We start from the raw sequence: 230,686 nt of genomic DNA on the forward strand, positions 1-230,686 counted from the left end.
TTTATCTATATCGTTACAATACATACAAAATCAAAGGCCTCCTGAGGAAGCCTTCGAAACACCAAATCACAAAATATTAATATGAAAAATTTATTTATAAAGCTGTTGCAGTATATGTTACTGTCTGCGTATAAGTTCCGGCTGGTTTTCCTAAAATATCAGAAGATGATGATTTCGCAGCTGGAATAGTGTAGTCCAGGTTCAGTGTTAATGCGCTTCCAAGAGGAGCATTGGTAACTAAATTCTGATCCGTTGCAGATAAAACGACAGTATTTTTTGTTCCGCCCATGGTTCCGGCAGCTGTAGCCGCTTTGATCGTCAGAACATTGACAGGGATTAAGTTCGTTCCATTCATAAAATTAGCACCTCCTGCTTTTACTTTAACATTAAAGTTCTTTGTGGAAGTAACTTTTAAGGAGTTGGCTTTGGTAATTGTCTGATCAGAGTTGTAGTCTGCTGCAGTAACATAGTTAAAATCTACCGTATTACCAATGGCTGTACTTCCTGCGTCGATAGAGATCACATCGTTCAGGGTGATGTTTACCGTTGTGGTTGCGGTTGTATTCTGAGCTTGAACATTATTAGTTCCTAGTATCATTGCTCCAAAAGTTAAGGCTGTGATTGTAATTAGTTTTGTCATGGCAGTAATATTTTATTGTTATTTTTTACTTAATTGTTATCTTTTGTATACTGCAAATTTATAGTGGTGGTAAAAGTTTCATTGTAGTGGAAAAAGGAAGTTCATGTAGTAAAATCACTACACAGTTTATTCACATAATAAATGAAAAAGCCCTCGATACTTTTGTAGTATCGAGGGCTTTTCTATTTAAAATTGGTATTGACTTACAATGCAGTGGCAGTATAAGTTATTTTTTGTGTATAAGTTCCCTGTGGTTTTCCTAAAAGTACCTTGGATGCATTTTCCGCAGAAATAGAGTAAGCAATATTTAAAGACTGCCTGGTACCTAAACTTGCATTACTTACCAGCACCTGATCATTTGGAGATAAAGTGACCTCATTCAGGGTTCCCACCAAACTTCCGCCTGGTATTGCTTTTACCTGTAATATATCTACAGGAATGACATTTGCGCCACTTACAAAGTGTGCACCTTCAGATTTTACTTTTACATCAAAATTTTTAGAGGAAATAATAACTAAACTATTGGGAACGGTCACATTTTTTGATGAATTATAATCTTTTGTGTTCCCATAATTAAAATCTACAGCGCCTTCTGAAGCAGCAGAGCCAATATCCATTGCAATAACATCTGATAAAATAATATTGACTGATGTACTCACCTGCTCTGAATGTTGTGCCATAACCCGGTGGGTTCCTAAAGCGGTTGCTCCCAGAGATAGCGCAACGATAAAGATTTGCTTTTTCATGATTAATAAATTTAGTGAGGTGTAATAATATTGTCATTCGGAATTCATTATAAAGCTAATAACATTATATGACATTACCAAGACTTTTTTCATTGTTGAGTGTATTATATAAAGAATTTTCCATCTTAAACTGGTATAAATAGTTGATTATAAACTGCAAGCAAACAAGAAAACCATCAATCAAGTAGTTTAATTTACAATCAGTGATTTTAAATTCGATTAAACACATCAAAAAATAGAAAAGCCGGAAGATTTTTCTTCCGACCATCATTACCATAAAAGGACTTCTTATTTAATCTTTAATACCTATTTGTTAACCAATCTGTTTGTTATAAAACATTTTATATTAAAAAACTCTTTTTCCATTTGGTTACTGTGTTTGGGCTTAATTTAAAATGAATGGCGAATTGAGTGTTATTAAGTTTATTTCTTTTCTGATAATCAAGCATTTTAAGTATATCCTTTTTCATAAATGAACGATGCTTCTGACTGGCTGCAAAAGTTTCCTTATCCGGAATTCCAAAAATTTTTTCATTAAGTTTCATAATATCCATAACGGATAAGCTTTCTTTCTGTAATAATCGTTGACAGGAATCTCTTTTTTCCGGAAACTCTTTTACGATGATGTCATTATAAATTCTTTTATAATCGGGAACTATTTTTTCCATAAAATGTTTTATTTAATTTATTTCGCTTTTATACTTATATATCCATTTATACAAAGTTGTTTTAGGAATTTTATAATGCTCTATTACTGCAGCCTTTGACATTTCTCCTGATTCTATCTGTCTCAGAATAAAATCAATGATTTCCTTTGTGTAAATATTTTTACGAAACTGAGGTAAACCTGGCTTTTTATTCTGTCTATTTTCTATGCTTTTACCTGCTATTGATGGGGCGTACAATATCAAATGCTGAGAATACAGCCTGAAAAAATCATATTCTAATAATTTACTCCATTTCAACAGATTTTCTGTCTCTATACTTGAAGATTTGTACATTTCTTTTATTTCCTGTTCCGTACATTTCATAAAGCTACAGATACGGGATAGTTCTATCCCGCTTTCTGCAACTTCTTTTTCAATCAATATTCCTATTGGAATCTCTTTAAAATTCATTAGTCTGTGTTTTTAGAATCTTGTAATTGAAGGGTATTTATAAACCGACAGACGGAATTCATCTGCCGGATACAATGAATTTAAGATGCGCTCATCTGTTCTATTTTATCATTTCATATCAATAGGATGACATTCTTTGTGCTGTCATAAAGACACGTCGGATGTTATTGGTGGGATCAGTATCATTTAAATTATCTACAGAAACAAACACGATTATTCTATACCAGATTCCGTCAACAATTACATCTACCGTTTCTATCTCCTGAGAATCATCACTGGAACTGGTAGCTGTTACAGGAGTAGAACTGCTATTCATATTGTCTCCCCAGTTAAGATAAATTCCGTTATCCGTTTCCATATAACCTCCGGGCGCTAATAAAACGTTCGAGCGGCGGAAACGGTCTACACTCGATAATGCCGAATACCACACCTTAATATTAGAACTGGAGGCATTTACCAAACGTGGATTGTAGGTAACGGCTCCTGAACCCTGATTGGAACTTGCATTAAAATTCAGGTCCAATTTTAACTTTCCTCCTAAAATAGCATCATAAGTACCGCCAACCTGTGTGCTCAGCAATCCTATATATGTCGCCGGTAATGTATAAGTAAAGAACTGATACTCTCCAGGTGCAAGCACTTTCCCAACACCTACTGTTGCACTACAGCTCTGCCCTCCGATCGAAATGGGAAATGTTGTTGTATTGGGGCTGGATACTGTTGGTGTTCCGGAAACAGTATAGTTTAAAGTACCGGATCCTTGTGCAAAATTACCCTGTGGAAGTGTTGCGGTAAGACCATTTACAGGTCCTATCGTTTGTGGAGCATATACTCCTGCATTGCCTCCTGAATAAGGAATCGACATGGTACCCTGATAAGGAGTTCCGGCAGTATAGGTAAGCGGACTTAGTGTTGCGTCAGTACATCTCAAACCACTTATCGTTCCCGGCTGTAACGAGCGCCCGTCCAAAGGTCTCCATTGGGTTCCGTCCCAATAAACATATCCCTTAAAGGTAAAGGTAGCCTGAGTTCCCAGGTTGTAAACCAATAAGCCAACTGCAGGATTAGGTATTGTAGACGCATCATTATATACCGTTAAAGCTACTCGTGGACCTAAAAACCCTTTTTGGCTGCCCGATGCAAGCTGACTTACATTAAGCTCCAGAATAGCAGATGCATCGGGAATTGCACCAATACCTGTAGATCCTGAATTGGTTACAATAAAATCGTTGGCCAATTGTGCTGCCGTCGGAGTTCCTGTTACAGCATTGTTTTTACCACCATCGATATTGAATATCCCTTGTGGATTTTGCGTATTGATGCCTACTTGAGCGAAAGCTAATGCGCCAACTGTTAAGGCAAGGATTGTATAAAATTTATTTTTCATTTTGTTTGATAATTTGGAAAATGGAAAAGAGTCTTATGAGTACTCTTTCCATAATTACTATATTTTAAATTTGTGTTCCTGTTATTTTGCTATAAAATGAATTTGAAAGAAGGAGGAGGCCGAATTTGTAGTCCTGCCAGAAAAGCCCTTTCGTACATATCAGTTTTAAGAGATTGCTGTGGACAAAACTGTTTTTCGTATAGGATAAATATCTTATGCTTTCTATGTAATATTCCTTGTTTTTCTTTAAACGTGTTGGTTATAATAATAGCAATGTCTTCTGATTTTCCATAAAAAATGATAGTAGACTGACCATTTTCAGCTCTGGAGATTTTCTGTTCAGAAATCAATTTTAAAACTCTTTTTTCTTCTTTTTTATCTTTAGCTTTTTTTATAGTATCACTACAAGAACTCTGCAATGGTTTTGATAAATAAGAAGAAAGTACAACAATCTTGATATTGGACATTTGCTGCAGGTTATGCACTTTAGTGTCGGCTTTAATATATAATGAAACCAGACTATCTTTTCTCTCTATCAGAGAAATAATAATATTATCTTTAATATTGAGATCACAACTTTTTCCAATATATAATTGAGCATACATCTTACAAAAAGAGCAAAGCAAAAGAAGCATCCCTGATGCCTTTGTCATATAGTAACTCTTATTCTTAAAATACATTTTCACCTCATTGGAATTGAGTTGTAAAATTGATCTTATTTTAAGCTTAGATAAAGAAATACCATACGCTACAGATACCTTTTCAACATGGTAAAATATACGGCATAGATACCACCAAAAGAACAAAACACACTTAACTTTCTGATTTTCAAAACATTACAATAAACAATGATAGATCATTTAATTAATAGTATTAAAAAACCAGAAATTCCTGTGCTACGCAAATGGAAATCTGATAATATTACAATTACCATTAACCTTGTATGAAGTTCTGAGAACCAAAAAAACAACACAATGACAAACAATAATCAAAACCTGATGCAGATAAAAAAACAGAAAACCAATAGTCTAAAAAAATCCGTTGAGGATAAAGTATAAATGAAATTGCATGGGGTGTCTACAAAAGCATGACTATGACTTTTATTATGATATTAAAAATGGCAGATGATATAGTTTACCTTTTTTTAGTAAAAAACATTCAAAGCATTTAAAACTACAATTTCTGACCAACTAATTTCAGTATTTTGTACAAGCAGCTATAAAGATTTAACATTACTAATCACTTGGTATATTTTAGCTTACATTTTTATGGAAAATTAATTTTACAGAAATAATTTTCAACTACAAATAAATAGTATCTTTTAACAAATATTTATAAACAATGTTACGTAAAATTTGGAATTATATAGAGAATCTGCATATTGATCCCAATGCTGACAGATTTGAACGTCTAGATGCCCAAATATTAAATTTATTCGCATTTTCTATAGGAATAGTTTTGCTTGTAAGCGGATTCAGGGATTTGATGTTTGGGTTTGAGGGCTATTTTTTGTTGTTGTTCGTGTTAGGAGGCATTTTCCTTATTCTTTTCTTTTTTACTAAGGCCCGGCAAAACATCATGATATGCTTTATTGTTATAGAACTTGCTATGCTGTTGGTTTTCTTCTTTTCATCCACTTCAGGTTTTGAAAATGGCTTGTCATTATATTATTTTTTGCTGCTCATGACTTCGTTATTTATTTTTAACACAAAGAAAAAATTAAAGTATATTATAGCTGTTTTTGCTACCGCGTTTGTTTTATTTCTCATAAGTCATTATTATGATTTTAGAATATTCAGGATTAAAAATGCCGGAAATTTAGAATTTTCAAGAAATCAGAGACTTTTTACTTTTTTACAAGTATTTATATGGTTTGCAATTTTCGGATATTTTATTCTGCTAAAACATTTTACTGTTTTGGAGCTGTACAGAAAAGTCCTTCGTAGCCAGAATATAATCGCTAATATACGTACGAGGCTGGATAAGAAAGACGATATAGATTTAGAAAATCTTGTAAAAATGGCTATGAATGATGACATCGCTTTCATACCAAAAATAAAACAATCATTTCCCGGATTATATGAAAACCTCATGCAAATAAATCCGGAAATTACATCAGAAGAGTTTAAACTATGTGCTCTTCTCAAGCTGAATTTTACTACAAAAGATATAGCGGAATACAATCATATTTCAATACGCACAGTTCAGTCAAGGAAAAGCAGGCTGAGGAAATCATTTGGAATCTCTTCTGATACAGATCTTTACAAATGGATAGATACTTTCTAATTTCCCTTATTTTAGCAGTAGTTATTTATTAGAAATCAATAAAAGCTTAAAAAGAATTTTTTGACACATTTGAACAACTTGGAATATGGTGGCTTTCTCATCTTTAGGATGAGTTTACCCAAAGATTGATGGAGCTTGATAGCTTAGAAATGAAATTGCAAAATCAGAAGATGATAAGAAAAGACCTGGATATAAAACATAGGTTGAAAAAGTTTTAGCAGTGATACCGAATCTATCAAAGCTATACTCAGAAGGAAATACAGAAACAAAACAGTCGATTTTGGCCGAAAAACCTGAATTTGAAGAAAATGCGTTTCGAACACCAAATTAAATTCCGCACTTGCTCAAACAACCCTGATTCACAATCAGTTACAAGGTAAAAAAAAGGAAAGAGCACTTTTAGAAGTGCTCTTTCCCGAAGAGTGACCGCAGAGTTGCATTTTCCGAACACTTTTATAGAAGATTTGAACAAAATAGCTGAGCTTGAGTCGTTAAATTTCAAAATTCATATTTGATTATTTTAATCTACCACTTTGGAACTATCAATTTTAGCTATGAACCTTCCATTGCCTTCTATCTCATGAAAGTTCAATCCCCTTGTTACAGCTTTAAAATCTGCTTGAGAGTTTTGAAACGAGGCAAAGACAATACTTTGTGCTTCTTGCTGCAAAGACAGCTCTCTTAAGAACTCATGAAAATCTTTTTAACAAAAGCGGGTGACTCCTATCTTTAGCATAGGAAGTCTCTAAAAGTGCGATATAATAAGCCCACATGGCGCGAATATGATCACTTCCGGAAGAATCAAACCGTAAGTCTTAATATTTCAGTCTTCCATTTGGAAGGGCTACTTCTATTATTGGCATTTACTTATCACCGGATATGCGAATAGCGCTTTTATCTTTACTTTAATAGTTGAAATGTGTTAATAAAGTAACGAAACAATTTTCCAGCAATTGAATCTTTTCATCATCCTGTTTCGTAAATAAATCTTCTCCTAAATTTGATTCTAAGCCTTTTAAATTTTCCCACTGATCTGATAGCATTTTGAGGCGATTTTTTAAACCCACTGTAGTTTCTTCAAGCGCTTCATAAACTATAATTAATTTTTTCAGATTGATCTTTAAATATCAGGCTTTTCAACAAAACATAACTGTTATTTAATGGTTACAGCCATGTTAGGAACTACAATATCGCCTGTTAAACCTGTATAACGTTGTGCAAATATTTCAACGTAATCATTCGTGGATAGTTCAGTTGTGCCATTAATTGGCAATACCACAATATCATTTAAAGCAGCTCCACGTCCATATACTTTATACTGACTGATGGCTGTTCCGTTTTTTGCAATATAGATGATATAAGTACCGGCTGCAGGTACCTGAAATGATACAGAACCCGTGACCTGAAAAATTCTTTTCTTTTTACCCACATACTTCAACCTGTTAGGAACCCCATCCGTAGTAAATCTGAACAGGTTTGATGAGGTGGAAACAGATGTTGAAGTGCCAATTTTTACAATATTACTTGGATTGGAGCTGTTAAAACTTACCCCAATACCGGTTCCTACTGGATAATCAACTGAAAAGTCACCAACAGCATTGGTGTCTGCTTCAGTTGGAAGACCTGCTGCCCTGACGGTCCAACTGTTATTAAAATTGTATCCTGAATACGTCCCAGTAGTATAAGGCTTGACATATCCAGCTGTATTGGTTCCTGTAAATACAACGGATTCCATCACCGCATCTCCTGTAATGGTAAGCCCGCTTGTTGAAACATCAAAACCGATTGCCGAACCGTTGACCTGACTAAACCCGCCCTGTTTTTCAACCGATGTAAAGGTTCCCGTAAGCTTTTCGTAGGTGCCGGAATTATTAGCTGCCCAACCCATATTGCTGAGCAGAAGCTGCCCGATATTATTATAGGTTATACCATTGGTATTTCCGGTAAACTGGATGATACTGAGAAACACCAGTCCAAGCCCGGAAATGGTTCCCACACTACTCGAGTTGGCTACAACACTATCTCTGAAGATAAGATTCTGGGTAGCGGCACCTGATATATTAAAAACATTTCCTGATGGTGCACTGAGGGTAACACTCTTAATACTTCCCCCTGTTGCTCCCTCAAAAATATTTCCTGTCGTTCGGACAATAATATCGTTATTGGTATCAAGTCCGTGTATATAAGCATTATTAATTTCTATAGGTCTGTCAAAAACTATCTGTCCGTTGATTTCATACAATGTATCTGCATTCAGAAGGTACCTTGTTCCACCTCCTGCACTTAGTTCCGTTGCCAGCACTGTAGCTAAAACATCTGTAGACTTTATTCGCTTAAAATTAAGTCTTTCAGAGACATTACTTCCTACAGGGAACCATGCTGCCGTATTGGAAGCATAATAGTAAAGCTGTTTGAAATTAGTATCGTACACGATGAGTCCATCAGCAGGTGAAGCAATAGCGATCCGCTGGGCTGTTGTCAGACGTGGAGCTAGCAGCCCTCTTGTTGTGGAGTTGAGATCTAAAATAGAGCTGGGATGAGGAGTTGTTGTATTTATCCCTACCTGGGCTCTCATTGAAAATGAAATAAGAAAAGCCATCAACAACATAAAAAGCTTTCCTGTAAAAGAATTTTTTTTTGTTTTCATATTAAAAGATTTAGGTGGTTTGATAAGGTAATTTTATGTCTCGGGTAAGCAGTAAGTCAGAAAAACACTAATCAGCGTTTTCCGGTGGTCTCAGAGTAAAAATGATTCAGTAATAAAAAAATCTACAGTACTGTATATTTTTCGTAAAAAGGAGTAATTCTTGTTCTGACAATAATTAAAGAAACCAGGTTATCGGATATCAGACAGGATATGGTCATTGTTTTATACCATTTATAGATCATAACGGTAATCCACCTGCCTTTATCAATGAGCCTGTACATCTTTTTTTTAAAGTACATAATAACAATGTCCTTCCTCTTGCCTTTTAGTGAAAATAAGTCTATCATAATATTTTGTAATTTTTAGTTTAACAATTTTTATGGTTTCCTTATTTCATGGATAGTTTTATTATTCCAAATGTCGTGAAATAAATTAATCTCTATTATGACGGTGATCATAAAAAGAACTAGTTAGTCTTTTTTTATTAATCTATGTAGGATTGTGGTTATTAATTACGTCAGCATAAAGGCAAAAATCATGGAGTTCCCAACCAAGATTCGACATGAGTTAGCCACATACTTGTTGTATTAACCTGGATTAATGCTATTTTTAATATGGTAGGTCAAAAAGTACATATCTCAAAATGCTGCTTTTTGCCTTCAAACTCACCAATCATTTATGCTTAGGAGGATGGATTTCTTACCAGACAATTCCTCCTAATTCATTCCTTTCACTGACGTGGATATATTGATTATTTAGAACATATCCACATCAATTTTAGTTCAACAAAGCAAAACCCTTTATACTACGGAACTTTACGTATTAAAAAGTAAACCACCAAAAGTAATAAAATAAAAAAATCTTCCGGGACATTAGGAGGTTGAATATATCTTCATCCGAATATTGAAGTAATCGAACACTTAAATATATACCTCTAAAAATGAGAGTCAACTACAGATTTATTAGTTCATAAATAATCCACAATACTCACAAAAATAAAAAAACTCCATTAAAAAATGAAGTTTAAAGTGTGTGATTAAGTATAGATAAATGATGTGGTGTCCTATGTCTTTTGTTTCAAAATCTGCATTAACACTAACAAGGCACATACCAAAATCTTCACTATTTAATGAAAATAACGTTTTTGTGGTGTGAAATAAAAAATTAGCTTACAAATAGCCTAAATTGCAAGAAGTTTCATATCAACAAAAAATCCCCGGATCTCTCCGAGGATAAAACTAATAACCATGAAAACTCAACTAATGAGTTGTATTTTAATATACGATCAAATTTACGGTATGGATTTATTAAATAAATAAAAACCTCCCGGATAGCAGGAGGTATAAAAACTTATGTTAAAATTTATTTATTAACAATACAAATGTAATAACTCTCTTCCAATTGATTTATGACTTGGCTCATAAAAAGCTCCCAGGCTAAGAGAGGTGGGTTTATTTTTTTAGCAAAAACCTTCTAAAGGGGCGGAAATATCTATATATTTCTTTCCACTAATAAATTAAATACAATAATTTATTCACTATTAAATGATATAAAATCTTTTTTGTGTTTTTGCAAGAAATTTTATTATATTTGATTAAAGTCTGTTATGAAAGCCGACTACTTAATCATGCGACCTCTCCTATTGAGAGGTTTTGTTTTTATTTGGTTCATTAATTTGCATCCTAGTCTTAATGTTACCAAGCCTAAGAATGAGGATCTTCTTATTATAAATTATGAACATGAGGATAACATACGCCTGCAATCCGATTCTGTTACCATCGATTTTTATTTGCTTGCTATAAATTGAGGGTAAAATTGTTTCTTTTTAGACATCCTAATGAAACACTCTGTTAGACATATAAGAATTATCTACTACTTCCCCTGCACTTGGGCGCAAAAAGAAAAATTCAAAAGAAATATCACTTACCTTTGCAGTTGTTTAATGTTTATTATTATGGAAAGCACTTCGATATACAGAAAAAAAGTAGTTCGATATAGTTATCTAAAATTGATTGCTTGTTCAATTTTGGTCAGTATAATTTGTTGTGTACTGGCTTATAGCTTAAAGCATAGTACTGCTTATGTACAGGAAAAATTATCTGAAAAAATTTCCGGCTTTGATCCGAGATTTTATATTATCGCACCAAGTATTGGTATTACGTTGATATATTTCCTGAGAAAATATGCTTTTCAAAGCAGAAAGAATAAGGGAATAAAAGAAATCTATACGACATTGGAAACAAGGAAAGATCACCTGCCCTTTTTTAAAATTCCTTCACACTACATTAATGGCTTCTTAACTGTTGCTTTTGGCGGATCAACGGGAGTTGAAGTCTCAACCGTTGTTGCAACCGCTACAGTAGGTAACCAAGCTTATAAGAGATTACAACCTGCAGGAGCTTACAAAACCGAATTGATATGTGCAGGGGCTATTGCTGGCGTAACTCTGCTATTTGGAAGTTCGTTGGGTGGTTTGTTTTTCGCATTTGAGGTCATTGCACGAAGATACAGCAGGACTTTACTACTTAGTGCATTAACTTCGATGTTCATTGCATCAATTATTGTTTATTATTTTGATTCCACTCCCCTCTTTACTTTTGCAGTAAAAGAATGGCGGTGGCAGGCAATTCCTTTTGTGATTATTTTAGGATTGATAGGAGGAGTTTTGGCACTTTATTTTACTAAGATTGTTATCTATGCAAAATCTTATTTTGCAGAGATAAAAAACAACTTTATCCGAGTTAATATTGGAGCAATAACGGTAGGAGTTTTTATATTTTTCTTGCCAGCACTCTATGGTGACAGTTATCATGGTCTTGAAGAAATTTTAAGAAATAGTTTAGATAAATCTATTGATCTATTATACTTCTTTCCGCTGATCCTGCTCGTTCTGTTAAAACCCCTTGCAGCCTCACTTACATTAGGAGCTGGTGGTGACGGTGGTGTCTTTGCGCCTAGTATCGTAACAGGTGCAATATTAGGTGTTTTGTTTGCTCAGCTTTGTAACCATTATCTCGGAACTCAACTTGTGACTATTAATTTTGCACTTTTTGGTGCGGCGGCAATGCTTTCTGCTGCAATCCATGCACCTTTTACAGCAATATTTATTATTTCAAGTCTTGTTCCCAGTGGATATGTTTTGCTGCTACCATTACTAATTAGCAGTTTAGTTTCAAAAGTACTAGCGAAAAATCTCTTTCCCTATAACGTATATACTTATAAAGAAGAGGCTGTCACTAAATAAATAATACATATGCAGAAATCTAAGTACTTTAATTTTAATAAACATCTTCTACTTTATAACAAATTTCAAACACAAAATCAATGCTTTCCTAGCGCAATAATTTGTAAACATCATACTTAATTAAGGATACATATACGATTTAACAGCTACAGGTAGTGTAATTTAAGTAATTCTAAGTTCATTAGCATCTCCATATCTTCAAACCTTTCATCTTACTCTGAAAAGTTTGAAGTTGTTATGTCTCCACGCTTGGTCTGGCTTCTTCACTGTCTCCGTAAACCGCACGACACCCATGGCCATCAACATAAAAACCTGTTCAATTCCGGCTTGGGCCCCTTTTATATTTTTTACGTTATTTAATAATGTAATGAGCCAATGATATTGTCCATTATATCAGCCGTAATTTATTCAGCACACTATTTGATGAAGTCGCTACCACTTCCTTAATTGAATGAATTCCTGAACTCTAACGGTGAAATATTAGTTTTCGCTTTAAACAGTTTATTGAATGACTGTGGGTGTTCAAAGCCCAGTTCATAGGCGATCTCGCTTATGGTAAGTTCAGTTGTGGAAAGTCTCTCTTTGGCTTTTTCGATTAACTTTTCATGGATGATTTGCTGCGTGGTTTGTCCGGTCAACGATTTGAGCATTGCACGCATGTATTGGGGTGATATATTTAGCTTTTCGGAAAGCAGCTGCACCGTAGGCAAGCCATGCTCTATTATATTTTTTCCTTCAAAATAATCCGAAAGAAAATTTTCCAACCTCTCCAAAAACTGATGAATGACTTTCTTACGTGTTATAAACTGGCGCTGATAAAAACGTTGGGAATAATTAAATAGAGTTTCCAATTGAGAAATAATAATGTGTTGGCTGAACTGGTCTATATTGCTCTGATATTCCTGTTTGATATTTTCAATGATCTGCTTCATTTTCAGTTCCTCATCTTCTGATAGGAACAGCGCTTCATTAACAGAATAATCAAAAAATTCATATCTTTTGATGGAAGTGGAAAGTGCCGTATTCCAGAGAAAGTCCGGATGGATCATTAGCATCCATCCGGAAGGATTTCTTCCTTGTTCTTCACGTATCACACTTAAAATCTGATGTGGGGCCATGAAAAACATCACTCCTTCATCAAAATCATAATCATTCTGCCCATACCTGTACTTGTGCTCCATATCACGTTTTAGCGAGATCATATAAAAATCAAACAGAAGGCTCTGTTTTCCGACTTTTGTATGCTCGGTCATATCTTCAAAATTGATCACACTAATAAGCGGGTGCTTCGGCCCCGGCAGACCACGTAGTTTGTGGAAGTCTGAAATGGTCTTAATTCGAACAGGCTTATCGGACATGGAATTATGTGCTTTTATATTAAAATAGATAAAACAAAAATACAGATTATCGGAGTTCCGAAAAATAATACGAACCTTTTAAATCTTCCAATAAAGTTGGATGTACAGGATTCCATCCCAGCGCATTCCTTGTCCATTCACTTGAAGTGGGGTTATCCAGCTCTGCAAAATGCGTAAACCAGGAAAAATGCTGCTCAGCTTCCTGAGAATTCAGCGAGGTAAAAGGAATATTTAAACGATCCGCAATTTCAGCGGCTACTGTCTTGAGCTCAATTCCTTCTTCGGATACTGCATGATATCTGGTTCCATTTTCAAATGGTTTTTCCAGCGCCAATCGGTAGAGCCCTGCCGCATCCAGTCGATGCACAGCTGGCCAATGGTTATTTCCGCCCTCAATAACCGCAGAGACACCTTTTTCTTTGGCTATTTTGATAAATAGCGGAACAAAGCCGATCTGATCTCCTTCACCATGCACCGATGGCGATAATCTAATCACGGCGACACGCACACCTTTTGCAACCTGATCGTCCGCGGCATTTTCAGTTGCAATCCTAGGATGTGGGTGATTGACGTTGCGGTCTTTCTCAGTTGTGATGCCATCTTTTGAAAAAAGTGCAGTGCCGGAAGTGATGAGAAAGGGCTTGTCCGTACCGACCAGAGCATCTCCCATGGCGCCGATTACATCCCTATCCAATTCACACATTTCCTCAAACCGCCCAAAATCATGTACAAATCCTAAGTGTATAACTGCATCAGCTGCATTAGCCCCAGATTTCAGACGTTCAAAATCAGTAAGGTCACCTTGGTGGACCTCTGCTCCTGCTTCAATTAACTTCTTTGCAGATTCTTCCGACCTTGCAAGCCCAAGAGCCTTGTGACCAGCTCCTAATAATTCTTGTACTACAGCTGTTCCTATGAAACCTGTAGCGCCTGTAACAAATACTTTCATTTCTAATATTATTTATGAAGCAAAGTTCGGGGTTCTTATATCGCAAAATGTAGCCAAAAATAGCTTTGTTGTAGCCAAAACTTACAATTTAACTAAGAGTGATTTAGATGTTTGATTTTAAAGGGTCTCTTAATTGGCAGATATCTCTGTATAGTCCCCGGCGAAACGCAATCCACATCATCAATTCCGGCAATCCTGCTACTGTGTGCATCCTGAATTATCTATTTATCATCAAATCCAAGTAAGAAAAACTTCGAGGATAAGGAAATGTTATATCCATATACCATTACAGGTATTTGGAAAATCATGGAAGATCATCTTAAAAATAGAGAAATCAGAAATAAGACTGTGCTAATACAGACTGGCTGGGATATAGATGACAAGGCTAACAGAACAAGACCAGTTCACACAGAGCTACTGGGTACAGGGATTTTGATTGTCTAACATCTTTGTAATTTACATAAATTGCCGGCTAAGAGTTTTTTCCTTCACCGCCGCTCCACCAAAATTTAAAGGTGTCGGGACATTTCCGGTAAGAACTTTTGCTTCAATTGAAAAAAATCATTAAGTTCGAATACGAACTTTATTACACTAAGAAAATTAAACATGGCAAAAAACATTGGACTAACGAAAGATGCCGGCTGGCAGTTTGGAATCAGAAAAACTATGCCAACGAACGTGGAAACACTTTGGGAAACCTTTTTTTCAGACAGGGGCTTAGGCTACTGGGCTGAGGGGGTTGATCAGAACTTTTCGACTTTTAAAGAATATTCACACATCCGAACTACATGGAAGCATAAAGATTTTGAAGAAAGGGCCCATTTGCAGGTCAGGTTTATTCCAACTAAAGATAAGGATAAGACTACAATTTCGATTCATGTTGATAATTTAAAAAATGAAAGTCAACGTGAAGTAACTAAAAAATACTGGTTGGTCGTGATTGAAAGTCTATACTTGCTAACAGCACCCTAGATCTCGGGCCAAGGGGCTAAATCTAATTTTTACTTTCCCTAACAGCTTCGAATAATCCAGGATAACTTTTGATTATACTTCTTGATCTACAAGAATCGTAGTTGAGAATCAGAATCAATGTTTTCATATAGAGATTGCTTTATTGGATTGAATATCATTGCCTTATCGGTTTGATTTCATTGCTCAGGATGTAAATGTATAAGACATCAATTTAAATTATAGCATGAATAATTTTGTGTTCATATCCTCGTTTCTTTTTTCCCCGACAATATAACTCTATATCAACATCATTTTTGGCAGTCACACGGGTATATGCACCATCCCAATTATCTTTCAAACCCGGACTTAACACCTCTCCATCTAAACCAATAAAGTTAATTGGCTTATTTATTTCATAACTGTAAGATGCCTATCTGCGATATTCTTCATTCAATCCGGCGAAAACTATCTCTTATCAGCTGATGAACATCAGAAAGTTTATAATACAACTTTCCGCTTATTGTATAATATGGCAGCCTTTTATCTGAGCGGTAACGTTGCAATGATCTGGCACTGATCTTAAGTAATTGCAAAACATCCTGATTGTCCAGTAACTGTTCTCCGTCAATACTGTTTAAATCATTTTGCTTTCGACTTAATTTTTCGCCAAGAATATCAAATCGGGTCATAATACGCTCCATCCATGCCATAAATTCTGTTCTGTCAATGTTCATGATATTTATTTTAAGAGTAAAGCAAAGTTTACACTTTACTGGGAAATTCTTTCGGTAGACTGTCATAACTACCGAAAGATTATCCGCAAAAAAAACATAAGTTCACTTCATTGATCACAATCTGCAAAAAACTGATTAAGATTGTCGTTTAAAAGCTGAAGAAACTTAGTCCTGTTAATTTTTCTGCTTTTAATTTCATGGAGGGTCTTATAAAAGTTCCCTAAATTAACATTCAGTGATTTTTCGGTAAAACGTATTACCTCACTGAATTCAATATTTCCGCCGTTGAAACAGCAGGTTTGATGAAGTGCGTAGAGAAGTTCAACCAATCCTGACTTTGAAGCCGACCAGTTCAGGGGAGACCTGTCAGTGACTTTTTCAAAAATGTATCCTTCTGTTTGGCTGATCGATTGTAAAAGATATTTCTCTAAAAGATCGTTGGCAAGAATCTGGGCAACTAGGTGATCGTGAGATGTGGCAAACTTTTCATCATAATTATACAGCCCAGATTGAAGTTTTGTTTTGAGATCAAATTGATTCCTGACAAAATATTTCTGGTCCAGAAATGCTGCTTTCCTTCTGTAATATTCATAAAAGTCAATATGCTGCTGATAAAAATCTTTAATTAATTGCAATTCACAATTATAATATTCTTTAAGACTCACTTGTCCTGCATTCGGTTTGGCCGCCTCAATAGCTAATAAATTTGAATAATAAATAAAGCGCGAAATAAAAAGCGGCTTGAGTTCTTTAAAAAAGTAAATTTCATCTGCTACGGATGAAAATTCAAGTCTGGCTACCATTGATTTGATGAGTCTTATGGCTGTATCAATTTCCATCAAAGATTTTTCGCAGGCTCCTATCCTATCTTCACTATGAGTAGAATCAATCATCTCTAATTTTTTGTCCAGTTCTCTTTGTAATTCTTTGCACTTTTTAAAAAACAGCTGTATTTCCATATTTTTATTTAAAAAGTACAAAAATTAATCAAATCATCTTTTCATCAATCCTAAACAGTACCATCATTATTTTTGCTATTCTCAATATTCTGGATAAACTCAACAGGGCTCATTGAAGTCATTTCATGAAACAATTTAGAAAATTTTGATCTGTTGGAAAAACCACATTCTTTAGACAGGTCATCGACCGCATATTTTCGCCATAGAGAATCGTTAATAAGCCTTTCTTTTGCATATATAATTCTTAAGCGGTTAATATAAGCATTAAAATTGCAGCCTTTATGCTCATTGATAATGGCAGATAAATATGCTGTATTGGTCTTCAGTTTCTTGGCCAGCTGGTTTTGTGTCAGTCCCTTTTCAAGATAAAAATTTTTCTCTTCCATTTGCTGCAGCTTACTTAGAATGTCTTCCACCAAATGTTCAGGCAGTCTGGAAGTCTTGACACTACTGCTCTGCTTAGGATCATCCTCATCTGGTTGAACATACTCCTTTTCCTTTTTATTTTTTTTCCTTGTTCTGTAATAACCTGCTACAGAAAACACTAAAACACTGATGAACGAAAGCAGTGCTATGGTATAAACGTAGTACGAGGTATTTTCCAATTTTTTCTTTGACTCCATCAGATCTTGTGTATCATATTCTTTATGAATCCTGGTTGAGAGATACTTAAAATCTGCAGATAATATTTTATCAAACTTTAATAATTGTCTAGTATAGTAAAGTTCTTGTTTATGATCTTTCTTATTTCTGTAATAATCAATAAGCAGCTCATATGTTTCTCTGGTCGCTGGTAAAACAAAATTATTTTGCTGAAATACAGAATCCACTTTTTTAAGGAAACCTATTCCTTCATCGTCTTTTTTATTTCTTAACAGAATTTTACCTTTCAAAAAGTAAATAACTGAGGCATTCGTAAAGTCATTTATCTTTTCAATAGCTCCTATAGCAGTATCAAAATCCGACAACGCCTCTTTATCCTTATTATTAAGATAACCCAGCACTGCTTTAAGTTTATAAAAATAGCTCCTTTCCAGATCAAAATCTTTATCATTTGATGATTGCTCCAGACCCTGTTCTGTAAGCACTGCTGCTTCCTGATACCTGCCAAGCAGGACAAGACAAATGCCCATCTGATTAAGGCTGTTCAGGTAGCCCTTCTTTCTGTTATATCGAAGATTGGGAAGTGTTTCCGAAGTATGGGGTTTATTATAATATCTGCTGCATTGTAAGAAGATATTAAGGGCTTCCTCGTAATATCCCAGATAGCTTTTAACCACTCCTATATGATAGAGATTTTTGTAGTAGAGATAAGAATTATCAGAATTTTTTAGATATTTCCAGGCCTTTAGATATTCATCTAAGGCTTTCTGATATTTACGTAACGTGAAATAATATATACTGCCCTTAGTGAGATAGGCATTTCCGATTGTTTGAGAATCCTTTGACAATAATGCAGCCCATATCGTACTATCGGCGTAAACAAGTTTTCTGTCTTTGCTAAAGTAGACTGCATCCCTGTAAGCCTGTGATAATTCTTTGTAGTTATTTGTTTTTCCAGCTTCTTTAATATAGGGATTAACAAATTCCAGTGCACGGGCATCATTTTCATCAAAGTTATCATAACGTGCCCTGTAGTCTGAAAACTTCTGACCATCCGTTAAAATGCTAATAAATACAAAAAAAAATATTGCTTTTTTCAAAACAGAAAAAGTTTTCATCACAAATTTTTGAAATACAATGATTATTATTCAAAAGTACACAAATTGAAACAGGAATAAAATTATTTCAACAGAAAGGGAATTTAACAATCATCAAAATAAAACACAACAAATTGATTTCCAAAACATTAAATCAATATTATATTTTGATTTAATTTACAAAACATACCTCAATAATTTATAAATCAAGTCCAAACATCATTTTTTTCAGTCCGTCGATGTTCTAAATTCGTTCTCAGAATTCTAATAAAAACCGGCCGGGATCACTAATTTTTAAATCCCAGATTATGAAAACCTTAATTTACATTTCATCAGGAATTATCATCACTATAATCCTGCATGCCTGTCATCCGGATCAATCTGTATCAGCCGAAGGTCCTCAGGAGAATAATCTCAATATTAATAGTCTTTCTGCAAAATCAGACAGCACACAATATATGGAAAGCGATCCTCCTAAAGATCGCGACCATTGGAAACCTACAAACCAATAACCATTGAAATGAATGATACATCAATTCCAATCCTGACAATAAGATCAGGACAAAAGTGTCCGGTCAGCGGGCTATGGAAAAACAAGGGGACTTTCACCACAACAATCATTATTGCTGAGAAATCAACAATGCCGGAATATTGCGGACAAAAAGTTGTATGGATTCTTTTATACCAATGCTAATAAAATACCATGAGAAAGCTCGTTGAACAACTACCGACATTAACTGCTTACTTTTTTGTACTGCTGTTTATGTACGCATCGGTAAGCAAGATTCTTGATTTTGAAAATTTTCAGGTTCAGATTGCCCAGTCTCCTATTCTGACAGCTTATGCCGGAGTGCTATCTTACGCTGTAATAAGTATTGAATTACTGATCGTTATTCTGCTGCTGATTCCACGTTTAAGACCTGCAGGTTTATTCTTTTCTCTGGGGATAATGACCAGTTTCACCGCTTATATCTATATGATCCTGCATTATAGTGAGTCTGTTCCGTGTTCATGCGGGGGTATTCTGGAAAAAATGGACTGGGATGAGCATCTTTTTTTCAATCTTGTATGTGTACTCCTGGCAGTTATTGCGTTGATCTGTATCTATCATAACCAGCAAAAAAACAGATATAAAGCTTATATAATACTATGCGCGACTATCCTGACAAGCTCTTTTGTAGTCATTCTGCTTTATATCAGTTCAGAATACACCATAAAAAAGGAAAATAATTTTACCCGTCGTTTTCTTATCCATCCGCTGATTGAAGATAAAGTATTACAGCTTGACAATGAACATTATTACTTTGCCGGAAATAACACACTCAATGTATTTCTGGGAAACAAATCAACCCCTTTGGCTCTGACATCCACGGATAATCTTTTTAACGCATTACAAACCATGCATATCTATCCCGATCAGACAGATCACACCTACACTAACCTGCAATTAAGGGTAAAAGATTCAGATTATTATCTCTATGACGGAAGTGTTCCTGTTATTTATAAAGGAAAACTAACAGGACCGGCAGCCCGGACCATCAGCTATAACGAAGTGTACTTTAATCAGCTTGTCGTTATTGATTCTTCAACCTTCGCAGTAAGAATACGCAGCAGTAAGACTGGAGAATATGAATTAGGATTGCTTTCTCTCAATAGTCATCCGAAATTTACCTTACATGACCAGTTGCTGGAAAAGCAGATTGATGGAATATTTGATGCGGACGGCCAATTGGTTACTGACTTAAAAAGCCAACGTATCACCTACATGTATGCCTACAGAAATCAATTCCTGGTAATGAATGACCAGCTTCAGCTCAAGAAATTCAAAACCATTGATACCATTTCAAGGGCGCAGGTTGAGCCCGTTACTCTGGCGGATGGCAGTACAAAATTAAAATCCCGCCCTCAAAAGGTTAACGCTGCCTTAGCGGCTAATGGTCCTTTCCTTTTTAATCAATCCCATCTCATGGGAAAACACGAAAGCAAAGACCGTTGGAAAAGCTCTACGATTGTTGACATCTACAGGACGGACAAACAGGAATATACCGGAAGCTTTTATTTAGATCGTATTGATAACAAACCCGTTTCTCAGATTATGGTCACCGATCAGTACCTCTATGCTATAGCCGGCAGAAAACTGATCCGCTACCGATACCGAACATCTAATGTAAAATATTTTACAGCAGGGGAAGCTGAAAACCTGAACAAAGAGTAAGCAATCATTAACCAAAAACTTCAATTATTATGAAAAAGTTTCTTATTCCTGCCGCCCTGGTGATTATGGGCACAGGAGGTGCATTAGCATCAACCATCGAAAGTTCATCCAAAGTGATTACTATTGGATACAGAGTAGGCAATTTCGGAGAACCTACCTGTGTAGCCGTTAAAAACTGTGAAACAGTTAACACAGGAGTACTCTGCACGTACACAGATGCCACAGGCCCTCACAACTTAAAAAGAATGAGCGGCTCACAGTGCTTCGGAGATTTGTTTGAAATTTTACCGTAAACCCTATCAATTAACAAAAGAGGATGCCACAGGCATCCTTTTTATTATTTAGGATTACTTTGAGAAGCCTGAATCACAATATAATTCAGCCACATTTCATTTAACAGCGGTTTTATTTCTGAATTGTATGGTAATTTTTTTAGTGAATAGCTGCTAATCCCAACCGATGATCTACGCTATGTTCTTTCTCCACTTTCCACTTTACGGTACTGCCGTGTTGATAGTTTTTTTAAAAAAAGATGAAATTTTCTTCATTTAATTTTTAACACGACGAGTTCTGTCGCTACACGAAACTATCTTTGTATCAGTAAGAAAAAGGATAAGAGCTCTTCCAAACTTTACTTAAATTATTAACCAATTAACCTAACCAAATCATTATGAACAAATTCCCATTTACTCCTGAAGGAGTACAAGCAAAACAAGAAGAACTGAGTACATTAACTCTTGAAGAGAGATTAAAAATTGCTGAATATGTAGCAAGCAATCCTATTGAATTCATTTCTGAAAACTTTGAGATGTCTGACGAGCAGCAGGTATATTTAAAAGAACTTGAACTGGTCGATATCAGAGTAACAGGATTCAGCCTTGCTATTGGATTCTTAGGACAGATTCCTGTTGAAATGCAGGATACAACACCTCCTTCAGCTTTCGCTGCAAGAGGAAAGAAAAAGAAGGAACTTTCAGCTAACGTAAGTACAACAACCAATCCGCAGACTGGTACTACTACTGTTACAGGTTCTGTAGGTATCAAGTGGTCTTGGTAATCTATGACTGTTATTGTAATAAAGGCTGTCTGCATGACAGCCTTTATCAAAAAAAAACTAATTTTTTTCATTTAATTTTTAACACGACGAGTTCTGTCGCTATGCGAAACTATCTTTGTTTCAGTAAGAAAAAGGATAAGAGCTCTTCCAGTCTTTACTAAGTATTAACCAATTAACCTAACCAAATCATTATGAACAAATTCCCATTTACTCCTGAAGGAGTGCAAGCAAAACAAAAAGAACTGAGTACATTAACTCTTGAAGAGAGATTAAAAATTGCTGAATATGTATCAAGCAATCCGGTTGAATTCATTTCAGAAAGCTTTGAAATGTCTGATGAACAGCTGTTGTATTTAAAAGAAGTAGAATTAGTCGATATCAGAGTAACAGGATTCAGCCTGGCAATCGGATTCTTAGGACAAATACCTGTTGAGATGCAGGATACAACGCCTCCTTCAGCTTTTGCTGCAAGAGGAAAGAAAAAGAAAGAACTTTCAACCAATGTAAGTACAACAACGAATCCACAAACCGGTTCGACTACTGTTACAGGTTCAGTAGGTATCAAGTGGACCTGGTAATTTACCAAGGCTTATGAACAATAAGGCTGCCCCCATATGGCAGCCTTTATTTATTTTTTTAATTATATTTGCCTGACACCCCGATAAATAAGAAAATGAAAAATATTAAATCACATTTATTTATATTACTATTAACACTAACCCCTTTCTTTTTTAACGCTACGACCATACCTTTTGAGCTTATCGATGGAAAAATTGTTGTTGATGTGAGTATTAAAAATAATAGACATAGCTTTATTTTTGATTCGGGAGCTTTTACCATCATTTCAGCAGAGCTAAAAAACCAGCTGAATGAAAAAAAAAGTACAACTGTTTTCGAAGGCGTAGATGCAAATAACGCAAAGTCTAAGATGGAGGTTTTCTCAACAGATTATATCCAAATAGCAGATCTGAAAATGAAAAACATCAATTTTTCATTTGCTGACATCAGCTGGATGAGCGGCAGGGCATGCAAAAAGATCAGTGGAATTTTTGGTGCCAATATGATGAAGGATAAGGTTTGGCGAATAGACTTTAAGGCAAAGACTATTACAGTCTTTGATAAACCTCAGGAACAATCTGGTACTGTTGCAGCAATCTCTTTTTCTGAAGAAAGTTTCACGGGTGTTCCCAAACTTAATGCTAAAATAAGAAATCAAAATATAGAATTCATTTTTGATACCGGCTCAGGAATGGGCTTTACAGTGAATCAAAAGGTGTATGATAAAATAAAAGATAAAGACTTTCTAACTTTTGAAGGACTCTTATCACAATCCTTAAATAGTATTGTAAAAGGGCAAAGACAGGTTGATCTAATGGAAGTCCAGCTTAATAATACCCAACTTGGTCCTCAAATTATTGACAGCAGTTCAGATTCTCCTAATCTCATTGGTACAAAATTTATTGAAAACTACTTGGTAGACCTTGATTTTATCAGCAAAAAAATTCTTCTTGCCAATGAAGGAAAAAAGCCGCAATATCAAAGTTTCGGAATCGCATTAGCTCCTGTTGACAACAGCATTGTTATTGTTAACAAACTGGAAGTTCCTCAATTATCAGAGATAAAACTAACGGATAAAATTATTAAAATCAACAACACTGATGTTACAAAGGCCTCAGGCGACACCTTTTGTAAAATAAAGGAACTCCTTGACCAAAATCAGTCTATTACCATAGAGAATGGATCTCATCAAACATTCACTTTAGAAAAAAAAGATGTTTTACAGTATCTGCATTAGAATTATATAATCACGTAACAGCACTTATCATGTTAAAAGCTTCAGAATATTCTGAAGCTTTTAGTTTTATTTACCAATTAGTAATTCTTAAAACTGTATACCTTTTTCATTTGTTTCTCTATCCATGGAATCTCCTTCTTCCCTTTCAGAAAATAATCCCACCACTCCCGTATCCTAATTTCCAAATCTTTCTCTGCCAAGGAACCAGTTGTAAAAACATGTCCTTCTCCCGGATAAAGCAATGCCACGACATCCTTTTTATTTCTTTTCAATCCTATATACAATTCAATCGTCTGATCCCATACAATCCTTTTATCCTCCATCCCGGTCCATAAAAGCATCGGGGCACTCACAAGATGTACATTATCAATCGGATTATTATCCATATACAGCTTCTTATTTTCTGCAAAAGAAGCATGCATATTATACTGTCCCTCTTCAAACTGCCAGTAAAAAGGAGTCGATGATGTTTCATTATAGGAAAAATACATTCTGGTCAGATCACTGGCTCCAGCTCCGGAAATATAGGTCTTAAAACGGTGGGAATGTCCTGCTATAAAGTTCGTCCGGTAGCCTCCAAAAGAATGCCCTATCAATCCTACATTCCCAAGATCAACACCCGGATAATTCTCTAAAGCATCAAGAGAACTTTCCACACAGTCGAGTGCTGAGAGTCCTACCCCGGATGCTCCGTTTACAATATCCGGCAGATACACAAAATATCCATCTTCCAGAAGCTTCTTAATAGAAAACCCTACCGGAAAATTATTGAGTGGTGACAAATACTGGTTAGGATTTCTGCTTTGCACTTCATAAATATGTACCACCATCGGATATTTTTTCCCTTCTGTGTATCCAATCGGATAATACAGAATCCCTTTTAAAGATATCTCCTCTTTATTTTTAAAACTAATGGTCTCCATCCTAATCAAAGCAGATGTTTTATCCTGTGGATTACTCTGAAAGATAACATCCCCTTTTGGATGTCCGATCTCTTTATAAACAATCCCGGGCGGCTTATGAAGGCTTTCTTCCAAATATATGGCTTTATTTAACATTTCATCCGTCTTATACCACGTGATATTAGAGCCTGAAGAAACCATGAGTGTTCCTACACGACCCTTATACCATTTCAAAAAAGTCTTCTCTATGGTTCCTTTCCGGGTTACTGACAAAAGCACCGGAGCATTTACATCCAGTATGCTTCTTCTGAAACTATAACCTGTTTCAGGATATAAATCCGTTTCATCTTTAGTGACCACCCTTACTTCATTTTCCTTATCGATAGTAAGTGCCGTAAACTTCCCTTTATTGATTTCATATCTCCAAAGATCACTGCTGCTTTCAAAATAAATTGTTTTGCCATCCGGACTGAAATACGCTTTTGTCAGGTCCTCTTTTTCAAGAACCACTCTATTTAAGGTATCTGTATCCAACAAGATCCATATTCCTTGCTTATTTTTATACACAAAATGATTTCCTTGATCTGATACTGAAACCTCCGCCTGCATGATGCCCAGATCTTCATACGTATTCCTTTTCATATTAAAAAGCCAGCCATGAATCAGAGGAAACAGGGTGGAATAATTCTGAAGTTCATCCCTGTTAAACATCAGAAAGTAATCCGGGTTATTCAGGCTTGCTACCGTTGAAAAACGGTCAGAGGGAACCCTGATCACCTCCGTTTCTTCTTTTTTCCATATCCAATATCTTTTTACAAAAGAACCTTCCTGCTTAGCCTCCAGATTCCCGTCATTTCCATACCAGATATCCACCGTTCCTTTTTCTGCCGCAATATGCGTCATTCCCGTAATCATAACCGCTTTTCCTTTCTGTATTTCCGTAAACCGCAGGTATTCCTCCTGCTTTATTTCTCCGATATCCGGATACAGCAGCTCTAAGTTCGCTGTATCCACAAAAACAATTTTCTGAGACTTACTTTCTGTACCAGCATTACCGCCACTTGACACTTCTTCCTTAAGAATCATCAATTTTCCTGAAGGTGTTTCCTCCATGCTCCGTATCATACCGGATGCAGAATATACTCTTTCCACTTTATCACCGGAAAACCTTACGAGCTGGTTTTCCCGGCCTTCTTTTTTCACAATATACAATGCAGATACTGAACCACTCAATCTGAAATACTGCACCCGCTCTACTCTTTCCAGCAGTTCAGATTTTGCATTGTAGATATGGAGAATACTGTCACTGGTCTGCACAAAATATTTCTGTCCTTTCTCCATGATCCCGCTCTGTATAATACTTCCTGAATCACTGCCCTCCCGGCCTGTTTTCACTTCTTTCTGCATTCCTGTAGCAAGATTCCATAACAGGGCTTTTCCCTGCCCCAATGCCAGCAGCTGATTGCCTTTTACAAAAGAGTACTGGTATTTGTTGGTCAGCGTTCCAACCAGTGATTTTACTCCTGATCTTCCTGCAGCCAGTACCACTGCGGTATCATAATTATTCCTGTACACTTTTGTGGCTACGATCCATTTGCTGTCATCCGACACTTTATTAACGGCAATGTTGTAATACTGAGAACCTTCATCTTTCAATGAATCCCTAAGGGCCTGTCCATAACAGACCATTCCCAGCAGAATAAGTAAGAGAATAATCAGTTTATTGATGTTAATAGCCATTATTCTGCGGATTAAGGTTAGGATTAAGGAGGATATCTTTCTGAGGAATGGGCCATACACTATGAAAAGTTTTCCAGTTGGGCTTTACCGCCTGTACATCAGAGAGCCTGTTATTGCGTTTTAAGTCCAGAAAGCGGTGCCCCATTTCGGTAAAGAACTCCCTTCTGTTTTCCAAGAGGATTTCACTCAGCAAAACCTCTTTTGGAACTGATGTTAAAGCACTCATTCCTGCCCGCTGTCTCACCGGATTGATATACTGCAATGCTTCCCCAATCTTATTCTGCTGAGCAAGCGCTTCTGCCAGCAGTAAATATACTTCTTCCAGACGGAAGACGATAGAATCTTCAGTATCATTGATGGTGATATTTTTATACTTATCCGCTCTGTACCACGTATTCCCTCCCACGGTTACCGCAGCCATCCACAGCTGTTTTCTAAGGTCTCCTGCTTCAAATGAATTCACGAGGCTTTCAGATAACGCATACCCTGTAGGCGCTGCCCCTGAAAAGTAGTACACCATCGCTTCTTTCACAGGATCACCGGGATTCGCGGGCTTTAGCTGCCATATAATATGCTTTGAATCCTTTTGAAACACCTTCGACAGGTCATTCTGAAAACTGTACAGCGGACTTCCCGAAATGGTCTTAAGCACCTGCTCTGCCTCTGCCCACTTCTGCCTTACCATATACACTTTGGCCAGCATCAGCTCTGCTGCCTTCCGGTTGGGATATACCCTTTCCGCATCCCTATACTGATCCGGGAGCAACCCTGCACAGTAAGAAAGATCCGTTTCCAGCCTTGACAGCACCTCCCCGGATTCTACCCTTGACAAAGACTGGTTAACCTTATAATCTGTCGTTACCGGGTAAGGAACGGGTCCAAAGACCTGCTGAAGATAAAACAGAAGCATGCTTCGGGCCAGAAGAGCTTCCCCTTCTATCCTGTTCTTTTCATTACCCGGCAAGGCTGATGCTCTGATTCCTTCTATGATGGCATTGGCAGCATAGATATGCTGGTATGCGGTTGACCAGACCGAATACACCGTAGAATTGGTATCGGTCTGCTGGTTGTGATACAGCGCCAATACTCCATTGGTATCGGTTATGGCATAAAAGTCCAGATCATCGGTATAGACTCCCAGAAAAGGTCCCAGTGACTCCCCTGACAATGGAGAATTATCCCTTAAGCCTGCATACAACCCAGCCAGCGCTGCATTAGCGGTCTGAACATCTGTAAAGACCTTATCTTTTCCGATCTGATTGGAAGGCGTTTCCACTTCCAGCATCTTTTCACAGGAGAAAGCAAGGATACAAAACAGCAGAATCATTCCCATGTTCCTCCAGAACACTATCGCCTTACGATATTGATTTATATTGATTTTAGAATTTTTCATTATTATTTTTTTTTAGCATTTAGATTTACAGGGTGATCAGCACCCCCATGGAATAAGTTTTTAAAGGCGGCAGGAACCCGATATTCCTGAACTCAGGATCAGGCCCGAAGTATTTGGTAAAGGTCAGCAGGTTCTGTCCCTGAAAATAAACTTTCACACTTTTAAAGGTTCCTTTCACCGGAACCTGATAGCCCAGCTCCAGGTTCTTAAGGCGGATAAATGACGCATCGGACACCGCTGCCGTACTGTTCATAAAAAACACATGGAGCTGATTCTTGATCCCATTACTGCCTGAAGAATAAGGCATATAGCTTCCCCCGGGATTCTCAGCAGACCATACATCCAGTACCTCCTGAGGCTGGCTATTCATGGTTCCCGGTATAGGCATGATATTGTTATAATTCCAGTTTCTCTGTTTCACGAACTGAAAAAGAAACGACAGGTTCCAGTTCTTAAAGCGAAGGGTATTGTTCCAGCCTCCAAAATACCTAACTCCGATATTCTCCACAGCCTGCCTGTCGTCAGGAGCCGTGATCTTGCCATCGCCATTAAAGTCTTTGAACCGGTATAATCCCGTAGCCGGATCAATTCCTTCATACTGATATACCTTTACCGATGTGATGGGCTGTCCTATAACATAGGTATTGGCATAGGTAGACCCTGCAAGACCCGGAAAAGAAACCAGCTTGTTCTTTGGAAAACTTATATTAACGTTTGATTCCCACTGAAAAGCTCCACCTGAAACAGGTCTCCCGGAGAGTTCCAGCTCCCATCCTGAGTTCTCCACGACGGCATCCAGATTGGCCAGTACACTTGGAAAGCCTGTTATGGAAGGAAGCTGATATCCCACCAGCTGACTCGAAGAACGGTTCCTGTACCACGCTGTAGTCAGGTTAATCCTGTTTTTCAGAAATCCCAGCTCCAAAGCCGCTTCCAATTTGGTGGTCTTCTCCCAGCTGTAATCCGGGTTATACAGTCTTGAAGGATTGAGCCCTGCTGTATTGTTATAGAGGTATTCCGAGAGATCATAGGTATCCAGATACCCATAGTCTCCAATATTATCACTTCCGGTAGTTCCGTAGCTGCTACGAAGTTTTCCAAAGCTCAGCCATTTCTTATTTTTCAAAAATCCTTCCTGAGAGAATATCCATGCCGCTCCCACGGCCCCGAAATTCGCAAACTTATTGCTGGGACCAAAGCGGCTGCTTCCATCCCTTCTTCCCGTCACATTCAGGATATACCTTCCGGCATATTGGTAATTCACCCTTCCAAAGAAAGCAGCATAGCGGTACTCCGTTTTAATCTGATCGGTAATAATCCTGGTCCTTGCCGCTCCTATGTTCTCTATGAAGGCATTACTTTCAAATCCAATCCCGATCATAGAACCCTGATTGCCTGTATCCCCCTGAAAGGTCGCCCCTGCCAATACATCAAGAACATGCTTTCCTTTCTTCATCTGCCAACTGAGCTGAGGTTCCAATATAAAAGAAAAACGGTCCTGATTACTTCTATATGACTGCGAACTCGCACTGGACTGTCCCTGATAGGATGAAGGATTATACATGATATTAGGCTTTAATGACCTTTCATCAAAAGACTGGTAATTAAGACCCCCACTGAACTTCAGAAACCAATGTTCCAGCAGTTCATACTGCACATTCATATTGGTTAAAAACTGCTTGTTCTCATAAGAATAGGAGCTGTTATACAGTCCTGCTGGATTGTTAAAGGTATTGTTCTCCCAGTTGAGGCTCCCATCCGGCAGATACAAAGCCGGAGCATTGGGGACCATCAGGTAAGCCTGTCTGGTAATATCCTCACTCAGTACGTTATTTTTCTGAAGGGAAAACCTGCTGGAAACACTGAGCTGAAAACGTTTGTCTTCAGAGGTGTGGCTGATATTCGCAGAGAGATTATCCGCTTTGTACTTAAACCCTTTTGAAAACACAGTAGACTGCTCATTGTGCCCATAGCCTACCAGAAAACCTGTTCTTTCATTCCCTCCGTTTAAGGAAACATTCGCAGTAAAAGCATCAGCGGTATTTCCGATCAATTCTTTCCTCCAATCGGTATACCTACCCTGATCCCACACCCCGTTAATATCATAGGCATTAGCCGGATAGGCAGAAATCCCATCATTCTGATAAGCCTGCCTTCGCATCCTGAGATAATCCCCAGTCTTCATCATGGTAAGGTTATTAATCACAGAACTCACCGCGTACGAAGTCCCTGCATTTAATCCCAGATTTCCCATTGCGGATTCTGATCCAGCACCTGCACCGGATTTCCCGCTCTTTCCTTTCTTCGTAGTGACCAGCACTACACCATTAGCTCCCCTTGATCCATAAATCGAGGTTGCATCCGCATCTTTCAGGATCTCAATACTCTCAATATCCGCAGGATTAATACTATTAAGGGGATTAATACTGCTGGCTGGCAGTACCGCTCCTGAAAACTGGGAAGCCATTTCTCCTCCTACCGGAACCCCGTCTACTACATACAACGGATTATTCCCCAAAGCCCGAAGACTGTTCTTTCCTCTTATCTGAATATCATAGCCTCCTCCCGGCATTCCCGAATTCTGCACAATATTCACTCCCGCTACCCTTCCCTGAGCCGCAGAGAGCACATTCAAAACAGGCTGATTTCCGATATCTTTTGCTGAGACTTTGGCAATACTACCGGTTCTTTCTTTGTCTTTAACCTTGTAGTAGCCAGCATTGAGAATAACTTCTTCGATTCCCTTTACTTTTTGTTCTAAGCTGATATTAACGACTTTCTGATTAGTAAGTGTGAATTTTTCTTCTGCATAATCAGGGTGTCTGAACAATAGGACGGTATTTTCTGCTGAAACCTCTATTTGATAGGTTCCGTTGCTTCCGGTTCTGGTAACCTGGTCACTGCCCTCCCGGGAGATTATGACTCCTGAAAGAGGTTTGCCGGATGAGGTTACGGTACCGGAAATGGTGCGTGTCTGGGCTTTTGTATGAATGCTTACAGCGGTAAACATAAGCCCAAAGAAAATGCCTCCTATATTGTAATAGGAATTTTTCATAGATTTGTAAAGGTTTTTAATTTAATTAATGACTTAATTGTGCTCTTTTCTATAGGTCTGCAAACTGTATGGAAAAGGGCTTTTTTATGAATTTCTGTTACTTGTTTTTATTTTTTTATTACTTTTTTGTACTCCTCTTTGCATCATAAGATAAGCTGCATCCAGCATTTTGAAAGATGGATATAAGGTCTTACCAGATTGCTTTCCGGTCCATGCCTGTACATTTCCTGTGAGAAACAGACAATGCCGGATATAAAATAATCATACTTTTTAATGCTGTATTCCTTAAAGGCTCTGTTGAAAACCAACAGTGGGTTTTCGTATTCTTTATCAGACAGAGCACCTTTCATCATGGGTGAGCTGATTTCTGGCGCTGCAATTACCTGCCATTTATTTATTTTTTTACCGATCATATAACCTTCATGAATGAAAATGCGCAATGATTGATGAAATTGTAAAATGACAGAAGGATCTTTCTTTAGCCAGTCTTTTCCGTTGACTGCATACTGCATGATGGAACTGAGCATCTGTTTGGCTGTAACAAGGTCATGGGTCTGAAAGAAAGTTTCAATACACTGTAGTTTTTTACGTTTCTTTCTGAGTGATCTAACAGCTGTCTTTTTGTTTTTCAATGGTTGTTTTACTGTAAATAATAGTTTTCAAAGACCATGTAGGAGAAACCTAAGGCAAAGCATACTGCTCCTCCCTACAAGGTCAAATGTGAATATGAATGAATTTGTGTTCCCGTGAAAGCTTTAAAGCCGCAATAGGTTGTAAGCCTATTGTATCGTGCAATCTATTATTTACAAAAAGCAGCTTAGGATGTAGAGAAAATATCGGACAGCATTGGAAATAAAACGGCGTGGAACTCTACAATATCGGCCCAGAGGTACTGCCATACCCATAACAACAGATAGAGAGAGCTCACGCCTAGGTCGTGAGCTTTCTGCTTATCCTCTCGTTGTTATTTGAAAATTGGCAGTTTTCTTAGGCGAGATTCTAAGCGAATAGCTTCTAATATTTTTGAAGGTTCGCAAAATTACAATTAAGTAACTTGTTTTACAAAGATAAAAAAAACATTTCGGTATACAAAACTATACCAAAATATTTTTCATTATGTGCTTAATTGCGTCTATGATTAAGGAGAGTGAAAAAATCATCATTATAAAAACAGCGATTGCTTTGCGTAAAATGCTCAGTAAAAATAAGAGCTCTTTATCGAAAACTAGCGATAATTCTGATTTAGTTAATAGTTATGATAAGATAGCTGCAAACTCTAATTCAGAACTGACCAAAGCCACAGTAAATAGTGCTTTTAGTGGAAAGAAAAGGTCAACAATGGCAACTATTGTTCTTATTACAGAATCAATGGGTTATACGATGGTAGACTTTTCTGAAATTTATGATAATCTTTCAGAAGAAGATGTTATTAAATTCAGAGAAGAAGTGATGAAGAAGTAATATTCTATAATTAAATAAAGAACAAATCCCAACATACAAGTTAGGATTTTGTTTTACTTGCCAATCTCTTGGTAATAAAAGGCTGAAGATTGCGGCAATTTTTTTTTCAGTTTTCTAATAATTTTATTATTAAGCATATTTTTGCCTATAACCCCAATCTTTCTCAAACGCTGAATAGGGTAGAAATTCTGTTATTTTTATTTATACCTTTTTTATCATACATAAGCATTAGCCTCAATTTGTGCTCTTGCTAAAACAGAACCTCTTAAAAAACCGTCTAAAACAGGTTTTCTAATAAATGATAGATTTAATTTTTCATCTAATTCTAAAGCTTTTAGACATGCAATTTTTCTATCTTCTTCGGGCATATGAGCCATATCAGAATCATTAATATATTCCCAATAAAAGCGATACCATTTTTCTACTCTCCCCTTTGCAAAATCAGAATATCTAATATCAATATCATAAATATTCCGCCAGGATTGTATTTCGTCCACCTTACCATCAGGACTGAAATAATTTATGTCCCAAACTATCTGTTCAGGTTTTGCGTTATCAGTAATTATGTCAAATGATACAGATATTTTTTGATGCTTTAAATCAAAAGGATAAAATAAATGGCCCGTTGATATTGCTATAGTATCTTTATCACCCTTAACATCAAATGAGTTACATTCTTTACAACAGAGAATTAAATTTTCAAAATTTACTGAGGAAAATGGATATAACGATTTTGGTAAAAAATGGTCATATTGGTCACGCGTTTTGCTTTCTTCCATTTTTAATTCTCCAATTCCACAGGTTGGGCAAAGAGTTGTATTTTTATTAATCCTTCTAAATTTATTGAAATGTTCTAAAAGTGTTGTATTAAATTTTTCACGAAAAGCATTTCCATCTAACACTTGATCATATAAATTCAAGAAAAAATCTCTTAATAATTTCTTTAAACCTTTAACATTGCTGTCTAATAAAACTGGTGAATAGCCACCAGAGCATATTAACTCTATGTTATTACTGTTTTTTATTTGATTACAAATAGTAGTTCTTGTAACTTGATTGAGTCTTCTTAAAATATTATAAATATCAATTAGTGGTTGCTTCACTATTTTTGGGTGTCTTCTTACAATATCATAAAAGTCAGGATCAAAAAAAACATTATCAAATGGACCTGTTTCATGTTCAATTCTTTCAAAAAACTGAATAACAAAGTCATGTAACATAATATGACAACTAATTAAGTATTTATAGCTATTTATCATCTTGCTTATTAAGTTCATTTTCTCTGATAATCAGCTCTCTAAATAACAATACTTTTTCTACAGATTCACCCAATATTCTTGCTTCTTCTTTAGCAGCTAATATATCTTCAGGACTATTTAAAGGCATGTTTTTAATCTTTTCAATAATTTCTAATGAAAGTTTAGATATAGACTCTTTTTTACCAAAAATCTCTTCCGTTAAAATATTAGCTGAAGTTCCAAAAGTTCTTATCCCTTTGTCTTTAGCAGTTTGATGTTCTACTTTACTATTTTTTTTTCTAAAAATAATAACATTTTCTGGTTGGCAATCTGATATGATAAACGGTGAGTGAGATGTTATAAGTAGATCTCTCCTATTATCTAATGAGCTTGTTTGATCTTGTTTGAGACAATCTCTTAACGTTGAAACAAAATTGGAGCGCCAATCAGGATTAAAATGGGTTTCTGGTTCATCTAATAAAAACAAAGAGTTAGTATCCCTAAACAACAAACATAAACCTATGCAATGGATAAATTGATATTCACCATCTGATAAAGATTTTGTGTAAATTACTTCATCAACATTATCTTTCTTTAGAACAACATCCTTAAATCTAAAGATTCTTTCCTCATCATACGGCAAAGGAATTACATCTTGATTGATATAAATATTTTTAGAATGATAAACTTTTTGTTTTATTTTTTTTGTAGTTTTATAGTTATTCAAGTTAAGTAAAACTTGGAAAGTTCTAAACAACTCGAAAGCATCATCTGCAAAGTGAAATTTGAATGCTTGTCTACATTCTTTATCCACAAAATAATCCAAAATCAACTCTTTTGTATCATGGTTGTAATACGAGGTTGTACTGCAAGCTTTTAATCGTTCGATCGATTTACTTATCAAAGATGTCAGTTCACGGGTAATTTTGTTTTTATTTTTCCTTTCTTCTAGCGGAATTGTTTGGAAAACATCTTTATGAACTTTTTCAAATTCATCATTTTTTATTATCAATCTAAAAGATTTAATATCATCAAGCCCTAATTCATTCTTAAAGGGAAGCAGTGATTCTTTTTCACGTAATAAATAAATAGATAATAGGACAGCTTGATTGTAGTAGTCATCCAAATATACAAATCTACTCTCAGGTTTAATATAGTCTAAATCTTTGATTAGCCTGTACAAATATTCATCATATTGTACAAATCGCATTTTAAAAAAAGGAAGATTTATTAATTGATTTTCACCTGATGAATAAGCAACAATAAAGTCTGGTAAAAAATCTTTGACTTCTTTTCTTTCCAATAATGTATTTCCGCTTTTAACACATTCTGCTCTATTTAACCAATATACTTTTGGAGATTCATTTCTTTTCTTGTCAATTTTTATATGTGCATCATAGCCAATATTAAAAGAAGAGCTAAAATGCTTTCTAGAAAAATCTCCTTTGATGTAATAATAATATTCCAACTCAAAAGCGTCTGGATTACAACTTTCAGCAAAAAAACCTTCAGTATGTATATTTTTAAATTTTCCTTCTCCACTAAAACCCTCGGGTTTAAAATCCAAATAGATACATTCAATGTGATAAAAAATTTCTGCTAAGACTTCAAGTATATTTGATTTTCCGGAACCATTTCTACCTACCAAACAGTAGGGTAAAAAATCCCATAACTTATCTAAATTATAATCATTTAGAAAGTCTATTTCAAAGCCTGCCTGTAGGCTTCTAAATTGGGAATTTAATTTAAGCCTTTTTAATTTCATTAATTACTATTTCTAGTTGATTTGTTTCTGAATTATATTTTTGTTTTAAAAATGGTTTAGGTTTTGAAATCTCTTCGAAAATAAATTTTTTCCAATCTTCAAATTCAAAATATTTACCATGATGAGAATAGATTTTATTATAAATTTCTTCAAGTCTCGATAAGTCTACTGGTCTGTTATAAAAAATCTTTTTAAGTAAAAGTTCCTGGTCTTGATTGTGGTCGTCTATGCTTCCATATTTTGCTATGATTTCTTTAGGAATTCCATAATACTCATCAAGTGACATATCCTTTATATGTTTCACTTTTTCTGGAAAAACCGGAATGTTTTCAGTTTCAATATGTGGTTCTAAAGAACCTCCGACAGGTGTTTTTAATTCGGTCTTAGATAATTCTAAATTTATTTTATTTAAATTAATTTCACCTTTAAAGGCTTTTTGACTCAAAGCTCCATACATATTTTCTAATTCTAGTAAACTAGACTCATAACTATTTTTTAAACTCTCAACTTTTTCAACTATTGTAGCAAATAGATTTTGGAGTTGAATAGGAGGAATAGGTATGTTTATTTTTTTTAATGCATTAACATTAAAGTGTTTTTGAATTCCCCCCACTTCATTGGATAAAACTATTCGTTTACCAATATCAGAATTGAAAAAGAAAACTAAATATTTAGAATTAATTAAATCTTCTTTTGGTCTTGCTATAATTAAATCAATGCAATTGCAACCATCTAATTCTTTAGGAATAATCGCTGCTGTTCCTGTCATACCAGTTCTCACAAAAACTACATCACCTTCATTTAAAATTGATTTTGATAATAAAGTTTCATTTGCTATTTTAGAAAAATAAACAAGGTTAGATAAATCAATTCTATTTGGTTTAACATTTAATGATCGCAATGCTATCACTCCTTCCTCTACATAATGAGATGCAGGTTTTGTAACCACCCCAACAGTAAGTTTACTTAAATATTTTTCTCCAGTTAAATATTTCCACTTCTTTTCATTCTTTAGGGGATCTCCAAACATCTCCAAAAAAGTACTCTTCAAAAACTCATCTAAAAGCTTTATACTTTCTTTCCGCATTTGGATTAGCTTGTCTGCCTGTGTTAAAATTTTCGCAATTTGGGTTTGGTCACTCAACGAAGGTAAAAAAATCTCTATTCCTTCAATTGAAGTAGAAGAAATATTGGTTTGTGCACCACCATTTGCTATTGTTTTAATAATTGGCTTAATGGTATTTAAAACATGAAATAGATAATCTTGATCTAACCTATTTCTATCCAATATCTTAAAACATCCTACTCGCTGATTTTGATATGCAATTTCTTCAGATTTATATATTCCATATTTACCAGTTGTTGCTCCTGACATTGCAATCAGAATATCCCCATTATTGATTTTAAAATTATCAAATTGTTTTTCATAAATGGTTCTCACTGAATTTTGCGGTGTCACTACATTATCACTAATATTTGAAATACGAATAATCGGGACACCGCTTTCAGTAAAATTTTTACTTTTAAAAGCATAACCATTTCTCAATTTACAAACAGAACCTAATTTTACAAATTCCATTAAAATAGCTCTTTTAATTCATTAATTCCTTTAATAATATCTTCTTCAATAGTTTCTAATTTTTTAAATATTAATTTTGGTTCTTCAAATTCAACATCTTCATAAACTTGTACTTGATATTTATTAAAACTTAGATCATAGTTATTATCAATAAGTTCTTGTTTTGAAATGTTGAAACAATTTACCGTTCTTTGATTATCTGTGCTTGGTAAAGAATTACGTTTATGATATTTCTGAACAATGTCAAGTAAATCACTCTTTTCAATTTTATTACGTTTATCATCAAGAGTATACCCATCATTTTTCATGTTGTAAAACCACACATTACTAGTTTCGCCTCCCTTGGTAAAAATTAAAATAGCAGTACTTACTCCTGCATAAGGTTTAAACACCCCACTTGGCATACTTATTACAGCTTTCAATTCGCTTTTTTCCACCATTATTTTTCGACATTCCACAAAAGCTTTTCCGCTACCAAATAATACACCTTGAGGAATGACAATTGCTGCACTACCTCCCATTTTTAGCATGGTATAGATACGTTCGATAAAAAGTAATTCGGTTTTGGTAGTTCCAAGTTTTAAACTTTCATTGATATCACCTTTGTCAATATTACCTGTAAAAGGTGGATTAGCAAGTACTAAATCGTATAGCGAATCCTCATTATAGGATTTACTTAATGTATCTTTGTAATCAATATTAGGTTGGTTAATACCGTGCATCATAAGGTTCATCAATCCTAATCGCACCATAGTAGTATCAATATCATAGCCATATAAGGATTCTTCAACAATATGCTTTAAATTTTCATTTAAAGTAGCTGAAACCGTGGCACGCATAAAACCATCTTCATCTGGTTGCAAGGCTTCTGGATTATCTTTTTTAACTAAATCAGTCAAGATATACTGATATGCTCCCAATAAGAAACCAGCAGTTCCACAAGCAGGGTCAACAATTCGCTGCTCCAATTGTGGCTGCACTAAGTCGATCATCAATTTAATAATATGACGTGGAGTCCTAAATTGTCCATTTTTACCTGCACTGGCAATTTCACCCAATAACATCTCATACACATCACCTTGTATATCTTGAAAGGCGTGACCACCTTCAATAGCATCTTTTTCAATTTCAACAAAGATCTTTTCAATTATTTTGATGGCTTCTTCTAATAAAGATGGCTTCGGCATAATAAAAACAGCAGTTGCCATAGCTTTGGTAAACTTAGACCCTCCTTCAAATTCTTTAAGAAAAGGAAATACTTTAGTTTGTACATGGTATAAAAGTGCTTCGCCTGACATACTGCTTGAAAACGTAGACCAACGCAAGTCTTGTTTGTTAATTTCTTCGTCACTTCCTGGTACTTTATAAGTACCATCAAATTTTGAGGTATAAGCCTCTCCTTTAGACCTTGCATTCCGTTCACGTTTCTCTTCCAAATCATCCATTTGTTTCATAAAAATCAAATATGTAATTTGTTCAATGGCGGTAAGGGGGTTACTGATACCGCCACTCCAGAAGTTATTCCAAAGACGGTCAATTAAAGCTTTTAATATTGGATTATTTTGTAGCATAAAATCAAGTTAAAATTTCAAAATTTCTTTGTTTGAAGAAATTCCGACAATCTACAAATATACCGATTATCTATATTTACATGAATTTATGATGACTTAATTTTTATGATTATTAAAGCTAAATATTCTATACTAAATATTAAACCTCTTAAAAACCTCTTAAAAACCTTTTAAAAACCTTTTAAAAACCTTTTACTCATCTCAATTTTATTTTAGTGTTAAAGCTTCATCAACAATTTTTATTTCTACTCAAAGTATTCTAAAATATGCGCGAAATATGTGCGAATCAATTTATTAAGATATTTTTCAGACATTTTTATCGAACCTTCTTTATGATGAAAGAGGCAGCATTCTCAAAAGTGGGATTCATGTTCTTTCATTGAAGTTTTTGCCTATATTTGCGTGGTTTAATTCTGCTGAATTTCAGGATAAAACCGTTGACTCCATCGTCAAATATCAGAAATTAGCTAAATAAATAATCATGAAATATCAAGCGATCTTTATTGTTTTGTTATCATCTGTACGCCTCTTTTTTGCTCAGGTACTTGATAATAATTTTGGAACCAATGGAAAAATGGTTTATGACATCAATGCAAACTCAAATATTGAGAAAATAGGGTCGATGATTGCTGTGAGCAACAGTAAAATACTGGTTGGAGGTACTGACAATACCAGCGCTTATCTTGTGAGACACAATTCTGACGGTTCTTTTGACACTTCTTTTCAGAGCAACGGAATCAAACAGCTTCCGTTTAAATCAATTGAAAAAATATTAAAGACAAGCAACAACGAGGTGATCATTCTCGGAACTAAGCTTGCCGCCGACGGATATTTTAACATCATCGTCTGTAAAGTTGATGAAAATGGAAATTATGTTACAAATTTCGGTACAAACGGTATTCTGGAAATCAATTTTGGTGTTCAGTCAGATGACAATGTCTTTAACGGTGAACTGCAATCTGACGGAAAAATAATTGTGGTCGGTAACAAAAGAGGCACGAATGCATTGACAGAAGGTTACGTTTTGCGTTTATTACAGAACGGCCAATTTGATACTACGTTTAATAATACCGGACTATTCACTATTGCACCTGTTAATCACCGCCATTATTTGAATGCCGTAAATATTGCTCCCAATGGAACAATCGTTTGCTCAGGCTATCTTTTGCTGACGACAGGCTCCAACCAAGGTAGAATGTTTATATTAAGATTGTTACCAAACGGAACTTTGGATACTTCATTTGCCACCGTAGGATACAGATATTTTAATGTTACGAATATAGGTAGCTCACTGTCAAATACCAATATTGTTTTAAGCGACGGAAGTATTTTATTGGGCGGAGAATCATTCTCATCAAGCAATAACAATGTTTCATCTAACTTTACGATAATAAAATTCAATGTGGATGGTTCTTTTGAAAATGCTTTCGGAACGAACGGTGTTGTACAGACACTTCTTCCAAGTATCGGAGGTCAGCTGAGAAATATGAAATTAGATTCTTCAAATAATATTATCGCAGTTGGATCTACGTACTCGGCGACCAACGGTAATGAAAATTTTGCGATGATGAAATTTAATCTATCTGGGATTTTAGATACACAATTCGGAAATTCCGGTGTTGTAATTACAGATTTTTCAGGATTTCAGGATATTCCGTATTCATCATTGGTTTTTGATTCAAAAATAATTCTTGCAGGATTTGCTTCTTCTTCAGATTTTCCAAGCAAAAGCAAATTTGCACTTGCACAATATACATACAATAACTTAGGAATTGTTGAGTCTAAAAAAGCAGATAACTTCAAAATCTTCCCGACAGTTTTTTCAGACCATATTAATATAAAATGTGAAAAAGAGACCAAAGTAAGCGTTCGTATTTTTGATTATTCGGGTAGACTTATTTATGGAAAAGAAAATTTCAGATGCTCTCAGGCTCCGGAACAGCTGCAACTGCCGATATCAAAGCAAGGAGTATATTGGTCACAAATCAATTCAGGAAATAAAATTTCTGTTCAGAAATTGATAAAGAAGTAATATTGGAGTTGCTAACTTTGTCAGGACATAATTCTTATACTCTTTAACTTTAAGAGTAGGAAAAAGATCAGAAAAAAGTACCCTTATTTAAAATTAACAGCTCCCTAAAAGACAGTGAAATATAAAGGATGAAACTGTAATCCCCCAAACACTTGCTTTCACCCCAAAAGCAAAAGCCTTCCCACAGAAGGCTTTCAAATCCCCCTCCCTCTCTTCCTATTCTTCCCGTCCTCTTGTTTCTTGTCTTTCTTCCACACATTCCTAAACGAAAACTCAAACTTCCCTATCCTTCTGTCGAACCTCAAATATCCCTGATATCCCTTCCCATTCCTATCCACCAGCCCATCCATATACGCTACCTCCCCAGCCATTAATTTCTCTACCTGCCATTTCTTTAATTCTTTTCCCCTAAACACTCTGGGAACTTCCCTTAAATCCGTAACTCCCATCCTCCTAACATTCTTATCCAGCAAAAACTCCACATATCTTTTATCCGCATTATACTGAACTGCTGCATTGAACAGGGTCCCCCGAGCTGAAAGCATATTTTCAATAAACAGCGCTTTTCCTTCCCTTAATATTTTTCTCTGCCCTTCATCCAAGGTCACACCTTTGATCACGAGTGGAACTCTCACCCTGTCTGCCCTTACCTGCACCAGCTCATTGGTCAGCCTGTCCCTGCTGATAAGAGAAGGCACGATCTCTCCTGTAATCCCATGCACCAGATCCACTACCCTTCCCATATTCCCGCTTACTATCAGATTCCTTTTATCCTCTTCTGAAAATACATGCCCAAAGAAAGGCTGGGAAAAATCAGGCATTCTTCTTACCGGATGAAACCTGAGTTCCACTTCTCCAAAATCATTAGCCTGAAGGGAAAGCCTCGCTTCAATCGTACCCGATACTGTTCCCAGTTCAATATGTACCGGAACCAGCATCGGGGTTTTATATCCTTTCAGCATCGGTTCCAATACCTCCAATTCTTCCAGCTTCTCTCTGCTTAAACCGATCTTCTCTACCACCTTCCAATCCACCTGTTCAGCTTTAAATAAATAACTATTCCCAACATCTTCTCCTTTGAGAACTTTTCTCGCTTCTGCCTTTCTATATGCCTCCACCACATCAATAGATATCTCATACTTCTTCAGCTCTTTTTTCTCTTCATCCGTAGCCTTATCCATATACTTCTGAAGGTTTACAGCTGTCTGCTTCGCTTCATATTCTGTCACTTTAAAGAAAGAAAACTCCGAAAGTTCCTTCAGCTGGTGATAAAACGCCGAATAAAACTCAGTAAAAGAGTTCTCATTGCGCTCAATACTCAGCATTTCATCACCGTTCAGATCCTGAGGACCTGCTCTATTTACTTCCCCATTATCACCCAATCCCTTAACAATTCCAACAGTACCTGTTTCATGATGGAGTACCAGTAAGGTATCGCCTGTTTTTTCAACGGTTTTCAGTTCTTTGTTTATATTGTTATCCATGACTTAAATATTGAGTAAGGATTTAAGATACAAAGAGAAAAAAGTTTTTTACATCAATGGCGGCTGATTATCTATATTTGGCACTCGGTGACATTACAAAGTGAAATTAATGATTATTCTGTCATTAGATTTACTTTCAAAATATTCCTAGCTTTAAAACTATCTATAATGATGATTCAAGAGTAATTAAAGTTATCTGTTATGAACATCATCATAAAAAAAGCCTCCCAGGGCTAAAGGAGGCTAAAATATCGTTGCAATATTTTCACTAAGAAGTACAAATATACAATTTTTATTCACTAACCAATGAATAAAACCATTTTTTTTTACCGACCAATGTATTGATAGGTATTTACCAACAAATTGGCCTTCTTTTTGATATGGGAATTAATACCAATTTTTACTAAAAGAAGAATTATAAAATTTAAAATTTGTAATATGATAATTAGTAAAGATCTCTTATTCTCTTATGGTGCGGCATGTCAAAATTACAATTCTAAAGAGGTAATTTTCTCAGAGGGCGCCGTGCCTTTATTCTATTATCAAATAGTGCACGGAGCGGTTGAACTAAATAATTACCTCGATGATGGTAAAGAGTTTACGCACAATATTGTTACTGATGGTCAAAGTTTTGGTGAATCTCTTCTTTTCATCGATCAGCCCTACCCTATGAACGCAATTGCCAGGGATTCTTGCGAAATAATAAAACTATCAAAACAGGATTTTAAAAAACTGTTAAATGAAAATAATGATGTAATGTTGGAAATTTTTCATTTACTTTCAAGCAGATTATTTTACAAGTATATGATGCTGCCAACAATGTCTGGTTCTGATCCTCAGAATAAAATTAAAATTATTTTGGACTACTTAAAGTCAACACAATCTAACTTAAAAGGTAGCAAGTGCATTATACCATACACAAGACAACAAATTGCTAATTTAACCGGATTAAGAGTTGAAACGGTAATCAGATCAATCAAGAAAATGGCAGAACAAGGGCTGCTGCAATTAGATGAACGAAAGATCGTTTTTTAAGATTTTAAAAGTAATTATTAACGTTTTGGCAATACCTTGTTATCTGTAGTCCTTACTTATTTTACTACAGTCCAAATTTTATCATTGATTTTTTTGAATCTTACAAGTTTAAATTCTTTAAAATTTTTTGTTTTGTATTCAAGTTCTATAGTTATAATATCATTATTTGGTATCATTGATTGTCTATGATAGGAACGAGCTTTATTAGCTATTAAAAAATTTCCATCAGATAAAATTTTTATAATAGTACCATTTCCCCAATCACTGTATGTAAATTGAGATTCTTTTGGAAAATAATTATTTAGGTTAGTTAAAAATTCTTTATCATTTGGATTTGTTTTAATTTCCTCTAAATCATTTTTGCTAACTAAAAAATTTTTAATAATTGAATATTGTCCAATATTACTGTCCCAACGAATAACTTTTCCTGGAATGCTTTCAGATACTAAAGGGTTATGATCAATATCTTTCATAGAAGCAATAAATTTCGAAAGAATATCTTTTTTGTATTTATATTCAAATTTTTCTTGAATATCTTTAGTTGTCAGAGTCATATAATTCTGAGAAAAATAAAGATTGGAAATAAATAAAAAGTAAAAAAAAATTAGTTTTTTCATATAGTGAGATGTTAGAATTGGAGATAACTCTCAAATATACTTAGTTATCAAAATACAATCAAAATTTATTTTTTTTCAAAGGATTGATTTTTAAATTTATATTCGATGATAAGTAATTGTAATTACCTACAAATCTTGCGCATAATTCATATTTAAAGATAGTATAATTGAAATTTTATTATTTAGTAAAGATTGTTTTTTCATCGTTTTTTGAGACTTATAGAATTCATTTATTAAGTTTATGATAAATCTATTTTGGAAGATTTTTAATTCCTCATACTTTTATTCTGTCCATATGCAAGAAATCAATCGTTTTTTGAGACTTATAGAATTCATTTATTAAGTTTATGATAAATCTATTTTGGAAGATTTTTAATTCCTCATACTTTTATTCTGTCCATATGCAAGAAATCAATCGTTTTTTGAGACTTATAGAATTCATTTATTAAGTTTATGATAAATCTATTTTGGAAGATTTTTAATTCCTCATACTTTTATTCTGTCCATATGCAAGAAATCAATCGTTTTTTGAGATTTTCATTTTTAATATTCGGGTCACTTATAAATAAATTCTTAATTTCCAAATAAGGAATTTCTATTTTTTATTTTTTTGGTTATATACATCAAGAAATAAAACCAATGATTTAAAACTTCAATTCTGTATTTTGCCATTACAATGATAGCAGAAGTGTTATTTGAGTATTTTAGAAAAGAAATTCATTACACTGAAAGAGTGCTTTGGTTTAATTAATCTTCTATTTGTCTCTATTTCAGTAAGTATATTTTCAATTTTTTTTGGGTCATATTTTTTATAATAATCTATTTGTTTCTCTAAAAATTGGTTATACCAATCTAAAAAAGATAATTTTTCATTTTTTATATTTGTTAGCGGCATCATTCCATTACATGATACTCGATAATCACCCCAAACATTCCCATATTCTTCTCCATTAACAATCAATATTTCAAAATCTCCGCATCCGCAATCAGAAATCAATATAACTCCATTTAACAAAGAATCATATTCAAAATGGTAGAGTTCATCATCTTCTTTTTTTTCTGTAAATGGAAATTCTTTTTGTAAATCATTTTCTAAAATACGGTGACGTAAATCATTATATTGATTTAAAGGAAGAAGTCCTTCATTAGGCCCAAAACCAAAACAACCTACATTTGTTACAAAATCAATATATTCTTCTGGTAACTTAATTTTATGGTTGAATTCGAAAAGTTCTATTTCTTTTAAAGTTAAACATCTTCCAATTTTGAAATTACCCTTAGGGTTTATTTCAATTAATTTTTTAAGATTTTCTTTAACTTTTTCTAATTTTGATTTCATGAAGAGTTTGCGTTTAATATTTCTGTTTACGTTTTGGGCTTTGCGTTAGGGAAGAAATCGAAGCAAAAAGCCTATCTTATTATTAAAGTTCAATTGATTCAGTTTTCGCAAATATTAGTAAATCGGCCCAAATAACAACTGTCTATGTTTCTTTGTGGATATATACCGGTTTCTTGATCCTGTTACTAATTCTTTAATGAATTCAGCTTAATTCAGCACGCAGCGAGTTCCCAATTCAGAATATGAAGAAAAAGTTTGCACATTATTAACGCTTCTCTCATTAAATCGTTTTTTGAAATTTTATAATAATTTAAAATTCATCTAAAGTACTACGATCTTCAGCAACTGGCTCTCCGGTTATTTCGATTTCACAAGATTCAAAATTTATTTTATAATTGACAATAATGTGATCATTGTCTTCTTCATCTAAATCTTTACAGCCACTAAAAAAATTTATAGTATAGCGAATATGTAATTGATCAGGGTTTTGAAATATCTAGATTTAATGACTGAATGATTGTATTTTGGAATTTTTCTGGCTCATCCTGATGAATTTGATGACCAGAATCTTCAAACAAAAAAATATTTTTATGAGGTGCTTTTAGACTTTTGTAATATTCTGTAGTTATTTTTGTTAATGTCTGAATATCATTTTTACCTACAAAAAAATATATAGGGCAATTGATTTCTTTTAATGTTTTTGATAAATTAATAGTCATGACTTCATTCCAGACAGGAGACCATCGCTTTGACCATTGTAAAAATCCATTTTTGAAATTATTTTCAGTTACAAATGTTTTACCTTCTTTAAAAAAAAGCCATTTTCTTAAATAAAATAAATCTTCTTCTTTCAGAAAAGGAATATTGACCTTCTCCAACTCCGTTCTTGCATCCGGATTGTCTTTGAAGTATATTTTCAAAGTTTTGAGTAATTCTTTTTCGCTGGATAATTGATTTACAACAGGATTGACTGCAAAATATGAGTAAAGTAATTCAGGATGTTTTTGGACGATATCAAAGCCTAAAACATTGCCCCATGAACTGCCTAATAAATATAATTTTTCTTGCTTTAACTCTTTTAAAACAAATCTTATAACCTCATAAGTATCTTTTGTCATTAGGTCCAATGAAACTTGGATCTGTGAGGGATTTAATGCAAGGGTTTTACCAGCGTCTCTTTGATCCCACTGAATAAGAGTGAAATGATCTTTTAATACATTTGTGAACTTATCCGAATTATTCATCATGGAACTTCCGGGACCGCCTGATAGAAAAAAGAGTATCGGTCTCTTAACATCAGAAGTTGTAATCCTTATCACTTGTTTAATTCCTCCAATATCATTAGAAAAAACAGAGTCTATTGAATATAGTTTTTTTTCAGAATCACTTTTAATCACGCTTTGCGCTTGAAAGGTGTGGTAAAAAAGTAATGTTATGATGGAAAGTAGTTTTATTTTAATCATCTTATTCAAATTAAATTGCATAAATATATTTATTTAAGTATAAGAAGTATCGTTTTTTGAGATTATTATGATTTTGCCTTAAAAATATCTGCAAATTTCTGAAACAATTCAAGCATTTTGTTAGGATCTACTTCATCATTTGAGGAGTTTATCGAATCAATTTTCGATCTTTTCCTTAACGGATCTTGGTGAATTTCTGCTAGCGCGGTTTTCATGTAAGTGACATATTCATCAGTATTTTCATTCTCATTTTTCTTTATTTGTTCAGAAAACCCGACAATTGCCTTAGCAATTACAGTTTTATAAGCATAATCTTCTATAATCGTTTTTTGTTTGTTGTATTGACTAATACAAAAATATAATCCAATTGATAGAATAGGTATCATTAAAATTCTTCCAATCAATACATTAGTTTCAATACTTTGGCCAGATAGAATCCAATAACTAATCCAAATTATAAGAAGCATAAAAATAAGCGCTGTAACAAGCCATATTCCAACCTTATAAAATCCCTTAGAATTTTCATGTTGAGTTTCAAAAGCTGCACTTATTCCTCGTGCTGTAGAATAATTAAGAGCTTGACGTGCGGAGTCTAACATCTTTTCAGCATCAATAAGTAAGTTTTCCCTTTCTTGAGTATATTTTCTTATATGTTCTTCATTATCATCCATTTTTACATGAAGATTAGTTAATTTGTCCTCTGATCTTTGAACGTTTGTAGCAAAATTTTTAATAATTTTTTCGTTCGAAGTCACTTCATTTAGAGAGGTTTTTATTGTTTCATGAAAATCAATAGAAGAGTTTTTTAATTTTTCTATTTTTTCATTTTTAGCTTCTAATAAGTTAATTTCCTCCTCTAATTCTTCTTTTTTCTCTTGTAGTTTTTCAATTTCTCCATCTAGAATTGTTAACTTCTCCTTACTTTCCTCCTGTCTCTTTGCAATTTCTTCTGATTTTGTTTTTATTTCTTCTATTTCTTTCTGTATCTCAAATTTATCCTCTTGAATATTTATCTTAATTCTACTTATTTCTTCGATTCCTTTATCAAATTCAACGAATCTATCTTCAAAATATCTGATATTAAAAGGGCGTAAGTTTAGTTTTAGTTGATCTACTTGAGCATAAAGATTTCCAGGTGTGTGAATATATGTTTTGATATTTTGTAGTGTACCTAACAAGGAGCTACGCTCCCCGTAGGTAGAAAACTTTATAAATCGATTTTCGCTTTTAGTTAGTACGGACAAGTCAATTAATAATGCTTCAATCCCAGCAATTAATCCTTTGTAAGTATATTCACTTTCTGACCCAAAAGTTTGGTCTTTAAATGATTTTAAGTCTATATTTTTTATTTCTTCTCTGATTTCATCACGAAGCTGCCTGATTTTAATAATAGAAGTTATTGCCATTTTGGAATTAGTTTTTTATTGCCATTTTCTTTATTTCCTCATTTGTATGATTATCAAGAATTTTAGCATAACGATAAAACATTGCTCTAGTCAAACCAAGTGGCTTGTAAATCTCCTCCGGAGTCTTAGTTGGATCTTTATACACAGACCGCATAATTATTAACTTAGAAATTGTTTCTTTTGAATACCCCTTTGGTCTTCCGCCAGTTCTACCCCTTGCTCTTGCAGACTGTAATCCTTTCATATTCAGCTAATGAAGCCATGAGATTCAAAAATAGTCGTCCGTTAATTGTAGAGGTATCTACACCATCTGCAAGCCCTTTTATTATAATTCCTTTTTCACTTAAACTTAAGACAAGATCAATAATATTTTTTAAGCTTCTACCCAATCTGTCCAGTCTCCAAACATAAAGCTCATCACCTTTTCTAAACTGTTCGATCATCTTATCTAGTTCCGGACGATTCTTTGTTGCACCCGAAATTTTTCTCTTGATAAATTTCTCACAACCAACTTTTTCTAAGGCTTCAATTTGTAAATCCAAATTTTGGTCTTTGGTTGAAACCCATGCATACCCAATTTTCATATTTTGTTACATTAAACTCATACTCTATAAATTTATGAAACTTTGTTTAATGATACAGGTTTTTGAGAAAATAAATTTAAAGTGAAAAAGGTAAAATGTTATCATTTACCAAAATCTCACAAAACCACCGAATAATCCATGCAGGACAAATGGTCTAAAATATAAGATTAATAATTGTGGTAAGAATTAATAGTATTAAGAATTTAGCTTTACCAATATTTCCAAATCATCAACTTATTAATTCGATAATTGTTCATCTTGGCTTACAAAAGCGTTGATTTTTAATGTTTTTTATTTAACAACTTCAAAATTATTAAAAATACTCAAAGTATTTTAGAATATGCACGAAATATATACGAATCAATTTATTCAGATATTTTATCGAACCTTCTTTATGAAAGTTGCAGCATTCTCAAAAGTGGGATTCATGTTCTTTCATTGAAGTTTTTGCCTATATTTGCGTGGTTAAATTCTGCTGAATTTCAGGATAAAACCGCTGACTCCATCGTCAAATATCAGAAATTAGCTAAATAAATAATCATGAAATATCAAGCGATCTTTATTCTTTTGTTATCATCTGTACACCTGTTTTTTGCTCAGGTACTTGATAATAATTTTGGAACCAATGGAAAAATGGTTTATGACATCAATGCAAACGCAAATATTGAGAAAATTGGGTCGATGATTGCTGTGAGCAACAGTAAAATATTGGTTGGAGGTACTGACAATACCAGCGCTTATCTTGTGAGACACAATTCTGACGGTTCTTTTGACACTTCTTTTCAGAGCAACGGAATCAAACAGCTTCCGTTTAAATCAATTGAAAAAATATTAAAGACAAGCAACAACGAGATGATCATTCTCGGAACTAAGCTTGCCACCGACGGCTATTTTAACATCATCGTCTGTAAAGTTGATGAAAATGGAAATTATGTTACAAATTTCGGTACAAACGGTATTCTGGAAATCAATTTTGGCGTTCAGTCAGATGACAATGTCTTTAACGGTCAACTGCAATCTGACGGAAAAATAATTGTGGTCGGTAACAAAAGAGGCACGAATGCATTGACAGAAGGTTACGTTTTGCGTTTATTACAGAACGGTCAATTTGATACTACATTTAATAATACCGGACTATTCACTATTGCACCTGTTAATCACCGCCATTATTTGAATGCCGTAAATATTGCTCCAAATGGAACAATCGTTTGTTCAGGCTATCTTTTGCTGACGACAGGCTCCAACCAAGGTAGAATGTTTATATTAAGATTGTTACCAAATGGAACTTTGGATACTTCATTTGCCACCGTAGGATACAGATATTTTAATGTTACGAATATAGGCAGCTCACTGTCAAATACCAATATTGTTTTAAGTGACGGAAGTATTTTACTAGGCGGAGAATCATTCTCATCAAGCAATAACAATGTTTCATCTAACTTTACGATAATAAAATTTAATGTGGATGGTTCTTTTGAAAATTCTTTCGGAACGAACGGTGTTGTACAGACACTTCTACCAAGTATCGGAGGTCAGCTGAGAAATATGAAATTAGATTCTTCAAATAATATTATCGCAGTTGGTTCTACGTACTCGGCGACCAACGGTAATGAAAATTTTGCGATGATGAAATTTAATCTATCTGGGATTTTAGATACACAATTCGGAAATTCCGGTGTTGTAATTACAGATTTTTCAGGATTTCAGGATATTCCGTATTCATCTTTGGTTTTTGAATCAAAAATAATTCTTGCAGGATTTGCTTCTTCTTCAGATTTTCCCAGCAACAGCAAATTTGCACTTGCACAATACACATACAGTAACTTAGGAATTGTTGAGTCTAAAAAAGCAGATAGCTTCAAGATTTTCCCGACAGTTTTTTCAGACAATATTAATATAAAATGTGAAAAAGAGAGCAAAGTAAGCGTTCGTATTTTTGATTATTCGGGTAGACTTATTTATAGAAAAGAAAATTTCAGATGCTCTCAGACTCCGGAACAGCTGCAACTGCCGATCTCAAAGCAAGGAGTATATTGGTCACAAATCAATTCAGGAAATAAAATTTATGTTCAGAAATTGATAAAGAAGTAATATTGGAGCTGCTAACTTTGTTAGGACATAATTCTTATACTCTTTAACTTAAGAGTAGGAAAAAGATCAGAAAAAAGTACCCTTATTTAAAATTAACAGCTTCCGAAAAGGCAGTGAAATATAAAGGTTGAAACTGTAATCCCCTACACACTTGTTTTCTCCCCAAAAGCAAAAGCCTTCCCACAGAAGGCTTTCAAATCCCCCTCCTTCTTTTCCTATTCTTCCCCTCCTCTTCTTTCTTCTCCTCCTTCCACACATTCTTAAACGAAAACTCAAACTTCCCAATTCCCTTATCAAACCTCAAATATCCCTGATACTTCTTCCTGTTCCTATCCACCAGCCCAAAAACATAGATTCTACCTCACAGCTGACAGATACCTATTCCCGGATTTTGAATTTTGTCTATATCGTTACAATACATACAAAATCAAAGGCCCCCTGAGGAAGCCTTCGAAACACCAAATCACAAAATATTAATATGAAAATTTTATTTATAAAGCTGTTGCAGTATATGTTACTGTCTGCGTATAAGTTCCGGCTGGCTTACCTAAAATATCAGAAGATGAAGATTTTGCAGCTGGAATAGTATAGTCTAAATTCAATGTGAATGCACTTCCAAGTGGAGCATTGGATACTAAAGTTTGATCTGTTGCAGATAATACTACAGCGGTCTTTGTTCCTCCCATACTTCCGGCAGCGGTAGAAGGTTTGATTGTTAAAACATTCACAGGAATCAGGTTGGTTCCATTCATAAAATTAGCACCCCCTGCCTTTACTTTAACATTAAAGTTCTTTGTAGAAGTAACTTTTAAAGAGTTGGCTTTAGTAATCGTCTGATCAGAGTTGTAATCTGCTGCAGTAGCATAGTTAAAATCTACCGTATTACCAATGGCTGTACTTCCTGCATCGATAGAGATCACATCGTTCAGGGTAATGTTTACCGTTGTAGTTGCGGTTGTATTTTGAGCTTGAACATTGTTTGTTCCCAATAGGATTGCTCCAAAAGTTAAGGCTGAGATTACGATTAGTTTTTTCATGATGGGTATATTTTATTGTTATTTTTTACTCAATTATTATCTTTTGTATACTGCAAATTTATAGTGGTGCTAAAAGTTTCCTTGTAGTGGAAAAAGGAAGTTCATGTAGTAAAATCACTACACGGTTTATCATTTTGACATAAATAGCAAAGCCCTCAGTACTTTCACAGTACTGAGGGCGTAAATAAATTGCTGTTATTTCTAGTATAAACATACCCACGCTCCGTTCGATTTGAAAAGCAAGGTTACGGATCCTATTCAGACACTTATATCAATTCAATTGATAAAGACGAAGTTGATGGGCTTATTATTTCCATTAAAAACTTACTTGACAATGTATTAAAAACAACACCAACAACGTATACGGAAGTTACCTATTCATTGAGAGGCGGATTCAGCCTGGGAAGTTACTTCGAAGTTAAAAAATCAAGATGGACAAGCTTCTTGAAAATTGAAAAAGATAGCAGTAAAAGCATGGGAACTTTGAGTGAGACTGACTCCAGAACTTATTAAGTTTATTGGAGCAAGCAAAATCTAAAATGTAATTAACAGATACAATAAAAATACTCCCGGAAATTCACCAAAGTATACCCTAAAATTTAAATCTAAACTACCTCTTAATCCTTTCAGACAACAGCATTAAGAGGGTAATGTTTTGTATTCAGTGTTCCTCTAAACTATTTTATGTAATGGAAATTTGTGCTAATAACCTTTCTTAACGGCTATACATTCAATCTCAATACTCGCATTTCGGGGCAAAGAGGAAACTTCGATTGTACTTCTTGCAGGAAAACGATCACGAAAATAAGTACCATATATTTTATTAAAAACATCAAACTGTTTCATATCTGTAATAAAAACGGTTGTCTTTGTGATATGATCAAAATCGGAATGATTGTCCCTGAGAATAGTTTTTAAGTTTTCAAAAATCTGTACTATTTGTTCTTCAAAACCTTCTTTTAAGCGGTTTGTTTTTGGATCTATTCCTATCTGGCCCGATACAAACACTAAATCTTCATAGCCGGTTGAATGGCTGTAGGGACCTATGGCTTTTGGTAAATCCGTATGTTTTACTGCTACAATCTGTTTTTTTGTACTGCATGACAACAATGTCAGGGCTAAGAAAAGCAATATAAATCTGTGCATTTTGGTTCATTTGATATTAAAAAAAGAGGTTAGCTTTTTAGACTAACCTCATACTGTACTTATCCTATTTTTTGATGAAGTTCAATAATTCGGTATTAAATTTATCCAACTCTTCGATGAACAAGGCATGACCGCTTTTTTCAAAAGGAACTAACGTTGAGTTTTTAAGCAAAATATTCATTTGTTCCGCAAGATCATAAGAACAGATTTTATCCAGCTTACCGTGTAAGATCAAAGTAGGAATTGTTATTTTCTTCAAATCATTACGCAAATCGCTATCCCTCAGAGTTTTTAATCCCTCAGCCATTGCATAAGGTGATGCCTGAGCCTGAATGCCTCCCAACCAAGCACCATGACCTTGGGAAACGCTGGTCTCATTAGCTGGAAATATCTTACCGAATGTGGCGAATAATTCCGGACGGTTAGTGTTGTTTAGGTGTATCAAACCATTGACATCTTCTTTAGTCCACAGGCCATAATTAAAGTCTGCCCTTTTTGTCCAGATCGGTGCTGCTGCCCCAAATAAAGCCATTTTTGAAACGTGGGCCGCATTGTATTTGGCTACATAGTGAATCACTGTAGCACCACCCATTGAAAATCCGCCGATTGTAGCATTTTTAACATCCAATTTGTCCAAAACAACCTTGATATCATCTGCAAATACATCATAATTATATTTGCCTCCCGGTTTGTCAGACAGTCCGAATCCTCTTAAAGTGATACCAATCACACGATATCCTTTTTGGATAAAATCGGCATACTGGTATTCATACATGGCATCACTCAATGGCCATCCGTGAATTAAAACAATAGGCTCTCCCTCACCAAGGTCCGTTACATGAAGTTTCACATTTTTCTCTACTTCAATATATTCTTCTCTTCCAAAGGCTGCTGGTGTTCTTTTTGTTTGTGATAAAACTGTGTTTGAAATTAATGTTGTAAATAATACGACTGCTAAAATTAAATTTTTCATGTTTCTTTAAATATTTATTATTGTTGTTATTTTGACACTACAAAGTTGCTCTTATTCCTCAGGCCTTCCAATGGACGGCTTTCGCTTTGAATTGTACTTTTTGTCTCTCTTGATTTATATTCTTTTATAAATGATAGGATATCCTTGTTGATTACATCAGCATTGATGGTAGGCATGCCGTGAGAATAGCCCGGATAAATGATCAGTTGGCTATTTTTAAGAAGTTCTGCAGCCTTTACTGCCGTAGTCTGATAAGGCACAATCTGATCATCATCACCATGGAGTACTAAAACAGGTATTTCCAGACTTTTTAGGTCCTTTGTAAAATCGGTCTCAGAAAAGACTTTGATACAGTCATATTGTGCCTTGATACCACCCATCATTCCCTGTCTCCACCAGTTGTCCTGTATACCTTTTTTAATAACCGCATCTTCTCTGTTGTAACCGTAGAAAGGCACTGTAAGATCCTGATAGAATTGCTGTCTGTTATGAAGTGTATTATGGCGGATATCGTCAAATACAGCAAGTGGCACCCCTTCAGGATTATTGACATCAGCAATCATATAAGGTGTAATTGCACTTATTAAAACCACTTTAGATACGCGGTTTTTTCCATATTGGGCAGCATATCTTATTGCTTCGCCACCACCTGTTGAATGACCTACGTGGATCACATCTTTTAAATTCAGGTACTCTACCAATTCTGCAACATCCGCTGCATACGTGTCCATGTCATTACCCTTATAGGTTTGAGTCGATCTTCCGTGCCCTCTTCTGTCATGGGAAACAACTCTATATCCTTTTTCCAGAAAGAACATCATCTGTGCATCCCAGTCGTCGGATGACAATGGCCATCCATGGTGAAAAAATATCGGTTGCCCTTCACCTAAATCTTTGAAATAAATTTCTGTTCCGTCTTTTACTGTAAACTTGTTCATGTCTTTACTATTTAATTGTTGTTATTGTTCCTTTTTGTTATTGCAAAGTTGGGGTAATTCCGAAGGCGTATCAATGGATGGTTTTCGCTTTGAATTGTACTTTTTGCCCCAACAGGAACCAGTAGTATTATGAACAATCTGTTTTTAGGATTAGAAAGGTGTAAATATGAAAAAGCACAACCGATCAGGGCTGTGCTTGTACTGGATATTGGAGAAATATCTGGTTAAAACTGCTTTCTAAAACTGGTTGGGGATATTCCCGTGTGTTTGGTGAAAAAGCGGACAAAATAGGCGTCGTCTTCGTAATTCAATGTGTAGGCAATCTCTTTGACACTCATTGTAGTATGTACTAAAAGACGCTTACTTTCAAGTATAATACGGTTTTTTATAATTTCATTTGGTGTGTCTTTACTAACCAGGCTTACTTTTTTACTTAGATTTTTTGGCGTAATACAAAGCAAATCAGCATAATCAGCTACAGTATGGAGAGTCTTGAAATGCTGTTCTACCAATTTGCTGAATTTCCGCAGAAATTGGACATCGGCCTGCTGTATATTGTCTGCCAGCTGATGTTGCTGCTTCCAGATGCGTGTAGATTTAAGAATGATCAGTTTTAACAATGTCCTCAGCATTTCTTCTGTACCGGAATCTTCATTTTTCAATTCGGACTGAATATCACTGATGATCTTTTGTATATCAGCAGACTGTTCTTCATTTAAATTGATGAATGGAATTTCAAACACATTGTTATACAGAATACCATCACAGGCAACTTCATGATCATGAATTTCCACACAGTAAAAATCCTTGTTAAAATGCATCAGTTGCCCGCCGATAGTTTCACAGGGCTTTACGATGACATGGGGATTAATAAATAATAAGGTATCTGTTTTCATTTCAATCTCCTGAAAATCCACTTGTATAATAGCTTTCTGTGGAATGAACAGGACTTTGATATGTTCGTTTATTTTGTTGAGGGTATCATTTTGAACGGAGGATTTGCTAAATTCTAAATTCCCAAATTTTTTAAATGAAAATTCCTTTATCATTATAATGATTTAAAAATTGCTATGTACATCAACTTAATTAGAAGTCTACTGTAAAAATAAGGAATAATATAACAGTAATGTCAACAGTATTTCTTTATTATCCAAGAGTTCATTATACTTTAGTTCCAATTACTTTCATGTATCTAAAGTAATCTGGTTCCTTGATTAATCAATAGTAACAGAATCAAATCCCGAAACTTGTAATTCATTAGGTACAGGAATGTAGGACCAGCAAATTACATCCATTTGAAAACCTTCCATGCCCTGCCATTTCTGAAGCTCAAAGTCATAATAGCCCAGATCAAAATTATCTAAATCTTTATCGTACAATAAAACAGTTCTCGAAAATTGCTCTCCTTCTACCTGGGTAGGAAATTGATCCACTGGATTAAATTTTAGTTCTTCATTCATAATTATAGTTTTTCAAATAGTAAAGATCTGTTCAAATCAAATTTAACACTATTTTCTGATTCTTTTTATTATATGGTGGAACGAATGATTGTCATCATTTAAAAACCTATGCACAGGATTATGATGATTATGATCATAGATCGTTGAAGATCTGGTAGATACTTTGGATTTACCTAACCTGGGTTACTATAAAAATACATTAATAGAAAATTGTTCGTCCATCAAGCTTCAGGATCTTTTCTTGTGCCATCTTTTTAATCGTCCGTATTACTGTTTCGACCCGCAAACCTGTCAAATTGGCAATTTGCTGCCTGGTAAGTGGAACAGGATAAGAGTAAGGATTTTGTTTTAAGGAACTATCCTTATAATAATCCATTAATGATTTTATTTTCGACATCGGGTCAGTGGATGAATTGTTGAACAGCATCACATACTTATCGAAAAGACGGTCTGACAGATGACGGAAAATTGTAAACATCAATTCTCTATTGGTACTCAACATATTCAGAAAGTTGGATTTTGGTAATTTCAGAATTATGCAGTCAGTTTTAGCGATGGCATTCATCGGATAATTCTTATTGGCAAAAAGTAAAGATTCTCCAAAACTCTGACCTTCTGAGGATATTCAGGGTAAATTCTTTTCCATCCTCGTGATAATTATTCAGTTCTACTGTACCCTTAACAATCTGGAAATAATAGTGGGGAACACTTCCCATTTCATAAATAATTTCCTTTGCGGGATAATCCTCGTAAACGGCTCCATTTTCGAGCAAAAGATTTTCATCGATGATCATATTATCTATATTTTGTTATGGTTCCAAATGAATATCTTAGCAAAAATTGGCAGTAACTTTACATACAAATTTTGGGCCATTCATATGCAAAAAAGCCCTTCAATAAATGTCTCAATGACCATCTGCCCAACTCCTAAAAATCAGATATCGATCTATTGGCTGCCCAAATAATTACTAAAGACGCTCCAATATCCGCACCTGTAGCTTTTTAATTTTTCAGACTGCTTCTCAATCTTCTTTAAAAATAACGTATTTATGCCTCGTCTTTAGTATTTTTGACAAGACCAATCCCCGAAAAAAAGAATATCAGTCCAAGAACTCCGATCACTCCTAAAGTCGTATAGGCTGAGCTTTTATTAATCAATTCATAACCTGTATAAATCAAACCTGCGATTCCTAAAACAGTCAGTATTGTTCCAAATGTGCGTTTAACGTTCATAACAGTATTTTTTTAAAATAATAGTACTCTACAATTTTTTTCCAGTTACTTGCGCTGATATTTTTGAGATTATCAGCACAGCCTTAAAAACAGTTTTCCCCTATTCAGTTAACTGAGATGCGAGGTTAAAAACTATGCTCCGAACTTTAAGGAAGGCTGATTACTTTTCCCTCTCTTTTTTGTTTGTTAACTACCATCATATGATTAATATCCGGCAGTTAAAAAAATTGCAAAAATTAAGCCGTTTGGATAAAAATATTCTTTAACAAGTGGTAAATGCCATAGTAACAATCCTATTGAATTCTATTTTGTTTTTTATATATGTAAAAATCGAGTTAAAGTTCCGCTTGGAATTATAGTTGTAGACCAGAAGCATTAATAGTTAATCCCCATTTATTTTTCATATAATTATGTAATGGGCTATCCCAGAAGTAAGGAGGTGGGCAATACTCACTTATTTCCGGAAGTATCCTCTGAATCCTTTCTTCATAGATAGGATTTTCTTCAAATTTTTCTGAAATCTCTGAATACTTCTCACTTATAAAACGTATAAGCTCATTATCTATGAGTATTCCTTTCTTCTTTAATTGATCCAGCTTTTTAAAAAATTCAATTACAATCTTTTTATATTGCTCATCATCAATAGTTGAAAGAGATTCAAAATTCAAATAAGTATCTATAATATTATTAATTTCTGTTATTTTAGTAGTTTCCATAATGTTATGCAGCTTTAAAATAACTTTGCCAATAAAAACCCTGTTACTAAAGCTATAACAGCTGCGATGACAATCTTTAGATAATCTGTTTTACTATTTTTAACCTCCGTATTCAGTCTTACATTTTCCTGCTGTAAAGATTCTACTGCAGCCTTTAGAGAAGCTGTCTTCTCATTAATAACTGACTGTAAGTTTTTCTCATGTAAAACATTGAGTTCCTTTTTATAGCTTTCCATTTCCTGCTGTCTTTGTTTCTGCTGTTCTGAAAAACTCTTTTGTGTTTCCTGAAGCTGTTTAGCCGAAGACTCCTGAAATTTCTGGAACTCTTCATTTCTTTTTGAAAGCTGATCTGTTAAAGTTTTTACCTGCTGACCATGTTTTTCAGTAAGATCCTTCTTTAACTTCTCTACCTCTTCATTACGAACCTTAAGCTGCTCCGTAAAAATCTTTATCTGGTTTTCAGCCTGCTCCTTAAAGTTTTTCTGTGCTTCGGTAAATTCGTCATTTTTCGTTTTAAGCTGCTTTTCCAGTGTTAACACTTGCTCTGCAAACTGTTTGCCTACATCCTTTTTAACTTCATCAATCAGTAATGCCCGGGAATTTGATTTCTCATGAGACAACTTTTCAACGATGGAGTGAAGCCCTGCTCCATAATCATGAGGAAGATGAAATCTTTTATCTGCCAGCTTATCGAGCAAAGTTTCATCTACCGTATGCCCTATTGCTGTGACAGTCACTGCTTCTATTGTAATAAACAATTCTGAAAGCTGTAAATCATTAAAAGTTTCCATACTTTGTTTGTCTCCCCCACCTCTTACCAATGCTATGATATCGTAGCCTAATGCTGAAACTTCTTCAAGTTTGGAAACAATAGAGGTCGATGAAGTAATACTGCAGGTATATTCCGAGACCTGGAAATACTTCTGGAAACATCCAATCCTTCTGCGAAGTCTCTTTGTACAATCGCATTATTTCCATAAATGTTAGCAATTCTGATCGGCTCATCTTTCAGAATCTTCTCTCTGATCACAGTTTCCAGGTCCTTGGAGCCCTTCCCAAGCTTCTTCTGGATAAGCTCATATCTCTGTAATTCTTCCTCCGAAATTGCGCGTTCTTCCTGCTGAATAATCTCATCGACTACAAAGCGAAGTTCCACAGAAGAGTTCTTAATACTTTTCTCAATATATCCTCTGAGGGTATAAATCTCATTATTTTCAATCTTACTTCTCAGTAACGCAGAAACCCGTACCCCAATAGAAATTGTATCAGATTCTGAAAATAAATTATCATAGTAATAATTTCCATAGGCTTTCCCACCACCAAAAGAGTATCTTCCCTTAAGATAAATAAGATTAACCGTTGCATTAAGTTTTAATGCATTACTAAAAAGGCCAAGTACCGATCCCGGAGAATAAACCTGATATGCCAACTCATTTCCCTGCATGTTTTTCAAACTCAAAATTAAATGACTTCAAAGGTATTGTTATTTTATTAATTTAACTTTTCAAACCTAGAATTGCTAGAATTCCCAATAATATGCATCCACATTATCAACCATTTTATTTTACAAAAATACACTCCGTAAACGACAAAACATGTCGTATTTTATCCCTAGAAAAATGGAACCCTGCCGGTTGAAGTTTTTTGATAAATTATAACAACTATTGTACTACCAGATCTGATAGAACAGAGAAAAAGCATGGGGTCAACGAATATAGTATTATTGTTAAAAAACGATCATTTCTTAGAACATCAATTTTGGAATGCAAAGTAACAAACAAGGTTTGAACGTTAAAATTCGTTAATTTAAACTATTATATAATAATTATTCTTGAGATTTGTTGTGAACATAAAATATATTAATATGAAAAATTTAAAAAAGCTTAACAAAGCAGAATTAAAAACAATTGTTGGCGGAGCAGATTGTACCAGACTATGTTTTATAAATGATAAATTAACATGCGTTCCGTATAATTCATGTGGCGGCCCTGGGCTTGAGCCATAAAAAAAGAATAACCTGTTTTTCAGATACGTATTTTCAAAATACTTTCAATAACAGTAAACCATGAAAAACAGGTTATTACCTTAAAAACATCTATACACACCTAAGAATCAAGAACTAACCTGAACGTCAGATTAATCCGCTCTTTCATGGGTATTATAGATTTAGCTATCCGATGCTCCCAGTTTTCCTGCAAATCGCCTTTCATGATAAGCAGAGAACCATGCGGAAGCGGTAAACTGTACTTACTGGCATGGTGGTCTTTTTTCCTGAAATCAAAGTTCCTGGTTTGCCCAAGGCTGATAGAGGCAATCACAGGCCGTTTACCATACCGGCTTTCTTTATCTCTATGCCAGGCCACAGAATCATTATGGTCTCTGTAGAGATTTAATAAAACTCCATTAAACTTACAGTTAAACTCTTTTTCTATCCTTTCCTTGAGCAAGAACAGTTCAGGAGTCCATGGATTTCTTGCCCTTTCTTTTTCTTGAGCACCATAATCTTTTGAATCCCCATACCATGCTGTCAGCCGTGGAGTCAATATCATTTTATCATACATTTTCTGTGTACGCTGTTCCCATGACGCGGTATTGAGCAGCTTATCTTTTAACTGATCAGCTTGCTCTTTACTTAGAAAATGTTCCCTGTATTCCAAAAGATCCTTTGGAAATTCATAGAACGCTTCTGTATCGAATAAACTTAACTGATTCATAATTCTTCTTATCAAAAATTTTACTATTACTACTGTATCTTATGTCTTGGCAATCCAATCTCATGGGCCTGCGGATAAGGTTCTCTATAGGTCATGCTTACATCTTCCCTGATCTGCCTGTGGATATCATATTGTTTTTCTTTATCATAAGCATACCTTGGATCAGGAATCATGGGCATCTTTGCCATTTTATGAATGGTAACGGTAGGAAAATGAAAATCGACTTCCACGGTTCCAAGGAGCAGATAACATCCGCCGCCCTGAAAATCATACTGCTTTAGACTGTCAGGAAAATGAGCGGTATCAAAATAATCTCCGTTCACATCGATCCACGTACCAAAATACATGGTGCCTTTCTTCGTGGGTACATGTTTTCTTGAAATCAGATACGCCAGCATTTTAACCTGCTGCTTATGAAACTTCAATAAATCCTTCACCAAAACAGAACCCCGGTACCGGGTCTGTAACAGATCAAAAGGGCTGCATGAAACAGGAAACCCAATGAGTTCAATTTCATCAAAGGCATCCTCAAAATGTTCCCGCTTTAATTCAGGAAGCTTAAATTCCTGAACCGGTTCTTCAATCAGCATAAGCCCTCTGTTTTCAGGCTTAAAGTTAACAAGCAGAACTCTCGCCTCAACAAGCAGTTCATTTTTAGGTTTTCCAGTAAACCGGAAGGCGCCGATAAAAATCAGGATCTGTATGGTTTCAATACCAATGGGAATACGTCTTATAAAATTCTCCAATGAGGTATATACTCCGTTGGTTTTTCTTTCCTCGACAATACCGTGGGCAATTCTTGTTTCCAGCCCTTCCAAAAGCATTAATCCCAGATAGATATCCGTCCCTTTCAGTGTTGTCTGATACTCACTGTTATTAATACAGGGAACCTGGATATTTCCGCCCGACATTTTTGCTTCATGAATATAGACTTCAGTTCTGTAAAATCCTCCCTGGTTATTAATCACTGACACCATAAATTCCAATGGGTAATATACCTTTAAATACAAACTCTGATAACTCTCCACCGCGTAGGATGCCGAGTGTGCTTTACAGAAAGAATACCCGGCAAAAGATTCAATCTGTCTGTATGCCTCAGCTGTCAACAGTTCCGAATGGCCCTTCTCCTTACAGGATGCAAAGAAATTATCCTTTATCTGCTGAAGCTTTTTAATCGATCTTCCTTTTCCGCTCATGGCTCTTCGTAAGATATCCCCGTCCGCTAATGATAATCCTCCAAAGTACTGGGCAATCTTAATCACATCTTCCTGATATACCATAATGCCATAGGTTTCTTTCAGATGCTCTTCAAATACCGGATGAAAATATTCAAACTGATCCGGATGGTTATGCCTGAAAATATATTCCCGCATCATTCCGCTCTGAGCCACTCCCGGCCGGATAATGGAGGAAGCGGCGACCAGTGTTCTGTAATTATCACACTTAAGTCTTCTTAAAAGACCGCGCATGGCGGGAGATTCTATATAAAAACAGCCGATGGTTCTTCCTATCGCCAGATATTCATTGGTTTTTTCTTCATCTTTTGACAGTGATGTATCGCGGATATCCACAGCGATTCCTTTTGTTTTCTTAATAAGAGCTACCGTATCATTGATGGTACCCAATCCTCTCTGGGAAAGAATATCAAATTTTTCCAGCCCGATATCTTCTGCCACATTCATATCAAACTGAACAATCGGAAAACCTTTGGGAGGCATTTCAAGTGCCGTATAACTTGTAATAGGTTCTTCAGAAATCAGAATTCCACAGGAATGCATGCTTCTCTGATTGGGAAATTTCTCCAGCAGCTTACCATACTTTTGTACCATCTGAACCACTGTGTTATGGTCATGGTCTTCCATAGGCTTTGTCGCCAGATCATCCAATTCTTCTTTAGGAAGTCCAAACACTTTTCCCACTTCTCTGAAAATAGACCGGTATTTAAACTCCACATTGGTTCCGCAAAAGGCTACATGATCCTTTCCATACCGGTCAAAAACATACTCCAATATCGTATCCCTGTTCTGCCAGCTCCAGTCGATATCAAAATCAGGCGGAGACTTCCGGTTAAGATTTAAGAAACGTTCAAAATACAGGTCCAATTCCAAAGGACAGATGTCGGTTATTCCCAGACAATAGCTTACAATAGAATTAGCACCACTTCCCCTTCCCACATGCATAAGCCCCAAGCTGTTGCTGTAACGGATAATATCCCAGGTTATTAAAAAATAAGAACAGAAATTAAGTTCATCGATCACTTTCAGTTCTTTTTCCACTCTTAATCTGGCCATTTCATGATGAGTTCCGTATCTTTTTTCCAGTCCTGAATATGCCAGCCTGCGAAGTAATTTTACATCATCTGCTTTTGATTTTGTATAAAATTGTTTATTCTTTACCTTTTTAAAATCAAATTCAAAGCTGCATTGTGCCAGCATTGCTTTTGTTCTTGTAACAATCTCCGGATATCTTTCAAATGCCTTTGCAATCTCCTTTTCAGTCATAAAATATTCTGATTCCCTGCATATATCCCGTTTAGTGAGCTTTGACAATAAGGTATTATGATCAATGGCCCTGAGAATTTTATGCAGTTTATACTCCTCACCGGTTCTGAATGTAACAGGATGCAGAACTACCATTCTGGAAATCAGTTTCTGGTACTCAGGTCTTATCAAAAAATTCAGTTCCTCTATTCTCACCCCAACCCGTTCATTTTCCTTTAAGACTTCCGGGATATTACTCATAGGATAAACCACAAAGATATTTTCAAATTCCGGCGCTGTCTCTGAAAGTTCCTTATCGTCACAGTTATGCTGAGTAATAATGGTATTGACTTCTCTTATTCCTGAAAACTCTTTTGCAACAGCAATATACAACAGTTTGCCTTCCTTGCGTACCTCAACGCCTGCGATAGGTTTAATACCAACCCGTTCACATTCTTTCTTAAAATCATAAATAGCGGTAACGGTATTTATATCCGTCAGTACTAGCTCTGTACTCCCTGATGCATAAGCCTGCTTCACCAATTCCTCTATGGATAGGGTCCCATATCGGAGGCTGTGAAAAGAATGACAATTCAAAAACATTATTAAAAATTTAAAATTATTTTTCAAAATCAAAACCTGAAGCTCTCCCAACTGCTCCCATACCGTAGCGGTTTTTCAGATAATCCATGGTCTGATATAAATTCATCTGCTCCTCAGTATCTTCAAACAGATTCATCTGGTGATTCCCATGCACGAGGCCGGTAAAGCGCAGCCCTACCAGACGAAGTCTCATTCTTCTGGTATATACTTTATTGAATAATTCCAGAGCCACTCTTGAAAGGGTGTGATCTGCAGAAGTATAAGAAACTCTGCATTGTTTGGTTTCGGTATCAAAATTGGCATACCGTATTTTTACAACCACTGTGGATGTCAGCCATTTTTCCTTTCTGAGCTGATACGCTAACTGTTCCGCCATTCCCGATATCAGCCTTTTCAATTCTGAAACATCCATAGTATCATTGGTAAAGGTTCTTTCCGTAGAAATGGATTTTCTTTCAGAATAAGGAACTACAGGATTTTCATCAATTCCATTAGCTTTTTTCCAAAGCTCTTTTCCGTTCACGCCGATCATCTGCTGTAAAACCAGAACGGGCATTTCAGACAGCGTATGAATGGTACGGATTCCAATTCTTGATAATAACTGAAAAGTCTTGTCTCCCATCATCGGAATCTTTTTAATAGATAGAGGGTTTAAAAAAGATCTGATCTCTAAATCTTTAATTTCCAGTCGGCCCACCGGTTTCGCTTCTCCCGTTCCTATCTTTGAAACAGTTTTATTAGCAGATAAAGCAAAGCTTATAGGAAGTCCTGTTTCTTTGGTAACAGCTGCCGCAATTTCCTGGGTCCACTGATAGCAACCGAAAAATTTATCCATACCTGAAAGATCAAGATAAAACTCATCAATACTCGCCTTTTCCATTACCGGAACTCTTTCCTGGATAATTTCAGTCACGGTATGAGATAAATTGGAATACAGCTCATGGTCTCCCCGGATGACTTTCGCATCAGGGCACAACCGGACTGCCATTCGGATCGGCATGGCAGAACGGACTCCAAATTTCCTTGCTTCATAGGAGCATGATGCTACCACTCCACGGTCACCTCCGCCAATAATCAGGGGAATTCCGTCAAGCTGAGAATTATTACGTCTCTCGCAGGATACAAAGAATGTATCCAGATCCATATGTACAATCGCCCGGTTCACGTCACAAAATTAGATACTATATGTATCATTTTTCATATATTTGCAGATACAATTTGTATCAATGTCAATTTTTTCAGATAACATCAGGTTTTTAAGAACTCAGAAAAAATTATCCCAGCAGGAACTGGCGGATAAAATTTTGCTGAGCAGGGTCCGGTATTCAAAATATGAGGACGGGCGTTCGGAAGCCCCCTACGAAATACTGATCAGAATTTCAAAGTATTTCAATTTAAGTATTGATCTTCTTTTGACAGTGGATATCAGGAAATATCCTTTAGAAGATGTATTGAGACTTCCGGATAATAGAATTGTTCTACCAGTTATCGTTGATCAATTAGGTAACAACAGTATTGAAATTGTTCCCCAAAAAGCCTCCATGGGATATTTATCAGGATACAGTGATCCTGAATATATTGAAAGCTTACAGAGAATTTCACTACCCTTTCTGACCAACGGAAAATACAGAGCGTTTCCGGCAAAAGGCGATTCCATGCCGCCCTTTAAAGACGGTTCTTACATTGTCGGGAAATATATAGAAAATATCAAGGATTTAAAGTCCGGCAAAAGTTATGTTTTCGTCACCCTGAATGATGGTATCTCTTATAAAAGACTTATCTCTTTGAATGAAAAATCAATAACCGTAGCAGCTGACAATTCATTTTATACACCTTATGATATTCCTTTCGGAGAAATCGTTGAAGTATGGCAGTATGCTTCTGGAATATTTCCTGAAGATTTTGAACCTGAGCTTTTTGAAAACTATAATGTGAAGGAAATACTGCTTGGGATTCAAAAAGATATCCGGATACTTGATGAAAAGTTTTCAAAAAAATTAGATTAAAATAATTTACACTATCCCATTATTATAACTATGAATATCTCCTATTACGATTTTCAGAATTTAACCGATCGCCAGACACAATATGAACTTGTACTAACTCATGGACGCATCATCAGTGAAAGAATGGTTTCCCAATCAAGATATGTTTTGTATGAAATTTCAAATTTTTCGGTAGAACTGATCTATGACAACATGCATAATAAAATTATTGGTATGAATCTTTTTGAAAAGCACTCCAGTTATAGATAAAAATCCTGTTTTATCAATAATAAAACAGGACAAAAAACACAAATGATGAAAAAAAAACGTCTCGATCGAGACGGCGTAAAATTAATTATTTTTACCATAGTAGCAACAAAAAGCTGTTAAAAAATTAATGTCTTATTGGTATTTTCCAGACAATCCCAGCCAAATATCCCCATCTACTTCCACTTTTAACTTTTCCTATCCAATAGGTCTAACTTCGATGTTAAATCAATACTTAACATCATGGAAGATATAGCAAATACCCAAAATCCTGATCCTGCATTAATTAATACTCTGCTGGTTTTAAACCCTAAGACCAACAAAATAGAAGTGGTAAAAACTGTTGATGAAAAAGGTGATCTGAAAACAGTATCCAATACCCGGAAAAACCAGAATCAGTTTTTAAAAATTGATAAGCAGGGCGATTTATTTTCCAACTTTTTTTCCAATTTCCTCAGCCAGCTCAAAAACCCTACTTCATTTAATTTTTTTACCTCTCCTCTCAAAGAATCTGAAAAAATTGGAAAACAGATTGAGCATTACCTCAAGCATTCAAGCAGTAAAGGTGAAGAATTTCTGAAGACCTATAAAATAGTAACCCCAAACACCATTACAATGAGTACAAATCCATCATCAGAAAAAGAATATCAGTACTCCCAGGATCAGATCGACTGGGATATGATGTCAAAATTTGGGCTGACGCAGGAAAAATTAGAAAAAGCCAATGCCCTGGAACCCATGCTAAGAGGATTCAAAACCAATGGTCTCGTTCCCATCAGTCTTAATCTCGGAACAGCGCTTATCCGGATAGACGCCCGTCTTTCACTCAGCACTAATGATGCCGGCAATGTCATGATCAATCTCCACGGCATCAGAAAAGAACCTAATTTCAATTTTAAGTTTCTAGGTCATGAATTTACTGCTGAAGACCGTAAAAATCTAATGGAAACCGGAAATATGGGACGTGTTGTAGATCTTGTCAATCCAAAGACTGATGAAATCATTCCTTCCCTTATCAGCAGAGACCGGCTGACTAATGAACTTGTTGCCTACAAAGTAGAAAACATCAGAATTCCTGATGAAATCAAGGGTGTTAGATTAGATGAAGCCCAAAAGCAGACGCTTATAGAGGGCAAAGCATTATATCTGGAAGGGATGATCTCTACTAAAGGGGAACCTTTCAATGCCCATGTCCAGTTTAATGCTGATAAAAAGTATGTTGAATTTCTTTTTGATCAAAAGCAGATTCAGCAACAATCTCAAACCCATACACAGACAGAGATACCAAGATCATTCAGAGGCAAAGAATTAAGTGACGAGCAGTATAGTCAGTTTAAAGCAGGCCAAACGATTTATCTCGACGGATTGCTGGATAAAAAGAATCAGCCCTATCAGGGATATATCACTCTTAATAAGGAGAACGGAAAAATCGATTTCTCATTTCAGAATCCTGATAAAATCCAACATAAGACAAAGCCTACTGAGGAGCATACAACCCAGACAGCAGTGAATTCAGAAGGCAAGACCAACGAAGCCACCAAGCATTTAAAGGAGCCTCTACAAAAGGGTCAGCAGGCACCTAAAGACAAAAGCCAGCAGTTAAAACAGGACAAAGCCCAGTTCCGCGCTAGAAAACGCCTATAATACCCACTTCAATTAATAATCATTATGAAAGCAGTATTAGCAGAAAAGCCAAGTGTTGCCAGAGAAATAGCAATGGTTTTGGGAGCAACAGAAAAGAAAGATGGATATCTGACCGGTAATGGCTATGCCGTTACCTGGGCTTTTGGCCATTTGATTACACTCGGGATGCCAGAAGATTATGGCATTTCAGCTTGTAAAAAGCAGACTTTACCTATTTTACCTGACCCTTTTAAATTAACCATCAGAAAAGTAAGAAAAGATAAACAACTGATAACTGATCCTGGCGTATCCAAACAGCTAAAAATCATAGAAAAATTGTTTACATCATGCAGCAGTATTATTGTTGCTACAGACTCAGGAAGAGAAGGGGAACTGATCTTCCGGTACATCTATGAGTATTTGAACTGTACCCTGCCATTTGAAAGATTATGGATCAGTTCACTCACTGAAAAAGCCATTAGGCACGGTTTTCAAAATCTGAAGCCGGGTCACCTATATGATGGATTATTCCATGCTGCTCAGTGCAGAAACAGAGCCGACTGGTTATTAGATATTAACACGACCCAGGCACTAACTATAGCAGCAGATGACGGGTTATATTCACTTGGAAGGGTCCAGACTCCCACTTTAGCTTTACTCTGCAAACGTTATAGAGAATATAAAGAGTTCACAAGCCAGCAATACTGGCAGATTGAGCTTATGCATCAAAAAGATTTTGTGGAGTTCAAAAGTCTTGGAGTACTCAAATTCAGCGATAAAAAACAAGCTGAGGACTTTGTAAAATCACTGGAAAGAAACAGGACTACAGCAACAGTCACTGCGATTACTTCACACCCCATAACAGAACATGCTCCTCTTCTGTTTGACTTAACCGGCCTTCAGAAGGAAGCTAATAAAAGATTCAGCTTCAGTGCTGAGCGAACACTCGATATTGCCCAAAGCCTTTACGAAAAAAGGTTCATTACCTATCCACGTACGGGCAGCCAATATATTTCAGAAGATCTATGGCCGGACATTCCAGATCTCATAAGAGTACTGCAGGAATGGGAGCCTTATAAAACCGCAGCAAGCATAATCCCATGGGGAAACTTCAATAAAAGCATTGTCAAGAATGCTAAAGTTACCGATCATCACGGGCTGCTTACTACAGAAAAAATACCTTCAGCACTTACTTCAGAAGAAAAGGTGATATATGATCTGATTGCTTTTCGACTATTTGAGGCCGTCTCACCGCCATGTGTCAAAGAAATCACAGAAATCAGTTTACAGGTACTTCACTATGATTTTACAGCTAAGGGACAAAAGATATTACAAACAGGCTGGCACCATATCAACGGCAATTTTTCTGAAGGTATCGATGAAATCCGGCAATTTCCTGAGTTAAAAGAAGGAATGGATCTAAAGATTAAAATGTTTGCTGTTCTGGAAAAGAAAACGCAGCCTCCCAGCCTTTATACCGAAGAAACCCTGCTTTCTGCAATGGAAAATGCAGGCAGAAATATTGAAGAAACATGGCAGCGAAAATATGTAAAGAATATCGGAATCGGCACTCCTGCCACGCGTGCCTCTACTATTGAGACACTGCTTGACAGGGGGTATATCAGAAGGCAAAAGAAACTGCTTATTCCTACTGATAAAGGCTTACAGGTATATGATTTAGTTAAGGATAAAAAAATTGCGGACGTTTCTATGACTGCAGAATGGGAACAGTCCATGGAGGATATTGAGAATAATGAATTGGGTGCTGCTGAATTTCAAAAGAACATTGAAAACTACACGATGACGATTACGGAAGAATTACTGCAGATAAAAATTGAAAGAACTCATCTTCCCGGTATTGTATGTCCCAAATGTAAAACCCAGTCATTGATGATTGATGATCGTGTTATAAAATGTCCTGATACGTATTGTAACTGGTATCAATTCCGAAATATCTGCGGAACCCGGATCGAAACAGCCGACATTGAAAGACTTGTCAAAAACGGGAGAACCGCATTAATCAAGGGTATGAAAAGCAGATCAGGTAAAACTTTTAATGCCCATATCATCCTTAACGAAAAAGCTGAAAGTTCATTTGAATTTGAACAAAAAAGACGATAAAGCAGCTCAATACTATTGATTTCCTAATCTCACAACGACTCTTATAAAAGCAAACTTAATTAACAATATAACGCATAGACACAGTAAATCGGAAAAGAGAATCATTTGTTTTAAATTTGCACCCGATTCTCATGTTTAATTTGAGTTTTCATGGTTATTAGTTTTTTATCCCCGGTCTCCGGGGATTTTTACTTTATTTTTTGGGTATTAAATGCTGTAACTCAGGATCGGCTTTAATACGCTTCATTTCATTTTCAATGATCTCTACCATATCAAGCTTCACTTTTTTATAGTTCTCTTCAATAATTGATGTGAACCGGTCTTCTCCACTATCATTTACAAATGATAAAATCTCTGGTATCCGCTGATAAAATTTAGTTTCTTCAGCTACTTTCTCATTATCCACTACGATTTCTGCATGAAACATTTTCTGTTCAATTCTTTCATCAAAATTATCAGATACAGCTCCTACAAACATTCCCTGGCTTAATGTTGAGATTTTGGAAGCCGGTATCAAGCTGTCTAGCTGGGTAGATATGGAAGTAGATTTATCATTTCTGTTGATGGTTATGCTTTGCCTTTTCTGCAAAATCTTTCCAAAACGCTCTGAAAGATTTTTTGCGGTATCTCCGACTACCTGTCCGCTGAATATATTGCCTACTGTATTCTGAATCACTTTACTTTCTTTGTCTCCGTAATCTCTGGTCAGCTGAGAAAAATCCTGAAATCCTAAGCAGACAGCTACTTTATTACTTCTTGCGGTTGCAATCAGATTATCCAATCCCCGGAAATAAATCGTAGGCAATTCATCAATAATCACTGAACTCTTTAGTTGTCCTTTTTTATTGATGAGTTTTACGATTCTGGAATTGTACAAACCCAGTGCTGCTGAATAGATATTCTGCCGATCCGGGTTATTCCCTACACATAATATTTTCGGTTCTTTCGGATTGTTGATATCTAATGAAAAATCATCTCCGGTCATGACCCAATATAACTGAGGAGATATCATTCGTGATAAAGGAATCTTAGCAGAGGCAATCTGCCCCTGAAGCTGGTCCTGTGCGCCACCTTGCCACGCGTCCATGAAAGGGGAAAGATAATTCTCAAGATCAGTATAAGAAGTTAATATTGTGAAAACATCAGAGTATTTTTTATTGAGTAGTTCAATGGCATGCGGAAAAGTGCAGTATTTACCATTTTCATATATTTTCAGGAACCAGATAATAGCAGCTAAAAGAATAATGGGAGATTCCACGAAGAAGTCTCCTTGCTTTTGAATCCAGGTTCTGTTTAAATTGAGCATGATGGTGTAAGCTGCTTCATAGGCATCTGAAATATCCGTCATAAAGTCAGGATTTAAAGGATTGCACCGATGGCTTCTTCGGGGATCATCAAAATTAATGACATAAAATTTCGGTTTTACTTTGTATTTATCCTGATGTTTCAATACATGATTATAAGCAATTGTTGAAAGATCATCAAACTTAAAATCATAGATGTACATGGAGAACCCCTTCTCAATCTGCTGTTTGATATAATTATTAACAATGGCGTATGATTTCCCTGAACCTGGTGTCCCCAGGACAATGGTTGCCCTGAATGGGTTAACAATATTAATCCAGCCTTGATTCCATTTTCCTTTATAATAGAATTTAGTGGGAAGGTTAACAGAATATTCATTTTCCATCAGTTGGGTTTCCTGCATAAAACTTTCATTCTCATTATTGAATACATCATCCATCAGGTTATGTTTTAACAAACGGCTCATCCATACCCCTGATACCATTAGGAGGATATATCCTACTGACATTGAAAGCATATATAAAAGAATGCCTGCCCCGCCCCATCTCAGCAAAATAGTATTCAAGAAAAACAACACCGTTCCTACTGCCATGAAGCCGATAATCCGAGGCCAGGTTATCTTCTCGTCTTTTACTCCTTTTGTTCCCAGGCAGCTTAGAGAGAGTAATACAATGCTAAAAACTTTTGTATAGAGACAGTGAGAGAACAACCCTGCCGTTCTTTGGAAATTCAGCAGTATTCTGTTGATAACTTCCAATGTCCATCCTTTTTCATGAAAAAATGGATAACAATACCAGTAATAATGCATCAGTACCATTAAAATACTGACGGTACGCATAAAAGCCATAATTTTAGCTAAGCCCCGTAGATCATCTTCACCCTGCATATCATTTATTTTTAGAGTTAGGATGATGAATTTATCGGGTAACAGAAGTCTGCTTTCTACACTGGCAGTGTCAGGCATTATAAGGAAGCATTTGGCACAGTACCGAAATTTATTTTCTCATGAATCATAGCAGTTGTTGACCAGGGAATTTTTTACATTTGTCTTATAACAAAATATCAATGAAACCTGTACAATCAAAATACACTGAATTACTGGACAGTATCGGATCCGCTATTGAGGTTGCAAGACAAAATGCGGTCAAGGCAGTTAATACTGAACTGGTGAAAGCCAACTGGGAAATTGGCAGGCATATCGTGGAATACGAGCAGCATGGTGAGGAACGTGCAGAATACGGAAGTAACTTACTGGCAACACTTTCCAAAGATCTGAGGCAGCGTTACGGCAAAGGATTTGGCAGGCGTAATATTTTAGATATGCGCAGATTTTATCTGACCTATCAAAAATGGCAGGCAGTGCCTGCCAAATTAAGCTGGACTCATCTGGTTACTTTGCTGGGCATCTCTGATGATACGGCAAGGAAGTTCTATGAAAAACAGGCAGTACTGGAAAATTGGGGCTACCGTGAACTGGAAAGGCAGATCAACTCTTCCCTTTTTGAAAGACTGGCATTGAGCAAAGATAAAAAGGGCGTACTGCAACTGGCGGAAAAAGGTCATATCGTAACCGATTCCACAGAGGCTATAAAAGATCCGTATGTCTTGGACTTTCTCAAATTACCTCAAAGTCATCGTGTTACCGAAAAAGCATTGGAACAGAAGATTATTGACAATCTGCAGATGTTTCTTTTAGAACTGGGAAAGGGTTTTACATTTGTCGGAAGACAGTATAAGATATCACTTCGTAACAGGCATTTTTATATTGATCTTGTATTCTACCACCGTATCTTAAAATGTTTTGTGCTGATTGATTTAAAAATAAAACAGGTTGAGCACAATGATATAGGACAAATGAATTTATATCTGAACTACTTTAAATCTGAAGAAAATGTTGTGGATGATAATGAGCCTATAGGCATTATCCTTTCTGCGGAAAAAGATGAAGTATTGGTGGAATATGCAACAGGTGGTATTTCTAATAAAATATTTGTTTCCAAATACCAGTTGTATTTACCTGATAAAAAGGAATTACAGCAAAAAGTACAGGCAATTATGCAAAAAGAAGGCTAAGGGTAAGAAATCATTAGACTATCTTTTTCTTTTCTTTTTCCACTTTCGCATTTGCTGTGAAAAAAACTGTTCTTCATCGTCTTCTCCCTGCACTGTTGGCAACAATCCGGGAAATGAGTCCATTGATTCAAAGTCATGTAAATCGTGATTGTCATCATTTAAGAATCCAAATAGGGGATGAAGTTGAAGGGGTAAAAATTGATTTGTTGGGAGTGATTCAGCTTCTGTCTGCTTTGCATCAGAGGATTTATTTAAATGCTCCTGATTCTTCCATAAATCATTAAAAACAGCAGCGGAGTATCCTTTTCCCAAATTTGAACCATTCCATACTGTTTGGGTGTTATGATCGATAAACGTGATTCCATACATACGTCCGGCTTCATTTCTGCGGATTACCGTATTAACACCCACAGACTTTAATTTCTCCACAAAATCTTTTTCATGATGACTCACTTTGAGGGCATTATCAATCCAGCCCTTTATTTCAGTTTTATTCGATTGAAGAATAGATTCTTTACTTTTTAAAAAATGAGATTCCAGTGCAGGTAAGAGTGCAGCTTTTCCAATGCTTGAAGCTTTCAATGGGTTTCCAATTTTATGTTTGTTTGTATCCAATGCAAAATACACCAACCCCCGCTGTGGTTTTCCATGCAATTCGCCATCAATTTTTTCAACTGCTATATTGAAAAGTGAAAGCAGCGCATTGTACTCTCCAAGTGTTTTAAAGGAATACACATCAGCTATATTCCTGATCACGGAGGCGATCTGATGTTTAATATTTCCAGTCTGATAATCAACCGGTTTGAAAACCATGTTATTTTTCACCTTCTGCCCTTCTGCAGCTGGCCATAAATTATAGGTATTTTCGAGTTGTCTGCACATATTCATCGACCGTCTTTTCTCAAATCGATCTGATATTTTCCTGCCATTTTCATCAACACATACAGACACAATATGAATATGGGTACGGTCGATATCAGTGTGTTTAAAAACCATGTAAGGCTGTTCACCGTACCCCATTCCATTCATATACTCTTCTGCCATCTTCACAAAATTCTTATCGCTGACCTTATCATTCGGATCGGGATTGAGCGATATATGTAAAGTATGTTTTTCCGTCTTTTGATTGGCAGCCAGATAAGGATCGAAAGATCTCATGAGTTGGGGTATAGTATATTTCCCATCTGTGGATTCCACCATTTTATTCATCAACAAAATTTGTCCATGTCCCTTTTCCACCTTATGATGATTATAGGCTAAGGCACCATATAAATTACTGCTTCTGCCAATTTTTGCAATCATTGAACCATCATTTTTCTATATTCCGGTTAGTAAATTCATTAGCCAATTCGATAATTTTCCGGCACAAAGCTGAAAGTTCAGCAGTGTGTCTCTCCAATTGATATAGAAATGCCGCAGCTTTTTTTTCGGTAAAATGAGTATATAATAACTTAACTACCTGATTGTAATTCACGCCCACTGCTCTGAACTGGGAATAAAAGGAAGTCAGCCTCATGTAAAAATCAACAGTACCTTTATCAATTTTTACTGTTTTTATTTCTTTTGAAAACAATACAGAAGTTATAAATTTAGCTTTATTATCTATTCCAGAGGCTTCAAATAAAGACAGAAATTTGCTATTATCTTCATCATCCAGCCGAAAAACATAACGGTGATTACAAGGGTTTATCTTTGGTTTTCGCCCACCTTTACTTCTCTTATTATTTTTCTGATCATTCATAGATATCCATTTAAAGTTTATAAACCTCGACTTCGGAGAGTGTTTCAAAGCTCCCGGCAGGGCAAGTTGTTTTGAGGCACAAAAAACAGTTATGAGGCACTCAAAACACAACTTGCCGTGTTCAGGCGAACACCCTATTTACCATATCACAAAAAATATTGTAACAAGCGATCAACATCTTTCAGATGTTGTAATAAACACCAACTCTTCTTAAAATTGTATACAATAAGGTAAACAGAAACAACCGGATATCTACAATAATCCCCCCTTCCAATAACTGCCAAATAACACCAGGTATCACCTGAAGATCAGCACTGGTTTTGAAAACTCTTTCCTTTACAGCAACACATAAAGTTGATGATGAAACGGGCAAATCATAAAAATGTAAAGTTTTAAAACTATAAAAGCGCAAAAGCAAAAAAGCAGTTACAGATATTCAAAAAAAGGTATTCTCTCAACAAAGCAGTTGCAGATATGCCCTGTAAAAAAGATGTAAATGTATACATCTTTAGATTTTTAAGATAATACAGGAGTACCCCTACATATAAATCAACTTATACAGATTCTTACCATTCAACATTATAAAACAACATTAAATACATGCATCATGAAAGCAACAAAAAAAACTTTAAAAGTAAGTTTCTCCACTCAAAAAGGAGGTGTTGGAAAATCGACGATTACCATATTACTTGCCGGCGTATTACATTACCGATTGGGATACAATGTTTTAGTCATGGATTGTGATTTTCCACAATACAGCCTAAGCAATATGAGGGAACGTGATAAAAAAGCAATTATGGTGAACGAGTACCATAAGAAAGCTGTTATGAAACAATTCCAACTGATCAATAAGAAAGCATATCCGATTACACGCTGTAAGGCAGAAAATGCAATAGAAGAAGCTACCCGATATATTAAACAAACTACCATAGTTCCGGATATTATCTTTTATGATCTGCCTGGTACCGCCAATACCAAAGGGGTGCTGACGACCTTGAAATCAATGGATTTTATTTTTGCTCCCATGACTGCTGACCGTTTGGTTGTAGAAAGTACGTTAGGATTTACCAAAGCTTTTATGGCGCTTCCTTCCGGTGAGCATGATTTTTCGCAACAAGCGTTATGGCTATTCTGGAATCAGATTGATGGTCGGGAAAAGACCGGGTTATACGAAATCTACGAAAAAGCGATTGCGACTCTTCAGATGAATATAATGGATACGCGAATCATGGACAGTAAACGATTTCGTAAGGAATCCGACCATATCGGAAACAGTATTTTCAGATCAACACTGTTACCAGCAGACTATCCGCTTTTAAAAGTGACAAGAATGGATCTGTTTATTGAAGAGTTTCTAAGAATCACAAATCTATAAAACCCAAAAGATGGCTACAAACAATGAGAACAACGATTTAGAAAAGGCTACTGTTGATGAAGAGTATTTAATGCAGGTCATCAGTGGTGAACAAACGGCTCTTGACGAACAAAATCATACAACCAAACCAGCTGTTCAAAAGTCCAAAGAAAAAGCAAAAACCAATTCTTTTAAAAAACTGAACTATGAAAAGACCTTTTTAACCAATCGCTTTCCTTCAGGAAGGAATGGTAAAGTGGTCTACATACGCCCCGAGTATCATGAAATATTATTGCGGATTGTACAGCTTTCCAGAGAAGAAAGGACAACTCTCTATTCCTATATTGACAATATTCTTGAACAGCATTTTCTGGAATATGGAAACGAGATTACGGAGTATTTTAACAATCACTTTAAACCCATTTTATAACTATGGAGACTCTCATCATTATTTGTCTTCTGATCATAATTCTGCTATTACTCCATGACAAAATTATCCGAAAACAATCCCATTGTCACAAAACTGAAGACCAAGCAAATAATAAAAAGCAACTCAATATTATGGGTGAAGCAAAAACTTCACTCCATTCTATGACAATGACTTCCTCTGAAAGACAAGAAAATGAACTTGGTTTTGATCCCTCTAATTTAGACATAGAATATGATATCAGCGAAAATATCAGTCTATTAAATCCGCAGGAAGAGCCGGAATATGGTTTTAATAATGAACCTGATTTTATTGAAGAGGAAGAAGAATGGAAAAAGTATAGAATAATCGGTGAGGATAACAGTTTAGCCCAAGGGATTACCTTTGAAGAACTGAGCTCTGTGGAGATGTTTGTGAAACAAAATAGTTTTACCTTATCTCAAAAGGAAACAGCAGCAGCGATCGTTCAAAAAACTTATGGAACCGAATTATATACCTTACTTGAGAATTCTATGGAAAATGATTCCCATAAAATAGCATTACTATTAGATAATTCTTTTAACAATGAAGGAATATCCGGTTCTTCCGATATGCGGAAAAGCGATCTCAATGATTTTGAAATAGGGAAATTCATTTGAAGTTCCCTATTTTCTTTATAAAGCACTAAACTATTTGATCAAAAACAGCTTTTTGTAAAAAATGAAGATCACCTTTTTCTGCCATTATTTTCTGATCTGGGTCAGTTGGACGTATCGCTAACCCAATTGTTCTATAGGAATATCTTTAACAAGATTTTTAGCAATATCATCAACTTTTGGAACTCTCCACTTTGTTAAATTAGCCAAATAAATCATCCATGTAAGTTCTCTACCGCTCATCTGCTGACTTTTTAAAATTTTTGTTAAAGTTTTAGACAGTAAAGTATCTACTTCTTCATACATCCTTTCGATATTATCCCCATATTCCCATTTATATCAAAAAGATTCCTGCCATCTTCAAAGAAAATAGCTTTAGGACTTTGCATCTTACTGATAATTCTTTTGGATTCTTTGTTATATACCCACAACATATTGTTTTCATCACTAAAATTCTTATTCAGGAATTTGGGTATGTAGTGATGTCTCTTTGATTGTTCTTTCATGGTTAAGTACTATTTTTTGAAAGTAATCAAAATATTCTTTATAAAGCATTATAGAGCCAAACAATTCCTGAAAACACCAAATTCCCAGGTGGCAACCCCATACCAAACACCTTTGTCTCAGAACCCGTAAAGCACGGGTTTTCATCATCATAAAATCTATTCATTATGAAAAGACAAAGAAAAAAAATCGTCTTAACAGCATTGCTTCTGTTAATCGGATTGAGTATGAATGCCCAGGGAAATGGTTCTGCAGGAATCACTGAAGCAACTCAAATGGTTACTTCCTATTTTGACCCTGCAACGAAACTGATTTATGCCATTGGTGCGGTAGTAGGCTTAATTGGAGGGGTCAAGGTTTACAACAAATTCAGCAGTGGTGACCCTGATACCAGTAAAACTGCTGCCAGCTGGTTTGGAGCGTGTATCTTCTTAATTGTTGCAGCTACCATCCTACGTTCATTCTTCCTTTAAAATCATTGATGATGAATACCTATCATATCAACAAAGGAATCGGAAGAACGGTAGAGTTCAAAGGATTGAAAGCACAGTACCTGTTCATTTTTGCAGGAGGATTATTGGGAATACTTGTATTTATCATGATCATGTATATGGCTGGTGTCAATACCTATATCTGCTTACTTCTTGGAGGAACTATTTCTGGTCTTCTCATTTGGAAGACCTTTTCTCTCAACAGAAAGTATGGAGAACATGGATTAATGAAATTGGGAGCAAAAAAGAAGCATCCAAGGTACATCATCAGCCGAAAATCCATTTTCAGGTATATCAAGATACACTCTAAAAAAGCTGTAGCATGAGAAATCAATCCAAAGCGACAACGCTGGAAAGCAGATTTCCACTGCTAGGTGTAGAAGAGAACTGCATTATTTCAAAAGATGCTGATGTTACGGTTTGTTTCAAGGTAAGTCTTCCGGAACTGTTTACGGTAGCGTCAGCTGAGTATGAAGCTATCCATTCGGCTTGGTTTAAAGCCATAAAGACATTACCTGATTACAGCATCGTTCACAAACAGGATTGGTTTATCAAGGAAAATTACCGTCCTGATTTATCTAATGACGATCAAAATTTTCTGTCCAAGTCTTTTGAAAGGCACTTTAACGAAAGACCTTTCCTGAATCATTATTGCTATCTGTTTCTTAACAAAACTACAAAGGAAAGGATGAGAACACAGAGTAATTTCTCGTCACTTTGTAAAGGAGTTTTGATTCCAAAAGAGATCAGGGATAAAGAAGTGATCAGCAGATTCATGGAAGCGGTTGATCAGTTTGAAAGGATTATGAATGACAGTGGATATGTTTTCCTTGAAAAAATGACCGCTGATGAAATTACGGGAACAGCAAAACAATCGGGATTGTTAGAACAGTATCTGACTCTGTCCAGAGAAATTAATCCATCTCTCCAAGACCTCAACTTAGGAGCAGAAGAATTGCGTATCGGTAACAACCGCATCAGCATGCACACTCTTTCGGATACGGATGATCTTCCGGGTACAGTTTCTTCGCACAGCAGATACGAAAAGTTAAGCACCGACAGAAGTGACTGCTTGCTCTCATTTGCATCTCCGGTTGGACTGCTACTCAGCTGTAATCACATCTACAATCAATATCTGTTTATTGATAACAGTGATGAAAACCTAAACAAATTTGAAAAGTCTGCGAGAAATATGCATTCGTTGGCAAGATACAGCAGAGCCAATCAGATTAACAAGGAATGGATTGAAAAGTATCTCAATGAAGCGCATTCTTTCGGACTACAGTCTATACGTGCCCATTTCAATATTATGTGTTGGTCTGATAATCCTGCTGAGCTTAAACAGCTAAAAAATGATACCGGAAGTGCCTTGGCACTGATGGAATGTAAACCCCGTCATAACACAACAGATACTGCAACATTGTACTGGGCAGGAATTCCCGGGAATGCAGGAGATTTTCCGAGTGAAGAAAGTTTCTACACGTTTATAGAACCTGCCTTATGTTTTTTCACTGAAGAAACCAATTATCAGGATTCCCCTTCACCTTTTGGGATAAAGATGGCAGACCGATTGACGGGAAAACCTATCCATCTGGATATTTCAGATCTTCCGATGAAACAGGGAATCATTACCAATCGAAACAAGTTCATTTTGGGACCTTCGGGGAGTGGGAAGTCTTTTTTTACCAACCATATGGTGAGGCAGTATTATGAGCAGGGAGCCCATGTTCTGTTGGTCGACACCGGAAATTCCTATCAGGGGTTATGCGAACTGATCAAAGGTAAAACAAAGGGTGAAGATGGAGTTTACTTTACTTATACAGAAGACAATCCGATTGCTTTCAATCCATTCTATACTGATGATGGAGTTTTTGATATAGAAAAACGGGAAAGCATCAAAACACTTATTCTCACACTATGGAAAAGAGATGATGAACCGCCAACCCGCTCCGAAGAAGTTGCTTTATCCAATGCATTCAGCGGCTATATTGATCGAATCAAAAATAATGAGCAGTTCCCTTCATTTAATGGCTTTTACGAGTATGTAAAAAATGATTATCAAAAAGTATTAGAGCAAAAAAAAGTCAGGGAAAAAGACTTTGATATTGCCAACTTTCTGAATGTTTTAGAGCCTTATTATAAAGGCGGAGAATATGATTACTTATTGAATTCAGAAAAGCAATTAGATCTTCTTTCTAAGCGATTTATCGTTTTTGAAATTGATGCGATCAAGGATCATAAAATCCTTTTTCCCATTGTAACCATTATCATCATGGAAGTTTTCATTAACAAAATGCGAAGACTGAAAGGAATCAGAAAACTGATCCTGATTGAAGAAGCCTGGAAGGCAATTGCTAAAGAAGGAATGGCTGAGTACATCAAATACCTCTTCAAAACTGTAAGAAAATTCTTTGGAGAAGCCATTGTCGTTACACAAGAGGTGGATGACATCATTCATTCTCCCATTGTTAAGGAAAGCATCATCAACAATTCAGACTGTAAGATCCTTTTGGATCAGCGGAAATACATGAACAAGTTTGATGATATTCAGTCTATGCTGGGTCTGACAGACAAAGAAAAAGCACAGGTTCTTTCCATCAATATGAATAATGATCCGAAAAGACTGTATAAAGAAGTCTGGATCGGATTAGGAGGAACGCACTCTGCTGTATATGCCACGGAAGTTTCCACAGAAGAATATCTGGCCTATACCACAGAAGAAACGGAGAAAATGGAAGTCATGCAATTGGCTTCTGAACTTGATGGCAATTTAGAGCATGCCATCAAGAGGATTTCTCTTAAGAGAATCAAATCGAATACAAAAGAAACTTAAATCATTTAAAATTTTACAACAATGAAAAATTCAATCATTACAACAGTTATGGTTATTGTATTAGCTATAACATCATTTGCAAAAGCACAATTTGTGGTTACGGATCCGGCTAATCTGGCTTCAGGAATACTCAACTCCGCCAATGAAATTGTACAGACCTCATCGACTGTTTCGAATGTAGTTAAGAACTTCAATGAAGTTAAAAAGGTTTATGAGCAGGGTAAGGAATATTATGACAAACTGAAAGCAGTAAACAATTTAGTAAAAGATGCCCGTAAAGTTCAGCAGACTGTTTTATTGGTGGGTGATGTTTCCGAAATGTATGTCAATAATTTCGGAAAGATGCTGAATGATCCCAATTTCAATGCTCAGGAGTTAACCGCTATCGCTAACGGTTACTCAACACTATTGAACGAAAGCACTGAACTGCTTAAAGAACTAAAACAGATTGTCACCTCTACCAATCTATCATTGAATGATAAGGAAAGAATGGAAATTATTGACAGAGTATATAAAGAGGTGAAAGATTATCACAATCTGGTAAGATATTACACCAATAAGAATATCTCTGTCAGTTATCTGAGAGCTAAAAAGCAGAACAATACGCAGAGAGTTCTAAACCTGTATGGTACCGTTAATCAAAAATACTGGTAAGATGGAACCTACTAATTTACATGAGGTGCTTCGTTCCGTGTATGAAGAGATGATGCCGATGTGTGCTGACATGGCAGCAGTTGCAAAAGGAGTTGCAGGGCTGGGAGCATTATTCTATGTGGCCGTAAAGGTTTGGCAGGCATTAAGTCGTGCCGAACCGATTGATCTGTTTCCTATGCTCAGACCATTTGCCATCGGAATCTGCATTATGTTCTTTTCAACAATTGTCTTAGGCAGCATCAACGGAGTATTAAGTCCGGTCGTTCAGGGCAGCCACTCCATGCTGGAGGGTCAGGTATTAGATCTTAATGAACTCCAGCAGAAAAAAGATCTGCTGGAAAGGGAGGCTATGCTTCGAAATCCTGAAATGGCTTATCTCATTTCTGATGAAGAATTTGACAAAAAATTGGAAGAACTGGGATGGTCACCTTCTGATTTGGTGACAATGTCGGGAATGTATATTGAAAGAGAAATGTTTGCCATTAAAAAAGATATCAGAGACGGTTTCAGAGAATTTCTGGAAATACTCTTTCAGGCAGCGGCCTTGGTGATTGATACAATCAGAACTTTCTTTCTCATAGTACTTTCGATTCTTGGTCCTATTGCATTTGCCATATCGGTTTGGGATGGTTTTCAATCTACGCTTACCCAATGGCTGACCAGATACATCAGTGTATACCTATGGTTACCGGTGGCTGATATGTTCAGTGCTATCCTGGCAAAGATTCAATCCCTTATTATAGAAAGGGATATTGAAATGCTGGCAGATCCCAACTTTATTCCAGATACTTCCAATACGGTGTACATTATCTATATGATCATTGGAATCATTGGCTATTTCACTGTACCTACCGTTACAGGCTGGATCATTCAAGCGGGCGGAGCGGGAAACTTTATGCGGAATGTTACCCAGATGGCACAAAAGTCAGGAAATATTGCCGGTGCGGCGGCGGGTTCTGCAGCTGGTAATATATCAGGAAGGCTTCTTAAATAACAAAATCATCAAATCATGGAATTTAAAACCTTAAGAAATATAGAAAACAGCTTTAAGCAGATCAGGTTATTCACCTTCATTTTCGCTCTGCTATGCTTTGGGGTGGTTGGTATTGTTGTCTATCAGTCATATAGCTTTGCCGAAGAACAGAGGCAAAAAATATATGTCCTGGATAATGGCAAATCACTTATGGTTGCACTGTCCCAGGATATGTCCATTAACAGACCCGTAGAAGCAAGGGAGCACGTAAGGCGGTTTCATGAACTGTTTTTTACGATTGCCCCCGATAAAAATGCGATTGAAAGCAATGTGAAAAGGGCATTTAATCTGGCTGATCAGTCCGCATTCAACTACTACAAAGATCTTTCTGAAAAAGGATATTATAACCGGATAATCAGTGGAAATATACAGCAGAGAATTGAAATTGACAGTATCGCTGCGAATTTCAGCAGCTATCCATATTCAGTAAAAACTTATGGCAGGCAGTTTATCATCCGATCCAGTAACCTTACGATCCGAAACCTGATCACCAACTGCTTCCTTGTTAATTCAGTACGATCTGACAGTAATCCACAGGGATTTACAATTGAAAAATTCAATGTACTTGAAAATAAAGATCTCGAAACCGTTAACCGATAAATGAACAAACATGAAGAAATTAACCCTACGAATTGACCGGTGGATAGAAAAAACGGAAAGCCAGTGGAAAGCAATTCCTATAAAAAAGCAGCGCGTACTGACAAAACTATTTTTTACAGGATATACACTTTTGACCATACTTGTTATCATTCGGATATGGGCAAAAGGAACTGGCAGTACTGATATACCGCTCATCAGGCATATCACTACTGCACCAGCAGATCTCAAAATCAAACAGCAGGCAGGCAATTCAATCTATAATTCCCCACAAAACAATCATGATGAAAGCCCAAAATAACAGCAGTATCAGAGTCAGGGAAGGCAACCAAAGCAATAGTTCCGAATACGGATTTGAAAACCGAAAGCTCATGATTGAGCAGTTGAAAAAACCATTCATTTATCTACTAATGGTTATTGCATGTGCGAGTTTCCTGTTCTTAGTCTTTAAACCGGAAAAAGAGAATGATAACGCAGAAAAGGCAGGTTTCAATTCAGTTATTCCGCAGGCATCTGACGGCCAGTTGCAGTCTGATAAGCAAAAAGCGTATGAACAGCAGTTGCTTGAACAGCAAAATGAAGAGAAAAAAAATGCCCTCACAACCTTATCAGACTATTGGACGGATTCTTCTTCAGAAACATTACCCTCGGATCCGATGTCTTTACAAGATAAATCTGAATCTGTCTTATCCGCCCGGAATTCGATGGGCAGTTATCAGAATACCCGGCAAGTCTTAGGCTCATTTTACAGCAGGGATGATCAGGAAGTGGAGCACCTTAAAAAAGAAATCCATCGGTTACGAACAGAGGTTACAGAGCGGGAATCAATACCGGCCAGCACAAGTATCAATAACCAGCTGGAGCTCATGGAAAAATCTTACCAGATGGCGGCCAAATATTTTCCAACTTCTAAACAGGAGGTTTCAGAAAATAAAGGCGAAATAAAAGAAGGATCAGCTTCTGCTAAAACCATGATCACCATTGCAAAGCCTGTCATTCATCCTATTGTTTCAAGTTTATACCGCAGTACATCAGACAGCATCACCCTTAGCAGTATTTATGCTCAAAGATTTACAGGAATTCAGGATCAACAGTTCCAGGAATCACAACCCAGAAACAGTATCCGCGCTGTCATTCCAGAAACAAAAACAGTCACCTCTGAAAGTGTTATTTCAGTAAGGATCCTGGAGTCTATTTTGCTTGGACACATAAAAATCCCTTCTGGAACTTTTCTGAAAGCCAAGTGCAGATTTCAGGGCGAAAGATTGCAGCTTCATATCTCTGCCATAGAGTATGGAGGCATGATTGAGCCTGTTGACATTGATATCCACGATAATGACGGACTGCCAGGACTACATATTCCCTACTCTTCCGAACAAAGTGCCCTCAGTGAAATGGCCGCCAACATGGGCCAGAATTCAGGAACAAGCATTATGATGACGCAGTCTGCAGGACAACAGGTTGTTGCCGATATGTCCAAAGGGGTTATTCAGGGAATAGCGGGATATTTTCAGAAAAAGGTCAGGAATCAAAAAGTAACTGTAAAGACAGGACATCATGTTTTCTTAGTTCCAAAAAGTAAATAACATATAATTATACCATCATGAGAATAATACATCATATAAAGCTCTTAATAATTTTTTCGTTTATTCTGATAAATACTGTTAAGGCGCAGAGCCGTGCAGGAGATAGCCCGCTCCATAAGGCACGGCTGAATCCATACAAAATGCAGGTCACTTATGATAAAACAACCCATCTCATATTTCCTTCGCCAATACGATATGTTGATTTGGGTAGTGATTATCTTACAGCAGGCAAAACAGAAGATCTAGGAAATATTTTAAGGATTAAAGCAGCAATAAAAGATTTCGAGACAGAAACCAATTTTTCAGTGGTCACAAAAGATGGCAGGTTTTACAGTTTTGATGTTGTATATGATCCTTATCCTGATATACTCAGCTATGATCTTTCTAAATTACTTATGGAGACTGAAAAAGAGAGCGATCCTGAGGTTCTGTTTGAGGAACTCCAAGGGGATTCATCCGCTCTTACAGATCATATAATGAAAACACTGCAAAAAAGTACGAAACGCGGCACCAGACATATTCATGCAAAGAATGATGGTGTGTATTTCTCATTGAAATCGTTGAATACATTCAGGGGCAAGTTCTATTTTGTTCTTCAGATCAAGAACAGCCGAAATATCAATTATGATATCGATTTTATCCATTTTAAAATAACGGATAAAAAAAACCTCAAACGGACTGCTGTTCAGGAAAAAGTGATGTGTCCTGTACGGATATATTCTCCAGTAACAAATGTAGAAAGCCACTCCACTGCTATAAGTGTTTATCTTTTCGACCAATTTACATTGCTGAAAGATCAGGCACTCAGCATTGAAATATTTGAAAAAAACGGTGGCCGTCATCAGCAGTTAAAGGTAAAAAACAGAGATCTGGTCAGGGCAAAAATTATCAAATATGCTCCCAATCGTACAATATAAATTTACAGCGAAAAGACATCTTCGACCAAAGGAAAATCTGTCTTTTCGCCAAAAAATTTAAAAAACGGCAATCTTTAATTGCTGTTTTTTTATGATTATATTTACAAATCACTTACAGTAAACCTTCATCAGCAAATGACAAGTATTCTGCTGACGTTAAAATACAATGATCCTGCAGTTGAATATTTAAAAATTCAGAGGCATTCTTGATTGTACCGGTCATTTTCCGATCCTCAGATGACGGCTTTAAACTTCCCGAAGGATGGTTGGTGCTACAATGACATTAACCTCTTTAACTTCTTGGAAAAAATCATCTGTCACCACTCTTGGTCTACAGTTTAAATAAGAAGAAATGGAAAATCTACGTAAACATCTTCACCAACGTACTTTTAAGAAAGGTTTCGTCAAAAGTAATTAACAAAATGTCCTCGATTTCCTTCCAGCTGAATGTCCGATAATTACTTGGATTGGTAAAATAGATTGAATGTGGTTCAGCTTCAAAGCTTTGCTCATCGATTGTATATCTTCCACTGCCATTCTTGAAGAACAAAAAAAGAGAAAAATTGGGTCGGTAAGACGCAGATTGATAAGGAAGTTTGAACGGGATATCTCTTAAATTGAAAATAGTGAATCCCTCCATAAGATCAAACAGGTCTACAGGAAAGTTCAGTGCTTTGTATAGCTGAAATAGAGATGAGATTCGAAATTGTCTGTTGATTCCACTTTTACTGCATTTCAAATTTGACTTCCAAATTTAATAATTTGAAAACTTAAACTGATAAAATCAGGAATTGGTCTGTAGTCTTGATGCAAATATTAATATTTAAAAATGCTTGATCCCGATATGCTTCTTTACCTAATTTCATCCGAAAACTGATCTACGATCTTTTTCAGATTAATTCCTTTGCCTAATACCGGTTTAAAAATATCTCCTTCGCTCTGCATTCTTTCTATAGCATTGAAAATATGAAAATCAGCAATCTTCAAGCCCTTTTTAACTTCGTCCCAGTAAAGCGGCATGGAAACTGTAGCACCGGGTTTCGGACGGACAGAATAAGCTGCTGCGATGGTAGCATGAGGTCTGTTCTGTAAAAAATCCAGATACATCTTCCCTTTTCTATCCTTTATGGTCCGTTCGATACTTGTAAATTCAGGCAATTCCTTATGTACAAGAGTAACAATTACTCTTGCAAATTCTTTTGACTGTTCGTAGGTGTATTTATTTCCGAGAGGAATATAAATATGCAGCCCGGTAGATCCGCTTGTTTTACAATAGCTTGGAACCCCCATATCATCCAGAATACCTTTTGTTACCTGCGCTGCTTCGATCACCTGCTCAAATGAATTTTTATCCGGATCAAGATCAATAATACAAAAAGTAGGATGCTCAGGTTTTTTAATGGTACTGTTCCATGGATTCATTTCAATACATCCCAGATTATCCATATACAGCAATGTAGCCTCATCTTTTCCTACAAGATAATGCCGGTCTTTATTATCGGTATCGCTATGATATAAATAAGTTTCTGCCCAATCGGGAGCTGTTTTCGTAACATCCTTGAAATAAAATCCTTCATCCTCGATACCGTTGGGAAAACGGTTCATGCTTTGCGGACGGTCTTTAAGATAAGGCAGAATAAAAGGGGCTGCCTGGTAATAGTAATTAATAAGATCTCTTTTTGTGATCCCTTCTTTAGGCCAGAATAATTTATCAAGATTGGTAAATTTGAGTTCATGTCTGTTTATTTTCCGCACCTGGCTTTTATCTTTCGGATTAAGAAGAGTTTTACGGCTGGTCCCGGTTCTTGCTTTTATCATTTTACCAGGGTGATCTTCTACTAGCTTTTCTATAGGTGCTTCTGTTTCCAGAACAACTTTTTTCGCATTTTTATCCTCTCTCATTCCCTCAAAAGAAGGATGCCTCATAACACCATCACTCGTCATCTCTGCAAAGCTTACTTCACACACTAATTCAGGACGAAGCCATGTTACCGTTGCATGTGGAGGGTTGGGTCTGAACCGTGAGGGTTTATTCACATCAGGCTCTTCTGCAAAAGGTGCTTTTTTGATAATCAGCGGTTTAAAAAGTTCCATCATTTCCGTCTGCAGCTTTCTATTGAATCCTGTTCCTACTTTTCCTGTATATATGAATTTACTGCCTTCATATACTCCAACAAGAATACTGCTGAAGAGCTTATTGGAATCATCGTTCAGGGTATATCCGCCAATCACAACTTCCTGCCTTTTATTAGCTTTAATTTTGAGCCAATCCCGGGATCGGTTATGTACATGATAAACACTGTCCTTACGTTTTGCCATTATACCTTCAAGGCCAAGCCTTTTCGCTTCTTCTAAAAAATCAGTACCTGACGTTTCAAAATGTTCACTGACAATAATACTGTTACTTTCAGGAAGCACTTTCCTTAAGACCGCTTTCCTTTCCAAAAGGGAAAGATCCTTTAAGTCTTTGCCTTCATACCATAGAATATCAAACACATAATAAACCAGATCGCCATCTGCTTCGCTCCGCCAATTCTGAAGCCGTCCAAAATCAGCGGTACCCTTTTGGGTCAGGACAACAATTTCACCGTCTATCACTGCATTCAGATTCAATTTTTTAAGTTCATCATATATAGGATAAAATTTTTCGCCAAAACTTTTATCGTTACGGGACTTTAATTCAACCTCACCATCATTCATAAATGCTACCGCTCTGTACCCATCCCATTTCACTTCATAGATCCATTCATCATTATCAAACGGCTTATCAACCAATGTTGCCAGCATCGGCTCAATTCGGGTATAAAATTTTTGTTCAGGCGATTTATTAAGAAGAGATTTGATGTTACTCTTACTTTCAGGTTCTTTATCGGTTCCAGCTTTCCTTTTCGTATTTTTCCTATTCTTTACAGCCTCATCTTCATTAATATCTGTTTTTCCATAGATATTAGCCGTTGCTTTTTCCATCTGTTCAATTGTCTTACCGGAAATCACTGACTTACCTTTCTCTGTAATATCTTTTTCACTGGCATATTGATCTTCAAGCTTCATCAGCAGCCAGCCGTTATCCCCCCTTCCATGCGCTTTTACGAGAGCAAACTCTCCTTTAAGCTTTTCACCATTGAGTATAAACTTAAGTTTCCCGGAATATAGTTGATGAAGAAGATTCTTCTCTTGTTTTGTATGATCTTCATCTTGCAAATCTGCCGGCATATAAGTCCCCTGGTCCCACACGATCACAGTTCCACCACCATATTGCCCCTTGGGAATAATACCTTCAAAATTCCGGTAGTCATAAGGATGATCTTCAACCATCATAGCCGGTCTTTTTATGTCAGGATCCATTGAAGGCCCTTTTGGCACTGCCCAGCTTTTTAATATCCCATCCATTTCAAGACGAAAATCATAATGAAGATGTGAGGCATCATGTTTCTGAACCACAAAATGCAGCTCTTTTCCATTTGGTTTTCCTCCAAAAGGCTCTGGGGTCTTTTCTTCAGAACGCTTTTTGCGGTATTCAGATAAGCCCATAAAAATAGTTTTAAGATTTATTGCAGTGAGTAAAGAATCTTTACTTTCTATGTTTTTCCTTGAGATATTTTTCAAGTATTTTACGGTCATTCGATCCGGTTGCCCTTATCGCTCCTGTTACAGCCTGAGATGTCACTCCCATTTTTTCCTTAAAATATTGGATTTCGTAATTTTCCGATCCGCTGACTTTATTTCGGTCAGATGAACCTCTTTTGGATTTATTGTCTGCCATGATCTGATGTTTTGAGAATAAATATTTTGTAGGTTAAAAAAATTACAAAAACCAAGCCGTTTTGCGAAAATATATTTTATCATCACAGGATTTACTGTACCAACAACGATAAATAGGAGAAGAATGAATTACAAAGTAATTCTTAGGCTATCTCTATCGACCGGCTATGAAGATGCCGTTGGGTCGTCTTCCTACTTTAATCCTTGAACATATAATTTAGGTAATTGACACTCAGATTCAATTCATCTATTATTAAAATAAACATTCGGTAAGCTTTCCAGCTTTGTAATAAACAACTGAGCAAAATAAAATTAAGCTCCAACCTGATCCACGCAGCCAATTCTCAGAACTTAGATATAATGCTTCAGGAAAAGAAATCCTTACTGTAATGGTTTCAGATATTGGAGACAGAACAATATACGGTTACAAGACCGATATCGTATCAGGTAAAATAAACTACCGATAGACATCGAAAATGCATATCAGGAATCTACCACGTAAAGTGGTGTTCTAGAATGGAAATTCCGATTCATACAACTACTCAAAAAATAAATAGTAAAAGCGATGTGCCAACACTCTGTCCGGCTGATAAAATGTTAAAAGTAAATTCCTTACCATCCTCATGGTAAGTATTTACCTATACTGTTCCTGTAACAATCTGGAAATAATACTGAGGAATGCTACCAAAATGAAAGATTATTTCTTTGTCAGCATAGTCTTTGTAAACAGCTCCATTTTCGAGCAAAAGATTTTCATCGATGATCATATTCTTTTCATTTAAAGTGATTCAACAAAAAATCTTAGTAAATTGGTAAAAACAAATATCAAAATTCAAGCCATATCCCTAGCAAATACTGGTTAAAAGTTAAAAATATAAACCAAACATAATCTATATTAATAAATTTAAAATATAAAGATATTTTCCAGTAGCATATTTGTATTTTAAATCAATTTATAATATTATTTATTCTTTTTTGAAGTTGTAAAATTGCATGTGTTTAGCTGATATTGCATTTATGAGAAATATCTTCAATAATTAATTTAAGCCAATTAAAATGAAATATTATCCAATACCAGAAGCTTTAATGAATTATGTTGAATCTATCTGGTCATTTGAAAGCCCGGAGCAGATGGAAGCTGATGAACAAGCAGCTATAATTCCATCAGGTCGTTGGATCGTCATATGGAATTATAGTGGGAAATATGAACATATTATTCAAAATCAATCTTATCATCATTCGACATTTGATCTTCATTTGGTAGGACAGCACCATACTAAAATTGTGCTCAAAGGCAATGCTCCCGTACATTCCATCGGTATCAGTTTCAAGCCATACGGTTATTACTCAATAGCAGGTAGCGATCTTTCCAATTATCTCAGCAAAGTGGTTTCCATCTCAAAAAGAAAGCTTGACGGCTCTGAAGTTTTGACAGATTTTTCAGGAAACCTTCAGGAATCAGTAACTCAGCTTACCGAACTGCTTACAGAAAGGATAAGGTTTGAACCAGATAGCCGTGTTGTCCATATTGCGGAACAAATAAACGCTCACAAGGGCAATATTTTAATTAAAGATCTTTTTGCAGGAATTAATACTTCGCAACGCCACCTTAACAAACTCTTTAAGTTGCAGACTGGAATTACTCCCAAGGAATATGCCTCAATAGTACGTTTTCAGGAGATATTTAACCGTTACATAAGAAATAAAAAACCAGAGAATAAAAATGAACTGTACGATCTTTTTTATGATGAATCCCATTTTTTGCAAAGCTTCCGTAAAGTCTTAACATTACAACCGAATGTATTTCTGAAAAAAAACAATAAACTGGGAAACGAGTTTATTAAAAAATAAACAGGTCTGTTTTTTCCTATCACCAACTACATCTGTACTGTTACTTTGCAGAAAAAAAACAGAACAATATGCTAAACAAAGTAACTGACACAGCAAAAGAGCTTATTACCTTTAAAGCTGCAACTACGACTATACCGTATGCAAAAGAAATTGCAAAGTATTTCAGTATTGACAATCCACTGAATTCAGATTTTGGGTTCAGGGCAAGTGTGCTCCATTTTGAAATGCGCTACCTTTCCCTTGACTTTTTCCTTGAAAAGAGTGTTTCCTCGGCAGTACTTGAATTGTCAGCCGGATATTCATTGCGTGGGTTGGAATACACCAGTAAAAATCCTGACAGGATCTATTTTGATACTGATCTCAGGACGGTAATGAATGAAAAAATGGAAATGTTAAAACGTCTGAATATTCCTGTTCCCGGCAACCTTAAGTTTCAGGAATTTGACGTTTTGAACCCCGGCAGTATTCTGACTAAAGATGAGGATCTTCTTATTATTAATGAAGGCCTGCTCATGTATTTTGATAGAGAAAAGCAGTCTCAAATCCTTAAAAATATACATTCGGTCTTGCAGGAAAACGGAGGAACCTGGGTAACAGCTGATATTTATCTCAAACACGAAACAGGTTCCGTAGGTAGCGATAAGGATAAAAAATGGGCACGCTTCTTTAAATCAAATAATGTCATGGAAAATTATTTTGTTTCTTTTGACCAGGCAGAACAATTTTTTTATGACAATGGATTTATTATTATAAATAAATATGAACCTGAATTTGAAAAATTCAGCAGCCTTCCCAGTTTATTGAATTCTGCATCTCCCCAACAGCTGGAGGCCTTGAGAAGTAAAGGAAATGTTCAGCAGACATGGCAGCTTAAGATTAGGTAATACTATAATAATCCTTTATGTCTACTACTATATACCTTACGCTTTAAATGAAACGAATCTGAGTTTGTACCCATGTGATAGTTTGTTTGGATTTTGAAATATTATGAGATTTTTTCATCTTTAAAAAGAATTGAATTACAAGAATCAAGTATTATTTCCTTAATAAGTTAACAATAAACTGTGGCGGAAGCATGGCACTTGTTACTTTAAAAGATGGAAATATGGATAATACACTGGTTAAAGAATACAGTTCGTATCCCGTATTGAAAAATTTGAAAAAAACGATGGCTGCCATCAGCGGTTAAAGGTAAAAAACAGAGATCTGGTCAGGGCAAAAATTATCAAATATGCTCCCAATCGTACAATATAAATTTACCGCGAAAAAACACCTTCGACCAAAGGAAGATCTGTCTTTTCGCCGAAAATTAAAAAAACGGCAATCTTTAATCGCCGTTTTTATGATTTATAATTTACAAAATCTCTCACAGTAAACCTTCATCAGCAAATGATAAGTATTCTGTAGATGTTAAAATACAATGATCCAGCAGTTGAATATTTAAAAATTCAGAGGCATTCCTGATTTTACCGGTCATTTTCAGATCCTCAGATGACGGTTTTAAACTTCCCGATGGATGGTTATGTGCTACAATAATAGATGACGCATTACACAATAAGGCGGCCTGCATAATAATTCTAATATCCACCAGTGTTGCAGAAATTCCAGATTCCGAAATTTTCTTTATTCCTAAAACGTTATGTGCATGATTCAAATAGAGTGCATAAAATGATTCTCTATAGTCAATTTGGCTACTATCAAAATGTGCTCTGAATACTTCAACCGCATCATCTGAATTTGTTATCAGTTTTTCGGCATTCCCTTCTCTTGAATAAGTTAATTTAATTTCATTGACAATATTAAACTTCATTTGTTTTGCTCCGGATACGGCGGAGCCTTTCTTTTCCCGTACCTGCTTAATTATTAAATCAATTCCTCTTCCTATTGAGCTCAAGACTCTATTGATATTTCTCAAAAGAAAAACTGGAAAAAAGAAAGCAGATTATTGTTACGGGCAAAGTGAAAGGCAAAAGGAAACGGAATAACTGGAGGGTACCTTTAGGGAGGAAACCGTTTATGCCGTAGTCTTTTGACAGGGATATAGATAGAAAGGCTGACCGTTACAACTTGGCTGCCTTTTTACCGGTTATTTTTGAAATATCTGTAAACAATATTCAATTAAATAAGCCAGCAAAAGACATTATGTTCCAAATGAGCAGCTATTCAACATGATAAAGCAGTTAATAGTAATTTAACTCATAGTTAAACACATAGTACCGGAACTGACTAAATAGAGATGGTTTATGAAGAGAAATCGTAATCATAAAATAAGAAAAAGTAATGCTATAAAGACATTACCAAGATCATTATATAGTTATCATACTATTCAGCAACTTCCTTTTGAAAAAACAAAAAAAATACTTTTAAATTCGGGGCTAAAATTAACTGACCAAGAAGTAAAAGTAATCTCTGAAATTTTGCACAAAATTGCAGAACTCATTATAAAAGAGTTTATTACCAAATAATTCTTATATTGCATAAATTATTTTTTTTTGAATAACAATAGAAAGATCATGAAGATAGCAGATTTATACATTCGGGTTTCTACCGACGAACAGGCGGATAAAGGTTATTCTCAGAGGGATCAGTTTGAACGGCTTGAGCGTTACTGCAAACAAAACAATTTAATTATTGGTCAGACGATATTTGAAGATCATTCGGCAAAAAACTTTGTAAGGCCAGAATGGATTAAATATGTCAATCATATAAAAAAAAGGAGTACAAAATCCAATTATTTGCTTTTTACCAAATGGGATCGCTTTAGTCGAAATGCTGGCGACGCCTATCAAATGATTAAGCTGCTACAAAATCACAATATTTCTCCACAAGCTATTGAACAGCCACTGGACACAAGTATCCCTGAAAATAAAATGATGCTTGCTATCTACCTTGCTGCTCCAGAAGTAGAAAATGATCGCAGAGCGTTAAATACATTATACGGAATGAGAAGAGCGCAGAAAGAAGGACGAGTTATGGGAACCGCTTCTTACGGGTACATCAATAAATGTACTGAAGATGGCCGAAAATATGTGGCTATAAAAGAACCCGAAGCATCAAACATGCGCTGGGCTTTTAACGAACTTTCTAAAGGAAAATATGCCATAGACCAAATACGCAAAAAAATGAATTCGATGGGAGGAAGTCCTATCAGTAGAAGTTCATTTTATAAGTCTATCCGTAACCCTATTTATTGTGGCAAAATTTTTATAAAGGCTTATAAAGATGAGGAGGAATGTATTGTTGAAGGAAAGCATAAACCCCTGATTTCTGATTCATTATTTATCCAAGTTCAGCAGGTACTCACTGGAAAAGCGAAGGATGAAAGGCCAAGGGGCAAAATTCTTGTTTCGGAGAATTTACCACTCAGAGGTTTTCTGAAATGTCCCAGATGTGGGGAACATATCTCAGGAAGCGGCTCCAAGGGCAAACTTAAAATATATTACTATTACCATTGTAATTCAAAGTGTGGCTACAGATACAATTCCACTGTGGTCAATACAATTTTTGAAGAGCAATTAAAAACATTGAGTTTTAACGAAAGCGCAAAACAATTATTAAAGGAAATAATACTGTTTAATTTTAAACATATCCAACAAAATGTTGATGACAGAAAAAAAGATCTTATCTCGCAATTACAAGATTTAAATAATAAATTAGACAATGCCAGAGACAAATACTTGAACGATCTGCTAGATTATGATGATTACCGTCTCATAAAATCTGGTACCAAAGCTAAGTTAGACAATTTAGAAATGGAATTACAAAATCAGAAATTGACAAGAAAAAATCTTGATATCACGAAAAAAGTTGAAACGGTTCTAAAGATCATACCTAATCTGTCAAAGCTCTACTCACAAGGAGATACAGAAACTAAACGTGACATATTGTGTTCGATTTTATCAGAAAAACTTGAGTTTGAAGAAAATGCGTTTCGAACACCAAAATTAAATTCTGCGTTATCTTATATCTTACACATTAACAATAGTTTACAAACAAAAAAAGACGGACAAAACATTAAAAAAAATGTCTCGTCCGTCCGAGTGACCGCAGAAGGATTCGAACCCTCACTGTCGGAGCCGAAATCCGAAGTTCTATCCATTAAACTATGCAGCCGTATTCATAAATAATGAATGATAAATAATGAGTAATACCTGATTATTTATCATCATTGCCTTTTATGTTTTAGAAAGTAATTTTCACCCCTCCCAGAATCTGTGCACCCAGGACTTTATATCCTTTGTACGTCTGGTATTTTGAGCTCAGAAGATTATTTCCGAGTGCGAAAATACTGAAATTTTTGTGAATTTTATACTCTGCGGAAAGATTTAAATCAGCATACCCTCCAACTTTATCATTTGTATTCTCTGTAGACTGGTAAATGATGTTAGGATCACCTATCCCTTCTATCGCATAAGAGTTTGTAGTTCTGTCACTTGCAAAGATTCCTTTGAATCCAAGTAATAACTTCTTGTCAAGCATCGTATATTTTGCCCCGATGCTCGCATTGAACAAAGGAACGTTATAAATGTTGTCGTAAGTCTTAAGATCGTACTTGGTGAACCTCAACTCTCCGTCTAAAATAAGGTTAGCCAATGGGAAATACTGCACACTACCCTTAATATCGCTTACATTTCCGTCATCATACACTGCAGAGAATGTATTGGCAAAATTGTAGGCAGAACGATTAACAGAGTTGTTATCGAAAAGATCATTGGCCTTAAAGAACATAATATCTCTCATTTTTCCATAACCTGCAGAGAAGTCGTATTTCAGCGTTTCATCAATATCTCCTCTTAATCCTACATAAAAATGATATTTTGTCTCTGTGGGCTTTAAAAACTGATCAGAAAGGATAAATGGATTCGTCTGTAACATATCTCCGTATGTATTCAGTTTCAAACCACCGTCTACCCCTCCGTAGAATTTAAATTCATTAGCAGCGGCAAACTGAAACTCCGCCTGCGGGAACCAATAGGTTTTATTATTTTTTTGCTGTTCTAACTGATCGTTGGAGTTTTTAGCATTCAGGAAAGAGAATGAAGATCCTAACGTCAAATAAGAGTCTCCTTTTCTGAAAGTTACTTTCGGAGTCAGGCTGGTATTGAAGAAGTTAGCAGAGTTTTTATCCCTGATGGCAAAATCTGTCTTTACCGCATCCAATCCTACTCCAAGGTCAGCATTCAGGTTGATTCCTGATTTTCCTAATTCAACAGCATGTTTGGAGAAATTGGCAAGAATAGACACCTGATTTTCCTGAGCATCAAAATGATCCTTCAGGAATGATGATTTTACTCTTATATCATTTAAGATTTCATTGGAATAAAAATCGTAGTACCCGTTTACTTTAAACTGATTTACTTTTTGTTTCAGATCAAGCTCTCCGGTAGGCTGCATAGCGTAGATCCCATAATAATTATAGCTGTCTAAGCCATATTCAGCGTTAAGGTTGAACTTCCCCTTTTCTCCGTAAGAGTTTAAGAAAGCACCAACATTGGCTGAAGTCTGCCCGGATTTCCAGTCATAATCTTTTTTAAGACCATTCGTAGACAAAACATGAACATCAGCTCCTACTTCAAGCTTATTTTCAAGGGTTTTTGAAACGTTTCCATCTACCAGAATTTTCCCGTAGTTACCCATTCCGAACTGGAAATAATTATTCTGAGCAGTTCCGTCAAATTTAGGTGCTACGTCCTCTCCCTGAATGGTTGAAGTTTTGAAATCCGAAACAGCAGGAACATCTGTGATGGTATATTTCACAGGTGTCTGCGATTTCTCTTCCGGCGGATAATTTTTAATGGTTTCCACAGAAGTTTTCTTCTTCTCGATCTTCTTCACTTCCGGTTCTCTTTTTTTGTTAAGAACCAGCTTTTCCTCCTTGATCTGGGAAAACGCCACCGACGAAACCCCTAAAAATAATATGGATAATAATTGAATTTTCTTGTTCATATTTTCTTTATTTGAAAAAAATATATAACGGGCTTTTATTTATTGGAAGCAATATAACTGCCTAATAAAGCTTTCCCCGACTGTTTTGAAAAAGTTCTCCCCAGTCTGAATATATTAAACAGCCAAAGGCTTTGATAAACTTGTAATTTGTATTGATAATTTTTCGTTGCACTATTCTCAGCTACATCATAACTGTAAACAATATCATAAGGAAATGCTGAAGGCAGTAACCCGACTGTAATCATACTTCCTATCATTGGGTTTCCGCAAGGAGGAGTATAGGTTTTCATCGGATGCAATGTTATCTTAGATACATTGGTACTGTCTTCTACAATTTCATAAATATCAGAATGTTTTAAAATCTCAAATTCTTTCTTAAGATCCTTATTCACTACAAAAGCTTTCTGTTTTTGGAAGTCAGCTTTTGCATGGTTATACTCTTTTGGATAGGCACTGTACGAAGGAATGCAGCTCCAGAGTGAAGCAGAAATTAAAAAAGAATATATGGAAATTTTAAAAACTTTCATGTACTATTTCTTAATCTGTTTTTTAACTTCTTTTGCTTCTGCTACAATTTCAGGGAAATCCTTGTAGTTTGCAATGATCTGATCACAGGTATAACTTGCCTGGTAGTTATCTTTCAGGCCGATATAGTTTTTAGCCATCAATACCAACGCTTTGGCTCCCCAGAATTCTTCTGATGCATAGTTGTTGGCAAGCTTAAAGATCGTCTCATTAGAAGACTTGAAAGCTTTTCCTTTGTTCTGATAATAGGCTTTAGCATATAAAGCTTCTGCAGCTACCGAAGTATTGGATGATTTTTCAAGAGAAGAATAGGCAGTCTGTGCATCTTTATCTTTTCCTGAGTTCATCAGGCTTCTTGCTTTGATTACTTTCGCAGTTTCAATAACGGCTGCCGAGTTTTTAGAATTGGCGATTACTGCATTGGCTAATTTTTCAGCTTCTGAGAAATTATTTTCTTCTGCATACAGTTTCATCAATTCCACATTTGCATAGTTTTTAATGCTGATGTTGGAAGAATTTTTAATGCCTTCAAGGTACTTTTTAGCTTCAGCAGTATTCCCCTGTGCAAGGAAGATCTGAGCTAAACGAGTTTGTGCATCATCCTGGTAATCATTCTGAATTCCAGCAACTTCCTGAAGCACAAGTAAAGCTTTGGTTGAATTATTGGTCTGGTAATAACTCTCTCCCAATTCATACTTCGCCTGGTACAACCCTTCCCCTGTTGGGTTCTGTGTCAGATACTTTTCATAATAAGAAATGGCATTCTTATAATCTTTCTTCGCAAACAACTGCTTACCTGTAGATAAGTTGATCTCATCAATTTCAGCAGCATCTACATTTACTCCAATATTTCTTGCGAAAGTTTCATATCCTGAAACATCTCCGTTTTTCGTAAAGATAGGTTTTGCAGCCTGAACTACTTTCTGAGCATAGGCCGTATTTTTATACTGCTCACCCAGAGATTTTAATTCAGAAAGTGCTTTATCATTCTGATTCTGGTCGATGTAATTCTGCGCCCTATAGATAGAAGCATTCGCAATCAGATCTTTATCAGAAGAACCTTTAATTACTTTTCCGAAATAGTCATTGGAATTCGCAAAATCATCCTGAGCAGCGTATGCCGTTCCTATTTCGTACTGAGCATCATCATAATATTCAGAATCCGGATATTTTGATAAAAGGTTTTTAAGGTTGTTAATCTTCGCCTGAGTATCCCCTTTGAATCCTAAAGCCATTGCTTTTTGATACAAAGTATAATCCGTAGCATCTTCGTTTTTGTCATAGATAGCAATGGCTTCGTTCAGATCATTGTTGGCATAATGGATATCTGCAAGACGAAGTTCTGCATCATTTTTAAACTCCGGTTTCGGATTGGTAAGATACTGCTTAAAGTAAGTAGCAGCCTGATCAAATTTTTTGGATTTAAAATAAGCATATCCTAAATCATAAGGCAGCTGCTGTTTTTCAGGGAAGTTTTCAGTCAGAAGCTTTTCGTAACGAGCAATGGCAGAAGGATAATTCCCTTTCTGGTAATATACCTGTGCCAGCCAGTATAAAGCTCTGCTGTTGAATTCTTTATTGATATTAAAACCAAGACTTCTTAAGAAATATTTCTCGGCCTCATCATAATTTCCTTTGTTGAATTCTTCAGTCCCTAACAAATAAGAAACCTCCTGGTCTACTTTGTTGATCTCAGGAGTCGAACTCTGTAATCTGTCGATTGCGTTCAGCGTTTCTTTATAGTTTCCGGAATACAGATAGGATTTCACCAGTAATGACCTCATTTCTGTGGCATTGGCTCCATCCTGATTTTCGTTGATATAACTTTGGATCACCGCTGAAGGACTTTCAAACGGGTTACCGATATCGTAACTTAGTTTAGCGTACTGCTCATGGGCCAGCTTTTTCACTTTTGCATCATAATCCATCTGATAAGAAGAACGGAATGCGGAAAGAGCTTCCTGTTTTTTATCTACAGCCAGGTAAGCATTTCCCAGCTGATAGTAAGCATTCTGGGCCAAAGCAGAATTGCTGTTGAGAAGCTGGTTGTAATAAGAAACCGCTTCATCATATTTTTTAAGCTGTGCAGCGACAAATCCCATCTCATACAAATCGTTTTCAGATGGATTCTGCTGTACGCTCAGATAATCTTTCAAATGTGGATACGCAGAGGTATAATCATTCTTCATGAAGTAACTCTCCCCGATGATCTTATGAACTTCCGCTTTATAAGAATCTGAAATATTTTCATTCAACAAAGCTGTTCCTTCTGTAATAGCCTGATCGTAGTTCTTATCATTGTAATACATCTGTACATAATAAGGACGTACCAGCTTTGAGAATTTATCCTGATCTTTTATCGAATCAAAATACTGGAAAGCTTTATCATTCTGTCTGTTGCTGTAATACAAATGCCCAAGCATATAAGCAATATCTCCTTTTTGGGACTGATCTGCTGATTTATAAGCTTCTTCAAGGGCATCAGTAGCTCCCTTAGAATCACCCGTCATGAATTTTGCATATCCAAGCTTCAGAATATACTCGGTATTCTCCTCCTTCGAAAGCTGATACTGGTTTACTTTTTTCAAAGTTTCCAGCGCTTTGTCGAAATCTTTTTTTGCTAAATAGTAATCTGCCAATGGAAGATTAGCCTGCGCAAAATAAGCAGAATTAGGGTATTCTTTCATGAAAGCGGTTAACCCTTCTTCAGCATGATTTTTCTGAAGAATCACACCGATCACATTATCAAAAAACTGGGCGCCTTCCTTTTTCGAACGGGACAAATTCTGATTGTAGAAATATTGTCTTGCATATTCGTACTGGGAAGCGTTGTATATTTTGGTCTGATAAAGATTTTCGGCTAGATTGAACCTGTAATTTTCTTTCTGGGTAAAATATTGGGACTGTTGAGCATCGGAGATTCCGAAATAGATGACCGCAGCCGCTAAAAGTATTTTTTTTGATTTCATTCTTCTTGATATAAGAAAATTAGTCTAAATAAGTTAACGAAAATATTAAAAACTTATTGTTTAAGCAAGTTTTAACAGTGTTAATGACAGTTAATTCTTATTTGATAACAATGTAAATTTTCTCACCATACAATGATAAAATTTACTACATTCGTTTGATAAAATATAAACAATTTTAATAAACAGTTATCAAATACATATTTTAATTTGATACTTTTTCAACAGCAGCTAAAAACATACCATAAATACACCATCTCATGAAATTTAAGATTCTTTTAGCATTAATTTGGGTAAACCTCCTGCAGGCACAAAAGTTTTATTTTCCAAAGACAGCTGTAAATGACTCTGTTATATTGGAAAAACAGATTCCAGGACTTGCACAGCAAGTAATTCCTCATCTTCAGTCGGTAAAATACAAACCGGAAAACACTGTTGATCTTATGGATAACCTTTTCCGTTTGCAGATAGTGGCTCAGGATTATAAAAATTCGCTGACTTCTCTTACTGAAAACCGTAAGCTCTTCGCGGATAACAATATGGGAGACTACAGATATATCGGATTTGAACTGTATGCTCTTGCGAAAATGGAGCAAAAAGAAAACAGCACCTCATTTTCCAATGCCCTTCAGAAAGTATTCAACCCAAAATATGAAAGCCTTCCGGAAAAATTAATTCCCAGACTCGGCCCTGCTCTTGATGGGGATGTAAAAGAATCCAGAAAGCAGCTGAAAAAAATACTTGACAAACAAAAAGACAAAGACAGTATTGATTACAGGACTGCCCTTGCTCTGTGCAAAAGTTATTTAAGCTATAAAACCTATTCGGGAATTAAACCTCGGGTGATGCAGCTGCTGGCGTCAAAAGACAGAGAAAGATTCATTATTGAAAACAGAGACCTTACTATAAAAAACGGAAATACCTTAACGATCACCATTGTTCGGAAAAAGGATAATACTTTCCCACTACCTGTAATTCTTACCAATAATATTTATGCCGGTCCATTTGATGAATTCTTTGGGAAGAGAGCCGCTGCTTATAATTACGTAGGAGCTGTTGTTAATACCCGAGGTAAGAGAAACAGCAATAATGTGAACAATCCCTTTGAACATGAATCGGAAGATATCTACGAAGTAATCGACTGGGTCAGCAAACAGCCCTGGTGCAACGGGAAAGTAGGAATGATCGGAGGAAGCTATTTAGGCTTCAGCCAGTGGGCAGCCGTAAAAAAAGTGCATCCGGCTTTGAAAACAATTGTTCCTCAGGTTGCAGTGGGAATCGGGATTGATTATCCGGCTCAGAATAATATCTTCATGAGCTATATGCTTCAGTGGATCCAGTATGTTACCAATAATAAGTTTACCGATGAAGCTGATTTTACCAATGCTGTAAAATGGGATTCTATTTTTACAAAATGGTACAAAAGCGGGGAATCATTCAGATCGTTAGATAAAATAAGCGGGAAACCCAGCAAAATATTCCAGCGTTGGCTGGATCATCCGGGATATGATGAATACTGGCAGAAAATGGTTCCTTACAAAGAGGATTTTTCAAAAATCAACATTCCCATTTTGACTACAACCGGATATTATGACGATGATCAGATTGGTGCACTGTATTATTTTAAACAGCATCATTTATACAATAAAAATGCAGATCATTATCTGGTCATAGGCCCCTATAATCATGGTGGAGCTCAAAGTTTCGGATTTACTTACGTGAATGGCAATCCTATTGATCCGGTGGCCAGAATAAGCATTGATGATCTTGCTTTTTCATGGTTTGATTATATTCTTAAAGGAGGCAAAAAACCGGAAATTTTAAAAGACAGAATTAATTTTCAGGTCATGAATACGAATACCTGGAAACATGTGGGTGATCTCGATAAAATGCATAATTCTTCTTTGAAATTCTATCTTCAGGACAAAAAAAATACGCCTTCAGTCTTTAATAAACCTGAAGCTCAAAGTTTCACAACCCAAATTATTGATTTTAAAAACAGGGATCAGAAAGACATTTATTACAATGTCAGTAAAAAAGACAGTATTAAAATGACTAATTCTGTCGCTTTTGAAAGTGAAATTCTTGACAAGGATATGATCATGAGTGGAAACCTGTCAGGAGTTTTCAATGTTTCGATCAATAAAAAAGATTTTGATACGGAAACCTATCTGTACCAGATTTCTCCTGATGGAAAATCCTATTTACTATCAACTCATATCGTGAGAGCCAGCTATGCAAAAAACAATCAAAAACGACAGCTTCTTGACCCGGGCAAGACAGAACAGATTCCCATTAACAACTCATATGTTATGAGTAAAAAGATAGAGAAAGGAAGCAAACTCCTTTTGTTGGTCGGCGTTAATAAAAATCCTAACTGGCAGATTAATTATGGATCTGGTAAAGATGTAAGTGAAGAAACGATAAAGGATTCTGGGGAACCGCTGGAAATAAAATGGTACAATGACAGCTATGTGGAAATACCTCTTTATAAAGATTAAAATCCATTGTTTGAGCATTTTTACCTAAATGTTTTTAACAGCTGTTAACATCAAAATAAAAAATCATTACATTTGCTTTTTTTCAAATCAAATATAGTTATTGAATGAGTCAACTTTTTAGAAGAAAAATCTATTCAGATACAGATACTTCAACGGGACTTTTAAGAGTGCTGGGTGTATGGGACATTGTATTTTTTGGTATTGCGGCTATTATAGGAGCTGGGAGTTTCAGCAGTTTGGGAGAAGCCGTTTTCAGAGGGGGTCCCGGCGTTATTCTACTATATTTGATTTGCGGTTTTGCCTGTGGGTTTACGGCTTTATGCTACGCTGAATTTGCCAGCAGAATTCCTACTGCAGGTTCTGCTTATACCTATGCTTACGCCAGTTTTGGAGAACTTATCGCCTGGGTTATCGGCTGGGCGCTGATCATGGAATATTCTTTTGGAAACATTTATGTAGCCTTTTCCTGGTCGGATTATTTTACCAGTTTCCTGGGACGTCTTGGAATGCATATTCCTGATTATCTGACCTGCAGCTATACTGAAGCAAGGAAAGCTGTTCAATATGGTTCAGAAAATAAAGAACTGTTAAATGCATGGAAAACAGCACCGCTAATCGGAAGTTTGAAATTCATTGTAGATATTCCGGCGCTGGTGATCAATGGTTTAATTACATGGCTTTGCTATGTAGGAGTAAAAGAAAGTAAAAACTTCAATAACTCTCTGGTTATCTTAAAGCTTGGAGTAATTTTACTCGTTATTCTTGTTGGTTTTGCTTATATCAATACTGAAAACTGGACCCCGGTAAGCCCGACAACTGGAACACCATCCTTCATGCCGAATGGTTTTGCCGGAGTAATGAGTGCCGTATCGGGAGTATTCTTCGCCTATATCGGATTTGATGCCTTAAGTGTTCTATCTGAAGAGACCAAAGACCCGCAGAAGACCTTACCAAAAGGAATGATTATCTCTCTTGTATTGTGTACCGTGATCTATATTGCTTTGACATTGGTCTTAACAGGAATGGTAGATTACAAAAAATTTGATGGTGTGGGAGATCCGCTTTCATTTATATTTGAAAAAACGAATGCTAATGTAGCCTGGATGGAGCTTGTTGTTTCCTTCGTTGCAATTGTTGCCATTACTACCGTATTATTGGTTTTCCAGATGGGACAGCCGAGAATATGGTATGCCATGAGCCGTGACGGACTGATGCCTGCAAGATTTCAAAAAATACATCCTAAGTACAAAACGCCATCCTACGCAACGATCGTTACAGGAATTGTGGTAGGTATTCCTATCCTGTTTACAGATAAAACGTTCATCCTTGATTTTACCAGTATCGGAACCATTTTCGCTTTTGTACTGGTATGTGCCGGAGTACTAATGCTTCCAGCTAAAGAAAAAATTAAAGGCAGATTCCACCTTCCTTACGTGAACGGTAAAATCATTTTCCCTGTCATTTTCATTGGAGGTTTACTGGCTTTCTACCAATGGCAGCCTGAGTTTTTTGATAACCTGATGAACTGGTCAGACCCTAATGAAGGAGAATTCAGAGCTTCTATTTTCTTTTTTATTATCATCAACCTGATTCTATGTGTCGTAGCTTTTATCAAGAATTTATCATTAATCCCATTGATTGGTTTAAGTTCATGTCTGTATCTTCTTACAGGAATGAGCCATGAGAACTGGTTCTGGTTCGGAATGTGGTTCCTGATCGGTATGGTTATTTATTTCTGCTACGGATATAAAAACAGTAAGCTTGGAAAAGAATTAAAGGACAGCTAAGTAAGTACTTAATAAAATTGCGAAAAGGCAAAATAGCAAATAGGTTAGACCTGATGGAAAGACTGATTTGTTATTTTGCCTTTTTACTTTTTGAGACTCTTTTAAAAATCGGCAGAATTATTGCTTTCAACTCAATTGAACCAATAAACTAACCCGCCATGTCTGAAAGAATCAAAACATACAGAGAGTTTTATCAGTTTTATCTTACTGAGCATAGTAAAACAGGAACCCGCATTTTCCATTTTATCGGAACGTTTCTCGTATTTTTCGTATTATGGTACGTCATCAGTTCCGGAAAAGAAAGATTTCTTTGGTACATCCCGATTGTAGGCTATGGATTTGCCTGGTTCAGTCATGCTGTGATCGAGAGAAATAAGCCGGCTACTTTTAAATATCCTTTATGGTCTTTAATTTCAGATTTCAGACTGTTTTTTGAACTATTAATCGGGAAACAAAAGTTCTTTACGTCCAATAACCAGCCTCAAAAGCAGGAATAGCTTTAGGACTTTCTGATTCTTTTTTTGTTCTGGAAATTAAATTTTAGCTTATAAAAAACTCGTGCCATTGCGGTTCGATCCGTAGCTTTATGAATACTATTGAGATTCCTTGCTTTGCTCGGAATGACAAAACAGAGTTTTGAAATTTTATCGGAGATAAAATCTCCTATGTTTGTATAAGTTATAATTTTCCTTATCTCAATTATTATCTTAGCAATAAAGTGAATAAGGATGAGAGTTGAATAAAAATCCAATAGTTCAAAGAAACATATTCGGCGCAAGAAATCACCTCATCCTTTTTTATCTTTTAGAGTCAGAACAGAATGTAAGGAATTAAAAACAACTTTTAATATCCAGAATATCCAATTAGGAGAAAAGACGAAGGAAGATTCCTCACTTAAACAGAATAAAATATGAGAGTATTAAAACAAGTGGCAGGTATAGATGTAGCTCAACAAGAATTAGTAGTTACTTTAGGTTTTCTATATGAAGATCAGACTATAAAATTTATAGCTTATAAGGTATTTACAAATACAGATACAGGAATCCAATTATTGATTAATTGGGTTGAAAAACAAATTGTTGAAGGGCTGGAAATTCACTATATTATGGAAGCCACAGGGATTTATCATCAAAAATTTGCTTATTATCTGGCTGACAATAACAAAAATGTCTATATCGTTTTGCCTAATAAAATAAGCAGTTATATAAGAACTCTTGATATTAAAACGATAACTGATAAGAGTTGTTCTCAGGCTATTACTCAGTTCGGTCTTGAAAGAAAATTAAGTGTCTGGAAAAAGCCTGATCAGACTTATAATGAGCTGCAACAGCTGACCAGAGAGCGAGATCAAATTGTTCAGGAGCGGAGTGTAATAAAAAATCAACTCCATGCGGAAACTGTTCAAGCTCGTCCTCATTTAAAAAGTATAGAAAGAATGCAAGCTCGCCTGAATTTACTCAACGCTCAAGAAAAAGAAATAAAGAAAGATATCGATACTATTATCAATACTAATGCTGTAGTAAAACAATCGATAGAACGACTTACAACGATACCTGGAGTTGGTGTTTTAACTGCCGCTACTGTTTTGGGAGAGACCAATGGTTTTGAACTGATTAGAAATAAGTCTCAATTATCAAGTTATGCGGGTTTAGACGTTAGGGAAAAGCAATCTGGAACATCAGTAAAAGGTAAATCACGAATATCCAAAAAAGGAAATAGAAGCTTAAGAAAATGTTTGTTTTTACCTGCTCTAACAATTGTGAAGTGGGATGATAATTTTAAAGAAATTTACATAAGGCTGACCTCAAAACATGGAATAAAAATGAAGGCTCTAGTAGCGATCCAAAGAAAAATATTAGAATTGATCTATATTCTTTTTAAAAATGAAACGGTCTATGACAGTAAGTATAAATCAAAAAATAGCGTGAAAACTGAGATAGTATAGCACGCTACAGAGTCTAGCTCTGGGCCGACTTAAGAAACAAATTTACAAAAAAATAAATTTTATTTGCAGGTTAACACAGAATCTTGCGCCTTACCACACATAGTATTAAAATAATCCTGCGCCTTTGCGTTTTCCAACCTTTACTTTTAGATTGAGATTGCTTCACCTTCGGTTCGCAATGACTATATGTTGGTAGAATTCTGTTTATTCTGATGGAGTTTCTTCCCTATCATATATCCTGTTGAAGGCAGAATAAATGACAGTACAACCGGAAATAACAATGCTATGCCTGAGCCCTCAAGAATAACTGTCAGAGGAAAAAGATATCCGTTATAAACAAGCAGTGCCAATGTAAAAAGAAAACTGTCACTATTACCTGTAGAAAGAATATTAAAATCATTACCAAACTGATCAAACAAGCCGGAACAAAGGAATAAGAAGACATTCACAAAAAACATCCATAGGACCGTTCTGTAGATCATTCCTTTTTTTGCATTCAGATATCCGCCGAGGATCAGAAATAAAGACAAAATTCCGGAAACGACATAATCCAGTCCTGATACATCAACTTCACTGCCCATTCTTCCAAAGAAATACATGCCATACAATACCAGATTCAGGAGATAGATGACTGTTACATAATTCATACGTTAAAAATTTTATGTTTACGGTTAGTATTGTTTTTCAAGTATGTCGTAATGAACCGTGTTGGCTATTTTTTCAGCGAATGCATCTCCGTTTACTTTTTTCGGTTCAGGAATATAGCTTGAAAAGGTTATCGTATGATCTTTATTGATTGTTACTTCCACTTCTTCAAGGATATTTTTATCATCTACATAAAACTGGATCCTGTTTTCAACAATCCTCCAAAAAGACAGTCTTGGTTCAGATGGACTGCAGTCACCCGACTTCCCTTCTACATAATTATAAATGGCAAAACCATCTTCCCTGATGGCATAATTTCTCATCAGGCGGCAGTTATCGAATTCTTTTATCACTTTATTTTTACCTTCATAAAATCCGGCTTCCTTCAGTTTCCAGAATCCTGTAACGTTTTCTTTGGTTAATTTTTGGGCACTGACCAGAGAAACGGTCAGAAAAGAGGCAAGAAAAAATATCTTAGACATAATGAATTTGTGTTTTTTTGATTGTAAACGAATATAATAGTGAGTAAAGAATTACGGCGGGCGGCGAAGCCGCCCGCCGTAATTCTAAACCTTAAACTTTAAACTTTAAATTCAAAGCTCTATTTAAACTTCTTCTTAAAACTGAATTTAAGCATATTCATGAGTCCCGGTTCAATGATATCAATTCCCAATCCGAAATTGCTGTCGGCAACAGTATGATGATCTGTTCGGAATTGTTCAAACTCACTTTGCGGAATTTCAATATTGATCAGAGGATTGTATTCAATATAAACACTTGCCCCGTTTTTGTGTACTTTTTTTCGGCTTTTATAGTCAAAATACGGGTTGGATATTGTACTTTCCTGAACTGTATATTTTTCTTCAACATCAATTTTCTGATCCGTCTGCAAATTAATTTCATATTTCTCACTGTCGAAATTATGCCAGAAAGGTAAATCTTTATGGATGAAATCTCTTGCACTCGCCTTCACTACATTCCGGTCAAAGTACATCAGAAAACGGTTTTTCTGTGGATCCACAAAGTAAGGATTTTCAATGGTTGCAGTATATTGGATCTTAACTTCATTCAGTCTTTTATCATCACTTACTACATCAATAGCAGCATCTTTGAATACGTTTCGGACATCTGTACCATTGCGGTCGCCTGAATAATTAAGCGCATAGAAAAGGAAGCTGTTCCAGCTGTCTATAATTTCTCTTTTATTGGTACTTTTAAAATACCTTCTCATAGCATTGGCTCTGTTTCCTTTATAAGTCGTTGATAAAGTAAGCTTTCCGGTATTGCCCTGTGCATTTAAATCTACTCTTTCATCAATACAAAAATAAGGGAATTTATAAGATTTTCTTACCTGAAGCTCCTGATCTTTCTTCACTTCCAGATAATGCATAAAATAGATAAAACCTCTGTTTTCAATCAATCCGAATTCATCACGGATGGTTGCATCAATGAAATATTCTTCACCCTTATAATTCACTTTTACAACAACATGATTGAAACTTAACAAGGATGGCAGATAGTATTTAATATAATAATCCGTATTAAAATTAACCAGCACTACAGAGGCGTCTACTCCTATATAATCAAGGATTACTTTCAATAAAACCGATTTTGCCTTACAATCGCCCTGTTTATTTTCATACGTTACTGATGGTTCCTGTGGCTTATGACCATTCATTTCATCTGCATTGAAGACATAATAGATATGATTTTGTACATATTCTATGGCAAACTGCAGTTTTTCATCCTGATCAGCAATGGCATCCAGTTTTTCAACCAGATTGGGAGCAAAATCCTGTAAAGAAGACTTGTTAAAAATTTCCTCATAGAACGGTACAATATAGTTGGAAAGGTCTTTCCAGTTACTTTCTGTAGCAAAATCTACATAAGGAAAAATTTCACGACCTGAATCTACAGGGTTGATATAATTCTCTTCTTCAATGACAAATCTGTCTCCTTTTTTCAGATAACTGATCTCCGGTTCAAGGACATTTCCCTGCTCATCTCTGAAAAATGTTTTTTTATAGGCAATAGTCTGTTCACGTTCGTTGATGAACGTAAATTTAAAACTTCCATAAGCCCAATAGTTATCGGGACTTACCCAGACATACTTTGAGAATTCCTTTCTTAGAAAATCACGGTCTGTAAACTCTTTGATCCTTGAATCTTCCAAGATCAGAACATCATACAGCCTAAGATCTTTAATGGTAATATTGATTTTTTTATTACTGCTAAGAACTCCTCCACTGCTTTGGTTTTCACTGTCGAGAACCTTTATTTTTGTGTCCGGAATCTTATCGATCAGCACTCCATCCCTCAACACACTGATTCTGTGAATCTGGTAAACTTCATTTTCCTCCACAATCACATCAGAAACAGAAGCTCTTTCCAGGTTTCCAGGTTCGTTCAGAGTATACGCCATGCAGACGTACTCACTGTTTTCCGTATTGCTTGTATAGTATTTTTTGTCTAAAAAATAGCAGTAATCACGACCTTCATCAATTTGTCTTCTGGCAAATTCGGAGTCTTTGATTCGGTTCTTTATTTCCTCATCCCCGATATTTCCTGCCCACATTTCAGGTTTTTGAATCCTGTAATTTTCAACTTGCATTTGATTATCCATATTTATTATAAGAATTATATTTTGGTTAGTGTTTAAGAAATTCAAATTAAACAATTAAAAAAGTAAAAAACAATAGCAGAAGTACTACAAATTCAGTATTTTTTTTCGGCACAGTAATTGCGAGGTATGGGGAAAATCAAGTTTATGAAAAGTATAGCAACAATTCTAAAAGGGACAGCACCCGCATTAGCATTATTCGCAATGACGCAATGTACAACCACAGCCAATGCATCCGCAGGTGATGAAAAAACATTCATCGTAGGACCACAAACAGCAGATTGTACAGGAGTAGCTCCTATGAAATGTCTGCAGGTAAAAGAAAACGCTTCCGGAAACTGGACGAATTTCTACAGCAATATCGAAGGATTCACTTATGAACCGGGATATGAATATGTTTTAAAAGTAAAAACAGAAAAAATTGAAAATCCTCCGGCTGACGGATCTTCCATAAAATACACTTTGGTAAAGCAGGTTTCTAAAACGAAAAAAGCAGAACTGGCAGCCGATGAAAAAACAATTATCATAGGACCACAAACCGTAGAGTGTTCTGCCGGAGCCGGCCGTATGCAATGCATGCAGGTAAAAGAAAGTACTTCTGCAGACTGGACGAATTTCTACAGCCCTATTGAAGGCTTCACTTATGAGCCGGGTTACGAATATGTTTTAAAAGTAAAAACAGAAAAAATCGCTAATCCTCCGGCAGATGCTTCTTCCATCAAATATACATTGGTGGAACAGGTTTCTAAAACGAAGAAATAATCAATAAAAAACCGCTTCTGAAAATTCAGAAGCGGTTTTTTATTGCTGGAAGCTGGAAGAACGAAGCCAGAAGTTGCTTTTGGACGATCCGAAAAAGTCAGCAAATGATCCATTTTTAAGTGTTTATTTCTGTCTTTCTTTTTACTTTCTTTTATCTTAAAACCCAGTCTCTTTTTGTGGAGGATCAGGATATTTTCCTTTCGTAGCCTCTCCTACTGTGTTGGCTGTTGTCATCGCCACTACAAGATCGTTCAGCATTCCGCTGGCTGCTGTGGGTGAATTGGGAAGGAGTACAAGATTACTTCTGTTGCTGGCGCCCACAGAATGTAAAGTATCATAATGCTGTGTCACCACAATCAATGCTGATGCTTCATGAGAATTGATATCCACATTATTCAGCATTCTTACAGACTCTTCAAGCCCTTTGGCAATTTCTCTTCTCTGGTCGGCAATTCCCTGCCCTTGTAATTTCTTGGATTCTGCTTCTGCTTTTGCCACCGCAACAATTCTGATTCTTTGTGCTTCAGATTCGTATTCAGCAGCGGTTTTTTCTCTTTCTGCTGCATTGATCCTGTTCATGGCATGTTTTACCTGCTCATCCGGATCAATATCTGTTACCAAAGCTTTGATAATATCATATCCATAACTGTTCATGGCATCCTGAAGCTCGCTTTTCACCGCAATGGCCACGTCATCTTTTCTTACAAAAACATCATCAAGCTTCAGCTTGGGAACTTCTGCTCTTACGACATCAAAAACAAAAGAAGTAATTTGATTTTCAGGATTTTCCAAACGATAATAAGCATCTCCCACCTGGCTTCTGATGACCTGATACTGAACAGAAATTTTCATTTTGATGAAAACATTGTCTAATGTTTTGGTGTCAATCATGACATCCAGCTGCTGAATTCTCAGATTAAGTCTTTTGGCAATCTGATCTATGATGGGCAGCTTAAGGTGAAGACCTGAATGCTTTACCGCACGGAATTTCCCGAAACGTTCTATAATTGCTGCTGTTTCCTGCTTAACGACAAAAAACGAAGCGAATAAAATGATAAGCCCGAAGAAAATAACGGGTGCAAAATATATACTCATAGTTTTAATTTTTATTAATATGTTGTCACACCACCTGTTTTTGTTAAAAACATTTTTGTAAGTAGCTGCTTAAATATAAGAAAAATAAAAATAGAGTTAATTACAAATTTTAGAGTAAAAGTCACTCTAAACCATAAAAAAGCCTCCACTTTAATGCAGGCATTAATTGAAGAGGCTTGTGAATTATTACAGTAAATAGAATCTACACGGTCATTCCGATGTCTATTCCTTTAATTTTTCTATATAAATCGGTCGCATAATTATCTGTCATTCCTGAAACGAAATCAATCACGCCAAGAACTTTCTGATAATCAGTGCCGTCATTGTAAATAAATTGCTTTGGAATAAGTTTCAAAGCTTTTTCATCATAGGATTTTCTGTTGTCCTTAGACTTCAGAATAGAGGGAATAAAATGATCCAGCAATTCGTACATTACGTTATACCCTGCATTTTCAATTTCAACAACAGCTTTATGATTGTAAATTTTTTCTACCGAGAAACTCTCAATATCCTGTAATGCTTTGTTTTCTTTCTTGTAAATATCAAGTAAGCCGTTGCCAAGATTTCCTTCAAGAATTGTTTCAAAGTTATGCTTATACATCTCAATCGACTTATTGATCAAGGCATTGATTACTTTTGCTCTTAAATAAGAAATCTGTTCGTTTTCATTAGAGATGGAGCTTAATTTTGTTTCAATTCTCTGAACATCATCCGTCTCCGATTTTACCAGCTCGAAAAACAGGTTTTTGCAGTCTGCTGTGGAAACAATTCCCAATCTGTGGGCATCTTCCATATCAATGATATTGTAACAGATATCGTCAGCCGCTTCTACCAGCCACACAAAAGGATGTCTTTTGAAAATGTGAGGTTCTTCACTTTCGGAAATAAGTTGTGTTCCTTTGGCAATTTCCAGAAAAATATCTTTTTCATTCTGGAAAAACCCGAATTTCTTCCTGTGAATAATTCCTTTCTTTTTCGCTACCGCTTCACACGGATATTTTGCAATACTTGCCAGTGTAGAGAATGTCAGCTGGATACCACCAGCATCTTTTCCTTGCTGCTGTTGTGCCAGTACTCTGATGGCGTTGGCATTTCCTTCAAAATTAACCAGATCCGCCCACTCCTTTTCATTGAACTTAGATTTCAGATCCTTTTCATTTCGTTCAAAATAGCTTGCAATAGCATCTTCCCCGGAATGTCCGAATGCAGGATTTCCCACATCATGGCACAAACACGCTGCTGCAATTACATTTCCTAAGTTATAGAGATAAAAATTCTTTGAATCTTCAGTAAGGTCGTTTTTAAAATCTTCAGCAATAAATTCACCGATAATACTTCCTAAACTTCTTCCTACGGATGATACTTCCAGAGAATGCGTAAGTCTGTTGTGCACAAAAACACTTCCCGGAAGAGGAAAAACCTGCGTTTTATTCTGCAGTCTTCTGAAGGCAGAAGAGAAGATAATTCTATCGAAATCCCTTTGAAAATCAGTTCGCGAAGCTTTGGTCTGTGGATTGTTTCCTGTACGTTGATTGGTGAAAATCTGGTTTAAATTCATCATTTTTCAAAATTACTCCAAATTTTAATTGTACGGAATAGTATTTAGATTTTTATTAGTGAGATCTTCCATTCAAAAAATCTATTATAGTAAACGTTTTTTAGGGATCGGAAAACTTGATGAAATATTTTACATTTGGTGTAACTAATACATTGAAGATTATGAATGATTCTTCTTCATGTCAATTTTAAATTCTTAATACAATGACAGACAACACATGGCTCAACAGATGGGACGAAAGGTACAGCACCAAAGAGTTTGCGTATGGAACAGAACCCAACAATTATCTCAGACAACAATTAACACGGTTAACGCCCGGAAAAATACTTTTTCCTGCTGAAGGTGAAGGCCGGAATGCAGTTTTCGCAGCAACACAGGGATGGCAGGTTTCAGCTTTTGATATCAGTGCAAACGGCAGAAATAAAGCGTTACAACTTGCAGAACAACTGGAAACCACCATTGATTATCAGGTTGGAGAACTTTCAACGTTGAACTATCAGAAAGAACAATTTGATGCCATTGCTCTTATTTATGCTCATTTCCCGGGAGACATTAAATCTTCTATCCATCAGATGCTGAATCAGTATCTGCGTAAAGGCGGTTTTATTATTTTCGAAGCTTTCAGTAAAAACCATCTTGAATATATTGCAAAGAACGAGAAAGTAGGCGGTCCAAAGGATATTGAATCCTTATTTTCTATTGAAGAAATCAAAGCTGATTTTCCGGATTATGATATTATTGAATTAGCAGAAACAGAAATAGAACTCAATGAGGGACTATTTCACAACGGGACAGGTTCCGTCATTCGTTTTGTAGGACAAAAACTTGCCTAAAAATATTTTAAACAGGTTTGTTTTGGGATAAAAATCAGGTTTTATTCAGCTATGGAATATTATTTGAATCTTTATCTCAAAACAAACGTATGCCTGAAGGTCCATCCATCATATTAATGAAAGAAAGCCTGCAGCCATTTGCAGGACAGCAAGTGACAGAAGTTTCAGGGAATGCCCAATTTGAGAAAGATTCTTTCATTGGCCAGACTCTTCTCGAAATCCGTACTTTTGGAAAACAGACTTACCTCGTTTTTGAAAAAGCAGCCATCCGGATTCATTTATTAATGTTTGGCTCTTATAGCATTGATGAGCAGACCAAGCCGGATAAAAGTTTGCGTTTAGCCTTGTTTTTCGCTACCGGAAGTATTTATTTTTATACCTGCTCTGTGAAATCCGTAGATCTTGATTTTCTCTCCAGCATTGATTGGGAAGCCGATGTGATGAGCGATCAGTGGAATCCCAAAAAAGCAGAAGAGAAATTGAAATCCAATCCGAAAATGATGGTTTGTGATGCATTGATGAATCAGGATATTTTTTCGGGTGTGGGAAATATTATTAAAAATGAGGTTCTTTTCAGGATTGGCGTACAGCCGGAAAGCTTAGTGGGTAATCTTCCAGCTAAAAAAAGAAAAGAATTAATCGCTGAAGCCAGAAATTACAGTTTCGATTTTCTGAAATGGAAAAGAGAATTTGTTCTGAAAAAGCACTGGCTGGTTCATACAAAATCGGTGTGTCCGGTTTGTGGACAAAAATTGGTTAAGAAACAAACCGGCGTAGGAAAAAGAAGAAGTTTTTATTGTGAAAAGGATCAGAAGCTTTATTGAATAAACCGCTATTTTTATGTTTTGGCTGAAGCCGTTGATTGTTTTTATTTGTCTAACGGGCTTAGCTATTTTTTTCCACTGATTACACAGATTTACACCAATTTTCTAATCATTTGACTGATATTATAGCTCATTACCTATTACTCATGTATTAGTCTGAGTTGAGAAGACCTCCCGCAAATCTTGTAAAAAACTCGGAGCGGTAGACTTCACCAAGAGGAATTTCGGAATCTTCAATGTATATATTATGATTGTCAAATGAATCTATATAATTCATATTCACCACGTAGGATTTGCTGACTCTGATAAAGGTTTCCCCGGAAATCTTCTGATGAATGGTTTTCAAATTCATTGCAGTGATCAGCTTTTGCTGCTTTGTATGAATAACGACATAGTCTTTGAGCCCTTCAATAAATTTGATATCTGAAAAACTGATTTTATAGAACCTGCGTTCTGCCTTTATGAACAGGAAGTCTGCGGTATTAGATTCTACCGTATTTTTCACGGTATTCTTAGATAAAAGTTCGGTGTAAAGTACCGCTTTATCAATTGCTTTTTCCAGCCTTTGAGGATCAATAGGTTTCAAAAGATAATCTACTGCTTCCAGTTCATAGCTTTTCAGGGCATACTGGGAATAGGCAGTTGTAAAAATGATCAGTGATTTTTTCGGAAGCATTTCTGCAAATTCAAGACCTGTTACCATAGGCATTTCTATATCAAGGAAAATAAGATCTACCTCATTATCTTTAAGAAATTCGAGAGCAGAAAGCGCATTGGAAAATTCCCCAAGGATACCGATACCGGAAATTTCAGCGATCAGCGATCTCATCTCGGATCTTGCCAGAGGTTCATCATCAATTATAATACAATTCATCACACGGGAATTTTTAAATTTACACTATATTCTGTATCATCAGATTCTATCTTCAAATCAAAAGTATCATTATAAAGAAGTTCCAGTCTTCTTGTGATATTGGCGAGCCCAAGTCCACTGCTCCTTTTGTCCGCAGGAAGATAACCTGCACTTCTTGAATTCACACATCTGAAATAAAGCAGCCGATTATCGATATTGATTTCTATTTTCACACAGGATTCTCTTCCACTAAGATCCACACTATGTTTTACCGCATTTTCTACAAAAGTGGTAAACAGATTCGGAGGAATAAAGGTACTGCTTATTATTCTGTGATCAATATTGACCTGAATGTCAAAAGAGAAATTGTCCCGTCTTATTTTTTCAAGATTTAAAAAATTGGACAGGAAATCAATCTCTGAAGTCAGCAACGTTTTTTCTTCGCTGTTTTCATACAGCTGATATCTCAGAAACTCGGAAAGTTTTACAATGACTACAGATGCTTTGGCCGGATCTGTTCGGATCAATGCTTTTACATTATTCAGCATGTTGAACAAAAAATGCGGATTGATCTGGTTTCTCAATTCGTTCAGTTCCATATTCAGGGTAAGATTGCTCAGTTCATTGATTCTTTTATTATCACTGATCCATTTCTGCAGCAGTTTGATGGTTGTGGTTGTCATAATAATCGGAATGCACATCAGAACACCTTCATAGATTCCTCCCTTTTCATTTTCTCTGAGAATATTTTTCACCCTGAATTCTTCAAAGAAGGTTTTGAAGCCATACCCGATGAAATTAAGTCCCACCACACCCATAAGAACCAGCAGTACAAGATAAGTGACATATTTTGTTTTAAAGAAAAACCGGGGAACCAATACATATATATTAATGTAGACCATTGCGATCAGAATCACATACACAAAGAATAATACATAGTACTGATATATTCCGGAATACCAGTGCCAGAATCTTGCGCTGTACAGTAAAAAGAAAAAGAAGATCAGGAACAGCAGATGCCTTCGGAATCCATATTTCGCTTCCACCAGAAAATCGATCACAAAGGTTTCTTCAAATTTCCAAGGGCTATATTTCATATGGCAGGCTCATTTTATTACAAAAATAGGCAATAACGGAAATTAAAGTTGTTTTATTATACAAAACCGGTATTTTATTATACCAATGATCATCCTTCAGGATTTTGTATAAAATACCAGCCATTTTGTATAAAAACTAATTTGTGTTCTCCTTTTCTCTATTTCTTTGTGTTGTAAATGAACACATATGGAATTAACCACTTTTCAGGAACTGACTCAGGAAATATCACAGGAATGTTTTTTTATGACAGCTTCTCAACAGGAAGAAAAAGTAATACAGCTTATCGATCTTCATCATTTTATAGAATGTTTTGATGCAAAAATAAAAATTCTCAGCTATCTGCATCATTCCATTAATATTGTAAACCATGAAGGGAAGAAAAAAGGAATTCTGTTTTGTGACCTGAAACATTCTGCCGTTCCCGACAGCAATACATCTGAAGAGTTTAGAAGAAGATTTGGGCTCTCAGAACTCTGGTTTGTTTTTGTAGAGGAAACATTTGTGCCTGATACCGCCTGCTACACTGATGCAATTATTGAAAACAGCCTGGATATATTCTACGACAGGATTTTCACCTTCAATTTTTTCCAATCCATCATTCAGCCATTAAAAAAAGAAAACTGATTTTACAATATCTGAACTTATTATTAAAATTTACAATCTGGGAGATTAAAAAAAAATTAAAATTTTCTTCTTCCGGCTTTTAACCATTTCTTCAAAATACAATCAAAAAACAAAGCCGGCATAAGCTGTTTCAAATTTCAGGAATTCCCTCCTCCTTATGAAAACTCTTATTACTGCATGCACATCACTGATGAAAAGGATTTAAGAATTTGTATAAGGATTATTAAAAACAGGACATGGCAGTACCCAAACAAATATTTCAGACTTTTAAAACTAAAAAACTTCCTTTGATAACACGATATCACATCTGGAATATGAAAAGGAAGAACCCGGAATACAGCTATTTCTTTTATGATGACAGTGATATTGAAAAATTTCTCATAAAAGAATTTCCTCCCAACTATATTGAAACCTACCATAAACTGACAATTGGCGCTGCAAAAGCTGACTTTTTCAGGTACGCTGTTTTATATAAAAAAGGAGGCATCTATCTGGATATTGACAGCAGTATCGTAAAGCCTTTCCGTGAACTTATCAAAGAAAGTGACGAAGCGGTGATCAGTGCGGAAAGACATGCCAATTTATATGTGCAATGGGGACTTATTTTTAATAAAAACCATCCTTTTCTTAAGAAGACATTAGAACTGATGCTTGATAATATCAATAATCACCGGTATCCGAATGATGTACATGCTACTACTGGTCCTACTGTCTTCAGTAAGGGCATAAAACAGTCTCTTGCTGAAAATCCTTCTATTCCTTTTACTTTGTTTGACGGCATTGAGTTCAGGGGCTTTTTAAAGTTCAAATATAAACTGGGTAAGTTCTTTTTATACAAAAAAAGGTCTGAACATTGGAAGCAACAGCAAATGCAGCAGGATATTATTGTTTAATGAGTTCCCATTTTTGAGAATACATTGATAATAATCACTCCGGTTACAATCAGGGCAATACCAATGATAGCCGGCAGATCCGGTATCTGTTTGAAGGCTACCACTCCGATCATCGTTATAAATACAATCCCTACGCCGGACCAGATGGCGTAGGTAATTCCTACAGGAATCTGACGAAGGGTAAGGCTTAAAAAATAAAAAGCGCAGGCATATCCGGCAACTGTTACTACAGATGGCCATAGTTTGGAAAATTCCTCAGATTTTTTTAGAAAAGTAGTAGCAATAATTTCAAATATGATTGCTAAGGCAAGAAAAATATAACTGCGTCCCATAAATTCATTCTTTATACAAAAGTAGTAAAAGCCTCCGGGTAATTCAAAAACAAGGCATCCAAGCCATCAGTCAGCAGACAGTCTTATTTTCAGTTGTGACACAAACTTCTATTTCTCTCTGACATGAAATATGACAGCTGACAAAAATTCCAACATAGAAATCAGTGTTAAAAATAAATTTTATTAACATAAAAATCTGTATGAAGTAAAAAATTAACGTTCAAAAAATACGCTTTAAAACAATATTATGCTAAGCATTATTTATTATTTGTTTTATCAAGTCCAATATGGAAGTCGATAAACGATTAACACATTCACATAATTTTACAGATAGAATAATAAAAGTATTAATAAATTCCAAATAATATATTAATTTACTGTAAACAAAAATTCACCATTACATGAACCTGAAACACGCTAATACACTGATAAACATCATAGTATTTTACTTTGGCACATGATTTGAAAGTAGTAATATTGCAATTGAAAGATTGATAAAAAAAAGTCAAATAATTAAAAATAATACAAAATGATAACTTATATCGGTATCGCAACAGGTTTAGTCGTAATTACATCATATTTCATGACAGTAAGAAGAGAAAGAAACTAATCTTAAAACAAAACAAGCCTATAGAAAATCTATACTAATTATATTGTTTTATGTTTTTAGTCTGAGAGATCAGATCGCTCTTTTACCCATCGGGTAAAAGGGTCCAAAAACATAAGCAGAAAGATCTTAGTTTCATAACAAATTTTAATATCCAATGAATAAAGCCGGTCGCAAGTCTGGCTTTATTTTTTTTATCAGGAGATTTCTGTAAAATGTAAAAGGTGTATTTCCCACAGATTCCGAGGATTTTCAGCGATGTTTAGGAATATTTACAGAATATGCTGCTTTGTTCGTTAGCGGCCATTCATCATTTATAATCCATTTTACGCTGGACCAGCTGTTTATTATTTTTCAGGATTCTTTTTGACATCCAATAAAGCTTTATCTTTGTTTACTCAATATTTTTAATTGTCATTATGAATCTGTACAACCTTATTATTCAAGACAAAGAACAGGTAAATCTTAACGAAGTATTTCTCAACGCAAACAACAGGGAACAGCTTGTACAGCTTATCAAGGAGCATGCTTATGTTAAGGAACTGCAGGAATACGGCCTGCCGGTTAACCATAAGATTCTGCTTGAAGGAAGTTCCGGATGTGGAAAAACAATGACAGCCAAGGCCATTGCCAATGCTCTGGGAAAAAATATTATTATTTTAAACCTTAGTAATATTGTTTCTTCCCGTATCGGGGAAACGTCCCAGAATATCAAAATGATTTTTGACAAAGCCGCCAGAGAAAGGTCAGTACTTTTCCTTGACGAACTGGATCAGATCGGAAAAGCAAGAGGCAGCGATGATAAAGATGTAGGCGAAATGAGAAGATTAGTTAATACTTTGATTCAGCTGATTGATTATTATCCTGAAAATGCGCTTTTAATCTGTGCCACCAATCATCCTGAGATTATTGATACTGCCCTTTTAAGACGTTTCCAGCTAAAAATTAATTATGAAATGCCTTCCGCTGAAATTCTGGATTCGTACTACAATCAATTGTTAGCAAAGTTTCCGGAAGATTTGAGAACGATTGAAAGAAAATACTCTGTTTCTTTTGCTGAAGCTAAAGACCATGCTTTAACCGCCGTCAAAGCTGCTTTAATAAAAAAACTGGAGGCTAAAGAAATTATCCCATCATGAAAGAAGATATTCTCCACAACCTCACTTTGATCAATGAAAGAATAAGAAAGGCCTGTGAGCAATCCGGAAGGAATATTGATGATGTCAGGTTATTGCTCGCTACTAAAACTGTTTCTGCAGACCGTATCAAAATTACTTTGGAAAACGGACAGGAATTAATTGCAGAAAACAAAGTACAGGAATTGAAGGAGAAATATGAAGACCTGAAAGACATTCCTCACGAAAATCATTTTATAGGCCATCTTCAGACCAATAAAATAAAAGATATCCTGAAATATGATGTTACCTGCGTCCAGTCTCTGGATCGTCTGGAACTTGCTGAAAAACTTCATCAAAGACTATTGGCTGAAAACAGAACAATGGATGTTTTGATTCAGGTGAATACATCCAATGAAGAAAGCAAATTTGGAGTTAATCCTGATCAGGCTATTGAACTTACCCGAAAGATTTCCAACTACTCTACTTTAAAGATAAAGGGATTGATGACGATTGGCTTATTCAGTGCTGAAACTGAGAAAGTAAGAGCATGCTTTAAAATCCTGAAAAAACTTCAGCAGGACATCATCACCGAAAATATCCCCAACGTAGAAATGAAAGAGCTTTCCATGGGAATGAGCAGCGATCTGGAAACGGCCATTGAAGAAGGCGCCACGATTGTACGGGTGGGGACTGCTGTTTTTGGAGCAAGAATCTATCCGGACACTTATTATTGGGATGAAGGAAAAACAAATAACTAAGCTTACAACTATATGTTCCCATTTACTTATACTTTTGAGAGAGAAATTACAAAAGATAAAACCTCAGATAAGGTTATCTGCACAGTGCGTGATCTGTTAAGTAAGAAAAAGGTTCAAAATATTCTTTACGGACCTGGATTTGTTTCTTTTAATGAAGGTCTTTTCAAAGAAAGATCCAATTGGGACTATTTATCTTTAATTGATAGTGGAAAATTTAGGTATGATGAAAACAACAAAACACTGACCTATAAAGTCAACCTATGGAAGCTAAATCTTATTTCTGTTATTTTTTTCATTATTACCATGGTTTATTTTAGAGAGTTTTTCGGTAATCTACTTCCCTTTTCAGCATTTTTGATCAATCATTCCCTTTGCTATTTTGGAAACCGTGGATTAATAAAAAATATTGTCCATAAAATTAACTATTTGTCATAACGTAAATTCTTATAGAACATATTTTAAAAGTCTACAAATCCGGTATACTTTTTGCTATAAACATTTCGTAACCAAACAAATACATTTATGGATAAAAAATTACTATCGGTATGTCTGTTCATGACATTATTATTCTTTTTTTCATGTGAAAAAGAAAACACACAGATGAAAAGTGGAATTTCCATTGAAACCATTTCAATTATAACCTGCGTTACTATGGGCTTTGCTATTTTGCTGGCGTATAGTTTTAAACGAAGATAAAAAACCGGAATTTAAATACTAAGCACCTCTCAGTTTTTGGGAGGTGATTTTGTTTTAAAAATTTTAATTAAATGACTGGCATTTCATTAAAATATAATAAATTTCAAAAAATTTCTCTTTCGTAACTAATAACCCTAATGAAAAAAACATTCCTGTCAGCGCTTTTATCTTTGCTCATTTTGAATTGTACTCACAAAAAAGAAAATGTTCAACAGACAGACAAAGAGAATCCCAACCTTACAATGTCTATCCCGCTTGAATATCTTGCGGATTACCCTTTAATTAAAGACTCTTCAAAATTTATCGAAAATCTTCAGCAAGCTTTTGATCTCCATGTCCATGAAAGTCCTGTTCAGCAAAAAGGTGAAAAGATAACGGTATTCAAAAAGGTGAAAATCAATGGTTCAGATCAGGAGTATTACTTTGTTGAATACAACTGGAAGACAGGACCAAATTCTGGATATCCCTGGAAAAATCAACTCTTATTAACACAAGAAGGGAAGCTTGTTAAAATTTTATCAGCAGAACGGTCTCAATTTGTTTCTATTTTCCCAAAACAAAATCCGTACTTACTGGCAACCTCGGTCACAGCACATGGAAACGGAGGTCATGAAATTTACAAAATAACAGCAGACTCTTTAGAAGATGTCTATGGGGGTAACGTCAGAACATATGATGCTCATGAAGACAACAAAATTTATGAACCGTATGAGCTGCAATTAAAAATTAAAGACTACAATAATGACGGATTTAATGATATTGCTTTCACAGGAAAACTTGTATTGATCCAGAGGCGTACACCGGATGGATTCTGGTATGACAACACAACAATCAATGGCAGGAAAGTCAGTTATTCTGTTGATAACCCATACAAAAAAATTCCTGTAGAATATATTTTTCTTTACGATCAAAAAACGGGGCATTTTAAGCCAAAAGGAGACTATAGAGAGAAGTACAAACTATTCGAATAAAGACTTCATCATTTGTAATACTCAATTCCGATCATCCAGACTGTTTTCCCCAATACTTCAATAGAATTGTTTACTTTTATCACAGAACGCGAACATTTCACAATAAATATTCTACATTTAAATTTCATCCTTTTTATTATATGATCCAAACCAATAACCAAAACTATCTACTGCTAATCATCTTACTGATTCCCAATTTTCTTTTAGCTAATGCAGGTTCTCCCATGATTTGGTTTAGCTTTTTACATCTGATCTGGATCAACTTCATCATCGGAACCTTTGAAAGTAAACTTCTTGTAGAAAAATTCAATCTCCAAAACAGAAAGTGGCTGATCATTGCAGCCAACTATGTTTCTATGTTTGTAGGTTACTATTTCATTGCACCTCATTTTTCTTTGGTAAACGGATATCCAGACTTTTGGGGTATGAAATCAAGGGTAGGCGAATATGAACTGGGAGGATTTTTTATTGGTTTCTTGTACAGTTTTGGAGCAACTCTGGTTATTGAATTTCCATTTTACTGGCTTTCATTGAAAACAAAACAGAAGGGCTGGAAATTATTATTACCATTCTTCTTAGTCAATCTTTTTACAAATATTATGATGCTTGCTATTTATTTTGCAATTGTTGCTTTTGCTGCAAAATGGAATTAATTAGTAAAGTTGAGATTGCTTCCCTACGCTCGCAATGACAATGAACGTACAAATCTCGTAATTTGTCGAAAAAACACATCGTTTAACCTTTGCTGAGTGGAACGCCTCTGCGAACATTGAAACAATTAGTTCTCGAAAAATCCTCGCGACATTTGCGTTAAAGAGATTGCTTCGCTACGCCCGCAATGACGATTACTGCACAGAAAATACTCAATAAAAACAAAAATCCCTCTCATTAATGAAAGGGATTTTTTATCGTTAAAAAACTGAGATTACATATAAGCTTCAATCGGCTCACAAGTACATACCAGGTTTCTGTCTCCGTAAGCTTCATCTACTCTTGATACAGAAGCGAAGAATTTGTGGTCTCTTACCCACTCTAACGGATAAGCTGCCTTTTCTCTGCTGTATGGTTTATCCCATGAATCTGAGATTACCAGCTGTTCTGTATGAGGAGCATTTTTCAATACGTTGTTTGTTGCATCTGCTTCACCGTTTGCAATTTCATCGATTTCTTTTTTAATAGAGATCAACGCTTCAGCAAAACGATCAATTTCAGCCTTGCTTTCAGATTCTGTAGGCTCAATCATTAGTGTACCTGCAACCGGGAAAGAAACGGTAGGAGCATGGAAACCATAATCCATCAATCTCTTCGCCACATCAGCTACTTCAATTCCTAAAGACTTGAACTGACGGAAATCTACGATACATTCGTGAGCTACTCTTCCGTTTTCGTTTGAATATAAGATTGGGAAATGCTCTGCTAAAATTTCTTTCAGGTAGTTAGCATTCATGATGGCATGTCCTGTAGCCTTTTTAAGACCTTCAGTTCCTAACATTTTGATATAAGCATAAGAAATGTTAAGGATCAATCCTGAGCCGTAAGGTGCTGCAGAAATACCGTCAATTGCTTCTTTAGAACCAATTCTGATATTTGCATTGGAAGGAAGGAAAGGTACTAAGTGTTTAGCAACACAGATCGGACCTACTCCAGGACCTCCGCCTCCGTGAGGAATTGCGAAAGTTTTGTGAAGGTTAAGGTGGCAAACGTCAGCTCCGATATTTCCAGGACTTGTAAATCCTACCTGAGCATTCATGTTCGCACCATCCATATATACCTGTCCTCCGTGCTCATGGATAAGGTTGGTAATTTCTTTAATGTTGGCATCAAAGAATCCATAAGTAGAAGGATAAGTGATCATTACAGCAGATAAGTTAGCTGAATGAAGTTCTGTTTTAGCTTTAAGATCTTCGAAGTCGATCTCCCCGTTTTCAAGGTTTTTCACGACTACGATTTTCATTCCTGCCATAGCAGCAGAAGCCGGGTTGGTACCGTGTGCAGACTGAGGGATCAATACTACATTTCTGTGGTGGTCACCTCTTGAGATATGATATTGTCTGATCACCATTAATCCTGCGTATTCTCCCTGAGCTCCGGAGTTTGGCTGAAGAGAAGTTCCTGCAAAACCTGTAATTTCTGCTAAATCTTTCTCCAGTTCACGGATCATTTCCTGATATCCTTCAGCCTGGTTCACAGGTACGAATGGATGAACTGCTCCCCAGTTTTCCCATGAAAGCGGTAACATTTGAGTCGCTGCGTTCAGTTTCATAGTACAAGATCCTAAAGAAATCATTGAGTGGGTCAATGATAAGTCTTTTCTCTCAAGACGCTTGATATAACGCATCAATTCTGTTTCCGTGTGGTATTTGTTGAATACAGATTCTGTAAGAATTTCGTCTTTTCTTAAGTTTTCTTCCGGAATGCTGTATCCTTCTTTGATTTCTAATTTGAAAGTCTGCTTGTCTTTAAACTGAGCGAAAGAAGCCATCAGATAGTTTAATTTGTCTAATGTTGTACTTTCGTTGATTGCAATGCTTACTACTCCTTCTGTGAAATAGTTTAAGTTTAATCTGTGATCAAGCATCAGTCTTACTAACTTTGCTTTCTCTTCTTCAGGCATCGTGATTTTCACAGTATCGAAGATTGGCTCTTCCACTACCTGATACCCTAGTGCTTTAAGACCTCCTTTTAAAGCATTGGCTTTAAAGTGAATCTGATCAGCGATATAGTTTAATCCTTTCGGACCGTGATATACAGCATACATACCTGCCATTACAGCCAAAAGAACCTGGGCTGTACAGATGTTTGAAGTAGCTTTCTCTCTTTTAATGTGCTGCTCTCTGGTCTGTAATGCCATTCTTAAAGCACGTCTTCCGTACATATCCTGAGAAACCCCGATAATTCTTCCCGGAATATCTCTTTTATAATCTTCTCTACAAGCGAAGAAAGCTGCGTGAGGTCCTCCGTATCCTAATGGAATACCAAATCTCTGCGTAGTTCCTACGGCACAGTCAGCACCCATTTCTGCCGGAGACTTTAGTTTAACCAAAGCCATCGGGTCACAAGCCACTGCTACCTGAAAATCAAGTTTTTTATATTCTACGATATCTTCAGTATAGTCTAAAACGATTCCGTTTTTACCAGGATATTGTAATAGAACGCCATAATAAGAACCATCAAACTGGTGTGTTTTATGATCTCCTACTACAATCTCAATTTCTAACCCTTCAGCTTTTGTTTTTAATACAGAAACGGTTTGAGGAAGAACAAGATCAGAAATGAAGAACTTATTAGCTCCTGCTTTTTTCTGGTCTTTAGATCTGTTGTTGAAGAACATATGCATTGCTTCAGCAGCAGCCGTAGATTCATCCAATAAAGATGCGTTTGCCAGTGCAAAACCAGTAAGATCACATACGACAGTCTGGAAATTAAGAAGAGCTTCAAGTCTTCCCTGTGCAATTTCTGCCTGATATGGAGTATACGCTGTATACCAGCTAGGGTTTTCAAAAATATTTCTCTGGATTGCTGAAGGCAAAAGGGTATTGTGGTATCCGAATCCGATATAACTTGTATAATCAGTATTTTTAGATGCCAATTCTTTTGAGTGGTTCAACATTTCGTATTCAGAAAGTGGTTCCGAGATCTCAAGATCTTTCTCTAAACGGATAGAAGAAGGGATGGTTTGAGAAATTAACTCTTCAATACTAGAAACGCCAAGTTTCTCCAACATCGCCTGTTTATCGGCTTCATTAAGGGAAATGTGACGGCTCACAAACTGTTCTGTATTCATTTTTATTTATTAGATTTTGTTTGTAAAAAGATGGGTAAAATTACAATTTTTTGAATGATTTCACAAGAGTACCAGAGAGGTGATAATTCACACATCTATTTGTGACTTTTCTCACAATTTGCATTTCGTAAATTATGATAAGGTTAACATTAATTTCATCAAAAATAACCATTATTCTATACATAATACACAAGGAAAACCATCAATTTATATATAATTAAGTTCTTTGTTTATTATTAAATTAGTGTATATCATCAATAAATTTCACATTTATTATTGAATCTATTAAACGATTTTTTTTAAAAATATAATGTATTTAACATCTATTTTTTATACTTATACTGAAAGTGTCTGCCGTTCAAATTTAATTCCACTAAAACTCTTTAAAGTAATTTGCTACTGCTATTCATCAGGTTGTAAGAATTTTATGAAATTTTATTAATTATATTTATTCTAAATTAATATATTTGCAGCATGAATATGATTGTCCCATTTAAAGTTCCGCCATTGGCACCTTACTCATTCAATAACGAAGAGATGTTCTGTGAAAAGAAATCCTGTTGTAAAAAATTCAAAAAAGGGAAAAGATGTAAAAAATGCCCGGGAAGAAAGAAAATGGCATAAACTAGCTGAAATTTTTGATCAGCATATAGATCGCAATTGCCAGAATAATAATTCCCCAGATCAGCATCATAATCTTAGGCTGACCTGATTTGTTAATTCTTGTACTGGGCTGCTGCTTAAACATTTCTTCCACCGAGTTTTTGAACTTTTCAGAATCATTTTCAAAAACTTCTGTGATGGTGATTCCCTGAACAACCGTTTTGTGCAAAAGAGAATTCGTTGCATGAAGCAGAAGCTGGAATTTTCCGTCCTTAAATTCTGTGATCTTGAAGATCCTCTCTCCATACGGCTTTTCCAATCCAAAAGGCAATACCTTTACTACATCAGCATTGCTCGTCTGCCAGTTGATGATAATCTCCTCTCCTTTTTTCGCATGAATTTTATTCGCTGTAAAAGTTTTGATGACTGGCGGAATATTATACCTGAAACTTCGCTGATGATTTTCCAGATTCTGATCATAAGTACGTCTGAGTGCGCGATCACTTAAGGTCTCATAGGCCTCCTGAATCTCACGGAAACGGTCTGCAAAAAAGTCGTCATTGTCATTTTTATCGGGATGATATTTTAAAGACAGTTTACGATAGGCTTTTTTGACGTCTTCTTCCGAAGCATCCTGTGATATACCGAGAAAATAGTAGTAATCTTTCATTGAGCAATACAAAAATAAGGATTTATTTTTCTTTGCGTTTGATGTTTACGGTAATTTTTTGTTGAAAATATGGATCAAAAAGTCATTGCGAACTGCAGGTGAAGCCATCTCAATATAGCTCGGAATTTATTGGTTGGAAAAACGCAAGGGCGCAAAGTTTTTTATAGCTGCCAGCATATTTTTAAGGCGCAATGATTTTATCTCCGATAAAATTTCAACGGCGAGTTTGTCATTCCGAGCAAAGCAAGGAATCTCAGCTTCATATTAAAGATATTTCCCGCAGATCTCGCAGATTACGCAGATCATTTCGTAGTAACTTCAATCATAAGAACAGAATGGTCATAGACCGACCGTAATTATTTACTGGAAACCCATTTCTTAGTGGGAGCAATCCACTCATCGAGTGCTTTGAAAAGAAAGCCATGGTTCAGTCCCGTATTAAGTTCTATTTCTTTAAAATCTTTTAGGTGAGATCTGACGAACCGCTGTTCATACGACATTGGCACATGTCCGTCATCTGATCTCTCCGTAATGGAAAGAATCCTTCCATACAATCTGAAATTTTTATCTTTTTCCAAAGAATCATCTTTGAAACTAGCTCCGATGAAGACAAACTTCAATTGCGGATTCTTTTCATAATAAGAGACATATTGTGCAATATAACCTCCCTGAGAAGTTCCTACCACTGTTATTCTTCCGGCTGGAATTCCTTTTTTCAGGAGACTATCAATCTGTTTCTTTACCTTTTCAGCATACACAGATGGATCTGTACCCGCTTTTCTTTTCTCAGAAATAACAACCGTATTTTGATCTCTCAGCTTGTTGAGTATTGTCTCATATTCTGCAACACCATATTGGGGATGCTTTTCTTCAAAAGAATGGTCTTCCAAAAATTTATTGTGTAAAAAGAAAACATATTGCTTTTGTAGTGACTTTTGACCAAACAATACGATCGAAAAAAATGAAAATATGACAATCGAAATATTTCTAAACCTCATCATAACCGGAAATAGCTTTTAATTAGAAAGAAACAAATATAGTGTTAAAAAGTCTTTACTGGGACTATTTTATATAAAAATTCCGGCTCGGGAAGCTTCGCTTCCCGAGCCGGAATGTAACAATTTCAATTTAGTCCTGTATGGATTATGCTTCACACATATGATCCTTCTTGCAGCATCTTGAACGGAATTCTTTTTTGAATTTTCCTTTCAGTTCCTGATAGTCTTCCTCATTCATTTCTCTGATCTTATCTGCCAGTCCGAAAGGTGACTTTTCTTTGATTCCGTACTCATCAAAAATACCTTTGATAAATCTTCTTCTTTGTATTGCTTTTTTAGCGATTAAGGCTACACCTGCAACGGCTAATGCTCCAAGAGCCCCTTTTAATGCTGAATTTTTCATTTTTTCAAAATTTTAAATTTTACTACTTCTTGTTTTTTATAGAGACGAATGAATGCTGATTTTTACTTTACTACTTCTTTAAAAATTTCAGATTATTCGTTATTTCTGTTGAAGAATCCACCGGAGCATTTATTTCTCCAGACTTCTTTAAATTTCTCTCTTTCCTCAGGAGATAAACCTGCCATTTTTTCTCTCATCTTTCTTTCCTTGAAATCTCTCACTCCTTTACCAAAGTGGAAACCTCCGAAAAGAATTTTGCTTAAGATCAGTATTCCCATGGCCTGCCAGAAAGTAATTGTTTTTGCTCCTAAAATCTCCGGAAGAAGGCAGTTCCAAAGCATCATGACAATCCATGTAACGGCAGCTAAAATCAATGGCGGGCACAGCAATAAAAAAATCCAACCCTTTTTGTGTTTATGATTCATAATTTCTTTTTCTAACTTTTTAAATCTTCGTATAATTTTCTCAATCTGTTTCTTAAGTGCTTCACAGCATAGTTTTTTCTGCTGATGATGGTTTTGATGTTTTCTCCCTGTTCATCGGCGATCTCCTGGAGGGTTTTGTCGTTCAGTTCATTTTCTACGTAGACCAGCCTTTGTTTTTCGGGAAGTTCATCAAGTGCTTCAAACAGTTTTTTCCAGATCTCATCCTGAAACATCTTCACTTCAGGACCGGCACTTTCATCCATCAAAAGGATATCCTTGATAGAAAAACTGCCGTCTTCATCTTCATATACGAAATCTTCAAGATTTTCTGTTTTCTTTTTCCGGTAACGGTCTGTGATCTTATTCGCCGTCACCCTGTACAGCCAGCCCCCAACGTTTACGATCTCAGAAAGATTCGTAAGGCTACTGAACTGATACCACACTTCCTGCAGAATATCTTCCGCATCCTCCGTGTTTTTCACTTTCGGACGAATATAAGACATCAGCTTCCCTCCGTAGTTGGAAACGGTCTGTGAGATGATGCTTTCTTTCTCCTTCTGTGGCATTGTTATTTTTTCGACAACCTCCATACTGATATGACGGCTAGCCTTTTGGTTTTACTTTAATAAATTTAAAATATTTTTCTTACAATTCAATTTTTCTTTTATCCATCGTGTTTTTATCTCATAAATTTTCAGCAACTTACGCATAAATTATTTTTTCAGAAGCTTTTTCCCGCTATCCGCTCATACTCCTCACGCCCCACTATCCCACACCCTTGCCTCCGACTCTCCCACTTATGTTCCGGGGTAACCGCTGCTATCGGGGCTAAGTTGATGAGTGATAATTGGTAATTGATGAATGATAAGATTGCACAGTAATGTTACTTTCTTGTTGGAAAACGCAAAGACGCAAAAGGTTTAACAACGATATGTTTTAAGGCGCAAAGATTTTATCTCCGATAAAATTGTACGGCTTTAAAAATGAAGCAGATATTTCAAAGAAATATTTGTCATTCCGGGCGAAGCGAGGAATCCAAGCTCCGTATTAATAATAACGCATCTTATTAATTATGCATATACCGATGAAAAACTGTTTAACTACCCTTGATTTGCAAAATAATCAATGATTATCGTTTGCTGAAAATCATTGATTTTCTTGCGCCTTAAAAACAATATAAAGAATAAAAAGCTTAGCGTCTTTGCGATTATCCAACCTATTAAAGCCTAATGAGATTGCCTAGCTTTACTCGCAATGACATTCACCATAAAAAAAAACGGAAGACCTAAGTCCTCCGTTCAAATGCTATTTAATTAATAGTTTATTTATTAAAATTTTCTGCAAAGAATCCTAACATCGATTTATAAAGCTCAATTCTGTTCGGCTCTTTCCCAAATCCGTGTCCTTCATCGTACTTTACCAGATAAGGAACTTCAAATCCTTTGGCACGCATTGCTTTTACAATCTGATCAGATTCATTAATGTTAACCCTTGGGTCATTAGCTCCCTGTACTACGAATAAAGGTTTCTTAATCTTATCAATCTGAAACACAGGAGATACTTCTTTAGCAATTTTAGCTTCCTCAGGATTATCAAGATCGTACCAGATCTGTTTTACCATTTCTTTGTATGGTTTCCAGTATTCCGGGAAAGAATCAAAGAAAGTAAAGATGTTGGATACCCCTACATAATCCACTCCACAAGCATATAAATCAGGAGTTTTGATCAATCCCATCAATGTTGCATATCCACCGTGGCTTCCTCCGTAAATAGCAACCTTATCTTTATCTACCCATCCTTGTTCAATGGCATATTTTACACCATCTTCCACATCATCCATCGCTTTTCTTCCGATCTGCTTATAACCCGCTTTCTGGAATGATTTTCCGTATCCGCCGGAGATTCTGAAGTTCACCTGAAGGGTTGCATAACCTCTGCTGGCAAACAGCTGTGTTTCCGGATTAAATCCCCAACTATCCCTGATTCCCTGAGGGCCGCCGTGAGGATTTACAATCAAAGGAACTTTTTTACCTTCCAATGCTGCTTTAGGCAGGGTAATATATCCATGGATTGTCAACCCGTCCCTGCTTTTAAATTCAATAGGTCTCATTTCAGCCATGTCTTCTTCCTTCAGCTGTGGCATCAGGTTGTACAGAAGTTTGGTCTGCTTGGTTTTGGTGTCGTATTCATAATAGGTTCCATACAGCTTATCACTTCCTACAACAACCAGAAGTTTATCATTATTATCATCAGAAGAAGCAATTCCAAATTCCTTGTCTCCAAACTGAGATTTTAACTTATCATGTATTTCCTTATAGAATTTACTCACCGGAACCGTTTCTCCCTTGGTTCCTTCATAGCTGATATAATCAAGCTCATAGTTCCTGTTTTTACCCGCTGTGCTTATTGAGCTTACATCATATACAGGATTGGAATAAACCTCTTTAATCACTGCATTCTTCTTCAGATCATACAGGACGATTCTCGCTTTATCGCTATCCAGATTGGTTACTACATACGCTTCATCTTTATTTTTAGAATTTTCATTAAACTCTATAATACTGAAGGTATCAGACCAGTCTGCAGATTTAATCAGATTGAATTTCCCGGTCTGCAGATCTTTATAATAGGTTTTGGTGGTTAATCCGTTTTCAAGGACGCTATAACCTCTAAGATTTCCGTCTTTATCAAAAAGATAATCGTCGATAGGGCTGTTGACATCTTTATTTTCGTACAGCTGGGTCATTTCCCCGGTAATGAAATTGATTTTAAAAGGCTCAAAAATCTGCTTGTTGTTTTTATTCATGGTAACCACAACAAAATCAGTATCTTTTAGAGGAATAATACCCTGCACTTTTACTCCGTCAAAAGGTGTCAGATCCTTTTGATTCCCTCCGTCTGTATCGGTAGCATACAGGTGGATATTTTCATTTCCGCCCCTATCTTGTGTATAGAAAAGGCGTTTTTTGTTCAGCCAGCCATAGTTTCTTATCAGATCATCTTTTTCTACAATAGCTTTGGTAATTTTTCCGGTGCTAAGATCTTTTACATAAACATGATTTTTTTTCTCCTGATCTTTTTCTTTATAGGAAAGATATTTCCCGTCCGGAGAGATTTTAAATGCTGAGGCTTTTGGTCTTGCAAAGTAATCTTCAACTTTATATGTAAAGTTTCCTTTATCGTAAGAAATAAGCTTTTCAAGATTAGCCTTGGAAGATGGCAAAGTAGGATCTCCCGGCAGTTTGGCAGTAGAACTCTGTGCGTTGGTCATAATGGTGGATAGTACAATAAGGGCTGTACCGAAAATGTTGTGATTTAGATTCATAACTTCTGTTTTAAAGGTTAAAGTTATATAGGCATTTCATTTTTAGATTAATAAAAACTTATGCTTTTCTACAATAAGACTCTTTACACCTATAAAATGTTACATTTTCATCTCATTTAATTAAAAAAATCCCGATTATATAAAAAAGACAGCCTTTACAGACTGTCTTTTTTAATGTAAATAAATTCCGAAATACCAGGTCCAGACGATCAGAATAATCTGCATGGGAATCCTTTGAGTATAAAGATATTTCATTCCCGGCCCTGTGTAATCGGCTTTAAAAATATTAATCTTTTTTCTGGAAGAATTGATATTGGCTATAAAAACCAATACATAGAAAATAATGAGTAAAATTGCTGTTATCTCACGGATGGCCGGAATCATAAGCCCGATTCCTGCCGCAATCTCCAGAACTCCTGTACAATATACCCAAAACATTCGGGCAGGAATAAAATCAGGGATCATCATCGCCATTCCTTTTTGAAATTTAAAATGGGAAAAACCTGTAAATAGGATGAAAACAGCCATTCCCAGGTTTCCTGAAAATATAAAATCCGGCTTTCCCTGAAACAAAAAAGTCCCCAGCAAAGCCAGAATAAAAGTTGCGAAAAGTATTACAAGTAATTTCATTTTTAAGCAGTAGGTTTTAGGCGGCAGGTAGCAGTATTCAGGATAAGATACCAACTCTAAACATTAAACATTAAACATTAAACGTTGAATTTCTTTACACTGAACCAAGGCTCACTCCTTCCGCAAGACTTTTGACAACCATCAATCCTTTTGTGAAGCCTGTATTCATATGATCCTGCCACTGTTTTTCTACCTGAACTTCGGCATGAAGTTTTGTTTTTCCGTCAAAGTCTATCAGAAAATACTTCTCAAAGCTCCCGTTCCACTCCATGACTTCTTTGCTTTGGGTATCTTCATGCCCCTCTTTATCTACCATTCCCAGATGTTTGAACACAATATGATTGGGCTCGTCCATGCTGTCTATGGTTGAAACCATTCCTTCTCCCTGTGCATTCAGGAAATAGGTTTTCCCTCCTACTTTCCAGTCGGATTTCATAACAGACCCTGCTCCGAAATACTTAGTCCATTCACTATATGTTTCAGGATTCCATAGGATGTCCCACACTTTCTGCATAGGCGCATCAATTACTGTTTCGTATGATAAGGTTTCCATTTTTTATTTTTTTAGGGTGGTCATTGCGAGCAAAGCGAAGCAATCTCAGAGCTCGCAGATTTTTCTTTAATTCTAACTCAATTATTTACAGCTGATTTTCTGAAAGATGTTTAACGAGTGACATCGCCTTTGGAAACTTCTCTTCAAAAAATTCTTTAAATTCTGGCGGTGTCTGAATTTCTGTTTTCAGTAAAGTGCCTTCTTCATTCTCCTCAAGAAAGTAAGCCTCTGTAGCTTCTCCCCAGTCCTGAGGAACTTCAATGCCTTCATAAATTTCTCCAAGGTGCAAAAATTTTATTTCCTCGTTGGGAATCATTTTTTCCACCCTGCTGTACATTCCGTTGTTTTTCGGATCAAGAAATTTGACAATATTATTTTCTTCAAGCGTTCCTTCATAAAAAGAACCTTCTGTAAATGCTGTTGTCCATTGTCTGTAGGTAATATCACCCCAAAGGACACTCCATACTTTTTCGGGTTCGGCATTGATTTCTATTTCATATGATAATTTTTCCATATATTTTTTAAAGGATTAGGTGGTGGATATTAGGTTGCAGGTGACTGTGTTCGTGGTTGAGTTTGAGAGTCAGAGAGTAAGAGTGCTATTTTGTGACCGCTTCTAACTTCTAGCCTCTAGCTTCTCATTCTATCCTCCGACAAAATCACCACCATTGATATGAATAATTTCTCCTGTAATATAGCTTGCATCCTTTGAGGCAAGAAAAACATAAGCTGGTGCTACTTCAGAAGGTTGTCCCGCACGTTTCAGCGGAGTGTCTTTTCCAAAGGTGGAAAGATCATCAAAAGCTTCTTTCACCAATGGCGTCCATATAGGTCCTGGCGCAATTCCGTTTACCAGGATTTCTTTTTCTGCAAGATTATCGGCCAGAGACCGGATAAAGGACAAAACAGCACCTTTTGTTGCCGCATAATCTAATAAGTGATCACTTCCGCGGTACGCTGTAACAGAGGTTGTACAAATAATCCGTCCTCCTTTGTGTATCATCGGAAGAAAATTTCTGGTGAACGAAATCATGGAAATGATATTGGTATCAAACGTTTCCTGAATCTGTTCATCAGAAATTTTTTCGAGACTGCTTTTTGAGGTATGAATTCCTGCATTATTAACAAGAATATCAATATTCTTCCATTCTGTTTTAACCTTGTCTGCGCATTTGGTTCTGAAAGTTTTCCGCGTCAGGTCACCTTTGATCAGAAGACAATTCTGTCCTTCTTTCTCAACCAGCTTCTGGGTTTCTCTGGCATCATCGTCACTTTCTTTATAGATAATGGCGACATCTGCTCCTTCCCGCGCAAAATGAACGGCCACCGCCTGTCCTATGCCGCTGTCTCCTCCGGAAATAACCGCTTTTTTACCCTGCAGCTTCCGGCTTCCCTGATAATCGTTCCGGATAATTTCCGGAAACACCCCTTCTTTAGGGACTTTTGACTTAGAGTCTGATTTGTTCTGTGTTTTCATATGCAAATCTTTTTTCTAAATCACATCAAACAATACGCCGAAAATATTTAAGAATTATAAGCATCTTCCAGATCCTGAATAATAATTTTCTGCATTTTCATCATCGCCTGAACAACTTTATAGGCTTTTTCCTGGTTAGAATCATTCATCAGCTGGATGAGTCTTTTAGGAACAATCTGCCAGCTCAGTCCGTATTTATCTTTCAGCCAGCCACACATACTTTCTCTGCCGCCATCGGCTGTAAAGGCATTCCAATATCTGTCCGTTTGCTCCTGGTCATCAGTCATCACAACTAAAGATATTCCTTCATTAAAGTCAAACGGGTGATCATAGGAATTATCCATACAGAATACGCTGTAATTATCGATTGTAAAATGAGCATGCTGAACATTTTCTGCCGGTTCCGGAATGTCATGTCCTTCGCTCCCTGCTCCGTAGGTCAATATATTTCCTATGCTTGAATTGGGAAAAGTTTTCGTGTAAAGTTCCATTGCTTCTTTGGCTTTGCCGTTGTTCGCATGGATAAACATCAAAGTAGGAATTATTTTCTGATCACTTGCTTTTTCTCCCAGAAACAACTGCCATGTTACACCGTATTTATCCTGAACCCATCCGTATTTCGGGCTCCATGAGTAAGATCCCAGTTCCATCAAAGCTATTCCGCCATCCAGCAGATGATCCCAGTATTTTTGAACCTCATCTTCTGTTTCACAGATGACCATGAAAGAGATGGAAGCATTTTTTTTGAATTGAGGACCTCCATTCAGAAGCATGATTCTTTGTCCAAACAAATCAATATTCATAACAACAGGAGTATCTGCTGTGATTTCGCCTCCGAAAACCTTACAATAAAATTCTGCAGACTGCTTGGCGTCTCCATCATACCAGAGACATGGGAAAATATCGTTATTCATAATTTTAATTTTTAACAGTGGTACTATATTTTTTATTCTCTGTACAACAGCAAAAAAAGTTTTATGTCTTTGCATTTAAACAATATACTTTCGTTTTTAACGCAATGACACTACAAAATTTTCCTGTTGTATATATTATGCTTCTTTAAAGCAGACCTGATTTTCTTTCATGTAATTCTTCAGTTTCATCATCGCATTTTTACCGAAACCATGAAGCTGCATGATTTCTTTTTCGGAATAATCTGAAAGTTTTTCCAAAGAATTTATTTTTTCTTTTTCTAAGGCTCTTCTTGCCGGTATTGCAATAACTCCGTGAAGGAATTCTTCTTCAGAGTCGTAATTAAAAGAATAAATAGAGTTTAAACTCTTTGACATGATAACTAAATTGATCATGGCTACAAAAAAATATTGTTAATGATTCTCAACATATTTGTGGAAGTTGTTGAGAATAGCATACCAGCCATCCCGCTGCATTTCCACAGAATTTTGTTTTTCCGGATCGAAAATTTCAATCACTTTTGTTGTGTTCTCATCTATTTTATCGAAAACAACTTCCACTTTTCGTCCGTCCTCCAGGTGATACTTAATGATCTCATGAGGAATTATTTCATCATATACGCCTTCAAAATCAAATCCGAAGCTTTTATCTTTTGCTTCCATTCTGTTTTTGAATTTGCCTCCTACGACAAGGTTATTTTCAGAACTAGGACAGTGCCAGGTTTCGTGGGCGAAATTCCATTTCGTAATATGTTTGGGTTCATTGAAATAATTCCAAACCTTCTCCACCGGTGCTAAAATTGTGATGTCTATTTTAATTGGATCCATAGTTCTATATTTTTAAAAGTTTAAATAAAGAGCTGCCCAAAAATGAGCATCTCTTTATTATCATTAGTTAAATATAAGATTATTTTGCAGATTCTTCATTATAGTTCACCATCCAATGAACACCATACTTATCCTGAAAACATCCGAAGTAGTCTCCCCAGAACTGATCTTCAATAGGCATTTCCACGTTTCCGCCATCAGAAAGTTCTTTAAAAATCCTGTCTGCTTCGCTTTTTGAATCAGGGAAAATAGACACATAATTATTATTTCCTACGGTAAGAGTCTGCCCGAATGCCGGTACAATATCGGAGGCCATTAACAGATCTCCACCTACAGGAAGGGCGATGTGCATTACCCTGTTTTTTTCTTCTTCTGACAGGTTTTCGGTACCGGGAGCATTGCCCATTTTATGAATTCCACCAACGAATTCACCACCGAAAACACTTTTGTAAAAATTGAACGCTTCTTCAGCTGTTCCATCAAAATTCAGATACGGATTTAACTTAGCCATGATTTTTAATTTTAAAGTTATTATTATAAAATATTGTTTCTACTGTTGATCCATTAAGGATTAATTAATTTACTATGAATAAAAAAAACGCTTAATGGTTCAAAAATTTTTCTACTTCCCTGACGGTAAAGTCGATTAAGTTGGTATCAATACTTCCATCAAAATCCGGCATCATATAAGTACCATGAGTTGCGGGAAGTATCAATAACCGGGAGCCTTTCACCAACCGCCACATTTCGGCAGTATGTTCCGGCTTCATCACATCCTGATCGCCGCTGATAAATAATGCAGGTGATTTGATGGACCTCAGCACTTCATCATTCCAGTCCTGAAAAGTCTGCATCCTTGTACAATCTTTCTCAAAAAGGTTTTCAAGCTTTGAAAAATCAGGATTGAGGCTTAAGAAATTAATTTTAAAGGGTTCCGGCATTGATTCAAAAGTTGCTTCCTGCATTCCCTCAAAAAATCCGTCTATCATTCCACTTCTTTTGTAGAAAGCGGAGGCAACAACCAGTTTTTCAACAATACCCGGATGTCGGTGGCCAATCTGCATCACCGTACTTCCTCCATTACTGAATCCCCAGAATGAAGCTTTTTCAATGTTGAGTTCGGCCAAAAGTCCTGCAACATCGTCTGCGTCCTGCTCAAAGGTTTCCGGAATATCGCGGTGCTCACTTCTGCCATGATTTTGTAAATCGATTCCTATCAGCTGGAATTTACCTTCCAGCCTTGCAATGACTTCTTTAAAATCATAAAGCATTGAAGAGCCACCGCCATGGATTAAAACCACAGGTTTTCCTGATCCGTAGATCTCGTAATATAATTGGATTCCGTTGACTTTTTTATAGCCTTTTTCTACTGGATTCATTATTAATATTTAAGATTTTCGTCCACATCATATTTCATTCCCGGATAATCCAAAATTCTGCGCATGAGACCTATCTGCCCGCAGAGATAGTCTTCACGGCCGATGCACATTCCGACAAAATTGAGTTTTGTTTCTTTAATGAAAGGGATGTTCATTCCTATTTCAAATATTTCATCCAGCTCTTCATCGGTTACTTCCTGAAGTTTTTGAAAGACTTTGGATGAAATTGTATGAAAGTTTTCTTTCAGTTCAGCAAGGGTTGGATATTTAAAACTTTCATCCAGTGCTTTTCCCTGGAAAAACAAATCATTGTACGGGTCTTCTCCCTGAAGTCCAAGTACTGAACCTAATCCGTAGCGCATATTGACAAAGTTTCCTGCCATCCATACGATATGATTGGTTTTATTTTCAATTCTTTTCAAGGCATCTTCTTCCGAAATGCCGTCCAAAACATTTATAAAGCTTTGGGAATGCATTCTGTAAGCCGGAATAACGAGCTCCATTTTTTTTGATTTTGGTGTGTTCATTTTTAATCAGAGATTAGAAGTTAGAAATTAGAGGTTAGTAGGTTGGAGAAACGCAAAGGCGCTAAGAGTTTTACAAACCATGCGTTTTTTAAGGCGCGAGGATTTTATCTTCGATAAAATTGTACTCACCTTAAAAGATAATACTAATATTTAAGCGAAGTAAGGAGTCTAAAAATAGCATGCTATTTTATAGCACCCGGTTTTCCTAAAATTCTGCGGAGGTAACCCAGCTACCCGCTGTGATAGATTTCATGAAGGCTTAAGGTTGATATATCTTTAACCATTTCAGGTTTAAAACTCTCAAGCGTGCTGAGCTTTGCTTCCAGTTTGTCCTGGGATTGTTTAAGATAGGATTTTAAATCTTCGAAACCAATCAATTTATCTTGATGATCTAAAGCAATTTCACCCCTGTTATAGAAAGAAAATTTTTCACTATCCCAGACAGATTCTTCTCCTAAAATATTCAGTAAGGGATTTCTGATGTAAATTAAATGTCCAAGGATCCAGTTCATACAATTGGCTTCACCATTGGGAAAAATCATAGATTCTTCGTGGGTAATACCATCGATATTCATCGTAATCACAAAATAGTTACTGGTTACCTGATTTTTTATGATTTCTATATCGTTTGATTTTGTTTCCATATGATATATTTTGTGGTGTTATGGATTATTCTGCAGGGATCTGAGAGGCATCACCATGCACTACTTCCCACTGATGGCCGTTGATATCAGCAAAACTGCTTTGATACATCCATCCGTAATCTACAGGCTCACTGTATTTTGACCCTCCGTTTTCGATCGCTGTTTTTACCATACCGTCTACTTCTTCCCGGCTGTTGACTCCGATAGCAAGAAGTACCTGTGTAGTATCTCCTTTCGCAAAAGGCCTGTTGGTAAAGGTTTGGAAAAATTCTTCTTTAAGAAACATGGTGTAGATATGATTTTCTTTCATGACTACGCATATTGCTTTCTCATCTGAAAACTGTTCATTAATAGAAAATCCAAGCTTCGTCCAGAATTCTCTGGTTTTTTGAACGTCTTTTACAGGTAAATTGACGTAAATATCTGTAATATTCATTTTGTAAATTTTAGTGGTGATTGTTATCCAAAATTACCGGGATTCGGTAAGAATGTGCTTGCCCTATGGCAAGATTTATTTTTTATTTGGATTAATTTATTCAGCAGGCATTTGAGACATATCTGCAAAAGTAATATTCCAGCCATGTCCATCCGGATCCCAGAAGGAGTTCTGATACATCCATCCGTAATCCTCGGGCTCTTCATGCTGCCGTGCTCCGTTCTCTACAGCAGTGTTTACTATTTTATCTACTTCTTCACGGCTGTTCAAACCTACCGCTACAAGAACCTGACTGGTATTTTCTTTGGCAACCGGTTTATTGGTGAAGGTCATAAAATAATCTTCCTGGAGAAACATCACATAGATGGTATCATTCAAAACAACGCAGGTTGCTTTATCATCAGAGAATTGTTCATTGATAGAAAAACCTACCTTAGTCCAGAATTCTTTTGTTTTCTGTACATCTTTTACCGGAAGGTTCACATAAATTTGATTGACTTTCATTTTTCGTAATTTTAGTGTTAATCTGTAATCCAAAATTACCGAGGTGCAATGAAAATCTACTTGCCATAAGGCAAGATTTAAATTTTCTTAGGATGAGAAACGATTTCCTTACGGATACGGCTCAGAGAAGTATCTGTAACTCCCAGATAGGACGCTATTTGTTTCAAGGGGGCAAATTGTATGACTTTAGATTTTTGCTCCAGCAGATTAAGGTATCTTCTGGTGGCAGAAAGGGTAAACATTTCTACAGATCTTTGTTTGTAGGCAAAAAGCTCCTGAGACATCCACGATCTTCCCCATTCCCTGAGGTTGGGGATTTTATGGAACAACTCCTGGAAGGTATCATAATCCAGCCTCCAGCACTCGCAGTCGGTAATACAAACAATATTTTCCTGAGACGGAACCCGCTGAAACATTGACAAAACCTCAATAATGACTTCATTTTCTACAAAAAAGTGGGTTGTTACTTCATTTCCGTTGAAATCATTCACATAGGAACGCGCCAATCCGCTTTCAAGAATATAATATTCATTGGCCGTTTTTCCTTCCTCAAGAATGAAATCACCCTTCTGGAAAGATTTTTTTTCATGAGCCTGAAATATTTCAGCAAGCTCTTCGGGGAAAAAGAAAGGGAAATCATAGCAGATTTCTAAGGCTTTATTGGTCATTGGTGTCAATTTTTTTAAGTCTTTAAAAGTAAAATTTTTAATTGAATTAAAAGCAAGAAACATTAAACAAAGAATGTAACACCTTTATAAAAAGCCATGTACTACACTATAACAAATATTATTTTAAAACCTATAATATTAAACAGCCATTTAAACCACCCCGTCAAAAATTCTTTGAATTTTCGCCACCCCTCCGGAGGATGGGAATGACTATTGGCCGATGATAGTAATCATAAGCTTTTTAAAAGAAATAGAAAATCTAAAACAGAGAGAGCTGTATTGGCTTAGGAGGATTATTGGGTTTCTGGGCATCGCCAAATACGGTTTTTCCGCCAAAGCGCCAGGAATTCTGTCTTTCATCTTCAATCACCTGCTGAATATCAAAATCCGGAGTGAAATCTTTTTCTGCTTTTGTTATGATCTGATGAAGTTTATTTAAAGAATTCAACTTATCAGAATTGCCAAGTTTGGATTTTTCAATCCCTTTTCTAAGGATGCTGATATTTTCATCATACGTATTGATCGGCACCGGGAAAGGGTGTCCGTCTTTACCGCCATGAGCAAAGGAAAACCTTGCCGGGTCTGCAAATCTTGACGGCGCTCCGTGGATCACTTCACTGACCAGAGCCAATGACTGCATGGTTCTTGGTCCTACTCCTTCCAGCATCAACAGGTCTTCAAAATTTTGTGGCTGCTGTTCTCTGGTAACATATAAAAGTGCTCCCAATCGTTTTAAATCAACATCAGAAGCCTGCACATCATGGTGGGCAGGAAGAATCAGTCTTGCAAAATCTTTCATCACTTCCGCAGAATCGGTGTGGGAAATATCCAGAATTCCTTTCCTGTTCTCTGAGGCTTCAGTATCGGTAAGGTTAAGAATTCTTCCTCTTGAAATCCCATTGATTCCTGTGTGCGGCTGTTCTACAAAAGAGGTAATATTTTCCGAGTGCCAGTGATAACGTCTTGCTGTCCCGTCGGATTCATGCATTCCCTGCTGAATGACGCTCCAGTTTCCATTGTCTGAAAGAATGAAATTGTGCAGATACAACTGATAGCCATCCTGAATAGCCGTATTATCTACTTTTGCAGAAAGCTTGCTAGCTCTTACCAGGTCTGTTCCGTTCAATCCGGTTTTATCTGCAATTTTAATGAGCTCTGATGGAGTTTCGCGGGAAAATTTACCTTTTCCGCCACAGATATAAAGTCCCAGCGATTGAGAATTCGGGTTAACAGAACGTTTTAAAGCTCCCATAACGGAAGTGGTAATCCCCGAAGAATGCCAGTCCATTCCCATCACCGCTCCAAAGCTCTGGAACCAGAATGGATCTGCCAGACGGCGTAAGACCTCGTCTTTACCGTAATCCATGAGAATGACTTCAATAATAGAAAGCCCTAGAACAGACATGCGTTCATACAGCCATGGCGGTACTTTGCCATAGTGAAGAGGTAAATCTGCTGTTCCTGATCGTTTCATTCTAAGATTAAAGTGTAAAGGTAAGTTTTATTCACCTTATAATTTAATGATCCGGATCATTATTAATAATCAACTACGGTAAAACATACGGATCCATAGAACCGTTTTTATTGGTGAGACAGTATATTAATTAGCCTATCAAATGGATCTATAACGAAAAATCTTCGTACTCCCCATTCTTCATGGGTAAGTTCATAAGTGATTTCAAAGCCTGCCTTTTTCATTTTATCATAGATTTCATCCACATTATCCACTTCAATGGACAGGTCGGGAACTTCTGTATTATTTCCTCCCTGTTCAGCAAAGCTGATCTGAACTTTGGCTTCTTCCTCATTACCCAATGTTTTAATCCAGCCATGATCCATCAAAACATCCAGTCCCAGAATTTCCTGATAAAACCGGCTGGCTTTTGAAATAGTATTCGTTTTAATATTGACTACGATTCTTTTTACCATGTTCAAATTTTTTGATTAAAAAAGCCTTGCAAAAATGACATTCACAAGGCTTTTCTACAAAAATTATTTTATTACTTCAATGCTGCAAGAGCGGCATCGTAATTAGGTTCATTGGCAATTTCAGGAACCTGCTCAGTATATACTACTTTGTTGTTTTCGTCTGTAACGATCACGGCACGGCTCAACAACCCTTTCATCGGAGAATCCGCAATGGTCACTTCATAATCGTCTCCGAAGCTGCTTCTGAAGTCTGAAAGTGTTTCTACATTATTCAGCCCTTCAGCTGCACAGAATCTTCCTAATGCAAATGGAAGGTCTTTAGAAACATTGATGATCACCGTATTATCAAGCTTTGAAGCTTCCTCATTGAATTTTCTGGAAGAAGCGGCACAGGTAGGGGTATCAATGCTTGGGAAAATATTGAATACTTTTTTCTTTCCGTCAAAATTTTGAAGGGTTTTCACATTTAATCCTGAATCTACCAATGCAAAATCTTTTACCGTGGTTCCTACTGATGGTAATGCTCCTATTGTGTGTACTTCGTTTCCTTTTAAAGTGATTGTCGTTGACATAATATTTTATTTTTTATTTTTTCAAATGTAATCAAAAAAGAAAATTTTTCCGGTTTTATTATGGTTAAATTAATCTTAAAGTGAAAATAAAAAACATCTTATTGATAATCAGTTTTATCAGACAAAATAATTCTATAACGGCAGCCTTGAAAAAGCATGATTTCAGCGACAAAAAGTTCAGCCTCTGAACATTATAAAATTATTTCTAAAATAAATGTAACCGGAAGGTGAACATAAATTAAGCAGATATCAGTATAAAGACTCAAAAGCCTCTTTTTTTTATGGAAATATCTTCAATAAAACAATGATATTTACTAAATTTGTGGGACTTAAAATTTCAAATAAAAAATAACAGTATAATGTCAGAAAAATCAAAAATCTATTACACACTTACTGATGAAGCTCCAATGCTGGCTACTCACTCGTTTTTACCTATCGTAAAAGCTTTTACAAAATCAGCAGATATCGAAATCGCAGTACCGGATATTTCTTTGGCAGGAAGAATTTTAGCCAACTTCCCTGAGTTTTTAAAAGACGACCAAAAGATCGGTGATGCTTTGGCAGAACTTGGAGAACTGGCAACACAACCTGAAGCCAACATCATTAAGTTACCGAACATTTCTGCTTCTGTACCTCAATTGGATGCAGCGATTGCTGAATTACAAGGTAAAGGTTTCGCAGTTCCAAACTATCCTGCAGAACCTAAAAATGACGAAGAAAAGGCAATTAAAGCTAAATATGCCAAAGTATTGGGAAGTGCTGTAAATCCTGTATTAAGAGAAGGAAACTCTGACAGACGTGCTCCAAAAGCTGTTAAAAACTATGCAAAAGCTAATCCTCACAGAATGGGTGATTGGGCATCTGACAGCAAAACTGACGTAGCTCACATGAACAATGGTGATTTCTATGGTACAGAAACTTCTACAACGTTAGAAAACGCTACAAAATACAGAATCGTATTCAAAGGTAATGATGGTTCCGAATCTGTATTAAAAGACTTCGCAGGTCTTCAGGCTGGTGAAGTAATTGATTCTTCTGTTATGAACTTAAAAGCTTTAAAAGCATTTGTTCAGGAGGCTATCGAAGAAGCTAAAAACAGAAATGTACTTCTTTCTGCTCACCTTAAAGCAACGATGATGAAAATCTCTGATCCTATCATTTTCGGGGCTATTGTTGAGACTTTCTTCAAAGAAGTATTCACTAAATATGCTGAGACATTCAAATCTTTAGATATTAATCCAAACAACGGTCTTGCTGATCTTTTCGAAAAAATCAAAGGAAATGCTCAGGAAGCTGACATCAAAGCTGATATTGAAAAAGCTCTTGCTGAAGGACCTAGAGTGGCTATGGTAAACTCTGATAAAGGAATTACCAACTTCCACGTGCCTTCAGATATCATCGTTGATGCTTCTATGGCTGCTCTTGTAAGAGGCGGAGGTAAAATGTGGAACAAAGACGGAAATGAAGAAGATACCGTTTGTATCATTCCGGACCGTTCTTATGCAGGTTTCTACCAGTCTGTGATTGACGATATGAAAGCGCATGGAAAATTGGACCCTACCACAATGGGATCTGTTCCAAACGTAGGTTTAATGGCTCAGAAAGCTGAAGAATATGGTTCTCACGATAAAACTTTCCAATTATCAGCTGACGGAACTGTAGAAGTTCAGGATGAAGCCGGAAACGTTCTTCTTTCTCAGAAAGTAGAAAAAGATGATATCTTCAGAATGTGTCAGACTAAAGATGCTCCTATCCAGGACTGGGTAAAATTAGCGGTAAACAGATCAAGATTATCTGATACTCCTGCTATCTTCTGGTTAGACAAAGGAAGAGCTCACGACAGAGAAATCATTAAAAAAGTAGAAAAATATCTTGCTGATCACGATACAACAGGTCTTGACATCAGAATCCTTGATGTAAAAGACGCTATGACTGAAACATTGAAGAGAGCAAGAGAAGGTAAAGATACAATCTCAGTTTCCGGAAACGTATTGAGAGATTATTTAACTGACCTTTTCCCAATCCTTGAGCTTGGTACTTCTGCAAAAATGCTTTCTATCGTTCCATTGATGAATGGTGGTGGTTTATTTGAAACTGGTGCCGGAGGTTCTGCTCCAAAACATATTGAGCAGTTCCTGGAAGAAGGATACCTAAGATGGGATTCTCTGGGTGAATTCTTAGCACTTCAGGCTTCTTTAGAGCATCTTGCACAAACTCAAGGGAATACAAAATCTCAGGTTTTAGCTGATGCATTGGATGAAGCTAATGCTAAATTCTTAGCTACAGATAAATCTCCTGCAAGAAAAGTAGGTCAGATAGACAACAGAGGTTCTCACTTCTATCTGGCAATGTATTGGGCTGAAGCGTTGGCGAACCAGACTGCTGATGCTGAACTGGCTGCTCAGTTTGCTCCTGTTGCTCAGGCACTGCAGGAAAATGAGGAAGTAATCAATGCTGAATTAATTGGTGCTCAGGGTAAACCTCAGAACATTGAAGGTTACTACAAAGCTGATACGTATAAAACATATGCAGCCATGAGACCTAGCACTGTTTTAAATGAAATTATTGACGGAATCTAAAATTTATGAAAAAAACTATAACCTTATTATTTGCTTATTTATCAATATTTTCATGCAGCAGTTCAAACGATGATATTACGGAGGTGGTCACAGTAACACCTCCTGTTATTGAAAATAAGATCAATTTAACTTCAACTTACAGTGATACCACTGAAACGGTAAGCTTAAAATGGACGCTCAGCGGAGATGCCACTTATAATCATTATAAAATTGTAAGAAGTGATTCTCAAAATGGGATACAATCCGAAATTGGTAATAGCTATCCGAATCAGTTTACATTTACTTCAGCCGTACCATTTAACCCTTATGTAGAATATCAGGTTATTGGTATTAAGGCTAATGGTGAAGAGGTTAAAAGTAACATTATAAAAATTGAAAGACCTGAGATCAAATTGGTTAATCTTAAAACTTTTGATGCCCAATTTGATAAAAACTCCGGAAAGCTGTACCTATTAGATACGGATGGGAAAATTGCTATTTATGATGTGAATACAAACTCTGTTACCCATCAGATCAGCACAAATGCAACTTTAGGCTACTCTGATATTGGAACCTATAATGGAAGTGTAGAACTATATGTTCCCAGAAATGATGGTTGGGTAGATATTTATGATGGAAATGATCTGACATTAAAAGCTCAGGTGAGTTTCGGAATGCCGCTCATCAGTACTGTATATCATAACGGTATACTTTACGGTTCTTCAAATAGTAATAGCAGTTCCAGTGTGATTAAGTCAGCAAGCAGGGCTACAAAAGCTATCATTTCTCAATCACCTCAGCTTTATTATAATAGCGGAAGGATGAGAAAAGCTGTAGGAAGTTCTGTGCAATTATATACCATAACACAGAATATTTCACCTGTAGATATGGATCTTTATAATTTTGATCTTAATGGTAATTACATCAGTCATCAGGACGATACTTATCATGGAGATCACCCACTTAATTACAGGATATTTGAAGCATTTCCTGATGGAAGAATCATTACGGCAAGTTCAGGTTCTGTCTATAATTCGCAAATGATTTATCAGAATGATCTGCCTTCCGGAAATTCCAAGCTATCAAGTTTTGATTTTGATAGTAACAGTATTATTGCAGGAACTACAAGTAAGACCATTGAGCTTTATAACATCAATTCTTACACAAAAACCAAGACAATCAATACAAAGAGATATCCTTATAAAGTGTTCAGCTATAATAATAAGGTAGTCTGTGTAAGTTCAGTTACTCAACTCAACGTTCAGTCTTATGATTATTCGGGAATAATTCCTGACAATGTAATGATCGAAATTTTTGACAAATAGTTATAAACCTCTCCTTCGTGAGAGGTTTTTTGTTGGTATTATTTTCTATCCTCCACAATCACTCTCCTATGCTCCCTGCCCCAGTTGATCATTTCCTGAATGATATTTCCAAAGGTTCGGCAGTATTCTGTAGGTTCATATTCTATTAAAACAGGAGTTTCGGGATAAACAGTGCGTTTTAGCAGTTTATTCAGTTCCATATCTTTCAGTTCTTTGGAAAGCATTCTGGTGGTAATTCCGGGAATACTTCGTTCAATTTCCCTGAAACGTCTGTTTCCGTTACAAAGTGAATTGATAACAGGAATACGCCATTTTCCTCCGATAAAATAAAGGGTATCCTGTAATGCCCTGAGTTCTTCGTTTTGGTTTCTTTCCATAGTTGCAAAATTAAGTGATATCATGAATGATACTGATATACTCTGTGATACTGGTTACAAAAGTATACCATTTTGAAATAACTTTGTCAAAAAATTTACAATGAAAAAATTCAGTAACAAACTGGCTATCGTAACAGGAGGAAACAGCGGGATCGGATTCGCTGCGGCAAAAGAACTTATTTCAGAAGGAGCAACCGTGATCATTACCGGAAGGCGAAAAGATGCTGTAGAAATAGCAGCCCGCGAACTTGGTGCCATTCCGTTTATCGCAGATCAGGCCAACCTTAACGATATTGATCTTTTAAAAGAAAATATTGAGAAACAATTCGGGAAAATAGACATCCTGTTTATCAATGCAGGAATTACAGGTACGTTGACTCCTATTGAAAAAATGGATATCGAAAATTTTGATCAGGTGATGAATATTAATTTCAGGGGAGCTTATTTTACTTTAAGCAAATTCATTCCATTATTTAATGATGGTGCTTCTGTCATCTTTTTATCTTCTATTGTGGCTTCTACCTATAAACCCAACAGTTCCGCTTACCAGGCAAGCAAAGCAGCATTAAATTCTATTGCCAAAACGGCAGCAGCAGAATTAGCTCCAAGAAAAATCAGAGTAAATATGATAAGTCCTGGTCCTATACAAACCGAAATCATGAGTAAGGCGGGTCTGGATGAAGAAACGTTGAAAAATATTCAAAATCATCTCATAGATCAGATCCCATTAAAGAAAATGGGAACTGCTGAGGAAGTTGCGAAACTGGTTACTTATTTAGCCGATAACGATTCTTCCGGGTATGTCACCGGAACTGAAATTGTGATAGATGGTGGTATTACTTTATAAACAACAGATTTAATCAAATCCCGGTAATTGTGTTACCGGGATTTTTCATGTGAATTTTCGGGGTTAAAAATTCCGGATTCGCCTTTTGATTTGTCCAGCTCAGTCTGTTTTCCATTTCACAGTACGGGCTTCCCAGCTACTTTTGAATCAGAAAATAAAAACAATACTCATTATGGATACCGTAAAGAAAAAAAGAAATCCCATCGCCATTGTCTTTCTGGCAATATTAGGAATCTTCGGAGGGCTGCAGTTATTCAGTAAACCTTTGGAAGGAAAACCGGTTACAGGGAAAATTGAAGCTCCAAAGGAAGTGATCAGTATTCTTGAAAACTCATGTTTCAGCTGTCATTCCAATCAGCAGAATTTAAGCTGGTATGATAAACTTGCTCCTGTTTCCTGGGCTGTAAACAAAGATATCAAAAGAGCCAGAGAAGTCCTGAACTTCTCAGAATGGGAAAAGTTATCTCCTGCAGAACATCAGGGAAAAATGTACGCTATTCTCAATATGATGCAAAGTGGTAAAATGCCTCTCCACGAGTACACCCTTCTGCATCCTTCAGCTAAGATTACGGCAAAAGATATTGAAACGATCAAAAAATATACACTTTCATTATCTTCAGCAAGCCCATCTGTTCAAAAAAAGATTGAGACACCTCAGGTATCATCCACTGTACCTGTTCCGGCATCAACCAATTTCCCGGTTTCTCCCAACGGGGTTCGATACACCGATGATTTTAAGAACTGGAAAGTAATAAGTATGAGTACGCTGTTTGATAACTCTATTCGTGTAATTTATGGAAATGATATTGCGGTAAAGGCTGTGGAAACAGAGAATTTTCATCCGTGGCCGGACGGAAGTGTGGTAGTAAAATCCGTATGGAAACAAGAAGAGCTTCCGGATGGAGAAATCAGACCCGGAAAGTTTATCAACGCACAGTTTATGGTTAAAGATTCCAAGCAGTATCAAGATACAGAGGGTTGGGGATTTGCAAAATTTTCAGGAGATGATCTTCATCCGACAGGAAAAACGGCGTCCTTCGCCAAAGAATCCTGCATTGCCTGCCACAGACAACTCGCTGAAAAAACAGGATATCTGTTTGATGTTCCCATGAAAGTAAACACCCAAAGACTCATTCAAAATTTACAGAAAAAATGAAAAATACAATCCTGATCTTATTGGTAAGCCTTGTTTCTCTTACCGCCTGCAGCAAAGAAAATAGTAATACGAATAATGGCCTTTCAAGGGTTGTTTTTGACCCGGGAAATCTCCAATTCATCTCCAATTCTTTAAATCCTAAAAAAGAAACTATGTCTGCCTTATATGGGAACGAAAAAGCACTGGAATCTTTAACAAAAGAAATCCAGACCCCTGAAGCAGGTGCTGTGATGAAACTGGTTACCTGGAAATACCATGACAATCCTCAGTATATTGGAGGAACCATCACCGGAGAACTGGTCAGTATCGAAACTGTTCAGGCAGACAGTGCCGGAAATGTCTATTATGATCTTAAAAATGATCAGCCTGAGAATACTTTCTCAAACCCAAAAGAAAGAATACAGTATTTCATGAGCTACCGTCCCGTAGTGAGGCCATAATAAAATTTCTGTTTCACTATTTATCATAATATTTCCAATAAAAACATTAATTTAACCTTTTCAAATCAGCAGATTTCATGCAACAGCAAAAAATAAAAATCTCACCGGCCATCATCTGGATAAGCTCCATTTTCCTGGGAGTTCTATCTTCTGTACCCCAGCTGGCGTCTCATGAGTTCAACTGGAAAGAGGCCGCGGTAAACTCGGCCATTACAGCAGCATTTTCCGTCATCATGTGGTATATCAATATCTATATGCTGAACCGTACAGGAAAACGCAGACAGCATATCTCTTATTCCAGATTGATGGTGGTACTGGCTTTCGGGATGGTGATTATGTTTGGACTGGCATGGATTCAGCAGCTGATTCTGTCTCATATCAATTTTGGTCCTGTAATGCTGATGGTGGAAGTAAGGGGAATTCTGATTAACCTGGTCTGCTATATGTTTCTTACGCTGCTTCAGAACAACTATACAGGGCAGCAGATACAGCTTGAACTGGAAAAGGTAAAGAGTGATAATCTGGGCGCTCAGTATGAATTATTAAAACAGCAGATCAATCCGCATTTTCTTTTCAACAGTTTGAATACGTTAAAATTAATGGCAGAGACTCATGACGAAGAAACCGTTGATTTTATTGTCAAGCTTTCTGATTTTTACCGTTTTACGCTGGAAAGCCGTAAACTGGATCTGATCAGCGTTCAGGAAGAAATGAAAATCGTGGATTCTTATCTTTTTCTTCAGAAAGCCCGTTTTGGAGAAGGGATTAAGTTTACCAACGAACTTGGAAAAGAAATCGCTCAAACGCTTATTCCTCCTTTTACCCTTCAGCTATTGGTGGAGAACTGTATCAAACATAATATTGTCTCGCAAAGTAAGCCCTTACACATCAAAATCTATAATGCAGATGACAAAATTGTTATTGAAAATCCTATACAGCGAAAAGTAACCCCCGAAGATTCTTTGGGTGTTGGACTTGACAATATTAAAATGCGCTACAAACATTTATTGGAAAAGGATATTACCATTCATTCAGACGAAAAAACATTTCAGATAAAACTACCATTAATCCATGAATATAATCATTATTGAAGATGAATTCAGGGCGGCAAAATCCCTGCAAAATTTAATTTCAGACTTAAAACCGGAATCAAAGATACTGGGTGTTTACGACAGTATTGAAACAAGTATTGAAGGCTTAAAGGAGATCAAACCTGACCTTATTTTTATGGATATCCATCTTTCGGACGGACTCTCCTTTGAAATTTTCAAATCGGTGGAGATTACCTGCCCTGTGGTTTTCTGTACTGCCTTTGATCAGTATATGCTGGATGCCTTTAAAAGTAAAGGAGTTGATTATGTTTTGAAACCTTTTTCCAGGGAAGATATTGCCGAAGCCCTGCGAAAGGTTGATGAACTGAAAAAATTCTTCCAGAAAAATGATCTTCCGGACCTGGAGTCTCTGATACAGAAAATCAGCCAGCCTGCTGCCGCAGGTAAGAGTAGTTTTCTGGTTTTTAAAAATCAGAAATACACCACCATTCCTACCGAAGACATTGCTTATTTTTACATTCATAATGAGATCACCCACCTGGTTACATTCGCAAAGGAACAGTTTCCTCTTACCCAGCCTTTAGGACAAGTGGCGGAACAGGTTTCCGACAAACAATTCTTCAGAGTCAACAGGCAATATCTCGTTAATTTTAAAGCGATTAAAGAAATGGAGCATTATTTTCAGCGTAAAATACTCGTAAAGCTTACCGTTGAAACTCCCGAAAAACTTTTAATTAATAAAGAAAAAACGCATAGTTTTTTTACGTGGCTTGAGGACAGGTAGAGGAAAAAGGAAGCTGGAAGCTGGGTGCTGGAAGTACTTGAAGGCTTTATAATCAATAAAATTTTTATTTAAATATACTATAGCCCTGATTGAGATGATCAGGGTTTTCTTTTGTTAATTTTTTAAGCTTCCTGGCTTATATTAAAAATAAACCTCTATTCTATTTCGTGCTCAGAAACTTCCAGCCTCCATCCTAAAATCCTTCCCCTCACAATTTCCGGATTCACCTCTTAATTTGTCCGGTTGAACCTATTTTGTATTCTTTTGCCTTTATCAAGTATCTACTTTTGAATCAAATTAAAAGACATGATACTAAAAAACTTAATTACAGTAAGCGCTTTTACCGCAGTATTATTTGCAGCCTCAGCATTTATTCATCAAAATAAAGATCAGAAGACAGCACAGCATTCCACTTCAGAAAATAATGGTTTCACTGTTTTGGAACTTTTTACTTCAGAAGGCTGTTCAAGCTGTCCTCCTGCAGATGAACTGATGGGAAAAATTGAAAAGGAATACAAAGATGAGCCTGTTTACCTTCTCTCCTACCATGTTGATTACTGGAACCGTCTCGGATGGAAGGACCGCTTCAGTACGGCTGAAAACTCTCAACGGCAACAGCAGTACAGCCGCCTGCTGAATTCACAGGTTTATACTCCACAGCTGGTAGTGAACGGAAAAACAGAATTTGTAGGATCTGATGAAAATAATATCAGAAATGCCATCCGGAAAGCTCTGATTACTTCTAAAAAAACACCTGTAGAGTTATCTGCCGCCATTTCTCAGCATAAAATTGATGTTCAGTATAAAACACCTTCCGCAGATCCTCAGAATATGCTGCTCGTTAATCTGGTTGAAAAACATTCTTCCACGGAAGTTGGGAAAGGTGAAAATGAAGGACGTCATCTGCATCACTGGCAGATTGTCCACAAGCAAAACCTCATCTCATTGAATAAACAGCAGGAAGGAATCACAATATTTAAACTTCCGGAAGGCTTTTCTCCGGAAAACTGGGAAGTCATCGCTTTTATTCAGAATAGGAGAACGGGAGAAATCTCAGGATCAGCAAAAACAGCTTTTAAATAAAATACTATACAATTTAATTATCACTAAAAATTACAACAATGAAAACAAAAACTACAAAAATTATCTATTGGTCAGGTGCTATTTTTATGTCATTATGGTTTGGAGCCAGCGGTTTCTTTGAACTGACAAAAAATCCGGTTGTATGGGATATTACACGACAGCTTGGATATCCGCCTCATTTTATTTATATATTAGGAATTTTTAAAATCTCCGGAGTTATAGTTCTTTTGCTTCCCAATAAATTATTGAGACTAAAAGAATGGGTGTTTGCAGGAATGTTCTTTGATATTCTTTTTGCTTTCTTTTCAAAAATTGCGGTCCTGGGTTTTCCGTCTACGGTAGATGCAATTGTTGCCTTTTCTGTGTTAACGGTAACTTACATCATGTTCAGAAAGCTGTATTCTCCTGAATTGGTATTTGGAGAAGCTTAATGATAAAACTCTAATTTTTTCTTATGTTTTAAACAGATCCTTCCGTTGCCTGGGAGGATCTGTTGTTTCAGTGAGGTGATGAATAAGTTTTGGCTGAAGGCGGATAGAGGAATACTGTTTTTGAAAGCGGACTAAAGTCCGCTGCTATTGATTGTATTGCATGTATGATGTATCATTCCGTTTTGACCACCCCGTCAAAAATTCTTTGAATTTTTGACACCCCTCCAGAGGATGGGAATGCCAAGCACTTTATTCGTATTGGTTAAGATAACATTTCCTTGTTTCCAATTTCTATTTGTCGTCCCTAATCCCTGCAACCTATTACCTATTACCTATTACCTATTACCTATTACCTATTACCTAATACCTAACACTTAATTCATAAAAGCTTCGGGAAACCATTCAAATCCTGTTTCTTTTTTCTTTGTGTAGCCAAGGCCCGGCCAGGGTAAATGGTAAGCAAACGCTCTGATTCTGGTATCCGCCAGTTGCTGAAGGAGTTTTTTTCTTGAAGCTGTTGCGATATCCAGATCAGTGTCCCCAAAATAGCCCCATTCAGGGTGTTGAAAAAGGACCACATCAGAATGGATAAGATCTGCAATATAGATCAGCTTTTCATTTCCTGAAGAAATGGTTGTAACGGTTAATCCTGGTGTATGACCGGGAGCTAACCGGAAGCTAAAATAATCATACAATGGATGATTAAGGTCGTAAAACTTCAGTTTGGGCTGAATCGTTTTCAAAATATTCTGAATTGCAGGAATTATCTGATTAAGAAATCCAGGTTGTGTTTTCAATGCACTGTTGCTGAAATCTTTGATGGAAGCTTTCATCCAGAAATCATGTTCTATCTTAGAAATAAAAATATCAGCATTGGGAAAAACAAACTGATTCTGTTCATCCACGACTCCGCCAATGTGATCCGGATGGGCGTGAGATATAAAGACATCGGTAACATCTTTCGGAGAAAATCCTGCTTTTTGGAGGCTTTTCAATAAAAATCCGCTTCTTTCATCGGCAAAAATACCCATTCCGGTATCCAATAAGATGAGTTTATTCTTTGTTTTAACCAATAGAATGTTCATCGCCATATCAATATAATTCTCCGGTCTGAAATTATCTTTAAGAATTGCTTTCAATTCTGAAACAGTGCCTCTTGGTGCAAATGAATTCAGGTTTTCTTCATGGATATATCCGTCCGTAAGAACAAATAGTTCAAGCTCACCAAGCTGCAGTTTTTTAAATCCGGAAAGGTCATCACCAGTTTTTTCAACAGTTGTTTTAGACTGTGCCATTAAGCCGGAGAAAGGAATCATGCTCAATGTTCCTGCCAATAATCCGTTCTTTAATAATTCTCTTCTGTTCATAGTCGAACTCCTTTTAAATATAAAAACAAAAAAACTGAGCTCTTTTTATTGTAAGAAGCTCAGTTTTTATCTAACATAGTCTTTAATTGTTCACCAGTTTCATTGAACCTTCATTGTATCTTTCTCCTACATTAGGGTATTTTTTCAAGATGGCATCAATGGTATCCAGATCTGATTGGGAAAGTTCAATATTGACGGCTGCAATATTTTCTTCCAGATATTTGATGCGTTTTGTACCCGGAATCGGAATGATATCATCTCCCTGGTTCAGCACCCACGCTAAGGCAAGCTGGGTTCCTTTCACTCCTTTGGAAGCTGCAAATTCGTTGATTTCGTTAGCCAGCTTAGTGTTATTTTCAAGGTATTCCTGCTGATAACGCGGTAATGATTTTCTGAAATCGTCATCACCCAGATTTTGTGCATCATAGATATTGGTAAAGAGTCCTCTTGCTAACGGCGAATAAGGAACCAAAGAAATCCCCAGTTCTCTGATGGTGGGTAAAATCTCATTTTCGACATCTTTCGTAAGGATAGAATATTCTGACTGCAATGCTGCGATAGGGTGAATTTTATTAGCCTTTCTGATAGATTCTGCCGAAGCTTCAGACAATCCAAGATATTTCACTTTTCCTGCCTTTACCAATTCTGCCATTGCTCCTACCGTTTCTTCTACAGGAACATTAGGATCTACTCTATGCGCATAATACAAGTCGATTGTATCGATCTTTAATCTTTGAAGGCTTAAATCTACAGCCTGTTTTATCCATTCCGGAGAGCCGTCAAAATAAGTTCCCGGAGCACCGCTGTGGCTTGCCTTACCATCTTTAAACCTGAATCCGAATTTGGTAGCAATGAAGATTTTATCCCTGTTCGGTACTAAAACTTTAGAAATCAGTTTTTCATTTTCTCCATTGGCATACATATCTGCCGTATCCCAAAAGTTAACTCCTAAATCCAAAGCTCTGTGCAGGGTATTGATACTTTCCTGCTCGTCGGTAGGACCATATGCGAAACTCATTCCCATACATCCTAAACCGATTGCTGATAACTGTTCTTCTGTGTTTCCTAATTTTTTAAATTTCATGATAGGTATGATTTAATTTTACATGACAAAATTAGAACATCAGGAAGCCAACCCTGATATAGAATTCAAACTAAGAATTATAAAATTCAAACAACATCCATTCTTAAGGCATTGGGAGTAATTCCGGTTTGTTTTTTAAAATAATTGGTGAAATAAGCGGGTTCTTCAAAACCTAATCCGTAGGCAATCTCAGCAATATTCCAATCCGTATGTTTCAGTAAGGCATTGGCTTCCTGAATAATCCTTGCGGTGATCTGCTGGCTGGTTGTTTTTCCTGTAATCTCTTTTACCGAACGGTTCAAAGAATTCACATGAATGGAAAGACTCCGGGCATAATCATTCGGCGTTTTTAATTTCAAAAAGGCCTCAGGGCTGTCGATAGGAAACTGTCTTTCCAACAATTCCATAAATAAAGAGGCAACCCTTTGTGAAGCATTCTGATAAGGTTCGAAACTTTCTGCCGGCTGCATTCTCATCGTCTCATGAATCATCAGATGAAGATATGCTCTCAGCATATCATACTTGTGAATATAATCTGACTGGATCTCCGTCATCATTTTAGTATAGATCTCAGCAAGTATTTTCTGCTGTTGTTCATCTACAAAAAAAACCGGAGTTCCTCCAATCTTGAACAGCGGAGAATCCTGAAGGTTTCCCATCCGGCTTCCATTGTGCAGAAACTGATCGGTAAAAAGGCAGAACCAGCCTTTCTGATCTTCATCATCAGCTTCCCAGGAATAAGGAATAATGGGGTTGGAAAACAATAATGCGGGACGGTCTACTTTGATCCATTTGTCAGCATAATGAAGCTTTCCCTTTCCTATAATTAAAGAAATCTTATAATAATCTCTCCTGCTGTAAGGAGTGTGCGGAGAGCAATACTCCCGTGAAAAGACATTGAAGTGGCCCATTTTATTCACCCCAATACATTGAGATGCCAGATTGGGAGCATTCCTTTCATAAAAACCTTTGAGTGATTCGTGTGATTCCATAGATCAAAGTTATAAAAATCAAACAAAATAAATCACATCAGATATTGAAAAATAAAATGGCTGACAAAAAATGTCAGCCGTTATAAGTGATAGCGTTGATAATGGGTTTAATCCCAATCACCGTCATGTCCGTGACCGCGATGTTTATTTTGTTTTTTATAGTATTTCTCCTGATTTTTATAATACTTTTCCTGTTGTTTACGATATTTTTTATAATCGTTTTTGTTTCTGCCATAGACGATTACCGGATTCTGACCTCTGTAATATTTCTTTTTAAAAAGGATATACTTTTCTCTACCCAGAATTCTTTCCAGCTCCGAATAGCGGTCATTCCTCCATCTTCCAGGTTCTACTACGTAAACTCTGTTCCACGTATCATAATCACGGTATCTGTCATTCAATACGTAAATCTGATTGGCCTGTGTTGTTGAAAGCACAAGATCAGTAATTACCCTTTGCCAGTTGATATCTGAGATACTCCTTCTGTAATCATTATAATAATCTGATTGGGCATAACTCAAACTGAAGGTCCCAACCAATAATGCTGTTAATATTAACTTTTTCATTTCACACCACTTTAAAATTAAACATGAAGGGATAGTCAATTAAAGTGCCAATTCTTAAATATAAATACTAATATTTGTTAATGAAAATCATAAACCACTGATTATCTTTGAATTATTTTCTGTATTTTTTATTAAATTCTTAACATCAATTATTCTAAAGTTATGATTAGATCCCAAGAATTATTAAACAACAACCCTATTATACATTAATAATCAACACATTGCAGATTTATAAAAACACCTATATTTAAGTTTCGGCTAAAGCCGTAGGAGAAATTATATATTGTATGGCGGGCTAAAGCCCACCTCTATTGATCCTGACATACGGATATTTAATGGTAATATCTTTTATCTTTTTCCAGTTATGTTATAAAATTCGTTAAGATTATTAAAAACTATTATCTGATATCATTTAATTTCGTAATTTTAATGGAGATAATGTTTTTAAAAGAATTTCTCAAAATTATTTTTAATCAACCAAATCTTAGATTGTTATGGAAAATATAAAGTTTCAGGTATCTCAATATCAGGATGAATTGCAGCTACTTATCGATGGGAAAAAGGCAGGTTATATGTCCATAGAGGTTGATGGAAGACTGTTAATTGTATTTTATACGAAACTTGACGAAGAGCGTGAGGGAAAAGGATATGCAAAACTATTGCTGGACGAGCTGGTACGCTATGCGGAAGAAAAAGATTTGCTTGTAGACCCGGAATGCGATTTTGTAAGACAACAGTTTGAAAATCACCCCGCAAGATATAAAGAAATCTGGCATGCCTGATCAGCTTTCCCACCAGGCTGTAAATTTCTGGTCTGACTGATTCAGATGTACAACCTCACCGATCATCGGGGTGAGGATATTCAGCTGTTTTTCTTTTCCAAGGGCGGTTATCTTTTGTAAAGGTTCATTCCACGGATGAAGTGCCAGTGCAAATTTGGCTGCATGAACCGGGATAATACGCTGTGCTTTAAGATCAATAGCAGCCTGAATAACATCTTCAGGTAGTGTATGAATATACCGCCATGCCTCTCCATATTGTCCGTTTTCAAGAACAGCATAATCGAAAGGTCCATATTGCTCGCCTATTGCTTTAAAATGGGAATCATAGCCACTGTCTCCTCCCAGGAAAATTTTCTTAGTAGGTGTTATCAGTACGTAAGAACTCCAAAGCGTATCATTCTGTCTCACTCTTCTTCCTGAAAAATGTCTGGCAGGAGTGAAAACAATTTTTACATCATTTTTCAGGGCAACTTCTGTTCCCCATTCTTCTTCAATAAGCTTGTGTTCAGCATATCCCCATCTTTCCAGGTGCGCTCCTACTCCCAATGGTATAATGGCCATTTCTGTTCTTTCTTCGATCGATTTTACCGTTGGGTAATCCAGGTGGTCAAAATGATCATGTGTGATGACCAGATAATCTATGCCGGGAATGTCTTCAGGCTTAAAAATATCTGAACCTTTGAAAGCTTTATTAAAATATTTGAAAGGTGAGCCGTAAAGACTCAGGACAGGATCTATCAAAAAGGAAACGCCATCTGTCTGCAGGTAATAAGATGAATGTCCCAGCCAGATTAAGGTATCCTGATTTTTATCAAAATTTTTCAAATCGGTATGAAGAGATGGAATGGCTTTTAAGGGTTTCAACAGAGGATCTTTTTTTCCTAAAAAGAAATCATAAGTCACTTTTGACATTTTGTAGCCTTCTGTAAGGGAAGGTGTATGGCTGATATTCTGGAATTGTTTCTTTTTATAAAGTTTCGACTGCCTGATGCGCTTCAGCCTTTTTCCTTTTGGTACACCACCAAACGCCTTCATATTGATCACGATAAAAAAAGTTACCGTCAAAACAACTATACACGTAATAATCCAGTAAATCATCTGTACGAAATAAATATCAAATGTATTGACTTTTGTCTTTAAATGAAAGTTTATTCCATTTTACTCCATTTTTTAACTAAATTTATCATGTATTTTTAAAAATTTATTATTCATTTAAGTCGGGATTAATTTTAAACTTTCTATTTTAGCACCCTAAAAAACTCAGATACATTGAAAAATTATTCGGTAATATTTCTTCTCGCTATTTTTTCGTCTTGTGCCTCTGTAAAAAAACACAACGAACAGCGGGCTTCATGTATTCCACCGGAGCAACTTAAAGAGGATGTGGACTTTGCGTATTCAAAATTACAGCAAATGCACCCTCAATTATACTGGTATATTCCCAGGAAGGAACTGGAGCGTAAATTTGACAGCCTCAAGCAAACGATCACCGAACCACTTACCCCACTTCAGTTTTATTTCAAACTTCAGCCCGTTATCGCCGGAATTCGTGAAGGCCATCTTTCATTGAGAATTCCCAGAAAGAAATTTACGAAAGAAGAAATTAAAAGGCTGGAACATCAAAAAGGAATGTTCAGCCGTTTTGAATATTATATATCGGGAGACCGAATGTATATCATCCAAAACAAAGATTCTATTGAGCACATAAAGCCGGGAACTGAAATTTTATCCATCAATAATGTACCTGTATCTGATTATATCAAAAAGTACAGAAGCCTGATCAGCAGTGATGGGGATAATACCACTTTCCACCCGTATTTTTTAAAAGATCTGTTCTTTAATTTTTATACTGCTGAAAATGGTTTTGACAGCAAAGCTACTCTTGAAACCCTATACCAGGGAGAAAAAAAGACGTACACCTTAACCAGAGAAACAAAATCTGACTCTGATCTTGAAAAGGATAAGGAAATGAAGAAAAAGACCCCGGAAAAGAAACTGAACGATTATGTAGCTTCAAGTGATTCTTATAACAGAAGCTTCAAGTTTCTGGATAAAGACAGTACTATTGCTTATATTAAGGTAAAAAGCTTCTCAAGGGATTACTCAGATAAGTTTTATAAAAAAGCCTTTGCCAGCATCAACCATTCAAAATCTTCCTACCTCATCATCGATGTCCGAAACAACTACGGCGGTTCATTATATGAAATCAATAACCTGTATTCGTATTTAGCTGATGCACCGTTTACTCTGATTAAACCCTCTCAGCTAACTTCAAGAAATGCGCCTTTACGCACCAATTATTTCAGAAAAAGTACTCCTTTAGAGTATGCTCTTAAAAGTATTGCCTATCCGAGTTATTTTCTTGCACAGACTTTCAGCACCTATAAAAAAGATGGAAAAGTATTCTACAAGATGAAGGCAGACAAGCCTACAAAGCCTAAAAAGGAGGCTTTCCATGGAAAAGTTTTTGTACTGATTAACGGAGGGAGCTTCTCGGCATCTTCTATTATCACCGCCAAACTTAAGAATGATAAAAGAGCAACGCTTGTGGGAGAGGAAACCGGTGGAGACAATGACGGAACTGTGGCCGGATTTTATTCCTACCAGAAGCTTCCCAATTCTGAAATCAGATTTCCGATAGGACTGCTCCTGGTGCAGCCTAATATTAATTTTTCAGAATCACGGAAAGGGGTTGTTCCGGATGTGACTATTATTGAAAATATGCAAGATATTATTGATCAAAAAGATCCTCAGCTGGATTGGATAAAGAACGAAATTGCCAAAGAAAAAGAAAACAAAAGTAAGTAATGAATATTGATCCGGCGGGCTTTCAGCCCGCCGGAATCTTTTCTGTATTTTCAATTCTCACAGAAGACTTTGCATATGCTGACTGGTAATTTTTTGAAAATTATTTTGTAAAAAAACCTGGCAGAAAATACAGCCAGGCCTCATTGTATTTTGAAGCTTTTTACGATTTCCCCTGAATAGTATGAGTCGGAATAATTTTTTTCCGAACTGATCAGTTAGTAGGAAAAATTAAAAATGTTACGTAAAAAAAACAATAACCTGAAATTTTTAACATTAGGTCATTGTTTTTATGTATCTAATTCTTTTATTATTTAAAATCAAAGAAGTCATCTTTTTCCAGATAATGGTTCAGGGCAGTGATAAGCTGAGAAGAGCTAATATCAGCACGCTGTCTGAAAGCAAGATCCACCACATCCTGAATATTTTCATCCGAACACATATAATGGAGCTTGTTATGAAAAACAAAATCAGGTAAGATTTCATTATCATCCCCACCAATATCCAAAGGATCTCCGATAAAAATTTTCATTCCGGGCTTAAATTCGTCTGCTGAAGAATAAACTGCATAATTATATTCAGGGTCGAAGGCTGCTTTCCTGTCCTGCTTGTTCTTTACAAGCTCCAGAAATTCTTCTATAGAATACATCTGATTTTTAAAATCATCCATGTAATATTTTTTTTACAACTCAATGTTCTAAAGATAGAAATTTTACAGAAGATACAATCATTTCTAATTCAGTTTATTTAAAGCTCGCTGTAATGAACCGATATCCAGGAAATCAAATTTTGCTCCCACTATGATAACGATCAGAAGAATAATTGTCAGCAATAAAATGATTAAAAAATACATGGACACAAACCATATCACGGTATTCAGAATATTTCCTTTAATCCCCATTTTATTCATAAAAAATCTCTGTGAACGTTCAAACCATGTCATTTTCTTTTCAGGTTTTGGGCTTACTTCAATTCCGTTAAGCTCATCCACCAGACGCACCACGTCATCAATATATCTTCCGTACATATAATAGATCCAGTATTTGATGATAAAGGCGATTAACAGAAGGGTAATGAGAAGACTGATACCGAAAATAGCCAGGTTATATTCCCTATCAAAATGAAAATTAATTTTGATCAGAGACAACAGAAACCCAAGAGGAATATAAGCAATATAATAGGAAATATAAATTTCTTTCGATATGAGGAGCTGCGTTCTCAGATTAAACAAATCATAATTGGTATTGATGCTGTTTTTTCCAAGCAGCTTATACAATTTCAGGAAGCGGGAATAAAAATAAATAATAACAGCAACTGTCAGAATCGTGACAAATATTGAAATGGTTTTAATATTAGAATCGGCAGAAGCCAATGGAACACCTGTTAAGAGCAAAGGCAGTGTTATAATCATCAGCCAGAATTCAGTTTGCATATTCACTTTCAGCATCTCCAACGGGGAATGTATTTCCTTCTGTTTTTCCAGAGAAATTTCAGGGGATCCGTGTCCTGTATCTTTATTCCAAAGTTCTTTAAAGTTTTCTAACTCCATAGTGTCATTTTTTAATGGGAATCTGCACCTTGTCCGGCAATAATCTCTTTCAGCTTTTCTTTCGCCCTCTTCAGCTTTACGCGTGTATTCACTTCAGTAATTCCCAGTTGTACAGCAATCTCTTTTCCCGAAAAACCCTCTAAAAAGAAAAATATAAGGGCTTTATCAATGGGGCTTAGTTGATGGATGGCTTCATACATCCTCTTCATATTCATATCATCCGTATCATTATAAGGTTCCTGCCTGGCACTCAGCCCATCCACATTCTGATTTTGTATAAAACTACGTTTTTTTTCACTTCGCAAAAAAACAATGGCTGTGTTGAGCGCAGTTCTGTACAGCCATGTGGAGAAATCACTTCTCTTTTGAAAATCAGCGTATGATTTCCAGGCCTGGTAAATGATCTCCTGGTAGAGGTCATTCTGGTCGTCCTTATTATCCATATACATTTTAGAGATCTTGAAAATAACACCTTTGTGCTTTTCAATTTTCTCTAAAAATTCTTTTTCGGGTGAAGACATGATTTACACACTGATCATTAGATGACATCTCTAAAAAACACCATCCTATTATAACACAAAACTTTAATTTCCGGTATTAAGTTAAAAAAATCCTCAACAAATCAAGGCATTTATTGAGGATTTTATTTTATGTTAAATATAATGCTGGTCAGAATCAGAAAATATAATCTGTGCTTAAAAAGTTAGAATCATGTTCCCTTACAATCGTATTCAGCAGCTCTTTGTTGGAATCTGTCAGCTTTGCCGCCACCAGAGACCGGATGGAGAATGAACGGAGCGCATCAAATACAGAAAGTGTTCCTTCCGCACTGTCTTTTCTTCCGGTAAATGGAAAAACATCGGGACCTCTCTGTGCCTGGCAGTTGATGTTGACACGGCTTACAAGATTCACAAACGGATCAATCAGTCTTGCTACTTCATGAGGATCTTCACTGAAAATACTTATCTGCATTCCGTGGGAGGCATTCACCTGATATTCTATAGGCTCTTCTATATCTTCGAAGGGAACAACAGGAATCACAGGGCCAAACTGTTCCTCATGATACAGCTTCATATCACTGTTTACAGGATATACTACAGCCGGAAAAACAAAAGATTCATCTGTATATCCTCCATCTTTATTCAGTACTGCAGCTCCTTTCTGTAAAGCATCATCAATACATTCTTTCAGATAAGCAGGTTTGTTGACCTCCGGAAGCGGTGTTACTTTAACGTCTTTTTCCCATGGCAGCCCGGCCTTTAAGGCAGAGACAGCGGCACTTAATTTCTCTGTAAACTCCAATGCCACTTCTTTCTGAACGAATATCAACTTCAATGCTGTACAACGCTGCCCATTAAAAGAAAGCGTTCCTAAAATACACTCACTCACCGCAACATCAAGATTCGCATTTTTGGTAACGATGGCTGCATTTTTAGCATCCAGACTCAGAATAGCTCTTAAACGGTTCACTTTCGGGTGTAGTTTTTTTAATCCGTTAGCCACTTTACTGGATCCGATAAAAGCCAGAACGTTTACTTTCCCGCTTTCCATAATCGGAGTGATGATTTCTGATCCTTTTCCATATAATGTATTCACCGTTCCTTTCGGGAATGCTTCCTTGAATGCGTTTAATAAAGGATAATGAGCAAGGACACCATGTTTCGGCAGTTTAAAAAGGATGGTATTTCCCATGATCAGAGCCGGAATCAATGTGGTAAAAATTTCATTCAGAGGATAATTGAATGGCCCCATACTTAACACTACACCAAGCGGTGCCCTTCTGATCTGTGCAATCGTTCCCTCAGCCTGTTGAAAGCGTGAAGATTCCCTATCAAGATCTTTTAATGCATCAATGGTCTGATTGATATAATCTACCGTACGGTCAAATTCTTTGGTAGAATCGGCCAGTGTCTTTCCGATTTCCCACATCAGCAGTTTGATAACCAGATCTCTCTGCTGGATCATCAGGTACACGAATTTCTGCATACATTTGATTCTTCCTTCCACAGACATGGTAGGCCATTCACCAAGACCATTATCATAGGCTTTTACACAAGCTTCAAGGACTTCCATGGCTTCATTCGGGCCAATATTCGGGATGCTTCCCAGAAGCTTCCTTTCCAATCCGTTTTCTGTAGGAATGCATACCGGGGAATAGATTTCGGTAACTTCGCCGTTCCATTCCACCAGTTCTCCATTTAAAAGATAGGTTCTCTGATGGATCACCGGAACTTTATATTCTTCCGGAATTTCGTTTTCTCCTTTAAAAATGTTGTGACGAAATGATGCTGTATTTTCTGAACTCATAAATCTTTATATTTTTTTATGTGATAAGATTGAGATTGTCTCAAAATTTAAATTATTTGACTTTTGTCACTCTGACGAAGGAAGAATCTCTATTGATTTTTATATGAGATTCTTCATTACATTTTATTTCATTCAGAATGACACCTTTGAAACTACTACGTTTTATAATATAAAGGTAAAAGTAAATTATGTTGAAAAAAATAATCTGACAATAGATTCGATCTATTTGAATTAAAATTAATCTCAGCTCCTGAAAAAAGAATAATTTAGCTTAAAAATAAATTTCATGTTTTCAAAATTAGTTTGCAGCACACTGTTATTCTTCTCTGCAGTGGGGTTTGCTCAAAAATCTAAAGCGATCAATACTGTTTTAATGGGAGGAAAACAAGTTCACACTTATGCCAAATTGCCGGCACTGAACAAACCGGCTCCTAAATTTACCCTTACCGATGTGAATATGAATGACCAGACACTGGATTCCTTCAAAGGAAGATATGTTATTCTGAATATCTTCCCGAGCGTAGACACTGGTGTTTGTTCTGCTTCTGTACATCATTTTAATGAAGAGGCTGGAAACCTTCCCAATACGGTAGTCCTTTGTATTTCCAAAGACCTGCCGTTTGCCCAGAAAAGATTCTGTGGTGCGGAAGGAATTAAAAATGTAGTTATGCTTTCCGATTTCCGTTCAGATTTTGGCTGGAATTATGGGGTGGAACTGGTAGATTCTCCAATGAAAGGTCTTCTGAGCAGAGCGGTTGTGGTGATAGATCCTTCAGGTAATATTATCTATGAAGAACAAGTGCCGGATATTTCTCAGGAACCCAACTATGAAGCGGCTATTGCGGCTGTGAAATAATAAATTACATTAAACCATTAAGAAAAATTAAATAGCTAAGAATATTAAGGTGAAGATTGATATTCTTAATGGTTCAAAAAAAGAGGCTGTCTCAAAAGGACAGCCTTTTTTATGGTCGTATTTTTTTGTAACTTATATTTTTCAATGAATTTATTTTTTTTAGATCATATTTTTGAGTTATTATGGTAGAATAAAACAAAGGAAGGTTTTTTTACCCTGCCAGAGCCAATTTTCTAAGATTATGCGCAATAGCAATCAAGCCGGTTTCTATTTCGACTTTATTTTGTCCTCTGAGAAAAAATCTTTTAAATCCTTTGTTATGTTTGATTTGAGCAAACACAGGTTCTACATCGTGACACCTTTGTTTTCTAAGCATTATGCCCCGTTTTGTATTGAGAAGCTTATGAACCTTATGCCGGAGCTTTGAAAGTTTTGGGTTAGAGGGCGAAGATGTTATAATTTTGGTTTTCTGATCTTTATCAAAATAATTATACTTGATATAGGCTTTGACTTTTCTCTTTTGGAGAAAAATATAGTTCTCTTCTGAGCCATATCCTGCATCAGCCACTATTTCGTTGGGAGGTTTATGATAAAGGTGTTCAAAATTCTTAATATGAGCAAGAAGGGTTTTAGTGTCACCAGGATTAGGATGCAGAGTATAATTAATGATAAACTGATTCTCGGTACTCAACTGAAGATTGTAAGCCGCTTTGAGCTGCCCATTACGCATATGATCCTCTTTCATGCGCATAAAAGTAGCATCAGGGTCTGTTTTTGAATAGCTGTTCCTATTCCCAAGAATAGCCTCTTGGTTCTCATATTTTTCAAGATTTTCAGGCCAGTTCTTTTTTGCGTAATTAATCTTCTGACGAACTTTAGAGCAAATTTTCTTCTTTTTTAAAGTAGAATCTATCGTTTCTATAACAGATTTTATTTTTTCTTTGTCCATAGACTTAAAGGTTACCTCCGAAGTATCTTTCATTTCTTCCCTGGCTATTTCCTGAGTGTAGTTCCACAAATCCTCAAGTTGGGACTCTATACGTTCTTTATTCTTTTTGATAGCCTTTCCCCATACAAATGTGTAACGATTGGCATTGGCTTCTATTTTAGTCCCATCTGTAAAGATGGTTTGCAGGCTTACCAGACCTTCTTTCTCCAGATATAATACAATTTGTGCGAAGATCTCTTTGAGTTCTCCTTTTAACCTCTCACTTCTGAAACGGTTCAAAGTATTATGATCGGGACGGTTCATGGCGCTTAGCCACATAAAATGAACATTCTCTTTGAGTGCCTGCTCCAGCTTTCTACTCGAATAAATATTACACAAATAGCCATAAACCAATACTTTCAAAAGCATTTTGGGATGATACGCCGATGTGCCGCCGGGTTTATAATTACGGAGTAAATTAGTGATGTCCAGACCATCTATAACAGCTGAAACAGTTCGTACAGGATGATTATTTTCTATCAGCTCCGACAAATCAGGAGGAAAAAGAAAATTTTGCTTGGGATTATAATCTTTAAAGACTACCTTTGATTTACTTAACACACAGCAAATTAATCAATTTGCAACTATTAGGAAAGCAAAAGCTTTCCTTTTTTTATGCTCAAAAAAAAGACTGTCTCACTTTTGAGACAGCCTCTTTTTTTACCGTAGTTGAAAACGCAAAGATCAAATTAAAGAAATACAATACTCAAGCGGGCAAAGAAGAATCAATCAAGATTGATTTTATGAAGCTGCCGTTTTACATCCCGCTTCATCAGTGGCGCAGCCACATCCCTTTGCTTCCTTATTCTAAGGAGAATAATAATTAAAAGCTTTGCGTCAAAAACATATTTTGTTGGTAAACGCAGAGGCGCAAAATAATATTCAAAAAGACTGTTTTAAGGCGCCAGGATTTTATCTACGATAAAATTTCAACGGCATCTTTGTCATTCCGAGCAAAGCAAGGAATCTATACCTTAATGATCTCTCGCAGATTAAGCAGATAAATATCAAAAAGATCTGTGAGATTTGTGGGAAAATAATCACGTATTACCTGCTGAAAATCTCATATTGAGCGAAGTCGAAATGTTCCTCCGCCTAAAAAAATACTTATGCTTACACAACTTGCATGTTCGCGGTTCTCCAACAAAATAATAATCCACCTATTTCTGTGGAGTTTCACCACTCTCTTTCTTCTCTGATGTAGAGTTCTTTGCTGCCTTCACCAACTCGTTAGTATCACTGTACAGCAATTCCCAGCCTGATACCTCTTTCATTACCGTAAGCAGATTAAGATAAGATTTCACTGTTTTCTCCAGATCTTTACGGATAGCACTAGCACTCGTCATTTGACGAAGATCGGCATTAGCTCCCGCCTGCTCTGCAAACACTATTTCAAAAGCATCCTGCTTAGCTTTCATCTCTGCAAAGGCTGCATCCAGAGAAAGAAGTGTGATCTTCTGTTTGTTTTCTGTCGTTTCTAATGCTTCTATAAGCTTCTTCATCTGAGCGGTTTGTGAAGAATAACTCAGCCTGTCCAGGTTCAGCCCAAAAGTTTTGAATACTCCGTAGAGATCCTCTGCCAGCTGATAGTTGGCCGCAGAAGGCAGCTTACGATACCCGTTCAGGAAAGATTTCAGATTGGCATACGCGGTATCTCTTTTGTAATCGGCTGTGGCTACGTCCTTCCCTTTTCCGCTGTAGACTTGCTTTGTATAGACCTTATCGTATTCCGTATAGGAAGATGCCAAAGAGCCTACAAGAGGATGATTGTTAATAACAGGGTATTTTCCGGATTGGGCATTGGAAATAATTCTTTGAGCTAAAGTCGCAAGATCTTTAGTGCTCAGCTGTGTGAGGGCAATTTTCATTTTTTTGTGTTTTTGGTTTTAAAAAATTAATAATCAAATATAGAAAAAAGTTGTTTTGTTACAAACATACCTGCAACAAACCTCCCAAGGTCTTGGGAGGTTTCCCCCAACTTGCAGGAGACTTCACAAGTTCTTGGGAAGTTTCAAACATACTTGTTTGTAATAAGCGGAGGGCTTGGGAGAGCTGTTTTACTATTGTTTTGGAGTTCTGAAGGGTTGGGATGGTTGTAAATGGGATGTTTTAGCACTGGAAAGTTTTGGGAGTTACGGAAACCCGTAAGATTTTGAAAATGATGTAGTTTATATTTGATAAAATTTCCGTAGAAATACGGAGATTATTGTTGAACTACTTTTATATTTTTGATAATCAAAATAATACATAAGCCTTAATAAGCTAACATATTAATTAATGGAATATTCACAATAAAACCCAATATTATGGCAAAAAAAATTACTCCTAAAAAAACCACATCAACTAAAGTTGCAGGTCAAGCCTCTAATGTATTAAAAAGTAAATCCACTGGTAAGGATTCAAAAACATCAGCGGGAAGTGCTCTTTCACAAACAAAGGATTCAAAGAAAGTAACTTCAAAAAGAGCCGCAACAATTGCATCAAAGGTTTTAAAAGATGGAAGAACATCTTCTAGTTCAAAAAGTGCAGCTGGAAGTACCTTAAGTCAAGCTGAAGGTAAGGGAAAAATAAATATTAAAGGAACAGGACCTAGAGATAAATAATTATGAAGCTTTCAGAATATCAACAAGATTATTATACTTTTACTGGTAAATTGAGTGATATTACAAGACAATTGAGCTTAGCAGGCATCGCCATAATTTGGATATTTAAAACAAATTTTAAAGATAAAATTATACTTGATGAATCATTACTTTATTCTGCTATACTTATTCTATCCAGTCTAACTTCAGATCTATTTCAGTATACATATCAATCTATTATTTGGTCAAGGTTTTACCATAAAGAAAAGAAAAAAGGTAAAAATGATGATGATATTGTTTCATCTCCAGAAAATTTAAACTACTTCTCATGGTTTCTTTTTGGATTAAAAGTAATCCTACTAATTATTGCCTATATCAAAATTTTAATATTTTTAAACGAAAAAATTACCACCCACTAAAATAATTATACTTTAGCCTTTTCCAATCTTATTCTAATTACTTTACACTAAAAATACTTACAATGAATTTACATGATTTCGATTATGCACTAAAAATTAAAACACAATTAGATAAATTAAAGCTTGACAATGAAAAAATAAAACTCTTACAAGAAGCTGTAAATCATTTCAGAAACAAAGGTTATAATGATTTAGCCATTAAAAAACTTTTTGAAACTGAGTTAATCAAAGAACAGGATAACTCTCATATGGTTAATAATAATAGCAGATATTTAGCTTTATTAAATGAAGTCTTAAATAAAAAATAACAACAAAATGGATTGGAATATTATTCCAGGAATTATTTCAGCAGTTGGGAGCTTGGCTACAGTAATTGTAGCGTATTATCAACTTTCAAATCTTAATAAAAGTCTTACAGCAAATAATTTAATGACAATTTTTGAAATTGAATTTGAACTTAATAGGAGAAAAGAAAGACTTTCTGAAATTAGAAATGAAAATGAGAAATTTATACATTCTCTCGAAGAACAACCCTCTTCAAAAGAAAAAGAAATTTTGAAGGTACTTGACAGTCATAGAAAAGAAGCTTTCGAAAATTATTTGAATGTATTTGATAGATTATGCTATTTTGTGATTAAGAAAAAACTAGATGAAGATGATTTTAAACTTGAATATAGAGATATGCTTTTCAAAACTATTGAAGATGATCAAGAAGGAACTTTTCAAACAGGAACTAAATGTAGAAATATGAAAAGATTATACAATAAATGGAAAGAGGAATAAATTCTTTTTATTGGATATTATATAATAATTTACTATGAGCTCAGCTTATTAGCAGATTTGTATTTTAACCAAACAGAAAATAATCTGAAAACATTTTGGATTTCAAACCATTATATTCTCATTTTTCACAAAAAACTTTAACCTTAAAATTGAGTTATCAGACAGACAGGCTGCTGAGATTTATGAGTTTGTGGGAATTCTGCGCTGTTTGAGAAAATATGATATACCCATCAAATGTTTTGGGATTTCAAACATTCAAAAAACACAGGAAAGCTCCCTACTATAAGTATTATCTTTGAGGAAGATGGTATTTATATTTGTCAATATAGTTCTTCTTATGCGTGGACAAATCTTGGAGATCTGAAAAACTATCTGGAGAAAGGGAAAATATAATACAAACTCATCGATTATCAGGAAGCTATGGAAAACTTTTCATAGCTTTTTTGTTGAGAAATTTTAAAGGTTTTGATGTTTAATCGTTGTCGAGATTCCTGCGGAATGACAAACTGTGTGGATAATCTAAGCGCTCATTTTGTCGTTCCGAAGGAAACTAAACTCTTATTATTAAATAAATAAAATACAATAAGGTTATCAATAGCATCGGCCTTTGTCCAATATAAAAAGAAAAATACAAAAGGCTTTAGCCAAAACTTAATTTTAAATTTCGGCTAAAGCCAATCTTATTACGCACAAAAGAAAACGGGCTTCCTTCGTCTATGCTCAGAATAATAACCTGCTCCTATTAATGTTGAGATTCTTCATTCCATTGCATTTCACTCAGAATGACAGTTTTCCTTACAAATATCAGTTAAGATTCTACCAGCATTGCTCCATCCTTCAAAACCACATGCTCCTGTCCTATTTCCTCAGAAATATTTTTCAAATCCTGCTCGTCAAAAACCTGAGGAATATAGCATTTCTCATGAGCAAACAATCCGTAATGTATAGGCACCAGCTTTTTAGCATGCAGAAGATGAGCTGCAGCAAAGGCTTCTTTCAGATTGAGGGACGCGGGAACTGGGCTGTATTCTAATCCAATGATCTCAAAGTTGACTACTACTCCGTTTACGGGTAAGAAAGCGTAATCTATATTGGGGTTTTCTTTTCCAAGCTTCCAGAACTGGTTGTGCCAGATGGTATCTCCTCCGTGAAAGATTTTAGTGTCACCATCATCTACAATCCAGGAAGACTGTATTTCTCCCACACCATCCATGGCAAATACTGGTTTGAAGGTGATGTTGTTTTCTGTGAAGGTTTCATTAAGATTCAGGACGATCATTTCAACATCAGGTACAAGTTTTCTTACAATAGGTTCCAGTCCCGCATAGATGATCAGTTTTCCGTCTTTCTTTAAGCATTTCCGGATCACTCCTTTATCAAAATGATCGAGATGTAGATGGGTAAACAGGATATAATCTGCCTGTACATGGTCTGAAAATTCTATGAGATTCTCTACAGCATCTCCCAAAACAGGTTTGTAATAAGAGAAATCTTCTACAGCATCTATTAAGATGGTTTTGTTATGTGAAGTGAGTTTTACACCTGCCCAGTTTAATTTTTGTATTTCCATATTCTTTTTTCAGCAAAGGAAGAAACTTACGGAAGGCCAGTCAATAAACAAAAGATAATTAATGAATAGGTATGTAGAAAGATAAACGCGATGTATGCAAAGAATATATTAATGATGGTTATTTTTTCGATCGCAAGGGCATTTCATTCAGCTAAAAAATTATACCATTGCTAAGCGACAGCACATTTGCGAACGTTGCGTTAAGGCTTACGAAGACAAGGCAATAAACAAAAGATAATTAATGAGGATGCATGTAGAAAGATAAAAACGCGATGTACACAAAGAATATATTGATGATGGCTATTTTTTCGATCGCAAGGGCATTTCATTCAGCTAAAAACATACTGTTGCTGAGCGACAGCACATTTGCGAACGTTGCGTTAAGGCTTACGAAGACAAGGCAATAGACAAAAGATAATTAATGAGGATGCATGTAGAAAGATAAAAACGCGAAGTACGCAAAGAATATATTAATGATGGCTATTTTTTCGATCGCAAGGGCATTTCATTCAGCTAAAAAATTATACCATTGCTGAGCGACAGCGCCTTTGCGAACGTAAAAATAAAATGAAAAATCTTTGCGAGCGTTGCGTTAAAAATAACACTAATTAATACGCTTCCTGATCCGGCTTAAAGAGATTGCCGTAATGCCAATATAAGAAGCTAGATATTTCAAAGGAATATTTTGAATGTAATGAGGCTTATTTTTCAGCAGATATTCATACAGATCCTGCGGAGTATTTTTCAGCAGAAGCATTTCCCTTTTCATTGCAGCGTTGAGCTTTCTGCTCAGATAGTAGTTCTGTACGAAACGGCAGTGCGGATTGACAGCGAACAGGTTTTTCACCTCATCCAGAGTGATTTCCCATGCCAGTCCTTTGTTGATGGACTCATAAACGGCATCAGAACTTTTTTCTTCAACAGTAAAAATATCGCCGGGAAAGTAGAATTCTGCACAGATCTCGGTGTCGATATCTGAGGTACTGTTGATGTAGTATTTACGGACAAGCCCATCTTCTACAAGATAGGCTTTGTTGTCAGTAAATATATTTTTCTTTGAAAATTCAACTTCAGCAAACTTCTCCCATACAGGATCACTATCCTCTACGTTCAGGTGTGAAAACAATTTTTTGTTGATGGTTGCCAATGTTGAATTTTTATATTACAATAAGTTTTCGTCTACAAGGTTCGGAAGGGTTACTTTCAGGTTCGGTTCTGCTTCCATCGCCCTTTTAATGGCGAAAACAGCACCTTCATTTCGTGCCCAGCTTCTCCTTGAGATTCCGTTGTTCACATCCCAGAAAAGCATGGATTTTAATCTTCTGTCGGCATCATCGCTTCCGTCAAGGAGCATTCCGAAACCTCCGTTGATTACTTCTCCCCAGCCTACTCCTCCTCCATTGTGAATGGAAACCCACGTAGCTCCACGGAAACTGTCCCCAATCACGTTGTGAATGGCCATATCTGCTGTAAATCTTGATCCGTCATAGATATTGGAAGTCTCTCTGTAAGGAGAATCTGTTCCTGAAACATCGTGATGGTCTCTGCCCAATACAACTGGTCCTATTTCCCCATTTTTAATGGCTTTGTTGAAGGCTTCAGCAATTTTTATTCTTCCTTCTGCATCTGCATAAAGGATTCTTGCCTGAGAACCTACCACCAGTTTGTTTTCCTGTGCACCCTTGATCCATTGGATATTGTCTTTCATCTGCTGCTGGATCTCTTCAGGAGAGTTTTTCACAATTTCCTCTAATACTGCACAGGCAATATCATCTGTTTTTTTCAGATCTTCAGGGTTACCGCTTGTACATACCCAACGGAATGGTCCGAAACCATAATCAAAACACATAGGCCCCATAATATCCTGTACATAGCTCGGATATTTGAATTCTCTTCCTAATGTCGGGTTTTCTGCCATTACATCGGCTCCTGCTCTGGAAGCTTCCAACAAAAAGGCATTTCCATAATCAAAGAAATAGGTTCCTTTTTCTGTATGTTTGTTGATGGCTGCAGCGTGTCTTCTCAATGTTTCCTGAACTTTTTCTTTGAACAACTCAGGGTTTTCAGCCATCATGGTATTGGATTCTTCAAAACTTTGTCCTACAGGATAATAACCACCCGCCCATGGATTGTGAAGGGAAGTCTGATCTGATCCGATATCGATTCTTAAATCTTCCTGATCAAATTTCTCCCAAACCTCTACAATATTTCCAAGATAAGCCAAAGACACTGTTTCTTTGTTAGCCTGTGCTTCTCTTACTCTTTTTACCAATGCATCAAGATCTTCATGAATTTCATTCACCCATTTCTGATCGTGGCGGATTTTCGTGATCTTAGGATTCACTTCTGCACATACGGTAACGCAGCCTGCAATATTCCCTGCTTTGGGCTGAGCTCCACTCATTCCTCCTAATCCTGACGTTACAAATAGTCCTCCTTTCGGTTCTTTTTTGATTTTTCTGAAAGCATTTAATACCGTAATCGTTGTTCCGTGAACAATCCCCTGAGGACCGATATACATATAACTTCCCGCTGTCATCTGCCCATACTGGGTAACGCCTAATGCATTGAATTTCTCCCAGTCATCCGGTTTTGAATAATTCGGGATCATCATACCATTCGTTACAACAACTCTTGGTGCATCTTTGTGAGAAGGAAATAAGCCCATCGGATGTCCTGAATACATCACCAGGGTCTGTTCATTGCTCATTTCAGACAGATATTTCATGGTCAGCAGATACTGAGCCCAGTTGGAGAACACCGCTCCGTTTCCACCATACGTAATCAGTTCATGTGGATGCTGCGCTACTGCATAATCCAGGTTATTCTGAATCATCAGCATGATCGCTTTTGCCTGTTCAGATTTTCCGGGATAGTCTGTAATAGGTCTCGCCTTCATTTCATAATCCGGACGAAAACGGTACATATAAATCCTTCCGTAATCTTCCAGTTCCTGCTTAAATTCAGGAATCAGTTCTGCGTGAAACTTAGGATCGAAATAACGTAAAGCATTCTTCAATGCCAGTTTTTTCTCTTCTTCCCCTAAAATTTCTTTACGCTTCGGAGCATGGTTGATATTGGTCTCGTATGGTTTGGGTTGTGGCAGTTGATTCGGAATCCCCTGCTGTATCTGTTCTTGAAATGTCATATTGCTATTTAAAGGTCTATGTTTTTAAACAATGTTTGAAGTTTTAAAGATATTCAAAATAGGAAATATAGGCAAGAGGCGTAGAGAAGAATGGTTTAAAGTTTAAGGTTTAAGCTTAAACCTTAAAGCAAAATTATGAAAACTGTAAATCGACTATCATTTGATATTAAATACTATATTTGAATAAATATACCTCAATTCCCCTCCCTCGGAGGGGTGGATTTCAAAGTTAATAACTTTGAAAGACGGGGTGGTTAAAAACACAATCATGAAAGAAATCCTCACCGTCATCAACGGAATTCCGATCCGCAGGAATTTCGTTGAGAACCTGCCCTACAATCCCTATTTAAAAGCATTATCAAAAGAAAAACGTAAAGCCCGGATTTTGGGTGAAGTGATATTCTGGAAAAAAGTCCGTGCAAAAAAATTCTATACCATTGATTTTGACAGACAAAGGATTATCGGAAATTATATTGTTGATTTCTATGTGAAAACTCTTGGACTTATTATAGAAATAGATGGTTCGAGCCATGACGAAAAACAGATTTATGATGGGATAAGAGAGGAATATCTTGAATCTTTGGGGTTGTTGGTTTTTAGAATCAGTGATTTTGATATGGGGAATAATTTGAGTTGGGTGATGAAGGAATTGGAGGATTTTATTGTGCTGCACTATGGAACCACCCCGTCTTCAAAAATTCTTTGATTTTTGAATCCACCCCTCCGAGGGAGGGGAATTGCCCTTACCCATATTAGTTGTTATTTAACATAAAAAAACCTTACTAAAATTCAGCAAGGTTGGTTTATTTATCGTAAAAGTTTAAGTTAGAACATCATCATTTTCCTCTTCATGGTCATCTTCATTATCGCTGAGACTCCAATAGTTATTTTCTTCATCTTCCGCCCCTATCTCTTCCATCTCATCATCTTCTTCTGCACCGGGAATATCCAGTCCCTTATCAATTTTATCTTCATCAAAATCCTCATCTAAAACAGGATTTCCGTCTCCGTCAAGCGGAATATGTTTTTCTTTCTGGAAAATATCTTCATTGGGATTATAATCCATTTGTTCCAGCTTTCTGTTCTGTTCATTAATATTGTCTTCCGGTATCATGATAGTGGTATTTAAGAGTTTACATATTTAAAACAAAAATAATTCCAAGTTATGCTGAATAATCAGAATAAACGTCAGGATTTGCACAATGCGGCATTTTCTCATTTCTTGAAAAAGCGATGATATTTTCTGCTGCCAGTCTGACCATTCCATTTCGGGCTTCAACAGTAGCGGAACCAATGTGAGGCAGTACACAGACACTGGAAAGCCCAAGAATAGGATCATCTGCAGACATTGGTTCCGGATTGGTTACATCCAGACCTGCTCCCCAGATTTTTTTATCTACAAGCGCCTGATACAAATCTTTTTGGTTATGAAAACCTCCTCTGGCTGTATTGATGAAAATCGAGTCCGGCTTCATTTGTTCAAATATTGAATAATTAAACAATTCTTTCTGTTCGGGGGTAAAATTAGCGTGTACACTCAATACATCCGAGCTTCTGATTAGTTCTTCGAAAGAAACATAAGCTGCCCCCAGCTCGTTTTCTGCTTCCTCATTCTGATGGCGGTTGTGGTAAATGATGTTCATACCAAAAGCCTTTTTTGATTTTTCAGCCATTTCATAACCGATTCGGCCCAATCCAAAAATCCCCAGTGTTTTTCCATATAATTCCTGGCCCAGGGCATGTAGAGGATCAAATGCTCCCCAATTGTCATCTTTTACTTTCTGAAAATTATAGCTCGCTCTTCTGGCAACAGACTGCATCAGTAAAAAAGCAACATCTGAAGTAGCCCTGCTCAGAACATCGGGCGTATTTCCCACCGAAATGTGTCGTTGTGATGCTTCTTTAATGTCAACGTGATCAAATCCTACGGAATAAAGAGCAATAGCCTTCACATTCGGGCAGGCTTCAAAGAAGTTCTTATCATATTTAAAATCTGCGCCAATACTTAAAATCGTATCTGTATTTTTACAGTAATTAAGCCATTCTTCGTAAGAAAGGTTTTCTTTTTCCGGGATTATAATCTCCAGGCCTGCTTCTTCCAGCATTTTAATTCCTGTTTCTGGAATTTTTTTATTGATAAAAACTTTCATAGTACTGTGGTTTGGTTATTTTAAATAAAAAACCTCACTCGCAAAAAGTAAGGTTATTGAACTTTAATATTAAAAAATTATTTCTCTTCATCCGAATGGTCTTTGTTTTTCTCCCAGGCTTCAGAAGCAATTTCCTGAATTTCTGTCCAAACTTCTTTTGCAGATTTCTGAGCCTGCGCCATAAATCCTTGTTTGGTAGCTTCCTGATTCCTGCTTTTCATGTCATGAAGGTAATCTTTCACCTGCTGGGAATAGCTTTCTATACTGTATCCCTGGTTATTATGCAGATTTTTCTGAAGATTACTAAAATCATGTGACGCCTTGAATCTGTTCGTGTCCATAATATTAAGATTTTAGTGATTGGGTTCTCATGTGAATCCAATTTTTATTCCGAAACAGATTTAAAATGTATTAAAAAAAGATTAAATCTTATTAATTATCGAATTTCAAAAACACAAACTATGGCTAAGAACAGGTATTTGAGACCAGTAGGTTGACCACTCCTTGTCTGTAATACATTATTGATTTGTATTTCCAAGCATCGGAACAAATTTATAAGCTCCAAATTCTTCTTTTTCAAATTCTGTAGGCCCTACTTTGGTAAATCTGTATAAAACCTGTTCATCCGTTGGTCCCAATGGGATCACCATTATTCCTCCGATGTTCAGTTGTTTTAAAAGCTCTGTGGGTAATGTAGAAGCGCCACAGGTTACGATGATTTTGTCAAAAGGAGCAAAAGTTGGAAGCCCGGCAAAACCATCTCCAAAACTCTGAAATTTTGGAAACAGGTGAAGTTCTCTGAGTTTCTTTTTGGAAAAATCAAAAAGGTCTTTCTGCCTTTCTACAGTATATACATGAGCTTTCATCGCCATTAAAACCGCAGTCTGGTATCCACATCCTGTTCCGATCTCCAATACTTTTTCACCTGGTTTTACCTTCAGCAATTCAGACTGTTCCGCTACCGTGGACGGATGGGAAATGGTCTGATGGGCGAGAATAGGAAATGCCCTGTCTTCATAGGCAAAATCTTCAAAAATACTTTCGATAAAAAGGTGTCTTGGAATTTCATTCATTGCCGAAAGTACATTTTCATCCGAAATACCAATTCTGTTTCGAAGGTAGTCTACTAAAATCTTTCTTTTTCCTTTATGTACAAACGAATCCTGCATTTGACAAAAGTAAGAAATTAGAAATTAGATTTCAAATCGGAACAAAGAATATCCCAAAAATAAAGCAACCATTTTTTCGACTGCTGTGTTTTTATTTTTAATTCCATTGTATCGGATAAGGCCCGTAAAAATCACTGAAGGTATTATCAGCACATCTTTTTCTCACAAAAAAGTTATAATTCACTGTTTTACTTAATCCTACATAAACAGCTTTTTGGCCTGCAAACACCAAATCTCCACTTGCAGGAGGAGCAAAACTTGTTGTCAGAACAGTTTCATATGCAGAAACTCCATCATTTTCCCAGGATACTGTAGCATCAAAAATAGAAGAATTCGCAGAAGAGGTTGTTTTCGAATAGGTTGCATACTCCGGTTTTACGCAGGTGGTTGTAGTGCCAGCCAATACGGTAACCGGTCCTGCCCAGTTGCTTCGGCCGTTGTCAATTCCGCAGTTTTTTCTTACGTAAAGGTCATATTTATTATCTTTATAGAGAGGAAGGTTATAAAAATACTTGTTAGTGACCACTGTAGTTCCCTTTCCCAAAGAGAAACCCTGTTCCCCATACTGTACCTCATAATATCCTTCTCCCTGACTGATAAAGTTCCAGGAAAGCCGATTATTTGCTTTTTCAAACATCAGATTTGTGGGAGTACCACATTTGGCCTGCGGGTCATATGGACTATCTCCTATACATCCGGCAGTGCATAATCCGGAAATGATTACAATCGAAATTATTCTTTTCATAGCTATTTTTCCAACCGTGAATTTAGTATAATTTCTTTAATGAATGAAGGCGTTCATTCCTGACTATCACCAAGTGAAAAGTCATGTATTTTATAAATGTACATTCACTATATTTACAAAAATTTAATACAGCTATGTTAAAAGCAGGTTTGGTAGGTGCCGGACACTTGGGAAAAATACATTTAAAACTTCTTAATCAGTCAGATAGATATGAATTTGTAGGTTTCCATGATAAAGATGTTGAGAACGGAAAGAAATTAGAAGCCGAATTCGGATATAAATATTTTGAAAATTTTGATGAATTGCTTGAGCAGATTGACATGCTTGACATTGTCACTCCAACTGTTTATCATTATGATTATGCTTTAAAAGCCATTGAAAAAGGCCTTCATTTCTTTATTGAAAAACCGGTAACCCAGACTCTTGAACAGGCAGAAGAAATTCTTCGTCTGTGCCAGGAAAAAGGAATCAAAGCACAGGTAGGACACGTTGAGAGATACAACCCGGCGTTTATTGCTACTAAGGAATACATCAGTACTCCGATGTTTATTGAAATCCACAGACTGGCAGAATTTAACCCACGTGGTACGGATGTTTCTGTAGTATTGGACCTTATGATTCACGATCTTGATATTTTATTGAGTATTGCTAAATCCAAAGTAAAAAACATCCATGCAAGCGGTGTTTGTGTAGTCAGCAAAACTCCGGATATTGCCAATGCAAGAATAGAATTCGAAAACGGGTGTGTTGCCAACCTTACTACTTCCCGAATTTCTATGAAAGCTATGAGAAAAAGCAGATTCTTCCAGAAAGATGCTTACATTTCCGTTGACTTCCTTGAGAAAAAGGCTGAAGTGATCAGAATGAAAGATGCTCCCGAAAACCCTACTCCATTTGATATGATTATTGAAAATGCAGAGGGAGAAAAGAACCAAATTCTGTTTGAGTATCCAAATATCCAGCCTAATAATGCTATTCTGGATGAATTAAATTCTTTCGCTGACGCTATTACTGACGACAAAAATGTAGAAGTTTCTCTTGAAGATGGTACTGAAGCGTTGAAAGTGGCTTTAGAGATTATGAAACTGATCAGTTAAAAATACGCTGACTCTTAATCAGCAATAGTACAAAGCTATCTTATAATCAGAATAATTGGGTTGTGAGATAGCATTTTTTTTATTATCAACGCAAAGGTTCATTCTCGGCTCTGCATTATATTGAGTGAACAAAGGTTGAATCGATTAAAAATCGATTTGATGAAGCGATAGTATTTATTCTGTTAATTTCTGCTTTGTATTTTTTAAAACTTTTAATGAAATAAAAACTTTTCATCAATAATTACGATTTATCAATAAAAAACCCTTTTCAAAACAAAAAAATAATATATTTGAAGAATAATTCAATAAAGCATTGAAAAATTTTGTTTTACATATATGGATATCCGGCAAACGTGAAGATGTGAACTTTGATTCATCTCGTTTGATCACCTTTCCGTATTATTTCTAATATTTTCCTATTATTTTAAACATTGCAATCACTATGAAAAGAGCCATTCTATTATCCGCACTTTTATTGTCTCAATTTGGGACATCACAATTACTGAAAACTTCAGGACAGAAAATCGTTAATGATAAAGGTGAAAATATTCAATTGAAAGGCCTTGGGCTGGGCGGTTGGATGCTACAGGAAGGTTATATGCTGAAAACTGCCGATTTTGCAGGCCCTCAGTATAAGATTAAGGAGAAAATTGCAGAATTGATTGGTGAAGACGGAATGAATGAGTTCTACAAAGCGTACCTGAAAAATGGAATCACTAAACAGGATATCGACTTTCTGGCCAAAGCCGGATTCAATTCGATAAGGCTTCCGATGCACTACAATCTTTATACACTACCGATTGAAAAGGAACCTGCCAAAGGAAAAGATACGTGGCTGGAGGAAGGTTTTACAATGACTGATGATCTTCTTCAATGGTGTACCGATAACAAAATATACCTGATTCTCGATCTGCATGCAGCACCAGGAGGTCAGGGAAATGATGCGAATATCTCTGATAATGATAAATCCAAGCCTTCACTTTGGGCCAGTGAAGAAAATCAGAGAAAAACAATTGCCCTCTGGAAAAAACTGGCTGAAAGATATAAGGATAATCCATGGATCGGAGGGTATGACCTGATTAACGAACCCAACATCAACTTTACAGGTAAAAACCCGAATGGTACAGATGAAATGTCCAATGCTCCGCTCTGGAAACTTCAGAAAGATATTACAGCAGCCATCAGAGAGGTGGACAAAAAGCATATTATTTTTATTGAAGGAAACGGCTGGGGAAACAATTATAACGGACTTCCGGCGATCTGGGATAATAATATGGCCTTCAGTTTTCATAAATACTGGAATTACAATGATGATCAAACCATTAAGTTCGCCCTGGATCTCAGAGAGAAACATAATATGCCGATATGGCTTGGGGAAACTGGTGAGAATTCCAATGTATGGTTTACCGAGCTGATCCAGCTTTTGGGCAAGCATAATATCGGTTATGCCTTCTGGCCGATGAAAAAGATTGATAATATTGCAGGAATTACCAATGTAAAAATCACACCTGAATATGAAAAGCTATTGGATTACTGGAAAAACGGAGGTGAAAAGCCTTCTAAAGAATATGCCAAAAAAGCTTTATTACAGATTGCCGACAATTATAAGCTGAACAACACTGAGATTAAAAGGGATGTGATTGATGCGATGTTCAGACAGATTACAGATGCTTCTACAAAACCTTTCAGAAATCACCAGGCTCCGGGAAGAATATTTGCTTCAGAATATGATTTGGGAAGAATGGGTGCTGCCTATCTGGATAAGGATTTTATTAATCTCTGGGTAAGTGATCCGGCAAAAAGATCGGAGTGGAACTCCGGACAGCAGATGAGAAATGACGGGGTGGATATTTATCAATGTAATGATAAGGTTACCAATCAGTATTATGTAGGAAAAACAGAAACCGGAGAATGGCTTCAGTATACGGTTCAGTCCAAAGGAGACAAAAGCTATTCGATGGATATCAGATATTCGGCGGCCAATGATGCTAAAATAAGAATTGAAACGGCTTCAGGAAAAGTTTTAGCTACAGTATCATTGTCATCTACGGGTGGAAATGAAAACTGGAAAACGGTTTCAGCAAAAAACATCAGCCTTCAGAAAGGCGAAAACAAGATCAGAATTGTCTTTGAAAATGATGGAGTCAATCTGAATTATTTTGAATTAAAATAGTAATAATTGTCTTAAATTGCAGCTCTCTTCCGGTCTTCGGAAGAGGGCTTTTTTAATGATCATATTATGAAAAAAACAGCACTCTTTTTCCTTTTGATTTCAGCATTTACCTTTGCTCAGACTTCTCTATTGGAACAAAAAATAAACTCAATTCTCAAAAACAAAAAAGCTACGGTAGGCGTTTCTGTCCTAGGTTTTGAAAATGGTTTTAGATACAATAAAAATGCAGATAAAAAGCTGCCAATGCAAAGTGTATTCAAGTTTCACATTGCCGCAGCGGTTCTGAATGCCGTAGACCAGGGAAAGCTTTCTCTGGATCAGAAAATTAAACTGGATCAGTCAAATTTACTCGAGAATACATGGTCGCCGCTTCGTGATCAATATGCCGGAAAGAATGCAGAAGTTCCGTTAAGTGAAGTGATTGAATATACGGTTGCCAAAAGTGATAACAACGGCTGTGATATTCTTCTCAGATTATTGGGAGGAACCCAAACTGTTCAAAAATTCATGGATTCCAAAGGGGTAAAAGGTTTTCAGATCAAATATAATGAAGAGGATATGCATAAAGACTGGAATGTTCAATATGAAAATTACAGCACGACAAAATCAGCAGTCGATGTCCTTAAAAAGTTTTATGACGGGAAATTACTTTCCAAAAAATCTACAGATTATCTGATGAAAGTACTATGGTCTACTTCCACAGGATTGAATAAAATGGTAGAACAGCTTCCGAAAAACACGCCTGTGGCAAGAAAAACGGGAGCTTCAGGGAAGAATGATGCAGGTTTAACAGGTGCAGAAAATGAAATTGGAATCGTTACTTTACCCAATGGAAAACATTATGCATTAGCTGTATTTGTCAGTAATTCAACGGAAACGGATGCTGTCAACTGCAGGATGATTTCAGATATTTCCAGGGAGGTTTGGGAATATTTTAATAAGTAAAATTTTAAGCTTATTTTTAAAGCGATTTAACATGAAAAAAATAATACTAACAACGGCTCTGTTTGCTTTCACGTTCTTTTACGCACAGAAGAATCAGAATTATTTAGAAATCAGCTACGGAAGTGTATGCTGTGGCCCTGCCTCTGATAAGCCTGTGATGAGTTTTCTGAAAGAATTTAAGAACAAAAGCCAGATAAAAAGCCTGGAAGTCCTGATCCAAAAAGGGATGGGAAGAGAAGGCGAATATACACTGTATGTGGGCACCGACTTTCTTACAAAGAATCAGAAAAAACGATTGATAAGAGGTTTAACAGCTACTGTTTCCAATCAGAATAACAGTAAAAAAAGCCAGAGTGTAGGAAATGTTACCTTTGATTCAACAGCTGTTGTCACACAATCTGACCTTACAGACGCAAAAAATTTAACTATCTATAAAAAATAAAGGAAAAATGATCAAAAACATTGTAGTTATCGGAGCGGGAACCATGGGAAATGGTATTGCACATACTTTCGCACAAAGCGGTTTTAAAGTAAATCTTGTAGATGTATCCCAGGAAGCTTTGGACAGAGGTTTAAAAACCATTACTACCAATCTTGACAGAATCATTGCAAAAGGGAACCTTACAGAGGAGCAAAAAGCTGAAACTTTAGGTAATATCACAACTTTTACAGCATTGAATGAGGCTGCAGGTTCTGCAGATCTTATTGTAGAGGCTGCTACAGAAAACCTGGATCTTAAATTAAAGATCTTTGGTCAGATGGATGAACTGGCTCCTGCCAACTGTATCCTTGCAACCAATACTTCTTCTATTTCTATCACAAAAATTGCTGCGGCTACCAAAAGAGCTGATAAAGTAATCGGAATGCACTTTATGAACCCGGTTCCTATTATGAAACTGGTAGAAATCATCAAGGGATATTCAACTTCCAAGGAGACTTTTGACGCCATTTATGAAATGAGTAAAACTTTGGGTAAAGTTCCTGTAGAAGTGAATGACTACCCTGGTTTTGTGGCGAACAGAATTCTAATGCCAATGATCAATGAGTCGATCGAAACCCTTTATAACGGAGTGGCTGGTGTAGAAGAAATTGATACGGTAATGAAACTGGGAATGGCTCATCCGATGGGTCCGCTTCAGCTGGCTGACTTTATTGGTCTTGATGTATGTCTTGCTATTCTGAACGTTATGTATGACGGTTTCAAAAATCCTAAGTACGCTCCGAACCCATTGCTTGTTAACATGGTGACAGCCGGAAAACTGGGTGTAAAATCTGGAGAAGGGTTCTACGATTATTCTGAAAGCAAAAAAGCTGAAAAAGTTTCAAAAATGTTTTTGAAGTCATCTTAAATCAATAATTTTAATTATCTTTGAGAAAGTTAAAACATTAAAAAAATGAAATTACCAAAGTTTTTATTAGCAGATAATTCGGAATTTCCAGAGGATCTATTCGTAGTTCATACAGAATATCCAAGATTTATCTTAAACGTTGAGGAAGAAGAAGTTGAGTGGTTAGATGATCTTGAAGGTGATGATGAAGAAACGATGGCAGACGAGGCTACTAAAGTAGTAGAAGCAGCATTCAAATGGTGCGATGAAGAGTTGGCTAAGTACGACGAAGAAGAGGAAGATTAATAACACTCTAAACATAAAAAAGGAACTCAATTGAGTTCCTTTTGTTTTTTATTCTGATTTTGTGAATTTCAATAGCAAAAGATTGTCTTTGTACAATTCTAAAGTATTTCCGGAAACCACATATTTGTTAGCTTTCCCCATCATATCCATAAAGTTCTGTTCTACCCCGATGTTGCTGCACATCATTTTTGTAGATCCCATCTGTCCGGCTGTAAAACTTCCTGTAGACGGATCTATGGTAGCCGTTCCGAAATAGTTGTTACATCCTGCATTTCCGGTGATCTTTTCTCCTTCAATATTCAATGTCGGAACTTTACCTTTTACCGTTTCAGCCAATGTCCATTTTGTGCTGGCAAGAGCAGGCTGAGCTTTTCCTACTTTAGATGCAGACGGGCTTGTCATAGATCCACATGAAGCCAATACTGCAGCTGTACATATACTTAAAAAAAGATTTTTCATTTTTTTCTTTTTGAATTAACCCAAATTTACGGAAATTATATTATTTAAACGGGCTGCCGTGAATTTTATTATTCTTTAACATTTGATATTTTGAATAATTTTCAGAATTATTTTTATGCTCTTGATGTATCAAAAAAGGATTGAAAGCCTTAATACATAAGAACTTTATCTGCACTAAAGTTGTAACGTTGCCTTTGTCATTCCAAAGAATCTCTATTACAATTAGCTTATAAAGAGTTCTGAGACTTCTACGGAGTGACAAAGGCTGTGGATAGAGTGTTTTTATACAAAATTTCCATTTTAAACACGAATAACACTAATATTTTCACTAATATTACTAATGCAATTCAATAGGAACGGGCTTTAGCCCGTTTTTCTATCCACAAAAATTCATTTGGCTTTAGCCAAAACATATTAATACATTTTTATTAAACTTAAAAAACAAAAAAAAACGGACTTAAAAAAGTCCGTTTCTATTTATTAATGAAATATATTTTCAAGTATTAAGATCTCAACTCAGCGTTGAATTCTTTCTGGAAAGCTTTGATAAGAGAATCCATTACTTCTGTAATCTCTTTTTCTTCCAGTGTTTTTTCTTCGTTTAATAACTCGAAGCTCATGGCATAAGACTTCTTACCTTCAGGAAGATTTTTACCTTCATACACATCGAACAGATTAATGTTTTTAATGAATGGAGATTTGTTCTTTTTAGCCGTCTGATATAGATCCTGATAGTTAACTGTTTTATCAATCAATAAAGCTAAGTCTCTTCTGATTTTGTTGAACTTCGGAATGTCTTTGAATTTCAATTCATTTTTAGAACGCAATTCCTGAGCAAATTCCAGTTCAATTTCAGCGTAGAAACATTCCTGATCAATATCAAAGTCTTTCAATAAAGCAGGCGCTACCTTTCCGATTCTTACCAATGCTTTACCATCCGCTTCATATACCAATGCATCAGAGAATCTGTCATCAGTTAGAGCTAATTCTTTATAATTTACAGCTAATCTTTCCAATAAAACTTTTACATAAGCTTTAAGGTTATAGAAGCTTACTGCAGATTTTGGCTGAAGCCAGTTTTCTGCAACATCTCTTCCTGAAACCAATAATGCAAGTTGTTTTCTTTCTTCGTATTTATCTTTTTTGTGATAAATTTTTCCTAATTCGAAGAACTTGATATCCTGATTTTTTCTGTTGATGTTATATACTGTATTCTGAAGAAGTCCTTCCAATAAAGACTTTCTCATGAATGCCAGATCACCGCTTAAAGGGTTCAATAGTTTTACCGCATCTGTTTCGTCTTTCACAGAAGTTAATGAGTTGTTCATTACTTCATTGAAACCAAGACCTTGTAAAGTTCTTGCCCAGCTGCTTTCCAGTTCGTCCTGATCGTTAGCACTTAGCTTAACAGGAGTAAACGAAATCTTCTGTGGAGCATCAATTTTATTGTATCCGTAGATTCTTAAAATCTCTTCAATCACGTCAATTTCTCTTGTTACATCTGCTCTGTACGCAGGAACGGAGATTTCGAAACCATTTGGGATTTCATTTAAAACCTGAATTTCCAATGCTTTTAAGATTTCCTTTACTTTTTCTCTGTGGATTTTTGTTCCTAAAATCTGCTCAATTTTAGAGAATCTAAGAATCACATAATTGTCCTCTATTTTCTTAGGATATTCTTCCAATAAGTCACCTACCAATTTACCTTCAGCAATTTCCTGAATCATTTTAATAGCGTGAGTGATGGCTGTTCTTGTAAGATTCGGGTCTACTCCTCTCTCAAATCTGAAAGAAGCATCTGTATTCAAGCTATGCGCTTTTGCTCCTTTTCTCACTGCAATCGGGTTGAAGTAAGCACTTTCAAGGAAGATTGTTTTTGTAGTATCAGATACTCCTGAATTCTCGCCACCGAATACTCCGGCAATACACATCGGCTTATCTTTACCATCTTTGATCATGATTTCAGAACCATTTAATGTTCTTTCAACACCATCTAAAGTCGTGAATTTCGTTCCCGGTTTTACTACACCTACTTTCACTTTTTTATCTGCAATTTTATCTGCATCAAATGCGTGAAGCGGCTGTCCGTACCCGTGAAGAATATAGTTGGTAATATCTACAACGTTATTGATCGGGCTTAATCCGATCGCTTTCAGTCTGTCTTTCAACCAGGATGGTGATTCTGCTATTTTTACATCTTCAATAACGGCTCCGATATATCTTGGACACAATTCTGCATCTTCAATTTCCAGTTTGAAATCATGTGTTCCTTCATTATTCAAAACTTCAGAAGCAACTTTATTAAATTGCGACTTCAATTGGTTTGTAGAAAGGTAGGCATGTAAATCTCTGGCAACGCCATAATGAGACATGGCATCTGTTCTGTTCGGCGTTAATCCGATTTCAAATACCTCATCATTGGTCAGTTCAAAATAGTCTGCAAAGTTTTTTCCTACTTCATATTTTGTTTCATCCAGCACCATAATTCCTCCATGATCATCGCTAAGACCTAGTTCGTCTTCTGCGCAGATCATCCCCTGAGAAACCTCACCTCTGATTTTTGCTTCTTTAATTTCAAAAAAGTTTCCGGTCTTGTCATAGATTTTTGTTCCGACAACGGCTACAGGAACAGTTTGCCCCGCTTCTACGTTAGGAGCTCCGCAAACAATGTTCAGCACTTTTCCGTTTCCTACGTCTACAGTTGTCTTCTTCAGTTTGTCAGCATTAGGATGCTTTTCGCAGGTAAGTACTTTACCTACAACAATTCCTTCCAGGCTGCCTCTTACACTTTCAAATTTATCTATCCCTTCAACCTCAAGACCTATATCTGTAAGGAATTCACCGATTCTTTCAGTTTTTGATTCCGTTTTTACAAAGTCCTTCAGCCAGTTGTTTGATATTTTCATTTGTTAATCTATCTACTTATTTAATTTGTCAGATGTACCCTAAGGTTTTATCTGCTCTATTTTGAAACTTTTATTTGAAATCCCACACCCTTTCCGGTGTGATTTTTCGAGCTACAAATGTCGTGTTTTTTTGAGAAATAGAGAAATTTACAAGCGATTTTAAGATAATAAATTTTCGTTAATCTTTGTGCTGCTGATTCGGGAATCTATTGATCCGACGGACCTACCAGCTTCTTCAGACTGTCAGAAAATAACACCAGCCCTGCAGCCATCATGATAATATCCTTTAGTACAAGACGTCCTGCCCCTGACAGATATGGAAATCCATATTGAGGAGTTGCATAGTCTCCACCCAGATTGGGGACGTAAACTTCAGGAGTAGTGATCAGGAATGACAGGGTAACGAGTGACATTAAAAATGTTAAAGCGCCTCCAACAGCTCCAATTTTAGGAAACCAGATTCCCAATACTACCAAAACTCCTATCACAACAATCATTGTTCCCAAGCCATAGGAGAACGCATACGTTCTGTTTTTCTGATGCCAGTCAATATTTTTCTGAACTACCTTTCCTTCCGGATTTTTGTACAAAGTATATTCTTTAACCGATTTTTGATCTTCATTAAGCACTTTATGGTTTGCATTTTTGTAAAAAAAACTCATCAAAGGGCTGTTGGCTACGAAAGGTACAATTCCATCAGCTTCGTAATGAAAGGCTTTCAAGCCTCCAATCCAGGCCATGACGATGAAAATTGAAATTCTGAGAAAATTGAAGAAGTACGTATCCCATTGTAATAATTGGTGATAAAGTCTGCTGTTTTTCATGTGATTTATTTTTTACCAAAGGTATTCACATGCCTGCAGCACCAACATAGACATTTCAGGACATTACATGGACATTTTCGCCACCACGGAGATCCCTACTTTTTCTCTGTAATTTTTAGGTGAGCAGCCTACTGACTTTTTGAAATACCTGCTGAAATAAAATTCATCTTCAAATCCCAGTTCAGAAGCAATCTCCTTTACAGATCTGTAGGTTAAATGTAGTAGTTTTTTAGATTCCAGAATAATTCTCTCATTGATAAGCTGAGTGGGTGTTTTGGAGAATTCTTTCTTTACTGCCTTGCTTAATGTACTATTGGTAATGTTTAGCTTATCGCTGTAAAATGACAGTTCTTTTTCATTTTTAAAATATGTTTCCAGAAGTTTCTGAAATTCTGCAGCATTTTTATTGGGAAGCTTTTCGTGAGAAACCACATTGTTTTCAATACTGCTTTTCTGTTTGCTTCCAATGGCAAGAATAAGCTGGATATAGGTCTTGATAATGGATTCCGAAAACGGATGTTTTTCAGATTCTTCTTTTTTAATATGATTAAAAAGCTCAAGAATATAATTGAAGTTTTCTTCTGACAGTTCAACCCCGGGATTCAGATAAATATTATTGAAAAGAAGTCCGTTACAAGCCACTTCTTCTTTATGATATTCTATACAGTAATAATCTCCGTGAAAGAAAAGCACGTGGATATTTTCATCAGATTCCGAAACCAGCTTTACCTTTTGATAAGGAGAAAGAAAGAGAATATTGTATCCGCTGTAAGAATAATTAATACCATCTACTGAGAAAACACCGGAACCTTTCCATAGAAACACGCTGTAATTTTCGGTTGTGAACTCTGCGGAAAAATCTGAGGTGTGGTAAGACTGTATTTTTATTTCCATGATGAGTTAATTTAAACACTAATGACGCTAATGATTCACAAATAACACTATCTGTTTAATACTCTTTTGAATACGTCTTTTTCTCTGTCAAATATTCATTTTTATTTCCGTCACCAGTTCTGAAAAGAGTTTTGATTGTTTCTCTGTATTTATCATTTTCCACTCTGGGAAGATAGCATACAAAGTGCAAATGAGGCCCTTTGCTCCACCCTGTATTACCACTTAATCCAATGACATCTCCTTTTTTCACCTGATCTCCAATATGTACTTTAACACCGTTTTGCTTTAAATGATAATATTGTGCAAACGTTCCGTCTGGATGCAGAACAGTGATATAATTTGCTTTATCTACACAACTTCTTGTTGGGCAGCCTATATCACTGGTGCTTACAAGATCAGTTACCAACCCTTCTCTGGCAGCAATGACTTCAGTACCTTCCGGCATTGTAAAATCTAAAGAATTTTCATTTTGATGAGAGAAAGTTCCATTATATCCTTGATAGATGTTAAATGATTTTCCTTTTTTAAAAGGTAAATCATAATGATAATCTTTATCATAGTTCTTTAAAGTAACATCTCCGATATACATCATATAGCCCGGAATCTTTTTCACTTTCCATCCTTTCATTTTATCATCGACAATAAAGTAACCTACTTTATTTTTCACTGAATTAGCAGGAATCACCTGTGTTGTTCTAAATGGTTGTGGTATTCTCATATTTTCTACTTCCGGAGATCCTGAAAACACTAAAGACATCGGGTAAATTCCCTTATTATCTGCATAAAGGCTCAAAGTATCTCCTTTCTTCTCATGATATACTTTGATATTATTTTGTGAAAATAAAGTGATAGATGATAATAATAGAATAAGAGTTGTTATTTTTTTCATGTTTATTAAATGCTTTTTTCTTATTATACTTTTACCTTGAAGCAAAAGTATACAAAAGTTCAAGACAGGAATCATCCGCTAAAAATTTGAATGTACTCCTAAAATTTCCAAACTCGCATGGATCGTCCGGTTCTTCTTCGGTTCTAAATTTTGTCCATGCTCAAACAATGGAAATTTTTTAACGGATTACATTTAAATTTTCTTAACGCTCCTGATTCCTAAGTCGATTAGCCCCTATTTACAACTATAAGTCAGAGAGCAGACTACAAAAAAAGCCGGAGAATTCCGGCTTTCTATTATTTGTTATCTTACTATTACAATCCGATAACCGGCATTGATAACATTAAGATATTTTCGTTTTCTTCAAGACCATCAAGAGGTTCGATGATCCCCGGTCTGTTAGGCTGAGACATTTTCATGGTAATATCGTCAGATCCTAAAATCGTCAGCATTTCTGTTAAGAATTTTGAGCTGAATCCGATATTGATATCTTCTCCGTTGTAATCACAAGGAATCTGCATGTCTGCTTTGTTGGCATATTCAGTATCTTCTGCATGAAGGTGAAGAATATTTCCGGAAAGCTTGAATCTTACCTGGTTGGTAGATTTGTTAGACATAATAGATGCTCTTTTGATAGCTCCTAACAACAGATTTCTGTTGATGGTCAATACATTTGGATTTTCTTTTGGAATTACCGCAGTATAGTTCGGATATTTTCCGTCAATCAGTCTGCAGATCCAGATATGCTTACCAAAAGTAAACTTAGCCATATTCTCATTGAAGTCGATGGTAACGTCTTCATTGGAACTAGCCAGGATATTTTTGAAAATGTTAAGAGGCTTTTTAGGCATGATAAACTCCATCGGCTCAGCATTCATCAGGTCTGCTCTTTTGTATACCACCAATCTGTGGGAGTCTGTAGAAACGAAATTGGTTTCATTTTCTCCAAACTGGAAAAGCACTCCTGTCATTACCGGACGAAGAGAGTCGTTACTTGTAGCGAATAGTGTGTTTGTCAATGCTTCAGACAATACTCCTGCCGGCATTGTTACACTTTGGGAAGCGTCGAATTCCGGTAATTCAGGATAGTCATCAGCATTGTCTAATGCTACTGCGAAATTATCTTTTTCATCTAAAATCTCAAGCTGGCTTCCGGTACCTTCAGCATTGTCTTTTACAACAAATGTCAGAGGCTGTTCACCATATGTCTTGATAAAATCCTGAAAAATTTTAGCAGGAACAGCAAATTTACCTGTATCATCAGACTTTACTTCCAGGGAAGTAACAAGAGTTGTCTCACCGTCAGATGCTGTAATGGTAACATTATTTCCGTCTAATTCAAAAAGATAGTTTTCTAAAATCGGTCTCGATTGAGAGCTTGATATTACGCCACTTACAGTTTGCAAAGCCTTCTGCAGTTCACCACTTGAAATAATAAATTTCATAGATTTATAAAATAAGTTTCTACAAATATAATAAATAGATACAACAAAGAAAAGAATAATATGGAGGAGTTTTTAACAAAGATCCTTAATTTGTTTTGAGCCTTGATATTATGCTTATATTTCTTCGGGCAACTCTATTTTATCAAAATACAAAGACTATCTTTGTCTCAAAAGTTTAAAATTATGCAAAAACCTCCCATCCATAAAAGTTTTCTCAATGCTTTCCGGGGTGTTTTTATGATGATTAAAACAGAAAGAAATTTCCAGATTGAGCTTCTGGCATTTTTTGTCAATCTCTTCCTTATTTTTTATTTCAACCTGAGCAGCACAGACACCGCTTTGGTTATTATCGCTTCAGTCGCTGTTTTAAGTGCTGAAATTTTTAATACCGCTATTGAAAAGATCTGTGATATCATTCAGCCTGATTTCGACAAAAGAATTGGCTTTATTAAAGACATTGCTGCCGGAGCTGTATTGCTGACGGCCATTGCATCTGTGATTGTCGGAGTCTTGGTGTATGGGAAATATGTTTTCAGTTAAAATGGGGGAATTATTGAAAAATGCTGCTAAACCACCCCGTCAAAAATTCTTTGAATTTTTGACACCCCTCCAAAGGAGGGGAATATCACGTCTTCAGTTCAAAGGTCTGTGAAAGTATGAGATTTTTCACTTTTTTATTTTACAGCGATGAAGATATCTACTTCGGCATCTGAAGGATTTTGTGCTTTTTCTCCATACACTTCAAAATCGGCGGTAAATGTTCTGTTCAAATCCATTTCCCAGATTTTTAACCATTCGTTGATAACCAACCCTTTTGAAAGATCTCCTTTTGTGGTAAATTTCAGATATTCTCCTCCATCAAAAGTATAGCCGACCATTCCTTCCGGGATATTATCTAGGTTTTCCACTTTACATCCAAGAACTGTTGTATAAGGCTTTGTATGGTCTTTTTCGTAATCGGTGTAGATAGAATAAATGGTATTGTCTATTTTATTTGGAATTGAATTGACAATATTCTTGCTGATCATTTTTTCCCATAGTACAGGAATATCTTTTCCTGCCTGTCCATTTTCATTGGTTGTTCTTACTGCAATACCGATTACCTTAAAAGGTCCGATTTTTACTTTATTCATATCTTGATTTTTTGTTATGACAAAGATAAAAACAGGTTGTGACAAGGGTATGTCAGTAGTTTTTTTTAAATTTGGGCTAAAGCCAATGGATTTATTTTATAAGATAAGTGGACTAAAGCCCACTTCTATTGAATATTAAATTGGTCATATTAGTAGAAAAGCACATATTAAGTCTAAAAGTTACTCCATTTGCAAAAGCTGTGAGAAAACTTCATATTTAGATTCCTTGCTTTGCCCGGAATGACAATGTTTTAAAAGATGAGAAACTATTTTCCGACATAGATAAATCCTTTTTTCCTGGATTTAAAGACTGTTTCTATTCTTTTATAATCATCTACTTCATATTCGTCTGCCTGGAGGATCTCTTCATCTGTCACTTCAAAAAGTACTCCTTCTATCTCATCCTCATTGTTTCCTGAAAACTCCAGTACAGGATGGTATTTCTGGCCGCTTTTTCTCAGGACTTCAGGATCTGTGATTTCAAGCATGTTTAATTTGTAGCCTGATAAAACATCTTTTTCACCCTGCAAATGTCTTCCGAAAGTTTCAAGCTGTACCTGCTCTTTCTGCAGGGTTCCATAAGAAAATAAATTAGGCATTACAGATACTTTTCAATGATTGGTATTGCGATTTCGGCCATCATTCCATAGCCTTTTTCATTTGGATGTACACCGTCTGCAGAAAGCAGAATTTCTTTATCATCTAGGAAAGCAGAATAAAAATCTATATATCCCAATGAGTCTTCTGCCGCAATATTTTTCAAAATCTGATTATATGTGACAACATCTTCGTTGATTCTTTTCTTCCCTGAACTTACCACTACTCCATCTATTTTTTGAGAAAAAGGAAGAATACTTACGAGATAAATGGTATTGGAAAACTGCCTGGCATGGGCAACAGCTTCTTTGATATTGGTTTTAAATTTTTCAGGATCTACGATCTGTACTCCATCTTTTACCGCAAGATCATTGGCTCCATAACTTAGAAAAACGATATTTCCATCAGCAGAATTTCTTGCAGCCAATTCATGAGGAATTCTTTTGAGTAATCCTTCTGTGGTTTCTCCTCCTATTCCGAGATTGAAGAGAATCAGTTCATCTCCATTTCCTTCATGAAATTTCTGCAGGGCATATCTTTTCAGAATATCTACCCATCCGCCAAAAACTCCGTCATATTCTCCATAGGTAATGCTGTCACCGAAGAACAGCCCGTAAATAATTTTCTTCATTGAACTTTATTGTTTCCTGTTTTGTTGAAGTAAAAGTATTAAGAAAAAATTGTTTAAGGGAAATAATTCTCCTTAATTTATATGATTTTTAGCGCAAAAGGCGCTAATGGTATTAACTTTTATGTTTTCGTTCGCAAGGGCGTTTCACTTAGCTATCGACCAATTTGTACCCTGGTCGAATAAACTTATTTGAACCATTAAGATTTTTGAAGGAGTGAAGAAGTATTAAGGTAATAGCACAGCTATTAATTAGCAGCCTACTTTATTCATCATCGATGAATCTTAACTTTCCTTATAATCTTTATTATTCTTAATGGTTAATAATATATTCTGTTTTTTTGACGCAAAGATTTTTATTGTGAGTGTGTTGATTCAAGGAAGCAAAGAAGGAATCAACAAGTTGATTGGACGAAGCTAGCTGGAAAATTTCATCGTTTAAAAATTTCCACTCATTACTCAATACTCATCATTCCAGGCTCAGCGTAATATTCATATGTGATTCTATAATTTCAATCAGGATTTCAAAAAGTGTTTGTCCTTTTCCTTCGATCAATTCATTTAATTTCTGTTGAATGAGTTCTGTATTGAAGGGTTTTCCCTGTCTGATCTTGTTTTCATAGAATTCACGGGTGGCATTAAAACCAAGGTCTTCTTTTGACTTTTCTGATTCTTTCCAGATGATTTCAATTTCTTCTTTGCCTTCGATTACTCCAAACCCTCCGTAAAGGATGTCATCAAAACCATCTAATGTCCCTACTTTCCAGTCTGTATCTTTCATCAGAACACTGGAAACTTCTTCGTAGAAACCTCTTAAAGACGAAAAATGACCGCCATGGATGACGATCATTTTTCTTGTATTGTTATTTGAAGTATTCAACACCGTTTTTGAATATGTTGTGATAATTCGCGGTTGGTATATTCTTCATGAGACCTTCTGCAAAACGTTCAGGATGGCCCATTCTTCCGTAGATTTTTCCACATGGACTGGTGATTCCTTCGATTCCAAATAAAGAGTTATTAGGATTGAATGGCATTCCGTGTGCGATGTTTCCGTCAAGATCAATGTATTGGGTAGCAATCTGCCCGTTTTCATATAATTTCTTAATCTCTTCTTCTGAAGCCATGAAACGTCCTTCTCCGTGGGAAATCGGAATTGTGAAAGTTTGTCCTTTCATTCCTTTTAACCAAGGGCTTTCATCATTCACTACTTGTACAGTAACCATCTGAGAGATATGTCTTCTGATCGCATTGTGAGCTAACGTTGGAGAGTTTTCATCCAGATCTTTGATTCTTCCGTAAGGTAACAATCCTGATTTCACAAGCGCCTGGAATCCGTTACAGATCCCAATGATCATTCCGTCTCTGTCTAATAATTCATGAACTGCATTTTTCATTTTCTCGTTTTTCAGAACGTTGACAATGAATTTTGCAGAACCATCCGGCTCATCCCCTGCGGAGAAACCACCTGAGAATGCCAGAATCTGAGAAGTTCTGATCTCTTCTACCCATGCATCAATGCTTTCATCCAGTAACTGATGATTGATATTGATTAAAGGCAAGCTGCTTACTACAGCACCTTCTTTCTGGAATGCATTCAGCGTGTCATACTCACAGTTGGTTCCCGGGAATACCGGAGCAAATACTTTCGGCTGTGCGATTCCGTGTTTTTTGATGATGATATTTCTTGGATGGATTGAGTTTGATTTTTCATCAATTTCAACCGTGATCTTTTCTTTTTCTACAGTAGGGAAGAGATTCTCGAATGTACAAGTGAAACTGGATTCAAGATTTGAAATTTGAAATTTGAAATTGTTGATGCTCAAAGTTTCATCCTCAACTACTTTTCCGATCAACTGAAGAGCAGCCGAGCTTAATTCTTCTTTAGTTTCAATGATCAGGCTACCGATATTTTTAGCTAATAAAACAGCTTCGTCAGCATTGATTTCAGCTCCTAATCTGTTACCGAAACTCATTTTTGCTAAAGCTACTGCCAAACCTCCTTCTTTCACTGTTTTTACAGAAACAATTTTTCCTGCTTTGATGTTTTCGAAAATGAATTCAAAAGCTTCTTTTAAAGCATCATAGTTTGGAAGTCCGCTTTCCTGAGCAACGTGATTGAAGAAATACAGTTTGTTCCCTGCACTTTTCAATTCAGGAGAGATGATATTTTCTTTATCTCCGTTGGCACATGCAAAAGAAATCAAGGTCGGCGGAACATTCAGATCCTGGTAGGTTCCACTCATGGAATCTTTTCCTCCAATCGCTGCAAGACCTAAATTGATCTGCGCATTGTAAGCTCCTAAAAGTGAAGCTAGAGGTTTACCCCATTTTTCAGGATTTTGCCCCAATTTTTCGAAGTATTCCTGAAAGCTTAGTCTGATGTTTTTATAATCACCTCCCATCGCCACAATCTTCGCCACACTCTCTACAACAGCATAAGATGCTCCTAACAGTGAGTTTTGCTTTGAGATTTCAGCATCGAATCCCCAGCTCGCCAAAGAAACGGTTTTAATATCTTTTGCTCCTAAGATCGGTAGTGTCTGCACACTTCCTTCCATAAGGGTCTGCTGGTATTTACCACCTAAAGGCATTGCTACTGTGGTTGCCCCAATTGAAGAGTCGAACATTTCAAGCAGTCCTTTCTGGGAAGCTACATTTTTATCTTTTAAGATGTTCAGGAAGTTTTCTGCTGTGAAAGCTTTTGTTTCTTCTTTTACTTCTTCAAGGTGAGTGATTTTCACTTCCTGAGATTTTGAACATCCGTTGGTATCTAAGAAAGCTCTTGAAAGGTCTACAATTTTGTCTCCTTTCCAGAACATCTGCATTCTTCCTGAATCTGTCACTTTTGCTACTTCTACCGCAACAATGTTTTCAGCTTCACAGAATTTAATGAATTTTTCTTTATCCTGAGGATCCACAACTACCGCCATTCTTTCCTGAGATTCGGAAATAGCCAGCTCGGTTCCGTTTAATCCTTCATATTTTAATGGTAATACATCAAGGTTTACTTCTAAAGAGTCTGCAATTTCACCGATTGCTACAGAAACTCCTCCTGCTCCGAAGTCGTTTGATTTTTTGATCAGCTTTGTTACCTCAGGATTTCTGAATAATCTCTGGATTTTACGCTCTTCTACAGCGTTTCCTTTCTGAACTTCAGAACTCATCGTGTGGATAGAAGTTTCGTCCTGCTCTTTTGAACTTCCGCTTGCTCCTCCTACTCCGTCACGACCTGTTGCTCCTCCTAAGATAATGATAGAGTCACCATTTTCAGGCTTCTCACGTCTTACCCAGTCTACAGGAACAGCTCCTGTAACGAAACCTACTTCCATTCTCTTGGCTTTGTAGCCTTCGTCATAGATTTCAGAAACCATTGTAGTGGCAAGACCGATCTGGTTACCATAAGATGAATATCCGTTGGCAGCCTGTTTGGTAATGGTTTTCTGAGGGAGTTTTCCTGGTAAAGTTTTGTCAACAGATTCCAAAACATCTGCAGCTCCCGTTAATCTCATCGCCTGGAAAACGAAAGATCTTCCGGATAACGGGTCTCTGATAGCACCTCCCAAGCAAGTAGATGCTCCACCAAACGGTTCAATTTCCGTAGGGTGATTGTGCGTTTCGTTTTTGAATAATAAATACCAAGGTTCTTTTTTACCGTCATATTCTGCTTCGATCTGAATGGTACATGCATTGATCTCATCAGAAATAACAAGGTTATCAAGATTCCCTGTTTTATGGAAATATTTACCGCATACTGTTGCCAGGTCCATTAAGGAAATTGGCTTCAGCTCACGGCCTAAGAATTTTCTTTTTTCGATATAATCATTGAAAATAGTTTCCAATGTGTGTTTGAACTGACCTTCAAACTGAATGTCTGACAATTCTGTCTCGAATGTCGTGTGACGACAGTGGTCGCTCCAATAGGTGTCTAATACTTTTAATTCTGTTTCCGTAGGATTTCTTTCTTCAGTTTTGAAGTATTCCTGAATGAATTTCAGGTCATCCAATCCTAATGCAAAGCCGTGGCTGTTATAGAAGTTCTCAAGTTCTGCATCATTGAAATTGATGAAGTTTTCGTGGATAATTACTTTTGACGGGGTTTCATCTGCAGGAATATCCAGAATGGATAAGTCTTTTTCCTGAGATTCTACTTTGTTGATCAAAAGGTCTTTGATTTTAGCCAAATCCGCTTCAGAAACTCCTTCAAATTCGATTAATTTTCCACTTCTTACTTTTGATTTTTCATTTTCTGTCAGTAAAGCGATACACTGCTGTGCAGAATCTGCTCTCTGATCATACTGACCTGGCAAAAATTCCATCCCGAAATGAATAGCTTTTGCAGGGTTTTCTGTATGTAAAATATCAGTAACAGGGTCTACGAAAGTGTTGTTCACCACTTTTTCAAATTCTCCGTCATTCAGGTTGAAAATATCATACACATTGTATACTTTCACACTTTGAACTGCCGGGACAACCGCTTTTACTTCATCAAAAATTTTTGGACTTTCAACATCGAAAATTCCTCTTTTTTCTACGAAAATTCTTTTGTTATTAGACATTAGATGTCAGATTTTTAATATTAGATTTATTTTTTATTTTCAAATTTATTTCTTGCTATCTCTATTGAACGATGCAATTTTTCAAGCAAAACTTTTTCTGAAGGTAAGATAAGTAAATATTCTGCTACTTTTATATTATCCCCTTCCAGATTCATGAGTTCTATATGTTCGGAATTTTTCCCGGAACAAAGTATTAAACCAATGGGAGGGTTTTCACCTTCTACTTTTTCATATTTATTAAGGTATGAGAGATAAAGCTCCATCTGCCCTTTATGGCTGGCTTCAAATTCACCTAATTTCAGTTCGATAACGACTAAAGACTTTAATTTCCTATGATAGAAAAGTAAATCCAGATAGTAATCTCTGTTATCTATTGTGATTCTTTTCTGTCTTGAAAGAAATGCAAAATCACTTCCTAATTCAGAAATGAATTTTTGAAGTTCTACGATAATGGCTTCTTCTAAATCTTTTTCAGAAAAGGTATCTTTCAATTCTAAAAAATCTAGAAAATAGGGATCTTTAAAAACTAAGTCAGGGTTTAAAATATTATTTTCAGACCAGTTTTTCAGTTCTTTATCTATTATTTCTTCAGGCTTTTTGCTTATTGCTGTTCGTTCAAAAAGCAGAGAATTGATTTTTTCTCTCAAGACTCTGACACTCCAATTTTCAATTTTACAAACTTCAAGATAAAAGTTTCTTTTAGTATCTTGCGAAATAGGAATAAGAAGCAGAAAGTGAGTCCATGATAATTGTCGCATCGCTGATGCGACAATATTAAAATCACTAAAAACAGACGCAAACTGCATCATTTTTCGGATATTTTTCTCAGAAAATGAATTTCCAAATTCTAAGGTAAGTTGTTGAGAGATTTGTACAATAACTTCTTTACCATACTCTGCTCTCTTATTATCTAAAACATCTTCATTTATTCTTTTTCCTATCTCCCAGTACAAAACCACCATTGCCGAGTTTACCTGAGCAGCGACCTGACTTCTTGTCTTGTCTACCAGCTCCTTAAGATCGGTCATTAATTGTTGATGATTTTGATTCTGTAACATTATTAAAAATTAGATGTCAGATTTTTAATATTAGATTTATTTTTCTTTTTTACTTTTTCTGAGTTAAAGTTTTTTCTTTAAACCCATCTATATTGGAAATTTTTGAAAGAGATTTTCCCTCCAATCATTATTCTGTACAAATTTACTCTTTTACTTTCTTTTTCCTCTAACTTTTTCTTATAAAACAAATGCCAGATTATTATCTTTTGTACCATCATTATTGGATGTTTTTTTAGAGGCTCCAATCCATTCTTCTTTATTCAATACCAATCTAAAAGAATACGTTTTTCCTTTTTCAAAACGAGATACCGGAACTTCCAATTCATAGTGGTTTTTATCCTTTTGTACCATTTGATAATCTTTGTTTTCGGAATCCCAGTCATTGAAACTTCCTGCTACAGAGACGGTATGAAGAAGGCCAGCATCTAAATTTACAGGATGAGCATAAGAGAAGATCAATTTATCTCCTTTCACAGTATATCCATATACCTGTTTTTTATCTGAAGTGGAAATAAGATCTCCCACTAAACTGCTGGTACCATGATAAAGTGCAGAAAATGTTTCAGCTCCATTGACATTCACAATGATACAGACTCCGATATTCAACTCCGGAAATACTGTAAATAAGCTGTTTATTCCAAAAGACCCACCATGTTTATATCCTCTTTTACCATGTTCTGTAATCAGATATTTGTCCCAGAAATATCCAACCCACGCTTCTTTGCTATTATCAATATTTCTTTGAGATTCCTGTGCTATTTTATTGTTTGAGTTGAGCTCTTGTTTTAAAAATTTCACCATATCTACCATTGTGGATTGAGTTTTAGACCCTCCTGCTCCCCATAAAAGACTTTTTGAGACTGGCATCAAACGACCATTTTCAAAATATCCATTGGCCTGAATTTCATTTTTACCGAGTTCCAGTTTGGTATGATCCATCCCATTTTTTGAAAAGATATTTTCTTTCAAAAGGGTTTCGTAGCTTTTCCCATATATATTTTCCAGCATAAGGCCGGTTAATTCCAGGCTTGTATTGCTGTATTTATATTTTGTACCAGGTTCTGCTTCTAATTTTACAGTAGCCAATTCTCTTTTAAAATTTTCCTTTGTATATCCTTCCACCAGATTACTGTATAAAAAAGCGGTTTCATCCGTCATATTTTTTCTCAGTTCATCATCAATAGGAAGATTTCTAGGCAAAGCAGTTTCATACGAAATCAAATCTCTCACTTTTATAGGAACTCCATTGTATTCTAAGTTTGGATAAGGGTCTTTCAGAAATTTACGTACATCATCATCAAGGCTTACTTTTCCATCCAACACAGCTTGCGCCAGCAATTGGCCTGTAAAAAGTTTGGTAATGGAAGCTATCGCAAAATAAGTACTATCGTTTGCTTTATTACCTTTTCCTTTATCAATCTCCCCAAAGTGTTTGATATAAATTTTCCCATCCTTTACAACACCTACAGAAACAGAGTATGCTTTTGATTCTTTTGCCACTTCCTGAGCAGCTGCATCAATGATTGAATAAACCGCTTTATCTGTTTGTGCATAATTTCTCACAAATCCCAAAGCTAGCATCAATACTATTATACGTTTTCTCATCTTCTGAGTAAATTCTGCTACTTGTTTATAAATTTATTCGGATTATCCTTATGTTCTTTCTGAAAGTCTTCTGCGTTTTTTATTTCTTCTTTCAGCCAGTTTTCAAAAGGAACTTTCTTTTCATTAAAATCCTCAATGGCATAAAATGTTTTTCCATCTTCTGAAACCAGAAACTTGAAGCGGTAAAGCATATCTAAATCCTTCTTCCTATCATTATAAGTATTCACCTGATAATAGGGAAAATTTTCTTTTGGTCTTTCTACGATTTCAAAAAACAGATTCTTTTCTTTTTCAGATAATTTGTCATAAAAATTTACATAATAAAGATCTGACAGTTTTTTCTTCTGCTTTTCAAAGAACTGAAGGATATTCTTCTCCTTTTCATTGTACTGAAACGGGTTCGGGTAGTATTTCCCGTCTATTTCAACATCCTTTTCTGATGGTTTTGCCAATGGCTGAACCGTTTCTCCTTTGACATTCATCACGCCCCATTTTCCGCCTACAATGGATCTGTGCTCGTCATTTGTTTTTTCCCAATCACAGCCGTCACAAAATGCAGCATAACCGTAATTGAAGGGGAATGCAAAATCATGCTCAGCTTCAATGACAATTTTTCCGTTTCGGTCTGCAAATCCTACTTTTCCATTTTTAACCAGTCTTCTTACCCCTTCAGAGAAATAATCTGCTCCATTGTCAAAAAGGAAAGGCTGATACAGGAATTTTCCATTTCTGTCATACACATAGCCCCATGCATTTTTCTCCGGTTCTTCGCCTTCTTTAGTTCCGTCAAAAAGAATGGTTTCTCCTTCTACAGGATCTTCATCCTTTAGGAATGAAAAGACTTTGAACTGTGCAGGAACAATTATTTTTCCTGCTTTATCTTTTACTCCTACTAAAGAATCTTTGGATTTGAAATAATGTAAATCTTCTTTAGTCTGAGAAAAAGAAATGATTGGTATCAGTATGATGGTTAAAAGTATTTTTTTCATTGAATTGGAGATGGTTTCAAAGCTTAATTTACTCGTCTTTAGTGAGATCTGTTTTCTTACGCGAATTTACAATAATATAATACTTATTAGCAACATCATAGTCTATAGAATTGTTTAGCTTCCACTTTTGATAACCTTCATAATCAAACTGATGATTTTCTGGCGGACTTAATAAATAGTTATACTGCTCCATTAAATATTCGTCTGTGAAACCATCATTTCTAAGTTTTGTGAAGAACGAAATCAATTTATCTACTGTGAAATTACCTTCTTTAATTGGTGTGGAATTTTTTTTCGTCTTATAATCTATAAAACCATTAATTCCCGCCATATGAAAATCTAAAAGGATTCCAGGAATTCCTGAAGCTCTTTCATATTTATCAATATTCTCATATATCCATTTCATCTTATTTGTAGCACTACTCATGGTGATTCTTAATAATACCGTGTCACGAGCAGCAACAGGTGCATAAATAATATTCGAATATCTTGTTAAAGGATTATTTTGTACAATTTGTGCTGGTTGTAAATTCTTTAAAAATTCGTCATGCATTTTATCCAGAACTAAAGTATCATTCCCTTTTTGGCTTATTTCTGAAATAAAAACCCAAAAACCTGCATCATAAACTCTTACATTAATCAATCTGTTAAGATGGTGAAAATAGCTGCTGATTCCGTGAAGCTTGAACTTTCCATCTTTAAGGGTTACTCCTTTATTTACTTTTTCATTTTCTTTAGGAGTATATTTTCTTTCAGCTAAATCTCTATAATAATGATTTAAAAGTCTTTCTTCATCAAGAAAAGCCGGAATAATTTTGAATTTAAATAACGCATCGTTACTCTTATTTTCATATTCTGCAGCAAAAACACTATCATTTTTAGAGTTTGTAAACAATGCCGTCCTGGAAAAGTCACCTAAACTAACAGGCGCGGTCATCCCTGAAACCATATGGCTAAAATCGGCATCGGATCTGATTTTTTTATTAGGTTTTAAATCCTGAGAAAATATCATCACAGGAAATAAAGATAAAATAAAAAACAGGTAAATCTTCATACGAATTAAATAAAATATGCAGCCCAAAAGACTGCATATTGTTTTATACTTTAAGATCAGCTTCCAATCCAATTAAGTCCTTGTTTTGGTCTATAATCGGCTGCACTTCATTTTTGATGAATTCCTCCGTCTGGATCGGCGCGAAACCAATAAAGTTTTTAGGATCTAAAACTTCTTTCAGTTTTGATTTGTCTAGTTTTAAAGAATTATCATTCAGGATTCTTTCAATAAGGTCGTTTTCTTTTCCTTCCTCTTTCACTTTCTTGGAAGCTTCCATAGAGTGAACTCTGATTACCTCATGGATTTCCTGACGGTCACCACCCGCTTTTACCTCTTCCATGATGATGTATTCTGTCGCCATGAAAGGAAGTTCCTCCATAATGTGCTTGTTGATTCTGTTTGGATAAACAACAATTCCGTTCAGAATATTGTTCCAGATCAAAAGAATAGCATCCACAGCTAAAAACGCCTGAGGAATGGTTAATCTCTTGTTGGCAGAGTCGTCCAATGTTCTTTCAAACCATTGTGTAGAGGCCACCATTGCAGAACTTGTTGTCAGAGACATTACATATTTTGCCAATGCTCCGATTCTTTCGCTTCTCATTGGGTTACGCTTGTAAGCCATTGCCGATGAACCTATCTGATTTTTCTCGAATGGTTCTTCAATTTCCTTAAGATTCTGAAGTAGACGTAAATCGTTTGTGAATTTATGTGCAGATTGTGCAATATTTCCCAATAAAGCAACTACTTTCGCATCAATTTTTCTATCGTAAGTCTGTCCGGAAACTCCGAACACTTTATCGAAACCGAATCTTTTTGAAAGTTCTTTATCTAAGTGTTTTACTTTAGAATAATCTCCGTTGAAAAGCTCAAGGAAACTTGCAGCTGTTCCTGTAGTTCCTTTTACTCCTCTGAAACGTAGGGTTTCAAGGAAGAAATCCAATTCTTCGATGTCAAGAACCAAACTCTGTAGCCAAAGGGTAGCTCTTTTCCCAACTGTTGTCAGCTGAGCCGGCTGGAAGTGTGTGAATCCTAAAGTAGGAAGGTCTTTATACTGAATCGCAAAATCCGAAAGATTTTTCATCACATTAACCAGCTTTTTCTTTAAGATTAAAAGCCCGTCACGGATTTGGATTAAGTCTGTATTGTCTCCTACAAAAGCTGAAGTAGCTCCAAGGTGGATAATTCCTTTTGCTGAAGGCGCCACATCCCCGTAAGCGTGAACGTGAGCCATTACATCATGACGGAATTTTTTTTCATACTCTGCTGCTTTCTCATAATCGATGTTTTCAGCATTAGCTTTTAACTCAGCGATCTGCTCGTCTGTAATTTCAAGTCCAAGGTCTTTTTCGATTTCAGCAAGAGCTATCCAAAGCTTTCTCCAATTCTGGAATTTGTTATTATGTGAGAAGTTAAATAACATTTCTTCACTGGAGTAGCGCTCTTCCAATGGATTTTTGTAGGAATTCATTCGTTCTTTTACTTTTTAGATGTACAAAAATACGGTTTTTCAGTGAGAGATGAAAATCCAGATCTGATGATTTTCATTCATAATTTATACTTATACTTTTGTCTTGAAATCGAAGATTCGACGTAGTCAAACAAAAGTATACAAAGTTCAAGACGGGAATCATCCGCTAAAAATTGGAATGTACTCTTAAAATTTCTAAACTCGCATGGATCATCTGGTTCTGCTTCGGTTCTGAACAAGTCCCATGTTCAGACAGCGGATTTTTTTAACGGATTACATTCAAATTTTCTTAATGCTCCTGATTCCTAGGTCAGATATTAACGCAATAATCTACCTTTAGCATTGAATTGTTATCATCATAAAAGCTAGGAAAGTTCCTAAAATGGCTATAACTATTCCTAATATGTTCAGTGCTAATATTATAAATTCACCTCTTAAGTTTTTGAAAAATGTTGCAGCTGCAGGAAAGATAAAAACATTTGAAATCATTAACAGGGTAGAAAAATTTAAGCCTCCTTCAAAGAGACGAAAACCATTTCTTATTATATATATATTTACCAGTAATATTATAACATTCAAAAAAATGATACCAACAGCAAGAATATAATTTGTTCTGGATCGCACGAAAGTTCTGTAATTAAGATTGCAAAATAACATTTTTTTCATTTATACTTTTGCCTTGAAGCAAAAGTATGCAAAAGTTCAAGACGGGAATCATCCGCTAAAAATTTAAATGTACTCCTAAAATTTCCAAACTCGCATGAATCATTCGGTTCTGCTTCGGTACTGAGCAAGCCCCATGCTCAGACAGTGGAAATTTTTTCACGGATTACATTGAAATTTTCTTAACGCTCCTGATTCCTAAGTCGATTGGTGGTCAGCACATAAAAAAAGCTATCTCATTTCTGAGACAGCCTTTTTTACTATTTTTAATTAGTTAATCGATAATAAGCCCGCATGGTGATCCAACAGGGATACATTTTCTTTCCAGTGAGCACCAGAAGTATCCTGCAAGACACATTGGGATACCTCCCTGAACAGTTTTCAATTCTCTTTTTGAAAGTTTTCTTAAGTTTTTCATAGTAATATTTTTTGATTTTCTCCTACTCTATATGCTTTTCGGATTACGCTTTAATTTGGTAATACAATATACATATTTTTGGGATATGAAAATATAAGCTGTTCATTTCATATTGTTTACAATAATTTTTTTTTATCAACTTCGGATGATCATCCTTGTATATCTGTATAGTTTTTTAAAAAAAAGATAAAAAGAGACTGTATCAAAAGTGAGATAATCTCTTCTTTTCATCTAGCACACGATACAATCGTGTGAGAGCGGGGGCTCGCTTGTGCTCATTACCCATCATTAAGCTCATTACCCTAATTCCACTATCACATTGATATATATTAATATATAACAATATTATAAAATAAAAAAAATTTGGAATATTAAAATAAAGAAAACTTATATCATGAAGTTATAAAAGCAAAATTTATATGAATAAACCTTACGTAGCAACAAGGAAGATCATAGAATATAAACTCCTAATGAAAATTATCCCTATATAATAAGAAGTGTAACGGATAAAACCACTATTTATGCAGTAGCTTTTTCTTAATTACGGGCACGAGCGAGACGCTAGAACCAGCGGGGAGGATATTAAAGTATTCAATTAAAATTCCGGAAGTAATAATTTAAGAAGTTCATTATCTCTTAGCATAATACAAAGATACACCTACTAAACATTCCCACCAGCTTTTGAGACAGATCCAGTAATGATCTATATAACAATGATTACTTCTATGCTACTCTTGATTTACAAAAGAGCAAATAATTTGGGCTATAAAACCACAAAAAGATATATAACAATGGAACTTCAGGGTATATTACTGCAATTCTAATCGTATTTGTAGGTGGAGATCTTGGATCAAGTGCAAAGTTAAAAAAAATAAAAAAGGTCGGAATTTCTTCCGACCATCACTATCTAAAGAGTGCCTTTTTTGTATCATTTATCTCTGCATTTCTCCTGTTTCATTAGTAGCATAACCCTCCAGTATATTTATGCTTAAAAAAGAAGCATCTCTATTTATATCAGAGAATTTTTTTGCATTTTTTTTATAAATTATTGGTTTGTATTTTTCTTTATTTGATATATAGTCTGCAAACGAGTACTTTTTATTAACTGAATTAGATATTTCATAATTATCTTCTGATTCTTTGTTTATTAAAATAAGATTCGGTAATCTATTACTATAGTAAAAAGTAAAATAACCTCGATTCGATGTCTTTATATACCCATCTTTTGGCCTTGCAATCCCATAATATTTACCAGGAATTAAATAACAAGTTCCACCCCATCTCTTCCACATTGTAACATATTCTCCATTTGATGTCTTGAAAAAGGAACGACGCTGGTCTGACCAAAGAAATAAGCCTATACTAAGACAAGCCAATATAATAAGTGTCTTAAATATTTTTCTCATAATCAATATTATTTAGGACCACGTAATGGATTTGAAGATTGAGATTTATAAGCATTAACACGTCGTTCAGTATATTTTTTATAACCAAGACTATGTCCTACTTTTTGTGCCATTTGGGTGGTTTGTCCTTCAGTAGCAAAGCTACGTTGCTGCCAACTTTGAAGAGCGTCAAATCCTAATCTTCCAGTCCCCCAAGTTAAACCATTATTTCCTGCAATATAGCCTGCTCCAAAGTTTCCAATATCTCTGGCTGAAGCAATTACGGTTACATTATCTGTTTTATCTCCTGTATTTACTGAAAATAGCAGACCTCGATATGTGTATTGTGTCACTGTCATTCCTTCAGGCCTTTGATCTGTTCCTCCTACTTCTCCATTAGGTCCATTTGTTTTAAAATCATATTTTTCATTACCTTTTCCATTCGCCATATAGTTAAAAATATTAGGTTCATTAGGTCCCATCAAATCATTAAGAAAATTATTACCACTCAAATCACCAGGACTTATTACAGCCCCTTCAACAGCTTTATTATCGTCTCCCATAAAAGAACGCGGTGTCAGAGAGTTGGCAATATGATGAGATGTATTAACATCATAATTCCCTTTGTCGTCAGCTAAATAAATTCCATTATTACCGTCATCTTTGGCATTTACTACAGTGTATGTTCCATCCTTATTATCTTTTACTCCTGTACTTGTCACACCACGGCCATCAGGGTCAATAAAACGGATTGGATTATTCATCGTGTAATTGTATGGTGACCATCTACGATATTGTTCAGCTAAAGGATCCACCACACCCCATCTTCCAATATCTGGCATATAAAATCTCGCTCCGTAGTCATACATACCACTTTCCTGCAGTTCCTTACCGTTGTACTTGTAATTATAGGGAACTCCTCCAAAAGGAGCAGGAACTATCAACCCCTCCTGATGTTTTAATCCAAAAGGATAATAGTTGTTGGCATCAATAACCTCAAGTCCAGTACCATTATTCTTATAACTCACCCTTACATTTCCTAAATGATCCGTATAATTGTAAATATACTTATTTTCCGTAAAATCATAATATCCTTCGGAAGTCGGTACAAATTTCAATACCGGAATGGTGTAAAGAGATGCTGAAGTGTCATATGCATGCCTGTTATCATACTGAAACCCGTCTAGGTAATTGGTTTCTATGGATCCATTCATACTATATGTTTTAGAAACTTTCGTTCCGTCTGCCCTGTAGGTGTAGCTGGTGTTGGAAATACCTATCAACCCTTCGTTAACTGAAATATAACTAGGCAAATTCAGGTAATTATAACTGATCTTCATTTTCTTATCAGGATGATCTGTCATATTTCCATTAAGATTATAAGCCATCGTTCCCTGCAAAGCATTGTATCCTGAACGGTTGTTAATAACCCCTGAAGGAAGAGTAATTTTATCCAGTGTATTACTTTTGTCCCCATTCTGATAATTATAGACCAGATCATCAATCTTCTCTGCAGTAGTTCCTCCTGAAACAGGCCATGAAAATCTTTTTAAGGTTTTAATATTTCCATTGAGATCGTAGCTCAGCTCTTCGTTAAAATAATTATTCTGAGCTACAGAAGAATTGGGTTCGGAATATACTCCTTTCAACATCCTGTTTAAAGCATCATACTGATAATTGTATCTTTTCAGCCCTTCATTACTGGAAATATTCCAATCAATCTCAGCAATATTTCCATTAAACCTTCCTGTTGACGTATTGGTATACACAGGATTGTTATACTTCATTTCATATCCAAATAATTTTCCATTGAGGTTTGCCGGATCATTAACCTTAGTCATCCAGCCCCGGATATTGTATTGATAAACAATGGTCTGTAATGGAGATGCAGCTGTTCCTCCTACTTTCTTGGATTCCAGCTGGGAAATTTCATTATACTTATTCTGGGCAAGGTATTCAACGGGATTGCTGCCTACCTGATGGGTATGGGTCAGAAGCCTGTTCTGGGGATCATAGGTGAATTTTTCTACAATGGTCTTTTCAGGATCTGCAGCAAGTCTTTTATGATAGGTATTGGTCTGAAGGATAACCCCGGTATAATCAAGCTTATTATTTACCACAGTATAGCCTCCTAAATGGTTGTTGCTTCTTGAACCGATGTTTCTTCCTTTGGTATCATACCAGATAAAGTTCCTTGTCCACTGATCATCTTCTATATTTTTGATATAGGAAGCGGTAAGGAGTCCTTTGGTAGTTTGTTCATTAGCCGGATTGTCCGTAAGAAGAGGCTGGGCAAACACATTGGTCACTGCAGATGAACCCGGAGGATAGGTGTCGTAATAATTGACAGTTAATATCTGGCTAACATTGGAAGGAGTAGAAAGTTTGGTATAATATACAGCCATACCATTTAAGGTAAATCCGGCTGCAGCGGTCCTGGTTTCATATAAATTAGCATTGACATTGGCACTATTTTGCATTGAAGCCCTGCTGGCAGTATTATTTGTAATTCCCGTGTAAACGGTTCTTCCAAATTGGTCATATTTGGTAAAGAGCCATTGTCCTTTTCCCTTAAGCTCAGTATCCTGAGTCAGAATAAGCTGGTCAGCTTTATTATACACCATATATTCCCAGCCTTTACCAGGCAGTTTCTTTTCTACCAGACGATTTCTCCCGTCATATTTATACTGATAGCATAAATCATTCAGTACGGTATTGGGATCTGTTTCTACAGAAGCCTTGGGAGGAATCACATAAGCCAGCTGGTTATAATCATTGTAAACATAATAAGTATCTGCGTTTTCTGTAGCACTGATTACTTTTCTGACCAATACAATCTGTCCCTGCCCGTTTTTAAATTCAATGGTTGGGTTTCCGTCTTCATCGGTAACCGTATTTTTATACAGCTGCCCTGTTCCGTAGGTTCCAGATAAGGTGAGTTGGGAAGTAAAATTGGTATAGTTAAAAGTGGCGGTGTATTTTTTAACCTCGCCATCTGTATTGGCATCATATCCAAACTGTACAGGCTTGTTGTCCCAGGCAGTTCCGACCTGTTTTTGCGCTAAAATACGGTCTAATGGCGAATTTTCCAGAATCTTCTCTGAGTAGATTTTTTCTGAACCATAAGAGGTACTGCTTACATTGGCTAATGGATCGGTAATGATACCACCGTTGAAAGTTCCTCCTTGAGGAACAGGAAGGTAGTCCTGAACCTGTCTTCCGAACTGATCATATTTAATGGGGATAACTACATCTTTTCCCAATGGGGAGGCCTTTACATTCACAATTTGCTTGGGTCTTCCGAGTCCGTCAAAATACTGAACCGTTTCAGAGGTTTTAACATTAGCAAGTGCAGGATCTGACAAATACGTCTTGGAGTAGACATAATTTTCCGTATTGGTAAGTTGCCCCTGGGCAGTTCCTATTATGAGAATTCCTATGGGAATTAATATTTTTTTCATGGATTTGTTTTTAATTTACATTATAACTAAAGCTAATATTGTACGGAACACCTGTAGAAGGGCTTCCGTTTCCTAGCCATCTTAAAACAGTTTGTCCTGATCCTGGATAGAGAGTTACTTGCCAATTTCCTGAGGACTTAGTAACTGTCGTGGCAGGCCAACAAAGTCCAGGTATATTTCCTAATTGTACTGTATCATACCAATTCACACCTTGGTTTGATGTAACCATAAAATTTAATTGAGCATTAACAACATTATTTACTTTTTGAAAAGGAGCATATTGTATCATAATATACTGACTTGAAGCCATGGCATTGAAATCACAATATGGATAAAAGCAGGTTAAGTTTGAATTAGCATAATTCTGCCCATTACTATTAATGTCATCTAAAGCTTTCTGATCAGCATCTGCCTGACTGATGATGGAAAAATGCCTACCTTCAGGTACCGTATAGGTTATCGAACTGGATACCATACCGGAAGTACAATTATTTTTTGTGAATGACTGGCTTTTCATAACATTATAATATGCTGTTGGGGCATTATTATATTTATATTCTTTAAGAACTTTTCCGCTATTATCTACAACTTTCTCTAATCGATTGGACAAATCATAGGTATAATTTTCTCTTATTCCACTTGGAGAAGTAATACTTGTCACCCCGATCAATGGATTATAAGTGTAGGTTGTTATATTGTAATTGGCAAGAGCAGGGTCTTTTCTAAAATTATCTAGAGCTTCTATCAGCAATAGCTCCGAAGATGCATCTATATCTGCATTAGATTTCAGGAAAATAGGAAGAGTTGTGTATCCAGAAGGCAAGCTACTTACACCCAAAGAGGTCATTACATTACTATAAGTCTCTCCCTCTATCTTAGCGATAGGTAAAGTTTGACCATATCCCCAAATTATCGTGGTTGGTTTACCATCTATACTTGTATATTGTAGAACATTACCTTTGGAATCATATAAATCATAACTGATTTCTACAGTTGGGACAGGAACAGGGCTATTCAAATCTTTAAGATTATATGATAATACTGATTTGGGTAGGGGCAAACCACTAGTATATATATTAGCATCTGCTTGGGAAACAGGGTAAACGGTTTCCCACTTAGTCAGAATTTTATTTGTAAGATTCTCTATTTTCGTTGTCTCTGTAACCAATGGAATTCCTACCATATTCTTGTTAATCAAATATTGATTATTTATTGTAACATCATTTGCATAATGATATGTCTTAGAAATTACTTTATTATCTGGATAGGTAGTTTCTTCTTTCTTCAGAAGATCATCATCAGAGTCATCGTAAAAGTACTTTGTTTTAGTGGTAACATTTCCATTATTGAAATAATCTTTTCTTGTCTCAGAGTCTAAATAATGATTGTAAAAATAAAGTTTATAAGCCGAGACATTAATGACATCACATGTTTTGTCTAGAGCTTGACCTTGTGCATTCCAACCCATTGGAACAGGACCAAAAGGACGTCCATCAATTTCAATTATCCTAGCATGTTGTGAAAATCTTACAGGATTATTATTATAATTATAAATTGTTTCGGCTAATAATTGCTTAGTGTTTGTATACTCTTTTTTAAACAATATCTTCATTCTTTCTTTTTGGAGAGAGTTAAAAGAATTTATTCTAGTGCCAGCATTCTCATCATATTTAATTAGTGCACTGGACCATATATAATTATTATTTCCTAGTGTGGTCCTTTCTCTTTCTACTCTAGTCATTAGTGAGTTATCAGGTTTTTGATCAATAAAGCCATTATCTTGATTACTGAAAGCATATTCAATTATCCCTCCATTGCTTTTTTCTTCATAAATTTTTGAATATACAATATGTGACCCATTAGTATAATTTAATGGCCAACTTAAAGGTGAAATTTCCCTGTAAGTATATTGGTTATGATTGTAATCTGTAGTATTTGACAAAACACCACTAGAACTTAAATCACTATTAATAAGATCTTTATAATAATAAAACTTTCTCAGGGAAGGCACATTTGAAATACTATAATCAATAATATGGCTGACCCTGAACCCCCCTGCTAACCTCCTCGGACTAATCTCACTGATGAAAAAATCATTATTATAATTAGTCATTTTAGTATACTCATGAGGTTCGTAATAAAAACGAGTACTTCCTCCTGTTGGATAAAAGATTTTTTCTAAAATTTCGTTTAATTTAAAATTCGGTTCTTTTGCTTGTCTATATGCGGCCGCAATAACATTGATATCTGTAGAATTTATTGCATAAAAATTAAATGTTTTATCGTTGAAATACCCCCAATGATCAGTATTTCCGTTATTAAATTTTGGAAATAGGTTATTATTATATTGAAATTCATATTTGTTGTTTTCTGCTTCGCCAATTTTTATTTTTTTTAATTTTAATCGCCTAGCAGGATTCTCGTCATATTCAAAGTATATATTTTCTATATTTTTATTATTCACAGCATAGGAAATATTATCAAGTTTGTACCAATGTTTAAGATTATAGTAATTATCAGGAGGTTTAATTTCAAATCCATCAATTAAGTATACATTTTCATTGGTAAATTCTAGACTATTTGCCAAAGATTTATTAAATTTTATCTCAACATTATCAAAATTAACCTTATCCAAATAGCTAAACTGTCCTTCTTCAAAGTTTGAAAGATTAAAACAGTTATTCTTATCAATATCTTTTGCGCACCCACTCAAGTCGTAACCACCATACGAAAAACTTTTGTATCCCGAATATGAACTTCTAAAATAGATGGTTTCTCCAGATTTATCATAACTAAAGTCAACATTTTTTCCAGTTGAATATTCAATTTTGGTTAAATGCCAATTTTTGACATACTTATAATATTCTGCACCGAGCTTTGGGTTCTGAGTCTTTTTTCTACTTCGATAAATCTCAATTGCTGAATACTGATTTCCAAAAGTATACTTATTCCCCAAGCCATCGGTGATAGTAAAGGAATATATGAAATGCTCCATATCATACTCATTATCTTTTAATGTATTTGTAATCGATAAATTAGGTGTGTCAGAGTTTATAATCCATTTTCCTTCATGATTTTTAATAAAAGTACCTGATATACCATTTACAGAAAAGCTAAAAGTATCAGGATTTAATGCTCTTTCATTTTTTTCATATTCATTAAAACCCGAATATGATTTTAGCTTATCTAACGAATTCCAATCAGCGGAATTTAAAAGGTTATATTTATAATAGTAAGCCTCTGGATCAGACTCATCTGCTACACCATTCAAATTTCTTGTAATAGTTCCTGAAGTACTTAAATTCCATGCTAAACCCGTCCATGAAGGATAAGTATCAGGCTTATTCAGAGCAACATCATAATTAAGATTTACATCAAACTTGTTTTTATAATCAATTTTTAAGGAAAGCAAACTGATATTAATATCCGGTTTACCTAGTGAATGATTTAAATCAGTCCCTCCATATACTTTAAATTCACTTGAGTTTGGACTTTTAGAAAATTCAGGACTATAAAAGCCTTCTTCACCATTAAACTGACCTTTCATTAATGATACTGAAATGATACAAAATAGAAAAAAAATCTTCATAATTTACTGTTTAATAATTTTTGCATTTGCTGTTTTATTGGTATCCGTTTTTATAGTAATAAGATAAGCCCCTTGAACCAAAGCCTGCGTATTAATCTTAGTTACTTTATTCTTTGTTTTCACACTTTGTAGCTGTCTTCCACTCATATCATACAAAAGAATATCTGCATCCTTAAAGTCAAAGCCAATTTCTACGTAAGCATAGTCTGATACAGGATTCGGGTAGATCTTGATATCGTGTTTTTCAATGAGCTGATCAACTTGTTTATCTCCGAGCTTTACAATCTTCCAGTTTTCTTTCCCCAGTTCTTCAGCACTTGTCCCTGCAAGAATAATAGAACCGTCTCTGTTGAGTTTTACATCAGAAAGTCTTTCTTCCTTCTTTCTGGATTCACCTTTTACATGTTTTCTCCACTGCTCATTGCCATTCTGGTCAAGGTATAGCATCCAGAAAGTTTCATCATCTGTTTCTATTCTTCCTTCTGCCTGGGTATAGCCTCCCAATAAGATTCCTTTGGATGATTTATCATCTGCTGAATGAAGAACACACATTCCCATCAGGATATCTCTGTTTTTAAAATTGTAAGATTTTTGCCATTGCTCTTCTCCTCTTTCATTTAAAGAAATCAGCCAAAGATCTGTTCCCTCCTCTAATCCGACAGTTTTGTTTCCAGACCTTTCTGATCTGGATTCTCCTCCGATAATAAAACCAGTTGAAGTTAAGGCCAGCGTTCTCAAATGATCATCTCCTTTTCCTCCGAAGTTCTTTTCCCATTCTACTTTTCCGTTTTTGTCGAGTTTTACGACCCAATAGTCACCTTCACCGAAATTTTCAGTTTGTTTTGAGTTTCGGGATATGGGATTCGGGTTTTGAACATTTAATGAAGAACCCGCACCTCGCATCCCGGAATCTTGTTCAGAACCCGAAACACGAACCTCAGAACTCCTTGAATACATTCCCAGCAATGCTCCTCCGTCTTTCGTCGGAATCATTTTCTCCACTTCATCCAATCTTTTTCCACCTAAAATTAATTGGGAAAGTTCTTTTCCGTCTTTATCCAGTTTTGTGATCAAAACATCTTTGGAACCATAGCCTTTTGATGAGTTTTGGACATTTCCTGCAACAAAAAATCCTAAATCTGTAGTCTGGATAACAGCTCTGGCTTCTTCATCAGAAGAGCTTCCCAAGGTTTTTTGCCATAGTTCATCTCCGAATTCATTGATTCTGATCAGCCAGATATCTGAGCCTCCTTTGGAATCGTCTTTTTTATCGAGTCCTTTTCCTGAATAAGAAGTTCCTGCCAGAAGAAATCCGCCATCCTGCGTGGTAACAGTAGCAGACAGGTAATCGTGGTTTTGTCCTGAGAAATATTTTTCCCAGACTTCTTCACCTTGCTGATTCAGCTTGATCAAATGAAAATCGTAACCGTTGTTTTGCTTACTGCCTGAAGCTTGTTGCTTATTGCTTTGAATAGAACTTCCTGTGATCAAATATTGCTGATCAATGGTTGTGGTGATCTGGCTTAGAAAATCCTGGGTAGAGGATTGGATGTCTTTCTGCCACACCACTTCCTGGGCAGATACTCCCAAGATTGTGCATAAAGTGAATGCACCGAAATAGAATTTTTTCATTCTATGTTTTTTTGAGTTAGTAATTAGTTTCTTAAACTTCGCGAATTTAACACTTTTTAAGATAAAAAGTCACTTTTATGTGGTACCGTTAATCATGTTATTTATCATTTAATTCTGATATATTTTTCATTCTATTATGTTGCAAAAGTATCTATCCACAACGACAAAACTTGTCGCATTAAAATCCAATTGAATTCATTGATTTCAAGCCACAAAAAAGCCACTCTTCCGAGTGGCTTTATATTTTTAAAGTTTTATTTTACTGATAAATGACTTCATCATTCTTCTTGATCTGGTAGCTCTTTTTATAGGGAGTTAAAACATAGCTGTCTTTCACATGAGCTCCGCTTTTCCATATTTTTGCTTTTCCCTGCTTATCCAAAATAATGCTTTTTGCAGCTCCATCCGGAATAAATACTTCAGCTTTAGTCATACTTTTATTAAAAATAACTGCCGTCATTGAAGTATAGCTTTTGTCTGAATTTACTTCTTTGAGTTTTATTTTCTGATTGAAAGTTTGTATACAATTATTTCTTAATTGTGAATACGTATATCCTGCGGAGCCGATACAACCGTGCACATCTCTGTCGCCTCCGAGAACAGGAGTACTTTTTTGCGCAAAAACGAATGAACCAAGGAACATGGTACTGAGTAAAATTATTTTTTTCATAGGTAAAATTTTTGTTTTCTGATGGATTAAAATATCCCAAAAATGTGATATTAATTAATTTCTCTAAGGTACAAAAAAAACCACTCTTGCGAGCGGTTTTTCTTTTTAAAACCGGATCTTACTGATAGATCACGATATTATCCTTTTTAAGCTGGTATCCGTGCTTTTTGTAAGGAACCAATACATAACCATCCTTTTTCCATGCTTTGGCTTTACCTCCTGCTCTGGTAAGGATGATGCTTCTTTCACCGGCATCTTTTACAAAAACCTCAGCTTGTTTCATGTCTTTACTGAAAATAACTGCAGCTATTGAAGTATAGCTGTCTTTCGGAGCTACTTCTGTTAACTTGATTTTCTGTTCAAACGTTCTTATACAGTCTTTCTTAATTTGAGAATAAGTATATCCTGCAGAACCAATACATCCGTGTGCATCTTTGTCTCCACCTTTTATTGTTCCTTTTTGTGCAAATAGTAAAGAACCCAGGAACATTGTGCCTAATAAAATTGTTTTTTTCATGTCGATTTGTATACTAATAATTACCCGAGGTATTATTAAAAATCGTGCCAAAAAAAACATCATAACACAATCCGGTGAATTACTTTCCGGATATTACTTAGTCCAATTGATTTTTGAATGCTGAACATTGTCAGAACTGGTTCCTATCATGATATCAAATTCTCCTGATTCCCAGTCATATTTCAGATCTCCGTTATAGAATTTCAGGCTTTCAGGAGTAATATCGAAAGTTACTTTTTTAGATTCTCCTTTTTTCAAAAAGACTTTCTGGAAGCCTTTTAATTCTTTTACCGGTCTTGTAATACTTCCTACCATATCTCTGATATACAACTGAACCACTTCAGCCCCATCATAATTTCCTGTATTCGTTACTGTAACAGATGCCTGAACGGTCTGATTTCCTTTTGCAGTAGTGGTGGAAACTGCCATATCAGAATAATTGAATTTCGTGTAGCTCAATCCATATCCGAAAGCGTATAAAGGCGTATTACACTCGTCCATATAGTTTGAACGGAATCTTTCATAAGTACATTTGTCTACTTTATCCTGGCTTAGCGGACGGCCTGTATTTTTAGCGTTATAGTAGATTGGTACTTGTCCAAGGCTTCTTGGGAAAGTCATCGGAAGTTTTCCGGACGGGTTTACTTTTCCGAACAGAACATCCGCAATCGCATTACCTGCTTCAGATCCTGCAAACCAGGCATTCAGAATAGAATCCGGAGTATCTTTTACATTGGTTAAAGCTAAAGGACGTCCTGTGAAAAGAACCATTGCAATTGGTTTTCCGGTCTTCTTTAATTCGTTTAGCAGATCAACCTGAGACTGAGGAATCGTAATTTCTGTTCTTGAAGAAGATTCTCCACTCATTTCAGCAGATTCTCCGATAGCCAGAACAATCACATCTGCTTTGTTGGCTACCTCTACCGCTTCTTTTAACAATTCTTCTTTGGAACGGTTGTCTCTGTCTGTTTTTTTACCATGAGCAGCATAAATTTCTTCTAATTTGGCATCATAGTCAATATTCGCACCTTTTGCTGATAAAAACTTAACTTCTTTTCCGTAGTTCGACTGTAATCCCTGCATCAAAGAAACTGAGGCAGCATGTTTTGTAGCAACACTCCAAGTTCCGGCCATATTCATTGAGTTATTCACCAATGGTCCGATTACAGCCACTGTTCCTGATTTCTTTAAAGGCAATACCTGATTGTCATTTTTCAATAACACCATAGATTGAGCAGCCGTATTTCTTGCTATATTACGGTTTTCCATATTATAGACTTCTTTTGCCGCTAACTTCGCATCTCCATGTTTGTATGGATTATCAAATAAACCAAGATCATATTTTGCTTCAAGAATCCTTCTTGCTGCCATATCAATTTCAGCTTGTGTCACTTTTCCTTCCTGAAGGGATTTTTTTAATGTTGTTAAAAAACCTTCTCCTACCATATCCATATCAACTCCAGCTTTTAAAGCCAAAGCAGACACCTGCTGAAGATCTCCCATACCGTGGTCTACCATTTCATTGATACCGGTATAGTCTGTTACTACAAATCCTTTAAATTTCCATAGATTTCTTAATACTTCCGTCTGAAGCCATCTGTTTCCTGTCGCCGGTACTCCGTCCACTTCATTGAAAGAGGCCATTACCGAAGCAACACCTGCATCTACTGCAGCTTTGTAAGGAGGGAAATATTCGTTGAACATTCTTACATGGCTCATATCAACCGTATTGTAATCTCTTCCGGATTCACCTGCTCCATATAGGGCAAAGTGCTTTACACATGCTAAAATATTGGTTCCGTTCGCAAGGTCTTTCCCCTGATAGCCATATACCATGTTTTTGGAAATTTCACTTCCCAAATAAGGATCTTCTCCTGAACCTTCTGATACCCTTCCCCATCTTGGTTCGCGGGAAATATCTACCATGGGAGAGAATGTCCAGTTGATCCCGTCGGAAGCTGCTTCTCTGGCAGCTACTTTTGCAGATTGCTGGATAAGATTCATATCCCATGAGGCAGCCAGACCTAAAGGAATCGGGAAAGTAGTTTCATAGCCGTGAATAACATCCATCCCGAAAATCATAGGAATCTTCAGACGGCTTTTTTCTACAGCCACTTTCTGAACAGCCTTGATCTTATCTGCTCCTTTTATATTGAATAATCCGCCGACTAATCCCTGCTCTACTTTCTTTCCAATATCAGAGCTCTGTGCCTGTCCTGTAGTGAAATCTCCGGAAGTCGGAAGGTTCATCTGGCCAATTTTTTCATCCAATGTCATTTTAGATAAAAGATTGTCTACAAAAGCTTTCTTCTTAGCCTGATACTGAGCTGTCTGGTAAGACTGAACGGGCTTCGTTACCATTTCCTGTGCGGAAAATACAGGTGCCAATGCTAAAGTGGCGATTACAATTAACTTTTTCATAAATCTATCTTCTTAAATTATTGTTTTATATTTTTTGCTTTAATTTGATGGGTTTATTTTCAATCATTGGTGTCTTGGATTACTTTTCTTTCTTTTTGGACAGCATCCATTCATACAAAGCGGGATTTGAGTATGCCGAATCCCATGAATTATGATTATCATTCGGGAAGATAACCAATTCTGCTGAAGGGTTTACAGGATGTAGCTTCTGATAAAAATTAAAAGCATTGGCAGGTAGTACAATATCGTCCATTCCGCCATGGAAAATTTTCATGTTCAGATCTTTAAACCGATGAATATTAGCGGTCATGACCTGATCTGTAGGAGCACAAACTGAAGTCACTGCAGCAAACATTTCCGGATGCTCCATGGCCAGCTTTAAGGTTCCCCATCCTCCCATAGAAAGTCCTGTAAGATAAATACGGGAAGCATCAATTTTATATTTCTTCTGAATTTCCTTGATCAGATTATATACGGTAACCGTATCCCACCATGTTCCTTCCGGGCATTGGGGTGCGAGAACAGCTACAGGTCCTTTGATCAGGTTTTTATAGGTAAACGGGCTGTGTGCCTTTACCAGATCAAGATTAGTTCCACGCTCTCCTGAACCATGAAGGAAAACAATTAATGGTACATTTCCTTTAACATTCTGCGGATAATCCAGAATGTAAGACATTTTTTCCTGTCTTTTAATTTCTTTATTGAGTTCCCCTTTTATCTCCTGCGCATTCATTGGTATTGAAAACGGCAGCAGTAAAAGAGGAATATGTTTCAGTTTTAGTTTCATATTGTTATTTAGGTTTTGGCTAAAGCCAGCGGATTTGATCTTTTTTATGTAAACGGACTCCCTTCGACTAAGCTCAGGATAAAGGCCCGTTCCTATTAATTTATTTGAGTCCATATTTGGCTGACCGGAAGCTTAGTTTTTTTAATCCCTGCTGAATTTCCGGGGCATTCATAAATAACTTCCAAAGGAATCCTGATCTGTAATTTTCAATCATGGGTGCTATCGTTCCCTGATCTATCGCCAGATATCTTGGGGTAAACCAATTGTTATAATTAATGGAGGTAGCATCATAAGGTCCCGCAGATCCTATGAATTCAGGTTTTTGGGTATACATGAATCTCAGGAAAGCCATTGATTCTTTTGGTGTATAGGGAAAACTGCTCAATGCAGCTGTAGGAGTAATCACTCCATTATCATTGCCAGGCATGTGAGCGGTGTATCCTGTGCTTCCGTCCTCATTTCTGGTATATCCGGCTGTAAGCCCCCAATAGTTGGGGCCATACCCTTTCCATTGTTTTGGATTTTCAACACAGTATTTGTAATCGATAAGGGTTTGATTTTTATTGATGTCAAAGTAGTTTTTGACAAGCTTTTCGGATAATCCCGTAGGATCAAGCCCGATATATGAATATTGTGCCCAGAAAAGCGGGCCGCCGTATTCTTCGGCATAGTTGTGTTTTACATACAGAGGTAGTCCGTATTTTGTTTTATCTGTAAGGTAAGTTCCGTTTCTGGTCCATCCTTTATAGTAGGTTTCTGCATCAATGGAATAAGTAGGTGAAGATGCTGCTAAAATATAAGTGATCAGGCATTCATTATATCCCTCAAGAGGAAAATTCATTTCCCATTGGTAATCCGGTGACCAGTGCCAGTATAGGACTTTCTCACCTCCTTTGGTATACCAGTTCCATTGGATTCCTTTCCACAGTTCATCACATTTTTCTGCCAGGGCTTTTTCTTCTGCATTTCCGTTTTTAAAATATTCACGGACCATCAGTATTCCTGAGGTAAGGAATGCCGTTTCCACAAGATCACCTCCATTATCTTTTTTCCCAAATGGTACGGTTTTTCCGGTTTCCCCATTGATCCAATGTGACCATGCACCTTTGTGGCGGTCTGCTTTAGCCAGAAAGTCCATGATGTGAGTAAGTCTTTTCACCGCTTCTTTTCTTGGAACAAATCCTCTTTCTACCCCTACCAGAATAGTTGCCAACCCGAATCCTGAGCCTCCTGTAGTAATCACGTGTTTATCATTATCAGGATAGATATTATCTTCATGGTAACGTTCTCTTCCCAACATTGAGTTAGGTTCTGCATAGTCCCAGAAGTACTTTAAAGCATCTTTCTGCACTCTGTCCATCAGTTGTTCATCCGTGATATTGCTTTTTACTGCTTCAGTTTTTCCGGTCTCCTGTTTGGCAACGGGTGCATTTTTACAGGAATACACAAAGAATAATGAAGTAATAGCTATTGATAATACGTTCCTTTTCATGAGATCTCTTTTTTAGGGTTTCTTACTAAAAGAAGAGGAGAACTTTCATTCTCCTCTAAAGTTTTTATTGATTAAATTTAATAGCCGGGGTTTTGTGCTGACAATCCACCTGCTTCCATTATAAAGTCTTGTGGAAGTGGGAATAGTTCATGTTTTCCAACGATGAATTTTTTACCACCATCAGCTGCCATAGCCGCTTGTGCTTGTCCGGTTCTTACCAGATCAAACCATCTGTCATGTTCGAAAGCAAGTTCCAGTCTTCTTTGTTTCCAGATATCTAATCTTACGTCTGCTTGAGAAGAAGCAGGAGTATTTCCGATATTAGCTCTGTTTCTTACCTGGTTCAGGAAAGGAATAGCTGCAGATGTTTGTCCAAGCTCATTCATTGCTTCAGCTCTGATTAATAGTACTTCAGCATATCTCAGATAACGAATGTTTACGTCTGTTGAAGCCTGATCTCTATAATTGGAAGAATAAGCTTTATAATTATAGAATTTATTTTCTGTATTTGGACCTACGTAATATCCATCATATAAAGTCATATCTCTATGGATAATCGTGGCATCTCTTCTGGAATCTGTTGCAGAGTAGGCGTCATATAATCCTTGGGTAGGCGTTGCAAATCCCCAGCCCCAGCCTGTAGTCCCTCTGGCTCCCTGAACCTGGCTGTACTGCTGGATTGCTCTTCCTGCTGTCCCTCCTGTTCCGTTGATTTCGAAAACAGATTCAGCATTATTTTCTCCTGAAACTTTATAAATATCCTGGAAATTAGGTGTCAATGAATACCCTGTAACCAAATTAGTCTCATCCACAGCAAGCTGCCATTTCTTCTGATATAAATACACCTTTGCTAAAAGCGCATGGGCAGCACCAACAGATGCTCTCCCTATATTACCTGCCCCATAGGCTGATTTATTAGGAAGAACGGCTATGGCATCCTTAAGATCCTGTTCAATGAATGCATAAATTTCTTCCTTACTTTTTCTGGTAAGTGTCATTTGCTTATCAGCTTCAACCCCTGTTACGGGAACATGGTCTACTAGCGGAACCCCTCCAAAAGATCTTACCAAAGTAAAGTACATAAATGCTCTTAAAAACTTAGCTTCTCCAGTTAATCTCTGACGTAATTGTGGATCTGCTTTATCTAATTTAGGAAGATATTTTAGCGCCTGATTACACCTATTAATCCCCTGGTAATTAGAAGCAAACAACTCTTTAAATGATGGTGTAGATGCTGTAAATGTCAAAGCATCCAAAATGTCTTTATCTGAACCTGAGTCACTTGGACTTGAACCTTTATCTGCATCATCAGAAACAATTGATGTGACCCCGATCCAGGCAAAAGTACTCATATTCCAGTCTAAAAACTTAGCATAAATACTAGTAACCAAGCTATTGGCTCCTTCATTATTATTGTATATTTCACCCAAAGCATCCTCAGGAATTTTTTCTGTAGGTGATACATCAACGAAGTCATTGCTGCAACTCTGGTTAACAGCTCCTAAAATTAAAAATGCAGCTGCTATGATATATTTCTTATTCATTTTTTTAAAAATTTAGGTTAACACCAAATACAAAAGATCTCAATGTAGGATAAGCATCTAATTCTACCCCTGCACGCTTAATTGGATCTCCTTCTGCTGTAGGATCTGCAGGATTATATCCGGATAATTCTGAGGAATATCCTGAGTATTTCTGGAAAACAAAAGGATTAATTGCACTCACATAAAGCTTAATTGATTTCATATAATCCGTTACATTTTTAAATGTATATCCTACTGAAATATTATTGATTCTGAAATAATCTCCGCTTTCCAAATAGAATGTAGATGCAATTGGGATATTTGCAGGATTTACAGGATTTGCTGCATTAGTGTTTGTAGGAGTCCAGAAATTATTCGCTACAGAAGCTTCAACATTTTCTCCACCATTTCTTTGTGCTTTTTTACCATTGTACACTTTGAATCCAAAAGCTCCATAACCGCTCAAAGCAAAATCCCAATTCTTGTAAGACATTGAAAAATTAACACCTAAGGTTGATTTTGGTATGTAAGAGCCAAAGAAACGTCTGTCTCCCGGATCTGCACTTCCGGTAACTCCATTACCATTTAAATCTTTGAACTTCAGATTACCGTTTGCATCATAACCATCTGCTTCCCATAAGTAGAAACTTCCTAATGCGTAGCCAACTGCATTAGCATTAAAAATTTTTGTATCCTGTCCGTTTCCAAGATTTCCTCCCACAAGTTGAGAAACCGGCTTGGAAAGATCAATGCTGGCAAGCTTGTTCTTATTGTAAGAATAATTGGCACCAATTGAATAGGTAAAATCCTCACCTACTTTATCAGCCCAGTTTAAACCTATTTCAGCACCTTTATTGACAACACTTCCCATATGTGAATAATTCACTTCAGAAATACCTGTTGCAAGATAAGGTACCACCCCCAAGATAAGATTATTGGTTTTTCTGTTATAAACATCAAAGCTACCCGATAACCTTTTATTCAGGATTGCAAAATCTAATCCTAACGAGGTTTCTTCAGTTACTTCCCATCCTAAACTAGGGTCATATCCCTGATTAACAGTTATTCCATTACTTACAGGCGATGTCCCGAATCCGTAATTGTATGTTGCTCCAGATGAAAGTGGCAAATAATTTAACGGAACCTTCTGGTTACCTAATTTACCCCAGCCTCCTCTTAATTTTAAAAGATCAAAGAACCCATCCTGCATAAAGCTTTCTTCAGAAATGATCCATCCGGCTCCAAATGATGGAAATGTCCCCCATCTGTGCCCCTCAGCGAACTGAGATGATCCATCTCTTCTGAATGTCCCGCTTAATAAATAACGGTTCATAAATTTATACTGAAGTCTTCCGAAATAAGAAATGGTAGTATTTCTGTTTCCTTTTATAGATTCAATAGCTTTAGTCGTATTATCACTAAATAAATTCCCATAGTAATCTACACCATCCAGATTCCAGTAGTCTTGTGAAACGGGTACATTCTTTCTGTTGATCGTTAAGGTTTCAAGACCGTTGGCAACTGAAGCTTCTGTACCGGCTACAATTTCAATATCATGGTTTCCCACTTTCTTGGTATAGGTTAAATAGTTATTAAGTACCCAGTTGAAATAGTTTTGACTTTTATTGGTTAATCTTGTCAGAGGCAAAGAAGTATCATATCCACTGTCAACCCTCATTGGATCGCTATCTAACCAGAATGCTTTGGAGTTTACAAAATTGTAATATTTATAATTATTGTACTCACCACTAAACTGAGAAGTAAACTTCAAATCTTTATAAATATCAATATCCAGTTTTAAACCACCCTGCAATAAGAAATTTTTTCCCCTTTGATTATCATAAGCAAGCTGCATTACCGGGTTGCCTACATTATTAAATCTTCCTCCTTCATAATCGATATTTCCGGTAGTCTTATTATAAATAGGCTGTCCATATTTTCCATTCGGATAATATACAGGGACTAATGGAGATTGTTTATATGCATTTGTAAAAGCACCATACGATTTAGGAGTATCATTGGTAAAGGTAGCACTTAAAGTCTGCGCCAATCTGATTCCTTTGGTAATTCTGAATTCGTTATTGGTTCTTACTGTAGTCCTGTTATAATTGGTACCTTTAAGGATAGACTGCTCATCATAATTACTTAAACTTAAGAAGTATTTTGCAGCTTCAGAAGATCCTGAAATAGAAACATTATGTTGGTTATAAATCCCTGTTCTTGTAATTTCTTTGAACCAGTCTGTGTTGTACGGCTGATTAGGGTTCAGATAAGTACTTGCTTTACCAGCATTATTATAATTTGCAAATTCAGACCCGTTAGCCATTTTAATGGTTTTTAAAGGGGTTCTGAATCCAACCAATCCATCATAGGAAACACTTAACTTCCCTCTACCTGATTTCGTAGTAATAATAATTACCCCGTTAGCCGCTCTGTTACCATAGATTGCCAATGCTGCAGCATCTTTCAATACATCATAAGTAAGAATATCATTAGAATTGATATTGTTGATGTTATCGGCATACATTCCATCAATTACATATAAAGGTGTTCTTCCACCCAATACAGTACCAAGTCCTCTGATCATTACTGTCGGAGTAGATCCCGGCGCATCAGAAGCAATTACCTGTACCCCGGCGGCTTTTCCCTGAATAGCCTGTGACGCATTCAATACTTTGGTTCTGGTTACTTCCTCCGCACTGATAGAACTGATAGCAGTTGTATTATCAACTTTTTTACGGCTACCATATCCAATCATAACGACTTCGTCAATCTTCTGGACTTTAGCAGAATCCTGCGTAACCTGTGCATTCACGTTCATCCCGAAATATAACACGGCAATGAGACCTGAATACTTTAAATTACTTTGTTTCATATAGTTTCAATTTTATTCAAATAAATTCAAATTTGCACCTGTCTCTAAATAGTGGAGTTATTTAAAATCTCAAAAAAAGACATTAGCCAAAAATATAAAAAATATCCAACACTGTTAAACTATCTTAAATATTTAAAAATAACTATCCTTTATTAAATGAAAAATGCCAAAAATATAGATTTTATAATTTTTAATTTAAAATCAAGATCCTTTATCCATCATATTTACAAATGAAATTTTAACATTTTTGACACAATATTCACCAAAACATGTACTCAATTTAATATTTTGTTAAATTGGGAATAGTAATTACCTTTGGTGCAGTTTTTGACAAATGCACCTTAGAAATACATAATAAAAAAATCAATGAAAAAATATATCATTGCAGCCGCTCTTCTGATTGGAACCGGTGCTGTTATTACCACCACTGTACAATCCTGCACTTCATTGGCAACATCAGACATGGGGCTTTCTATTATCAAAAGAATTCTGCTCAATGGTATTGATAAGGGAATGAGTATCTATGGCAACAAAGAAGCGTTCCTGCAGAATAATATGGTTGATAAAGCCCTTCCAAAAGAGTTGAGAGACATCAATTCCACACTGGAGAAAATTGCTCCTTCACTGGTAGCCAAAGAACGAGATTATATAGCACAGGCAGCAGCTTACACAGTGAATACATCAAAACCTATTTTGCAGGATGCCGTAAACAGCCTGAATGCTCAGGATGTAACGAGAATTATGCAGGGAACCACTGCAACACAGATTCTGAAGGAAAAAACATCCCAACAGCTTATTGCTGCCATTGCTCCTAAAGTAGATGAAAAACTGAATGAATATGGAATTGTAAAAACCATTAATACAGCGCTATCTGGCAATAATTTTCTGGGCAGTCTTTTAGGAGGGAATAACAACACTGTCAATTCAGGAGGACTGAGTAAACTTGCTTCTGAACAGCTGGTGAATGGATTATTCAATATCATTGAAGATTATGAACACCAGAACTCCAAGTCCCTGCTGGGACCGTTTGGAAAATAGGAAAATTTTCGCTATTTTTATATTATATTAACAATTGCAGATGGATATATTACAAGGAAATCAACACGCAAGCCCTGAAGACTTTTATCAGTCTTTGAGGGAGAAACTGGAGGATCATCATGATTTTCCGGAGGATTATTTATTTAAATTTATTATTCCTACAGACCAGGCAAAACTTACTGAAATTTACAGAGTTTTTGATGGTATTAAATTTACACTGGGAAACCGTGAAAGCAAAAATGGAAAATACACGGCCTGCAATATCAATGCATTTGTTCTGGATGCCAATCAGGTAGTGAATATTTATAAAGAAGTAGCAAAAATAGAAGGCGTTATTCTATTGTAAAAACAAAGGCCGTTTCATCATGATGAAGCGGTTTTTTATTATTAATACATAAAAACAGAATATGATGAACATCCAACTGATCCTATTTAATATCATTTTAGCAACCTCTGCTACAAACTGTATGCACAAAAATAACAGCGAAAATAATACACCTAATATGTCTTCTACAGTTCAGCAGCAAAAGATTGAACAGATCCGCTTAACAGAAAGGACAAGAGGGTTTAGCAGGGACATTGTTTTCACACCCTCTTCAAAAGAGTCCAACATCAATGAAGAGATTACGAATACCAAAATCTCTACCGCCGAATGGCTGGCAGTTTCCAGGCTGGCTCAGAACATTGACCTACCGAAGATATCTGAACTCAAATCTCCAACTACAGGCAGATATTCTGACCAGGCAATGATATCATCTATGATCATTACCGCTGGCGGAAAAGAGTATACTTCCTCAGAATTTGATTCCGGACGTCCTCCAAAAGAACTGGAAGCTTTATATAAGGCGATAAATGGCTCGGTTACTACAAAAAACCCATAACATAAAAGATCCGCTCTTTCACAGAACGGATCTTTTTTATTTATTAAATTTTCGTTTATTTTTCAATAAAGAACTTTACATTTTCAATAGGTCTTCCCAGCATTGCTACTGAACCTTTTACCAGAATGGGTCTTTGTATTAAAGATGGGTTTTCGGAAAGAATCTTTATCCATTCCTCTTCCGAATAGTTTTTATCTGCATAGTTCTCAACGTAAAGCTTATCGGTTTTACGGATA

At 36.1% G+C, this 230,686-nt stretch carries 212 protein-coding genes, 1 tRNA gene and 2 pseudogenes (1 of these 215 running past the window's edge); 78 read left to right on the forward strand and 137 right to left on the reverse strand.

The window, feature by feature from the left end:
* Positions 1-94: 94 nt before the first annotated feature.
* The 6 genes from V0410_RS06190 to V0410_RS06215 form a co-directional block, all read right to left on the reverse strand.
* A complete protein-coding gene (locus tag V0410_RS06190; RefSeq protein WP_110011202.1) occupies positions 95-640 on the reverse strand; it encodes a peptidoglycan-binding protein LysM in 546 nt (181 codons plus the stop codon).
* A gap of 203 nt (positions 641-843) precedes the next feature.
* Complete coding sequence (locus V0410_RS06195) at positions 844-1,386, reverse strand: peptidoglycan-binding protein LysM (RefSeq protein ID WP_330746755.1); 543 nt, start codon at positions 1,384-1,386, stop codon at positions 844-846.
* Between the two features lie 341 nt (positions 1,387-1,727).
* On the reverse strand, positions 1,728-2,054 hold the full coding sequence (locus tag V0410_RS06200; protein ID WP_330746756.1) for a helix-turn-helix domain-containing protein: 327 nt from the start codon (positions 2,052-2,054) through the stop codon (positions 1,728-1,730).
* A gap of 12 nt (positions 2,055-2,066) precedes the next feature.
* Entirely contained in the window at positions 2,067-2,504 is a 438-nt protein-coding gene (locus V0410_RS06205) for a transposase (RefSeq protein ID WP_330746757.1), read from the reverse strand.
* A 118-nt stretch (positions 2,505-2,622) separates the two neighbouring features.
* Positions 2,623-3,891, reverse strand: a complete 1,269-nt coding sequence (locus V0410_RS06210; RefSeq protein ID WP_330746758.1) for a hypothetical protein — start codon at positions 3,889-3,891, stop codon at positions 2,623-2,625.
* 89 nt (positions 3,892-3,980) lie between these two features.
* The gene (locus tag V0410_RS06215; RefSeq protein WP_330746759.1) at positions 3,981-4,544 is read right to left on the reverse strand and encodes a hypothetical protein; all 564 of its coding nucleotides are present in this window, start codon (positions 4,542-4,544) and stop codon (positions 3,981-3,983) included.
* 688 nt (positions 4,545-5,232) lie between these two features.
* Between V0410_RS06215 and V0410_RS06220 the strand changes: the two genes are divergently transcribed.
* Complete coding sequence (locus V0410_RS06220; RefSeq protein WP_330746760.1) at positions 5,233-6,177, forward strand: helix-turn-helix transcriptional regulator; 945 nt, start codon at positions 5,233-5,235, stop codon at positions 6,175-6,177.
* A gap of 1,153 nt (positions 6,178-7,330) precedes the next feature.
* Here V0410_RS06220 and V0410_RS06225 read toward each other — a convergent pair.
* Entirely contained in the window at positions 7,331-8,824 is a 1,494-nt protein-coding gene (locus tag V0410_RS06225) for a hypothetical protein (RefSeq protein WP_047433474.1), read from the reverse strand.
* Between the two features lie 1,954 nt (positions 8,825-10,778).
* Here V0410_RS06225 and V0410_RS06230 point away from each other — a divergent pair.
* Entirely contained in the window at positions 10,779-12,068 is a 1,290-nt protein-coding gene (locus V0410_RS06230; protein ID WP_227942425.1) for a chloride channel protein, read from the forward strand.
* 443 nt (positions 12,069-12,511) lie between these two features.
* On the opposite strand, the gene V0410_RS06235 is transcribed toward V0410_RS06230, so the two are convergent.
* A complete protein-coding gene (locus V0410_RS06235; RefSeq protein ID WP_047433476.1) occupies positions 12,512-13,426 on the reverse strand; it encodes a helix-turn-helix domain-containing protein in 915 nt (304 codons plus the stop codon).
* A 46-nt stretch (positions 13,427-13,472) separates the two neighbouring features.
* Complete coding sequence (locus V0410_RS06240) at positions 13,473-14,375, reverse strand: SDR family oxidoreductase (protein WP_330746761.1); 903 nt, start codon at positions 14,373-14,375, stop codon at positions 13,473-13,475.
* Positions 14,376-14,981: 606 nt separating this feature from the next.
* Here V0410_RS06240 and V0410_RS06245 point away from each other — a divergent pair.
* Positions 14,982-15,347, forward strand: a complete 366-nt coding sequence (locus V0410_RS06245; RefSeq protein WP_120231234.1) for a hypothetical protein — start codon at positions 14,982-14,984, stop codon at positions 15,345-15,347.
* 425 nt (positions 15,348-15,772) lie between these two features.
* On the opposite strand, the gene V0410_RS06250 is transcribed toward V0410_RS06245, so the two are convergent.
* The 3 genes from V0410_RS06250 to V0410_RS06260 all read right to left on the reverse strand — a co-directional run bounded on the left by V0410_RS06250 (position 15,773) and on the right by V0410_RS06260 (position 18,740).
* Positions 15,773-16,060 (reverse strand): helix-turn-helix domain-containing protein, encoded by a 288-nt coding sequence (locus tag V0410_RS06250; protein ID WP_047433479.1) that lies wholly within the window; start codon positions 16,058-16,060, stop codon positions 15,773-15,775.
* 107 nt (positions 16,061-16,167) lie between these two features.
* Positions 16,168-17,019 (reverse strand): RteC domain-containing protein, encoded by an 852-nt coding sequence (locus V0410_RS06255; protein WP_330746762.1) that lies wholly within the window; start codon positions 17,017-17,019, stop codon positions 16,168-16,170.
* A gap of 50 nt (positions 17,020-17,069) precedes the next feature.
* Positions 17,070-18,740, reverse strand: a complete 1,671-nt coding sequence (locus V0410_RS06260; RefSeq protein WP_123277880.1) for a helix-turn-helix domain-containing protein — start codon at positions 18,738-18,740, stop codon at positions 17,070-17,072.
* A 287-nt stretch (positions 18,741-19,027) separates the two neighbouring features.
* Between V0410_RS06260 and V0410_RS06265 the strand changes: the two genes are divergently transcribed.
* From V0410_RS06265 to V0410_RS06295, 7 genes are all read left to right on the forward strand, one after another.
* Entirely contained in the window at positions 19,028-19,231 is a 204-nt protein-coding gene (locus V0410_RS06265) for a hypothetical protein (RefSeq protein WP_047433482.1), read from the forward strand.
* A gap of 8 nt (positions 19,232-19,239) precedes the next feature.
* Complete coding sequence (locus V0410_RS06270) at positions 19,240-19,413, forward strand: hypothetical protein (RefSeq protein ID WP_183037380.1); 174 nt, start codon at positions 19,240-19,242, stop codon at positions 19,411-19,413.
* A 9-nt stretch (positions 19,414-19,422) separates the two neighbouring features.
* A complete protein-coding gene (locus V0410_RS06275) occupies positions 19,423-20,934 on the forward strand; it encodes a MauE/DoxX family redox-associated membrane protein (RefSeq protein ID WP_330746763.1) in 1,512 nt (503 codons plus the stop codon).
* A gap of 29 nt (positions 20,935-20,963) precedes the next feature.
* Positions 20,964-21,227 carry a hypothetical protein gene (locus V0410_RS06280; protein ID WP_047433484.1) on the forward strand — a complete coding sequence of 88 codons (264 nt, stop codon included), beginning with the start codon at positions 20,964-20,966 and terminating at the stop codon, positions 21,225-21,227.
* Between the two features lie 377 nt (positions 21,228-21,604).
* On the forward strand, positions 21,605-21,991 hold the full coding sequence (locus V0410_RS06285; RefSeq protein ID WP_330746765.1) for a hypothetical protein: 387 nt from the start codon (positions 21,605-21,607) through the stop codon (positions 21,989-21,991).
* Between the two features lie 191 nt (positions 21,992-22,182).
* Positions 22,183-22,569, forward strand: a complete 387-nt coding sequence (locus V0410_RS06290) for a hypothetical protein (protein WP_330746766.1) — start codon at positions 22,183-22,185, stop codon at positions 22,567-22,569.
* Between the two features lie 95 nt (positions 22,570-22,664).
* The gene (locus V0410_RS06295; RefSeq protein ID WP_330746767.1) at positions 22,665-23,786 is read left to right on the forward strand and encodes an aspartyl protease family protein; all 1,122 of its coding nucleotides are present in this window, start codon (positions 22,665-22,667) and stop codon (positions 23,784-23,786) included.
* Positions 23,787-23,863: 77 nt separating this feature from the next.
* Here the strand turns inward: V0410_RS06295 and V0410_RS06300 are convergent, their stop codons facing one another.
* From V0410_RS06300 to V0410_RS06315, 4 genes are all read right to left on the reverse strand, one after another.
* Positions 23,864-26,428 carry a S9 family peptidase gene (locus V0410_RS06300; RefSeq protein ID WP_330746768.1) on the reverse strand — a complete coding sequence of 855 codons (2,565 nt, stop codon included), beginning with the start codon at positions 26,426-26,428 and terminating at the stop codon, positions 23,864-23,866.
* Positions 26,418-27,821, reverse strand: coding sequence for a RagB/SusD family nutrient uptake outer membrane protein (locus V0410_RS06305; protein WP_330746769.1), 1,404 nt, complete (start codon positions 27,819-27,821; stop codon positions 26,418-26,420). The genes V0410_RS06300 and V0410_RS06305 overlap by 11 nt, the downstream gene beginning before the upstream one ends.
* 25 nt (positions 27,822-27,846) lie before the next feature.
* Positions 27,847-30,876, reverse strand: a complete 3,030-nt coding sequence (locus V0410_RS06310; protein ID WP_330746770.1) for a SusC/RagA family TonB-linked outer membrane protein — start codon at positions 30,874-30,876, stop codon at positions 27,847-27,849.
* A gap of 143 nt (positions 30,877-31,019) precedes the next feature.
* The gene (locus tag V0410_RS06315; RefSeq protein WP_330746771.1) at positions 31,020-31,508 is read right to left on the reverse strand and encodes a hypothetical protein; all 489 of its coding nucleotides are present in this window, start codon (positions 31,506-31,508) and stop codon (positions 31,020-31,022) included.
* Between the two features lie 502 nt (positions 31,509-32,010).
* On the opposite strand from V0410_RS06315, the gene V0410_RS06320 reads away from it, so the two are divergent.
* Positions 32,011-32,337: a hypothetical protein gene (locus V0410_RS06320; protein WP_330746772.1), complete on the forward strand. Its 327-nt coding sequence runs from the start codon at positions 32,011-32,013 to the stop codon at positions 32,335-32,337.
* Positions 32,338-32,552: 215 nt separating this feature from the next.
* Here the strand turns inward: V0410_RS06320 and V0410_RS06325 are convergent, their stop codons facing one another.
* Genes V0410_RS06325 through V0410_RS06340 form a run of 4 tightly spaced genes read right to left on the reverse strand, consistent with a single transcriptional unit; the run spans position 32,553 to position 38,490 of the window.
* Positions 32,553-33,557, reverse strand: a complete 1,005-nt coding sequence (locus V0410_RS06325) for a hypothetical protein (protein WP_330746773.1) — start codon at positions 33,555-33,557, stop codon at positions 32,553-32,555.
* A 28-nt stretch (positions 33,558-33,585) separates the two neighbouring features.
* Entirely contained in the window at positions 33,586-35,340 is a 1,755-nt protein-coding gene (locus V0410_RS06330) for a restriction system-associated AAA family ATPase (protein ID WP_330746774.1), read from the reverse strand.
* Positions 35,321-36,919 (reverse strand): restriction endonuclease subunit S, encoded by a 1,599-nt coding sequence (locus V0410_RS06335; protein ID WP_330746775.1) that lies wholly within the window; start codon positions 36,917-36,919, stop codon positions 35,321-35,323. The genes V0410_RS06330 and V0410_RS06335 overlap by 20 nt, the downstream gene beginning before the upstream one ends.
* Entirely contained in the window at positions 36,919-38,490 is a 1,572-nt protein-coding gene (locus V0410_RS06340) for a type I restriction-modification system subunit M (RefSeq protein ID WP_330746776.1), read from the reverse strand. Before V0410_RS06340 ends, V0410_RS06335 begins: the two co-directional genes overlap by 1 nt.
* Positions 38,491-38,971: 481 nt before the next feature.
* On the opposite strand from V0410_RS06340, the gene V0410_RS06345 reads away from it, so the two are divergent.
* Positions 38,972-40,522 (forward strand): T9SS type A sorting domain-containing protein, encoded by a 1,551-nt coding sequence (locus V0410_RS06345; protein WP_330746777.1) that lies wholly within the window; start codon positions 38,972-38,974, stop codon positions 40,520-40,522.
* 194 nt (positions 40,523-40,716) lie between these two features.
* Here V0410_RS06345 and V0410_RS06350 read toward each other — a convergent pair whose 3' ends face one another.
* On the reverse strand, positions 40,717-42,006 hold the full coding sequence (locus V0410_RS06350) for a DUF3945 domain-containing protein (protein WP_330746778.1): 1,290 nt from the start codon (positions 42,004-42,006) through the stop codon (positions 40,717-40,719).
* 438 nt (positions 42,007-42,444) lie between these two features.
* Between V0410_RS06350 and V0410_RS06355 the strand changes: the two genes are divergently transcribed.
* A complete protein-coding gene (locus V0410_RS06355; protein WP_330746779.1) occupies positions 42,445-43,041 on the forward strand; it encodes a Crp/Fnr family transcriptional regulator in 597 nt (198 codons plus the stop codon).
* A 56-nt stretch (positions 43,042-43,097) separates the two neighbouring features.
* Here the strand turns inward: V0410_RS06355 and V0410_RS06360 are convergent, their stop codons facing one another.
* The 6 genes from V0410_RS06360 to V0410_RS06385 all read right to left on the reverse strand — a co-directional run bounded on the left by V0410_RS06360 (position 43,098) and on the right by V0410_RS06385 (position 48,450).
* On the reverse strand, positions 43,098-43,658 hold the full coding sequence (locus V0410_RS06360) for a hypothetical protein (RefSeq protein ID WP_330746780.1): 561 nt from the start codon (positions 43,656-43,658) through the stop codon (positions 43,098-43,100).
* 691 nt (positions 43,659-44,349) lie between these two features.
* Entirely contained in the window at positions 44,350-44,997 is a 648-nt protein-coding gene (locus V0410_RS06365; RefSeq protein ID WP_330746781.1) for an SMI1/KNR4 family protein, read from the reverse strand.
* A 479-nt stretch (positions 44,998-45,476) separates the two neighbouring features.
* Positions 45,477-46,460 (reverse strand): alpha/beta hydrolase, encoded by a 984-nt coding sequence (locus tag V0410_RS06370; RefSeq protein WP_330746782.1) that lies wholly within the window; start codon positions 46,458-46,460, stop codon positions 45,477-45,479.
* Positions 46,461-46,525: 65 nt separating this feature from the next.
* Entirely contained in the window at positions 46,526-47,866 is a 1,341-nt protein-coding gene (locus tag V0410_RS06375) for a hypothetical protein (protein ID WP_330746783.1), read from the reverse strand.
* A gap of 7 nt (positions 47,867-47,873) precedes the next feature.
* Positions 47,874-48,110: a hypothetical protein gene (locus V0410_RS06380; RefSeq protein ID WP_330746784.1), complete on the reverse strand. Its 237-nt coding sequence runs from the start codon at positions 48,108-48,110 to the stop codon at positions 47,874-47,876.
* Complete coding sequence (locus V0410_RS06385) at positions 48,076-48,450, reverse strand: recombinase family protein (protein WP_330746785.1); 375 nt, start codon at positions 48,448-48,450, stop codon at positions 48,076-48,078. Before V0410_RS06385 ends, V0410_RS06380 begins: the two co-directional genes overlap by 35 nt.
* Before the next feature lie 540 nt (positions 48,451-48,990).
* Here V0410_RS06385 and V0410_RS06390 point away from each other — a divergent pair.
* Positions 48,991-50,541, forward strand: coding sequence for a T9SS type A sorting domain-containing protein (locus tag V0410_RS06390; protein ID WP_330746786.1), 1,551 nt, complete (start codon positions 48,991-48,993; stop codon positions 50,539-50,541).
* A gap of 491 nt (positions 50,542-51,032) precedes the next feature.
* Here V0410_RS06390 and V0410_RS06395 read toward each other — a convergent pair whose 3' ends face one another.
* The 12 genes and pseudogenes from V0410_RS06395 to V0410_RS06450 all read right to left on the reverse strand — a co-directional run bounded on the left by V0410_RS06395 (position 51,033) and on the right by V0410_RS06450 (position 59,488).
* On the reverse strand, positions 51,033-51,578 hold the full coding sequence (locus V0410_RS06395; protein ID WP_330746787.1) for a peptidoglycan-binding protein LysM: 546 nt from the start codon (positions 51,576-51,578) through the stop codon (positions 51,033-51,035).
* Positions 51,579-52,280: 702 nt separating this feature from the next.
* A complete protein-coding gene (locus V0410_RS06400) occupies positions 52,281-52,724 on the reverse strand; it encodes a Rid family detoxifying hydrolase (RefSeq protein ID WP_330746788.1) in 444 nt (147 codons plus the stop codon).
* 64 nt (positions 52,725-52,788) lie between these two features.
* Entirely contained in the window at positions 52,789-53,697 is a 909-nt protein-coding gene (locus tag V0410_RS06405) for an alpha/beta fold hydrolase (protein ID WP_227942476.1), read from the reverse strand.
* A 26-nt stretch (positions 53,698-53,723) separates the two neighbouring features.
* Positions 53,724-54,635 carry an alpha/beta fold hydrolase gene (locus V0410_RS06410; protein WP_330746789.1) on the reverse strand — a complete coding sequence of 304 codons (912 nt, stop codon included), beginning with the start codon at positions 54,633-54,635 and terminating at the stop codon, positions 53,724-53,726.
* A 224-nt stretch (positions 54,636-54,859) separates the two neighbouring features.
* A complete protein-coding gene (locus V0410_RS06415) occupies positions 54,860-55,684 on the reverse strand; it encodes a helix-turn-helix domain-containing protein (RefSeq protein WP_047433498.1) in 825 nt (274 codons plus the stop codon).
* A 165-nt stretch (positions 55,685-55,849) separates the two neighbouring features.
* The gene (locus tag V0410_RS06420; protein WP_330746790.1) at positions 55,850-56,095 is read right to left on the reverse strand and encodes a hypothetical protein; all 246 of its coding nucleotides are present in this window, start codon (positions 56,093-56,095) and stop codon (positions 55,850-55,852) included.
* Between the two features lie 199 nt (positions 56,096-56,294).
* Positions 56,295-56,597, reverse strand: a complete 303-nt coding sequence (locus V0410_RS06425; RefSeq protein ID WP_330747664.1) for a Crp/Fnr family transcriptional regulator — start codon at positions 56,595-56,597, stop codon at positions 56,295-56,297.
* Between the two features lie 45 nt (positions 56,598-56,642).
* Positions 56,643-56,889, reverse strand: a pseudogene (locus V0410_RS06430) (Crp/Fnr family transcriptional regulator); the annotation flags it as partial.
* 253 nt (positions 56,890-57,142) lie between these two features.
* Positions 57,143-57,328: a hypothetical protein gene (locus V0410_RS06435; RefSeq protein WP_047433500.1), complete on the reverse strand. Its 186-nt coding sequence runs from the start codon at positions 57,326-57,328 to the stop codon at positions 57,143-57,145.
* A 353-nt stretch (positions 57,329-57,681) separates the two neighbouring features.
* Complete coding sequence (locus V0410_RS06440; RefSeq protein ID WP_047433501.1) at positions 57,682-58,044, reverse strand: hypothetical protein; 363 nt, start codon at positions 58,042-58,044, stop codon at positions 57,682-57,684.
* A gap of 14 nt (positions 58,045-58,058) precedes the next feature.
* A complete protein-coding gene (locus V0410_RS06445) occupies positions 58,059-58,865 on the reverse strand; it encodes an exodeoxyribonuclease VII large subunit (protein ID WP_330746792.1) in 807 nt (268 codons plus the stop codon).
* A 17-nt stretch (positions 58,866-58,882) separates the two neighbouring features.
* Positions 58,883-59,488 carry a hypothetical protein gene (locus V0410_RS06450; protein WP_330746793.1) on the reverse strand — a complete coding sequence of 202 codons (606 nt, stop codon included), beginning with the start codon at positions 59,486-59,488 and terminating at the stop codon, positions 58,883-58,885.
* Positions 59,489-59,908: 420 nt separating this feature from the next.
* Between V0410_RS06450 and V0410_RS06455 the strand changes: the two genes are divergently transcribed.
* Positions 59,909-60,049 (forward strand): bacteriocin-like protein, encoded by a 141-nt coding sequence (locus V0410_RS06455; RefSeq protein WP_110010354.1) that lies wholly within the window; start codon positions 59,909-59,911, stop codon positions 60,047-60,049.
* 100 nt (positions 60,050-60,149) lie between these two features.
* On the opposite strand, the gene V0410_RS06460 is transcribed toward V0410_RS06455, so the two are convergent.
* Genes V0410_RS06460 through dinB form a run of 3 tightly spaced genes read right to left on the reverse strand, consistent with a single transcriptional unit; the run spans position 60,150 to position 65,006 of the window.
* Positions 60,150-60,758 (reverse strand): alpha-ketoglutarate-dependent dioxygenase AlkB family protein, encoded by a 609-nt coding sequence (locus V0410_RS06460; RefSeq protein WP_330746795.1) that lies wholly within the window; start codon positions 60,756-60,758, stop codon positions 60,150-60,152.
* A gap of 29 nt (positions 60,759-60,787) precedes the next feature.
* Positions 60,788-63,841, reverse strand: a complete 3,054-nt coding sequence (locus V0410_RS06465) for a DNA polymerase III subunit alpha (protein WP_330746796.1) — start codon at positions 63,839-63,841, stop codon at positions 60,788-60,790.
* A 16-nt stretch (positions 63,842-63,857) separates the two neighbouring features.
* Positions 63,858-65,006, reverse strand: a complete 1,149-nt coding sequence (dinB, locus tag V0410_RS06470) for a DNA polymerase IV (RefSeq protein ID WP_330746797.1) — start codon at positions 65,004-65,006, stop codon at positions 63,858-63,860.
* A 61-nt stretch (positions 65,007-65,067) separates the two neighbouring features.
* On the opposite strand from dinB, the gene V0410_RS06475 reads away from it, so the two are divergent.
* The 4 genes from V0410_RS06475 (at position 65,068) to V0410_RS06490 (ending at position 69,837) form a co-directional block, all read left to right on the forward strand.
* Entirely contained in the window at positions 65,068-65,847 is a 780-nt protein-coding gene (locus V0410_RS06475) for an XRE family transcriptional regulator (protein ID WP_330746798.1), read from the forward strand.
* 30 nt (positions 65,848-65,877) lie between these two features.
* On the forward strand, positions 65,878-66,096 hold the full coding sequence (locus tag V0410_RS06480; RefSeq protein ID WP_120231288.1) for a hypothetical protein: 219 nt from the start codon (positions 65,878-65,880) through the stop codon (positions 66,094-66,096).
* 240 nt (positions 66,097-66,336) lie between these two features.
* Positions 66,337-67,737: a DUF3945 domain-containing protein gene (locus V0410_RS06485; protein ID WP_120231289.1), complete on the forward strand. Its 1,401-nt coding sequence runs from the start codon at positions 66,337-66,339 to the stop codon at positions 67,735-67,737.
* Between the two features lie 24 nt (positions 67,738-67,761).
* Positions 67,762-69,837, forward strand: a complete 2,076-nt coding sequence (locus V0410_RS06490; RefSeq protein WP_330746799.1) for a type IA DNA topoisomerase — start codon at positions 67,762-67,764, stop codon at positions 69,835-69,837.
* Positions 69,838-70,030: 193 nt separating this feature from the next.
* Here the strand turns inward: V0410_RS06490 and mobC are convergent, their stop codons facing one another.
* A complete protein-coding gene (mobC, locus tag V0410_RS06495; protein WP_330747665.1) occupies positions 70,031-72,028 on the reverse strand; it encodes a conjugal transfer protein MobC in 1,998 nt (665 codons plus the stop codon).
* A gap of 179 nt (positions 72,029-72,207) precedes the next feature.
* Here mobC and V0410_RS06500 point away from each other — a divergent pair, with 179 nt between their 5' ends.
* Positions 72,208-73,215 carry a PDDEXK nuclease domain-containing protein gene (locus V0410_RS06500; protein WP_227942488.1) on the forward strand — a complete coding sequence of 336 codons (1,008 nt, stop codon included), beginning with the start codon at positions 72,208-72,210 and terminating at the stop codon, positions 73,213-73,215.
* Positions 73,216-73,233: 18 nt separating this feature from the next.
* On the opposite strand, the gene mobB is transcribed toward V0410_RS06500, so the two are convergent.
* Together mobB and mobA are read right to left on the reverse strand one after the other, a co-directional pair.
* The gene (gene mobB / locus V0410_RS06505; RefSeq protein ID WP_330746800.1) at positions 73,234-74,517 is read right to left on the reverse strand and encodes a conjugal transfer protein MobB; all 1,284 of its coding nucleotides are present in this window, start codon (positions 74,515-74,517) and stop codon (positions 73,234-73,236) included.
* 7 nt (positions 74,518-74,524) lie between these two features.
* Positions 74,525-74,956 (reverse strand): conjugal transfer protein MobA, encoded by a 432-nt coding sequence (mobA, locus tag V0410_RS06510; protein WP_330746801.1) that lies wholly within the window; start codon positions 74,954-74,956, stop codon positions 74,525-74,527.
* Between the two features lie 607 nt (positions 74,957-75,563).
* Here mobA and V0410_RS06515 point away from each other — a divergent pair.
* From V0410_RS06515 to V0410_RS06525, 3 genes are read left to right on the forward strand one after another with little or no spacing between them, the layout of a single operon-like run.
* Positions 75,564-76,331 (forward strand): ParA family protein, encoded by a 768-nt coding sequence (locus V0410_RS06515; protein ID WP_330746802.1) that lies wholly within the window; start codon positions 75,564-75,566, stop codon positions 76,329-76,331.
* Between the two features lie 10 nt (positions 76,332-76,341).
* Positions 76,342-76,740 carry a DUF3408 domain-containing protein gene (locus tag V0410_RS06520; RefSeq protein WP_227942491.1) on the forward strand — a complete coding sequence of 133 codons (399 nt, stop codon included), beginning with the start codon at positions 76,342-76,344 and terminating at the stop codon, positions 76,738-76,740.
* A 2-nt stretch (positions 76,741-76,742) separates the two neighbouring features.
* Positions 76,743-77,375: a conjugal transfer protein TraD gene (locus V0410_RS06525; protein ID WP_227942492.1), complete on the forward strand. Its 633-nt coding sequence runs from the start codon at positions 76,743-76,745 to the stop codon at positions 77,373-77,375.
* A 117-nt stretch (positions 77,376-77,492) separates the two neighbouring features.
* Here V0410_RS06525 and V0410_RS06530 read toward each other — a convergent pair whose 3' ends face one another.
* A complete protein-coding gene (locus tag V0410_RS06530; protein WP_330746803.1) occupies positions 77,493-77,678 on the reverse strand; it encodes a hypothetical protein in 186 nt (61 codons plus the stop codon).
* Positions 77,663-77,878, reverse strand: a complete 216-nt coding sequence (locus tag V0410_RS22995; RefSeq protein ID WP_429813956.1) for a DUF4238 domain-containing protein — start codon at positions 77,876-77,878, stop codon at positions 77,663-77,665. Before V0410_RS22995 ends, V0410_RS06530 begins: the two co-directional genes overlap by 16 nt.
* Before the next feature lie 165 nt (positions 77,879-78,043).
* On the opposite strand from V0410_RS22995, the gene V0410_RS06535 reads away from it, so the two are divergent.
* The 9 genes from V0410_RS06535 to traN are packed head-to-tail and all read left to right on the forward strand — an operon-like array spanning position 78,044 to position 85,987.
* Positions 78,044-78,349 (forward strand): DUF4134 domain-containing protein, encoded by a 306-nt coding sequence (locus V0410_RS06535; RefSeq protein ID WP_227942494.1) that lies wholly within the window; start codon positions 78,044-78,046, stop codon positions 78,347-78,349.
* An 11-nt stretch (positions 78,350-78,360) separates the two neighbouring features.
* Positions 78,361-78,693, forward strand: a complete 333-nt coding sequence (locus V0410_RS06540) for a DUF4133 domain-containing protein (RefSeq protein WP_227942565.1) — start codon at positions 78,361-78,363, stop codon at positions 78,691-78,693.
* Entirely contained in the window at positions 78,690-81,200 is a 2,511-nt protein-coding gene (locus V0410_RS06545; protein ID WP_227942495.1) for a TraG family conjugative transposon ATPase, read from the forward strand. The genes V0410_RS06540 and V0410_RS06545 overlap by 4 nt, the downstream gene beginning before the upstream one ends.
* A 21-nt stretch (positions 81,201-81,221) precedes the next feature.
* Positions 81,222-81,854, forward strand: coding sequence for a DUF4141 domain-containing protein (locus tag V0410_RS06550; protein ID WP_227942496.1), 633 nt, complete (start codon positions 81,222-81,224; stop codon positions 81,852-81,854).
* 1 nt (position 81,855) lies between these two features.
* Positions 81,856-82,848, forward strand: a complete 993-nt coding sequence (gene traJ, locus V0410_RS06555; RefSeq protein ID WP_330746804.1) for a conjugative transposon protein TraJ — start codon at positions 81,856-81,858, stop codon at positions 82,846-82,848.
* A gap of 15 nt (positions 82,849-82,863) precedes the next feature.
* Entirely contained in the window at positions 82,864-83,487 is a 624-nt protein-coding gene (gene traK / locus V0410_RS06560) for a conjugative transposon protein TraK (protein WP_227942498.1), read from the forward strand.
* 10 nt (positions 83,488-83,497) lie between these two features.
* Complete coding sequence (locus V0410_RS06565; RefSeq protein WP_227942499.1) at positions 83,498-83,785, forward strand: hypothetical protein; 288 nt, start codon at positions 83,498-83,500, stop codon at positions 83,783-83,785.
* Complete coding sequence (traM, locus tag V0410_RS06570) at positions 83,766-85,070, forward strand: conjugative transposon protein TraM (protein ID WP_227942500.1); 1,305 nt, start codon at positions 83,766-83,768, stop codon at positions 85,068-85,070. Before V0410_RS06565 ends, traM begins: the two co-directional genes overlap by 20 nt.
* Before the next feature lie 17 nt (positions 85,071-85,087).
* The gene (gene traN / locus V0410_RS06575) at positions 85,088-85,987 is read left to right on the forward strand and encodes a conjugative transposon protein TraN (protein WP_330746805.1); all 900 of its coding nucleotides are present in this window, start codon (positions 85,088-85,090) and stop codon (positions 85,985-85,987) included.
* Between the two features lie 112 nt (positions 85,988-86,099).
* Here the strand turns inward: traN and V0410_RS06580 are convergent, their stop codons facing one another.
* From V0410_RS06580 to V0410_RS06595, 4 genes are all read right to left on the reverse strand, one after another.
* Positions 86,100-86,210, reverse strand: a complete 111-nt coding sequence (locus V0410_RS06580) for a JAB domain-containing protein (protein WP_227942502.1) — start codon at positions 86,208-86,210, stop codon at positions 86,100-86,102.
* Between the two features lie 629 nt (positions 86,211-86,839).
* A complete protein-coding gene (gene ligD, locus V0410_RS06585) occupies positions 86,840-89,518 on the reverse strand; it encodes a DNA ligase D (RefSeq protein ID WP_330746806.1) in 2,679 nt (892 codons plus the stop codon).
* 40 nt (positions 89,519-89,558) lie between these two features.
* Positions 89,559-89,750, reverse strand: a complete 192-nt coding sequence (locus V0410_RS06590) for a DUF3606 domain-containing protein (RefSeq protein ID WP_202838626.1) — start codon at positions 89,748-89,750, stop codon at positions 89,559-89,561.
* A gap of 637 nt (positions 89,751-90,387) precedes the next feature.
* Positions 90,388-90,516 (reverse strand): hypothetical protein, encoded by a 129-nt coding sequence (locus tag V0410_RS06595; RefSeq protein WP_330746807.1) that lies wholly within the window; start codon positions 90,514-90,516, stop codon positions 90,388-90,390.
* Positions 90,517-90,805: 289 nt separating this feature from the next.
* Here V0410_RS06595 and V0410_RS06600 point away from each other — a divergent pair, with 289 nt between their 5' ends.
* Positions 90,806-91,600, forward strand: a complete 795-nt coding sequence (locus tag V0410_RS06600; protein ID WP_330746808.1) for a DUF6597 domain-containing transcriptional factor — start codon at positions 90,806-90,808, stop codon at positions 91,598-91,600.
* Between the two features lie 68 nt (positions 91,601-91,668).
* The gene (locus V0410_RS06605; RefSeq protein WP_227942506.1) at positions 91,669-92,484 is read left to right on the forward strand and encodes a hypothetical protein; all 816 of its coding nucleotides are present in this window, start codon (positions 91,669-91,671) and stop codon (positions 92,482-92,484) included.
* 482 nt (positions 92,485-92,966) lie between these two features.
* Here the strand turns inward: V0410_RS06605 and V0410_RS06610 are convergent, their stop codons facing one another.
* Positions 92,967-93,494, reverse strand: coding sequence for a JAB domain-containing protein (locus tag V0410_RS06610; protein WP_330746809.1), 528 nt, complete (start codon positions 93,492-93,494; stop codon positions 92,967-92,969).
* 349 nt (positions 93,495-93,843) lie between these two features.
* Between V0410_RS06610 and V0410_RS06615 the strand changes: the two genes are divergently transcribed.
* Positions 93,844-94,065 (forward strand): hypothetical protein, encoded by a 222-nt coding sequence (locus tag V0410_RS06615; RefSeq protein WP_202838622.1) that lies wholly within the window; start codon positions 93,844-93,846, stop codon positions 94,063-94,065.
* A 48-nt stretch (positions 94,066-94,113) separates the two neighbouring features.
* A pseudogene (locus V0410_RS23000) lies at positions 94,114-94,848 on the forward strand (recombinase family protein); the annotation flags it as partial.
* Between the two features lie 793 nt (positions 94,849-95,641).
* Here V0410_RS23000 and V0410_RS06620 read toward each other — a convergent pair.
* From V0410_RS06620 to V0410_RS06635, 4 genes are all read right to left on the reverse strand, one after another.
* Positions 95,642-95,713 (reverse strand) — tRNA-Arg (locus V0410_RS06620).
* Positions 95,714-95,782: 69 nt separating this feature from the next.
* Entirely contained in the window at positions 95,783-97,546 is a 1,764-nt protein-coding gene (locus V0410_RS06625; protein ID WP_330746810.1) for a TonB-dependent receptor, read from the reverse strand.
* Positions 97,547-97,581: 35 nt separating this feature from the next.
* A complete protein-coding gene (locus V0410_RS06630; protein WP_110010356.1) occupies positions 97,582-98,073 on the reverse strand; it encodes a hypothetical protein in 492 nt (163 codons plus the stop codon).
* Between the two features lie 3 nt (positions 98,074-98,076).
* On the reverse strand, positions 98,077-101,040 hold the full coding sequence (locus tag V0410_RS06635) for a tetratricopeptide repeat protein (protein WP_330746811.1): 2,964 nt from the start codon (positions 101,038-101,040) through the stop codon (positions 98,077-98,079).
* Positions 101,041-101,297: 257 nt separating this feature from the next.
* On the opposite strand from V0410_RS06635, the gene V0410_RS06640 reads away from it, so the two are divergent.
* The 4 genes from V0410_RS06640 (at position 101,298) to V0410_RS06655 (ending at position 107,270) form a co-directional block, all read left to right on the forward strand.
* Entirely contained in the window at positions 101,298-103,538 is a 2,241-nt protein-coding gene (locus tag V0410_RS06640) for a CocE/NonD family hydrolase (RefSeq protein ID WP_330746812.1), read from the forward strand.
* A 104-nt stretch (positions 103,539-103,642) separates the two neighbouring features.
* Positions 103,643-105,325 (forward strand): APC family permease, encoded by a 1,683-nt coding sequence (locus V0410_RS06645; RefSeq protein ID WP_110010360.1) that lies wholly within the window; start codon positions 103,643-103,645, stop codon positions 105,323-105,325.
* 158 nt (positions 105,326-105,483) lie between these two features.
* Positions 105,484-105,822, forward strand: a complete 339-nt coding sequence (locus tag V0410_RS06650) for a DUF962 domain-containing protein (protein ID WP_110010361.1) — start codon at positions 105,484-105,486, stop codon at positions 105,820-105,822.
* 413 nt (positions 105,823-106,235) lie between these two features.
* Complete coding sequence (locus tag V0410_RS06655; protein ID WP_330742961.1) at positions 106,236-107,270, forward strand: IS110 family transposase; 1,035 nt, start codon at positions 106,236-106,238, stop codon at positions 107,268-107,270.
* Positions 107,271-107,452: 182 nt separating this feature from the next.
* Here V0410_RS06655 and V0410_RS06660 read toward each other — a convergent pair whose 3' ends face one another.
* The 3 genes from V0410_RS06660 to V0410_RS06670 form a co-directional block, all read right to left on the reverse strand.
* Positions 107,453-107,917 (reverse strand): hypothetical protein, encoded by a 465-nt coding sequence (locus V0410_RS06660; RefSeq protein WP_330746813.1) that lies wholly within the window; start codon positions 107,915-107,917, stop codon positions 107,453-107,455.
* Between the two features lie 24 nt (positions 107,918-107,941).
* Positions 107,942-108,397, reverse strand: coding sequence for a lipocalin family protein (locus tag V0410_RS06665; protein ID WP_330746814.1), 456 nt, complete (start codon positions 108,395-108,397; stop codon positions 107,942-107,944).
* Between the two features lie 119 nt (positions 108,398-108,516).
* Entirely contained in the window at positions 108,517-110,526 is a 2,010-nt protein-coding gene (locus V0410_RS06670) for a hypothetical protein (protein WP_442879189.1), read from the reverse strand.
* A 156-nt stretch (positions 110,527-110,682) separates the two neighbouring features.
* On the opposite strand from V0410_RS06670, the gene V0410_RS06675 reads away from it, so the two are divergent.
* Positions 110,683-111,297, forward strand: coding sequence for a DUF4377 domain-containing protein (locus tag V0410_RS06675; protein WP_330746816.1), 615 nt, complete (start codon positions 110,683-110,685; stop codon positions 111,295-111,297).
* Positions 111,298-111,453: 156 nt separating this feature from the next.
* Here V0410_RS06675 and V0410_RS06680 read toward each other — a convergent pair whose 3' ends face one another.
* Positions 111,454-112,392, reverse strand: coding sequence for an SPFH domain-containing protein (locus V0410_RS06680; protein WP_110010426.1), 939 nt, complete (start codon positions 112,390-112,392; stop codon positions 111,454-111,456).
* Between the two features lie 202 nt (positions 112,393-112,594).
* On the reverse strand, positions 112,595-113,950 hold the full coding sequence (locus V0410_RS06685) for a deoxyguanosinetriphosphate triphosphohydrolase (protein ID WP_330747668.1): 1,356 nt from the start codon (positions 113,948-113,950) through the stop codon (positions 112,595-112,597).
* 203 nt (positions 113,951-114,153) lie between these two features.
* Between V0410_RS06685 and V0410_RS06690 the strand changes: the two genes are divergently transcribed.
* Both V0410_RS06690 and V0410_RS06695 read left to right on the forward strand, forming a co-directional pair.
* Entirely contained in the window at positions 114,154-114,783 is a 630-nt protein-coding gene (locus V0410_RS06690) for a class I SAM-dependent methyltransferase (RefSeq protein WP_330746817.1), read from the forward strand.
* Between the two features lie 89 nt (positions 114,784-114,872).
* Positions 114,873-115,607, forward strand: a complete 735-nt coding sequence (locus V0410_RS06695) for a DNA-formamidopyrimidine glycosylase family protein (protein WP_330746818.1) — start codon at positions 114,873-114,875, stop codon at positions 115,605-115,607.
* A 151-nt stretch (positions 115,608-115,758) separates the two neighbouring features.
* Here the strand turns inward: V0410_RS06695 and V0410_RS06700 are convergent, their stop codons facing one another.
* Complete coding sequence (locus V0410_RS06700) at positions 115,759-116,481, reverse strand: LytR/AlgR family response regulator transcription factor (RefSeq protein WP_202838607.1); 723 nt, start codon at positions 116,479-116,481, stop codon at positions 115,759-115,761.
* Positions 116,481-117,557: a sensor histidine kinase gene (locus tag V0410_RS06705; protein WP_330746819.1), complete on the reverse strand. Its 1,077-nt coding sequence runs from the start codon at positions 117,555-117,557 to the stop codon at positions 116,481-116,483. The genes V0410_RS06700 and V0410_RS06705 overlap by 1 nt, the downstream gene beginning before the upstream one ends.
* 187 nt (positions 117,558-117,744) lie before the next feature.
* On the opposite strand from V0410_RS06705, the gene V0410_RS06710 reads away from it, so the two are divergent.
* Positions 117,745-118,182, forward strand: a complete 438-nt coding sequence (locus V0410_RS06710; protein WP_330746820.1) for a hypothetical protein — start codon at positions 117,745-117,747, stop codon at positions 118,180-118,182.
* A gap of 236 nt (positions 118,183-118,418) precedes the next feature.
* On the forward strand, positions 118,419-119,075 hold the full coding sequence (locus tag V0410_RS06715) for a glycosyltransferase family 32 protein (RefSeq protein ID WP_330746822.1): 657 nt from the start codon (positions 118,419-118,421) through the stop codon (positions 119,073-119,075).
* On the opposite strand, the gene V0410_RS06720 is transcribed toward V0410_RS06715, so the two are convergent.
* Positions 119,072-119,407, reverse strand: coding sequence for a DMT family transporter (locus V0410_RS06720; RefSeq protein ID WP_330746823.1), 336 nt, complete (start codon positions 119,405-119,407; stop codon positions 119,072-119,074). The two genes, V0410_RS06715 and V0410_RS06720, sit on opposite strands and share 4 nt — an antisense overlap.
* Before the next feature lie 1,026 nt (positions 119,408-120,433).
* Here V0410_RS06720 and V0410_RS06725 point away from each other — a divergent pair.
* From V0410_RS06725 to V0410_RS06745, 5 genes are all read left to right on the forward strand, one after another.
* Positions 120,434-121,153 carry an AAA family ATPase gene (locus V0410_RS06725; protein WP_330746824.1) on the forward strand — a complete coding sequence of 240 codons (720 nt, stop codon included), beginning with the start codon at positions 120,434-120,436 and terminating at the stop codon, positions 121,151-121,153.
* Positions 121,150-121,890, forward strand: a complete 741-nt coding sequence (locus V0410_RS06730; protein WP_330746825.1) for a YggS family pyridoxal phosphate-dependent enzyme — start codon at positions 121,150-121,152, stop codon at positions 121,888-121,890. The genes V0410_RS06725 and V0410_RS06730 overlap by 4 nt, the downstream gene beginning before the upstream one ends.
* A gap of 522 nt (positions 121,891-122,412) precedes the next feature.
* Positions 122,413-122,586: a hypothetical protein gene (locus tag V0410_RS06735; protein ID WP_185114222.1), complete on the forward strand. Its 174-nt coding sequence runs from the start codon at positions 122,413-122,415 to the stop codon at positions 122,584-122,586.
* A 137-nt stretch (positions 122,587-122,723) separates the two neighbouring features.
* On the forward strand, positions 122,724-123,557 hold the full coding sequence (locus V0410_RS06740) for a hypothetical protein (protein WP_330746826.1): 834 nt from the start codon (positions 122,724-122,726) through the stop codon (positions 123,555-123,557).
* Between the two features lie 140 nt (positions 123,558-123,697).
* Positions 123,698-124,210: a hypothetical protein gene (locus V0410_RS06745; protein ID WP_202838600.1), complete on the forward strand. Its 513-nt coding sequence runs from the start codon at positions 123,698-123,700 to the stop codon at positions 124,208-124,210.
* A 272-nt stretch (positions 124,211-124,482) separates the two neighbouring features.
* On the opposite strand, the gene gcvP is transcribed toward V0410_RS06745, so the two are convergent.
* Positions 124,483-127,341: an aminomethyl-transferring glycine dehydrogenase gene (gene gcvP, locus V0410_RS06750; RefSeq protein WP_330746827.1), complete on the reverse strand. Its 2,859-nt coding sequence runs from the start codon at positions 127,339-127,341 to the stop codon at positions 124,483-124,485.
* Positions 127,342-127,815: 474 nt separating this feature from the next.
* On the opposite strand from gcvP, the gene V0410_RS06755 reads away from it, so the two are divergent.
* Entirely contained in the window at positions 127,816-127,965 is a 150-nt protein-coding gene (locus tag V0410_RS06755) for a hypothetical protein (RefSeq protein ID WP_164723264.1), read from the forward strand.
* Position 127,966: 1 nt separating this feature from the next.
* Here the strand turns inward: V0410_RS06755 and V0410_RS06760 are convergent, their stop codons facing one another.
* From V0410_RS06760 to tpx (V0410_RS06870), 23 genes are all read right to left on the reverse strand, one after another.
* Positions 127,967-128,614, reverse strand: a complete 648-nt coding sequence (locus V0410_RS06760; protein WP_330746828.1) for a J domain-containing protein — start codon at positions 128,612-128,614, stop codon at positions 127,967-127,969.
* Between the two features lie 356 nt (positions 128,615-128,970).
* Positions 128,971-129,504 carry an alpha/beta hydrolase gene (locus tag V0410_RS06765; RefSeq protein WP_330746829.1) on the reverse strand — a complete coding sequence of 178 codons (534 nt, stop codon included), beginning with the start codon at positions 129,502-129,504 and terminating at the stop codon, positions 128,971-128,973.
* 253 nt (positions 129,505-129,757) lie between these two features.
* On the reverse strand, positions 129,758-130,015 hold the full coding sequence (locus tag V0410_RS06770; protein WP_330746830.1) for a hypothetical protein: 258 nt from the start codon (positions 130,013-130,015) through the stop codon (positions 129,758-129,760).
* 92 nt (positions 130,016-130,107) lie between these two features.
* Positions 130,108-130,440, reverse strand: a complete 333-nt coding sequence (locus tag V0410_RS06775) for a hypothetical protein (protein WP_047433535.1) — start codon at positions 130,438-130,440, stop codon at positions 130,108-130,110.
* Between the two features lie 11 nt (positions 130,441-130,451).
* A complete protein-coding gene (locus V0410_RS06780; protein WP_228406519.1) occupies positions 130,452-131,006 on the reverse strand; it encodes an RNA polymerase sigma factor in 555 nt (184 codons plus the stop codon).
* Between the two features lie 755 nt (positions 131,007-131,761).
* On the reverse strand, positions 131,762-133,765 hold the full coding sequence (locus V0410_RS06785; RefSeq protein WP_330746831.1) for a S9 family peptidase: 2,004 nt from the start codon (positions 133,763-133,765) through the stop codon (positions 131,762-131,764).
* Between the two features lie 171 nt (positions 133,766-133,936).
* Entirely contained in the window at positions 133,937-134,395 is a 459-nt protein-coding gene (locus V0410_RS06790) for a DoxX family protein (protein WP_330746832.1), read from the reverse strand.
* A gap of 94 nt (positions 134,396-134,489) precedes the next feature.
* Complete coding sequence (locus V0410_RS06795; RefSeq protein ID WP_137906015.1) at positions 134,490-134,948, reverse strand: SRPBCC family protein; 459 nt, start codon at positions 134,946-134,948, stop codon at positions 134,490-134,492.
* Between the two features lie 85 nt (positions 134,949-135,033).
* A complete protein-coding gene (locus V0410_RS06800; protein ID WP_330746833.1) occupies positions 135,034-135,462 on the reverse strand; it encodes an SRPBCC domain-containing protein in 429 nt (142 codons plus the stop codon).
* A gap of 129 nt (positions 135,463-135,591) precedes the next feature.
* Positions 135,592-136,425, reverse strand: coding sequence for an SDR family oxidoreductase (locus tag V0410_RS06805; RefSeq protein WP_330746834.1), 834 nt, complete (start codon positions 136,423-136,425; stop codon positions 135,592-135,594).
* A 47-nt stretch (positions 136,426-136,472) separates the two neighbouring features.
* The gene (locus V0410_RS06810; RefSeq protein ID WP_330746835.1) at positions 136,473-137,339 is read right to left on the reverse strand and encodes a VOC family protein; all 867 of its coding nucleotides are present in this window, start codon (positions 137,337-137,339) and stop codon (positions 136,473-136,475) included.
* A gap of 135 nt (positions 137,340-137,474) precedes the next feature.
* Complete coding sequence (locus V0410_RS06815; RefSeq protein ID WP_330746836.1) at positions 137,475-137,714, reverse strand: hypothetical protein; 240 nt, start codon at positions 137,712-137,714, stop codon at positions 137,475-137,477.
* A gap of 36 nt (positions 137,715-137,750) precedes the next feature.
* Positions 137,751-138,164 (reverse strand): SRPBCC family protein, encoded by a 414-nt coding sequence (locus V0410_RS06820; RefSeq protein ID WP_110010389.1) that lies wholly within the window; start codon positions 138,162-138,164, stop codon positions 137,751-137,753.
* A 79-nt stretch (positions 138,165-138,243) separates the two neighbouring features.
* Positions 138,244-138,675 carry a VOC family protein gene (locus V0410_RS06825; protein ID WP_062675266.1) on the reverse strand — a complete coding sequence of 144 codons (432 nt, stop codon included), beginning with the start codon at positions 138,673-138,675 and terminating at the stop codon, positions 138,244-138,246.
* Between the two features lie 91 nt (positions 138,676-138,766).
* On the reverse strand, positions 138,767-139,543 hold the full coding sequence (locus V0410_RS06830; protein WP_330746837.1) for an alpha/beta fold hydrolase: 777 nt from the start codon (positions 139,541-139,543) through the stop codon (positions 138,767-138,769).
* Between the two features lie 2 nt (positions 139,544-139,545).
* On the reverse strand, positions 139,546-140,046 hold the full coding sequence (locus tag V0410_RS06835) for a DinB family protein (RefSeq protein ID WP_330746838.1): 501 nt from the start codon (positions 140,044-140,046) through the stop codon (positions 139,546-139,548).
* A 254-nt stretch (positions 140,047-140,300) separates the two neighbouring features.
* Positions 140,301-140,714 (reverse strand): hypothetical protein, encoded by a 414-nt coding sequence (locus tag V0410_RS06840; protein ID WP_330746839.1) that lies wholly within the window; start codon positions 140,712-140,714, stop codon positions 140,301-140,303.
* 25 nt (positions 140,715-140,739) lie between these two features.
* Positions 140,740-141,150 (reverse strand): VOC family protein, encoded by a 411-nt coding sequence (locus V0410_RS06845; RefSeq protein WP_137906013.1) that lies wholly within the window; start codon positions 141,148-141,150, stop codon positions 140,740-140,742.
* Between the two features lie 96 nt (positions 141,151-141,246).
* The gene (locus V0410_RS06850) at positions 141,247-141,654 is read right to left on the reverse strand and encodes a VOC family protein (RefSeq protein ID WP_330746840.1); all 408 of its coding nucleotides are present in this window, start codon (positions 141,652-141,654) and stop codon (positions 141,247-141,249) included.
* Positions 141,655-141,731: 77 nt separating this feature from the next.
* A complete protein-coding gene (locus V0410_RS06855) occupies positions 141,732-142,322 on the reverse strand; it encodes a Crp/Fnr family transcriptional regulator (protein ID WP_330746841.1) in 591 nt (196 codons plus the stop codon).
* Positions 142,323-142,581: 259 nt separating this feature from the next.
* The gene (locus V0410_RS06860; RefSeq protein WP_330746842.1) at positions 142,582-143,796 is read right to left on the reverse strand and encodes a DUF763 domain-containing protein; all 1,215 of its coding nucleotides are present in this window, start codon (positions 143,794-143,796) and stop codon (positions 142,582-142,584) included.
* A gap of 107 nt (positions 143,797-143,903) precedes the next feature.
* Positions 143,904-144,251, reverse strand: coding sequence for a VOC family protein (locus V0410_RS06865; RefSeq protein ID WP_330746843.1), 348 nt, complete (start codon positions 144,249-144,251; stop codon positions 143,904-143,906).
* Between the two features lie 71 nt (positions 144,252-144,322).
* Complete coding sequence (tpx, locus tag V0410_RS06870; protein ID WP_062675275.1) at positions 144,323-144,823, reverse strand: thiol peroxidase; 501 nt, start codon at positions 144,821-144,823, stop codon at positions 144,323-144,325.
* A gap of 359 nt (positions 144,824-145,182) precedes the next feature.
* Between tpx (V0410_RS06870) and V0410_RS06875 the strand changes: the two genes are divergently transcribed.
* A complete protein-coding gene (locus V0410_RS06875; RefSeq protein ID WP_330746844.1) occupies positions 145,183-147,402 on the forward strand; it encodes an NADP-dependent isocitrate dehydrogenase in 2,220 nt (739 codons plus the stop codon).
* 5 nt (positions 147,403-147,407) lie between these two features.
* Positions 147,408-148,706, forward strand: a complete 1,299-nt coding sequence (locus tag V0410_RS06880; protein WP_330746845.1) for a hypothetical protein — start codon at positions 147,408-147,410, stop codon at positions 148,704-148,706.
* A gap of 38 nt (positions 148,707-148,744) precedes the next feature.
* On the opposite strand, the gene V0410_RS06885 is transcribed toward V0410_RS06880, so the two are convergent.
* On the reverse strand, positions 148,745-149,083 hold the full coding sequence (locus tag V0410_RS06885; protein WP_330746846.1) for a winged helix-turn-helix transcriptional regulator: 339 nt from the start codon (positions 149,081-149,083) through the stop codon (positions 148,745-148,747).
* 100 nt (positions 149,084-149,183) lie between these two features.
* Between V0410_RS06885 and V0410_RS06890 the strand changes: the two genes are divergently transcribed.
* The 7 genes from V0410_RS06890 (at position 149,184) to V0410_RS06920 (ending at position 154,876) form a co-directional block, all read left to right on the forward strand.
* Positions 149,184-149,930 carry an SDR family oxidoreductase gene (locus V0410_RS06890; protein WP_330746847.1) on the forward strand — a complete coding sequence of 249 codons (747 nt, stop codon included), beginning with the start codon at positions 149,184-149,186 and terminating at the stop codon, positions 149,928-149,930.
* Positions 149,931-150,102: 172 nt separating this feature from the next.
* A complete protein-coding gene (locus V0410_RS06895) occupies positions 150,103-151,086 on the forward strand; it encodes a heme-binding domain-containing protein (RefSeq protein WP_330746848.1) in 984 nt (327 codons plus the stop codon).
* Entirely contained in the window at positions 151,083-151,526 is a 444-nt protein-coding gene (locus V0410_RS06900) for a hypothetical protein (RefSeq protein WP_330746849.1), read from the forward strand. Before V0410_RS06895 ends, V0410_RS06900 begins: the two co-directional genes overlap by 4 nt.
* Positions 151,527-151,603: 77 nt before the next feature.
* Positions 151,604-152,617, forward strand: coding sequence for a sensor histidine kinase (locus tag V0410_RS06905; RefSeq protein ID WP_330746850.1), 1,014 nt, complete (start codon positions 151,604-151,606; stop codon positions 152,615-152,617).
* Positions 152,598-153,362: a LytR/AlgR family response regulator transcription factor gene (locus V0410_RS06910; RefSeq protein WP_330746851.1), complete on the forward strand. Its 765-nt coding sequence runs from the start codon at positions 152,598-152,600 to the stop codon at positions 153,360-153,362. The genes V0410_RS06905 and V0410_RS06910 overlap by 20 nt, the downstream gene beginning before the upstream one ends.
* Positions 153,363-153,668: 306 nt before the next feature.
* Positions 153,669-154,445, forward strand: coding sequence for a DUF1223 domain-containing protein (locus tag V0410_RS06915; RefSeq protein WP_330746852.1), 777 nt, complete (start codon positions 153,669-153,671; stop codon positions 154,443-154,445).
* A 38-nt stretch (positions 154,446-154,483) separates the two neighbouring features.
* Positions 154,484-154,876, forward strand: coding sequence for a DoxX family protein (locus V0410_RS06920; RefSeq protein ID WP_330746853.1), 393 nt, complete (start codon positions 154,484-154,486; stop codon positions 154,874-154,876).
* A gap of 374 nt (positions 154,877-155,250) precedes the next feature.
* Here the strand turns inward: V0410_RS06920 and V0410_RS06925 are convergent, their stop codons facing one another.
* The 4 genes from V0410_RS06925 to V0410_RS06940 form a co-directional block, all read right to left on the reverse strand.
* Entirely contained in the window at positions 155,251-156,243 is a 993-nt protein-coding gene (locus tag V0410_RS06925; RefSeq protein ID WP_330746854.1) for an MBL fold metallo-hydrolase, read from the reverse strand.
* 82 nt (positions 156,244-156,325) lie between these two features.
* On the reverse strand, positions 156,326-157,327 hold the full coding sequence (locus V0410_RS06930; protein ID WP_110010409.1) for an aldo/keto reductase: 1,002 nt from the start codon (positions 157,325-157,327) through the stop codon (positions 156,326-156,328).
* A gap of 86 nt (positions 157,328-157,413) precedes the next feature.
* Positions 157,414-158,319: a helix-turn-helix domain-containing protein gene (locus tag V0410_RS06935; protein ID WP_202838572.1), complete on the reverse strand. Its 906-nt coding sequence runs from the start codon at positions 158,317-158,319 to the stop codon at positions 157,414-157,416.
* Positions 158,320-158,426: 107 nt separating this feature from the next.
* Positions 158,427-158,885 carry a hypothetical protein gene (locus V0410_RS06940; RefSeq protein WP_330746855.1) on the reverse strand — a complete coding sequence of 153 codons (459 nt, stop codon included), beginning with the start codon at positions 158,883-158,885 and terminating at the stop codon, positions 158,427-158,429.
* Between the two features lie 494 nt (positions 158,886-159,379).
* Here V0410_RS06940 and V0410_RS06945 point away from each other — a divergent pair, with 494 nt between their 5' ends.
* Positions 159,380-159,667: a GNAT family N-acetyltransferase gene (locus tag V0410_RS06945; protein ID WP_047433564.1), complete on the forward strand. Its 288-nt coding sequence runs from the start codon at positions 159,380-159,382 to the stop codon at positions 159,665-159,667.
* Here the strand turns inward: V0410_RS06945 and V0410_RS06950 are convergent, their stop codons facing one another.
* Positions 159,668-160,765: an MBL fold metallo-hydrolase gene (locus V0410_RS06950; RefSeq protein ID WP_330746856.1), complete on the reverse strand. Its 1,098-nt coding sequence runs from the start codon at positions 160,763-160,765 to the stop codon at positions 159,668-159,670.
* Positions 160,766-160,936: 171 nt separating this feature from the next.
* Between V0410_RS06950 and V0410_RS06955 the strand changes: the two genes are divergently transcribed.
* Positions 160,937-162,475, forward strand: coding sequence for a S41 family peptidase (locus tag V0410_RS06955; protein ID WP_330746857.1), 1,539 nt, complete (start codon positions 160,937-160,939; stop codon positions 162,473-162,475).
* Between the two features lie 307 nt (positions 162,476-162,782).
* On the opposite strand, the gene V0410_RS06960 is transcribed toward V0410_RS06955, so the two are convergent.
* The 4 genes from V0410_RS06960 to V0410_RS06975 form a co-directional block, all read right to left on the reverse strand.
* Positions 162,783-163,142 (reverse strand): DUF7716 domain-containing protein, encoded by a 360-nt coding sequence (locus tag V0410_RS06960; RefSeq protein WP_330746858.1) that lies wholly within the window; start codon positions 163,140-163,142, stop codon positions 162,783-162,785.
* Between the two features lie 63 nt (positions 163,143-163,205).
* A complete protein-coding gene (locus tag V0410_RS06965; RefSeq protein WP_330746859.1) occupies positions 163,206-164,021 on the reverse strand; it encodes a hypothetical protein in 816 nt (271 codons plus the stop codon).
* An 11-nt stretch (positions 164,022-164,032) separates the two neighbouring features.
* Complete coding sequence (locus V0410_RS06970) at positions 164,033-164,542, reverse strand: RNA polymerase sigma factor (protein ID WP_330746860.1); 510 nt, start codon at positions 164,540-164,542, stop codon at positions 164,033-164,035.
* Between the two features lie 154 nt (positions 164,543-164,696).
* Positions 164,697-166,328, reverse strand: coding sequence for an NADP-dependent glyceraldehyde-3-phosphate dehydrogenase (locus tag V0410_RS06975; protein WP_330746861.1), 1,632 nt, complete (start codon positions 166,326-166,328; stop codon positions 164,697-164,699).
* A gap of 286 nt (positions 166,329-166,614) precedes the next feature.
* Here V0410_RS06975 and tpx (V0410_RS06980) point away from each other — a divergent pair, with 286 nt between their 5' ends.
* Positions 166,615-167,184: a thiol peroxidase gene (tpx, locus tag V0410_RS06980; protein WP_330746862.1), complete on the forward strand. Its 570-nt coding sequence runs from the start codon at positions 166,615-166,617 to the stop codon at positions 167,182-167,184.
* 211 nt (positions 167,185-167,395) lie between these two features.
* Here the strand turns inward: tpx (V0410_RS06980) and V0410_RS06985 are convergent, their stop codons facing one another.
* Both V0410_RS06985 and V0410_RS06990 read right to left on the reverse strand, forming a co-directional pair.
* Entirely contained in the window at positions 167,396-168,733 is a 1,338-nt protein-coding gene (locus tag V0410_RS06985) for an IS1182 family transposase (RefSeq protein ID WP_330743286.1), read from the reverse strand.
* A gap of 599 nt (positions 168,734-169,332) precedes the next feature.
* Complete coding sequence (locus tag V0410_RS06990; protein ID WP_330746864.1) at positions 169,333-170,040, reverse strand: DUF6261 family protein; 708 nt, start codon at positions 170,038-170,040, stop codon at positions 169,333-169,335.
* A 438-nt stretch (positions 170,041-170,478) separates the two neighbouring features.
* Here V0410_RS06990 and V0410_RS06995 point away from each other — a divergent pair, with 438 nt between their 5' ends.
* From V0410_RS06995 to V0410_RS07010, 4 genes are all read left to right on the forward strand, one after another.
* Positions 170,479-170,775, forward strand: a complete 297-nt coding sequence (locus V0410_RS06995; RefSeq protein WP_330746865.1) for a hypothetical protein — start codon at positions 170,479-170,481, stop codon at positions 170,773-170,775.
* Positions 170,776-170,777: 2 nt separating this feature from the next.
* A complete protein-coding gene (locus tag V0410_RS07000) occupies positions 170,778-171,173 on the forward strand; it encodes a hypothetical protein (RefSeq protein ID WP_330746866.1) in 396 nt (131 codons plus the stop codon).
* A 62-nt stretch (positions 171,174-171,235) separates the two neighbouring features.
* Positions 171,236-171,481 carry a hypothetical protein gene (locus V0410_RS07005; RefSeq protein WP_330746867.1) on the forward strand — a complete coding sequence of 82 codons (246 nt, stop codon included), beginning with the start codon at positions 171,236-171,238 and terminating at the stop codon, positions 171,479-171,481.
* 7 nt (positions 171,482-171,488) lie between these two features.
* Positions 171,489-171,956 carry a hypothetical protein gene (locus tag V0410_RS07010; protein WP_330746868.1) on the forward strand — a complete coding sequence of 156 codons (468 nt, stop codon included), beginning with the start codon at positions 171,489-171,491 and terminating at the stop codon, positions 171,954-171,956.
* Positions 171,957-172,764: 808 nt separating this feature from the next.
* Here V0410_RS07010 and V0410_RS07015 read toward each other — a convergent pair.
* The 3 genes from V0410_RS07015 to V0410_RS07025 all read right to left on the reverse strand — a co-directional run bounded on the left by V0410_RS07015 (position 172,765) and on the right by V0410_RS07025 (position 176,674).
* Positions 172,765-173,526 carry an MBL fold metallo-hydrolase gene (locus tag V0410_RS07015; RefSeq protein ID WP_330746869.1) on the reverse strand — a complete coding sequence of 254 codons (762 nt, stop codon included), beginning with the start codon at positions 173,524-173,526 and terminating at the stop codon, positions 172,765-172,767.
* Positions 173,527-174,130: 604 nt separating this feature from the next.
* A complete protein-coding gene (locus V0410_RS07020) occupies positions 174,131-174,673 on the reverse strand; it encodes a Crp/Fnr family transcriptional regulator (protein WP_330746870.1) in 543 nt (180 codons plus the stop codon).
* A gap of 15 nt (positions 174,674-174,688) precedes the next feature.
* A complete protein-coding gene (locus V0410_RS07025) occupies positions 174,689-176,674 on the reverse strand; it encodes a urocanate hydratase (RefSeq protein ID WP_330746871.1) in 1,986 nt (661 codons plus the stop codon).
* A 268-nt stretch (positions 176,675-176,942) separates the two neighbouring features.
* Between V0410_RS07025 and V0410_RS07030 the strand changes: the two genes are divergently transcribed.
* The gene (locus V0410_RS07030) at positions 176,943-177,380 is read left to right on the forward strand and encodes an endonuclease domain-containing protein (protein ID WP_330746872.1); all 438 of its coding nucleotides are present in this window, start codon (positions 176,943-176,945) and stop codon (positions 177,378-177,380) included.
* 114 nt (positions 177,381-177,494) lie between these two features.
* On the opposite strand, the gene V0410_RS07035 is transcribed toward V0410_RS07030, so the two are convergent.
* From V0410_RS07035 to V0410_RS07055, 5 genes are all read right to left on the reverse strand, one after another.
* Positions 177,495-177,788, reverse strand: coding sequence for a hypothetical protein (locus tag V0410_RS07035; protein ID WP_330746873.1), 294 nt, complete (start codon positions 177,786-177,788; stop codon positions 177,495-177,497).
* 49 nt (positions 177,789-177,837) lie between these two features.
* On the reverse strand, positions 177,838-178,824 hold the full coding sequence (locus tag V0410_RS07040) for a 2-hydroxyacid dehydrogenase (protein ID WP_330746874.1): 987 nt from the start codon (positions 178,822-178,824) through the stop codon (positions 177,838-177,840).
* 77 nt (positions 178,825-178,901) lie between these two features.
* Complete coding sequence (locus V0410_RS07045; RefSeq protein WP_330746875.1) at positions 178,902-179,165, reverse strand: prevent-host-death protein; 264 nt, start codon at positions 179,163-179,165, stop codon at positions 178,902-178,904.
* Positions 179,166-179,342: 177 nt separating this feature from the next.
* The gene (locus tag V0410_RS07050; RefSeq protein ID WP_330746877.1) at positions 179,343-179,993 is read right to left on the reverse strand and encodes a protein-L-isoaspartate(D-aspartate) O-methyltransferase; all 651 of its coding nucleotides are present in this window, start codon (positions 179,991-179,993) and stop codon (positions 179,343-179,345) included.
* A 97-nt stretch (positions 179,994-180,090) separates the two neighbouring features.
* Positions 180,091-180,738: a hypothetical protein gene (locus V0410_RS07055; RefSeq protein ID WP_330746878.1), complete on the reverse strand. Its 648-nt coding sequence runs from the start codon at positions 180,736-180,738 to the stop codon at positions 180,091-180,093.
* A 134-nt stretch (positions 180,739-180,872) separates the two neighbouring features.
* On the opposite strand from V0410_RS07055, the gene V0410_RS07060 reads away from it, so the two are divergent.
* From V0410_RS07060 to V0410_RS07085, 6 genes are all read left to right on the forward strand, one after another.
* Positions 180,873-181,835 carry a Gfo/Idh/MocA family protein gene (locus tag V0410_RS07060; protein ID WP_330746879.1) on the forward strand — a complete coding sequence of 321 codons (963 nt, stop codon included), beginning with the start codon at positions 180,873-180,875 and terminating at the stop codon, positions 181,833-181,835.
* A gap of 442 nt (positions 181,836-182,277) precedes the next feature.
* Positions 182,278-184,008, forward strand: coding sequence for a cellulase family glycosylhydrolase (locus tag V0410_RS07065; protein ID WP_330746880.1), 1,731 nt, complete (start codon positions 182,278-182,280; stop codon positions 184,006-184,008).
* A 66-nt stretch (positions 184,009-184,074) separates the two neighbouring features.
* Positions 184,075-184,953, forward strand: a complete 879-nt coding sequence (gene bla-A / locus V0410_RS07070) for a CGA/CIA family class A beta-lactamase (RefSeq protein WP_330746881.1) — start codon at positions 184,075-184,077, stop codon at positions 184,951-184,953.
* 31 nt (positions 184,954-184,984) lie between these two features.
* A complete protein-coding gene (locus V0410_RS07075; protein WP_202839451.1) occupies positions 184,985-185,395 on the forward strand; it encodes a hypothetical protein in 411 nt (136 codons plus the stop codon).
* A gap of 10 nt (positions 185,396-185,405) precedes the next feature.
* Positions 185,406-186,302 carry a 3-hydroxybutyryl-CoA dehydrogenase gene (locus V0410_RS07080; protein WP_202844343.1) on the forward strand — a complete coding sequence of 299 codons (897 nt, stop codon included), beginning with the start codon at positions 185,406-185,408 and terminating at the stop codon, positions 186,300-186,302.
* A gap of 45 nt (positions 186,303-186,347) precedes the next feature.
* Positions 186,348-186,587, forward strand: a complete 240-nt coding sequence (locus tag V0410_RS07085; protein WP_002977986.1) for a hypothetical protein — start codon at positions 186,348-186,350, stop codon at positions 186,585-186,587.
* A gap of 48 nt (positions 186,588-186,635) precedes the next feature.
* On the opposite strand, the gene V0410_RS07090 is transcribed toward V0410_RS07085, so the two are convergent.
* The 6 genes from V0410_RS07090 to dnaN all read right to left on the reverse strand — a co-directional run bounded on the left by V0410_RS07090 (position 186,636) and on the right by dnaN (position 194,004).
* Positions 186,636-187,046, reverse strand: a complete 411-nt coding sequence (locus V0410_RS07090) for an META domain-containing protein (protein WP_047433591.1) — start codon at positions 187,044-187,046, stop codon at positions 186,636-186,638.
* Between the two features lie 503 nt (positions 187,047-187,549).
* Positions 187,550-189,952, reverse strand: coding sequence for a phenylalanine--tRNA ligase subunit beta (pheT, locus tag V0410_RS07095; RefSeq protein ID WP_330746884.1), 2,403 nt, complete (start codon positions 189,950-189,952; stop codon positions 187,550-187,552).
* Positions 189,953-190,158: 206 nt separating this feature from the next.
* Complete coding sequence (locus V0410_RS07100) at positions 190,159-190,776, reverse strand: DUF417 family protein (protein WP_330746885.1); 618 nt, start codon at positions 190,774-190,776, stop codon at positions 190,159-190,161.
* A gap of 63 nt (positions 190,777-190,839) precedes the next feature.
* Entirely contained in the window at positions 190,840-191,670 is an 831-nt protein-coding gene (locus V0410_RS07105; RefSeq protein WP_330746886.1) for an AraC family transcriptional regulator, read from the reverse strand.
* A 55-nt stretch (positions 191,671-191,725) separates the two neighbouring features.
* A complete protein-coding gene (locus V0410_RS07110; RefSeq protein ID WP_330746887.1) occupies positions 191,726-192,559 on the reverse strand; it encodes a M23 family metallopeptidase in 834 nt (277 codons plus the stop codon).
* Between the two features lie 314 nt (positions 192,560-192,873).
* Positions 192,874-194,004: a DNA polymerase III subunit beta gene (gene dnaN, locus V0410_RS07115; RefSeq protein WP_034699704.1), complete on the reverse strand. Its 1,131-nt coding sequence runs from the start codon at positions 194,002-194,004 to the stop codon at positions 192,874-192,876.
* Between the two features lie 183 nt (positions 194,005-194,187).
* Here dnaN and V0410_RS07120 point away from each other — a divergent pair, with 183 nt between their 5' ends.
* A complete protein-coding gene (locus V0410_RS07120) occupies positions 194,188-194,544 on the forward strand; it encodes a diacylglycerol kinase family protein (RefSeq protein WP_330746888.1) in 357 nt (118 codons plus the stop codon).
* 134 nt (positions 194,545-194,678) lie between these two features.
* On the opposite strand, the gene V0410_RS07125 is transcribed toward V0410_RS07120, so the two are convergent.
* The 22 genes from V0410_RS07125 to V0410_RS07230 all read right to left on the reverse strand — a co-directional run bounded on the left by V0410_RS07125 (position 194,679) and on the right by V0410_RS07230 (position 228,531).
* Positions 194,679-195,137, reverse strand: coding sequence for a GyrI-like domain-containing protein (locus V0410_RS07125; RefSeq protein WP_330746889.1), 459 nt, complete (start codon positions 195,135-195,137; stop codon positions 194,679-194,681).
* Positions 195,138-195,403: 266 nt separating this feature from the next.
* Complete coding sequence (locus V0410_RS07130) at positions 195,404-195,736, reverse strand: gamma-glutamylcyclotransferase family protein (RefSeq protein ID WP_330746890.1); 333 nt, start codon at positions 195,734-195,736, stop codon at positions 195,404-195,406.
* Entirely contained in the window at positions 195,736-196,365 is a 630-nt protein-coding gene (locus V0410_RS07135; RefSeq protein ID WP_330746891.1) for an SGNH/GDSL hydrolase family protein, read from the reverse strand. Before V0410_RS07135 ends, V0410_RS07130 begins: the two co-directional genes overlap by 1 nt.
* A gap of 466 nt (positions 196,366-196,831) precedes the next feature.
* Positions 196,832-197,245 carry a ribonuclease inhibitor gene (locus V0410_RS07140; RefSeq protein WP_330746892.1) on the reverse strand — a complete coding sequence of 138 codons (414 nt, stop codon included), beginning with the start codon at positions 197,243-197,245 and terminating at the stop codon, positions 196,832-196,834.
* On the reverse strand, positions 197,226-200,921 hold the full coding sequence (locus V0410_RS07145) for a phosphoribosylformylglycinamidine synthase (protein ID WP_330746893.1): 3,696 nt from the start codon (positions 200,919-200,921) through the stop codon (positions 197,226-197,228). Before V0410_RS07145 ends, V0410_RS07140 begins: the two co-directional genes overlap by 20 nt.
* 26 nt (positions 200,922-200,947) lie before the next feature.
* Positions 200,948-201,883, reverse strand: coding sequence for a PDDEXK nuclease domain-containing protein (locus V0410_RS07150; RefSeq protein WP_330746894.1), 936 nt, complete (start codon positions 201,881-201,883; stop codon positions 200,948-200,950).
* Positions 201,884-202,156: 273 nt separating this feature from the next.
* On the reverse strand, positions 202,157-203,584 hold the full coding sequence (locus V0410_RS07155) for a serine hydrolase (protein ID WP_330746895.1): 1,428 nt from the start codon (positions 203,582-203,584) through the stop codon (positions 202,157-202,159).
* Positions 203,585-203,601: 17 nt separating this feature from the next.
* Positions 203,602-204,573 carry a WG repeat-containing protein gene (locus tag V0410_RS07160; protein WP_330746897.1) on the reverse strand — a complete coding sequence of 324 codons (972 nt, stop codon included), beginning with the start codon at positions 204,571-204,573 and terminating at the stop codon, positions 203,602-203,604.
* 28 nt (positions 204,574-204,601) lie between these two features.
* Positions 204,602-205,627: a hypothetical protein gene (locus tag V0410_RS07165; RefSeq protein ID WP_330746898.1), complete on the reverse strand. Its 1,026-nt coding sequence runs from the start codon at positions 205,625-205,627 to the stop codon at positions 204,602-204,604.
* Positions 205,628-205,670: 43 nt separating this feature from the next.
* Positions 205,671-207,098: an adenylosuccinate lyase gene (purB, locus tag V0410_RS07170; RefSeq protein WP_330746899.1), complete on the reverse strand. Its 1,428-nt coding sequence runs from the start codon at positions 207,096-207,098 to the stop codon at positions 205,671-205,673.
* Positions 207,099-208,035: 937 nt separating this feature from the next.
* Entirely contained in the window at positions 208,036-208,179 is a 144-nt protein-coding gene (locus V0410_RS07175; protein ID WP_156121528.1) for a bacteriocin-like protein, read from the reverse strand.
* Positions 208,180-209,111: 932 nt separating this feature from the next.
* Positions 209,112-209,585 carry a hypothetical protein gene (locus tag V0410_RS07180; RefSeq protein WP_330746900.1) on the reverse strand — a complete coding sequence of 158 codons (474 nt, stop codon included), beginning with the start codon at positions 209,583-209,585 and terminating at the stop codon, positions 209,112-209,114.
* Between the two features lie 8 nt (positions 209,586-209,593).
* Positions 209,594-213,025 carry a DUF6443 domain-containing protein gene (locus V0410_RS07185; protein WP_330746901.1) on the reverse strand — a complete coding sequence of 1,144 codons (3,432 nt, stop codon included), beginning with the start codon at positions 213,023-213,025 and terminating at the stop codon, positions 209,594-209,596.
* 10 nt (positions 213,026-213,035) lie between these two features.
* Positions 213,036-216,614 (reverse strand): DUF5977 domain-containing protein, encoded by a 3,579-nt coding sequence (locus V0410_RS07190; RefSeq protein ID WP_330746902.1) that lies wholly within the window; start codon positions 216,612-216,614, stop codon positions 213,036-213,038.
* Between the two features lie 3 nt (positions 216,615-216,617).
* Positions 216,618-218,246, reverse strand: coding sequence for a T9SS type A sorting domain-containing protein (locus tag V0410_RS07195; protein WP_330746904.1), 1,629 nt, complete (start codon positions 218,244-218,246; stop codon positions 216,618-216,620).
* Positions 218,247-218,505: 259 nt separating this feature from the next.
* Complete coding sequence (locus V0410_RS07200; RefSeq protein ID WP_062671818.1) at positions 218,506-218,916, reverse strand: hypothetical protein; 411 nt, start codon at positions 218,914-218,916, stop codon at positions 218,506-218,508.
* 118 nt (positions 218,917-219,034) lie between these two features.
* Entirely contained in the window at positions 219,035-219,433 is a 399-nt protein-coding gene (locus V0410_RS07205; RefSeq protein WP_330746905.1) for a hypothetical protein, read from the reverse strand.
* Positions 219,434-219,526: 93 nt separating this feature from the next.
* Positions 219,527-221,854, reverse strand: a complete 2,328-nt coding sequence (bglX, locus tag V0410_RS07210; RefSeq protein ID WP_330746906.1) for a beta-glucosidase BglX — start codon at positions 221,852-221,854, stop codon at positions 219,527-219,529.
* A gap of 79 nt (positions 221,855-221,933) precedes the next feature.
* A complete protein-coding gene (locus tag V0410_RS07215) occupies positions 221,934-222,641 on the reverse strand; it encodes a prolyl oligopeptidase family serine peptidase (protein WP_330746907.1) in 708 nt (235 codons plus the stop codon).
* A 100-nt stretch (positions 222,642-222,741) separates the two neighbouring features.
* Complete coding sequence (locus V0410_RS07220) at positions 222,742-224,133, reverse strand: glucoamylase family protein (protein ID WP_330746908.1); 1,392 nt, start codon at positions 224,131-224,133, stop codon at positions 222,742-222,744.
* 77 nt (positions 224,134-224,210) lie between these two features.
* Positions 224,211-225,677 carry a RagB/SusD family nutrient uptake outer membrane protein gene (locus V0410_RS07225; RefSeq protein WP_330746909.1) on the reverse strand — a complete coding sequence of 489 codons (1,467 nt, stop codon included), beginning with the start codon at positions 225,675-225,677 and terminating at the stop codon, positions 224,211-224,213.
* A 4-nt stretch (positions 225,678-225,681) separates the two neighbouring features.
* Positions 225,682-228,531, reverse strand: coding sequence for a SusC/RagA family TonB-linked outer membrane protein (locus V0410_RS07230; RefSeq protein WP_330746910.1), 2,850 nt, complete (start codon positions 228,529-228,531; stop codon positions 225,682-225,684).
* Positions 228,532-228,897: 366 nt separating this feature from the next.
* Between V0410_RS07230 and V0410_RS07235 the strand changes: the two genes are divergently transcribed.
* The 3 genes from V0410_RS07235 (at position 228,898) to V0410_RS07245 (ending at position 230,450) form a co-directional block, all read left to right on the forward strand.
* Positions 228,898-229,569, forward strand: a complete 672-nt coding sequence (locus V0410_RS07235) for a DUF4197 family protein (RefSeq protein WP_330746911.1) — start codon at positions 228,898-228,900, stop codon at positions 229,567-229,569.
* Positions 229,570-229,609: 40 nt separating this feature from the next.
* On the forward strand, positions 229,610-229,915 hold the full coding sequence (locus tag V0410_RS07240) for a DUF493 family protein (protein WP_047433612.1): 306 nt from the start codon (positions 229,610-229,612) through the stop codon (positions 229,913-229,915).
* Positions 229,916-229,976: 61 nt separating this feature from the next.
* Positions 229,977-230,450 (forward strand): hypothetical protein, encoded by a 474-nt coding sequence (locus V0410_RS07245; protein ID WP_330746912.1) that lies wholly within the window; start codon positions 229,977-229,979, stop codon positions 230,448-230,450.
* A 55-nt stretch (positions 230,451-230,505) separates the two neighbouring features.
* On the opposite strand, the gene V0410_RS07250 is transcribed toward V0410_RS07245, so the two are convergent.
* A protein-coding gene (locus V0410_RS07250; RefSeq protein WP_330746913.1) for an arsenate reductase family protein crosses the window boundary here: on the reverse strand, positions 230,506-230,686 show its 3' portion. Its footprint extends 170 nt past the window's final position; only the last 181 of its 351 coding nucleotides appear in the window; the start codon falls outside the window, past its right edge; its stop codon occupies positions 230,506-230,508.

This window comes from Chryseobacterium sp. CP-77 (genome assembly GCF_036362765.1).
GTDB classification, from domain to species: Bacteria; Bacteroidota; Bacteroidia; order Flavobacteriales; family Weeksellaceae; genus Chryseobacterium; species Chryseobacterium cupriresistens.

Excerpts from the sequence above, each read along its gene's own strand:
- V0410_RS06190 (WP_110011202.1), bottom strand. The coding sequence starts at position 640 with ATGACAAAACTAATTACAATCACAGCCTTAACTTTTGGAGCAATGATA.
- V0410_RS06195 (WP_330746755.1), bottom strand. The coding sequence starts at position 1,386 with ATGAAAAAGCAAATCTTTATCGTTGCGCTATCTCTGGGAGCAACCGCT.
- V0410_RS06200 (WP_330746756.1), bottom strand. The coding sequence starts at position 2,054 with ATGGAAAAAATAGTTCCCGATTATAAAAGAATTTATAATGACATCATC.
- V0410_RS06205 (WP_330746757.1), bottom strand. The coding sequence starts at position 2,504 with ATGAATTTTAAAGAGATTCCAATAGGAATATTGATTGAAAAAGAAGTT.
- V0410_RS06210 (WP_330746758.1), bottom strand. The coding sequence starts at position 3,891 with ATGAAAAATAAATTTTATACAATCCTTGCCTTAACAGTTGGCGCATTA.
- V0410_RS06215 (WP_330746759.1), bottom strand. The coding sequence starts at position 4,544 with ATGACAAAGGCATCAGGGATGCTTCTTTTGCTTTGCTCTTTTTGTAAG.
- V0410_RS06220 (WP_330746760.1), top strand. The coding sequence starts at position 5,233 with ATGTTACGTAAAATTTGGAATTATATAGAGAATCTGCATATTGATCCC.
- V0410_RS06225 (WP_047433474.1), bottom strand. The coding sequence starts at position 8,824 with ATGAAAACAAAAAAAAATTCTTTTACAGGAAAGCTTTTTATGTTGTTG.
- V0410_RS06230 (WP_227942425.1), top strand. The coding sequence starts at position 10,779 with ATGGAAAGCACTTCGATATACAGAAAAAAAGTAGTTCGATATAGTTAT.
- V0410_RS06235 (WP_047433476.1), bottom strand. The coding sequence starts at position 13,426 with ATGTCCGATAAGCCTGTTCGAATTAAGACCATTTCAGACTTCCACAAA.
- V0410_RS06240 (WP_330746761.1), bottom strand. The coding sequence starts at position 14,375 with ATGAAAGTATTTGTTACAGGCGCTACAGGTTTCATAGGAACAGCTGTA.
- V0410_RS06245 (WP_120231234.1), top strand. The coding sequence starts at position 14,982 with ATGGCAAAAAACATTGGACTAACGAAAGATGCCGGCTGGCAGTTTGGA.
- V0410_RS06250 (WP_047433479.1), bottom strand. The coding sequence starts at position 16,060 with ATGAACATTGACAGAACAGAATTTATGGCATGGATGGAGCGTATTATG.
- V0410_RS06255 (WP_330746762.1), bottom strand. The coding sequence starts at position 17,019 with ATGGAAATACAGCTGTTTTTTAAAAAGTGCAAAGAATTACAAAGAGAA.
- V0410_RS06260 (WP_123277880.1), bottom strand. The coding sequence starts at position 18,740 with ATGAAAACTTTTTCTGTTTTGAAAAAAGCAATATTTTTTTTTGTATTT.
- V0410_RS06265 (WP_047433482.1), top strand. The coding sequence starts at position 19,028 with ATGAAAACCTTAATTTACATTTCATCAGGAATTATCATCACTATAATC.
- V0410_RS06270 (WP_183037380.1), top strand. The coding sequence starts at position 19,240 with ATGAATGATACATCAATTCCAATCCTGACAATAAGATCAGGACAAAAG.
- V0410_RS06275 (WP_330746763.1), top strand. The coding sequence starts at position 19,423 with ATGAGAAAGCTCGTTGAACAACTACCGACATTAACTGCTTACTTTTTT.
- V0410_RS06280 (WP_047433484.1), top strand. The coding sequence starts at position 20,964 with ATGAAAAAGTTTCTTATTCCTGCCGCCCTGGTGATTATGGGCACAGGA.
- V0410_RS06285 (WP_330746765.1), top strand. The coding sequence starts at position 21,605 with ATGAACAAATTCCCATTTACTCCTGAAGGAGTACAAGCAAAACAAGAA.
- V0410_RS06290 (WP_330746766.1), top strand. The coding sequence starts at position 22,183 with ATGAACAAATTCCCATTTACTCCTGAAGGAGTGCAAGCAAAACAAAAA.
- V0410_RS06295 (WP_330746767.1), top strand. The coding sequence starts at position 22,665 with ATGAAAAATATTAAATCACATTTATTTATATTACTATTAACACTAACC.
- V0410_RS06300 (WP_330746768.1), bottom strand. The coding sequence starts at position 26,428 with ATGGCTATTAACATCAATAAACTGATTATTCTCTTACTTATTCTGCTG.
- V0410_RS06305 (WP_330746769.1), bottom strand. The coding sequence starts at position 27,821 with ATGAAAAATTCTAAAATCAATATAAATCAATATCGTAAGGCGATAGTG.
- V0410_RS06310 (WP_330746770.1), bottom strand. The coding sequence starts at position 30,876 with ATGAAAAATTCCTATTACAATATAGGAGGCATTTTCTTTGGGCTTATG.
- V0410_RS06320 (WP_330746772.1), top strand. The coding sequence starts at position 32,011 with ATGATTAAGGAGAGTGAAAAAATCATCATTATAAAAACAGCGATTGCT.
- V0410_RS06325 (WP_330746773.1), bottom strand. The coding sequence starts at position 33,557 with ATGTTACATGACTTTGTTATTCAGTTTTTTGAAAGAATTGAACATGAA.
- V0410_RS06330 (WP_330746774.1), bottom strand. The coding sequence starts at position 35,340 with ATGAAATTAAAAAGGCTTAAATTAAATTCCCAATTTAGAAGCCTACAG.
- V0410_RS06335 (WP_330746775.1), bottom strand. The coding sequence starts at position 36,919 with ATGGAATTTGTAAAATTAGGTTCTGTTTGTAAATTGAGAAATGGTTAT.
- V0410_RS06340 (WP_330746776.1), bottom strand. The coding sequence starts at position 38,490 with ATGCTACAAAATAATCCAATATTAAAAGCTTTAATTGACCGTCTTTGG.
- V0410_RS06345 (WP_330746777.1), top strand. The coding sequence starts at position 38,972 with ATGAAATATCAAGCGATCTTTATTGTTTTGTTATCATCTGTACGCCTC.
- V0410_RS06350 (WP_330746778.1), bottom strand. The coding sequence starts at position 42,006 with ATGGATAACAATATAAACAAAGAACTGAAAACCGTTGAAAAAACAGGC.
- V0410_RS06355 (WP_330746779.1), top strand. The coding sequence starts at position 42,445 with ATGATAATTAGTAAAGATCTCTTATTCTCTTATGGTGCGGCATGTCAA.
- V0410_RS06360 (WP_330746780.1), bottom strand. The coding sequence starts at position 43,658 with ATGAAAAAACTAATTTTTTTTTACTTTTTATTTATTTCCAATCTTTAT.
- V0410_RS06365 (WP_330746781.1), bottom strand. The coding sequence starts at position 44,997 with ATGAAATCAAAATTAGAAAAAGTTAAAGAAAATCTTAAAAAATTAATT.
- V0410_RS06370 (WP_330746782.1), bottom strand. The coding sequence starts at position 46,460 with ATGATTAAAATAAAACTACTTTCCATCATAACATTACTTTTTTACCAC.
- V0410_RS06375 (WP_330746783.1), bottom strand. The coding sequence starts at position 47,866 with ATGGCAATAACTTCTATTATTAAAATCAGGCAGCTTCGTGATGAAATC.
- V0410_RS06380 (WP_330746784.1), bottom strand. The coding sequence starts at position 48,110 with ATGAAAGGATTACAGTCTGCAAGAGCAAGGGGTAGAACTGGCGGAAGA.
- V0410_RS06385 (WP_330746785.1), bottom strand. The coding sequence starts at position 48,450 with ATGAAAATTGGGTATGCATGGGTTTCAACCAAAGACCAAAATTTGGAT.
- V0410_RS06390 (WP_330746786.1), top strand. The coding sequence starts at position 48,991 with ATGAAATATCAAGCGATCTTTATTCTTTTGTTATCATCTGTACACCTG.
- V0410_RS06395 (WP_330746787.1), bottom strand. The coding sequence starts at position 51,578 with ATGAAAAAACTAATCGTAATCTCAGCCTTAACTTTTGGAGCAATCCTA.
- V0410_RS06400 (WP_330746788.1), bottom strand. The coding sequence starts at position 52,724 with ATGCACAGATTTATATTGCTTTTCTTAGCCCTGACATTGTTGTCATGC.
- V0410_RS06405 (WP_227942476.1), bottom strand. The coding sequence starts at position 53,697 with ATGAAAAATTTAATTTTAGCAGTCGTATTATTTACAACATTAATTTCA.
- V0410_RS06410 (WP_330746789.1), bottom strand. The coding sequence starts at position 54,635 with ATGAACAAGTTTACAGTAAAAGACGGAACAGAAATTTATTTCAAAGAT.
- V0410_RS06415 (WP_047433498.1), bottom strand. The coding sequence starts at position 55,684 with ATGATAAAGGAATTTTCATTTAAAAAATTTGGGAATTTAGAATTTAGC.
- V0410_RS06420 (WP_330746790.1), bottom strand. The coding sequence starts at position 56,095 with ATGAATGAAGAACTAAAATTTAATCCAGTGGATCAATTTCCTACCCAG.
- V0410_RS06425 (WP_330747664.1), bottom strand. The coding sequence starts at position 56,597 with ATGTTGAGTACCAATAGAGAATTGATGTTTACAATTTTCCGTCATCTG.
- V0410_RS06435 (WP_047433500.1), bottom strand. The coding sequence starts at position 57,328 with ATGAACGTTAAACGCACATTTGGAACAATACTGACTGTTTTAGGAATC.
- V0410_RS06440 (WP_047433501.1), bottom strand. The coding sequence starts at position 58,044 with ATGGAAACTACTAAAATAACAGAAATTAATAATATTATAGATACTTAT.
- V0410_RS06450 (WP_330746793.1), bottom strand. The coding sequence starts at position 59,488 with ATGCAGGGAAATGAGTTGGCATATCAGGTTTATTCTCCGGGATCGGTA.
- V0410_RS06455 (WP_110010354.1), top strand. The coding sequence starts at position 59,909 with ATGAAAAATTTAAAAAAGCTTAACAAAGCAGAATTAAAAACAATTGTT.
- V0410_RS06460 (WP_330746795.1), bottom strand. The coding sequence starts at position 60,758 with ATGAATCAGTTAAGTTTATTCGATACAGAAGCGTTCTATGAATTTCCA.
- V0410_RS06465 (WP_330746796.1), bottom strand. The coding sequence starts at position 63,841 with ATGTTTTTGAATTGTCATTCTTTTCACAGCCTCCGATATGGGACCCTA.
- V0410_RS06475 (WP_330746798.1), top strand. The coding sequence starts at position 65,068 with ATGTCAATTTTTTCAGATAACATCAGGTTTTTAAGAACTCAGAAAAAA.
- V0410_RS06480 (WP_120231288.1), top strand. The coding sequence starts at position 65,878 with ATGAATATCTCCTATTACGATTTTCAGAATTTAACCGATCGCCAGACA.
- V0410_RS06485 (WP_120231289.1), top strand. The coding sequence starts at position 66,337 with ATGGAAGATATAGCAAATACCCAAAATCCTGATCCTGCATTAATTAAT.
- V0410_RS06490 (WP_330746799.1), top strand. The coding sequence starts at position 67,762 with ATGAAAGCAGTATTAGCAGAAAAGCCAAGTGTTGCCAGAGAAATAGCA.
- mobC (WP_330747665.1), bottom strand. The coding sequence starts at position 72,028 with ATGCAGGGTGAAGATGATCTACGGGGCTTAGCTAAAATTATGGCTTTT.
- V0410_RS06500 (WP_227942488.1), top strand. The coding sequence starts at position 72,208 with ATGAAACCTGTACAATCAAAATACACTGAATTACTGGACAGTATCGGA.
- mobB (WP_330746800.1), bottom strand. The coding sequence starts at position 74,517 with ATGATTGCAAAAATTGGCAGAAGCAGTAATTTATATGGTGCCTTAGCC.
- mobA (WP_330746801.1), bottom strand. The coding sequence starts at position 74,956 with ATGAATGATCAGAAAAATAATAAGAGAAGTAAAGGTGGGCGAAAACCA.
- V0410_RS06515 (WP_330746802.1), top strand. The coding sequence starts at position 75,564 with ATGAAAGCAACAAAAAAAACTTTAAAAGTAAGTTTCTCCACTCAAAAA.
- V0410_RS06520 (WP_227942491.1), top strand. The coding sequence starts at position 76,342 with ATGGCTACAAACAATGAGAACAACGATTTAGAAAAGGCTACTGTTGAT.
- V0410_RS06525 (WP_227942492.1), top strand. The coding sequence starts at position 76,743 with ATGGAGACTCTCATCATTATTTGTCTTCTGATCATAATTCTGCTATTA.
- V0410_RS06530 (WP_330746803.1), bottom strand. The coding sequence starts at position 77,678 with ATGTATGAAGAAGTAGATACTTTACTGTCTAAAACTTTAACAAAAATT.
- V0410_RS22995 (WP_429813956.1), bottom strand. The coding sequence starts at position 77,878 with ATGAAAGAACAATCAAAGAGACATCACTACATACCCAAATTCCTGAAT.
- V0410_RS06535 (WP_227942494.1), top strand. The coding sequence starts at position 78,044 with ATGAAAAGACAAAGAAAAAAAATCGTCTTAACAGCATTGCTTCTGTTA.
- V0410_RS06540 (WP_227942565.1), top strand. The coding sequence starts at position 78,361 with ATGAATACCTATCATATCAACAAAGGAATCGGAAGAACGGTAGAGTTC.
- V0410_RS06545 (WP_227942495.1), top strand. The coding sequence starts at position 78,690 with ATGAGAAATCAATCCAAAGCGACAACGCTGGAAAGCAGATTTCCACTG.
- V0410_RS06550 (WP_227942496.1), top strand. The coding sequence starts at position 81,222 with ATGAAAAATTCAATCATTACAACAGTTATGGTTATTGTATTAGCTATA.
- traJ (WP_330746804.1), top strand. The coding sequence starts at position 81,856 with ATGGAACCTACTAATTTACATGAGGTGCTTCGTTCCGTGTATGAAGAG.
- traK (WP_227942498.1), top strand. The coding sequence starts at position 82,864 with ATGGAATTTAAAACCTTAAGAAATATAGAAAACAGCTTTAAGCAGATC.
- V0410_RS06565 (WP_227942499.1), top strand. The coding sequence starts at position 83,498 with ATGAAGAAATTAACCCTACGAATTGACCGGTGGATAGAAAAAACGGAA.
- traM (WP_227942500.1), top strand. The coding sequence starts at position 83,766 with ATGATGAAAGCCCAAAATAACAGCAGTATCAGAGTCAGGGAAGGCAAC.
- traN (WP_330746805.1), top strand. The coding sequence starts at position 85,088 with ATGAGAATAATACATCATATAAAGCTCTTAATAATTTTTTCGTTTATT.
- V0410_RS06580 (WP_227942502.1), bottom strand. The coding sequence starts at position 86,210 with ATGACCGGTACAATCAAGAATGCCTCTGAATTTTTAAATATTCAACTG.
- ligD (WP_330746806.1), bottom strand. The coding sequence starts at position 89,518 with ATGGGCTTATCTGAATACCGCAAAAAGCGTTCTGAAGAAAAGACCCCA.
- V0410_RS06590 (WP_202838626.1), bottom strand. The coding sequence starts at position 89,750 with ATGGCAGACAATAAATCCAAAAGAGGTTCATCTGACCGAAATAAAGTC.
- V0410_RS06595 (WP_330746807.1), bottom strand. The coding sequence starts at position 90,516 with ATGATCATCGATGAAAATCTTTTGCTCGAAAATGGAGCTGTTTACAAA.
- V0410_RS06600 (WP_330746808.1), top strand. The coding sequence starts at position 90,806 with ATGAAATATTATCCAATACCAGAAGCTTTAATGAATTATGTTGAATCT.
- V0410_RS06605 (WP_227942506.1), top strand. The coding sequence starts at position 91,669 with ATGCTAAACAAAGTAACTGACACAGCAAAAGAGCTTATTACCTTTAAA.
- V0410_RS06615 (WP_202838622.1), top strand. The coding sequence starts at position 93,844 with ATGAAGAGAAATCGTAATCATAAAATAAGAAAAAGTAATGCTATAAAG.
- V0410_RS06625 (WP_330746810.1), bottom strand. The coding sequence starts at position 97,546 with ATGAACAAGAAAATTCAATTATTATCCATATTATTTTTAGGGGTTTCG.
- V0410_RS06630 (WP_110010356.1), bottom strand. The coding sequence starts at position 98,073 with ATGAAAGTTTTTAAAATTTCCATATATTCTTTTTTAATTTCTGCTTCA.
- V0410_RS06635 (WP_330746811.1), bottom strand. The coding sequence starts at position 101,040 with ATGAAATCAAAAAAAATACTTTTAGCGGCTGCGGTCATCTATTTCGGA.
- V0410_RS06640 (WP_330746812.1), top strand. The coding sequence starts at position 101,298 with ATGAAATTTAAGATTCTTTTAGCATTAATTTGGGTAAACCTCCTGCAG.
- V0410_RS06645 (WP_110010360.1), top strand. The coding sequence starts at position 103,643 with ATGAGTCAACTTTTTAGAAGAAAAATCTATTCAGATACAGATACTTCA.
- V0410_RS06650 (WP_110010361.1), top strand. The coding sequence starts at position 105,484 with ATGTCTGAAAGAATCAAAACATACAGAGAGTTTTATCAGTTTTATCTT.
- V0410_RS06655 (WP_330742961.1), top strand. The coding sequence starts at position 106,236 with ATGAGAGTATTAAAACAAGTGGCAGGTATAGATGTAGCTCAACAAGAA.
- V0410_RS06660 (WP_330746813.1), bottom strand. The coding sequence starts at position 107,917 with ATGAATTATGTAACAGTCATCTATCTCCTGAATCTGGTATTGTATGGC.
- V0410_RS06665 (WP_330746814.1), bottom strand. The coding sequence starts at position 108,397 with ATGTCTAAGATATTTTTTCTTGCCTCTTTTCTGACCGTTTCTCTGGTC.
- V0410_RS06670 (WP_442879189.1), bottom strand. The coding sequence starts at position 110,526 with ATGCAAGTTGAAAATTACAGGATTCAAAAACCTGAAATGTGGGCAGGA.
- V0410_RS06675 (WP_330746816.1), top strand. The coding sequence starts at position 110,683 with ATGAAAAGTATAGCAACAATTCTAAAAGGGACAGCACCCGCATTAGCA.
- V0410_RS06680 (WP_110010426.1), bottom strand. The coding sequence starts at position 112,392 with ATGAGTATATATTTTGCACCCGTTATTTTCTTCGGGCTTATCATTTTA.
- V0410_RS06685 (WP_330747668.1), bottom strand. The coding sequence starts at position 113,950 with ATGAATTTAAACCAGATTTTCACCAATCAACGTACAGGAAACAATCCA.
- V0410_RS06690 (WP_330746817.1), top strand. The coding sequence starts at position 114,154 with ATGACAGACAACACATGGCTCAACAGATGGGACGAAAGGTACAGCACC.
- V0410_RS06695 (WP_330746818.1), top strand. The coding sequence starts at position 114,873 with ATGCCTGAAGGTCCATCCATCATATTAATGAAAGAAAGCCTGCAGCCA.
- V0410_RS06700 (WP_202838607.1), bottom strand. The coding sequence starts at position 116,481 with ATGAATTGTATTATAATTGATGATGAACCTCTGGCAAGATCCGAGATG.
- V0410_RS06705 (WP_330746819.1), bottom strand. The coding sequence starts at position 117,557 with ATGAAATATAGCCCTTGGAAATTTGAAGAAACCTTTGTGATCGATTTT.
- V0410_RS06710 (WP_330746820.1), top strand. The coding sequence starts at position 117,745 with ATGGAATTAACCACTTTTCAGGAACTGACTCAGGAAATATCACAGGAA.
- V0410_RS06715 (WP_330746822.1), top strand. The coding sequence starts at position 118,419 with ATGGCAGTACCCAAACAAATATTTCAGACTTTTAAAACTAAAAAACTT.
- V0410_RS06720 (WP_330746823.1), bottom strand. The coding sequence starts at position 119,407 with ATGGGACGCAGTTATATTTTTCTTGCCTTAGCAATCATATTTGAAATT.
- V0410_RS06725 (WP_330746824.1), top strand. The coding sequence starts at position 120,434 with ATGAATCTGTACAACCTTATTATTCAAGACAAAGAACAGGTAAATCTT.
- V0410_RS06730 (WP_330746825.1), top strand. The coding sequence starts at position 121,150 with ATGAAAGAAGATATTCTCCACAACCTCACTTTGATCAATGAAAGAATA.
- V0410_RS06735 (WP_185114222.1), top strand. The coding sequence starts at position 122,413 with ATGGATAAAAAATTACTATCGGTATGTCTGTTCATGACATTATTATTC.
- V0410_RS06740 (WP_330746826.1), top strand. The coding sequence starts at position 122,724 with ATGAAAAAAACATTCCTGTCAGCGCTTTTATCTTTGCTCATTTTGAAT.
- V0410_RS06745 (WP_202838600.1), top strand. The coding sequence starts at position 123,698 with ATGATCCAAACCAATAACCAAAACTATCTACTGCTAATCATCTTACTG.
- gcvP (WP_330746827.1), bottom strand. The coding sequence starts at position 127,341 with ATGAATACAGAACAGTTTGTGAGCCGTCACATTTCCCTTAATGAAGCC.
- V0410_RS06755 (WP_164723264.1), top strand. The coding sequence starts at position 127,816 with ATGAATATGATTGTCCCATTTAAAGTTCCGCCATTGGCACCTTACTCA.
- V0410_RS06760 (WP_330746828.1), bottom strand. The coding sequence starts at position 128,614 with ATGAAAGATTACTACTATTTTCTCGGTATATCACAGGATGCTTCGGAA.
- V0410_RS06770 (WP_330746830.1), bottom strand. The coding sequence starts at position 130,015 with ATGAAAAATTCAGCATTAAAAGGGGCTCTTGGAGCATTAGCCGTTGCA.
- V0410_RS06775 (WP_047433535.1), bottom strand. The coding sequence starts at position 130,440 with ATGAATCATAAACACAAAAAGGGTTGGATTTTTTTATTGCTGTGCCCG.
- V0410_RS06780 (WP_228406519.1), bottom strand. The coding sequence starts at position 131,006 with ATGCCACAGAAGGAGAAAGAAAGCATCATCTCACAGACCGTTTCCAAC.
- V0410_RS06785 (WP_330746831.1), bottom strand. The coding sequence starts at position 133,765 with ATGAATCTAAATCACAACATTTTCGGTACAGCCCTTATTGTACTATCC.
- V0410_RS06790 (WP_330746832.1), bottom strand. The coding sequence starts at position 134,395 with ATGAAATTACTTGTAATACTTTTCGCAACTTTTATTCTGGCTTTGCTG.
- V0410_RS06795 (WP_137906015.1), bottom strand. The coding sequence starts at position 134,948 with ATGGAAACCTTATCATACGAAACAGTAATTGATGCGCCTATGCAGAAA.
- V0410_RS06800 (WP_330746833.1), bottom strand. The coding sequence starts at position 135,462 with ATGGAAAAATTATCATATGAAATAGAAATCAATGCCGAACCCGAAAAA.
- V0410_RS06805 (WP_330746834.1), bottom strand. The coding sequence starts at position 136,425 with ATGAAAACACAGAACAAATCAGACTCTAAGTCAAAAGTCCCTAAAGAA.
- V0410_RS06810 (WP_330746835.1), bottom strand. The coding sequence starts at position 137,339 with ATGAATAACGATATTTTCCCATGTCTCTGGTATGATGGAGACGCCAAG.
- V0410_RS06815 (WP_330746836.1), bottom strand. The coding sequence starts at position 137,714 with ATGTCAAAGAGTTTAAACTCTATTTATTCTTTTAATTACGACTCTGAA.
- V0410_RS06820 (WP_110010389.1), bottom strand. The coding sequence starts at position 138,164 with ATGGATCCAATTAAAATAGACATCACAATTTTAGCACCGGTGGAGAAG.
- V0410_RS06825 (WP_062675266.1), bottom strand. The coding sequence starts at position 138,675 with ATGGCTAAGTTAAATCCGTATCTGAATTTTGATGGAACAGCTGAAGAA.
- V0410_RS06830 (WP_330746837.1), bottom strand. The coding sequence starts at position 139,543 with ATGAATCCAGTAGAAAAAGGCTATAAAAAAGTCAACGGAATCCAATTA.
- V0410_RS06835 (WP_330746838.1), bottom strand. The coding sequence starts at position 140,046 with ATGGAGCTCGTTATTCCGGCTTACAGAATGCATTCCCAAAGCTTTATA.
- V0410_RS06840 (WP_330746839.1), bottom strand. The coding sequence starts at position 140,714 with ATGGAAACAAAATCAAACGATATAGAAATCATAAAAAATCAGGTAACC.
- V0410_RS06845 (WP_137906013.1), bottom strand. The coding sequence starts at position 141,150 with ATGAATATTACAGATATTTACGTCAATTTACCTGTAAAAGACGTTCAA.
- V0410_RS06850 (WP_330746840.1), bottom strand. The coding sequence starts at position 141,654 with ATGAAAGTCAATCAAATTTATGTGAACCTTCCGGTAAAAGATGTACAG.
- V0410_RS06855 (WP_330746841.1), bottom strand. The coding sequence starts at position 142,322 with ATGACCAATAAAGCCTTAGAAATCTGCTATGATTTCCCTTTCTTTTTC.
- V0410_RS06860 (WP_330746842.1), bottom strand. The coding sequence starts at position 143,796 with ATGAAACGATCAGGAACAGCAGATTTACCTCTTCACTATGGCAAAGTA.
- V0410_RS06865 (WP_330746843.1), bottom strand. The coding sequence starts at position 144,251 with ATGGTAAAAAGAATCGTAGTCAATATTAAAACGAATACTATTTCAAAA.
- tpx (WP_062675275.1), bottom strand. The coding sequence starts at position 144,823 with ATGTCAACGACAATCACTTTAAAAGGAAACGAAGTACACACAATAGGA.
- V0410_RS06875 (WP_330746844.1), top strand. The coding sequence starts at position 145,183 with ATGTCAGAAAAATCAAAAATCTATTACACACTTACTGATGAAGCTCCA.
- V0410_RS06880 (WP_330746845.1), top strand. The coding sequence starts at position 147,408 with ATGAAAAAAACTATAACCTTATTATTTGCTTATTTATCAATATTTTCA.
- V0410_RS06885 (WP_330746846.1), bottom strand. The coding sequence starts at position 149,083 with ATGGAAAGAAACCAAAACGAAGAACTCAGGGCATTACAGGATACCCTT.
- V0410_RS06890 (WP_330746847.1), top strand. The coding sequence starts at position 149,184 with ATGAAAAAATTCAGTAACAAACTGGCTATCGTAACAGGAGGAAACAGC.
- V0410_RS06895 (WP_330746848.1), top strand. The coding sequence starts at position 150,103 with ATGGATACCGTAAAGAAAAAAAGAAATCCCATCGCCATTGTCTTTCTG.
- V0410_RS06900 (WP_330746849.1), top strand. The coding sequence starts at position 151,083 with ATGAAAAATACAATCCTGATCTTATTGGTAAGCCTTGTTTCTCTTACC.
- V0410_RS06905 (WP_330746850.1), top strand. The coding sequence starts at position 151,604 with ATGCAACAGCAAAAAATAAAAATCTCACCGGCCATCATCTGGATAAGC.
- V0410_RS06910 (WP_330746851.1), top strand. The coding sequence starts at position 152,598 with ATGAATATAATCATTATTGAAGATGAATTCAGGGCGGCAAAATCCCTG.
- V0410_RS06915 (WP_330746852.1), top strand. The coding sequence starts at position 153,669 with ATGATACTAAAAAACTTAATTACAGTAAGCGCTTTTACCGCAGTATTA.
- V0410_RS06920 (WP_330746853.1), top strand. The coding sequence starts at position 154,484 with ATGAAAACAAAAACTACAAAAATTATCTATTGGTCAGGTGCTATTTTT.
- V0410_RS06925 (WP_330746854.1), bottom strand. The coding sequence starts at position 156,243 with ATGAACAGAAGAGAATTATTAAAGAACGGATTATTGGCAGGAACATTG.
- V0410_RS06930 (WP_110010409.1), bottom strand. The coding sequence starts at position 157,327 with ATGAAATTTAAAAAATTAGGAAACACAGAAGAACAGTTATCAGCAATC.
- V0410_RS06935 (WP_202838572.1), bottom strand. The coding sequence starts at position 158,319 with ATGGAATCACACGAATCACTCAAAGGTTTTTATGAAAGGAATGCTCCC.
- V0410_RS06940 (WP_330746855.1), bottom strand. The coding sequence starts at position 158,885 with ATGAAAAAGTTAATATTAACAGCATTATTGGTTGGGACCTTCAGTTTG.
- V0410_RS06945 (WP_047433564.1), top strand. The coding sequence starts at position 159,380 with ATGGAAAATATAAAGTTTCAGGTATCTCAATATCAGGATGAATTGCAG.
- V0410_RS06950 (WP_330746856.1), bottom strand. The coding sequence starts at position 160,765 with ATGATTTACTGGATTATTACGTGTATAGTTGTTTTGACGGTAACTTTT.
- V0410_RS06960 (WP_330746858.1), bottom strand. The coding sequence starts at position 163,142 with ATGGATGATTTTAAAAATCAGATGTATTCTATAGAAGAATTTCTGGAG.
- V0410_RS06965 (WP_330746859.1), bottom strand. The coding sequence starts at position 164,021 with ATGGAGTTAGAAAACTTTAAAGAACTTTGGAATAAAGATACAGGACAC.
- V0410_RS06970 (WP_330746860.1), bottom strand. The coding sequence starts at position 164,542 with ATGTCTTCACCCGAAAAAGAATTTTTAGAGAAAATTGAAAAGCACAAA.
- V0410_RS06975 (WP_330746861.1), bottom strand. The coding sequence starts at position 166,328 with ATGAGTTCAGAAAATACAGCATCATTTCGTCACAACATTTTTAAAGGA.
- tpx (WP_330746862.1), top strand. The coding sequence starts at position 166,615 with ATGTTTTCAAAATTAGTTTGCAGCACACTGTTATTCTTCTCTGCAGTG.
- V0410_RS06990 (WP_330746864.1), bottom strand. The coding sequence starts at position 170,040 with ATGAAAATTGCCCTCACACAGCTGAGCACTAAAGATCTTGCGACTTTA.
- V0410_RS06995 (WP_330746865.1), top strand. The coding sequence starts at position 170,479 with ATGGCAAAAAAAATTACTCCTAAAAAAACCACATCAACTAAAGTTGCA.
- V0410_RS07000 (WP_330746866.1), top strand. The coding sequence starts at position 170,778 with ATGAAGCTTTCAGAATATCAACAAGATTATTATACTTTTACTGGTAAA.
- V0410_RS07005 (WP_330746867.1), top strand. The coding sequence starts at position 171,236 with ATGAATTTACATGATTTCGATTATGCACTAAAAATTAAAACACAATTA.
- V0410_RS07010 (WP_330746868.1), top strand. The coding sequence starts at position 171,489 with ATGGATTGGAATATTATTCCAGGAATTATTTCAGCAGTTGGGAGCTTG.
- V0410_RS07015 (WP_330746869.1), bottom strand. The coding sequence starts at position 173,526 with ATGGAAATACAAAAATTAAACTGGGCAGGTGTAAAACTCACTTCACAT.
- V0410_RS07025 (WP_330746871.1), bottom strand. The coding sequence starts at position 176,674 with ATGACATTTCAAGAACAGATACAGCAGGGGATTCCGAATCAACTGCCA.
- V0410_RS07030 (WP_330746872.1), top strand. The coding sequence starts at position 176,943 with ATGAAAGAAATCCTCACCGTCATCAACGGAATTCCGATCCGCAGGAAT.
- V0410_RS07035 (WP_330746873.1), bottom strand. The coding sequence starts at position 177,788 with ATGATACCGGAAGACAATATTAATGAACAGAACAGAAAGCTGGAACAA.
- V0410_RS07040 (WP_330746874.1), bottom strand. The coding sequence starts at position 178,824 with ATGAAAGTTTTTATCAATAAAAAAATTCCAGAAACAGGAATTAAAATG.
- V0410_RS07045 (WP_330746875.1), bottom strand. The coding sequence starts at position 179,165 with ATGGACACGAACAGATTCAAGGCGTCACATGATTTTAGTAATCTTCAG.
- V0410_RS07050 (WP_330746877.1), bottom strand. The coding sequence starts at position 179,993 with ATGCAGGATTCGTTTGTACATAAAGGAAAAAGAAAGATTTTAGTAGAC.
- V0410_RS07055 (WP_330746878.1), bottom strand. The coding sequence starts at position 180,738 with ATGAAAAGAATAATTTCGATTGTAATCATTTCCGGATTATGCACTGCC.
- V0410_RS07060 (WP_330746879.1), top strand. The coding sequence starts at position 180,873 with ATGTTAAAAGCAGGTTTGGTAGGTGCCGGACACTTGGGAAAAATACAT.
- V0410_RS07065 (WP_330746880.1), top strand. The coding sequence starts at position 182,278 with ATGAAAAGAGCCATTCTATTATCCGCACTTTTATTGTCTCAATTTGGG.
- bla-A (WP_330746881.1), top strand. The coding sequence starts at position 184,075 with ATGAAAAAAACAGCACTCTTTTTCCTTTTGATTTCAGCATTTACCTTT.
- V0410_RS07075 (WP_202839451.1), top strand. The coding sequence starts at position 184,985 with ATGAAAAAAATAATACTAACAACGGCTCTGTTTGCTTTCACGTTCTTT.
- V0410_RS07085 (WP_002977986.1), top strand. The coding sequence starts at position 186,348 with ATGAAATTACCAAAGTTTTTATTAGCAGATAATTCGGAATTTCCAGAG.
- V0410_RS07090 (WP_047433591.1), bottom strand. The coding sequence starts at position 187,046 with ATGAAAAATCTTTTTTTAAGTATATGTACAGCTGCAGTATTGGCTTCA.
- pheT (WP_330746884.1), bottom strand. The coding sequence starts at position 189,952 with ATGAAAATATCAAACAACTGGCTGAAGGACTTTGTAAAAACGGAATCA.
- V0410_RS07100 (WP_330746885.1), bottom strand. The coding sequence starts at position 190,776 with ATGAAAAACAGCAGACTTTATCACCAATTATTACAATGGGATACGTAC.
- V0410_RS07105 (WP_330746886.1), bottom strand. The coding sequence starts at position 191,670 with ATGGAAATAAAAATACAGTCTTACCACACCTCAGATTTTTCCGCAGAG.
- V0410_RS07110 (WP_330746887.1), bottom strand. The coding sequence starts at position 192,559 with ATGAAAAAAATAACAACTCTTATTCTATTATTATCATCTATCACTTTA.
- dnaN (WP_034699704.1), bottom strand. The coding sequence starts at position 194,004 with ATGAAATTTATTATTTCAAGTGGTGAACTGCAGAAGGCTTTGCAAACT.
- V0410_RS07120 (WP_330746888.1), top strand. The coding sequence starts at position 194,188 with ATGCAAAAACCTCCCATCCATAAAAGTTTTCTCAATGCTTTCCGGGGT.
- V0410_RS07125 (WP_330746889.1), bottom strand. The coding sequence starts at position 195,137 with ATGAATAAAGTAAAAATCGGACCTTTTAAGGTAATCGGTATTGCAGTA.
- V0410_RS07130 (WP_330746890.1), bottom strand. The coding sequence starts at position 195,736 with ATGCCTAATTTATTTTCTTATGGAACCCTGCAGAAAGAGCAGGTACAG.
- V0410_RS07135 (WP_330746891.1), bottom strand. The coding sequence starts at position 196,365 with ATGAAGAAAATTATTTACGGGCTGTTCTTCGGTGACAGCATTACCTAT.
- V0410_RS07145 (WP_330746893.1), bottom strand. The coding sequence starts at position 200,921 with ATGTCTAATAACAAAAGAATTTTCGTAGAAAAAAGAGGAATTTTCGAT.
- V0410_RS07150 (WP_330746894.1), bottom strand. The coding sequence starts at position 201,883 with ATGGTGGTTTTGTACTGGGAGATAGGAAAAAGAATAAATGAAGATGTT.
- V0410_RS07155 (WP_330746895.1), bottom strand. The coding sequence starts at position 203,584 with ATGAGAAAACGTATAATAGTATTGATGCTAGCTTTGGGATTTGTGAGA.
- V0410_RS07160 (WP_330746897.1), bottom strand. The coding sequence starts at position 204,573 with ATGAAAAAAATACTTTTAACCATCATACTGATACCAATCATTTCTTTT.
- V0410_RS07165 (WP_330746898.1), bottom strand. The coding sequence starts at position 205,627 with ATGAAGATTTACCTGTTTTTTATTTTATCTTTATTTCCTGTGATGATA.
- purB (WP_330746899.1), bottom strand. The coding sequence starts at position 207,098 with ATGAATTCCTACAAAAATCCATTGGAAGAGCGCTACTCCAGTGAAGAA.
- V0410_RS07175 (WP_156121528.1), bottom strand. The coding sequence starts at position 208,179 with ATGAAAAACTTAAGAAAACTTTCAAAAAGAGAATTGAAAACTGTTCAG.
- V0410_RS07180 (WP_330746900.1), bottom strand. The coding sequence starts at position 209,585 with ATGAGAAAAATATTTAAGACACTTATTATATTGGCTTGTCTTAGTATA.
- V0410_RS07185 (WP_330746901.1), bottom strand. The coding sequence starts at position 213,025 with ATGAAAAAAATATTAATTCCCATAGGAATTCTCATAATAGGAACTGCC.
- V0410_RS07190 (WP_330746902.1), bottom strand. The coding sequence starts at position 216,614 with ATGAAGATTTTTTTTCTATTTTGTATCATTTCAGTATCATTAATGAAA.
- V0410_RS07195 (WP_330746904.1), bottom strand. The coding sequence starts at position 218,246 with ATGAAAAAATTCTATTTCGGTGCATTCACTTTATGCACAATCTTGGGA.
- V0410_RS07200 (WP_062671818.1), bottom strand. The coding sequence starts at position 218,916 with ATGAAAAAAATAATTTTACTCAGTACCATGTTCCTTGGTTCATTCGTT.
- V0410_RS07205 (WP_330746905.1), bottom strand. The coding sequence starts at position 219,433 with ATGAAAAAAACAATTTTATTAGGCACAATGTTCCTGGGTTCTTTACTA.
- bglX (WP_330746906.1), bottom strand. The coding sequence starts at position 221,854 with ATGAAAAAGTTAATTGTAATCGCCACTTTAGCATTGGCACCTGTATTT.
- V0410_RS07215 (WP_330746907.1), bottom strand. The coding sequence starts at position 222,641 with ATGAAACTAAAACTGAAACATATTCCTCTTTTACTGCTGCCGTTTTCA.
- V0410_RS07220 (WP_330746908.1), bottom strand. The coding sequence starts at position 224,133 with ATGAAAAGGAACGTATTATCAATAGCTATTACTTCATTATTCTTTGTG.
- V0410_RS07225 (WP_330746909.1), bottom strand. The coding sequence starts at position 225,677 with ATGAATAAGAAATATATCATAGCAGCTGCATTTTTAATTTTAGGAGCT.
- V0410_RS07230 (WP_330746910.1), bottom strand. The coding sequence starts at position 228,531 with ATGAAACAAAGTAATTTAAAGTATTCAGGTCTCATTGCCGTGTTATAT.
- V0410_RS07235 (WP_330746911.1), top strand. The coding sequence starts at position 228,898 with ATGAAAAAATATATCATTGCAGCCGCTCTTCTGATTGGAACCGGTGCT.
- V0410_RS07240 (WP_047433612.1), top strand. The coding sequence starts at position 229,610 with ATGGATATATTACAAGGAAATCAACACGCAAGCCCTGAAGACTTTTAT.
- V0410_RS07245 (WP_330746912.1), top strand. The coding sequence starts at position 229,977 with ATGATGAACATCCAACTGATCCTATTTAATATCATTTTAGCAACCTCT.